This is a genomic window from Dyadobacter jiangsuensis (assembly GCF_003014695.1).
Taxonomy (GTDB): Bacteria; Bacteroidota; Bacteroidia; order Cytophagales; family Spirosomataceae; genus Dyadobacter; species Dyadobacter jiangsuensis.
The window spans coordinates 1-230,686 of sequence record NZ_PYAS01000012.1 but is presented as its reverse complement, the minus strand read 5'-3'; the positions used below and the strand labels follow the sequence as shown (position 1 = coordinate 230,686).

The 230,686-nt window shown below is 49.7% G+C and carries 182 protein-coding genes and 3 tRNA genes (1 of these 185 cut by a window edge); 88 read left to right on the top strand and 97 right to left on the bottom strand.

The annotated features are described in order from the left end of the window. From nadA to CLV60_RS23715, 5 genes are all read right to left on the bottom strand, one after another. A protein-coding gene (gene nadA / locus CLV60_RS23735; protein WP_106597861.1) for a quinolinate synthase NadA crosses the window boundary here: on the bottom strand, nucleotides 1–8 show its 5' end (the start). 988 nt of this gene lie to the left of the window's left edge; 8 of the gene's 996 nt are visible here — the first part of the coding sequence; the start codon lies at nucleotides 6–8; its stop codon lies beyond the left edge, outside the window. 155 nt (nucleotides 9–163) lie between these two features. After that, complete coding sequence (locus CLV60_RS23730) at nucleotides 164–1,585, bottom strand: inorganic phosphate transporter (protein ID WP_106597860.1); 1,422 nt, start codon at nucleotides 1,583–1,585, stop codon at nucleotides 164–166. A gap of 87 nt (nucleotides 1,586–1,672) precedes the next feature. Beyond that, nucleotides 1,673–2,725: a dual-specificity RNA methyltransferase RlmN gene (rlmN, locus tag CLV60_RS23725; protein WP_106597859.1), complete on the bottom strand. Its 1,053-nt coding sequence runs from the start codon at nucleotides 2,723–2,725 to the stop codon at nucleotides 1,673–1,675. 104 nt (nucleotides 2,726–2,829) lie between these two features. Then, complete coding sequence (locus CLV60_RS23720; RefSeq protein WP_106597858.1) at nucleotides 2,830–3,363, bottom strand: CvpA family protein; 534 nt, start codon at nucleotides 3,361–3,363, stop codon at nucleotides 2,830–2,832. Next, nucleotides 3,360–3,809, bottom strand: a complete 450-nt coding sequence (locus CLV60_RS23715; protein WP_106597857.1) for a GatB/YqeY domain-containing protein — start codon at nucleotides 3,807–3,809, stop codon at nucleotides 3,360–3,362. Before CLV60_RS23715 ends, CLV60_RS23720 begins: the two co-directional genes overlap by 4 nt. Nucleotides 3,810–4,172: 363 nt before the next feature. Between CLV60_RS23715 and CLV60_RS23710 the strand changes: the two genes are divergently transcribed. Continuing rightward, complete coding sequence (locus CLV60_RS23710) at nucleotides 4,173–4,892, top strand: pyridoxine 5'-phosphate synthase (RefSeq protein WP_106597856.1); 720 nt, start codon at nucleotides 4,173–4,175, stop codon at nucleotides 4,890–4,892. A gap of 1,072 nt (nucleotides 4,893–5,964) precedes the next feature. Here CLV60_RS23710 and CLV60_RS23705 read toward each other — a convergent pair. Then, on the bottom strand, nucleotides 5,965–7,416 hold the full coding sequence (locus CLV60_RS23705) for a Gfo/Idh/MocA family protein (protein WP_106597855.1): 1,452 nt from the start codon (nucleotides 7,414–7,416) through the stop codon (nucleotides 5,965–5,967). Between the two features lie 64 nt (nucleotides 7,417–7,480). Next, nucleotides 7,481–7,783: an SCP2 sterol-binding domain-containing protein gene (locus CLV60_RS23700; protein ID WP_090155392.1), complete on the bottom strand. Its 303-nt coding sequence runs from the start codon at nucleotides 7,781–7,783 to the stop codon at nucleotides 7,481–7,483. Nucleotides 7,784–7,995: 212 nt separating this feature from the next. Here CLV60_RS23700 and CLV60_RS23695 point away from each other — a divergent pair, with 212 nt between their 5' ends. From CLV60_RS23695 to CLV60_RS23665, 7 genes are all read left to right on the top strand, one after another. Then, the gene (locus tag CLV60_RS23695) at nucleotides 7,996–8,421 is read left to right on the top strand and encodes a hypothetical protein (RefSeq protein WP_106597930.1); all 426 of its coding nucleotides are present in this window, start codon (nucleotides 7,996–7,998) and stop codon (nucleotides 8,419–8,421) included. A gap of 138 nt (nucleotides 8,422–8,559) precedes the next feature. Beyond that, the gene (locus CLV60_RS23690) at nucleotides 8,560–10,674 is read left to right on the top strand and encodes a peptidylprolyl isomerase (protein ID WP_106597854.1); all 2,115 of its coding nucleotides are present in this window, start codon (nucleotides 8,560–8,562) and stop codon (nucleotides 10,672–10,674) included. Between the two features lie 237 nt (nucleotides 10,675–10,911). Then, nucleotides 10,912–12,240 (top strand): xylose isomerase, encoded by a 1,329-nt coding sequence (xylA, locus tag CLV60_RS23685; protein ID WP_106597853.1) that lies wholly within the window; start codon nucleotides 10,912–10,914, stop codon nucleotides 12,238–12,240. A gap of 121 nt (nucleotides 12,241–12,361) precedes the next feature. After that, nucleotides 12,362–14,026, top strand: coding sequence for a tetratricopeptide repeat protein (locus CLV60_RS23680; protein ID WP_106597929.1), 1,665 nt, complete (start codon nucleotides 12,362–12,364; stop codon nucleotides 14,024–14,026). A gap of 260 nt (nucleotides 14,027–14,286) precedes the next feature. Next, nucleotides 14,287–17,043: a TonB-dependent receptor gene (locus tag CLV60_RS23675; RefSeq protein ID WP_106597852.1), complete on the top strand. Its 2,757-nt coding sequence runs from the start codon at nucleotides 14,287–14,289 to the stop codon at nucleotides 17,041–17,043. A 39-nt stretch (nucleotides 17,044–17,082) separates the two neighbouring features. After that, nucleotides 17,083–18,345: a beta-helix domain-containing protein gene (locus CLV60_RS23670; protein WP_229211106.1), complete on the top strand. Its 1,263-nt coding sequence runs from the start codon at nucleotides 17,083–17,085 to the stop codon at nucleotides 18,343–18,345. 64 nt (nucleotides 18,346–18,409) lie between these two features. After that, entirely contained in the window at nucleotides 18,410–19,501 is a 1,092-nt protein-coding gene (locus CLV60_RS23665; RefSeq protein ID WP_106597928.1) for a phytase, read from the top strand. Between the two features lie 97 nt (nucleotides 19,502–19,598). On the opposite strand, the gene CLV60_RS23660 is transcribed toward CLV60_RS23665, so the two are convergent. The 15 genes from CLV60_RS23660 to CLV60_RS23590 form a co-directional block, all read right to left on the bottom strand. Then, complete coding sequence (locus tag CLV60_RS23660; protein ID WP_106597850.1) at nucleotides 19,599–21,098, bottom strand: RagB/SusD family nutrient uptake outer membrane protein; 1,500 nt, start codon at nucleotides 21,096–21,098, stop codon at nucleotides 19,599–19,601. 28 nt (nucleotides 21,099–21,126) lie between these two features. Next, the gene (locus tag CLV60_RS23655; protein WP_106597849.1) at nucleotides 21,127–24,615 is read right to left on the bottom strand and encodes a SusC/RagA family TonB-linked outer membrane protein; all 3,489 of its coding nucleotides are present in this window, start codon (nucleotides 24,613–24,615) and stop codon (nucleotides 21,127–21,129) included. A 20-nt stretch (nucleotides 24,616–24,635) separates the two neighbouring features. Next, nucleotides 24,636–25,652 carry a FecR family protein gene (locus tag CLV60_RS23650; protein WP_106597848.1) on the bottom strand — a complete coding sequence of 339 codons (1,017 nt, stop codon included), beginning with the start codon at nucleotides 25,650–25,652 and terminating at the stop codon, nucleotides 24,636–24,638. A 70-nt stretch (nucleotides 25,653–25,722) separates the two neighbouring features. Next, on the bottom strand, nucleotides 25,723–26,388 hold the full coding sequence (locus tag CLV60_RS23645) for an RNA polymerase sigma-70 factor (RefSeq protein ID WP_106597847.1): 666 nt from the start codon (nucleotides 26,386–26,388) through the stop codon (nucleotides 25,723–25,725). A 175-nt stretch (nucleotides 26,389–26,563) separates the two neighbouring features. After that, nucleotides 26,564–28,276 carry a GMC oxidoreductase gene (locus CLV60_RS23640; RefSeq protein ID WP_106597846.1) on the bottom strand — a complete coding sequence of 571 codons (1,713 nt, stop codon included), beginning with the start codon at nucleotides 28,274–28,276 and terminating at the stop codon, nucleotides 26,564–26,566. 130 nt (nucleotides 28,277–28,406) lie between these two features. Next, nucleotides 28,407–28,928 carry a gluconate 2-dehydrogenase subunit 3 family protein gene (locus CLV60_RS23635; protein WP_229211105.1) on the bottom strand — a complete coding sequence of 174 codons (522 nt, stop codon included), beginning with the start codon at nucleotides 28,926–28,928 and terminating at the stop codon, nucleotides 28,407–28,409. Between the two features lie 264 nt (nucleotides 28,929–29,192). Continuing rightward, nucleotides 29,193–30,434 (bottom strand): MFS transporter, encoded by a 1,242-nt coding sequence (locus CLV60_RS23630; RefSeq protein WP_106597845.1) that lies wholly within the window; start codon nucleotides 30,432–30,434, stop codon nucleotides 29,193–29,195. A gap of 154 nt (nucleotides 30,435–30,588) precedes the next feature. Next, nucleotides 30,589–32,232: an FAD-dependent oxidoreductase gene (locus CLV60_RS23625; protein WP_106597844.1), complete on the bottom strand. Its 1,644-nt coding sequence runs from the start codon at nucleotides 32,230–32,232 to the stop codon at nucleotides 30,589–30,591. Between the two features lie 142 nt (nucleotides 32,233–32,374). Further along, on the bottom strand, nucleotides 32,375–34,405 hold the full coding sequence (locus tag CLV60_RS23620; protein ID WP_106597843.1) for an FAD-dependent oxidoreductase: 2,031 nt from the start codon (nucleotides 34,403–34,405) through the stop codon (nucleotides 32,375–32,377). A 24-nt stretch (nucleotides 34,406–34,429) separates the two neighbouring features. After that, a complete protein-coding gene (locus tag CLV60_RS23615) occupies nucleotides 34,430–35,869 on the bottom strand; it encodes a RagB/SusD family nutrient uptake outer membrane protein (RefSeq protein WP_106597842.1) in 1,440 nt (479 codons plus the stop codon). Nucleotides 35,870–35,906: 37 nt separating this feature from the next. Then, the gene (locus CLV60_RS23610; RefSeq protein ID WP_310589396.1) at nucleotides 35,907–39,242 is read right to left on the bottom strand and encodes a TonB-dependent receptor; all 3,336 of its coding nucleotides are present in this window, start codon (nucleotides 39,240–39,242) and stop codon (nucleotides 35,907–35,909) included. A 191-nt stretch (nucleotides 39,243–39,433) separates the two neighbouring features. Further along, nucleotides 39,434–40,558, bottom strand: coding sequence for a FecR family protein (locus CLV60_RS23605; protein WP_106597840.1), 1,125 nt, complete (start codon nucleotides 40,556–40,558; stop codon nucleotides 39,434–39,436). Between the two features lie 116 nt (nucleotides 40,559–40,674). Beyond that, on the bottom strand, nucleotides 40,675–41,274 hold the full coding sequence (locus tag CLV60_RS23600; RefSeq protein ID WP_106597839.1) for an RNA polymerase sigma factor: 600 nt from the start codon (nucleotides 41,272–41,274) through the stop codon (nucleotides 40,675–40,677). A gap of 103 nt (nucleotides 41,275–41,377) precedes the next feature. Continuing rightward, on the bottom strand, nucleotides 41,378–42,391 hold the full coding sequence (locus CLV60_RS23595) for a T9SS type A sorting domain-containing protein (protein ID WP_106597838.1): 1,014 nt from the start codon (nucleotides 42,389–42,391) through the stop codon (nucleotides 41,378–41,380). A 155-nt stretch (nucleotides 42,392–42,546) separates the two neighbouring features. After that, a complete protein-coding gene (locus tag CLV60_RS23590; protein WP_106597837.1) occupies nucleotides 42,547–44,091 on the bottom strand; it encodes a sulfatase family protein in 1,545 nt (514 codons plus the stop codon). A gap of 231 nt (nucleotides 44,092–44,322) precedes the next feature. On the opposite strand from CLV60_RS23590, the gene CLV60_RS23585 reads away from it, so the two are divergent. Beyond that, on the top strand, nucleotides 44,323–44,517 hold the full coding sequence (locus tag CLV60_RS23585; protein WP_106597836.1) for a hypothetical protein: 195 nt from the start codon (nucleotides 44,323–44,325) through the stop codon (nucleotides 44,515–44,517). A gap of 49 nt (nucleotides 44,518–44,566) precedes the next feature. Here CLV60_RS23585 and CLV60_RS23580 read toward each other — a convergent pair whose 3' ends face one another. From CLV60_RS23580 to CLV60_RS23505, 16 genes are all read right to left on the bottom strand, one after another. Next, nucleotides 44,567–45,733, bottom strand: coding sequence for a cellulase family glycosylhydrolase (locus CLV60_RS23580; protein WP_106597835.1), 1,167 nt, complete (start codon nucleotides 45,731–45,733; stop codon nucleotides 44,567–44,569). Nucleotides 45,734–45,755: 22 nt separating this feature from the next. After that, nucleotides 45,756–46,826 carry a DUF5005 domain-containing protein gene (locus CLV60_RS23575; protein ID WP_106597834.1) on the bottom strand — a complete coding sequence of 357 codons (1,071 nt, stop codon included), beginning with the start codon at nucleotides 46,824–46,826 and terminating at the stop codon, nucleotides 45,756–45,758. 20 nt (nucleotides 46,827–46,846) lie between these two features. Further along, on the bottom strand, nucleotides 46,847–48,922 hold the full coding sequence (locus tag CLV60_RS23570) for a CehA/McbA family metallohydrolase domain-containing protein (protein ID WP_106597833.1): 2,076 nt from the start codon (nucleotides 48,920–48,922) through the stop codon (nucleotides 46,847–46,849). Next, nucleotides 48,915–49,787 (bottom strand): sugar phosphate isomerase/epimerase family protein, encoded by an 873-nt coding sequence (locus CLV60_RS23565; RefSeq protein WP_106597832.1) that lies wholly within the window; start codon nucleotides 49,785–49,787, stop codon nucleotides 48,915–48,917. Before CLV60_RS23565 ends, CLV60_RS23570 begins: the two co-directional genes overlap by 8 nt. A 61-nt stretch (nucleotides 49,788–49,848) precedes the next feature. After that, complete coding sequence (locus tag CLV60_RS23560; protein ID WP_106597831.1) at nucleotides 49,849–50,967, bottom strand: Gfo/Idh/MocA family protein; 1,119 nt, start codon at nucleotides 50,965–50,967, stop codon at nucleotides 49,849–49,851. Nucleotides 50,968–51,362: 395 nt separating this feature from the next. Next, nucleotides 51,363–52,100 carry a ThuA domain-containing protein gene (locus CLV60_RS23555; protein ID WP_170118851.1) on the bottom strand — a complete coding sequence of 246 codons (738 nt, stop codon included), beginning with the start codon at nucleotides 52,098–52,100 and terminating at the stop codon, nucleotides 51,363–51,365. Nucleotides 52,101–52,137: 37 nt separating this feature from the next. Beyond that, a complete protein-coding gene (locus tag CLV60_RS23550) occupies nucleotides 52,138–55,668 on the bottom strand; it encodes a PVC-type heme-binding CxxCH protein (RefSeq protein WP_106597830.1) in 3,531 nt (1,176 codons plus the stop codon). 49 nt (nucleotides 55,669–55,717) lie between these two features. Beyond that, entirely contained in the window at nucleotides 55,718–56,419 is a 702-nt protein-coding gene (locus CLV60_RS23545; protein ID WP_229211104.1) for a DUF3823 domain-containing protein, read from the bottom strand. Between the two features lie 27 nt (nucleotides 56,420–56,446). After that, the gene (locus tag CLV60_RS23540) at nucleotides 56,447–58,354 is read right to left on the bottom strand and encodes a RagB/SusD family nutrient uptake outer membrane protein (protein ID WP_106597829.1); all 1,908 of its coding nucleotides are present in this window, start codon (nucleotides 58,352–58,354) and stop codon (nucleotides 56,447–56,449) included. A gap of 17 nt (nucleotides 58,355–58,371) precedes the next feature. Then, nucleotides 58,372–61,872, bottom strand: coding sequence for a TonB-dependent receptor (locus CLV60_RS23535; RefSeq protein ID WP_229211103.1), 3,501 nt, complete (start codon nucleotides 61,870–61,872; stop codon nucleotides 58,372–58,374). Between the two features lie 216 nt (nucleotides 61,873–62,088). Further along, nucleotides 62,089–63,234: a FecR family protein gene (locus tag CLV60_RS23530; RefSeq protein WP_106597923.1), complete on the bottom strand. Its 1,146-nt coding sequence runs from the start codon at nucleotides 63,232–63,234 to the stop codon at nucleotides 62,089–62,091. 92 nt (nucleotides 63,235–63,326) lie between these two features. Next, nucleotides 63,327–63,941, bottom strand: a complete 615-nt coding sequence (locus CLV60_RS23525) for an RNA polymerase sigma factor (protein WP_106597828.1) — start codon at nucleotides 63,939–63,941, stop codon at nucleotides 63,327–63,329. A 134-nt stretch (nucleotides 63,942–64,075) separates the two neighbouring features. After that, nucleotides 64,076–64,972, bottom strand: coding sequence for an RpnC/YadD family protein (locus CLV60_RS23520; protein WP_106597922.1), 897 nt, complete (start codon nucleotides 64,970–64,972; stop codon nucleotides 64,076–64,078). A gap of 76 nt (nucleotides 64,973–65,048) precedes the next feature. Further along, nucleotides 65,049–66,122, bottom strand: coding sequence for an aminotransferase class V-fold PLP-dependent enzyme (locus CLV60_RS23515; RefSeq protein ID WP_106597827.1), 1,074 nt, complete (start codon nucleotides 66,120–66,122; stop codon nucleotides 65,049–65,051). A gap of 90 nt (nucleotides 66,123–66,212) precedes the next feature. Next, nucleotides 66,213–68,120, bottom strand: a complete 1,908-nt coding sequence (serA, locus tag CLV60_RS23510) for a phosphoglycerate dehydrogenase (protein ID WP_106597826.1) — start codon at nucleotides 68,118–68,120, stop codon at nucleotides 66,213–66,215. A gap of 225 nt (nucleotides 68,121–68,345) precedes the next feature. Then, nucleotides 68,346–69,329, bottom strand: coding sequence for a YheT family hydrolase (locus CLV60_RS23505; RefSeq protein ID WP_106597825.1), 984 nt, complete (start codon nucleotides 69,327–69,329; stop codon nucleotides 68,346–68,348). A 114-nt stretch (nucleotides 69,330–69,443) separates the two neighbouring features. Between CLV60_RS23505 and CLV60_RS23500 the strand changes: the two genes are divergently transcribed. After that, nucleotides 69,444–69,635, top strand: a complete 192-nt coding sequence (locus tag CLV60_RS23500) for a cold-shock protein (RefSeq protein WP_090386381.1) — start codon at nucleotides 69,444–69,446, stop codon at nucleotides 69,633–69,635. Nucleotides 69,636–69,697: 62 nt separating this feature from the next. Here CLV60_RS23500 and CLV60_RS23495 read toward each other — a convergent pair whose 3' ends face one another. The 11 genes from CLV60_RS23495 to CLV60_RS23445 all read right to left on the bottom strand — a co-directional run bounded on the left by CLV60_RS23495 (nucleotide 69,698) and on the right by CLV60_RS23445 (nucleotide 81,643). Next, on the bottom strand, nucleotides 69,698–70,633 hold the full coding sequence (locus tag CLV60_RS23495; protein ID WP_106597824.1) for a polysaccharide deacetylase family protein: 936 nt from the start codon (nucleotides 70,631–70,633) through the stop codon (nucleotides 69,698–69,700). Further along, nucleotides 70,630–71,658 (bottom strand): aldo/keto reductase, encoded by a 1,029-nt coding sequence (locus CLV60_RS23490; RefSeq protein ID WP_106597823.1) that lies wholly within the window; start codon nucleotides 71,656–71,658, stop codon nucleotides 70,630–70,632. Before CLV60_RS23490 ends, CLV60_RS23495 begins: the two co-directional genes overlap by 4 nt. Nucleotides 71,659–71,840: 182 nt before the next feature. Continuing rightward, nucleotides 71,841–72,221, bottom strand: a complete 381-nt coding sequence (locus CLV60_RS23485) for a co-chaperone GroES (protein ID WP_019942063.1) — start codon at nucleotides 72,219–72,221, stop codon at nucleotides 71,841–71,843. Between the two features lie 100 nt (nucleotides 72,222–72,321). Further along, a complete protein-coding gene (locus CLV60_RS23480) occupies nucleotides 72,322–73,791 on the bottom strand; it encodes an MBOAT family O-acyltransferase (RefSeq protein WP_106597822.1) in 1,470 nt (489 codons plus the stop codon). Between the two features lie 4 nt (nucleotides 73,792–73,795). Continuing rightward, complete coding sequence (locus CLV60_RS23475; protein WP_106597821.1) at nucleotides 73,796–74,740, bottom strand: glycosyltransferase family 2 protein; 945 nt, start codon at nucleotides 74,738–74,740, stop codon at nucleotides 73,796–73,798. A 72-nt stretch (nucleotides 74,741–74,812) separates the two neighbouring features. Continuing rightward, nucleotides 74,813–76,510 carry a hypothetical protein gene (locus CLV60_RS23470; RefSeq protein WP_106597820.1) on the bottom strand — a complete coding sequence of 566 codons (1,698 nt, stop codon included), beginning with the start codon at nucleotides 76,508–76,510 and terminating at the stop codon, nucleotides 74,813–74,815. Further along, nucleotides 76,494–77,930: a DUF6056 family protein gene (locus CLV60_RS23465; protein WP_106597819.1), complete on the bottom strand. Its 1,437-nt coding sequence runs from the start codon at nucleotides 77,928–77,930 to the stop codon at nucleotides 76,494–76,496. The genes CLV60_RS23470 and CLV60_RS23465 overlap by 17 nt, the downstream gene beginning before the upstream one ends. Further along, the gene (locus CLV60_RS23460) at nucleotides 77,923–78,873 is read right to left on the bottom strand and encodes a glycosyltransferase family 2 protein (RefSeq protein WP_106597818.1); all 951 of its coding nucleotides are present in this window, start codon (nucleotides 78,871–78,873) and stop codon (nucleotides 77,923–77,925) included. The genes CLV60_RS23465 and CLV60_RS23460 overlap by 8 nt, the downstream gene beginning before the upstream one ends. An 85-nt stretch (nucleotides 78,874–78,958) precedes the next feature. Beyond that, complete coding sequence (locus CLV60_RS23455; RefSeq protein ID WP_106597817.1) at nucleotides 78,959–79,882, bottom strand: DMT family transporter; 924 nt, start codon at nucleotides 79,880–79,882, stop codon at nucleotides 78,959–78,961. Between the two features lies 1 nt (nucleotide 79,883). Continuing rightward, nucleotides 79,884–80,966: an LptF/LptG family permease gene (locus CLV60_RS23450; protein WP_106597816.1), complete on the bottom strand. Its 1,083-nt coding sequence runs from the start codon at nucleotides 80,964–80,966 to the stop codon at nucleotides 79,884–79,886. 14 nt (nucleotides 80,967–80,980) lie between these two features. After that, complete coding sequence (locus tag CLV60_RS23445; RefSeq protein WP_106597815.1) at nucleotides 80,981–81,643, bottom strand: metal-dependent transcriptional regulator; 663 nt, start codon at nucleotides 81,641–81,643, stop codon at nucleotides 80,981–80,983. 154 nt (nucleotides 81,644–81,797) lie between these two features. Here CLV60_RS23445 and CLV60_RS23440 point away from each other — a divergent pair, with 154 nt between their 5' ends. From CLV60_RS23440 to CLV60_RS23430, 3 genes are all read left to right on the top strand, one after another. Beyond that, nucleotides 81,798–83,150, top strand: a complete 1,353-nt coding sequence (locus tag CLV60_RS23440; protein WP_106597814.1) for an Nramp family divalent metal transporter — start codon at nucleotides 81,798–81,800, stop codon at nucleotides 83,148–83,150. A gap of 86 nt (nucleotides 83,151–83,236) precedes the next feature. Continuing rightward, a complete protein-coding gene (locus CLV60_RS23435) occupies nucleotides 83,237–85,183 on the top strand; it encodes a KUP/HAK/KT family potassium transporter (RefSeq protein WP_106597813.1) in 1,947 nt (648 codons plus the stop codon). A 160-nt stretch (nucleotides 85,184–85,343) separates the two neighbouring features. After that, nucleotides 85,344–86,801 carry an ATP-binding protein gene (locus tag CLV60_RS23430; protein ID WP_106597812.1) on the top strand — a complete coding sequence of 486 codons (1,458 nt, stop codon included), beginning with the start codon at nucleotides 85,344–85,346 and terminating at the stop codon, nucleotides 86,799–86,801. On the opposite strand, the gene CLV60_RS23425 is transcribed toward CLV60_RS23430, so the two are convergent. From CLV60_RS23425 to CLV60_RS23390, 8 genes are all read right to left on the bottom strand, one after another. Next, a complete protein-coding gene (locus tag CLV60_RS23425) occupies nucleotides 86,802–87,320 on the bottom strand; it encodes a phosphoribosyltransferase family protein (protein WP_106597811.1) in 519 nt (172 codons plus the stop codon). It lies immediately after the preceding gene. A gap of 60 nt (nucleotides 87,321–87,380) precedes the next feature. Further along, nucleotides 87,381–88,085, bottom strand: a complete 705-nt coding sequence (locus tag CLV60_RS23420) for a glutamine amidotransferase-related protein (RefSeq protein ID WP_106597810.1) — start codon at nucleotides 88,083–88,085, stop codon at nucleotides 87,381–87,383. A gap of 9 nt (nucleotides 88,086–88,094) precedes the next feature. Continuing rightward, on the bottom strand, nucleotides 88,095–88,685 hold the full coding sequence (locus CLV60_RS23415) for a Uma2 family endonuclease (RefSeq protein WP_106597809.1): 591 nt from the start codon (nucleotides 88,683–88,685) through the stop codon (nucleotides 88,095–88,097). A gap of 48 nt (nucleotides 88,686–88,733) precedes the next feature. After that, entirely contained in the window at nucleotides 88,734–90,119 is a 1,386-nt protein-coding gene (locus CLV60_RS23410) for an aldehyde dehydrogenase family protein (RefSeq protein ID WP_106597808.1), read from the bottom strand. A gap of 98 nt (nucleotides 90,120–90,217) precedes the next feature. After that, nucleotides 90,218–90,991 carry a glucose 1-dehydrogenase gene (locus CLV60_RS23405; RefSeq protein ID WP_106597807.1) on the bottom strand — a complete coding sequence of 258 codons (774 nt, stop codon included), beginning with the start codon at nucleotides 90,989–90,991 and terminating at the stop codon, nucleotides 90,218–90,220. A 40-nt stretch (nucleotides 90,992–91,031) separates the two neighbouring features. Then, nucleotides 91,032–92,408: a glutamine synthetase family protein gene (locus CLV60_RS23400; RefSeq protein WP_106597806.1), complete on the bottom strand. Its 1,377-nt coding sequence runs from the start codon at nucleotides 92,406–92,408 to the stop codon at nucleotides 91,032–91,034. A gap of 29 nt (nucleotides 92,409–92,437) precedes the next feature. Then, nucleotides 92,438–93,061, bottom strand: a complete 624-nt coding sequence (locus CLV60_RS23395; protein ID WP_106597805.1) for a DUF4230 domain-containing protein — start codon at nucleotides 93,059–93,061, stop codon at nucleotides 92,438–92,440. A gap of 3 nt (nucleotides 93,062–93,064) precedes the next feature. Further along, nucleotides 93,065–94,078: a bile acid:sodium symporter family protein gene (locus CLV60_RS23390; RefSeq protein WP_106597921.1), complete on the bottom strand. Its 1,014-nt coding sequence runs from the start codon at nucleotides 94,076–94,078 to the stop codon at nucleotides 93,065–93,067. A 283-nt stretch (nucleotides 94,079–94,361) separates the two neighbouring features. Between CLV60_RS23390 and CLV60_RS23385 the strand changes: the two genes are divergently transcribed. Continuing rightward, nucleotides 94,362–95,144, top strand: coding sequence for a glycoside hydrolase family 16 protein (locus CLV60_RS23385; protein WP_229211102.1), 783 nt, complete (start codon nucleotides 94,362–94,364; stop codon nucleotides 95,142–95,144). A 28-nt stretch (nucleotides 95,145–95,172) separates the two neighbouring features. Here CLV60_RS23385 and CLV60_RS23380 read toward each other — a convergent pair whose 3' ends face one another. Together CLV60_RS23380 and can are read right to left on the bottom strand one after the other, a co-directional pair. Next, a complete protein-coding gene (locus tag CLV60_RS23380) occupies nucleotides 95,173–96,330 on the bottom strand; it encodes a PepSY-associated TM helix domain-containing protein (RefSeq protein ID WP_106597803.1) in 1,158 nt (385 codons plus the stop codon). Between the two features lie 215 nt (nucleotides 96,331–96,545). Then, a complete protein-coding gene (gene can / locus CLV60_RS23375; RefSeq protein WP_106597920.1) occupies nucleotides 96,546–97,175 on the bottom strand; it encodes a carbonate dehydratase in 630 nt (209 codons plus the stop codon). Between the two features lie 177 nt (nucleotides 97,176–97,352). Here can and ileS point away from each other — a divergent pair, with 177 nt between their 5' ends. The 6 genes from ileS (at nucleotide 97,353) to CLV60_RS23350 (ending at nucleotide 102,842) form a co-directional block, all read left to right on the top strand. Further along, on the top strand, nucleotides 97,353–100,781 hold the full coding sequence (gene ileS, locus CLV60_RS23370) for an isoleucine--tRNA ligase (protein WP_106597919.1): 3,429 nt from the start codon (nucleotides 97,353–97,355) through the stop codon (nucleotides 100,779–100,781). Beyond that, nucleotides 100,782–101,225, top strand: a complete 444-nt coding sequence (locus CLV60_RS23365; protein ID WP_106597802.1) for a DUF6934 family protein — start codon at nucleotides 100,782–100,784, stop codon at nucleotides 101,223–101,225. A gap of 26 nt (nucleotides 101,226–101,251) precedes the next feature. After that, complete coding sequence (locus CLV60_RS34300; protein WP_170118849.1) at nucleotides 101,252–101,410, top strand: hypothetical protein; 159 nt, start codon at nucleotides 101,252–101,254, stop codon at nucleotides 101,408–101,410. 8 nt (nucleotides 101,411–101,418) lie between these two features. Further along, nucleotides 101,419–102,198: a 3-hydroxyacyl-CoA dehydrogenase gene (locus CLV60_RS23360; RefSeq protein ID WP_106597801.1), complete on the top strand. Its 780-nt coding sequence runs from the start codon at nucleotides 101,419–101,421 to the stop codon at nucleotides 102,196–102,198. Nucleotides 102,199–102,216: 18 nt separating this feature from the next. After that, on the top strand, nucleotides 102,217–102,588 hold the full coding sequence (locus CLV60_RS23355) for a hypothetical protein (RefSeq protein WP_106597800.1): 372 nt from the start codon (nucleotides 102,217–102,219) through the stop codon (nucleotides 102,586–102,588). A gap of 62 nt (nucleotides 102,589–102,650) precedes the next feature. Beyond that, on the top strand, nucleotides 102,651–102,842 hold the full coding sequence (locus CLV60_RS23350) for a hypothetical protein (protein WP_106597799.1): 192 nt from the start codon (nucleotides 102,651–102,653) through the stop codon (nucleotides 102,840–102,842). Nucleotides 102,843–102,856: 14 nt separating this feature from the next. Here CLV60_RS23350 and CLV60_RS23345 read toward each other — a convergent pair whose 3' ends face one another. Continuing rightward, nucleotides 102,857–103,606, bottom strand: a complete 750-nt coding sequence (locus CLV60_RS23345) for a DeoR/GlpR family DNA-binding transcription regulator (protein ID WP_229211101.1) — start codon at nucleotides 103,604–103,606, stop codon at nucleotides 102,857–102,859. A 117-nt stretch (nucleotides 103,607–103,723) separates the two neighbouring features. Here CLV60_RS23345 and CLV60_RS23340 point away from each other — a divergent pair, with 117 nt between their 5' ends. Beyond that, the gene (locus CLV60_RS23340; protein WP_106597797.1) at nucleotides 103,724–104,275 is read left to right on the top strand and encodes a 5' nucleotidase, NT5C type; all 552 of its coding nucleotides are present in this window, start codon (nucleotides 103,724–103,726) and stop codon (nucleotides 104,273–104,275) included. Nucleotides 104,276–104,576: 301 nt separating this feature from the next. Here CLV60_RS23340 and CLV60_RS23330 read toward each other — a convergent pair whose 3' ends face one another. The 3 genes from CLV60_RS23330 to CLV60_RS23320 all read right to left on the bottom strand — a co-directional run bounded on the left by CLV60_RS23330 (nucleotide 104,577) and on the right by CLV60_RS23320 (nucleotide 107,837). After that, nucleotides 104,577–104,795: a hypothetical protein gene (locus tag CLV60_RS23330; RefSeq protein ID WP_106597796.1), complete on the bottom strand. Its 219-nt coding sequence runs from the start codon at nucleotides 104,793–104,795 to the stop codon at nucleotides 104,577–104,579. A 64-nt stretch (nucleotides 104,796–104,859) separates the two neighbouring features. Then, the gene (uvrB, locus tag CLV60_RS23325; protein WP_106597795.1) at nucleotides 104,860–106,878 is read right to left on the bottom strand and encodes an excinuclease ABC subunit UvrB; all 2,019 of its coding nucleotides are present in this window, start codon (nucleotides 106,876–106,878) and stop codon (nucleotides 104,860–104,862) included. A 104-nt stretch (nucleotides 106,879–106,982) separates the two neighbouring features. Further along, nucleotides 106,983–107,837: a cupin-like domain-containing protein gene (locus CLV60_RS23320; protein ID WP_106597794.1), complete on the bottom strand. Its 855-nt coding sequence runs from the start codon at nucleotides 107,835–107,837 to the stop codon at nucleotides 106,983–106,985. A 195-nt stretch (nucleotides 107,838–108,032) separates the two neighbouring features. Here CLV60_RS23320 and CLV60_RS23315 point away from each other — a divergent pair, with 195 nt between their 5' ends. The 7 genes from CLV60_RS23315 to CLV60_RS23285 all read left to right on the top strand — a co-directional run bounded on the left by CLV60_RS23315 (nucleotide 108,033) and on the right by CLV60_RS23285 (nucleotide 114,477). Next, on the top strand, nucleotides 108,033–108,842 hold the full coding sequence (locus tag CLV60_RS23315) for a helix-turn-helix domain-containing protein (protein ID WP_106597793.1): 810 nt from the start codon (nucleotides 108,033–108,035) through the stop codon (nucleotides 108,840–108,842). A 68-nt stretch (nucleotides 108,843–108,910) separates the two neighbouring features. Next, entirely contained in the window at nucleotides 108,911–109,297 is a 387-nt protein-coding gene (locus CLV60_RS23310) for a VOC family protein (protein ID WP_106597792.1), read from the top strand. Nucleotides 109,298–109,350: 53 nt separating this feature from the next. Continuing rightward, nucleotides 109,351–109,689: an avidin-fold protein gene (locus CLV60_RS23305; protein WP_106597791.1), complete on the top strand. Its 339-nt coding sequence runs from the start codon at nucleotides 109,351–109,353 to the stop codon at nucleotides 109,687–109,689. Between the two features lie 25 nt (nucleotides 109,690–109,714). Beyond that, nucleotides 109,715–110,245 carry a YceI family protein gene (locus CLV60_RS23300; RefSeq protein ID WP_106597790.1) on the top strand — a complete coding sequence of 177 codons (531 nt, stop codon included), beginning with the start codon at nucleotides 109,715–109,717 and terminating at the stop codon, nucleotides 110,243–110,245. Between the two features lie 181 nt (nucleotides 110,246–110,426). Then, nucleotides 110,427–112,448, top strand: coding sequence for a TonB-dependent receptor plug domain-containing protein (locus tag CLV60_RS23295; RefSeq protein ID WP_106597918.1), 2,022 nt, complete (start codon nucleotides 110,427–110,429; stop codon nucleotides 112,446–112,448). Nucleotides 112,449–112,484: 36 nt separating this feature from the next. Beyond that, nucleotides 112,485–113,876: an HmuY family protein gene (locus tag CLV60_RS23290; protein WP_106597789.1), complete on the top strand. Its 1,392-nt coding sequence runs from the start codon at nucleotides 112,485–112,487 to the stop codon at nucleotides 113,874–113,876. Between the two features lie 19 nt (nucleotides 113,877–113,895). Then, nucleotides 113,896–114,477, top strand: coding sequence for an HmuY family protein (locus CLV60_RS23285; RefSeq protein WP_106597788.1), 582 nt, complete (start codon nucleotides 113,896–113,898; stop codon nucleotides 114,475–114,477). Nucleotides 114,478–114,528: 51 nt separating this feature from the next. Here the strand turns inward: CLV60_RS23285 and CLV60_RS23280 are convergent, their stop codons facing one another. Together CLV60_RS23280 and CLV60_RS23275 are read right to left on the bottom strand one after the other, a co-directional pair. Further along, a complete protein-coding gene (locus CLV60_RS23280; protein WP_106597787.1) occupies nucleotides 114,529–115,146 on the bottom strand; it encodes a YdeI/OmpD-associated family protein in 618 nt (205 codons plus the stop codon). After that, nucleotides 115,143–116,186, bottom strand: a complete 1,044-nt coding sequence (locus CLV60_RS23275; protein ID WP_106597786.1) for a GNAT family N-acetyltransferase — start codon at nucleotides 116,184–116,186, stop codon at nucleotides 115,143–115,145. Before CLV60_RS23275 ends, CLV60_RS23280 begins: the two co-directional genes overlap by 4 nt. 374 nt (nucleotides 116,187–116,560) lie before the next feature. On the opposite strand from CLV60_RS23275, the gene CLV60_RS23265 reads away from it, so the two are divergent. The 4 genes from CLV60_RS23265 (at nucleotide 116,561) to CLV60_RS23250 (ending at nucleotide 123,016) form a co-directional block, all read left to right on the top strand. After that, entirely contained in the window at nucleotides 116,561–116,980 is a 420-nt protein-coding gene (locus CLV60_RS23265) for a hypothetical protein (RefSeq protein WP_106597784.1), read from the top strand. 190 nt (nucleotides 116,981–117,170) lie between these two features. After that, nucleotides 117,171–118,316, top strand: a complete 1,146-nt coding sequence (locus CLV60_RS23260; protein WP_106597917.1) for an efflux RND transporter periplasmic adaptor subunit — start codon at nucleotides 117,171–117,173, stop codon at nucleotides 118,314–118,316. A 29-nt stretch (nucleotides 118,317–118,345) separates the two neighbouring features. After that, nucleotides 118,346–121,504, top strand: coding sequence for an efflux RND transporter permease subunit (locus CLV60_RS23255; RefSeq protein WP_106597783.1), 3,159 nt, complete (start codon nucleotides 118,346–118,348; stop codon nucleotides 121,502–121,504). A gap of 66 nt (nucleotides 121,505–121,570) precedes the next feature. After that, nucleotides 121,571–123,016 (top strand): efflux transporter outer membrane subunit, encoded by a 1,446-nt coding sequence (locus CLV60_RS23250; RefSeq protein WP_106597782.1) that lies wholly within the window; start codon nucleotides 121,571–121,573, stop codon nucleotides 123,014–123,016. Between the two features lie 44 nt (nucleotides 123,017–123,060). Here the strand turns inward: CLV60_RS23250 and CLV60_RS23245 are convergent, their stop codons facing one another. Genes CLV60_RS23245 through CLV60_RS23235 form a run of 3 tightly spaced genes read right to left on the bottom strand, consistent with a single transcriptional unit; the run spans nucleotide 123,061 to nucleotide 126,435 of the window. Next, nucleotides 123,061–124,449, bottom strand: coding sequence for a hypothetical protein (locus tag CLV60_RS23245; RefSeq protein ID WP_146151587.1), 1,389 nt, complete (start codon nucleotides 124,447–124,449; stop codon nucleotides 123,061–123,063). A 13-nt stretch (nucleotides 124,450–124,462) separates the two neighbouring features. After that, on the bottom strand, nucleotides 124,463–125,482 hold the full coding sequence (locus CLV60_RS23240; protein ID WP_146151586.1) for a DsbA family protein: 1,020 nt from the start codon (nucleotides 125,480–125,482) through the stop codon (nucleotides 124,463–124,465). Further along, nucleotides 125,479–126,435: a hypothetical protein gene (locus tag CLV60_RS23235; RefSeq protein WP_146151585.1), complete on the bottom strand. Its 957-nt coding sequence runs from the start codon at nucleotides 126,433–126,435 to the stop codon at nucleotides 125,479–125,481. The genes CLV60_RS23240 and CLV60_RS23235 overlap by 4 nt, the downstream gene beginning before the upstream one ends. 164 nt (nucleotides 126,436–126,599) lie before the next feature. Here CLV60_RS23235 and CLV60_RS23230 point away from each other — a divergent pair, with 164 nt between their 5' ends. Continuing rightward, nucleotides 126,600–126,848: a helix-turn-helix domain-containing protein gene (locus tag CLV60_RS23230; RefSeq protein WP_106597778.1), complete on the top strand. Its 249-nt coding sequence runs from the start codon at nucleotides 126,600–126,602 to the stop codon at nucleotides 126,846–126,848. Nucleotides 126,849–126,870: 22 nt separating this feature from the next. After that, the gene (locus tag CLV60_RS34295) at nucleotides 126,871–127,257 is read left to right on the top strand and encodes a hypothetical protein (RefSeq protein WP_170118848.1); all 387 of its coding nucleotides are present in this window, start codon (nucleotides 126,871–126,873) and stop codon (nucleotides 127,255–127,257) included. Between the two features lie 58 nt (nucleotides 127,258–127,315). Here CLV60_RS34295 and CLV60_RS23220 read toward each other — a convergent pair whose 3' ends face one another. Together CLV60_RS23220 and bamJ are read right to left on the bottom strand one after the other, a co-directional pair. Beyond that, nucleotides 127,316–129,439: a carboxy terminal-processing peptidase gene (locus CLV60_RS23220; protein ID WP_106597777.1), complete on the bottom strand. Its 2,124-nt coding sequence runs from the start codon at nucleotides 129,437–129,439 to the stop codon at nucleotides 127,316–127,318. Nucleotides 129,440–129,450: 11 nt separating this feature from the next. Next, entirely contained in the window at nucleotides 129,451–130,209 is a 759-nt protein-coding gene (bamJ, locus tag CLV60_RS23215) for a BamJ family beta-barrel-assembly machinery protein (RefSeq protein ID WP_106597776.1), read from the bottom strand. A gap of 289 nt (nucleotides 130,210–130,498) precedes the next feature. On the opposite strand from bamJ, the gene atpA reads away from it, so the two are divergent. The 9 genes from atpA (at nucleotide 130,499) to CLV60_RS23170 (ending at nucleotide 138,036) form a co-directional block, all read left to right on the top strand. Further along, nucleotides 130,499–132,076 (top strand): F0F1 ATP synthase subunit alpha, encoded by a 1,578-nt coding sequence (gene atpA, locus CLV60_RS23210; RefSeq protein ID WP_106597775.1) that lies wholly within the window; start codon nucleotides 130,499–130,501, stop codon nucleotides 132,074–132,076. Nucleotides 132,077–132,166: 90 nt separating this feature from the next. After that, on the top strand, nucleotides 132,167–133,051 hold the full coding sequence (atpG, locus tag CLV60_RS23205) for an ATP synthase F1 subunit gamma (protein WP_106597774.1): 885 nt from the start codon (nucleotides 132,167–132,169) through the stop codon (nucleotides 133,049–133,051). A 98-nt stretch (nucleotides 133,052–133,149) separates the two neighbouring features. Further along, the gene (locus CLV60_RS23200) at nucleotides 133,150–133,386 is read left to right on the top strand and encodes a DUF433 domain-containing protein (protein WP_106597773.1); all 237 of its coding nucleotides are present in this window, start codon (nucleotides 133,150–133,152) and stop codon (nucleotides 133,384–133,386) included. A gap of 1 nt (nucleotide 133,387) precedes the next feature. Continuing rightward, nucleotides 133,388–133,729, top strand: coding sequence for a DUF5615 family PIN-like protein (locus tag CLV60_RS23195; protein ID WP_106597772.1), 342 nt, complete (start codon nucleotides 133,388–133,390; stop codon nucleotides 133,727–133,729). A gap of 12 nt (nucleotides 133,730–133,741) precedes the next feature. Further along, a complete protein-coding gene (locus tag CLV60_RS23190) occupies nucleotides 133,742–134,473 on the top strand; it encodes an outer membrane lipoprotein-sorting protein (RefSeq protein ID WP_106597771.1) in 732 nt (243 codons plus the stop codon). 127 nt (nucleotides 134,474–134,600) lie between these two features. After that, nucleotides 134,601–135,128 carry a YceI family protein gene (locus CLV60_RS23185; RefSeq protein WP_106597770.1) on the top strand — a complete coding sequence of 176 codons (528 nt, stop codon included), beginning with the start codon at nucleotides 134,601–134,603 and terminating at the stop codon, nucleotides 135,126–135,128. Nucleotides 135,129–135,312: 184 nt separating this feature from the next. Next, the gene (locus CLV60_RS23180; protein WP_106597769.1) at nucleotides 135,313–136,308 is read left to right on the top strand and encodes a mevalonate kinase family protein; all 996 of its coding nucleotides are present in this window, start codon (nucleotides 135,313–135,315) and stop codon (nucleotides 136,306–136,308) included. A gap of 154 nt (nucleotides 136,309–136,462) precedes the next feature. Next, on the top strand, nucleotides 136,463–137,326 hold the full coding sequence (galU, locus tag CLV60_RS23175) for a UTP--glucose-1-phosphate uridylyltransferase GalU (protein WP_106597768.1): 864 nt from the start codon (nucleotides 136,463–136,465) through the stop codon (nucleotides 137,324–137,326). Between the two features lie 20 nt (nucleotides 137,327–137,346). Continuing rightward, nucleotides 137,347–138,036 carry an SDR family NAD(P)-dependent oxidoreductase gene (locus tag CLV60_RS23170; RefSeq protein ID WP_106597767.1) on the top strand — a complete coding sequence of 230 codons (690 nt, stop codon included), beginning with the start codon at nucleotides 137,347–137,349 and terminating at the stop codon, nucleotides 138,034–138,036. Nucleotides 138,037–138,129: 93 nt separating this feature from the next. Here the strand turns inward: CLV60_RS23170 and CLV60_RS23165 are convergent, their stop codons facing one another. Further along, nucleotides 138,130–139,422: a hemolysin family protein gene (locus CLV60_RS23165; RefSeq protein ID WP_106597915.1), complete on the bottom strand. Its 1,293-nt coding sequence runs from the start codon at nucleotides 139,420–139,422 to the stop codon at nucleotides 138,130–138,132. A 155-nt stretch (nucleotides 139,423–139,577) separates the two neighbouring features. On the opposite strand from CLV60_RS23165, the gene CLV60_RS23160 reads away from it, so the two are divergent. The 5 genes from CLV60_RS23160 to CLV60_RS23140 all read left to right on the top strand — a co-directional run bounded on the left by CLV60_RS23160 (nucleotide 139,578) and on the right by CLV60_RS23140 (nucleotide 146,508). Next, the gene (locus CLV60_RS23160; protein ID WP_106597766.1) at nucleotides 139,578–140,783 is read left to right on the top strand and encodes a DUF763 domain-containing protein; all 1,206 of its coding nucleotides are present in this window, start codon (nucleotides 139,578–139,580) and stop codon (nucleotides 140,781–140,783) included. A 75-nt stretch (nucleotides 140,784–140,858) separates the two neighbouring features. Continuing rightward, nucleotides 140,859–141,425, top strand: a complete 567-nt coding sequence (locus CLV60_RS23155) for a Uma2 family endonuclease (RefSeq protein WP_106597765.1) — start codon at nucleotides 140,859–140,861, stop codon at nucleotides 141,423–141,425. Between the two features lie 125 nt (nucleotides 141,426–141,550). After that, nucleotides 141,551–144,982 (top strand): PVC-type heme-binding CxxCH protein, encoded by a 3,432-nt coding sequence (locus CLV60_RS23150; RefSeq protein WP_106597914.1) that lies wholly within the window; start codon nucleotides 141,551–141,553, stop codon nucleotides 144,980–144,982. Nucleotides 144,983–145,101: 119 nt separating this feature from the next. Continuing rightward, on the top strand, nucleotides 145,102–146,133 hold the full coding sequence (locus CLV60_RS23145) for a hypothetical protein (RefSeq protein ID WP_106597764.1): 1,032 nt from the start codon (nucleotides 145,102–145,104) through the stop codon (nucleotides 146,131–146,133). Nucleotides 146,134–146,163: 30 nt separating this feature from the next. Next, the gene (locus tag CLV60_RS23140; protein ID WP_106597763.1) at nucleotides 146,164–146,508 is read left to right on the top strand and encodes a DUF6984 family protein; all 345 of its coding nucleotides are present in this window, start codon (nucleotides 146,164–146,166) and stop codon (nucleotides 146,506–146,508) included. A 4-nt stretch (nucleotides 146,509–146,512) separates the two neighbouring features. On the opposite strand, the gene CLV60_RS23135 is transcribed toward CLV60_RS23140, so the two are convergent. Both CLV60_RS23135 and arfB read right to left on the bottom strand, forming a co-directional pair. Further along, nucleotides 146,513–147,754: an MFS transporter gene (locus CLV60_RS23135; protein WP_106597762.1), complete on the bottom strand. Its 1,242-nt coding sequence runs from the start codon at nucleotides 147,752–147,754 to the stop codon at nucleotides 146,513–146,515. A gap of 14 nt (nucleotides 147,755–147,768) precedes the next feature. Next, nucleotides 147,769–148,176 (bottom strand): alternative ribosome rescue aminoacyl-tRNA hydrolase ArfB, encoded by a 408-nt coding sequence (gene arfB, locus CLV60_RS23130; RefSeq protein ID WP_106597761.1) that lies wholly within the window; start codon nucleotides 148,174–148,176, stop codon nucleotides 147,769–147,771. 128 nt (nucleotides 148,177–148,304) lie between these two features. Between arfB and CLV60_RS23125 the strand changes: the two genes are divergently transcribed. Together CLV60_RS23125 and CLV60_RS23120 are read left to right on the top strand one after the other, a co-directional pair. Continuing rightward, on the top strand, nucleotides 148,305–149,597 hold the full coding sequence (locus CLV60_RS23125) for a DUF6600 domain-containing protein (protein ID WP_229211099.1): 1,293 nt from the start codon (nucleotides 148,305–148,307) through the stop codon (nucleotides 149,595–149,597). Nucleotides 149,598–149,740: 143 nt separating this feature from the next. Continuing rightward, nucleotides 149,741–150,760, top strand: coding sequence for a GntR family transcriptional regulator (locus tag CLV60_RS23120; RefSeq protein WP_106597759.1), 1,020 nt, complete (start codon nucleotides 149,741–149,743; stop codon nucleotides 150,758–150,760). Nucleotides 150,761–150,889: 129 nt separating this feature from the next. On the opposite strand, the gene CLV60_RS23115 is transcribed toward CLV60_RS23120, so the two are convergent. The 9 genes from CLV60_RS23115 to CLV60_RS23075 form a co-directional block, all read right to left on the bottom strand. Next, nucleotides 150,890–152,173 (bottom strand): sugar isomerase, encoded by a 1,284-nt coding sequence (locus tag CLV60_RS23115; RefSeq protein WP_106597758.1) that lies wholly within the window; start codon nucleotides 152,171–152,173, stop codon nucleotides 150,890–150,892. Nucleotides 152,174–152,242: 69 nt separating this feature from the next. Next, nucleotides 152,243–154,366 carry a bifunctional aldolase/short-chain dehydrogenase gene (locus CLV60_RS23110; RefSeq protein WP_106597913.1) on the bottom strand — a complete coding sequence of 708 codons (2,124 nt, stop codon included), beginning with the start codon at nucleotides 154,364–154,366 and terminating at the stop codon, nucleotides 152,243–152,245. 252 nt (nucleotides 154,367–154,618) lie between these two features. Next, nucleotides 154,619–156,583: a T9SS type A sorting domain-containing protein gene (locus CLV60_RS23105; RefSeq protein ID WP_106597757.1), complete on the bottom strand. Its 1,965-nt coding sequence runs from the start codon at nucleotides 156,581–156,583 to the stop codon at nucleotides 154,619–154,621. Nucleotides 156,584–156,613: 30 nt separating this feature from the next. Further along, nucleotides 156,614–158,461 (bottom strand): T9SS type A sorting domain-containing protein, encoded by a 1,848-nt coding sequence (locus tag CLV60_RS23100; RefSeq protein ID WP_106597756.1) that lies wholly within the window; start codon nucleotides 158,459–158,461, stop codon nucleotides 156,614–156,616. A 26-nt stretch (nucleotides 158,462–158,487) separates the two neighbouring features. Next, entirely contained in the window at nucleotides 158,488–160,209 is a 1,722-nt protein-coding gene (locus CLV60_RS23095; protein ID WP_106597755.1) for a T9SS type A sorting domain-containing protein, read from the bottom strand. 23 nt (nucleotides 160,210–160,232) lie between these two features. Then, entirely contained in the window at nucleotides 160,233–161,906 is a 1,674-nt protein-coding gene (locus tag CLV60_RS23090; RefSeq protein ID WP_146151584.1) for a leucine-rich repeat domain-containing protein, read from the bottom strand. Nucleotides 161,907–162,087: 181 nt separating this feature from the next. Beyond that, nucleotides 162,088–164,178 (bottom strand): prolyl oligopeptidase family serine peptidase, encoded by a 2,091-nt coding sequence (locus tag CLV60_RS23085; RefSeq protein ID WP_106597912.1) that lies wholly within the window; start codon nucleotides 164,176–164,178, stop codon nucleotides 162,088–162,090. Between the two features lie 32 nt (nucleotides 164,179–164,210). Further along, nucleotides 164,211–166,097, bottom strand: a complete 1,887-nt coding sequence (locus tag CLV60_RS23080; RefSeq protein ID WP_106597753.1) for a CocE/NonD family hydrolase — start codon at nucleotides 166,095–166,097, stop codon at nucleotides 164,211–164,213. Between the two features lie 9 nt (nucleotides 166,098–166,106). Next, nucleotides 166,107–167,027 (bottom strand): PE-PGRS family protein, encoded by a 921-nt coding sequence (locus CLV60_RS23075; protein WP_106597752.1) that lies wholly within the window; start codon nucleotides 167,025–167,027, stop codon nucleotides 166,107–166,109. Nucleotides 167,028–167,119: 92 nt separating this feature from the next. Between CLV60_RS23075 and aspS the strand changes: the two genes are divergently transcribed. From aspS to CLV60_RS23010, 13 genes are all read left to right on the top strand, one after another. Further along, nucleotides 167,120–168,889: an aspartate--tRNA ligase gene (aspS, locus tag CLV60_RS23070; RefSeq protein WP_106597751.1), complete on the top strand. Its 1,770-nt coding sequence runs from the start codon at nucleotides 167,120–167,122 to the stop codon at nucleotides 168,887–168,889. 133 nt (nucleotides 168,890–169,022) lie between these two features. After that, nucleotides 169,023–171,446 (top strand): SLBB domain-containing protein, encoded by a 2,424-nt coding sequence (locus CLV60_RS23065; protein ID WP_106597750.1) that lies wholly within the window; start codon nucleotides 169,023–169,025, stop codon nucleotides 171,444–171,446. 2 nt (nucleotides 171,447–171,448) lie between these two features. After that, complete coding sequence (locus CLV60_RS23060; RefSeq protein ID WP_106597749.1) at nucleotides 171,449–172,531, top strand: GumC domain-containing protein; 1,083 nt, start codon at nucleotides 171,449–171,451, stop codon at nucleotides 172,529–172,531. 124 nt (nucleotides 172,532–172,655) lie between these two features. Beyond that, nucleotides 172,656–174,110 carry a lipopolysaccharide biosynthesis protein gene (locus CLV60_RS23055; protein WP_106597748.1) on the top strand — a complete coding sequence of 485 codons (1,455 nt, stop codon included), beginning with the start codon at nucleotides 172,656–172,658 and terminating at the stop codon, nucleotides 174,108–174,110. Further along, a complete protein-coding gene (locus CLV60_RS23050) occupies nucleotides 174,110–175,261 on the top strand; it encodes a glycosyltransferase family 4 protein (protein ID WP_106597747.1) in 1,152 nt (383 codons plus the stop codon). Before CLV60_RS23055 ends, CLV60_RS23050 begins: the two co-directional genes overlap by 1 nt. A 3-nt stretch (nucleotides 175,262–175,264) precedes the next feature. After that, entirely contained in the window at nucleotides 175,265–175,996 is a 732-nt protein-coding gene (locus tag CLV60_RS23045) for a glycosyltransferase family 2 protein (RefSeq protein ID WP_106597746.1), read from the top strand. A gap of 92 nt (nucleotides 175,997–176,088) precedes the next feature. Then, nucleotides 176,089–177,165, top strand: coding sequence for a glycosyltransferase family 4 protein (locus CLV60_RS23040; RefSeq protein ID WP_106597745.1), 1,077 nt, complete (start codon nucleotides 176,089–176,091; stop codon nucleotides 177,163–177,165). A 30-nt stretch (nucleotides 177,166–177,195) separates the two neighbouring features. Beyond that, nucleotides 177,196–178,311, top strand: coding sequence for a glycosyltransferase family 4 protein (locus tag CLV60_RS23035; RefSeq protein WP_106597744.1), 1,116 nt, complete (start codon nucleotides 177,196–177,198; stop codon nucleotides 178,309–178,311). Nucleotides 178,312–178,361: 50 nt separating this feature from the next. Next, nucleotides 178,362–179,429, top strand: a complete 1,068-nt coding sequence (locus CLV60_RS23030; protein ID WP_106597743.1) for a glycosyltransferase — start codon at nucleotides 178,362–178,364, stop codon at nucleotides 179,427–179,429. Nucleotides 179,430–179,767: 338 nt separating this feature from the next. Beyond that, on the top strand, nucleotides 179,768–180,769 hold the full coding sequence (locus CLV60_RS23025; RefSeq protein WP_106597742.1) for a sugar transferase: 1,002 nt from the start codon (nucleotides 179,768–179,770) through the stop codon (nucleotides 180,767–180,769). A gap of 37 nt (nucleotides 180,770–180,806) precedes the next feature. Next, complete coding sequence (locus CLV60_RS23020; RefSeq protein ID WP_106597741.1) at nucleotides 180,807–182,228, top strand: capsule assembly Wzi family protein; 1,422 nt, start codon at nucleotides 180,807–180,809, stop codon at nucleotides 182,226–182,228. 47 nt (nucleotides 182,229–182,275) lie between these two features. Then, on the top strand, nucleotides 182,276–183,718 hold the full coding sequence (locus CLV60_RS23015) for a capsule assembly Wzi family protein (RefSeq protein WP_170118847.1): 1,443 nt from the start codon (nucleotides 182,276–182,278) through the stop codon (nucleotides 183,716–183,718). 107 nt (nucleotides 183,719–183,825) lie between these two features. Then, nucleotides 183,826–185,310 (top strand): capsule assembly Wzi family protein, encoded by a 1,485-nt coding sequence (locus tag CLV60_RS23010; protein WP_229211097.1) that lies wholly within the window; start codon nucleotides 183,826–183,828, stop codon nucleotides 185,308–185,310. 3 nt (nucleotides 185,311–185,313) lie between these two features. Here the strand turns inward: CLV60_RS23010 and CLV60_RS23005 are convergent, their stop codons facing one another. Further along, on the bottom strand, nucleotides 185,314–185,703 hold the full coding sequence (locus tag CLV60_RS23005) for an HIT family protein (protein ID WP_106597739.1): 390 nt from the start codon (nucleotides 185,701–185,703) through the stop codon (nucleotides 185,314–185,316). 126 nt (nucleotides 185,704–185,829) lie between these two features. Between CLV60_RS23005 and CLV60_RS23000 the strand changes: the two genes are divergently transcribed. Next, entirely contained in the window at nucleotides 185,830–186,534 is a 705-nt protein-coding gene (locus CLV60_RS23000) for a 3-keto-disaccharide hydrolase (RefSeq protein ID WP_106597738.1), read from the top strand. Here the strand turns inward: CLV60_RS23000 and CLV60_RS22995 are convergent. Further along, on the bottom strand, nucleotides 186,529–190,524 hold the full coding sequence (locus CLV60_RS22995) for an AAA domain-containing protein (protein WP_106597737.1): 3,996 nt from the start codon (nucleotides 190,522–190,524) through the stop codon (nucleotides 186,529–186,531). The genes CLV60_RS23000 and CLV60_RS22995 overlap by 6 nt on opposite strands. Nucleotides 190,525–190,549: 25 nt before the next feature. Then, entirely contained in the window at nucleotides 190,550–191,623 is a 1,074-nt protein-coding gene (locus CLV60_RS22990; RefSeq protein ID WP_106597736.1) for a TerC/Alx family metal homeostasis membrane protein, read from the bottom strand. A 393-nt stretch (nucleotides 191,624–192,016) separates the two neighbouring features. Here CLV60_RS22990 and CLV60_RS22980 point away from each other — a divergent pair. The 7 genes from CLV60_RS22980 to CLV60_RS22950 all read left to right on the top strand — a co-directional run bounded on the left by CLV60_RS22980 (nucleotide 192,017) and on the right by CLV60_RS22950 (nucleotide 199,678). Beyond that, nucleotides 192,017–192,089: transfer RNA gene (locus tag CLV60_RS22980), tRNA-Gly, on the top strand. A 64-nt stretch (nucleotides 192,090–192,153) separates the two neighbouring features. Further along, nucleotides 192,154–192,242 (top strand) — tRNA-Leu (locus tag CLV60_RS22975). A 75-nt stretch (nucleotides 192,243–192,317) separates the two neighbouring features. Further along, entirely contained in the window at nucleotides 192,318–193,136 is an 819-nt protein-coding gene (locus CLV60_RS22970) for a helix-turn-helix domain-containing protein (protein WP_106597734.1), read from the top strand. Between the two features lie 41 nt (nucleotides 193,137–193,177). Beyond that, on the top strand, nucleotides 193,178–194,719 hold the full coding sequence (locus tag CLV60_RS22965) for an FAD-dependent monooxygenase (protein ID WP_106597733.1): 1,542 nt from the start codon (nucleotides 193,178–193,180) through the stop codon (nucleotides 194,717–194,719). Between the two features lie 105 nt (nucleotides 194,720–194,824). After that, nucleotides 194,825–195,637 carry a helix-turn-helix domain-containing protein gene (locus tag CLV60_RS22960; RefSeq protein ID WP_106597732.1) on the top strand — a complete coding sequence of 271 codons (813 nt, stop codon included), beginning with the start codon at nucleotides 194,825–194,827 and terminating at the stop codon, nucleotides 195,635–195,637. 93 nt (nucleotides 195,638–195,730) lie between these two features. Beyond that, the gene (locus CLV60_RS22955) at nucleotides 195,731–196,501 is read left to right on the top strand and encodes an isocitrate lyase/PEP mutase family protein (RefSeq protein WP_106597731.1); all 771 of its coding nucleotides are present in this window, start codon (nucleotides 195,731–195,733) and stop codon (nucleotides 196,499–196,501) included. A 234-nt stretch (nucleotides 196,502–196,735) separates the two neighbouring features. Beyond that, nucleotides 196,736–199,678, top strand: a complete 2,943-nt coding sequence (locus CLV60_RS22950; protein ID WP_106597730.1) for a DEAD/DEAH box helicase — start codon at nucleotides 196,736–196,738, stop codon at nucleotides 199,676–199,678. 136 nt (nucleotides 199,679–199,814) lie between these two features. On the opposite strand, the gene CLV60_RS22945 is transcribed toward CLV60_RS22950, so the two are convergent. The 3 genes from CLV60_RS22945 to CLV60_RS22935 all read right to left on the bottom strand — a co-directional run bounded on the left by CLV60_RS22945 (nucleotide 199,815) and on the right by CLV60_RS22935 (nucleotide 204,106). Beyond that, entirely contained in the window at nucleotides 199,815–201,107 is a 1,293-nt protein-coding gene (locus CLV60_RS22945; protein ID WP_106597729.1) for an adenylosuccinate synthase, read from the bottom strand. A gap of 78 nt (nucleotides 201,108–201,185) precedes the next feature. After that, nucleotides 201,186–201,689 (bottom strand): Fur family transcriptional regulator, encoded by a 504-nt coding sequence (locus CLV60_RS22940; protein ID WP_106597728.1) that lies wholly within the window; start codon nucleotides 201,687–201,689, stop codon nucleotides 201,186–201,188. Between the two features lie 128 nt (nucleotides 201,690–201,817). Next, nucleotides 201,818–204,106: a RelA/SpoT family protein gene (locus CLV60_RS22935; RefSeq protein WP_106597727.1), complete on the bottom strand. Its 2,289-nt coding sequence runs from the start codon at nucleotides 204,104–204,106 to the stop codon at nucleotides 201,818–201,820. 169 nt (nucleotides 204,107–204,275) lie between these two features. Here CLV60_RS22935 and CLV60_RS22930 point away from each other — a divergent pair. Together CLV60_RS22930 and tig are read left to right on the top strand one after the other, a co-directional pair. Continuing rightward, nucleotides 204,276–204,357 (top strand) — tRNA-Leu (locus CLV60_RS22930). 166 nt (nucleotides 204,358–204,523) lie between these two features. Next, the gene (tig, locus tag CLV60_RS22925; RefSeq protein ID WP_106597726.1) at nucleotides 204,524–205,870 is read left to right on the top strand and encodes a trigger factor; all 1,347 of its coding nucleotides are present in this window, start codon (nucleotides 204,524–204,526) and stop codon (nucleotides 205,868–205,870) included. 76 nt (nucleotides 205,871–205,946) lie between these two features. Here the strand turns inward: tig and CLV60_RS22920 are convergent, their stop codons facing one another. Continuing rightward, a complete protein-coding gene (locus tag CLV60_RS22920; RefSeq protein ID WP_106597725.1) occupies nucleotides 205,947–206,321 on the bottom strand; it encodes a helix-turn-helix domain-containing protein in 375 nt (124 codons plus the stop codon). A gap of 249 nt (nucleotides 206,322–206,570) precedes the next feature. Between CLV60_RS22920 and CLV60_RS22915 the strand changes: the two genes are divergently transcribed. The 5 genes from CLV60_RS22915 to CLV60_RS22895 all read left to right on the top strand — a co-directional run bounded on the left by CLV60_RS22915 (nucleotide 206,571) and on the right by CLV60_RS22895 (nucleotide 211,736). Beyond that, a complete protein-coding gene (locus tag CLV60_RS22915; protein WP_106597724.1) occupies nucleotides 206,571–207,245 on the top strand; it encodes a ClpP family protease in 675 nt (224 codons plus the stop codon). A 243-nt stretch (nucleotides 207,246–207,488) separates the two neighbouring features. Beyond that, the gene (gene clpX, locus CLV60_RS22910) at nucleotides 207,489–208,733 is read left to right on the top strand and encodes an ATP-dependent Clp protease ATP-binding subunit ClpX (RefSeq protein WP_106597723.1); all 1,245 of its coding nucleotides are present in this window, start codon (nucleotides 207,489–207,491) and stop codon (nucleotides 208,731–208,733) included. Between the two features lie 112 nt (nucleotides 208,734–208,845). Next, nucleotides 208,846–209,538 (top strand): SDR family NAD(P)-dependent oxidoreductase, encoded by a 693-nt coding sequence (locus CLV60_RS22905; protein ID WP_106597722.1) that lies wholly within the window; start codon nucleotides 208,846–208,848, stop codon nucleotides 209,536–209,538. A gap of 104 nt (nucleotides 209,539–209,642) precedes the next feature. After that, a complete protein-coding gene (locus tag CLV60_RS22900; protein WP_106597721.1) occupies nucleotides 209,643–210,602 on the top strand; it encodes a 1-phosphofructokinase family hexose kinase in 960 nt (319 codons plus the stop codon). Between the two features lie 72 nt (nucleotides 210,603–210,674). Beyond that, nucleotides 210,675–211,736 carry a 6-bladed beta-propeller gene (locus tag CLV60_RS22895; RefSeq protein ID WP_106597720.1) on the top strand — a complete coding sequence of 354 codons (1,062 nt, stop codon included), beginning with the start codon at nucleotides 210,675–210,677 and terminating at the stop codon, nucleotides 211,734–211,736. 47 nt (nucleotides 211,737–211,783) lie between these two features. On the opposite strand, the gene CLV60_RS22890 is transcribed toward CLV60_RS22895, so the two are convergent. Beyond that, nucleotides 211,784–212,509: a hypothetical protein gene (locus tag CLV60_RS22890; RefSeq protein WP_106597910.1), complete on the bottom strand. Its 726-nt coding sequence runs from the start codon at nucleotides 212,507–212,509 to the stop codon at nucleotides 211,784–211,786. Nucleotides 212,510–212,691: 182 nt separating this feature from the next. On the opposite strand from CLV60_RS22890, the gene CLV60_RS22885 reads away from it, so the two are divergent. Together CLV60_RS22885 and CLV60_RS22880 are read left to right on the top strand one after the other, a co-directional pair. Next, nucleotides 212,692–215,022 carry a TonB-dependent receptor gene (locus tag CLV60_RS22885; RefSeq protein WP_106597719.1) on the top strand — a complete coding sequence of 777 codons (2,331 nt, stop codon included), beginning with the start codon at nucleotides 212,692–212,694 and terminating at the stop codon, nucleotides 215,020–215,022. 51 nt (nucleotides 215,023–215,073) lie between these two features. Beyond that, nucleotides 215,074–215,628 carry a hypothetical protein gene (locus CLV60_RS22880; RefSeq protein WP_106597718.1) on the top strand — a complete coding sequence of 185 codons (555 nt, stop codon included), beginning with the start codon at nucleotides 215,074–215,076 and terminating at the stop codon, nucleotides 215,626–215,628. 39 nt (nucleotides 215,629–215,667) lie between these two features. Here the strand turns inward: CLV60_RS22880 and CLV60_RS22875 are convergent, their stop codons facing one another. Continuing rightward, complete coding sequence (locus tag CLV60_RS22875) at nucleotides 215,668–216,078, bottom strand: Fur family transcriptional regulator (RefSeq protein ID WP_106597717.1); 411 nt, start codon at nucleotides 216,076–216,078, stop codon at nucleotides 215,668–215,670. Nucleotides 216,079–216,269: 191 nt separating this feature from the next. Here CLV60_RS22875 and CLV60_RS22870 point away from each other — a divergent pair, with 191 nt between their 5' ends. After that, a complete protein-coding gene (locus CLV60_RS22870; protein ID WP_106597716.1) occupies nucleotides 216,270–216,665 on the top strand; it encodes a MerC domain-containing protein in 396 nt (131 codons plus the stop codon). Here CLV60_RS22870 and CLV60_RS22865 read toward each other — a convergent pair whose 3' ends face one another. Continuing rightward, nucleotides 216,666–217,880, bottom strand: coding sequence for a serine hydrolase (locus tag CLV60_RS22865; protein ID WP_229211096.1), 1,215 nt, complete (start codon nucleotides 217,878–217,880; stop codon nucleotides 216,666–216,668). Nucleotides 217,881–218,029: 149 nt separating this feature from the next. On the opposite strand from CLV60_RS22865, the gene CLV60_RS22860 reads away from it, so the two are divergent. Continuing rightward, nucleotides 218,030–219,748 (top strand): IlvD/Edd family dehydratase, encoded by a 1,719-nt coding sequence (locus CLV60_RS22860; RefSeq protein WP_106597714.1) that lies wholly within the window; start codon nucleotides 218,030–218,032, stop codon nucleotides 219,746–219,748. A gap of 71 nt (nucleotides 219,749–219,819) precedes the next feature. After that, the gene (locus CLV60_RS22855; RefSeq protein ID WP_106597713.1) at nucleotides 219,820–220,617 is read left to right on the top strand and encodes an SDR family NAD(P)-dependent oxidoreductase; all 798 of its coding nucleotides are present in this window, start codon (nucleotides 219,820–219,822) and stop codon (nucleotides 220,615–220,617) included. Nucleotides 220,618–220,619: 2 nt separating this feature from the next. Here the strand turns inward: CLV60_RS22855 and CLV60_RS22850 are convergent, their stop codons facing one another. The 4 genes from CLV60_RS22850 to CLV60_RS22835 all read right to left on the bottom strand — a co-directional run bounded on the left by CLV60_RS22850 (nucleotide 220,620) and on the right by CLV60_RS22835 (nucleotide 224,979). After that, nucleotides 220,620–221,327, bottom strand: coding sequence for a hypothetical protein (locus CLV60_RS22850; protein ID WP_106597712.1), 708 nt, complete (start codon nucleotides 221,325–221,327; stop codon nucleotides 220,620–220,622). A gap of 76 nt (nucleotides 221,328–221,403) precedes the next feature. Further along, nucleotides 221,404–221,997: a gliding motility lipoprotein GldD gene (gldD, locus tag CLV60_RS22845; protein WP_106597909.1), complete on the bottom strand. Its 594-nt coding sequence runs from the start codon at nucleotides 221,995–221,997 to the stop codon at nucleotides 221,404–221,406. A 129-nt stretch (nucleotides 221,998–222,126) separates the two neighbouring features. After that, a complete protein-coding gene (gene glmS / locus CLV60_RS22840; protein ID WP_106597711.1) occupies nucleotides 222,127–223,965 on the bottom strand; it encodes a glutamine--fructose-6-phosphate transaminase (isomerizing) in 1,839 nt (612 codons plus the stop codon). A 207-nt stretch (nucleotides 223,966–224,172) separates the two neighbouring features. After that, the gene (locus CLV60_RS22835; protein WP_019941941.1) at nucleotides 224,173–224,979 is read right to left on the bottom strand and encodes a glycogen/starch synthase; all 807 of its coding nucleotides are present in this window, start codon (nucleotides 224,977–224,979) and stop codon (nucleotides 224,173–224,175) included. 206 nt (nucleotides 224,980–225,185) lie between these two features. Between CLV60_RS22835 and panC the strand changes: the two genes are divergently transcribed. Then, entirely contained in the window at nucleotides 225,186–226,028 is an 843-nt protein-coding gene (gene panC / locus CLV60_RS22830; RefSeq protein WP_106597710.1) for a pantoate--beta-alanine ligase, read from the top strand. Nucleotides 226,029–226,085: 57 nt separating this feature from the next. On the opposite strand, the gene CLV60_RS22825 is transcribed toward panC, so the two are convergent. After that, nucleotides 226,086–227,564 (bottom strand): Gfo/Idh/MocA family protein, encoded by a 1,479-nt coding sequence (locus CLV60_RS22825; protein WP_106597709.1) that lies wholly within the window; start codon nucleotides 227,562–227,564, stop codon nucleotides 226,086–226,088. 304 nt (nucleotides 227,565–227,868) lie between these two features. Between CLV60_RS22825 and panD the strand changes: the two genes are divergently transcribed. From panD to CLV60_RS22805, 4 genes are all read left to right on the top strand, one after another. Continuing rightward, a complete protein-coding gene (gene panD, locus CLV60_RS22820; RefSeq protein ID WP_106597708.1) occupies nucleotides 227,869–228,219 on the top strand; it encodes an aspartate 1-decarboxylase in 351 nt (116 codons plus the stop codon). Between the two features lie 39 nt (nucleotides 228,220–228,258). Next, nucleotides 228,259–229,296, top strand: a complete 1,038-nt coding sequence (locus CLV60_RS22815) for a lysylphosphatidylglycerol synthase transmembrane domain-containing protein (RefSeq protein WP_106597707.1) — start codon at nucleotides 228,259–228,261, stop codon at nucleotides 229,294–229,296. Between the two features lie 80 nt (nucleotides 229,297–229,376). Beyond that, entirely contained in the window at nucleotides 229,377–229,865 is a 489-nt protein-coding gene (gene rfaE2 / locus CLV60_RS22810; RefSeq protein ID WP_106597706.1) for a D-glycero-beta-D-manno-heptose 1-phosphate adenylyltransferase, read from the top strand. Between the two features lie 8 nt (nucleotides 229,866–229,873). Next, on the top strand, nucleotides 229,874–230,548 hold the full coding sequence (locus CLV60_RS22805) for a zinc metallopeptidase (protein ID WP_106597705.1): 675 nt from the start codon (nucleotides 229,874–229,876) through the stop codon (nucleotides 230,546–230,548). Nucleotides 230,549–230,686: the final 138 nt, after the last annotated feature.

Here is a 230,686-nt window from a genome sequence, read left to right as displayed (position 1 = left end):
GTAGTCATTATGGTGAATAATTGGCTTTTATTTAATACTAAAATCCATGCCGAATTTACGATATTAAACCAATCAAAAGCAAAGAAAGTGCGGCAGCCGCGCTAAAACAAAAGCCGCCGGGAACGGTCCCGACGGCTTTTTGATGCGTCTATGAATGATAGCCTTACAAGATCCAGCGGAAAAATGCGTACAGCGTTCCGGCCAGCAGCATGGTTACGGGCAATGTCAAAACCCACGCAATCACAATGTTACGGATGGTACCGCCTTGCAGGTTTTTCACCCCTTTGCTGGCTACCATAGAACCCGCAATACCGGATGAAAGTACGTGCGTGGTACTTACCGGAAGCCCCAGGTAAGACGATACTCCGATCGTGCTCGCCGCTACCAATTCAGCCGAGGCACCTTGTGCGTAAGTCAAATGCTGCTTTCCGATTTTTTCACCGATCGTTACCACGATCCGCTTCCAGCCTACCATCGTTCCAAGGCCGAGAGAAAGTGAAATCATCAGAATAACCCAATCCGGGGCATAGTCCGTGTATCTTCTGATACCATGCTCACTACCCGATTGTTTTTTCAGGAATGCGAGGTCGGTTGCATTCAGGTTCGCCTGCCCGTTATCGAGGATCGTCTTGATATTACGGCTTATGAGCAGCAACGAGCGGCGTGCCTCCATACGCTGCTCTTTCGGCAGACGGTGCTCAGGCAGCGGGCTGTTGATCTGCGTCTGCAAATGGGTCAGCTCGGCTTTAATCGTATACAAATGCGCGCGGTCGGAGATCGACAGGCGGGATGAATCGATGCTATTCACGGCGCGCTCGATACCAACGAGGTCGGTTTTCATTCCGATAGGGTCTTTGGAATTATCCAATGCGAAATGCGCAGGTACGATACCGATCAGGATGAGCATCACGAGCCCTACTCCTTTCTGTCCATCGTTGGAACCGTGGAAGAAACTTACCAATGTACAGGTAGTGATCAGAATGGCGCGGATCCAGATCGGCGGCGCTTCGTTTTTCTTAGGTTCGCTGAAAACAATCTCACGGAGCGGCTTGGACAACGATCTTCTCAGAATAAACATAATAATGATCGCGAGCGCGAAACCGAAAATCGGCGAAGTCAGGAGCGACATAAATAGCTCTTGTGCTTTCGACCAGTTCACACCGGTTCCCTGTGTATTTTCCGGCATTAATGTAAATGCAAGACCCACGCCGAGGATCGAACCGATGAGCGTGTGCGAGCTGGAACTCGGCAAGCCGAAATACCAGGTACCCAGGTTCCAGATAATGGCGCTGAAAAGCAGCGAGAACACCATTGCGGCACTATGATAGACATTCTGATCGATCAGCAATTCCACCGGCAGCAGGTTTACAATCCCCATGGCCACGGCAATACCGCCGAAGAATACGCCGCAGAAGTTCATAAAACCCGACCATATTACCGCCACATTCGGTTTCAGGGAGTTGGTATAAATCACCGTCGCCACCGCGTTAGCAGTGTCGTGAAAACCATTAACAAATTCGAATGCGCAGGCCGCTAAAATACTAAACGCGAGGAGGATGAAAATGTCGGTTTCAAGACCAAACATAAAAGAAGTTGATAGGTTGAATTATTGACGCAAAACTACTTATAAACGGCCGACCCAATGTTAAGAAATTGTTAAGTCAGGTTAATCTCAGTTTGTTTCTTTGTTAGCCAGCTGCCCGCATGCCGCATCGATATCCTTTCCTCTGCTCCTTCTCACGTGCACCGAAACCCCTCTGTCTTCCAGGAAAGCGGCAAATTTATCCAAACGGTCGGCCTCGGTATTTTTGAAATCAGCCTCGGCGATCGGGTTATATTCAATGATGTTCACCCTTGCCGGAACACGCTTGCAAAACTCCCACAGCTCTTTCGCATCCTGCAAAGTGTCGTTGAAATTATTGAAAACAATGTACTCGAAAGTAATGCGGTTGCCGGTTTTCTTATAAAAATAGTTCAATGCTTCGGCCAGGTTATCCAGCGAGTTCGACTCGTTGATCGGCATGATCTGGTTCCGTTTTTCGTCGTTGGCAGCATGCAGCGACAAGGCAAGGCGGAACCGCACTTCGTCGTCAGCCAACTTTTTGATCATCTTCGCAATGCCTGCTGTCGAAACGGTAATACGCTTCGGCGACATATTGAGCCCTTCCGGCGAAGTAATGTATTCGATCGATTGGAGCACATTGGCGTAGTTGAGCAACGGCTCGCCCATTCCCATATATACAATGTTGGTCAGCGGCGCATTGAAGGTATTCTCGGCCTGGCGTGCAATCGCTACCACCTGGTCGTAAATTTCCCCGGCTTCGAGGTTACGCTTGCGGTCCATGTAGCCCGTCGCGCAGAACTTGCACGTAAGCGAGCACCCTACCTGGCTGCTCACGCAGGCGGTCATGCGGTCGGCGGCGGGTATGAGCACGCCCTCTACGAGGTTACCGTCAAAAAGCTTGAATGCGGATTTGATCGTACCGTCGTTGCTGTGCTGTTTTTTGGCAACGTCGAGCGAATGGATCACGAAATGCTCGTTCATCAGCTGGCGCGTGGCGAGCGAGAGGTTAGTCATTTCGTCGAATGAATGGGCCGATTTTTTCCAGATCCATTCATATATCTGTTTTGCCCTGAAAGCCTTCTCCCCGTGTTCGATCATCCAGGTTTTGATCTGGTCGACATTGAGTTTACGGATGTCCTGCTTTTGCTGTATCGTGGTCATTTTCTTTTATAATCTGTCAAACACACAGGGCATTCAACTGTAATTTTCTGCAAAGGTACTGAATGTCAATGATGAAAGCTTAACCCGGCTCGAAATTCGAAAGTTCAATCTTCGAGGTAATCGCGTTTCCAGTCGCGGATAATGTCGGTGCCTTTGGGCATCAGCGACAATCCTTTGGTGATCACCGTGGGAGCTACGGGCACCACGAGCGGGTACAAATAGGTATCGTCGGTCCGGTGCGACGGAATTTTCACGCCGATTGCGTCCACCAGCCAGAAGAACACGCTGATCCCGAAAACCCAGGTAAAAACACCCACCATCGCACCGGCAAAACTGTCGAAAGTACCCAAAATGGAATACCGCAGCGACCGGCGGATGGTGTAGCCGAATTGATTTAAGAGGAAGATAGTTGGAAAGAAAATCGCCGAAAAACCCACATAAGGCAGGATTTTCCGGGCGACGCCCTCACTGAAATACGGCGTGAGGACCTCCATCCCCAAGCCCAGGAATTTGAAACCCAAAACCATGGCTACCACCATGCCCAGAATCCCGATAATCTCGATCAGCAGGCCTTTGCGGTAACCATGTAATGCGCCCCATAGCAGGGGAAGAAGGATGAGAACATCCAGTAATTTCATGCGAGTAATGCCTTCACCAGCGTAGAAACGACACGCCCGTCGACCTGGCCGGCGAGTTCCTTGGTGGCTACGCCCATTACTTTACCCATATCCGAAGGGCCCGCTGCGCCTACGCGTGCGATGATATCCTGCAATTTGGCTTTCACTTCGTCCTCGCTCAGCTGTTTAGGCAAAAACTGTTCGATCACCGCCAGCTCCGCTTCCTCTTTTTCCAAAAGGTCGGCACGGCCTTGTGTTTTGTAAATATCAGCAGACTCCCGGCGTTGCTTCGCAGCTTTGGTCAACAGTTTCAGTTCGTCGTCGGCGCTAAGCTCTCCGCTGGTACCGCCTTTGGTTTCTTCCAATAGAATCAACGACTTGATCGCGCGCAATGCACGTAATGTATCCTGGTCTTTGGCACGCATAGCGTCCTTGATACCAGATTCGACTTGAGTTTTTAGTGACATGGTAATTTAATTTTGAATGATCGAATGAGTGAATGACTGAATGAATGAATGTTGGGTCAGTATTAGTCAGGCATTGTCATTCGGTCATTTGTTGTTTTTTACAGTGATTAAGGCTAAAAATTAGCTTTGAAGGTGTTTTTAAACACTCGAATGCTAAATTTGTAACAGACCGGCAAAGTTAGTGATTCACTTGAAAACTCATCTCTAAGAATCAAAAGTCACACTTTACAAAACCCATGACCCACTGACCAGACCTGACTTACTGACAATACCTGACAACACTTGACTATACCTGACAACACTTGACATAATACCTACGCACGCATTCATTCACTCATTCAATCATTCAACATTTAAAGCTCCATGACCCGTCTTAGCGTCAACATCAACAAGATCGCCACCCTTCGCAATTCCCGTGGCGGTGACAATCCTAATGTATTGAAAGTAGCGCTGGACTGCGAGCGGTTCGGGGCGCAGGGCATTACCGTGCACCCACGGCCCGATGAGCGGCATATCCGCTACCAGGATGTTTACGACCTCCGCGAACTGGTAACGACCGAGTTCAATATCGAGGGTAACCCGTCGGAAAAGAAATTCGTGGAGCTGGTACTGGCCAACAAGCCCGACCAGGTAACGCTCGTTCCCGATGCATTAGGCGCCATAACTTCCAACGCAGGCTGGGACACGATCACCCATCGCTCCATTCTCACCGACCTGGTGGGCACATTCAAATCTGCCGGAATCCGGGTTTCGGTTTTCGTGGACCCCGATGAAGAAATGGTAGAAGGAGCCAAAATCTGCGGCGCCGACCGTGTTGAACTTTATACCGAGCCTTTCGCTGCCGGTTATTTTGAAAACCGCCAGAAAGCGGTACTTCCATTTATCAAAGCTGCTGAAAAGGCGCGCGAAGTTGGATTAGGGCTGAATGCCGGTCACGACCTGAGCCTCGACAACCTGCATTTCCTCAAACAAAGCATCCCCTGGCTCGACGAGGTATCGATCGGCCACGCATTGATTTGCGATGCATTATATATAGGATTGGAAAACACGATCCAGATGTATTTGCGGGAGTTGGAGTTGTAAATTCACCCTTGGGCGTGTTCAATGCCCTGATGTTACATCCCTACGGGATTTTAGTATACGGGCTTAATCATCCATTCTACCAATATTACGTGCCTAACGGCACTTGAATGCGGGATGTGCAGTCGCGTTAGCGACGTAACATTGGTAGGAAACGTGCAATCCAACACAATCCACGACGCCATAGGCATACAACAACAAATACGGTACCGCGCTTCGGCCGTTGCTGGATGCGGTCAATGCCCTGATGTTACATCCCTACGGGATTTTAGTATACGGGGTTAATCATCCATTCTACCAATATTATGTGCCTAACGGCACTTCACTGCGGGATGTGCAGTCGCGTTAGCGACGTAACATTGTAGCAAACACGTACAACCGACACCACCCGCAATGCCATAGGCATGCAACGACAAATACGGTACCGCGCTTCGGCCGTGGCTGGATGTCGTCAATGCGCTGATGTTACATCCCTACGGGATTTTAGTATACGCGGTTAATCATCCATTCTACCAATATTACGTGCCTAACGGCACTTCACTGCGGGACACACAGTCGCGTTAGCGACGTAACATTGGTAGGGAATACATATAACCGATGATCCGCAAATGCCGTAGGCATGCAACAACAAATACGGTACCGCGCTTCGGCCGTTGCTGGATGTCGTCAATGCGCTGATGTTACATCCCTACGGGATTTTAGTATACGCGGTTAATCATCCATTCTACCAATATTACGTGCCTAACGGCACTTCACTGCGGGACGCGCAGTCGCGTTAGCGACGTAATATTGTGGCAAACACGTACAACCGACACCACCTGCAATGCCGTAGGCATGCAACAACAAATACGGTACCGCGCTTCGGCCGTTGCTGGATGAGGTCAATGCCCTGATGTTACATCCCTACGGGATTTTAGTGTACGGAGTTAATTATCCATTCTACCAATATTACGTGCCTAACGGCACTTGAATGCGGGATGTGCAGTCGCGTCAGCGACGTAACATTGGTAGGAAATACATATAACCGATGATCCGCAAATGCGGTAGGCATGCAACAATGCAGGGTTTGTCGCTGTTACCACCCCGTCCGATACTCCCTTTTCACAAACCGGTTCGCCACGTCAAAATTGGTGATCTTCATATTAGCTCCGTCCCACATCAGCCGTTGCCGCCCCGGGAATGTGAAACCTTTGCCATCCGCCTTCGCCTCGCGGTGCAGGTACGAGCGCACGGCCAGGTTACCCATGAGCACGATCTCCGTCAAAGGTCCCGATTGATCGAATGAGGAACTCGTATAAGCCCCATATCCTTTTTTACAAGCTTGCACAAACTGTTGCTGATGCCCTTGCCAGCCGCCTGGTACCAATGCACGCGGTTTGGTGGCGATGCGGACGTTCGCGAATTTCTTCTCAGGCCAAAGTCTCGGGTTTTCACCGAACATTTCGGCACTGATAATGCCCTTAGTACCTATAAATAACATTCCGCCGTCGACACTGCCGAAAACGGTTTTATAATCACAACCATCGGGCAGCTGCGGCCGCATCCCGCCGTCATACCAGTTCAGGTTGATTTCCTTGCCGGGTATTTTCGAAGGAAACTTTAAATGGATATTCGCCGAAGGCGGAGCGACGTCGTCGAAGAACGCCTGCTGGAAGAAATCGGCGTACACCGAGCCGACGCTGCATTCCACCGAGGTTGGGTAGCCCAATTTCAATGCACGGAAGGGCACGTCCAGGAAATGGCAGCCCATATCGCCCAGCGCGCCGGTGCCGAAATCCCAGTAACCGCGCCAGCGGAACGGCATATAAGCCTCGTGGTAATCTCGTTTAGGCGCGGTACCTAACCACAGGTCCCAGTCGACACCCGCAGGTACGGGCTGCGACTCACCCTTATCCTTGGGAGATTGCACGCCCTGCGGCCATACGGGGCGGTCGGTCCATACTTCAATGGTATGCACCTCTCCGATCGCTCCCGACTGCACTAGCGCTTCCGTATTGCGCGTGCCGTCGCTGCTGCTGCCCTGGTTGCCCATTTGGGTTACTACCTTATACTTTTTCGCGGCCTCGGTCAGCATCCTGGCCTCCCAGATATCTTTGGTTAATGGCTTTTCTACATATACATGCTTCCCCAGCTCCATCGCGGCAATCGCGACGGGGTAATGCATATGATCGGGCGTGGTGACGATGACGGCGTCGAACGTCTTCGCCTCTTTTTCGAACATTTTGCGGAAGTCCTTATAATAAGGTGCGTTGGGAAATTGCTTGCGGTACTTTTCGGATTGCCGGTCGTCGACGTCGCAGAGTGCGACGATGTTTTCCGTACCATTATTATAGGCCTGCTTGATATTGAAGTCGGCCTTGCCGCCGCAGCCTACTGCGGCAATATTGAGCTTATCGCTCGGAGGAGTAAAACCTCGCCCCAGCACGTGCCGCGGGACGATCATAAAACCACCGGCCGCCAATGCTCCGGCTTTGATAAAATCCCTTCTTTTGGTGATAGTTCCGGATGCCTTTTCCTGGTTTTCCATGCCTGTGTGATCGTTTGTTGAAAACTGATGGTATCCAGAAAAAGGCACCCGGCCTGAAAGCCTACTATCGGCGTCCGAAGGTTTCTGCGATCTTCATCGCTACGCCCATATCGCCGTCTATTTTCAATTTGCCGGTCATGAGCGCCATCATCGCGTTCAGGTCGCCGTCAATGAGTTTCAATGCATTTTTCACCGAAACTTCGAATGTGCAATCAGCCTCGGCGTCGGTATTGGAAACGCTGTTGGGTACGGATTTACCATCGACAAACAGGACTCCTTCATCGGTCACAAATTTGGCTGTGGCATCCAGTCCGCTATCGGTCCCCAGGATATTTGCAATGCGTTCAGTCAGAATTTGAAGGCTCATAAGTACTGTTTGTTAGAAAGTTTGAGTTTTTATTGGATTAAAAAACGACAAATGTAGGCCGACGGGAAGAATATTCAAATGCCTTTGGTGTTTTCACTGAAAACGGCAAATTTTACATCCTTCATCAGAAAACCTGCTGATCTGTTACTAACTGAATGAGTGCACCTGTGAATCGCCCCACGTTCCTTACGATTTTGTGTTTTCTTACCTTCATGAGTGCCGTTTCAGGCCTTTGGACCCAATCCGAAAGGCTCTGGAACCCCGGCATTACCGCCGACAGAACCCGCGAAACGTTTGAGGCCGTCCGTGAAAACCTCGATCGCCAGGGCAACACCGCCGAAGCGAAGACGATGGACAAGATGTTTGAAGCTGTGATTGAGCAGACTACCGCCGAAAACATCAAAACCGGCGCCATCATCATGCTGATTTTCGAATCACTGTCGCTGTATGCCGCGTACCTGATGTGGAACCTGCAAAAGAGGGGCTATTACCTCTACCTGGGCGGCATGGCCGTCGCATTTGCAGCGCCATTGCTGATGATCGGCGGCTGGATGGGCGTCATTACCGCCATGGCCGGTGTATTTTTCAGCATTTTCATGGCGATCCTCTACGCTTTCAATCTGAAACACATGTATTAAGGCCCATAAGCCGTCCTCTTGCTCTCTCCGGCTCGCCGCGCAACGTCCGGATGCTACCAATAATTGTAAATAGGATTGTAAGCTCTTGCATTCCATCAAGAAAACTTTTTATTTTGCGCACTAATTTGAATCGAGAAAATGGCTTTAATTAACAAAATCAGAGAAAAATCCGGGGTAGCCGTGACGGTTATCGCTATCAGTTTAATTCTTTTTATGGTGGGAGGCGATTTGCTGGGCCCTAATTCTCTACTTGGCGACAGCAAACAGGTCGTGGGAGAAATCGCCGGGAAAGAAATTAATATCAAAGATTTTCAAAGCCGGGTGGACGGGTTTCGTCAGAACTACGAGGCACAATCGGGCCGCAGCCTGAACGAAGGCGAGCTGGCTTCTTTGAGAGATCAGGCCTGGAACCAGTTCGTAGTGGATATTGCTTACAAAAAGCAATACGACAAACTGGGACTGGCAGTAACTGACGAAGAACTGTACGACATGGTACAGGGTAACCACATCAGCCCATCGATTCTGCAAGCATTTTCAGATCCTACCACCGGCCGTTTCGATAAAAACGCGGTGATCAACTATCTGAAAAACCTCAAAACACTTCCTTTGGAACAACAAAAATCCTGGGAGAACTTTGAAAAGAGCCTTCGCGAAGAACGTACCCGTGCTAAATACGAGAACCTGCTTCGCCTCTCGACCTACACTCCGAAAGCACAAGCTGAAAAAGAGTACGTAGCGCAAAATACCAAAGCCAATCTGCGCTATTTGTATGTACCTTATTTCTCGGTTGTAGATACTACTATTAAAGTAACCGACGCTCAACTGCAAGATTACCTGAGCGCGCACAAGAAAGAATACAAAGGAACCGATACCCGCTCGATCGAGTACGTAACGTTCCCGGTTCAGCCTGCGAAAGACGACAGCGCTGCGTTGTATACCGAAATTAAAGAACTCGCACGCGGCCTTGCCACTGCACAAAGCGACTCAGCATTTGCCGCGATGAACAGCGATATTCCAACGCCGATCAACCAGTCGTACGCTACCATGAGCGACCAGTTGAAAGAGGCTGTGAAGACGTTCGTTCCGGGTGGTGTTTACGGACCTTACCGCGAAGGCAATACCTATTATATCTACAAATACGGCGGAACCCGCTCCGATACCGTTTCTTCTGCCAAAGCAAGCCACATCCTGATCCGTGCTGAAAACCAGTCGGACTCTGCCAAAGCGGCTGCACGCGTTAAAGCGGAAGGTATTCTCGCTCAGATCAAGGCGGGTGCCAACTTCGAAGCATTGGCTGCTACTTCCAGCGCAGATCCGGGCTCGGCACAACGCGGTGGAGACCTGGGTTATTTCCAGAACAACGGCGCGATGGTGAAACCATTTGAAGAAGCTGTGTTCTCGGCAACCGCTCCCGGTCTGATCCCACGTTTGGTAGAAAGCCAGTTCGGTTTCCACATCATTAAAGTAACTGCTCCGAAATCGAATACCCTGTACCGCATTGCTACCATTGGTAAGACAATCGCCCCAAGCCAGGCTACGCGTGACGAAGCTTACAGAAGAGCCGACGAATTCGCGAATGCTGTCAAAAGCCGCGAGCAGTTCGAAGAGGCTGTTAAGAAAAATAAAGCACTGGTACTCGCGAATGCGAACCGCGTTCCTGAATCTGCAACCAATATCAATGCGATCCAGAATGCACGTGAAATCGTAAGATGGGCATTCAAAGACGATACCAAAACTTCCAACGTATCACCCGTGTTCGAAACAGAAGAACAATATGTTGTAGCTGTTCTGACTGGTAAATCCGATGCAAAAGATGTAAAAGTAGATGATTTCCGTGACGAGCTGACGACCAAAGTGCGTAACCAGATCAAAGCAGAGCAAATTACCGCTAAGCTGAAAGGAGCTACCGGCTCACTCGAAGAAATCGCTAAAAAATACGGCGCAGGCGCATTGGTTGAATCAGCGAATGATATTTCATTGGCAACCGGCTTCCTGACAAGCGCAGGTTTCGATCCTATCGCACTTGGAAAAGCATTTGGTTTGAAAGCCGGAGCGAAATCAGGTGTATTCACAGGCGAAAACGGGGTGTTCATCATGGAGCTTTCAAGCAAAGCTGACGCGCCTAAGATCGCTGACTTTACCCAGTACAAAACACAGCTGACCCAATCACTGGAAAGCCGCATGTCGTACCTGGTGAACGAAGCTATCCGCGAGAACGCGAAAATCGAAGACCACCGCGCGAAGTTCTTCTGATCAAGAACCGCTTAAAAACTTACCCTGAGAGGAGCAGAAATTAAATCTGCTCCTCTTTTTTATTGGTACTGCAAATTTTTCAGAAAAAAGTCATAGTATTGCAGTATGAAATGTCAATTTTACACTTATTAAATAAATAAGGTAGAAAGGAGGATGGAGGAAAGGGAGAATGGTTTCTTCCCGATACCACATCGGCCGGTTTGTTAAAGCATTAGAAAAACGATTAACTACATTACAATGAGCATTCTACTCGGAGAACAGGAGTATTTTAAGGGTATCGGAAAGATCTCTTTCGAGGGCCCGGAAACCGACAACCCACTGGCTTACCGCTGGTACGACGAAAACCGCGTTGTCGCCGGCAAGACAATGAAAGACCACCTGCGCTTCGCGGTGGCTTACTGGCATACATTCTGCGGCGCTGGTCTGGATCCTTTCGGCGGACCTACGCTTTTTTACCCATGGGACAAAAAATCTGATGCCGTAGACCGCGCCAAAGACAAAGCGGATGCAGCATTCGAATTCATTACCAAGCTGGGTCTTCCTTACTACTGCTTCCACGACGTAGACGTGGTGGATTACGCCGACGACGTGCGTACCAACGAAAAACGTCTGCAAGCACTGACTGCCTATTTGGGTGAAAAACAAAAAGCATCAGGTGTAAAACTCCTTTGGGGAACCGCCAACCTTTTCGGACACCACCGCTATATGAACGGTGCTTCCACCAACCCTGATTTCGACGTCGTTGCTCACGCAGGTGCGCAGGTGAAAATGGCTTTGGACGCTACCATCGCCCTGGGAGGTGAAAACTACGTATTCTGGGGAGGTCGCGAAGGCTACATGAGCCTTCTGAACACCGATATGAAACGCGAGCAGGAGCACTTTGCACAAATGCTGAAAATATCGGTAGCCTATGCCCGTGCGAACGGCTTCAAAGGTAAGTTCTTCATCGAGCCGAAACCTTGCGAGCCTACCAAGCACCAATACGACTACGATGCGGCAACTGTGATCGGTTTCCTTCGTCAGCACGATCTGTTGGCCGATTTCAGCCTGAACCTTGAAGTAAACCACGCTACATTGGCGGGCCACACTTTCGAGCACGAATTGCAGGTAGCGGCCGACGCCGGTATCCTGGGGTCGATCGACGCCAACCGTGGTGACTACCAGAACGGCTGGGATACCGACCAGTTCCCGAACGACATCGCCGAATGGACCCGCGCATTGCTCGTGATCCTGAATGCAGGCGGTCTGCAAGGCGGTGGTATCAACTTCGATGCCAAACGTCGCCGGAACTCAACGGATGTGGACGATGTATTCCATGCGCACATCGGCGGTATCGACACCGTAGCACGCGCATTGGTGATCGCCGACAAGATTATCCAAAACGGAGCTTACGACACGATCCGTAAGAACCGCTACGCTAGCTTCGACAGCGGCAAAGGTGCAGAGTTCGAAAAAGGTGGTTTGAAACTGGAAGACCTGTTCGACCTGGCGGCTACTAAGGGTGAGCCTGCAACGATCTCCGGTAAACAGGAATACCTCGAAAACCTGATCAACCGGTTCATCTGAGACTAACGCAATGTTACCTCAATATTAATTTTCAAAAGCCATTGATGTATTTCAATGGCTTTTGGCATTCATGCAGGCACGTCGCCGTAACTTGCGAGAAATTAACCCAGCGCTTTCTGCCATGCATACCGGCCGCGCCAAGAAGCATTCCTCCTCTCCTACGCTGCCCGGCATGACCCTGCTTGCGGCGTGGATCATTTCGATCTCCTGCATATTTATCCAAGCAACATTTGCCCAGGAACCGGAACGCAACATGCCGGCCAGTCCGCAAAACCCTGATTCATTGCTGATAGGCCTGAAAGCGAATTACAATTCGGCCGTCGGAAAGAATAATGACGTGGAAGCCGCGGGCTATTTACAGCAAATCGGGAGGCTGCTTTTCATTTCAGGGCATTACCCGCAATCGCTCGACTATCTGCTGCAAGCAGAGAAGATATTCCGCGCAAAGGATCAGGAAAAGATGCTGGCCGGGAATCTAAACATGCTGGGTGAACTCTACTACCGCACCCGCCGACCGCAACTCGCCCGGAAACAATATGACGAGGCGCTGGAAATCTACCAAAACCTGCGGGAAGAATCAGGTAAAGCGGAGATTTACGGACGCATCGGCCACCTCTATGAAAAGCGCGAAATGTACGACAGCGCATTCTATTTCCAGCGCAAGGCCCTGCAATCCTACCAGCTCGACCGTCATACCGACGGCGCCGCGAAGATTTACGAAAACATCGGCAGCATTTACGAAGACCTAGAAAAGTACGATTCGGCCCATTTCTATTTCAACAGGGCTTACACGCTCAACACGCAGACGCATAATGCACGTGCACAGGTAGAAGTGGTGAATAACCTGGGCGATGTGTTAAGGAAAACCGGTAGGTTCCGGGAAGGATTGGCATACAGTTTCCAGAGCTTGAAACTAGCTCAAACCAGTGGCGAGCGCTACCAGATTTCGAGCGCTTACAATGACATTTCCAAAGCCTACAACCTGCTCGCCCGTAACGATAGCGCATACCACTACCTCACACTGAGTCGCAGCCTGCTCAACGATATCTATTCCGAAGAGAGCAACAAGCAGCTCGCATTGCTGCAAACGCTGTACGAAATCGAGAAGAAGGATAATGAAATTGAACAACTGACCCAGGCGCGGCGCATTGATACGCTTATCTCCATTGCAACGGGCATTGTGGTGGTGTTGGTGATCGTCGTGGCGGCATTGATCATCAGCCGGCAGCGCCTCAAAATCCGGAATGAACAGAAGCTTCGCGCGCAGCACAAGCAGGTGTACGAAGCCCAAAACCAGTTGATGGAAGTCGAGCTGAAAAACAAAAAACTGGAAGAAGAGCACCTGAAACAGCAGCTCGAAACCAAAACGCAGGAGTTAAGCAGCTACACCCTGCACGTGATCCGCAAGAACCAACTGTTGGAAGACCTCCGCGCCAAGCTCGATGAAATGATCAAGGACGATAAACGCGACCAGCGGAAACAGATCAAAGCATTGTCGGAACAGATCGGCGAGGGTTTGCAGGATAACCAGCATTGGGAAGAGTTCAGGGGGATATTCGAGCAGGTACACCAGTCTTTTTTCGACCGCCTCCAACAACAAACCGGCCCGCTCACCGCCAACGACCTCCGACTGATCGCATTGATCAAAATGAACCTTACTTCCACCGATATCGCCACGCTCCTCGGCATTTCCCAGGACAGCCTGCGCGTGATCCGCCACCGCCTGCGCAAGAAGCTGAACCTCGCAGCGGGCGACAATCTTTCGGCCTATATCCAGTCCATTTAGCCACTTCACGATTTCTTAACAGTACGGTAATGCAATCATAATGCCATGAACCAGGGATTTAAATCCCTGGACAATAACACGTTGCATAAAAAATTTAACGCTTGTTGCCTTGATGTAACGCTTCGAAACTGCCTGTTGCCCTTTTGTTAACGGGGCTGATTTGGATCACTGAGTTTGTTCTGCACACCTTCGCATCGTCAAGCGAAACAACCGCTGACGACTGACGGCCGACCGCCGAAAGCCATTAACACATTGATGCGATGATCCGAAAATTTCTACATACTCTCCTGCTACTGTTCACAGTTACCTGCCTGCATGCGGGGACTCTCAAAGGCAAGCTCCTTGAAGCAGCCACGGGCGAACCTGCATTGGGTGTGGTAATCTCTATCGAAGGCACTAACCTGCACGACATTTCAGGGCTCGATGGCTCATTCTCGATCCCCAACCTGCAAAAAGGCTCCTACCGCCTCACGGTCCGCCACATTTCCTATGCACCAGTTCAAAAGGAATTTGCGATCAGCGGGAATGAGGTTATTCAAATGGACCTCTCGCTGGAAGCCGCAGCCGGATTGAAACTTGAAGAAGTAGCCGTCAACGGCAAGCGGGATGGTGCGAGCGACAATACCGCCCGGCTCATGGAGCGCAATGCGAGCCAGGTGATGAATATCGTTTCCGGCAAAACGATCCAGATTTCCCCTGACCTCACCGTCGCCAACGTGATCCAGCGCATTTCAGGGATTTCCATCGAACGCAACAGCAATGGAGACGGCCAGTACGCGATCCTGCGCGGCATGGATAAACGCTACAACTACACCCTCGTGAATGGTGTAAAAATCCCGAGCCCCGATAACAAATACCGTTACGTACCACTGGATATTTTCCCTTCCGATCTCCTCGATCGTCTCGAAGTATACAAGGCTCTCACACCCGCCATGGAAGGCGACGCGATCGGCGGCGCGGTGAATATGGTTATGAAAGATGCACCGGACAAATTGACCTTTTCTGCCAATGTCTCCACGGGCTATAATGAGCTGTTTATGGACCGCAAGTTTATGGGCTATGATTTCAGAAGCATTCAATCCAAATCACCCTATGAGCTAAATGGCAATCAGTACAATGCCGCCCCGACCGATTTTTCGACGGCTGCCGTCAATTATAAACTCAAAACACCTGCACCCAACCTGCTGGGCAGCATTGCGGTCGGCAATCGCTTCCTGCACGACAAGCTGGGCGTCCTGCTCGCCGGTAGTTACCAGAACACCCACCGTGGAAGCAATAGTCTCTTCTTCGATTCGGAAGCCGTGGATACCCTGCGCGGCGAAGCGCTTACCAAAATGAGCGAACGACAGTATTCGGAACAACAGATCCGGTATGGGCTGCACTCGAAAATAGATTACCGCATTAGCGAGAAGCACAAAATCCAGTTTTACAACGCATTCATGAACCTGACCAATGTGCAGGTACGGGATGTGAAAGCTACCCAGCTCACCATCGGCGGCTATGATCCGGTGGCAGGTAATGCAACCCTCAGCTATTCTACCCGCTCGCGACTGACCAAACAGCAGATATTCAACAGCACATTGCAAGGCAAGCACCAGTTGCTCGATGCGCTGGCATTACAATGGTCGGCCGTGTATTCCAAAGCCACCAACGAGGTTCCCGATAACATGACTGTGCCGCTGACGGGCATCCGGCAGAATTTCCAGGAAAAGAAAACGACCGTAGGCGATGCCTCGCGGCGCTGGGAGCACAATTCGGACCGTGACCTGTCTGCCTACCTCAATCTGACTTATAACACAACCATAGGCTCTACCCAGCTGGAATGGACACTGGGCGGCTTGTTCCGCGACAAATCGCGCTCTAATTTTTACAATAACTACCAGCTCCGGCCCGCCGATCCGTTTACCGAATACGGAAAGGATTTCACCGACTACACCCAGATCCGCTGGACAATTCAGAATCCCCGCGGTTCGGTAGGAAGCGCATTGACCTACGATGCGACCGAACAAATCAAAGCCGGTTTTATACAATTTAAAGCAGAAACCAAGAACCTGGAAATCCTCGGCGGTGTCCGCGCAGAGAACACCGATCAAGGCTATACCATGCGCTTTTCAATTGGTGAAGACCGGCCGAGCGGGAACCAGAAATACACCGATTTCCTTCCCAGCCTGCACTTCAAATACAAGCCGGAAGACCACATTAACCTGCGCGCCTCTTACTTCCGCTCGATCAACCGCCCGGGCTTCTTCGAAATCGTACCTTATCGCATCGTCAACGAAGAATACCAGGAACGCGGTAATCCGGATCTGAAACGCGCCGTTGCCGACAATATCGACTTGCGTTATGAGCTCTTCCCACGCGCTTCGGAGCAATTTATGGTGGGCGTTTTTTACAAAATGATCAAAGATCCGATCGAATACACGCTCCAACGCGACGCTATCCGCGGACAGGACATTTACTATTCGCCGGGTAATTTCGGAAATGCAAAGAATTACGGACTCGAAATCGACTATATCAAATATGTGAAGCAGTTCGGGGTCAAGGCCAACTACACCTACACGCATTCGCGCATTACCACACCCAAATCCCGGCGCATACGCAACGAGAGCGGCGATCTCGAAACCATCAATGTGCAGCAAACGCGGCCGCTTTACGGACAGTCGGCACATGTGGCCAACCTTTCGGTACTCTACAAAAATCAGGAAAACGGCATCGACGCGCAGTTGGCAGGCGGCTACACAGGCGACCGCATCAATACCGTTTCCCAGTTCCTCGACAACGACCTCTGGCAAAAAGGTTTTATTCAAATGGATGCTTCTATCGAAAAAACATTCCGCAATGGGCTCGGCGTGTTCCTGAAAGCCAACAACCTGCTCGACACACCGATGGAAGTGTACATGAAAAATACGAGTGCTTCCAATATCAATATCCCGAACCAGGACCTGCCCGGCAAGACGCTCATCCGCCGCGACCGTTACCAGCGCTCCTACCTGCTTGGCGTACGCTATAAGTTTTAATCAGTCATCAAAATTTTAAATCTCATGAACCAATCTAAAATGAAACAGCTATTCATGCTTTCCGCGCTTGCCGCATTCCTGATCACCGGTTGCAGCGACGATAAGTCCGATCCTACGCCCGTTAGCCCAAAACCAACCGAGGAATCGGTATCGGGTGAAGTTTCCGGCACCTGGACCAAAGGCAATACCTACAAAGTAACGGGCCACCTTCAAATCCCAGAAGGTAAATCCCTCACGATCGAGGAGGGTGTGACGGTACTTTTCAGCGACTCGGTGGTGAAGCCGGAAGTGGTGGTGAAAGGAAACCTGTACAGCCTGGGAACTGCCGCTGCCCCCGTAAAATTCACCGTGCCTGATGCCTGGAAGACCTCGGGGAATCTGTTCGGCAACCTCTGGGGCGGACTGATCGCCGCTCCTACATCGGCAGAATTCGTATTGAGCAACACGATTCTCGAATACGGCGGTGCAGTTACGACCGAAGAATCACCCTCTGTTAAAGCCAAATTGTACAAAGCCGCCCCCGGCGAGCACGTGCCTGTCATTTACTATCCCAATATCAATGGCAAGCTGGTAGTGGTCAACAGCATCATCCGCAACTTCAATGAAGACGGCTTCTACATCGAAGGCGGTAAGGTGATCATCGCCAACAATACCTTCAACACGACCGGCGTATCGGGCGGCGATGCGATCAACATCAAATCCGGCGTACAGGCCGATGTGGCATTCAATGTAGTGTACAGCCCCAATACCAATGCGTTGAAGCTTTCTAACAGCGGCGACCGCTCTCCGCAGGCATACATTGTGGGTTACAACAATACCATCATCAATGCAGGTTGGAGAAGACCTACTACCAAAGGAGGTTCGATATGGCTCGAAAAGGGGGTTCGCGCGGACCTTTACAATAACCTGCTGGCCAACGACCGCTTCGGTATCAAGAAAGAGAATGTGGATAAATCGGTGGACGACCGTTCGGTGATCAACAACACATTGTATTATGGTGCTACCGAAGAAGGTGTGAAGCAATTCCAGCCATCTGTCGAGATTTTGAAGGGTGCTAATGACCTCGTGTCCGCCAAAGTGGGTGATAACGATCCAAAATTCGTGAACTATCCATTGACGACCGACAACAAAAATGCTGCGTTCAATACTGCCTGGGATTTCCACTTACAGGCCGGCTCACCAGCATTGGGCAAAGGTAAAACCAACTTTACCCGCCTGTACGCCGCTGGCCTCGTGATCAATGGCGTAACCTACAAATCGCCCGCACCTGCCGACTACATCGGGGCGTTTGGTACCAAGTAATTTCTCCTTCATTCCGCTCCCGGCCCGCACTAAGCCGCCGGGAGCTTTTTTTATTCTAACACCAGTGAAAGCATTCATTCTCCCGGCCATTGGGCTGGCTGCATCGCTTGTGGCCTGCCAGTCCGGCAACAACACCCCCATTCATTCCGCCAAGGCCGATACCGTCAGCGCGGTAATCCAGCCGGTTTTCATCACCGACACCGTCGCCCACGATACCGACGATCCTGCGATATGGATCAACCCTGCCGATCCTTCGAAAAGCCTCATCATCGGCACCGACAAAGACCAGGACGGAGGCCTGTATGTATTCGACCTGCAAGGCAAATTGCAGCGCGATAAAACCGTGACCGGCCTGAAACGTCCGGATAATGTAGACATCGAATACGGCCTCATGCTCGCCGGTAAGCCGGTGGATATCGCTGTCACCACCGAGCGTTTCACACACAAGCTCCGCATTTACAGCGTACCCGACATGAAGCCGGTCGATAACGGCGGTATTGAGGTTTTTGTGGGAGAAACCGGCGAGAATGTGCGCGATTTGATGGGTATAGCACTCTACAAGAACAAAACCGGCCGGATATATGCGATCGTGGGCCGCAAATCGGGGCCTACCGACGGGACTTATCTGTGGCAGTATCTGCTGGAAGACAATGGCAAAGGCCAGGTAAAGGCCTCGCTCGTCCGCAAGTTCGGCCAATACAGCGGCTTGAAGGAGATCGAAGCCATCGCCGTCGACGATCAGTTGGGCTACGTTTACTACTCCGATGAAGGCAAGGGCGTCCGCAAATACTACGCCGATCCCGAAAAAGGGGATCAAGAACTGGCCTTGTTTGCGACCAATGGCTTCACCGAAGACCATGAGGGAATTTCCATTTACCAGCTCACCGATACCACCGGTTATATTCTCGTATCCGACCAGGGGGCCAACAGTTTCCAGATCTTCCCGAGAGAAGGCACATCCGGCAAACCTCATTCCCACCCGCTTTTAAGAAAAGTCGCCGTCAAAGCAAGCCACAGCGACGGCTCCGATCTCGTTTCGGTCCCTCTCAATGCACAATTCAAAAATGGCCTGTTCGTAGCGATGAGCGATGACAAGACATTTCACCTTTATCGCTGGGAAGATATTGCGGGGAAGCATTTGAAATCGATCCGGTAATCTGAATCCGTATGACGCAAAAAAAGCCGCTGGATTTTCCAGCGGCTTTCTAACTACTATCTACTATTAAACTGAGTTTAATGGTTAACCTGTTCTGCTAATATCCTTTGTTCTGGTCCAGATTCGTGTTGTTACGCACTTCGGCCGTCGGGATCGGGAAAAGCAATTCGCGCTCGGTCAAAGTTGGGCCATAGGAGAATTTGTGGCCGACGTAATTCTCGAATTTTTTAGTGGTCACGTTATATGCCTTCCGCAAACGTGCCATATCGAACCAGGTAATGTTCTCGAAGCACAATTCATGCCAGCGTTCTGCCCATACAGCCTCGCGGAAAGTATCCTTGGTAAGCCCCGTGAGCGCAGGCAGCTGCGCCCGTGTACGAATCGCATTCACTGCTTCGTAGGCTTTCGCCGATGGCCCTCCTACCTCATTGGAAGCTTCGGCGTACATTAGCAGCACATCTGCGTAACGGATTACCGACCAGTTCAGATCGCTATTGGCGCTGCTGGTTTGCGCTACGTTATCAAAGTGTTTGTAAATAAAATAGCCTCCCAGATCGACCTCCTTGGTGCGGTCGCTTTCATTGGTAAACTTGGTGAAGAAGAATTGTTTCTCTTTCGCTCGAAGGTCACCGGCCTCATAAGACTTCACAAAATCACCCGTCGAATAAATTCCGCCTGTCTCATCGGAATAGGCAGAGATATTCTTGTTGTAAGGGATAATCGAAACCTGCCAGTTGGAAGGCAATATCTGCGTTTTGAATTGAATCATGAAAATATTCTCCTCCACATTCTTCTTCGCAGGATTATGCAGGTCGTCATAAGAGGCAAAGAGTTTGAATTGTTTGGAGTCGATCACTTCCTCGGCTTTTTTGGCCGCCAAATCATAATATGCAGCACCTTTTTGCAGCGGATAACCGGCCATCGTGAGGTAAACCTTTGCCAGCAGTGATTTCACAGCTCCGGTACTGACCTTACCCGAAACATCGGTCATTGGCAAGCCAGCAGCTTCCGCCGCTTTCAGATCCTCGACAACACGGTTGTAAACTTCCTCAGGTGTAGCCGCGGACGGTTTCAGTTGTTCCGATTGCAAATCGACGGGATCGAGGATAAGCGGAATATTACCGAACATCTGCACCAGATTGAAGTAATAGAATGCCCGCAGGAAGTAGGCTTCGCCCATCAGCCTCTTGGCTTCGGCCGCGTCCATCGAAATGCCCGGAATCTTGGCAATAGACAAGTTCGCATTCGCGATTCCTTTGTAATAGAACTGCCAGTACGATTGTCCGTAGCCATTATCGGAAGTATTCCGGAGGTCTTTCACGAAGTAGCTATTCACAGCCTGGCCGAGATCGGTGGCCGCCAGACCGGTCGCAAACTCAGTCATCATCCATGTCCCGCCACCGAAACCACTGCCCATGGGCACACGTAGATTGGCATAGATCGCATTCACCGAGCTGCGAGCGTGCTCAGGCTTGGTAAAATAGTTTTCGACAGTAAAATTACTTGGATCGGATTCATCCAGGAAGTCCGAACAACCTGTCGCTCCGAAAATGCTCAACATAGCGAGCAAGCCTATTTTTTTTGATATGGTAGTCATTATTACTTTCGGATAAGAGTCAATATTGTTACAAACCGATGTTCAAGCCCAGCATAAATACTCTTGGCTTAGGGTAGTCGTACAAACCGAAGCCCTGGTCAAACGGCGAGCCGGAATTAGAAACTTCAGGATCGTAGCCACGGTATTTGGTAGCCACGAAGAAGTTTTGCACGGAGGCATAAGCTCTCAGCCTGTCCAGCTTGAGCTTGGAAACAACATCGGCAGGGAAGTTGTAGGCGAGCAACAGGTTACGACCCCGGATAAATGAAGCGTCCGTTACTTTGTGGCTGTCGTTGTTGGTTGTATAATAAGCATTAATAGGGCGTATTTGCGCGATAGCCGTATTCTGGTTCGACTCTGTCCAGGCATTCAACACCGTTTTGTAGCTGTTCGCAATACCTTGCCTGTCTTCTGCGGAGTGGATACTTCTGTCGAGGACGTCGTTACCGTACATGTATTGCAAATCTACCGTTAACGACCAGTTTTTGTAATTAAATGTGTTCAGGAACGTTCCGAAACCGTCAGGAATACCTTTGCCGATAATGGTGCGGTCGTTATCATTGATAATTCCATCCTTGTTCAGGTCAGCATACTTTACGTCGCCCGGCAACATATTATACTTTTTGGCTTCCTCCGCTTCGGCAGTCGACCAGGTTCCCAGATGTTGTCTTCCAAAAAACGATCCCACCGGTTCGCCTACGCGGATCACTGTTGCACCCGAGAAGATATCGCTACCTCCCGAAAGTGCCAATACCTTGTTCTTATTGACGGAAATGTTGAATGTCGTGCTCCACGAGAAATTGTCGGTACGAATATTGGTGGAGTTTACTGCAAACTCAACCCCCTTATTCTCCATGCTTCCGACGTTGGTAAAAATGCTGCTATAACCACTGCTGAGCGGAAGCGGCGCGTCCAGGAGCATATCGTTCACCTTTCTGCGGTACAGATCGAGCTCGAAGCTTAACCTGTTGGAAAGCAGGCCCAGTTCAATGCCGAAGTCGATTTGCTGTGTTTTTTCCCATTGCAGGTTCGCATTCGACATCCTCGAGATACCGGTACCGATGTTCCGGCTGCCATTGAATATTACGCTATAATCGATCACACCCGAAACGTTGTTCGCCATGCCCGCCAATGCACGATAAGCTGGAATTTCGGAGTTACCCGTTGCACCATAGCTCGCGCGAATTTTCAGGTTTGAGATAGAAGGAATGCTCTTCATGAACTCCTCTTCCGTCACACGCCATGCTACCGCAGCCGATGGAAAGAACGCATACCGGTTGGCCTCCCCGAATTTCGAAGAACCATCGAGACGGCCGGTGAATGTCACCAAATACTTGTTCAACAAACTGTAATTCAGACGTGCAAAGTATGAATTAAGCCCATAAGCCGTCCCCTCTGATGAAGGTGCTTGAGGGCTTGCACCTGCACCCAGGTTGTAGAACTGGAAATAGGTATCGTCGAAACCCTGAGTAACCGCGGTATTGTCGAAACGGTCTACGTGCTGCCACGACAAACCCAGCATCGCATTGATCGAATGGATCCTTGCAAAATCCTTGTTATAGGTCAGGTAGTTCTCAAACTGCCAGGAATTGAACCGGCTGTTGATCACGCTGGCTTCGCCGTTGGCTGAAATGTATTGTAATCCTTTCGCTGCAAAATAATCGCGGCGCTGGTTGATCACGTTCGTACCGATAGTCGTTCGAAATTCGAGGCCTTTGGCGAGATTAATGCTGGCATACATATTTCCCAGCATGGTTTGTGTGCGAAGGTAAAAAAGACGTTCAGCAGCAACACGCAACGGGTTATCACCACCTTCCATACCTGGGTAGTCGCGGTTACTGGCCCAAGCTCCATTGTCGTATTTCACGGGAATAATAGGAAGTGCTTCAAGTACCTGGCGCATGGCGGTAATACCGCCGCCACCAAGCTGGTCGATCTGCTTCTCGTTCTGATCGGTATAGCCGAGTGTACCTCCCACTTTCAACCAGGGCTTAATTTGTGTATCAAAAACAAAACGTCCTGCGAAACGCTTCTGCCACGACTCCTTCACGATACCATTTTCGTTTCGGTAGTTGAGAAATGCGCCGTAAGTTCCTTTTTCGTTACCCCCGGTGAAACCCAGCTGATGGTTTTGGGTAAAGGCTTTCTGGAACATCACATCCTGCCAGTCGGTGTCGTACAACGGGTTACCGCTCGAATCGAACAGACGTGGGTTCGTACGTTTCAGCTTGGGATCGGTGTATTTTGTACCTGTTGCCCAGCCAACCGGGTCATATTTCGCAGCATTGGCATAAATAGTTTCCTCCACTGCCAGGAACTCCTTTGAATTGAGTACATCGAGCTTTTTAGGAGCAACACCGATGCTAAAATCTGTATCGTAAGTTACCCTTCCTCCACCGGCAACACCTCTTTTGGTCGTCACGAGAATAACCCCGTTAGCACCACGGGCACCATAAATCGCAGTCGACGACGCATCTTTCAACACCTCGATGGAAGCAATATCGTTCGGGTTCAGGTAGTCGATAGGCGTACTACCGTTTTGCAACCCCACGGCATTCAGGATTACCCCGTCAATCACATACAATGGGTCATTGGAAACGCTGACCGAGCTGGCCCCTCGTATGCGTATGTTGGCGCGACCACCCGGGCGACCGGAGTTAGACGACACGTTTACCCCGGTAATGCGGCCCGAAAGTCCCTGGTTCAATGACGAAGCCGGGCGCTCCTGCAAAACTTCCGCTTTAAGGGTACCGACGGCCCCGGTAAGGTCGGATTTTTTAACAGTACCATAACCCACCACCACAACTTCGTCGAGTGCATTCTCGTCGGGGGCCATCTTCACTGTAAATGTCGATTGGTTTCCCACCGTCACCTCCTGCGATTTGTAGCCTACAAAACTGAACACAAGCACCGGCTGCCCTCCATCCGGAATTTCCAGGCTGAAATCACCCGCTGCACCTGTGGAAGTTCCGCGCTGGGTACCTTTCAATACGACGCTCACACCCGGCAGCGTGGCTCCTTTTTCGTCCGAAACCGTCCCTTTAATAGTCCTGTCAACGGCGACCTGGGTTACCTGTGCCGGTGTGGTCAGGTTTTCCTGGGTCATCTGCCCCTCCGGCAGTGCCATCGCCTCGTCCTTGCTTTCCCTCACCGGCATCGCTTCCTTTGCCTTGCCTTCGGTTATAACAAATGTGTTCTTTCTGGTCTTTTTATATTTCAAACCGTTCTGCCGCAGCAGCATATCCAGGTTTTTCTCAATGGGCTGGTTGAAATCCAGGTTACTGGAAGCTACGTTCACAGAGCCTACCAGTCGGTCTTCGAAAATGATTTCTACTCCGTAATGTCTCTGAAGATCGAGCAAAACATTTTTAAGCTTCATTTCCTGACCGAGCGAAGTATGCTGCTTGGCCGGCATCGACGCAAAGGCAATGACCTGTGAATGCACGATCCGGGAGGATTGCGTCATCAACACAATCCCGATCGCCACCCATTGCTTGGCTGATAGCGTTAGATTCATAATCAAGTGGTTTGGAATAATTAATTGTTCGTTAAAAGGATGCTTGCGCCGTTCTGCTCGACCCGTAGATCAAGCACTTCCGAAATCGTTTTCAAAAGTTCTTCCGCGTTTTTGGTCTTGAAATTGCCGGTTATCGAGCGTTGGGCGATATTGGAATCGGAGAGGCTTACTTTCTGTCCAAAATTCTCCTCGATCATCGCGAGTATTTCTTTTACAGGCGTCCCGTTGAACACGTAACGCTGTTCAGTCCAGGGAGCAAATGTTTTGACATCCTGCTTTCTTTCGAGCTGCACCGCACCTTCCTGATCGAGAAAAGCGAGGTCGCCAGGTTCCATCATAACCTCCCTGCGCCGGTTGTTCTGGGAGTAGTCGATGCGCACGCTGCCGGATTTCAATGCTACCTTCGTACCCCTCGGCCGGGCAAATACGGAGAATGTCGTCCCGAGTACTTCCACCTGGAATTTCTCGGATGTTTTCACCACAAAGCGCTTGTGATCAATCGTGTGGCTTACCGAAAACTCGGCTTCGCCTTCCAGCGCCACTTCACGCACATCGCCCCAGAAACCCAGTCTCGGCACTTTCAGCTTGGAGTTCGAATTCAATGCTACGCGGCTTCCGTCTTCGAGGTACACGTCGGTAGTCTGGCCGTAGGCAGTCTGGTACGATTTGTATTGCAGCGGCTCGCGAAACCACCAGCCACAGCTCACCAGCAATGTTACCGAAGCCGCCGCCATCCAGAACCGGTTGCTACGCCTGGCAAACCAGGAAGGAGCCCCATCTTCGTCCTCCCCTTCTTCCTTCCTCCATTCTCCCTCTTCTTCCAGCGTCGAGTTCAGTCGAAGCAGCAGATTTTCAAGCGCGATATCCTGATCCGGAATGAACTGGGGCGACTGGGTTTCATATTCCAGCAGCCATCGGTGGAATGTCTCCGCGTTCTCTTTCCGCACGATCCATTCTTCCACGAGTTGCCTCTCGAGCGGATTGGCGCGCCCGCTCAGGTACTCGAAAAGCGTATATTTTGATATAGTTTTTTCCATTTTTGTTCGGTTTACAACGTTGACGAGGCCCCTCCGGATGGGCCTTCCGAGCCGACTTCTCGGCCGGATTTCAGAGGATACTTAAAATGGTCAGGCAAAGGGAGATCATCCATTCTCCGTGAAGGGCGGAGCGGAGGTGTTTCAATGCCTTGGAGATGTGTACTTCTACGGTTTTAGGCGAGATATGCAGTTCATCGGCTATCTCGTGGTATTTTTTGTTCTCGAAACGACTCAGCAAAAACACCTTCTGGCATTGCATCGGCAGCCGGGCGATCACCTCGTTCACTTTGAGAAACAGGTTATTGTAATGGATTTCAGCGTCAGGCTGCTGATGATACGTGGAAATGGAATGCTCCTCGTTCATTTCGAGGGAATCGGTCTTGCCAAACTCTCTACGCATATACGTATAGCATTCGTTACGCACCGAACGGAACAGGTAGCTGGTGTACGACGTCGTGATGTTCTCGTAAGCCTTCGTACGGTAAAACTGGAAGAATACCTCGCTCACCAGGTCCTCGGCGATCTGCTTCGAATACACAAACCGCACCGCATGGCTGCAAAGCGGGTTGTAATATCTTTTAAACAGCAATTCCAGACCCTTCCCCGGATTTTGCTCGAAAGCCGATTTGAGGAAAGTAGCAGAATCAATCTCACTTACGGGGGCCTTGCCTTCGTGTGCGGGAGACACAAATGGCCCAGGGCGCTTCGTTTCCGGGTTAAGCAAAGGATCGTGCATCGAATATCTGTTCGTATGTAATAATTAAAAGACTTTCTTGCATTTAAAATCCCTTACCCTTGATTAAAAAAAACTAAAACTTTTTTTAATCATATCTTAACCCAGACTGACCGGATAATAAAAAAACCGCTATCCTTGCGAATAGCGGCCTTTATCAAAAACTAGTTATTTCGGGTTACAAATTCTTCGCCTTCATCTGTTTTACGGCATAGTCGGCCGCGCGTGCCGAGAGTGCCATATACGTAAGCGAAGGGTTTTGTGTCGCGGTAGAAGTCATGCAGGCACCGTCGGTCACGAATACGTTTTTGCAATGGTGCAGCTGGTTCCACTTGTTCAGCAGCGAGGTTTTAGGATCCTTACCCATGCGCACACCACCCATTTCGTGAATGTCGTTGCCCGGATTGCGGTGGTTATCGTGCGTTCTCACATTGGTGAAGCCCGCTTTGGTAAACATTTCGCTCACCTGCTCCATGTAATCCTTGATCATCTTCTCGTCATTGTCGTCGTAATCGACCGAGATTCTCATTTTAGGCATTCCAAACGGGTCCTTTTCAACCTTGTCGAGCGCTACGTAATTACTCTCCTTTGGAATGGTTTCGCCCATCATGTGCGAGCCTACACTCCAGTTGCCGTATTTGGTTTCGTGCAACCCTGCTTTCAGCGATTCGCCCAGGCCGTTACGGTCGTTGTAGGTATTGCGGTTTGCTCCGAAACCGGCCGCATATCCGCGCAGGAAGTCGGTTTCCTGCTTGTAAACGTTGCGGAAACGCGGAATATAACCGCTGTTAGGACGACGCCCGTCGGTTGTCGAATCGAGGAACCCTTCGTAGTCGCCAGATACTGTTGCGCGGTAATTGTGGAATGCGACGTATTTGCCCAGCAAGCCGTTGTCATTGCCCAATCCGTTGGGAAAGCGGCTGGATACCGAGTTCAGCAATACCAGGTTGGAGTTCAGCGCGGCTGCATTCAGGAAAATGATATTGGCATAAAACTCGATCATCTGCTTCGTGTTCGCGTCGATCACGCGCACACCCGAAGCTTTTTGCGTCTTGTCGTCGTAAATGATCGAATGCACGACCGAATGCGGGCGAAGTGTCATATTGCCCGTTTTCGCCGCCCAGGGAATAGTAGATGCATTGCTGCTGAAATATCCTCCGAACGGACAGCCGCGCTCGCACATCACACGATGCTGGCATTTCGCACGGCCCTGATCGAGGTGGATTTGCTGCGGCTCTGTAATATGGGCTGCACGGCCAATAATAATGTGGCGGTCTTTATATTGTTTGGAAACCTGCTCTTTGAAATACTTTTCCACGCAGTTCAGATCGTGCGGGGGCAGGAACTCGCCATCGGGCAATGCATCGATGCCGTCCTTGTTACCGGTAATCCCTGCGAATTTCTCCACGTGGCTGTACCACGGTGCCAGATCGTCATAACCGATCGGCCATTCCACAGCAAATTTATCCCGTGCCGGACCTTCGAAATCGTATTTGCTCCAGCGCTGCGTTTGCCGTGCCCAAAGCAGCGACTTCCCGCCTACCTGATACCCTCTCAGCCAGTCGAAAGGCTTCTCCTGAATGTAGGGATGCTCATTATCCTTCGCGAAAAAGTGCATCGACGATTCCTTGAAGTTATAGCAGCGTGCCGCAATCGGGTTGGCGTCTGCGATCTCCTTCGGAAGCCTTTCGCGGTGCTCAAATTCCCACGGCATCATATTCGTGGTAGGGTAATCCTTAATATGCTGCACATCACGCCCGCGTTCGAGCACGAGCGTTTTCAATCCTTTTTCGGTCAGCTCCTTCGCCGACCATCCGCCGCTGATCCCCGAGCCAATCACAATGGCATCATAGGTGCGCGCTTTTTTACTATCAATATTGAAATTTGCCATAGTTCGGTTTAATGGAAATAGGGAGAAAGGAGGAAGGGGAGGAAGGAGGAAAGGGAGGAAGAACAATCAATGACCTAATGACTCAATGACCTGATTTAGTCCCTTTCCTCCATCCTCCCTTTCATCCCTTTCATCCTTTAACAACAGGTACACACCCATGGTAACGGGCGGGGATCATTTCGTAATGGGTAATGTTGGTCATCACGTATTCGGACGTCATGTAGCCCTGGATCGTGAGGCTTTTGACCATGCTGAAAAAGCCTTTCTGTCCCGCGTCGGTGCTTTTTTCGATGTCCGACAGGATTTGCAGGCGCTGCTCTTTGCTGGCATCCACAAACGATTTCCCGAAGCGCTGAATGCTTTGCTCATCGATGTTAGAAACGCCGCTTGCCAGGCTGGCCTGGGCTTTGGAATCGTAACAGTCCTTCACCATTTTCTGTACAAAATCCCCTACTCCAAGTTCTCCCGCTCCCGGCGTATCGGTTTTAGGGATAATGGTTTCGACGATCATCGTAAGGTTTTTGGATTGGTCTGCCGAAAGCAACCCGCTCTTCGCCACTGCACTCTTGTTCCAACCGGATGCCCAGGAAGGCAAACCCGCCATGGCGCCCATGGCCACAGCCATGCTTTTAAGCGCTACGCGTCTTTCCATTTTCGTTTCTATTTTGTTTGAACGTCGTTACTTGTATTGTTACTTTTTGCCAGGAATTGTCACCTGTTGGCATTCATTGTCAGGAAGTTGTCATTCATTGTCAGGGATTGTCATTTGTTGTCACGAGTTGTCATTTATTGAAATTATAGCATTCTTCTCTCTCTCTTTCTGACTGACTATTCCTGACCACACTTGACTATGTCATGACCACACCTGACTATTCATGACTACCCTTGACCACACCTGGCCACACCGACCAAATCGTCATTCTTCGAGAAAGTCGAGATCGCGACCGTGCGTTTCGGGGATGGTGAGAATGCAGAAGATACCTATTGCAAAACAGATCAGCCCCACGAGCGCACCAGCCTGAATAACGGTGAAAGAATCTTTAAAAATAGCAAATAATGTAGTCATTCCCACTACTGTGCCGCGTACCATATTGGGGACGGTGGTGGCCGCCGTAGCGCGCAGGTTGGTGCCGAACTGCTCCGCCCCGATGGTCACGAACATAGCCCAGTAACCAATTCCGAAGCCCAGCAAAGTAGCGATCGTATAGAAAAGCGAAACCGATTTGATACCCGCAAAAAGGTAAACCAGGCTGAATACCAATGTAAAAAGCATGAGGTAAAAAACCGCTTTCTTGCGCGATTCAAGCCAGTGGCTGATGAACCCGCTGCAAAGGTCGCCTACCGACAAGCCAACATAGCACCACATAATGGAAAGCCCCGGCTTGATAGGTTCGGCAATGCCCAGTGCCTTGCCGAATTCATTACTGAATGTAGCCAGGATACCGATCACAAACCAGGTCGGCAGCCCGATGCCAATGCACCGCAGGTATCTTCCAAGCCTGTCTTTATTGGTAAACAATGCAAAAAAGTTACCTTTCTCGATATGCTCTTTTTCTTTCAGATCCTTAAAAATACCCGACTCGAAAACACCGATCCGAAGCAGAAGCAGCGAAATACCCAACCCGCCGCCGATGAAATAGGCATAGCGCCAGTCGAAGAACTCTACCGTGAAATAGGCTACCACGGCGCCCAGCAAACCAATGCCGGCCACCAGCGAAGTCCCGATAGCGCGGAGGTGCTTGGGGAGGATTTCGGAAACGAGCGTGATGCCCGCGCCCAGCTCGCCCGCCAGACCGATGCCAGCAATGAAACGGAGCAGTTTATACACCGTCACGTCCTGCACAAAGCCGCAGGCAATATTGGCAAGGGAATAAGTAATAATCGACCCGAACAATACGGAAAGGCGCCCTTTCTTATCTCCCAGCACACCCCACAATATCCCGCCGATAAGCAGCCCGGTCATTTGCCAGTTCAGAATGCTGGCGCCGGTAACGGAAATATCCGCTTCGGAAAGCCCTAATGCAGCCAGACTGGGCAGGCGCACGATGCCGAAAAGGAGCAAATCATAGATATCTACAAAGTAACCAAGGGCAGCGACAATTACGGGAGCACTGAAAAGGTAGGAAGCGTCTGAGCGCGTTGCTGGGACGGATGACATTTGAGTTTGTATGGGTTTCATCGGAATAACTTGCAATATTATGCAAATAGCCGGACATAAGCCCGGCTATTCGTTGGTAAATTAATAAAATTTAAAGAGAAAGTTTTGTTTTGGAAAATCAACACCCGCTGTAAGTTTCATATCAGGCAAGTGCTTACAGTTCAAGTTTCTGCTTGTCCTTCAAAAGCTGCTCTTTCAATTTGGTATAATCAATGTCCTGCACGGCCACTTTACCGTCGATCGCCTGCACCGCAGCCGTAGCCGCGCTCTGGCCGAGGATCATGAACACCGGCTCCATACGAATCGACCCATAAGCAATATGCGACGCCGACACACACACCGGCACCAGCAGGTTTTCACATTCCGCTTTCTTGGGAACAATGGAGCCATAGGAAATGCTGTAAGGCGTTTTGGGATGCACGCCGATATCACCCTCGTTTTGCACAAAACCATCCTCCTTCACATAGCGCTGCGCATTATGCGCGTCGAGCGAGTATGAGCCCATGCCCACAGATTGCTCCACGGCTTTTTTGCCCAGCGTCTCATTCTCGGTCATCACACTTTTCCCCAGCATACGCCGCGCTTCGCGGACGTAAATCTGGTGCGGCCAGCCGCCATTGTCTTTGAACTCGTCCTTCGGCAAGCCCCATTCACTCACTTTGGCGCGCACGTCGGCCGGCACGGCCGGGTCGTTCGCCAGGAAATACATCAGGCCTTTCTGGTACACCTCGTGTTCTTTGATAATCTGCTTGCGGCGCTCATACGAAGCGTCGGGATAATCGTAGTTCTGGCCGATGAAATCCGTGCTGAACGGCCCGTGGTTATTGGTATCCGTCTTGCGGTTGGGAATTGGGTCGTATTTGTCGAATGTTTCGGTCCAGCCTGCCTTGTACACACGTGCGAGGAGCTCATATTTGCCGGGGTCGTAACCTTCGGGTTTGGCAAATGGAATACGGTTGTCAGGATGCGAGGAAAGGCACATACGGAAGCAATAGGCCTGGATTTTGTGATCTCCTTCGCCATTCTTACGGATTTTCTCTGCCGTAACGTAAGGCAGCAGGCCGCTTTTGGGATCGCCTTCTACCTTATAAGGGCTGATATTCTTCGCGAAATAATGCCTGTGCTGGAACACGCCGGCCTGGATACCATTCCACTCCTCATTGTAAACACTATTCGCCTCACGTCCCACGTGGTACTTTACACCCGCAGCAGCCATGAGATCGCCTTCGTAAGTGGCGTCGATGAACATTTTGCCTTTGAATGTCTTGCCGCTTAGCGTTTTGAAAGAGGCAATCCGGCCTTTGCTTTTCTGCACACCGCCTTTGCCCCGGTCGAGCCATTCGTTGCGGTAGATTTTGATATTGTTTTCCTTCACAAAATCCTCAAAAACCTGCTCCGCCACGTGCGGTTCGAAGATCCACATCGTGCGCTCCGCACCGTCCATGGCTACCGTGCCCTGGCCTTTGTTGCCGTACTCTTCCTTTTTCTGCCAATGCCAGCCTCCGGGCGTATCGTAATGCTGATAAACGCGATGGTAAAACTCCCGCGCAAGGCCGCCGATCACCGATTTGTTACCGGTGTCAGTGAAGCCGAGCCCTCCCGAGGAAAGCCCGCCCAAATGCGTGTCAGGCGAAACAACGAGTACCGTTTTACCCGATTTGATCACCTGCACCGCCGCCGTGACCGCCGCGCAGGTACCACCGTAAACGATCACGTCGGCTTCGTACGACTGCGCGAATGCAGACGGCGACGCAATTTGTGTTATGAGGAATGCGGCTATTAAAAGTATTTTTTTCATTAATGTTCTGAGTTGTGGTTTTGAAATATTGACCGCCGACCGCTGACCGCCGACGGCCGAATGCTTGATTGCTGAGTCGAATGCCAGCTATACAGATATTGTGCAAAAAATCGGCGGTCGGCGGTCGGCCGTCAGCAATCGCTCACCGCTCCGCGACCGGCACAAAAAGCACCGCGTCGGCCGCCACCGCGCCCGAGGCGCCTTCTGACGAAATGTTGACGGAGGACGCATTGCCTTTGGGCAGATTGAATTTGCCTACGTGGTACCATTCGCCGGAGGTCTGACCTTCTACGACGATGTCTTTTTCGAGCACGGAAATGTTTTTGGTTTCGCCTCCTGCTTTGACCGACAGTTTGATTTCCGACGCCGGTTTGGCCACTTTGGGAAAATAGGCGTAGATCTGGTAATTGCCCGGAGCCGCTATTTCAGGCGTAAAAGTCACCGAGCCTCCATTTTTATCGCTTTCGGAAGTGGAAAGGAACGACGGACCGTAACCTCCTTTCTTAATCTGCTGCCAGTTTCCTTTGACGGACACATTCTTGCTATCCTCATTATCTACCAGTATTTCAGGCGTTTTGCCATTCACGAGCGGGTCCGCTTTCAACTTTGCCTGCAATTTGGCAATGTCGATCTGCTGCACGCTCTTCTTCGAATCGATCGCCATCACGGCTGCAATGGCCGACGACTGCGCGAGTACCATAAACACCGGTTCCATGCGGATAGAACCATAGGCGATGTGCGTTGCAGAAAGGCACACCGGCACCAGCAAGTTGGTACATTCCTTCTCCTTCGGCACCAGTGAGCCGTAAGCGATCGGGTAAGGCCCAAAGCCACCGATCTCGACATTCCCTTCGTTTTTGGCCATGCCATTGATCACAATGCGCTGGATATTATGCGAATCCATCGTGTAGGCCGCCATTCCTACGCCGTCTTTCACTACTTCTTTCCCCTCGCAATTCGCCTGGGTCATGACATAGCTGCCAATCATCCGGCGCGCTTCACGAACGTACAGCTGCGGCGACCAGTTACCGGTTTCCACGTATTCATCTTTGGGATACCCCCATTTCAGCATCGCCTCACGCAGTTCCGCAGGTACGCGCGGGTCGTGCCCGAAGAAATAGAGCAGCCCTTTCGTATAAGTTTCATGCGCTTTGATGATTTCCGCACGCTTTTTGTAATCAGCATCGGGGTAATCGTGGTTCATCCCGATCATGTCGGTTGAGAAGCCGTTGCGGTTATTGATATCCGTTTTGCTGTTCGGCATTTTACTCCAAATGAAGTAGTCGTTCAACGCTTTCCGTTCCGGCTGTTTCGCGATCAGACGTGCGAGTAGCTCGAAATGCGTCGGATCATAACCTTCCGGCTTGGTAATGGGCACCATGTTGGTCGGGTCGGAAGTGAGGCAAATGCGGTAGTTGTAGGCTTGCACCTTTTTATCACCCGTGCCGTTTGGTTCCAGTTTGGCAGGGGATACACCCCACAGCAAACCGCTTTCGGGCTTTCCTTCGATTTTATAAGGATCGATTCCGTCCGGCAGCTGATGCCCTTTCATCAGCTGCACACCGTCGATCGTCTCGTTATAATCGCTGTTCGCTTCGCGGCCGACAGCATATTTCACGCCGGCTTTGGCCATCAGGTCGCCTTCGTACGTACAGTCGAGATATACCTTCGCAGCAATGGTCTGGTTGGTTTTCGCGTCCGGTTTAAGGCTGTTTTCCAACACAATGGACTTGATCTCCGCACCTGATTTGCTGGCGCTGATGACCCGGTTTTGGTAAATAACCTTGATCCCCGCCTCATCCAGATATTGCTGCAAATACTTCTTCGCCACACTCGGCTCGAATGTCCATTGCTCAAATTTGCCGTAATGCTTTCCAATACGGCGGTAAAAATCCCGGGAAAGACCGGTAATGGCATATTTGTTGCCAATATCGGTATATCCAAGACCGCCGGAGGTCATCCCGCCCAGGTGCCCGCCGGGCTCAATGAGCACGACGGTCTTACCCATTTTCTTAGCCGTGTAGGCCGCGATTACCCCGGCCGCTGTCGCCCCGTAAACGCAGACATCCGCCTGTAACGAAGCTGCTGCTGCCGGTTCCATATGGAATCGAAATCCCGACAATAGGAATGCAAACAGACAAGCGAACTGTGCTATTGCTATCTTTTTTCTCATTGTTTTTGAAATGATTAAAAATGCTTAATAACCCGGATTCTGGTCCTTGGCTGTAATGGCCTTGTTGTACAAAATCTCGGAATTCGGGATCGGCCACAGCATGTGCTTTTCGGCGACGACAATGTTTTTTACTTCTAAAATGCGCTGCTTGGCTATTCCTAACCGTTTCAGGTCGTTCCAGCGCTTGCCTTCGTACATGGTTTCGTAGCCCCGCTCCTGCACCACCTTGTCGATGTAGGTTTGCAATGTGGCAAAATCGGCGAGCTTGAAATCGACCGCCGAAGCTGCTTCGGCAGGTTTTCCGTAGGCGCGGCGATGCACTTTGTTGAGACTTTCGAGGCCGTCGGCAGTAGGCTTGCCGTTCGCACGGGCATCCGCTTCTGCGTGGAAAAGAAGCAGGTCGGCATAGCGGTACCAGGGGTAGTCGTTACCTGCGCCGCCGGTGGCGAGCGGATCGCGGTATTTACGGTACAAGAGGGACGTGGTGCCGAGGCCTATGTCCACATTATAAAACATGTGGTTTTTGCGCAAATCCTTGAAATCCCAGTTTTTAATCACCGAATTGGAAACCGAATCGGTGTACTGCGCGTACACACCTCCCGGACCGTAATAGTTGTATTGCCCGATTTTGCGATGCGCGTAACTTACGAGGCCAAAGCCTTGCTGACGCGAATATTTAAAATAGAAAATCTCCTCGCTCGTATTCACTACCTCCGGGCCGTAGATCTTCTGAAAATCCTCCGAAACGCTCACGGCTACCAATGAATACTTCTTGGAATCGATCACCTCTTTGGCCTTCGCACGCGAATCTTCCCATTTTTCGAGGTACAGATACACCTCCGACAGCATGGTTTTCGCAGCCCATTTGGTAGGACGTCCTATTTCCGAAGGGTTGTCGGGAAGCCCGGCTTCGGCCGCCAATGCATCGGCAACAATGAGCTTGTAAACGTCCTCGATGCTCGACCGCGGGATGTCGGCTACCGTCATGTTCTCCTCCGTACGCAGGGGCACGCCCGCCCAGTTGCGCACGAGCGCGAAGTAGATCAGCGCCCGCATGTATTTCGCCTCCGCTACAAATGAAGCCTTCTCGGCATCAGTCATGCTCGTTCCCTTCGGCACATTCGCGATAACCAGGTTCGCATTCCGGATGGATTGGTAAAAGTTGTCCCAAATCGTCGCTACGCGGTTAATGTTCGTATTATCAAGGCCCTGATACAAGCTCACTGGCGTTTGCGTACCTCTTGAATTACCGTAGTCCGCAAGCCCTTCCAGCTGCGCAGGGTAGTTGGTAGAAAGCGCCGGGTCCGTACGCATCGGGCCGTAGATCGCATTGACAGCCGCTTTGGCTTCCGCTGCGGTATTATAAAAATTTTCGGAGGCCAGCGACTTGGGTTTCTCTTCCAGAATATCGGAACAACCCATGCAAACCGCCGCGAAAAACAAACTCGTGAATATCTTTTTCATAATGATGATTTCTCTTTAACCGGTGATTAAACTGACCTTAAAACCCAATTCTGAGCCCCACTGTGGTGGTTTTGGCTACGGGATAAACGTAGTGATCCACGCCCTGCACGATAGAATTGCTGCCTCCATAAGAGTTCACTTCGGGGTCATACCACGAGTATTTGGTAAAAGTGATCAGGTTCTGCCCGCTCACATACACCTGGCCGTATTTCATCCATTTGATATGCAGCTTGGCAACCGGCAGATTGTAGCTCAGCTGGATGTTCTTAAACCGTAGGTAAGAACCATCCTCTACAAATCGGTTTGACATTTGCGCCTGTGAAGAGGTTTTGATAACCGGGTATTTCGCATTGGTATTTTGCGGAGTCCAATGGTCGAGATACACTTCCCGCGGCATATTCAGCGCCTGGCCGTAGTCGTAGCCCTGCCCTTGCGCGCTGAGGTTGAAAATGTCATTGCCTTGCGAGCCCTGGATAAAGAATGTCAGTTCGAAGTTTTTGAACGACATATTCGAGTTCAGGCCATAGGTAAACTTAGGATTGGGATTCCCGATAATCTGTTTGTCGCCCGCGTCGCGGCTGCCGCTGTTGTTGTAATCTTCGTAGGCGATGAAACCTTTGTCGTCATAGCCTTTCTCCACATAACCATAGAATGAACCCAGCGGGTAGCCTTCGCGGAGGATATTGACGTTGTCGTTCACCGCAGCACCGATTGTCTGCCCCAGAATGTCGTTGCCACCATACAGCTTCACGACTTTGTTCTTATTGATCGACAAATTGGTCGACACATTCCATTTGAATGCCCCTTCCAACACGGCGGCATTGATACCGAATTCGAAACCCTTGTTTTGAATTTTTCCGATATTCTGAATGGTAAATGTGTAGCCCAGTGAGGACGGCAGAGCCACATTATTCAGGAGATCCCGGGTATTTTTGATGTAATAATCAGCCGTGACATTGACGCGGTTATTCCAAAGCCCGAGGTCGATACCGAAGTCGGTTTGAGCCGTGGTTTCCCATTTCAGCGAGCCTGCGAGGCGTGTACCAGGTGCATAGGAAGTCATGAATGCATCGCCAAACACAACTTGTCCCGAGTTCAGCTGGTTCAATGTGTAGTAGGGCTGAATGGACGTGTTACCCGTTTCCCCATACCCGGCTCTCAGTTTCAGGTCGGAAATGAATGGGATATTTTTGATAAATTCTTCCTCAGACAAACGCCACGCTAATGCACCGGATGGAAAAAAGCCCCATTTCTGCCCTTCGCTATACCGCGACGAGCCGTCCGCACGGAAGCTGGCTGTGGCGAGGATCTTGTTATTGAAGGTGTAATTAACACGCGCCAGGTAGGAAAGCAATGCCCATTTGGAATAGGACGATACCGGCACACCTTGCGTAGCCGCAGCGCCGATATCGTGCGTTTCCTGATTGTCGCTGATGAAACCGCTGCCGCTCGCTTTCAGGTAATTGGAAGTATAATCCTGATAGGTAAATCCAGCCACCGCCGATAAGCTGTTCTTGCCAAAATCTTTGATATAGCTGATCGTATTTTCACTCAGAATGCTCGTAACCCGCTGCGTTTCGATGGTCGCACTGCCTTTCGAGTTCACGAACTTGGTGGTAGTGTACGCATCTGTCCGGTCGTCGGTGCTTTCTATACCGGCCATGGTTTTGATCTGCAATCCTTTGAAAGGTTCGTAGGTAATCGCTCCATTCGTCAGTATTTTGTTCGATTTAATGACGTCCGATTGCTGGTACAGGAAGTTCAAGGGATTGGTAATTACATTCGAACCCCACGCATAGGCCTCGGCCAATTTCGAATAACTGCCATCGGGAAGCGTGGAAGGAATGGTAGGATAGCCGGAAAGCATAGCCGACATGAGCGTTCCTCCGCGGTTTCCTCGTTCCGAATTTTTGCGGTCGGAATTGATGCGGCTCAGCAGGGAGCTTAGGTCGAATTTGAATTTCTTGCCGATGTCGGAGCTCAGGTTCATGCGCAGCGCATTGCGCACGTAATTGCTCCCGATCACAATACCATCCTGGTTGAAATTACTCGCTGCTACCGAGAAACGGGTCTTTTCATTTCCTCCGTTGACGGTCAATGCATGGTTTTGAACGGGCGCTTTCTGAAACACCAGATCCTGCCAGTCGGTACCTTTGCCGAAACCCGCTATCTGGTCCGCTGTGAAATGCGGCGCAAGGCCATCATTTGCAGCTTGCTCATTGTAAAAATTGGCATATTCGGTCGCATTCATCAAATCCAGCTTCTTGCGGATCGTCTGCACGCCATAATATCCATCGTAGTCGACACTCACGCGGCCGGCCTTTCCCTTTTTGGTCGTGATAAGTACCACGCCATTCGCGCCGCGTGAACCGTAAATAGCGGTAGCGGAAGCGTCCTTTAACACTTCAATGGATTCGATATCCGCATTGTTCAGTAAAGTAGGGTTACCCGAGTAAGGGAAGCCATCTACCACATACAATGGCTCGTTGCTTCCCTGAATGGAGTTCGTGCCCCGCACGCGCACGCTGATGGTACTGCCCGGCGCACCCGTGTTTTGCGACACGTACACACCTGCCGCGCGTCCCGCGAGCGACTGCACGAGGTTCGTAGCCGGATAGGCATTCAATTCCGAGGATTTGATGGAAGAAACCGAGCCGGTAAGGTCGCTCTTCTTGATCTGGCCGTAGCCGATCACGACGATTTCCTGCAACGATTTGTCTTCCAGAAGCAAGGCGATCGTCAGCTCTGTCTGGCTGCCGAGCACAATTTCCTGTGATTTATACCCTACAAAACTGAAAACCAGCACAGAGTTGGGTGCGGCCGTTTCGGGGATTTCGAGCTGGAAGTTACCATCGGGATTGGTGGTAGTACCTGTCTGTGTTCCTTTCAACACGATGCTGACGCCAGGGAGCCCGGTATTCGACTCACCGTCGAGTACTTTTCCAGAAACTGCTCTCTTAGGTGCGTTGGCGGGCAAAGGTTGCCCTGCGGGGGCGTCGGGTGTGGCGTGTTCCAGTCGTCGCAGGATGATGATCTTGCCGGAAACTTCATAGTCGAGGCCCAGCGGCGTGAGAATGTGGTCAAGCGCTTCGTACAAAGGCTTGTCCTTTAATGAAACTGTCACTTTCCGGGCCGATTTGATCAGTTTGGAACTGAACACGAAGCGTACATCGACCTGTTTTTCCACCTGGCTGAGTACCTTTTTAACTTCACTGCCGTTCGCTGTCACCGAAACTTTCTGACTGAGAAGGGATTGCGCGCTACCTTCACGTGCATAACCCGCGACGATAAACACCAAGGCAAGCATGAGTTGAGTAGCTGTCATTCGCATGGTCCACAGTAGTACCCTACGGTACTTTAAAGGTTTTTTCATAGATTTGATTGTTTTGGTAGATTAGGAAATTTGGCAAAACGATCCCTGCCTCCCGCTGGGGAGGATAATGGCGACCAACCTGTCAGGGAATTTTCAGAGCCGGTGATGCGGGAACATTGCCGGCTCTTCTTTTTGGGATAAGCTTTCTGTTTTTTCTGTTCTGATTTAAAGGGTTACGTGATTGTTTCTGATTAATTCCTGCATCCTTTGCTGTGGATGATCACCTGTCCGTCGACGATCTCGTAGCTGGATTCAACGGCCTTGCATATGATATTGAGCTTGTCGTGAAGTGTCTGGTTATCGAGGCGTGCAGTAAGGGGGCAATCTTTCAATAATGCCTCGTCGTAGAGAATATCGATGCCATAAGCCCTGGCGATCGTGTTGAAAACATCGCTGGCAGGCGTGTCTTCAAATTCAAACTGGGGTATTTCGGCTTTGGAAACAACCATCTCAGGTTTTTCTACCAGTGTTTTCACCATTTTCACCTCATTGCGGGCGTAGATGATCTTTTGGTTAGGCGTCAGCACGACTCCCTGAATTTGTTTATCAGCCACTTTTTCCTTCAAATGCGGATCCGATTGCGCAAAAACGGCCACTTTTCCGGTTTTCACTTCCACAGTCACCTCGCGGGAATCGCCATAAGCCTTAATACGGAAACTAGTACCCAACACTTTCGTAACCAAGCCATTGGCATACACCAGAAACGGATGCTCGGGATCTTTGGTAATGTCAAAAAATGCTTCACCTTCCAGAAAAACCTCCCGTCGCTCCCCGTCAAATCGCTCGGGATAGCGAATGCGGCCTTTCGGGGCGAGGCTGATTTTACTGCCGTCGCTCAATGCAAGTTCGATAGTTTGGGAAGTTGAATTGGTTTTTTCCGTCAAAGTGCCCTTGTGCTCGATCATGCTATCCTGCTGGCCAAGTTCCGGTTTTTCCTCCCTCTTGATCATCACCGAATACACGGCCCAGCCCGCCAGCATGATCAATGCGACCGAAGCCGCAAATTGCATCCAGGGAATGGAAAACGCCGGTACCAGGCGACGCGGCGCCCGGGCCGAATCCTCATTTGCTTCCGTAATCCGGCCGACGGTCTGCTTCACCACCTGGTTGATCTCCACGTCGTCGATCTCGGGCTCGTGCAGGCGAAGGGAAAGCACAATGGCCTTGGCTTGTTCCACTTTTTCGAGCATTTCGGGGTTGGCGTCAATCCAGTCATCCCAAAGCGCTTCGGTTTCAGAGGTGGGCGACAATGTCCATTGGCGAAAGAAATCGTCCCAGACAAAGTCTTCAACAGAAAAATCGTTGTAGCGGTCCATACCAGTTCATTGTGTCTAAATGTGTATAGACAACACCCGGCACGGGATACCAATAATTTTTAAATTATTTCTTCAAAAAAGAACAAAAACCAACTGAGTAGCTGATGGAGTGTGGATTAGAAGAGAAAATGCAGCAGAAAAAATATCAGAAACTCGGCTTTCCAATGCGTTTTCAAATGCCGGATCGCGATTTGGAGCAGGTTGGAAACCGTCTGTGGCGACACAGCCATTACTTCGGCGATCTGCTCACGGCTGAGTTCCTGGAAGAATTTAAGGTACACCACTTCCTTCTGCCGGCGGGGCAGCGCATTGATGAGCTTTTGTAAATGATGCGTGCGGGAATGGGTCGCTTCGTTGCGGATGTAATCGTCCTCCACCGAAAACTCGATCTCGAAATAATCGTCCTCGTCCTGCAAAGCTTCCCCGCCTACCCATGTGCGCGAGGACACCTGCCTGTGCATCAGGCGCCTGAGCGACGCCATCAGGTAGGGCTTCACGGCTGCATCGGGATTGAGGTTATCCCGCTTTTCCCACAACACCAGAAACAAGTCCTGAATACTGTCCTTTACCAACTCGCGGTCCTTGGAAAATTTGCTTCCATACCTGAAAAGCAGGCGAAAATTGTCGGACATCAGCTTTTCGAATGCCCGCACCTCCCCCGCCAGGAAATCCTGCCAGAGCACGCGATCTTCCGGAAAAGGGGATGTTGAATTCATAACTTGTTGAAAGGGACGACTAAATAAGTCAAACTAAACGGCAAACTCAATATATTTTACAAGATTAGTTTAATTGAATCAGGTTATCGTCCTATCCGAATCTTTACTCGATCATCACTTTAACTGCCTGTTCCTGACCGTCCTGATTTTGAAATTGCAAAATATAAATGCCCGACGCCGGCGGGCTTAGCGGTTTCAGGCTTAGCTTGCCCGCCGTTTCCATCACCGTTTTCGATGGCAGCACCCTTCCATTCAAATCGATCAGACGAAGCGAAGAAGCATTTACCCCTTTTGCAGAGAGTGTGATATGGTCCCTTTTCGCAGGATTCGGGGCGACCATCGCATTTTCGGTATCCGGCTTCGGCCTCCCGTCGTCGATGGATATTTCATCGATCCGGATTTTACCCACGCCGTTGCGGTAGCGCATTTCGAAATTGGAAAGTTTGGTTTTGGAATAGGCTGATGCGCCCGGATAAGCCTTTGCAGCTCTGACGACAGGTTCGCCATCTACCCACAAATCATATGTGCCAGGCAAGGCTGTTTCCTCGGCAGACAATGCATTCACACGATAAGTCAAAGGCTCTTTAGAATTATTCAGAATCCAGGTGAGGGTAACCAGCTTCTTTTCGGAATACGTTCTGCTCACTTGCCGGGTTTCGAGATCTTTGATATTGAAACCGTCTTCGAGAAAATTGACCGAGCATTTGGCGAACATCAGGCCATTGCCGGGAAATGAGTTGTTGACCGGGTTAAAATCTTCGCCCACATAAAAATACATCGCATTCAATGCAGGTGCCTGAATACCTTCGACGCTCAATGCGATGCGAACGACCAGCGTCTCGGTGTTTGGAGTGAATGGGGTAGCACGCATGGCACGTATAATACCCCCCGTTGCCGAATCGAGCCGGCTGCGAGTCAGTTCCATATAGCCCTTGTGAAACTTGTGGTAAGAAAGCGCGGGAGCCGTGAGAATGACGTGGCTGAACTGCCCGGTATCGGGCTGCGGGTTGATCAGCGCAGTGGTCTGACTGAAATCCTGGTGAAAGTATGTCGTTTGAGCGCTGCCGGCTGACGATGCCAGCAGCGCTAATGCGAAAGTAAAGTATCTTTTTAGCATAAACTGAATTGTAGTTTATGCTTTTAGACGTCGGAGGTCTGGAATGGTAACGCTTTGTAGAAGTAATTTTTTTTGCCACCGCAGCGGCGGACCGTGAAGGCACGAAGTTACACGAATGTCTCTTCGTGTAACTTCGTGCCTTCGTGGCATTAAGACTAATGACTACGCCCAGCCTCCCTTACTTTTTCAAGCTCCGCGGCCATCGCCTTCACTTTGGCCGGGTACTTATCCGCTATATTGTTTTTCTCCCCAATATCCTTACTCAAATCATAAAGTTGTGCCTTCGGATTAGCCCCCGTCTCTATATTGGTAAGCTCGGCAACTGCCTTGCCTTCACGCGGTTCGATGTATTTCCAATTGCCTTGCGTGATCGATAATGCACCGCCTTGCTTGATTAACCAGCTACGGCCGGTTTGGCTTTTGCCTAACATGGCGTCTATCACATTAAAACTATCCACAGCCTCCTCGCTTCCGGTTTTTTGCTGAAAGAAACTGGCGAAGGACGCCATCATATCGATCTGGCAGATCAATGCGTCCGAAACTGTCCCGGGCTTGATCGCCTGCGGCCAACGGGCCAGCCAAGGCACCCTGGTACCACCCTCAAATGCACTGTATTTCCCACCACGCAGCGGACCGGCAGCGCTATGGCCTTTCGCCAGTTCTACGGCGCGATCGGCATAGCCGTCGTCGAGTACCGGGCCGTTATCGCTTGAAAAAATAACCAGCGTATTTTCCGAGATTTTGAGCTCGTCGAGCTTCTTCAATATCTCTCCTACCGTCCAATCCATTTGCAGGATCACGTCGCCGCGCAAGCCCATTTTGCTTTTGCCTTTGAACTGCGTGCTGGGCATTCGGGGAACGTGAATGTCGTTTAGCGAGAAATACAGGAAGAATGGACTCTTGCGATTATCCTCGATGAATTGCTCCGCCTTGCTCAGGAACACGTGCGCAACTTCCTCGTCGGTCCAGCGGGCTTGCTTACCACCCGTCATCCAGCCGATGCGGCCGATGCCATTTACGATCGTGTTGTTATGCCCGTGATTCGGCGAAGCCGGGAGTTTCAGCAGTTCGGGATTTTCGAGCCCTGTCGGTTCGTTGCCTATTTTTTTAGAATAATCGACTTCAATAGGGTCATTCGGATCGAGGTCCTGCACATCGTGATTTTCCACGAAAACCGTCGGAACACGGTCGGAAGTGGCAGGAAAGAAGAATGCGTAATCAAAGCCCACCTCATTCGGGCCTTTGGTAATGGGTTTATTCCAATTGATTTGCTTGTTGGTTTCGCCCAGGCCAAGGTGCCACTTGCCGACCGAGCCGGTTTTATAACCCGCATTTTGAAAAATAGCCGGCAGGGTCAGTTGATTCGTCGGGATGATCAGCGACGCGTCACCGGGAAGCACGCCGGTACCTTTTTGCCGCCAGGGATACTTGCCCGTCATGAGCGCGAAGCGCGAGGGCGTACACGTGGCGGAGCTCGCATGCGCGTTCGTAAAGCGGATACCTTCCTTTGCCAGTCGATCGAGATTGGGCGTACTGATTTTCGTGGCGCCATAGGCACTCAGGTCGCCATAACCGACATCGTCGGCGTAAATAAAAATGACATTGGGCTTGGATTGCTTTTTCTGCGCCTTTACCACGAATGGCGAAAGCAAGGCCGCTGCGAACAGCCACGCAGCAGATAGAGAGTACTTTAATTTCATAAGGTTGGGGTTAAGAATTCCGGCCGTGAAGATATTGATTCAGCTCGACTTTGCCGGTTGAAAAGAGAAAGTTTACCCTGGGAGGCATTTTTGAAAATAATGTAACCGGCTGATAAACGGATTTGGAAAGCCGGGACTGGAATGCGTAACGTTGTAATATTACACCACTATGCTATGGACATATCCTATTACAGTTTTAACACACTGTGTAACTAATAAACATTTATCAATATGAATAATCCCGGTATCAGATTAAAAAACAAGAAAAAGAAGGCGTCGAAATCCAGTTCTGTTGGCATTATCGGCGACTATGCGACTATTGAGGAGCTCATTGAGGTGAAGAAAGCTCAATTAATTAAGACGGTGCCGATGCTCGATTTATCGGTGCTTGTTCAGCATCTGGGTAAAAATCAAACGCCCTGCTAGCTGTGCAGCGAGCAGGGGCGTTTGATCCTCTTGGCTTCCTGAATTAATCCTATTTAGCAGCAGTCAGCTTCTTAATCAAATCCACCTCAGCCTGCTTGTAAGGCGTTCCGTCTTTTCTGAAAATATCGTGGAACCACAGGTCCGGCTCTTTGGTGTAGGTCTTTTTCCAGCTATCCCAAGGGTAAATGGTTTGCGATTTGCCGTCTACAAGCCCCCAGTTGATGGCGCCGACGTTGTATTTCTTGGCAACAGGCAAAGATGTTTCGAAGAAGCTGCCGTTTCCACGCGACATGTATTCTGTGCAAATCAAAGGGCGACCGTACGGTTCCAGCCATTCAATGCGCTTCTCAAATTCCTGCGCGTTTTCGTAGTTGTGGAATGTAATAACATCCGACTGTTCAATCTGCGCTTTTTCGATCGGTTTCAGCTTTTCTGGTGATGACCAGTCGCCTGCCCAGACGCCAGATGACAGCGGCTGAGAAGGATTCACCGAACGCGCCCATTCGAATGATTTTACCATAAGCGGCAATACATAGTCCACTTTGTTCGGCAATTCCACTTTACCGTAGGAACTGTTGTTGGTGTTATCCGGCTCGTTCCAGATATCCCACATCAATACCCGGTCGTCGTTCGCAAATGCGGCAACGGTACCTTTCACGTATCTTTCCAGGCGTGGGTATTGCGTGCTATCCTTCAATGCATCAAAACCTGGGTTTTGTACCCAGCCGGAGTTGTGGACACCGGGCTTAGGATCGCGCTGTTTGCCCAGTTTTGGGAACGGATCCCAGCAGGAATCGAACAGTACGAGAACTGGTTTGATATGGTGTTTTTTCGTGATGTTCAGAAATGTGTCGAGGCGTTTGATAAACCCGGCGGAATCTTGCTGATAAAGCAGATCGTGCAGGTATACGCGCATGGTGTTCATACCGATATTCTGCGCCCAGCCGAGTTCTTTATCGATGGTAGCCGTGTCGAACGACTCCGCCTGGAACATTTCGAGCTGGTTGATAGCCGTGCTGGGCAGGAAATCGGCGCCTACCAGCCAACCTTGCTTGCCATACCACTCCTTGGCTTGCTCTTTGGTCCATATTTCGCGGCCAGCGGCGGCTTGTTCCTGGGCCGCAGCTTCTTCTTTTTTCTCGTCGGCTTTCTTGGCGCAGTTCTGCAACATGAGGCAGGCCGCAACAGCCCAGATCGTCGTTTTTAACAATTTCATCAGGTGTTTAGAATTGGTTTCGTTATTTAAAAAGCGGTGCAGGCCGGTTTTCTATGCTTGGCCCTGCATTGGAAATTTCGGGCCAGCCGTTTTTCCAGGTCAATTTGTCCAGCATCAGCACGCGCCGGTTTGCGCCGCTGGAAACCCGCGGTTCTGCCTTGCTGATGGCATGGTACAACAGCCAGTCGGCACCTGCATCGTCGGTAACCCAGCGTGCATTATGCCCCGGCCCGGCATACACATCATTTCCATGGAGCAATAAAGTACCGGTACCGCGTTCTTTCAAGTCCTTACCCTCCTGATCCAGAAACGGCCCGAAAATGGATTTCGAACGGCCCATTCTCACATGGTACTTACTTTTCTCAAACTCGCAGCAGCTTTCCTTCGACCCAAGGAAATAATAGTAATCACCTTTTTTCTGGATCATCACTGCCTCGAAATCACCGGCAGCCACTTTGACTTTCTTCGAGAGATCGGGTACCGATTTGCCATCGGTGGACAATTCCACGCCGTAAGTACCCTGCGTTGGCTTATCGCTGAAACTGCCCCAGAACACATATTTTTTACCGTCGGCTTCGAGATAAAACGGATCGATCGAGTTGGGAACTTCTACGTCCCGGCTATCGAACAGTTTTCCCTGATCCACGAACGGGCCCACCGGGGAGTCCGCTATCGCAAGGCCCACGCCCGGATTCACATCACCCCAGGTCGAATAGGCGTAATACATGTGGTATTTACCATTTACTTTCACCACGTCGGGTGCCCAGATGCCTCCCTTTTCCTTCCAGGCAGGCTTTCTAGTGAATGCTTCCTTGACGTAATCCCAATGCACCAGGTCTTTGGAACGGACAGTGGGAATCAGCCGTGAACCATTGCCGTCTCCCCAATCGTCCTGCGTACCGTAGGCGTAAAAGTAGCCGTCGTCGGCTTTGACCACCGTCGGGTCGGCGAGAATGGGTTCGAAAACCGGGTTTTTATATTCCTTGTCTCCGGGACCGGGCCTATCCGGTCCGGAACCATCCGGTCCGGGACCATCCAGTCCGGGACACGTCAGAATCAGGGGTAATAGCAGTGATAAGAGTGGTCTGATCATCTCAGGTTTGGTTAATATCGTTATTCGAGCCAGATAATCTGGGTAAATGCGCCATTGGCAGCCACATCCCATAGTTCAACCCGCAACCATTTCCGGCCTTTCAGGTTTTGGGTAAATTTAAAACTCTTCTGACCGAATGCTTGTGTGTCGTTCAAATTAATGATGTCGTGAAAAACATCCTTGCCATCGCCGGAAATCACTTCGGCGCGGTTGAGCGGGAAAGTCCATTTGGCGTCGAGGCTAATCTCCACATTCCCTTTTGCATCCGGCTTCGCGGTTTCACCTACCACGGCATTATTCACCTTAAATGCAGGGATTAAAACTTCGCCGGTAGTTACGAAAAACTTCCCTTTCCGCATCGCATCCAACACCGGCTGCCAGCCTTCCTCGAATTTCGGAAGCTGGTCGAGTTGCAGATAATTGACATTCAAATGCCCGTATAACTCGTAATTTGGCTCAATACGGAACAAATCCGCCTCGGCGAGGACATTCTTTTTGTAGCCCCAGTTGGCCATATCGTCCATCAGATCGAGCACGCGTTTACCGAGTTTGGGTTGGGATAAATCAGCCGGCATGGCCTTCCAGGCAGCGCCCAGGAAATGATCGGATTTATAGAATGCCTCGTCCTTATGTTTATCGGGAAACCCGGTAGACCCTTTCGTGCGCGCATGTGCCGTCCACGCAAGGCCGTTTTCCATTTCCAATAGTTTCAGCATTTCTTCTTTGTTGCCAATACGGTAAACTTTGCCGTATTCGGGATGGTCTTCCACAAACGGCTGGTCCTTCTCCCGCGACATGAGCCAGTAAACGGGTTTTGGAAAAATATTCATCCAATGCCCCCCAAAAAAGTTATTGGGTTCCTCACCGGGCAGTAACAGGAAATTGCCGCCCGAAAGCCGTGCACATTCGGCAAACATCATTTTCAGCTCCGGCCAGCGCTTCGCCTCGGGGCCCCGCGGGCTTCCCGGACCATGAAATTCGGCCAAATGCACGATGTTCAAGCCCGTATTCCTGAATGCCTTTACAAATCCGGGCATATCCGGCAGCGGCTTACGCGTGAGCACATCATCCACGTGCTCCTGGTGAAAGTGGCTCGACATCGTGTAGTAACCCGGCAGCGGCTCATACTTATCCGAATGCGTAAATGCTTTCACGTTTTCCAGCACTTTCCCGTCTCTCTCGCGGCTCAGCAAGCAAAAGAAATTGTAACGCTGCTGCGTCCCCGGAGGCGCATTGAACCACGGTACCCAGCGACGGTCACCCAGCAAATCGTGGCGGATACCGATGCCGAAACCCGGCAGCAGGTTCCGGTAATTCTCACCGTACCAGATGTGTTCGAGGTTGTAGCAATTATCCAGCGGATAAAAATACTGGTGCGGCGCCGGGAAAACAGCCAGGTTGCCTTCCTTTCCCTGACCGATGATTGTCCGGTACTTCACGGCCATCATTTCGACGGTATCCATTTTGGCGACCGCCACATTTCGCATGAAATCCTCGGTATCAGCCCAGAAAAGCTTCTGCCACGGTGTTTCACGCGACGTCAGCCCGACATCGTAAATCACAGCCAACGAATCGACGTTGGTCGACATTACAGCCGCGACGTTCATCAACGGACTGCCATTGTACAATGTGAATTGAATAGCACCCGAAAATGGCCCGGCTTGGGCGCCGCTCACGGTAATTTCCGTGCGGGAGCCATTGCTCGCCACTTTTACATCTGTTTTGTCGAGTTTCACCGCGTAGCTCTGGTATTTCAGGTAAGCGGTTTTATCGAAGAAAATATTCCAGCCATTCTGCGAAACGAGGTCGCGCTTGCCTACCGTGAGGATAATGGCAGGGTCCAGGTTGCGGGCGATGGTATACTGCTTTTCCTTTGTACCAATGCCCAGGCTGCCTATCAGCGGGTTTGTTTTGTTTAAATCAATGGAAACCTTTCCGGTCTCCGCATTGCCGGCGGGCCATTCGATATTCAGCATAGCTTCGCTGACGCTCGCCTGAACGCCGCTTTTCTTGTCAAAACCCTTTAAATCCACAGGCACCTGCGCGTGCAGCGCGGCGGAGATGGTCAACAAGAAAACAACCAGGATGTTACGCATTGATAGCTGAGTGTGTTGGAACAAACATTTTATGGTAGAAGGCGAGCCCTTCTTCGGCGAGTTCGTCGGCGCTGTTGGCCAATGGCCGCCAGATGCAAGCCGCGCGCGCGAGTTCTTTGGAGGGTTGTCCGAAGGTTTCGATCACCACCGCACCGTCATAACCGATTTCGGTCAGCGCTTCCTGAATGCCCTGCCATTCCAGATGACCGGTTCCCGGCGTACCGCGATCGCTTTCGTTGCCTTGTACATGACAAAGCAATTCTTTCCCGATTTTCCTGATCGAAGCCGGAATATCTTTTTCCTCGATATTCGAATGGAAAGTATCGAGCACGATTTTCAGGTTCGGATTTCCTACCTCTTCCAAAATCGACAGTGCCTGATCGACCGTGTTGACCATGTCGGTTTCAAAGCGGTTCAGCGGCTCCAAACCGAGTGTTACGCCGCAATCTCCGGCGATTTGACTTACTTCTTTCAGAATATCCACACACCATTCACGCTCCTGCTTTTTCTGCTCTGGGGAAACAATGCGTGTTTTGCCTACTGCCGAATACAATGGCCCGCCGAATAACGGGCTTCCCATTTGCTCCGCAATACGTATGCAATCGATAATGTACTGCTTCCCGATCTTGCGGAATGCCGGATCGGTACTTGAAATATCCCGCTCGGGCCCGAATGCACCGCTGATGGTGATTTTCAAGTCGAGGTCGCGGGCGGTCTCTTTAATGAGCTTCCAGTCGATAATCCGGGTATCTTCCACGGCTATTTCGATGATGTCGTAACCCATGTTTTTGACCTTGGCAAGGAGGTCTATATTGGCCGTCGAAAACGGCGATACCCAGATGAATGTGCTGGCTCCGAATAGCATAAGGGGTCAGGTTTTAGCAAAAAGCCAGGTTTTTGAGGCCTGGCTTTTTTATGAGGATAAATTATTCTTCAAAACTCGGCACATTCACACGAATGCCGCCCTTCATGGCCGACTCGTGTGCGCAAATGCCCGCGCAGGTGTAGTTGGCAGCCAATGCCGCATCCACCGCCGAATCGCGGCCTTCCACAATCGCCGCCACGAATTCCTGCACCAAATGCGGGTGAGAACCGCCGTGACCTGCGCCCTGGAGAAACGATACGTGGTTCGGATCGTCGATCTTCTCACGTTTGGTAAAATGCTTGATAGGCTCGATCAGCAGATCATCGGTGTCAGGCACGTTAATGCGCGACGCGTTTTCACCGCCATCGAATACCACGTGCTCCTCATCCTGTAACTGCTCCCATTCGAACGACATTTTGGTGCCGTACACATCGTAGCTCTCCCGGTACTGGCGAACCACGTCGAACAGCGAGCGGGTTGCTTCGGCTACTACATCGGTGCCACGCAACGTAAAAGTGGCTGTCTCCACGGCAAATGGTGATCCGTAACGGCTTGCGAGGTCTTCGCTCAAACGGCCCGACCCGTGGCAAACTACGGTTTCGGCAATGGTATTATTAATTTTCAAAAGCGGGGAAATGGCGTGCGTGCCGTTGAGCATCGGCGGGTAACCCTTCCAGTATTCGCCCCAGCCCTCCATGCTCATATCCTGGATGTGCGAGCCGCGTACAAACTGAATGCGACCGAGCTGACCGGTTTGCGCGAGGTTCAGGCCGTACAGGAATTCGCGGGTATACAATGCGGTTTCCATCATCATATACACTTTGCCCGAGCGGCGTTTGGCTTCCACAATAGCCTTGCAATCCTCAACGGTCATGGCCATAGGAATGGTGCAAGCGGTATGTTTATTGGCATTCAGTGATGCCAGCGTCATACGTGCGTGATCGGGTACGGGTGTTACCACGTGTATCGCATCCACGTCGTCGCGCTTGGGAACGTCTTCGAAATGTTCGAAAACCAGGTTAGGGTCGAGATTGAACTTGGCTGTCAGCTCGTCGCGGGTTTGTTTGCTGCGGGTACAGATCCCCACCGCTTTGATATTCGGGTGGCTTTGATAAATAGGGATAAACTCTTTCCCGAAACCCATACCCACGATAACTACTGTGATTTGCTTGTCGCTCATTGCTGCTTTGGTTAGTCCCCGGGTTGAAACCCGGGGTTAAGAAATGGATTGATTTGCTTTGTTTTGTCGAGCCTGCGGCTCTTTTGATGCTTTCTCTCAGACTGTCTCTCTCAGCTCTTTCTCTCTCTCTCTCTCTCTCTCTCTCTCTCTCTCTCAAATCTTTCTCTCTGATCCCCGGGATAAAGCCCGGGGCAATAGATTAGGGGATTGTATTTGATCATCGGCGAATTTTGGCAGCTCTATGATCATCTTTTCAAATCCCATTGCCGTCGATTTTAATCGACGGACAGAGTGAGCAAGGGAGTTTGTTTAGAGCAAAGATTGAATGATTGAATGATTGAATGATTGAATGATTGAAAGATTGAATGATTGATAAATAGCATTATCGATCAATGTTATTTACTCCCCGCTGCCCATGATATAGCATTTCTTAAAATAATCTGATAAGGTTCAATAGTGTGCGATTTGGCATCATGCCCCAATGCTATCCCTACTATCCTTCCCTTTGGATACTTTACAATGAAAATGCTTGGGAAAACTTTGTCAGAAGTTTCCGCTTTGGCCGTTGCAAGCACTTCGATGGGCGTTCCGGCCGCATCTGGTTTGAAGTAATACAGCTCATCATCCAATTTGAAACTCGCTGCTAAACCCTTCGTAACCGGGTGTTTTTGGGTAATGGTTACTTCAAACGGCCCGTATTTGTCATGTCCCTTAGAGCCACCGCCAACCAGCTTCTGGTTGTATTCCGGCCAGTCGGCCCAGTTGTACCACAGCGCGGGGTGCGCCAGTACCAGGCCTTTTCCGGCATCCACAAATGCAAAAATGGCTTTGCGGGTAGCTTCGTCCGCAATGGGTTGGTTGTTGGAGAGGTACAACACGTCGATGTCTTTCAGCTTCGCCAGTATCGTCGACGGATCGCTGGTGTATTCCACCGTCGCCAGGCCGCCTTTTTGCAGCGTTTGCACATCTTCCTGCTTGTACCACCGGTCGAAGTCATGCGAAGAGCCGCCGCCTACCAGCAGCACGCGGATCGCCTTTTTCTTTCCGGGGTTCACCTCCGCGAGTACATTATTCGCAACCATGGCTAACAGAAGCAATAACGAGGCAATGATTTTCAAGTTTGAACGGGCCATTTTCTGAATATTATGAGTTAAGCGTTTATAAAATCGGTCATTTGGTCACCCGCAGGATCCCGTTCATACCACGCCAGTGGCCCGGGAATGTGCACACATAAGGATAATCGCCGGGCTCATTAGGCACAGTAAATTCCAAGGTGACTGTTTCTCCTGTATTCACCAGCCTGGTCGAAAACAGCACTTCCGGAATCTTCGGAACATACTGCATTTCAGCGGCTTTCGGATTAGTAAGAAGTTCATCCGCAGCCTTACCTACTTTCTGTAAAGTACCCGGTTTAATGATGAGCAGGTTATGCTGCATCCCGTCGGGGTTTTCGAGGTTGATGACCACTTTCTGACCCGCCTTCGCGGTGATCAGCTTTTTATCATACTGCATAATCTCTTTTTCTACTTTCAGCTCGATCACCGTTGCATTGGAAGCAACCGCTTTCGAAGCAGACTGGGTGGTTGCGCTCGCATTACTTCCTCCTTCATTCGGGCGGTTTAATTCCAGCGATGCTTTTTGGAAATTACCTGCAAAGCCAAACCGGCCTTCATAGCTTCCGATCTTGTCGTCCCCCTCCATATCCTCGCCAGTACGGACCGAGTTGCCTAGCGGCGCATTGAAAAGCATGTGTGCTTTGCCGGTAGCTGCTTCCTTTCCGTCGATCTCGATACGGATATTACCGCCTTGTGTAAGGCTCGCTACCGCATCAAACTTGTCGGGCAATGCATCGGTAGTAGCCGCCTGGCTCAGCATGCCGTGTTGTTTCACAGCCATGATCAGCTTTCCGTCCTGAATGTACAATGCGTACCCACCATCTTTCCCACCCTGGCCTGCAATGAAGCCCTGCAAGGCACGGTCGCGGCCTTTCGTGATCGTGGCGCGGATGGTGATTTCCTTGCCCGACACATCAGGAGGAAATTGCAGCGTATTTCTTCTGCCCAATGGATAAACTTCCCGGCTTAATGCATCGGTTACCTGCTCTGCCAATCCCGATGGCTGCGATTGCTTGCCAGCCGAGGCCAGGAAACCTTTTTCGTGCTGAATAGCCGCCGCGAGAATGGCCCGTGAAAGCCATGGATCTTTCGCATTCTGCTCGTCGAGGGAAGCCTGGTAAATGGCCGTGCCCGCTTTTTCAGAAGCCGGTAGTTCCGCGATGGCTACGAATACACTCAGGCGGGTATTCAGGTTAGCATCTTTCATGCCTTTTTCCAGTATTCCAAAACTCTGTTCCTGCTTCGGTAATACGCTGGCGGCTGCTTTGCGCACACCCGCTGCGGGGTGGGTCAACGCTTTGCTTACCACCTGCAATGCCTCCGCATTCGAGCCGTCGAGCACTCCCAGGCCATGCAATGTCCATAATGCATGCACAGCCGGGCTGTTCAAGCCGATTTCATCCACTTTCGGGTTATTGATGATTTTATACAAATCCGGCAACACCGACAATTTCTTCGATTCCACCAGCAGACGCTGGGCAGTCATACGCCAGAACATATTATCGTTTTCCAATGCGGCAACCAACCCCGGCAGATCGTCTTTCGAGAGTTTCAAAGCCGGCGATTTCTTGCCGTTTTTATAAACAATCCTGTAAACACGGCCATGGTTGAGGTCGCGCATCGGGCTGCTGAACGCATTACCCGGCCCGTGCGGCTGCTCTTCAAACGGAAGAATGAATTTCGAAGGCGATTGCGCCGGCACGAACACATTGTGCTGGATAATGAAGTTGTACCAGTCGGCCACCCATACGGCGCCGTCGGGCCCTACCTCGGCTTGCACGGGACCAAACCATTCGTCGGAGCTGGCCATGAAGTTCCAGCCGTCTTTTTCCTTGAAACCCGCGCCATCCGGTTCGAGAATGGCTTTGTGTATCAAACGGATCGTCGGCTCGGTAACGAATGCCGTGCGGTTCCAATATTCCTTCGGATAATTCCGAGCCGTGTAGAAATGATGCCCGGCAGCAGAAGTGAAACCTCCCACGACATCGACCTGCCGCAAATTGGGTGTTACAGCGTGCGCATCGTAGTGGCCGTCGATCTTCTGAACGGATTGTACGGATGGCTGCTCTTCACCCAAAGTGCGTTGCATAAGTCGCCCCGGCATGGAATAAAATGCGCTGTGCGTGTTGTTGGCAGTCGAAAGGAAGACGTTATTATCCTCCGTTACCCCTAATCCCCACGTGTTATTGCTGCTGTTACCCAGGTATTCAAAATTTTTCCCGTCGGGACTGAAATGGTAGACGCCTTGCGAGAAGTTCATTTTCTTCCCGTTGATCGTTCCGTTGAAGCCCGAATAACCCAGTACTCCCCAGATTTTGTTATCAAAACCATATTGCAGGTTGGACGGTCCGGCGTGGGTATCGTTCTTGCCCCAGCCTGTCATGATCACCTCGCGGACATCGGCCACGTCGTCGCCGTTGGTATCTTTCAGGAACACGAAGTCCGGCGCCATGGACACGATAATGCCCCCATTGGAAAACACCATGCTGGTAGGAATGTTCAGCTTGTCGGCAAAAACGGTGAACTTGTCGGCCTTACCATCGCCGTTGGTATCCTCACAAATTTTAATGCGGTCGTTCGAAGCGCCATCGGTTTCCTTGAACGTGTTGGGATAATCGACTGACTCTACCACCCAAAGCCTGCCGCGTTCATCCCACGACATCGCGATCGGGTTGGTAATGTCGGGCTCGGATGCAAAAAGTTGTATTTCAAAACCTGCCGGGATTTGGGTCAGCTTGTTCGACTCGGCCGGCGAGAGTGACTCCTGCATTTTCGGCACCACGTGGCGTTTGGTATAATGCGAAATGGTGTCGGAGTTGTAAATGTCGACGTCAGGCAGGTTCAATGCGGCGATTTGCGCTTGAACCTTGTCGCCGATCGCCCATAGCACCCCGTTTCGTACCAGGTCGAGGAATCCCTTATTCGTCCAGGTGCTGTCCTCGTGGCCGTAAGCGGTGTAAAACACGCGGCCTTTGCCCTCGTTGCGCATCCATGTGTAAGGCTCGTGCACATCTCCTTCCACACGCTCGCCCAGGACGGTATTGTCGGGATTCAGGTTTTTGTGCACGTAAGTTTCATCCCAGGTCTGAAAGTCGGTAATGCCTTTCATGACCTGGTGTTCCGGTTTTAGAATAGTGTTTTTAAATGTGCCTGTCTTATGCGAAGCAAACTGGCCGCCGATTGTTTTGATATACCAGGAAGAATTCCGGAAACAGCCCGAGGCCGAGTGGATCGGGATGAGCCCTTTTCCGCCTTCGACGAATGCTTTCATGGCGCTTTCCTGCGACGGCGAGAGCGAATCGTGGTTGGCGTAAATGATCAGCCCGTCGTATTTGGCCAGGTTTTCAGGGTTAATATCGTTCGGATTGGTCGTGTACGACATGTTAATGCCGCTTTTGAACAGCTTGACCGATAGCCAGGGCGCGTACTTGCCCGAATCGTGGTGCTTGCTGTTGTGCCCCAGGAACAATACTTCGGCCCTGCGGCCTTTGGAAGCACCAGCTTTTACAGCTGGTGCCCCAGGCTTACTCTTTGCACATGCCAGCGCCATGAGCCCGACAAGCAGAAGTGCAATGTAATTCCTCATTCAAATTGGTTTTAAAGAAACGTTTCGGTTTTAGTATTGGAATCAATCTTTACAAATTGACTTTCTGGACCGGTGAGAAAACCATGTCCTCCACATCTTTGATCTTCACACCTACCCGGGCGAAAACGTAGTTCTGGGCAGGCGAAAGCGTAGGTACCGTAGCTGTGAGATTGACCGCATTCAAATCTTTGATGTCGGCCCCGGGCACATCGGTCACAGCTACGTTGGTAGCGCGCGCCACGAAATCGGTTTTGTTTACATATAATGATACCCTTTCGATGTCTTTACCCTCGGCGCCGGTCAGGATTTTTTCAAGTTTAAGCGAAACGTTGACCTTACTCTCCCCGCCAGAGAACTGCGGCGTACGGATCATGTAGTAAGGCATTACTTCCACATCGAGCGTCTGGTTGCCTGCCAGCTTCACAAACAAAGTATCTTTGGCAGCGGCGTCTTTCACGACGGTTTTGAACGGTCCCCGGTTTTTGGGGAATACCAATTTGTAGTTCCCGTCAAACAACAGCGCCGAATAGGAGCCGTCCTGCGAAATGGGTGCGTCGAGGGCAGCAAGCTTGCCGAAGCCCGGCTGCCAGAGTTGCAGGCGCACCTGCCCCGCCTCTACCCCCAACGGCTCACCCTTGTAAACGATCTTCCCTGAAAGCATCGATTTGGGTTCGGTGTAATTATCTTTTTCGCAAGCCGACAGGAGCGCAACCATCGCGACAAGCGGCATAATATGAAATCTGATCTTCATGATATCGTATCGTTTGAATGTGATGGCCTATTGATTCGGATTTCTGACGAGCTTGGGGTTGTTACTGATAATGGCGTCATCGATGTAGGAATAATAGTTCCCCAGCTGGAAGCGGTCGGCGCCGGTAACGCGGCTGAGTTTAACCTGCTTGTAAATCCACTTGCCGTTGTTAGGCGAGCCCGGATCGTAAATTTTGTACGACCACAATCCCCAGGGCTGTGTATTGCGCTTGGTAGCCTTACCCAGATCTTTCGAAAGTTCCGCCGCCGTGATCGCATTACCATCCAGGATCTGGTGTGCGATGCGCCATCTTTTCATATCGTACAAAAGGTGTCCTTCGAATGCGAACTCTACGCGGCGCTCGTGTACGAGGCGGTCAAAATTAATTTCGGATGCTTTCAAAGGTGTTGTCAACCCGGCGCGTGCCCGAACCTGGTTCATATAACCGGCTGCTTCCGCGGCCTGCCCCAATTCAAATGCGGCTTCGGCGGCATTCAAAAGCACCTCTGCAAACCGGTAGCGGACGAGCCATACTTCGCTGTTCACCCCGCGCTGACCTGAACCTACGACAGGATCGAGGTATTTGCGGAGATAAAAGCCTGTTTGCGCAGTAAATTCAAATCCGTCGATCGGACCATCGAAACCGACCACTTGCTCGGGTACTGTTTTGCCGGGAAGCGTTTTTTGTGCACCGCGATCGTCTCCACTGATGATCGTGCCGTTGGCAAGCTGGTAACCTGCCCAAATATCGACCTTGCGGCCTTTGAATGTTGTACCCGGCAGCATCACCGTCCCACCGAGGCGCGCATCGCGGCCTGCGAAAATATCGGTTTGTTCGTTATAGTAAATCGGCGTACCGTTTGCATTGGAAGTCGGGATCGGCGCGAAGGTATTATCCAGTTTTTCAAATGCCTCCACGAAGTTCAGCGACGGGTTAATGCGGCCGCCTTCCTCTTCCTCGGCACCGTAGCGGGGCTGGTTCCAGCCGGTGAAGTAATGCACCTTTCCGCTTTGCAGTTTGAAATCCTCTACAAAAATCACCTCCGAGTTGTTGGCCTTGTCATAGAAAATGCTGGCGAAGTTTTCGGAGAGATCAGGTTTCTTGGTATACAAAGCATACGCCCCCGCATTCCCTGAAATGATCTGCTTCGCAGCCGCCAACGCTTTGGTATAGTAGCCATTGGCCGCGCTTGCCGGAATACCTACTTCTCCGCCCGGCAACGAAACCTGTGGAGTATTCACACCGTACTTGGCGATTGAACCCGCATAAATGGCCGCCCTAACCTCCATGGCCAGCGCCGCGGCTTTGGTAGCACGCGATTTTTCAGCCACGCTCGCCGGCAATTTGTCCTTGATCTCTTCCGCTTCTTTGATCACGAAATCATAAATTTCGGATTCCTTGGCACGCGGATGTTGCAAATAGGAAGGATCACCGCTGAAATCGTACACCATCGGTTCGAGGATCAATGGCACACCACCCATTCTTTTCACCAGCTCAAAGTAATAGGATGCCCGCAGGAAACGTGCTTCCGCCAGGTAGCGTTCGCGAACGGCCGGGGCGAGCTTCTCAGCCGCCGTGCATTTCTGGATGAACAGGTTCATTTCGCGGATATAGCCGTAGTCCCACGCTCCCCAGGCTCCGAAGCCCCAGCCGTTGTTCTGGAAGTTGTTGTACCGGCCCGCTTCCGACCAGAATGCTTCGTTAAAATCGCTCACGGTCGTCCAGCCAGGGACGTCGTTAATGGTTTTGAAGGTCGAAAGATCCACATAACGGTTGTACAAATCCCCCAGTACCGAAAGCACCTGGCCTTCGTCGTTCCAGATCTGATCTTCGGAAAGCTGCCCGGTAGGCGGACGGTTCAGGAACTCGTCGTCGTTACAGCTCCAACCCAGCGTCAATACTGCAATCGATAGTATTTGAAATATCTTTTTCATGTTGAATTCCAATCGGTTTAAATAGACAGGTTGATACCTACGTTCACGAACTTGTTCTGCGGATACTGCAATCCGTTGTCATCCTGGATTTCGGGGTCCACACCAAACTTCTTCAAGTTGTCGATAGAGAACAGGTTATAACCATTGATATAGAACCGGGCGCGCGACATTTTCAGCTTTTCCAGCACCGATTTCGGCAGTGAGTAGCTGAGCTCGATTGTTCTGGCGCGGATGTATTTCACATTATGCAGCCAGAAAGTCGAATTCCTGTTGTTGCTATGGTCTTTGTCGTTGTAGCGCAGCGCCGGGTATTTGCCGGAAATCCACTGGCTGTTCACATCAAACGGATCGGCGCGATGCCATCTGTCGAGGAAAATGCTGTTCAACGCACCCTCGTTCTGGTATGGCCAGCGTTGCTCGTAGTTCTGGTTCCAGGAATACATGCCGCCGCCTGAGAAATCAGCCACGAAACCTATCCCTTTCCAGCTTACGGAGAAATTCAACCCGAAGTTAACATTCGGCTGGCCGGTAGCATTGTAGCCGATTGGCCGCTGGTCGTATCCGTCGATCACATTATCGCCGTTCAGGTCTTTGTAAATCAAATCACCCGGCAGCAACGTGCGGTTGCCCTGGCCATCGACATTGACGGGGTATTCGGCAATCTCCTGCTGCGACTGAAACTGGCCAATCGCTTCGAGCCCCCAGAAAATGTTGGTATAGCGATCTTCGCCGGAAGCCCGGTAGCGGTCCCAGGAGTTGTTGAAAATAGGCTTGTACGACGACACAAATTTGCTTCTTGAAAACGATACATTTCCACCGATGGAGTAGTTGATGTTACCCGCCTTGCCGTTGTAGGTAAGCGCTCCTTCCCATCCCTGCTGCGAATCGCTGTTTACGTTTTCATCAGGCAACGAATAGCCCAATTCACTCGGAACGAGGATATCGTATTTGCGACCCAGCAAGCCAGTGCGCAAGCGGTAGAAGTAATCTACACTACCCGTGATTTTGGTTCCGAGGAAAGAGAAATCCGCGCCAACATCGGTAATCTTGCTTTTGAACCAGGAAATGTTGTTGATGATCTGGCCTTTGTCACGGCTTGTAACCACCGCATTGCCGCTCAGGATCACATTGCCTTTGTTGTAATCGTAGCCGGGCAAATAGGCATACGGGCTCAACGGCCTTCCCGGATCATTGTTGAAAAGAATGTTATCATCTCCAAGGATACCATATGAACCCCTGAATTTCAGATCATCCAGAATGCTGCGCTCCCCAACGATCTTTTTGAAAAACTCTTCCTCTGAAATTCTCCATCCTACCGACGCCGAAGGGAAGTAACCCACGCGACGGTCCGGCGCGAACTTCCAGGAAGCATCGCGACGAGCGGAAACTTCGAGGTAATACTTGCCGGCATAGTCGTAATTCACTCTACCGATATACCCTATACGTGCAAGCTCAGTATCACTGTCATTATATGTGTCCACCGTTGGGAAGTAGATCAACGGAAGGACATTCGTTTTGGGAACTGCGTGCACCCACTGGTCCTGCGTGCGCTCGTCTTGCCATTCCGAAACGAAAGTGGCGCCTACTGTGTGTTTGCCAAAAGTGTTGTTGTAGGCCAGCTGTCCCTGATACACATTGCGCATTACCTTGCGGGTACCGCGCTCGCGCCATGGGTTGGTGCTGCCACCAGTGACGGTGTAGGTATCGTCGGTAGGATTGTAGGTATAAGCCTTGTAGGTGTACTCGTGGCCGTTCATCACGCGGTCGGCAATGTAGTAGGAGTACATTCCTCGCGCGCTCAGCCCTTTCACACCCGGAATCTGGTATTCAGCCGAGAAGTTGGTTTGCAAAACACGCCAGTACTCGGTCCAGTAACCGCCGAGCTTCTTGTTGTTATAAGCCCAGTTGGTTTCGTTGTGCTTGATATCGTTCAGATACTCGGGGTTATCGTTCGCGTACGGGCGCTCGAACGGGCGGTTACGCAGGATAGCGAAACGTGGGAGCCAATAATCGTCACCACCGGGGATACCAGGCTGGTCGCGTTTCTCGATACGGCCGTTGATCTGCACGCCGAGTTTCAAACGGTCGGTGATTTTTGCATCTACATTGCTTTGAATATTGGTACGGTCAAATGTAAACTCGCGTCCCAGCACCGAGTTCTGGTGCAGTCTGGTGGCCGAAATGTAGTAGTTGATCTTGTCCGAACCGCCTGTCATGTTCAGGTTAATGGAGTTCAGCGGCGAGTTCTTTTTAATGATAAAGTCTTTCCAATTGAAGGTCTTATAGCCCATTTCGGTACCCGCGCGGTATTTTTCCAGTTCAGCCTGCGTGATCGACGTTTTGCCGTATTGATTCATTTCCGCTTCGGCTTTGCCATGCATCCATTGGTACGAATCGTTTACCACATTCGGGAAACGCGACCAGTTTTGCCAGCCGGTGTAAGCATCGAGGCTTACCGTATTTTTCGCCCCCATTTTACCGCGTTTCGTTGTCACAACCACTACCCCATTCGCTGCACGAACCCCGTAAATAGCCGCCGAAGCGTCTTTTAGTACCGAAATACTTTCAATATCGTTAGGAGAAATGTTGTTGAACTGCCCTGCATCCTGCTGGATTCCGTCGATCACGAACAGCGGATTACCCATGTTGCGGATCTGAATGTTCGCGCTCGCACCGGGGCGGCCGTCGGGCATACGGAAGGTCACACCGGGAATCTTACCCGCCAAACCCGAGCTCACCGTCGATCCGCCATGCACGCGTTCGAGATCTTTGCTCGTCACCGTCGCGATCGCGCCGGTCAGCGACTCTTTTCTTTGAGTACCATAACCTACTACAACCACTTCTTCCAAAGCCTTGTTATCCACTTTCAGCGTAATATCCAATGCGCTTTGGCCGGATGATACCGTCACTTCCTGCGACAGGAAGCCAACAAACGAGAATATCAGGATATGCTCACCATTCGGAATGGTGAGTGAGTACCTGCCCTTTTCGTCGCTTGAAGTACCGGTTTGGGTGCCCTTCAATACCACACTCACACCCGGTAACCCGGCGCCGGTTTCGTCTTTCACCACGCCTGCGATCGTCTTATCCACGATAGCCGAACTGATTTCCACCACGGGAATATCCTCCGCAACCGGCTCGGCTGCCGGTGCAGAATGGTCTGGTTTGATCACGATCAGGTCGCCCTTGATCCGGTAATGCAGGTCCAGCGGTTTCAGCAAAGCGTCCAAAACGGCCGATAATGAGCCATTTTTAACCTTAACCGAAGCCCGACGGTCCGATTGGATCAATTTTGAGCTAAATATAAACTTGGCATTGGTCTGCTCTTCCAGCTGCGAAAAGATCGTTTTGATCTCCTCGTTCCGGATATCAACGGTAACCTTCTGGCTCAATGCGGATTGAGCCCTCCCGTCGTTTGCCCACGTGATGCCTGCAAACAGGCCTGCCAGGATACATTGCATTAATGTGATTCGCATGAGCTTGATGAGAAAGTCTTCAGGTCGTCGAACTTTTTTCATATTTTTGAATGAATTTGTTGTTTAAGGAGATTATTCAACGAAATCTTCCCCGGTTCATCCATTGTCCAAATGGATGTGCAGTAATGTCCGTTACTGTTGGGGAACCTAGGATCAGTCATGCTGGAACATGGCTGGTCTTTTTTATTTTTTAGGCAATACGGTAGCGTTACGTCATAGGCGGCGTTCAGGGTAAAATGTGATATGTGGTGTCAAAAACTACTTACATCCTTTTCCCAGGATTGTTATCTGGCTATCGGCCACTTCGTACTGCGCGTCCAGCGCATTGCAGATCACTTCGAGCTTTTCCTTCAAAGGCTGCCCGATCAAAGTCGCGTTCAGCGGGCAACTGCCCATCTTTTCCCGGTCGTAAACGATCCGGACATTGTAGGCGCTTTCCAGTATCCGGAACACCTCCGAAACCGGGGTTTCATCAAATACGAACTGCTGTTTTGAAACGTCCTTATCAGATGCCGTGGCCACGGCAGCCGGTAATGCGATGATCTTGCCGCTCTCTTTCGAAAAGGCGATCCGCTGATCATGATTGAGCGTTACCCCCTCCAATTCCGGCTTGTCGAGAACAGCTTCCTTCTGGCTATTATCCAGATTATTAATCGAAAACACCGAAACTGTACCCGTTCGTACTTCTACCTTGATATCCTTGTTTTCCGAAGAAGCATCGATCGTAAAACTGGTACCGAGTACCTTCGTGGCTAATCCATAGCTATACACGAGGAATGGTTTCTGTTTGTTTTTTACGATTTCAAAAAACGCCTTTCCGGTCAGAGTAACCTCTCTCCGCTTTCTGTTGGCCCCTTCCGAGTAGCTAAGCCTGCCGCCGGGCTGCAATACCACCGAGCTGCCGTCTTGCAGCAAAACCGTCATGGGTTTGTCGGTATCATTGTATTTCTGAATTGTGTTGGGCAGGTCAGCCTCCTCGCGCGTCGCTACTTCCTGTAATGGTCCCTCGGCTTTTTTATAATAGAACCAGTAGCTCACCGAGCCAATGCTCAGGATCAGCGCCGCCGATGCTGCCACCCGTGCCCAGCGCCATCCATGCCCGCGGCTCGTTTTGAAAACGGCCTCCGGCTGTTGTTCCTGGGATTTAGGCGCTTCGTCGTGCATATGGCTCTCGACGATACTCCACATTCTGTCGCTCTGTTTCTGGGTGGGCTGGTGCCTTCCCGTATCCTTCGCCAGCAGAATAACGTACTCCCGGGCGGATTCAACGGTTTTGCGTTTCCTGGGATGTTTTCCCAGGAAAGCCTGCCATTTGCGGTCGCTGAGTTCGTCGGGATGCATTACCCAGGCGATAAACTCTTCATTTCTGATCAGCTCGGTCAGAGAATAAGGATCATGCTTCATGTTTCGCGGGATGCAATTATCGTCGTTCATTAGTACAGAGCGACGAAATGCGGATTTGACCTCTTCAAAATGAAATTTTTTGAAGAAAAATTTTAAAATAATAGTAACGCCCAGAAAATCAGGGAAGAAATCAACAGGATTTCACGGCTTTGGCGAAGGGATGTCAATGCCTTGTAGATAAAATTGCGGACAGACTTTTCATTGACTCCCATGATGTCGGCGATTTCCTCAATGCTGAAATCATCGAAATAGCGTAGCGTGACGGCTTCAAGCTGTCGTTCCGGCAATTGCGCAAGCAACTCCTGTATACGTTGCGCGCGCATGGAAGAAGATTCCACCTCGATCAGGATCGCTTCTGAGTGCGTATGGTTTGCAGGCGTGTCCTCATCGTCCAGCTCGCTGATCTCCTCCATGGAAGGGAATTTGTCGAGCGCCACGTGAATGCGCCGCCGCAATGCGCGGTAGAGGTAAAATTTAACGGAGGTAACGTTTTCAGTAAGGTTGTGCCGCAGCCGCCAGATATCGATGAACACATCCTGAACAGCGTCTTCTACCAGCGAGGAATTGGTTGAAAGCTTGCTGCCGTAGTTGTAAAGTGTGCGGTGGTATTTCCCAAAGATTGCAGTAAAGGCTTGCTCATCGCCCACGCGAATCCGTTGCCATAGATCATGATCTTTGGTTTCCCCCGTTGAGGTAGCAATCTGCATCACCGCTTCTGTCTGTTTTCGTAAGAAAGCATAAAGCTAAAAATTTATCCTTAAAATACCATTGAGGCGATTGGCAATCGTGATTTGAATTTGGGGTATTATGAAAAAAGCTGCCCGGTGGGACAGCTTACCTCTTAATCATATTCTGGCCATGTGCCTTGCACAAAGCCCTCGACACATTTTAGCGGAACGTCCGCAAGCCGCGCGATCTCCTCATGACTAAACTTAGTTTCACGGAGAAGGTTTTTAATGAAAGTTACGTTTCGTTCTTCCTTCGCTTCCTCCTTTACAATGTACAAAACAGCTTCTTTGATTGTCATAGGTTTCGGTTTGGGGTTGATAGTTTCAATTATTTCATTGAACTCTTTGTTAAGTTCCTTGCTTCCCAGATCGATATAAAATTTCAAAAAATCGAGCAGTTTCGCAATCTTCCTCTTCGAAAAATCATGACTTAACAACCTCTTTGCTAGATCAATTTTTAAACGGTAGAAATCCTGAGACGAAAAGCGCTTTCCAATGATCGCCAGCTTAACAGCCAAAACAACCAGCGCAAACGGATTGTCACTCGCCGCGAGCTCTTCCTCCGATTGATCCAGCACCTTATAACTATTAAACCGAAAACAAACGCTCGTACCCAGGCAAGCCTGCTCGAACTGGTTTGGAAGAAAATGTCTGCAATCATCCGTCAGAATAGCAAATGCGGTGATGGGTTTGCGATACTTATCCCAGATGCGGTAGTAATAGGTAAACATCCGGTCGGCGAAGGTTTCGTCGCGGTAGCCTTGCACTTCAATGTGCACGAGCAGCCAGGCTTCGGCACCGGACCGGCAATACACTTTTACCAGCTTATCCACGTATTTCACAGCAAACTCGTCTCCGTCCGGCGGGAATACTTGTTCCAGCTCCTTATCCAGGTATTCGAAGCCCTTTTCGAGATCGAATAGCGTTTCCGCATTGGGAAAGAAGAATTTCAGAAAGTCATCAAAAATGTCTTCCAGTATCGATTTCCATAGTATGTCGTTACGCTTCATTTCAAAAACAAAAGGGTGCACGAACATTTAGACGTTCGTGCACCCTTTTGGTAACGCTATTCTACAAGCTATTTTTTCAGAGCTTTCCGAGCTCGTGGATCAGCTTTTCAGTTTCTTCCAATGAAGTGGCCGGGAAGTTGGCAATGCGCAGCTGCGTGGCTTTCCCCGCACCATAACCGCTGCCGATCACCATGCCTTTTTCTTTGATACGCTTGATAATGTCGGCAGAAGGAGCCTCGGTATCTGTCACGATCACAGTTTGAGACCGGAATGCCTTCTCTTTCACAAAAGGAGAAAAGCCAGCCGTTTTCTCTACAAATTTGTAAAGCAAACTCGCTTTGTGTTCCGTTTCTTTACGAATATTCTGCACACCAATACGGTTAAAATCCTCGGCTATCTTACCCAACAGGTAAATAAGCATTACATTCGGGGTCGCAGGCGTTTCGTTGTTCTGTGCATTTTTCCAGAGCGTCGGAAGGTCGTTATGCGCGCCGATGGAATAGGTATTACGAATGCTTTTCGCTTTTTCAAGGCAGCGCTCGCTCACGATCCATACGCCCAAACCTGCCGGCAAACCGAATGCTTTTTGCACCGAGAAAAACGCCGTGTCGATGATGCCGTAATCCAGTTCCGGATAAGGCGCAGAAGACACCATATCTACCGCGATGAATTTGTCGGGATGCTTTTGCTTCAATTTATGAATCTCGGCAACCGGCATCTGCACGCCTGAGCTGGTTTCGTTGTGGGTCGTAGCGATCAACTCGGCATATTCCGGCACTTCCACATCAACCGCCAGGAACCCCTCGCCCATCGGTTTTTCAAATTTGTGGGCATATTTGTTCAACGCACTCGAATACTCGCAGAACTTCTTGGAAAACGAGCCGTTCACCAGGTGGAAGCTTTCCAATTCTACCGTACTGAACAGAATGCGTTCAAAGGCTTCAGACGCAGAACCTAGAAAAAGGATTGCGTGCGTATCAGGCACGTTCAGCAATATCCGCAGTTGGTCCACGGTAAATTTGTGCAAATCGCGGTATTGCTGGCTGCGGTGCGAAATCGAACCGAGCTGGTTTTCGACGAAAGTTTTTAAATGCTGCTCGAATGTCGGGTATAACGCAGCTGGTCCAGGAGTGAAAAATGTTAATGACATTGGTAGTATTAAAGAATTAGATGAATAGGTGGAGAACCGTCCTGAAATTCAAATGGTCAGCTTTCAACGGCTGACCATTCGAATCACTTTTTAGTATAACATCCGGAAACGGATCGTTCCTTCTACCTCTTTCACTTCCTGGATAAATTCTTCTGTATAATCTTTGGCAATATCCACGATCACATAGCCGATATGCTCATTGGTTTTGAGATACTGGCCGGTGATGTTGATATTGTTTTTAGCAAAAATCTGGTTCAGTTTCGCCAGCACACCCGGTACATTCGCGTGGATGTGCAACAGGCGGTGCGAGTCTTTGAGCTTCGGCAGTTGTACCTCGGGGAAGTTCACGCTGCCATATGAGCTACCGTTGTTCATGAATTCCAGCAATTTGGAAGGCACGAAGTGGCCGATATTTTCCTGCGCCTCCTCGGTGCTACCACCGATATGCGGTGTCAGGATCACGTTCGGCAACCCCAGCAGCTCGCTTTCGAACATTTCATCGTTGGTTTTCGGCTCTTTCGGGAACACATCCACACCTGCGCCAGCCACTTTGCCGCTTTTCACAGCTTCGGCCAAAGCCTTAATGTCGACCACGTGCCCGCGTGAGAGGTTCAGGAATATCACACCGTCTTTCATCAGGTCAAACTCGCGTTTACCGATCATGTTGGTGTTTTCCTTACGACCGTCCACGTGCAAGCTCAGCACATCGGAAATCGAAAGAAGTTCTTCCAGGGTGTTCACCTTTTTAGCATTTCCAATCGACAGTTTTTCCACTGTATCGTAGAAATACACTTCCATACCCAATGCCTCGGCCACAACCGACAGCTGGGTACCGATGCTTCCGTAGCCCACCATACCCAGTTTCTTACCGCGTACTTCAAAGCTGCCGTTCGCAGATTTATCCCAGATACCCTTGTGCAGCTGGTTGCTCTTGCCGACGATATTACGGATCAGCAGGATCATTTCACCCACCGCCAGCTCCACTACCGAACGGGTATTGCTGTAAGGTGCATTGAACACCGCGATACCCTTTTTAGCAGCCTCGTCGAGGTCGATCTGGTTGGTACCGATACAAAACGCACCGATCGCCATCAGGCGGTTCGCGTTTTCAAGAACACGCTTGGTAATGGTCGTTTTAGAACGGATACCGATAATGGATACGTCCTTGATACGCTCGCACAGTTCGTCCTCGTCGAGGGCGCCCTTCACGAATTCCACATTGAAGCCTTCTTCCTCAAATGCCTTACGTGCGACAGGGTGCACGTTTTCAAGAAGCAATACCTTGATACGGCTCTTAGGATAAGACTGGCTTCTGCTGAATTTATTATCAAAAAGAAAATCGTCGAACGATGTAGCGATATGATCCGCTACCGCCGTTACTTTCGGGCGTTCCACGTTTTCAGTAAATGCATAAAAACGATTGGCAAGGCCGGATGCTTTCAATTCATAGTCCGTATAGCCATCACCGATCGCGTACACGTCGCCCGACAGGTTCAGTGCGGAAAGGATTTTGATCTTTCCACCGTCCATCGACAATACGTTCTCCTCGTCGATCCCTATGATATTGCCTTCCTCATCAAACACGAACTCGTTGGCATACACATGATCAGCCAGGATGCCGAGCTCGGTAGCCACGGGAACGATAAACTCCTTAAATCCGCTGGAAACGATAAAAATCTGCTCCGCATTCTCCGTCAGAAACTGCGTATTGCGCTTGAACGAATCCGAAACCTTGGTTCTCAAAAAGGAAACCAGTTCTTCAATATGCGAACGGCTAGCTTTCAGTAAGGCGATTCGCTGGCGCAGACCATCCGCAAACGACATTTCGCCATTCATACCCTTGTTGGTCAGATCAGAAATCTTCTGAACAATCTGATCACGCTCCGGATGGCCTTTGAGGGCGATCGCGGCCAATTCGTCGAGCCCTTCCACTTTCGTGAACGTGCTGTCGAAATCAATGATAATGTACGGTGCTGGATTGAGAGTTAATGTGGACATGAAACGGGGAATAACTGAAAAATGATCGAGTTAACGGAATTTTAATCGCTAAGGGTCCGACCTGTTTGAAACAGGCCACAAAATTACCAAAATCTATTGGTATATGTTGCTAACAAAATAATGTTTGGAACAGTTTTCTTACTCGGTGAAGTCTCCGCGAATGTGGGCGGCTTCGTGGAATTAGTCAGGGGTGGTCATTAAATAGTCAAGTGTGGTCAAGGATAGTCACAGGTTGTCAAGTTTGGTCAGGAACTGAAGGGCGTATTTTTCCGACCAGTAGAACTCGTCTGTGAGGCGTGCCGGGCGGAAACCGCAGTGGCCACCGTCCTTCGTAGCCAGCAAAGTCACATTGGAATGCGACCGCAGTAGTTCAAGAGGCAAGCTTTCGAATGGCACGATCGGGTCATTTTCGGCATTTACAATGATCGTTGGTATCGCGATCTGCCCGACGAAAAATTTCGAGCTGCATTCGGTATAATAATGGTCGGCGCCTTTGAAACCGTGCAGCTTCGCCGTGTAGATGTCGTCAAAATCATACAGCGTCCTCACAAGTTGATGGTCATCCAGACTGATTTTTTCGGGGAAGAAGCGCGCCTTTTCCACCACTTTGGGTTTTAATGTATTCAAAAAGCGGCGCATATAGATCTGGTTACGAGGCTCAATGATCGACAGACTGCATGCTTTGAGGTCCATCGGCACGCTGAACACGATCGCATTTTTAATGCGGTGATCAATAGTGACGCCTTGTTCGCCGAGGTATTTCAACGTAAGGTTTCCACCTAAGCTAAAACCTGCCAGCCGCACATCGGTATAACCTTTCTTGAATGCATACCGCACGACCGCGTCCAGGTCTTCGGTAGCGCCGCTGTGGTAAAACCGGGCCGTCTGATTCATCTCACCGCCGCAGCTCCGGAAGTTCCAGGCCAGGCAATCGAATCCGTGCCGGTTCAGGAGTTTAACCATCCCCGTTATGTACTGCCGTGTGGTGTCGCCTTCGAGTCCGTGAGAGAGGATCACCAGAGGTCTCGGACCCTCGTTTTCGGCATACGACCAGTCCAGATTCAGGAAGTCATCATCGGGAGTTACAATTTTTTCACGAAAATATTTTATACCATTTATCTGCCGGAAGAGCGCAGGGTAAATACTCTGAAAATGTCCGTTTGGAAGCCAGTAAGGGGATATTCTTGATTTATAATGGACTAGCGGCATGATGTGAAACGCATTCAGATATATTGGAATAATTCTAAGGTAAAGAAAGTTTAATGTTGTATATCTGCTTTTTATGTCTAAATTTGGTCTTTACAAATAATAAGATCAATTCTAATGGCAGAAGGTACAGTTAAGTTTTTCAATGAATCAAAAGGATACGGATTCATTCAACCATCATCAGGAGAGAAAGACATTTTCGTTCATGTTTCAGGTCTTCAGGACGATATCCGTGAAAACGACAAAGTGTCTTACGAAGTAGAAAATGGAAGAAAAGGCCTAAACGCAGTTAACGTACGCGTTATCTAAGGTTAGTTCATAATAAAGACATTTCGAAAGCGCGCCTCTCCAAGGCGTGCTTTTTTAATGCCCTATTTTTTGCTTTTCGTCAGTTCCTCATAAGCCTTCTGCGTTTCCGCGTCTACGGGTTCTGAACGCATCAGGGCGCGGCGCTTGTCTGCATCCTTTATCCAGCGATAAACCCACGAGAAACCAAAATTTCCGTGATAATACACTGGCCGGCTGTAAGCAGGATCTGACAATGCATTCGCCAGGCTGATGAACCGGTAATCCTTTTCTCTCAGCTTTTGTATCAAAACCGGAAGATAATCCGTATTGAGCCGATTGTCGTGGCATAGGTAAATCTGCTTTACCGGCTTTCCGAACTCCGCGGGAACCACCTTCTCAAAATGGTCGAAAAGCCTCAGACTGTGTTCCACATAACGACTACCAATCTGCCGTGCTTCCTCCCTATTTCCCTCCTGCAATGCCTTTTCGTAAAGCTGCGAAGAAAGCCAATCCTCACTTTCAACGGTATATGGCGTTGAAACATAATGATGCTCACGCAGGAAAGCCTGCATTTTCACCTGCTCCACACTGTCCTTACCCATTCCATTGAAAGGAAAACGGAAATATTCCAGTTCTTTACCGGCCTTCTCCGCCATTTTCCTCGTCAACTCCTCCCCTTTTAAAACATCTTCGCTAAATGCCGCAAAACCAATCTCCCCGTAGTTCGGATGTGAATAGCTGTGATTGCCCACTGTCATGTAGGGCTTTACAATCCAGCTTTGAAGCAGCTTTTTGTTTTGCTCAAAAGCAGGATTCTGTTTCAAATGTCCTTCATTGATAAAAATCGCCACCGGCAGATTCAGGGAATCCAGCTTCGTTAACAAACGGGATGAATTACCGTCCGCCGCATACAACTGCACATTCGGAACGTCGTCGATGGTGATGGATACGCTGCGTTCCTGCGCATGAGCACATAACGCCCATACACATGCGAGGGTGGCCAAGGCGTACTTTCTCATGGCTTACCGGGAATGCGTTCGCGCGCTTGCCGTTCGATCATCCATTGCGGATACTCGGATTTCAATGCACTGATTGTGTTCAATTGATCCAGCTCTTCGGCGGCCAGTACTACGCTGGTAGCAGCGATATTGTCAACCAGTTGCTCCGGCTTTTTGGCGCCGATGATCACGCTTGTCACAGGCTTTTGATGAAGCAGCCACGCCAATGCAATCTGCGCCACCGAAACCCCGTGCGCTTGCGCAATGGGCTGGATAACATCAATAATGTCGTAAGCTTTCTCTTTGTCTACCGGGGGAAAATCGAAATTATCACGGCGGTTTTCGCCAGTAGATTCGCTGTTACGCGTATATTTTCCGGACAAAAAACCGCCCGCGAGCGGGCTCCAGGGCATTAATCCCAGGTTCTGGTCTTTCATCATCGGGATCAGCTCTCGTTCCAGGTCGCGGCCCGCGATGGTGTAGTAATGCTGGCAAGCAACAAATTTCGTCCAGCCATTTTTCTCTGCAATGCCGTTGGCCTTCATAATCTGCCACGCCGCGTGGTTGCTCACGCCCAGGTAACGCACCTTGCCCGAGCGCACGACATCTTCCAAGCCACGCATGGTTTCTTCCAGTGAAGTTTCCACATCAACCCCATGAATGTAAAACAGATCAATATGATCGGAACCCAGCCGGGCCAGGCTTTCATTCACCGAGTCCATTATGTGCAACCGCGACAGCCCTACCTGATTCGCACCCGGCGCCATCCGGCCCCGCGCTTTGGTGGCGATAAAAACATCGCTGCGTTTCACACCCAGCTTCCTGAACGACTCCCCCAGTATCTCCTCGGATTTACCATAGGAATACACGTTGGCGGTATCAAAAAAGTTGATCCCGGCATCCAGCGCCGTTTTTACCAATGCGGTCGCTTCATCCTGCTGTACTTTTCCAATGACTTCAAAATAACCATCGCCACCAAAAGTCATCGTCCCAAAACAAAGTTCAGAAACGAGTACGCCGGTGCTACCTAGGAAGTTGTATTTCATGCGTTGCTGCTGTTATGTGTGACGATTCTGTCAAGTCAAGTGTGGTCAGGTGTAGTCAGGTGTTGTCATTGATAGTCAAGTATTGCCAGAGGTGGTAATGATATTTGAGAGAGAATTTTTTACAATAAATGACCACCCCTGACCACCAATGACAATACTTGACTACACTTGACCACGTAAGACTATTCAAACAAATCTTCGGAACGTTCGAGCATCAATATCGACGACTGCGGTACAATCACATACTTCTGCCCGTCGTATTCGAGGTCGATGGCGTTGCGTTGAAGATAAATAGCCAGGTCGCCTTCCTTGGATTGCAAAGGCATATATTTCACTTTTTCTTCGGTCTCTTTCCAGGGCTCGTCTTCCGCGGCCACGGGAATCGGGTAACCAGGGCCCACCTTGATCACGTAGCCGGTTTGCACTTGTTCCTTCTCGGTTACCGTCGGAGGCAGGTAGAGGCCACTATTGGTGCGGTCGCTGGGGCTTTTGGGGCGGATCAAAACACGGTCGCCCACTACGATCAGGCTTTTAAGCCTATTATCGGATGTTACTTCGTACATGGTAATAAATACTTAATCGGTAATAAGAACGTCAGGAAGTCCTTCAAAAATTGGGTAACAAATAAATATGCGCAATTGTTTGCGGCGATCTCTTCCCTTTTTAGAACTGGAAGTAAATGAACTGGTTTTCGGATACGACACCCAAAAAGTAGTTCGCCAGCAGGATCAGCGGGAATAGCAGGAAGAATACCGTAGTGTTCCGCGTAGGAATTTTCAGATAGTAATGCTCCTTGATCATCAGGAAAATAATCAGGAACACGCAAAGCCACATTTCCACATGGTTCAAGGGCGTTTGCAAAGGGTCCGACAATGAAAAGCCCGCCATTTTCTCCAAAATCAGGAATGAACGGCCCACAGGCGCCTTATGATTGCGGAAGAACACCCAGGTAATAGTCACCAGCGCGAATGTCAAAACCATATTCAGGACATTCATGAATGCATTTTTCGGCATTTCGATGCCCGCCTTTTTCAGCCACTTGTCACGAAGCGACGCTGCCACCTGGTAAGTTCCGTGCAATGCACCCCAGATTACATAGTTCCAGCTCGCACCGTGCCAGAGGCCGCTCACGAGGAACACAATAAACTGGTTACGGTATTTGACCCATTCTCCCTTCCGGTTACCGCCCAGGGGAATGTATAGGTAATCTTTAAACCATGACGACAGCGAAATGTGCCATCTGCCCCAGAACTCTGAAATAGATTTGGAAATATAGGGCGTTTTGAAGTTGTCCATCAAAGTGAAACCCATCACGCGGGCCGCACCGATGGCAATATCCGAATAGCCGGAAAAGTCACAGTAAATCTGGAATGCGAAAAAAACTGTGGCTACGATCAGCGTTAAGCCGTTGTGCCCCGCCGGATTGTCGTAAGCCGCATCCACCAGCATAACCAGCCTGTCGGCAATCACCATTTTCTTGAAAAAACCGAACGCCATTTGCATCAGCCCTTCCTTCACCTGCTCGAAATCGTATTTAAAAAACGAGTGGTATTGGAAAAGCATGTTCTGCGGCCGCTCGATAGGGCCGGCAACCAGCTGCGGGTAAAACATCACATACAATGCGTAAATCCCAAAATGCCTTTCGGCCTTCTGGTTGCCGCGGTACACCTCGATGGTGTAGCTCATCGCCTGGAATGTATGGAATGACAAACCGATAGGCAGGAGCAGCTTACCGCTCCCGGTCGTCATCCACTCTGCAATAGGGCCGGGCACGATCCGTGTGAATGCGGGAAACATCGGCCGCAAATGCAGGTTGGCCAGGATGGTATTCACCGAATCCTGCACGAAATCGTAATATTTAAAGAATGCGAGAATACCGATGTTGGAGATCAGACTGATAACAAGCAGCAGCTTTTTCTGCTTTTGCTCCTGCGATTTCTCAATCCATATTCCGGCAAAGTAGTCGATAACGATGGTTCCAAACAGGATCAGGATGAACACCGGTTTGAAAACCATATAGAAATAGCAGCTCGTGAGCAGCAAAAGCACCCAACGGCCGGTCCACGACAGACTGAAATACGCCAGCGTGACTACTATAAAGAAAACTGCAAATTGAATCGAATGAAAATCCATCAGGTCAAATGTACTCCCGGTTGACTATTTCCTCTTTGATAATGAACAGGGGCCGGTTTTTGGATTGAAAGAAAATCCGGAGCACATATTCTCCGATAATGCCCAGTGCCAGCAATTGCACCCCGCTGAACAGGATGATGACAAACAGCAAGGCCGCAAAACCTTCGATCACATGGGCGAAAAACAATTTTTTGAGTACCACCGTCGCGAAATACAGCAACGAAATCACAATAGCCGTCATGCCCACCCGGCTCATAAACTTGATCGGAAACTCGCTGAAATTGAATATCCCGTTGTAAGCCAGCCTGAAAAGCTGTTTGAAAGTATATTTGGATTCCCCCGCAATGCGCGCGTCGCGCTCGTACTCGTACCCGACCTGCTTAAAGCCGATCCAGGAGCGCATTCCCCGCAGGTAGCGACTTTCCTCCGGCATTTTATTCAAAACATCGACTACCCTTCGGCTGATCAATGCAAAATCACCACTATCGAGCGGGATATCTACATAGGAAATGGTGCGCAGAATCCGGTAAAACAAATGGTAACCCATTCTTTTCACAAACCCCTCTTTCCGCTTCTTGCGAATGGCGTACACCACATCGTTCCCGTCCTGCAACAATTTGTAAAATTCCGGCAAAAGCTCCGGCGGATCCTGTAAATCACCGTCGATCACAAAGAGCGCTTCCGTGCCGCGTGCTGCTGAAATGCCCGCGGTCAATGCAAGCTGGTGACCATGGTTGCGCGATAGAAAAACACCGTGATATCGCTCGTCCGTCAAAGCCACCTGCCTGATTTTGAGCGCCGTATCATCCTTACTCCCATCGTCGATCAAAACCACTTCAATAGCAAGTGGGCTGGCGTCCATTAACGCGTTGATACGCTGTACCAGTAGTGGAAGCGTCTCAGATTCATTATATAGCGGCGCGACGATTGAAATTTGAGGAGTTTTCAATATGCTGAGTTTTTCAATGACCAATAGAGGCAAAAATACACCTTTCGGTCTATTATCGAAACATTCTGTTATTTAAGGTATTGTCACTTTTCCAAGAACACCACCTTTAAGAGCGGCTCCTTCCACGTTCACAATCCCCAGATCGTAGGTTCCGGGCAACAGGGAAGAATGCGGTATTTCAATGTCAAAACCCTTGTCGTACTGCTTGAAAAAGTTACGGCCGGTGTATTTATGCGGCTCCATTTTAAAGAAATACAGGCGTTGCCCGTTGCGCACAAATGCATACTCGCCATTCGAGCGCGACGGAGAGATTCTGCCTTCCGGATCGTTCACATAAATGCCTTTTTCGCGATGCGTGACGGTTACCTGCCGTTCGACAGGGAAGGCCGTCGTGAGTGCGTTCACCTGCCGGCCGAGCTCGTTACCTTCGGCCGGATATTCATAAACACCGGCTTTCACCAGGTTTTTCATTACATTATCCACATATCGGGCACCTTCCGAATAAGGTACATGGCCCAATCCGAAACCGTTGTGCTCCTGATTGTAGCCATTTACGGTGTAATACTTCCTTCGCTCCGAAATAACCGGCAAATATGTGTAAATGGATACAGCCCAGATCACGAGGCCCGTCAATGCCGCTCCCCGCAATGTAAGCTTGCGCAGCTTTTGATTTTGAGTTGAAACAACAAAAGACAGGTAAGTAACAACCAGGAACAGAGCCGGATAGATTTTATAATTACTGACAATCATTACAAAAAAGCCGAACCGGGGACGCAGCAATCCGATTACCAGCGCCTCCACCAGCAGAAAGCTCAAAATACCGAGCAGAAATGCATTCAGATTACCCCTACTTTCGCTCTCGGCAACAGCCGGGGCGCCTTTAAAAAAGCCGAATGTACGCGCGAGCCACGGGGTAACCTGCCGCCACAGCCAGATTACCACCCAGATCATGACCGAAAAAGCCATCAAAACCGGTAATGCAGAACGAACAACAATGTCCTTTTCAGGAAAGAAGTCGAACAAGCCGCCGAGGAATGTAAAGAAGCCCAGGACTGATAAATGCGGATACTTAGCAAAAAAAGCAAAACTCGACTCGTTACCCTGCGCCGACATACCGTAGAAATACAAACCTACTGCCACAGCGCCCACCAGAACCCAGGCAATCAATTGCTTGTATTGCGACCGGAGCAAGAGCACTGCCGCGCCCGCAGGCCATACGAAAATTCCGCTGCTCATTGCATACGTGGCGCACACGCCTGCAAGCAACGCACCCGTAAAGCGCTTGCCCGACAGTAAAAACATGGATAATACCACAAAAAACACCACTGGCTGATGCTGCCAACCGCATATAGCCCAAAGAAAAATCAAATGGTATTGAAGCTGGAAAAGCAGGAATGGCACGGGCAGGAAATACCAGGCGCTCAGGTTGGAGCGCTTGAACGCGCGCCAGAACACCGCCAAAGTGCCCAACGTAAAAAGCGCCGCAGCAATATGCAGGAATGTAAAATTGAGGTGCCCGGTAACCCAATAGTAAACGAGCGTCGCCAGCTTGCCCACTACCATCCGGTGCTCGTTGTTGGGCTGAAAAAGCAATTTCAGGCGTTCCGGAAACGAATCGCCGGCGATCCACTTATGCAGAAAGTCAGGGAACGGATCAAAATCGTCGTACCAGGGCAGGTTTACCGAGTAGTACAGGATCACTCCCACCCACAATACCACGGGTACTGCCGCAACCAGGAAGAAAAGCGGCCTTTTATTGCTGTTGTCCACCTTCGGTATCTTTCATGTAAATGGCTTCCTTCCCAAAATAACCCGCGGTGCATTTATTCCACCAGTGGGTAGGGTCGGTTTTAATGTCGTCGTCGAGGAAAATCGTCATCGGCTTCGAACGGACAGGCGGCAGGTACAAAATGGCTTCCTGCGAACTCTTGATCAACGCATAGCGCTGGTACATTTCCTTGTCAAATGCAGCGGCTTTGCCTTTCAGCAGATCGGTATACATCATTTTGACGTTGCTGCTGCGAACAAACGAAAGTGCTACCGACACAAGCAATATCGCGCAAACGATGCCATACCGCACGGTGGTCATATTTAGCAATGTGATTTTTCTCTTTTTGAAATAATGAAAAAGCACTCCGATGATATAGAACCAGCCAATCAGGAAAAAGAAATAGACGCAGTTGATCACTCGCGGCGTAGGCTCGATACCTACCCCGTAATAGGAAGGAAACAATTGCGCCGACAGCACTCCGATAAAGAGCAGCACCGCATACCAGACCGGAATCGAAAAGTAGTTGCGCGCCCCTTCCGACAACCGCGAAAGCACGAACAGCCATGCCAGCGTGAAGAATATCAGCGGCGTTCGGAAAACCCAATCGAAACCCAGATAAGCTAGTTTTTTAAAGGAAGAAGCAACCGAGAACGGAATATTGCCGCCCAACGGATTGCCACCGATGCGCGCCGCATTACCCGGCGATGCAAAATAGAAATAGCAGGAAAGCGCCGTTACCACCGCCATCGAAATCATAAATGCATCCACTTTTCGATTGAAAAGTATGCGGTAAGCAAGCCAGGCACCCACGAGCAATACCATAATCAGCAGGTTTGTTTCACTGCTTCCTATTACGGCAAATATCAGAAAGCCGGAAAGCGCTCCCACAAACAGCTTAGCGGGCTGCGTGTCCTGACGGTACCACCGCAGCACGAGTACGATCCAGAGTAATGTGAGTATGTTCGGAACTGTGTAGGTCACAAATGCCGCCATCCAATAGAATGCCTCCGAAATACTCATCATTTTAAGGATGTACAGGAAGAAAACCACGCCTGCAAAGCCCAAATGCGCCAAGCGCGACAATGTGGGTGTGAGGTGCCGGAACAGGCTGTACAATGCGAACACCATTCCAAGCAGTAATATGACCGGAAGTACTTTAAAACCGGCGATCGAGTGGAATAGCAACGGACTCGTGTGGTTCAGGAATATACCGAAATAGCGGCCTGTCCATTCGGTATAATACAGTTTCATGGCCTCGAACCAGCCTATTTTAAACACTGTAAAAATGTAACAGAAATCGTCCGCCGGCGACGGATGGTTGAAGTACGAAAGCGCCAGCAGCGGCACCAGTACGGTCAGCATCAGGAGGATGTTCGCCCAGTTGCCGACAACCCGGTATTTTCTATAAAATCTATTCATTGACAATTTTCTCTATGATATAGCGTGGACGGCCTTTTACTTCTTCATAAATCTTACCGATATATTCCCCGATCAGGCCAAGCGCCATCATATTAAATCCGCTGAAAAATGTGAGTGGCAGCATCGTGGATGTCCAGCCCGCCACCGTGTGACCGATCAGATACGAAAAAAGGATGTACACCACGATCAACATCGCGATAGCGAAATTGATAAACCCGAAATACAGCACCAGCCGCATCGGGAAGGTTGAAAACGAGGTAATGCCGTTCCAGGCGAAAAGCAACATCTTACTGAGCGGGTATTTGGTCTCGCCTGCCTCACGTTCCAGGCGGCTGTAAAATACCTTTTCGTTTTTAAAACCGATCAGCGGTACTATGCCCCGGAGGAACATATTGATCTCGCGGAAGTTTCCAAGCTCTTTGAGCACCCGTTGATCCATCAGACGGAAATCGGCATGGTTGAACACCACCGGAACGCCCATTTTTTGCATTAACACATAAAAGCCTTCAGCAGTAACCCGCTTGAACCAGCTATCGGAACTGCGGTCGCCGCGCACGCCATACACGACCATCGCCCCTTCGCGGTGCTTTTCGATCATAGCCGTAATGGCGTTGATATCGTCCTGCAAGTCGGCGTCGATCGTGATGAAGCAGTCATAATCGTTTACATGCTGCTCCAAACCGGCCATAATCGCGCTCTGGTGACCGAAATTCCGGGAAAGCCCGACACCGATGATATTGGAATCCTTGCTGCAAATGTCTTCGATGATCGACCAGGTTTTATCCCGGCTGCCATCGTTCACAAGACAAATGCGACTGTCCTCTGCAATGAGGCCCTGCTCCTTGATGCCGTTGTAGTAGGTGTTTAATTTAGCATACGTCCGGTACAAGATTGCCTCCTCATTGTAGCATGGTACGACTAAAAGTAAACGAGCTGGATTCATATGTCACCCTGTTGGTTGAATCGACAAAAATAGTAGTAATAAGTTAATATGCGCCCCTTCCCGGCAAGCGGCAGCTCAATATGATCTATTTACCGGCTTCAATTATCTTACGGCTGTTCTTCTTCATCACGGTGGTGGTCAGCAGCGGATACAGGATCACCGCCAGCAAAATCAGCAGCGTACCCATGTAAAAACCCTGCGTCATCCGCTCTTTTTCTCCGAAAATAAAAAAGGCCAGCGCAATGCCGTAAACCGGTTCCAGATTGATAGTCAGGTTAATGAGGTACGCGGAAAATTGCTTCATCAGCTGCGTCGCCATTGTACTTGCGTACACCGTACACACGAGCGCGAGGAACAATATCCATATCCAATCGCCCTGCGCGGGAATGAATGGCGCTCCGCCGTTCCAGTTTTTACTTTCAGAGATCCCAAGAAACAGCAGCGAGAACAATGCCGCAGCCGACATTTCATAAAAAGTGATCACCCAGGCGTCGATCCGCTGCACAAGGCGGCTGTTGGCTACCGTAAAACTCGCCGCAAGCATCGCAGACACGATCGCGAGCCCCAGGCCCAATGCGTGATCAAACTCAAACCTGAAAACCACATACAGCCCCGCAAATGCGAGAATACCGAGGCCTACTTCAAGCGGGCTAATTTTCCGTTTATTTACTAATGGCTCCAAAAGGCTCGTCCAGAGGGACGTCGTAGCCATTCCTGCCAGGCAAACTGAGGCCGTAGAAACCCGGGCCGACGCAAAAAACAGCATCCAATGCGCGGAAAGCAAAAATCCCACGCCCAGTATCCTGGCAAGATCGCGACCGGCAACCGCAAAGCTCTTTTTTGACAACAATATGACAATACCCAGGCCAATAGCCGCAAAAAATGTCCGGTACAAAACCAGCGCCACCGGCGAAATCGAGACCATCAGCCCCACAATGGCCGTAAAGCCCCAGATCATCACCAGGAAATGCAAATGCAGGTACGAGCGAACGGAAGTGGAGGAAAGCATACTACCTCGGTAATGTTTTATAAAGCAGCACCCCGATCAGTGAAAATACAATATTGGGCAGCCACACCGCAAAAAGCGTGTTGATCGTACCCGCTTCGGCCACACCTTTGGATAACAAAAAGAAAAGGATGTAAACAAACGCCAGCATAAAGCCCAGGGCAATCTGCCAGCCCACCCCGCGACGGCTCTTCCGGGCCGAAACGATCACCCCGATCGCCGTCAGGATCAGGATTGCGAACGGTTGGGTGAAACGGATATATTTCTCAATCAAATACACCTCCAAACCATCGGCTCCTCGGCTCTTCAGTAGCTCTATATAGGCGTTTAGTTCGGGCAGTGTAAATGTTTCGTAAAGGTTATAATCGCTTTCGAAGTCTTTGGGGGAGAGGTTAATGGTTGTATCGATCTCCGTTCCCCGGCTCAACCGTTCGCCGAGGCTGTCGAGCGTCCGCACCTGGTAATTTTGCAGCGTCCATTTCTTCTTTTTCGGTTGCCAGACAATTTTCTCCGCATAAAACTTTTGAAGCAGTTTCGTGCCTTTAATCGTCTCCATCGTGAATTTATTCCCGGTCTGCGTGGTAGTGTTGTAGCTTTCCAGGTAGGCATACACGTCGGGCGCGATGGTAATATGCACATTATGCCCGCTGAAATAGAACTCGTTTTTCACATAAGTTTTTTCAAAACCGACGCGGATCTTGTTGGCTTTGGGCAAAACCCACCCTACCTGAATGAACGTCAAAACCCCCAGCACAACCGCCCCGGCCATGTAGGGCATCAGCATCCGTGTGAAACTGATCCCACTGCTCAGCATCGCGATGATCTCCGTGCGTGCGGCAATACGGGAGGTGAAGAACACCGTCGCGATGAACACCATCAGCGGACTGATGTAGTTGATCCAGTAGGGGATCAAATTGAGGTAGTAATCGACGAGGATCTCCCTGAGCGGCGCTTTCTTGTCGAGGAAGTCGTCCACCTTTTCGGTATAGTCGATCATACAGATAATCAGTACGATGACGAACGCCACGAACACATAGGTAATCAGGAAGTTTTTGATCAGGTACCGATCGAGGATTTTGAAGTTCATGGCTGGTTAGGGTCTCATCGGCGCTGTACCAGCAGGTTTTTGGACACTTCGAGACTGATAAACAACGTAGGGCCGCCGTTAATCTGTACGGACGCCGACTTGTCATATTCATTAATTTCCTTCACCTCTATCACCGCACCAAGCGTAATCCCCGACCGATCAAGATGTTGCAGAAAAGAAGGAGCATGGTCGAGCACCCCCATCATTAACACTTTTTCACCAACGTGCACGTCGGTGAGGATCAGATAATCGGGTTCGGTAAGATTTCCTTTCGCATCGGGAATGGGGTCGCCGTGCGGATCGAACTTCGGATGGCCCAGAAATGCATCAAGCTTTTCCACCAATACTTCCGACGGAACGTGTTCCAGCTCCTCGGCAATATCATGCACCTCGTCCCAGCCAAAGCCCAGCTTCTCAACCAGAAAAACCTCCCATAGGCGATGCTTGCGGATCACCTTGATCGCCACTTTCTCGCCACTTTCCGTCAGTGTCACCCCCTGGTATTTTTTATAATGGATCAATCCCTTGTCGGCCAGCTTGCGCAGCATGTCCGTCACCGACGCTGCACGTGTAGATGTGCTCTCTGCGAGCGCGTTCGTGCTCACCTCTACCCCGTCGCGTCCGGAAAGCGCGTGGATGATCTTTAAGTAATTTTCTTCTGTGAAAGAATTCTGCATGCCTTGTAAGCCCCGGTTACCAATCTTAAATATCCGGCAAAAGTACGATTTACTATCTGTAAATTAAAAAATTTAGGCTAACCTAAAAATATATTAAGAATTTCCTTATCTTTGTTTTCAGAGAACTAAATTGTTTATTTCGGAGACTAAGGGAATGATTGACGATTTAAAAATAGATAAGTCTTTGCAAGAGAAAACACCGGGCGATCATGAGCAGCTCCGCTCGTTGTCCGAAGTTCACTCCTCGATTTCGGTACCGGAGGGAGCTGGTTTCTGGAAAAAAATGGCAGCATTTGCCGGTCCGGGCCTGATGGTGGCGGTTGGCTACATCGATCCGGGTAACTGGGCCACCGATATCGAAGGCGGCTCACGGTTTGGCTATGCATTGCTTTCCGTAATCCTGATCTCGAACCTCTTTGCCATGCTTTTGCAGCATTTATCGCTGAAATTAGGCATCGCATCCGGCCGCGACCTTGCGCAAGCCTGCCGTGATTACTACTCCCGCCCAGTATCATTTATTCTCTGGATACTTTCCGAAATCGCCATCGCCGCCACCGACCTCGCCGAAGTGATCGGTTCCGCCATTGCCTTAAACCTGCTTTTTGGGCTCCCATTGCCTGTTGGCGTCGTTTTCACCGCATTCGACGTGCTCATCGTCTTGTATTTCCAGCAAAAAGGATTCCGCATTATCGAAAGCATTGTGGCCGGATTAATGACCATTATTCTGCTGAGCTTTTTGTACGAAATGATCGTTTCGCAGCCATCAGTGGCCGGTATCATGGGTGGATTGCTGCCTAAAAAGGAAATCGTGACCGACCCGGGAATGCTCTATATCGCCATCGGTATCCTCGGCGCCACCGTGATGCCGCACAACCTGTATTTGCATTCCAGCATTATACAGACCCGCAATTTCAAAAAAGACGAAGCAGGCAAACGTTCCGCGATCCGCTTCGCGACCATCGACTCGACCGTTTCGCTGGCCCTGGCATTCTTCATCAACGGCTCCATCCTCATTCTGGCCGCATCGGCATTCCATGCCAACGGCCATTTCGAAATCGCCGACATTACCGACGCTTACCACCTGCTCGATCCCGTGCTGGGCGTAAGTCTCGCCGGCATATTCTTCGCGCTGGCGTTGCTCGCATCCGGCCAGAGCTCCACGCTTACAGGCACCCTCGCAGGCCAGATCGTGATGGAGGGTTTCCTCAATATCCGCCTGAAACCCTGGATACGCCGCCTCCTGACGCGCGGCATCGCCATTATCCCTGCGCTGATCGTCTCCTACCTGTACGGCGAACGCGGTACTGCCGAGCTCCTCGTCCTGAGCCAGGTCATTCTTTCTTTGCAACTGAGTTTTGCTGTGGTACCACTGGTGTTTTTCACTTCCAAAAGCAAAATCATGGGGCCCTTCGCCAATTCGAGGCTGTTAAGCGTCGTAAGCTGGGTCATTGCATTGATTATTATCGGGTTGAATGGCTATCTGCTTTTCAACACTTTTACCGCTTAGTGTCGCATTGACAAATTAAATTTGTATACTGTAATTCCGTCTTTGCTAGCGGTTTCCTAACTTTCGCCGTTTTTCATAAAAGGTGGATGGAATCAAAACACAAAGTTGACAAGGTAACGGCCGCCGGGCTTCTGGTGGCGTTCGGCATTATATACGGTGATATCGGTACGTCGCCGCTCTATGTAATGCAGGCGATTATCATGAATGAGCCCATCACCGAAGAGATCATCTACGGGGCGATTTCCTGTATTTTCTGGACGCTGACGCTCCAAACTACTGTCAAATATGTAATCCTGATCCTCCGGGCCGATAACCGCGGCGAGGGCGGGATTTTCGCGCTTTACGCGCTCGTACGCAAGCATGCGAAGTGGCTCACTGTGCCTGCGGTGATCGGAGGAAGCACGCTGCTGGCCGACGGGGTCATTACGCCGCCCATTTCGGTTTCTTCTGCCGTGGAGGGTTTGCAATTGTTGTATCCGAATATCCAGACAGTCCCTATCGTTATCGCCATCCTGACGATGATTTTCATCATCCAGGCATTCGGTACCAAGGTGGTTGGACGCGCATTCGGGCCATTAATGGTAACGTGGTTCGTCATGCTTGGTGTGCTGGGCCTCAACCAGATCAAAAACCATCCTGAAATCCTGAAAGCCCTCAACCCGATTTATGGATATGATCTTCTGACGAAGCATCCCGGCGGTTTCTGGATGCTCGGCGCGGTGTTCCTTTGTACAACCGGCGCGGAAGCGCTGTATTCGGATCTCGGCCATTGTGGTCGTGAAAATATCCGGATCAGCTGGATATTCGTTAAAATATGCCTGATACTGAACTATTTTGGTCAAGGTGCGTGGTTGATCACCGAAATGGGTAACCTGCTCGATGCCCGCAAGCCATTCTACGAAATCATGCCTGAATGGTGGCTGCTTCCCGGCGTCGTAATCGCGACATTGGCTGCCATTATCGCCAGCCAGGCCGTCATTACGGGCTCATTTACGCTTATTTCCGAGGCAATCCGCCTCAATTTCTGGCCCAAAGTCCGGCTCATTTATCCCAGCGACCAGAAAGGGCAGCTCTACGTGCCGAGCATTAACTGGCTGCTCTGGCTGGGCTGCTGCGGTGTGGTACTGTTTTTCCAGAAATCGTCCAACATGGAAGCGGCGTACGGCCTGGCCATCACGCTCACGATGATTATGACTACGATCCTGTTCTCCTATTATTTGTATGTCAAACGGGTGAACCTCTGGATCGTGATCGTTTTCATGCTCGTATACTTGTTTATCGAAGGCATGTTCCTCGGAGCCAACCTGCTTAAATTCACCCACGGAGGCTGGTTTACGATCATGGTCGGTACATTGGTGGCGGGCTTGATGGCCGTATGGCTCAAAGCATTTTATATTAAACTCAGGCTCACCGAATATACGAAACTCGAAAAGTACCTGCCTGCATTGCACGAGCTGAGCCGTGATATCAGTATTCCAAAATACACCACTCACCTCGTTTTCATGACGAATGCGTCGCGTGCGACGGAAATTGAAACGAAAGTCATTTACTCCATTTTCCAGAAACGGCCGAAACGCGCCGATGTGTACTGGTTCATCCACGTCGACATTATGGACGATCCATACACGATGGAATACAAGGTATTGTCCGACGAGGATGCGCACGACAATGTCATCAAAATCAACTTCCGGCTCGGCTTCCGTGTCGACCAGCGGATCAATATGTTCTTCCGGAAAGTAGTTGAGGATATGGTTTTGAACAAAGAGGTAGACATTACCAGCCGGTATGAATCTTTGAGCAAACAGAACATTACCGGAGATTTCCGCTTTGTGGTATTGGAGAGGTTCCTTTCTTTTGAAAACGACCTGCCATTCCTGGAACAGTTGGTAATGAAGACTTATTTCTTCGTCAAGGATTTTACAACGCCGGAAGACAAGTGGTTCGGGCTCGATAGCAGTTCCGTCAAAATAGAAAAAGTACCGCTTATTATCCGGCCGGTCGAGAACGTCAAGCTAAGGCGCGTTTTCCACTGATAACCTTCACCGAAAACTTAAAGGATCAATGCTTACGGTATTGATCCTTTTTTTACGACCATTATTTTAAGAATAAATTTCGACGCTGTTTTCCTTATACCAACATATTAGTTAATTTAGTGTATATTAATCTATACTATTTTGACAAATGTGTTAACATATGACAAAATCGATCAAACTTAAACCCATATCGGAAGAACTGGTGCTAAACAGGCTCCGTTTTGAAAACACATGGTGGGTATCAGGTAAAATCGATTCGGAATACCACGACATGCAGCCCAGGTTATATTTCGGGCTGTTGCATCAACTGGTGAGTGAAACGAGTGTAAGAAGAGCCGTGGTTCTGATGGGGCCCAGGCGGGTCGGCAAGACAGTGATGATGCACCACAGCATCCAAAAGCTACTGGACGATGGTGTTAATCCCAAAAAGATCGCATTCATCAGCATCGATAACCCTATTTACCTGTACATGGGACTCGAACAGCTGTTCGCCCTCGTTCGTAACGCAGTAGCTGATGACAACCTTGACGGCTGGTATCTGTTTTTTGACGAGATCCAGTACCTAAGAGATTGGGAAGTACATTTAAAAGTGATGGTGGACAGCTATCCTCATACAAAAATCATTGTTTCAGGCTCGGCAGCGGCAGCGCTTCGTCTCAAAAGCAACGAAAGCGGTGCGGGCCGCTTCACCGAATTCATGCTGCCTCCCCTTACTTTTCATGAATATATCCAGTTAAAGAAGTTTGACCACCTGATCCATCCGTCGTCTATTGCCTGGAAAGGGAACGTCAATAAATTTTTCAGCAGCAGCCATTTAACCGAACTCAACAAACATTTTATCGACTATATCAATTTCGGTGGCTATCCCGAGGTCATATTTTCCGAAACGATCCAGGCCAATCCCGGCAGGTACATTAAAAGCGACATCGTTGATAAAGTGCTGCTGCGCGACCTACCCAGCCTCTATGGCATTCAGGATGTGCAGGAGCTCAACGCATTCTTCACCACGCTTGCTTATTACAGTGGTAATGAGGTGTCGCTGGACGTGCTTTCCAAAAGCAGTGGTATCGACAAGAACCTTTTGAAGAAATACCTCGAATACCTGGAAGCCGCATTTTTAATCAGGGTTATTCACCGGGTCGACGACACGGCGAAAAAATTCCAAAGAGCCAATTTCTATAAAGTTTTCCTAACCAACCCCTCGTTGCGCAGCGCCCTCTTCGCCCCACTCGAGGCCACTGACGATCTGTTTGGCAGCATGGTCGAAACGGCCATCTTTTCGCAATGGATACACCGTTATTGGTTCACACCCTGGTATGCCCGCTGGACGGTCGGAAAATTTCAGGGAGAAGTGGATATGATCGGCTTGGATAATAAATCCCTGAAACCCGCCTGGGCAGTAGAAGTAAAATGGAGCAACAGGTACTACGAAAGACCCGAAGAATTAAAGAGTCTTTTACAATTCTGTGAAAAGAACAACTTAAAATCAGCCTTGGTCACGACTATTGATAAGGAAGGAACGATAGAAAAGAATGGCATCACGCTGAATTTCGTCCCCTCCTCAATTTATGCCTACGTAGTTGGTGTGAATACGCTGGAGATACGTGGCAAACTGTAATTACTTCAAATAAACTCCCTCTTCCTCAACCCGGCTCAAAACCACTTCCACATGCTCCATGAGCGTGGTACTTAATGAATACCCCACGTAATCGGCGTGGATCGGGAATTTGTGGTGGCTGCGGTCGACGATCACCGCGACCTGAACCTTTTTCATCGGCACTTTCAGGAACGGCTCCAATGCAAATGCGAGCGTACGGCCCGTGTTCAGCACATCGTCGGCAACGATTACCACCTGATTTTCCACATTTAGTTCGCGGTCGAACAGAATCGGGCTTTGCTGATGGATGTTTTTATCGAAACGGAGCTCGATCAGTTGCGCGTCGAGCGGGGAAATTGCGGTGAGTTCGGCTACCAGTCTTTGGGCAAATGCAAAACCTTCGCCGGCGATTCCGGCGATGATAATGCTCTTTTCCTCAAAATTCTGCTCATATATTTCAAAAGCGATACGGCGTATTTTCTGGCCTGTCTGATGGGCACTCAAAATCTGACGCCTGGATACCGTGCTGTTCTCGGTCATTGCGGGTATTGGTAAGTTAAAATCTTAGCAGCGGTAAAAATAGCAAACCGTCATGCCACTTCATAGCGCAGCGAAATTCTTTAACCAATTCGCAAAAGTCAACTCATGAAGCGGTAATTCCAGGCTTACAATACCCATTTCCACCTTAGCCTGCCCGATACGCTCCGTTCGGATTTCCATCAATGCTTTTTCATAAGGCTTCGGGAACTCGGGATGCGCCTGTATCGCCAACATATTTTCTCCGACGCTGAACATGCCGATCGGGCAATCCTGCGACTCGGCCAGCAACTTGCTATCCGGCGGCAATTCCATCACCTGGTCCTGGCACATCATCAGCAGATTGAACGACTGCCGCGCCGGCTGCATCCACTCCTGCTGGCTCAATACCTGAAAGTTATGCACGCCTACGCACCAGCCCACAGCCGATTTCTCCACTTTCCCACCTAATGCTTCCGCCAGCATCTGATGCCCGAAGCAAATGCCCAGGTACTTTTTGCCGGAATCACGGATTTCCCGCACAAATTCCTTCAACCGATGGATCCACGGCTCATCCTCATAAACCGAAAACTTGGAACCTGTACAAACGTACACGTCACACTCATTCGCGGAAGCCGGAAAATGCCCATTGCAAACATCATAAAATGTAAACTCCCAATCCGGTGCAACCTGTGAAAACAAAGCCGGGAACATCTCCCGGTAATCTCCCGCAATCGGCAACAGCTCTTCGCGTACATGATCGCATTCCAGCAATCCGACTTTTACCATACTATTTTGTTACTTTTTATCAAAAAGCTGGTTCAATTCAATGGTGAAATCAGGCAACGTAATCGATGTCAGAGCCTGACCTATTGTATAGGGCTTCAATCCAATGAATTTTCCTTCTTCAATTAACACATACACGAAAACCACTTCGTCATTCGGCTCTACCAGCCAGTATTCCTTCACACCGGACTCTTCGTACACGTCAAACTTGTCGTCCATCTCCTTTCTCGTATTGCCGGGAGAAAGTATCTCGATAATCCAGTCAGGCGCGCCGAGACAGCCCTTTTCATCAACCTTTCGCGAGTCACAAACTACCGAAATATCCGGCTGAACAACTGTAAGAATTTCCTTCTCAGATTGAACATCAAACCTTGAAAGTCTCACATCAAACGGAGCTACAAAGACCTGACAATCTCTGTATTTAAGTAATTGCCATATTTCAGCAAAAAGCATCCCTGCAATTTTCTGATGCCGGGTAGCAGGTGCAGGCGACATTTTGAAGATCTTTCCCTTGATCAGTTCAAGGCGCTCTTCAAACTCCCATTTCAAATAGTCTGCATAGCTGTACGTGCCGTCCAAATCCAGTGTGTCGATGCTTTTCATGTCTCAAATTCGCTGGTTTTCAAATTAAAGATAACCTAACAAACCAAGTTACCCTATTTTCAAATGAAAAGACTTGGGCCGCGTCAATGCTTCGTAACCGACCACCGACAGCGTGCAACCACGGCCAGAGTTCTTAACCCCCGTCCAGGCCAATGCAGGATCGAGGTAATCGCAGCGGTTCATGAACCAGGTACCGGTTTCTACCTGCTCGCCGATTTGCAATGCCGCGTCCACGTCCGAAGTCCATATGGAAGCGGTGAGACCGTATTGGCTGTCGTTCATCAGGCGAATGGCCTCCTCATCGCTCGCAACAGGCATAATACCTACCACCGGCGCGAAAGTTTCCTCCGTCATGATATCCATCGAATGATCCACATTCACAAGTACCTGCGGCGCGAGGTAAGGTGTGCCCGACTGGTGTGCGGGGAACAATGCAGGGTCGATCAACGCAGTGGCACCCTGTGCTACGGCGTCATCGATCTGCTTTTGGGCAAAGCCGGCCGCGGATGTTCTAACCATCGGCCCCAATGTCGTTTCAGCATCCCGCGGATCGCCCAGGACATAGGTTTTGGTCAGTTCTTCAAAACCCTTGATAAATTCATCATAAACGGCTTGATGCACATAAATGCGCTCGATTCCGCAGCATGACTGCCCCGAATTGAAGAATGAACCGTCCACCAAATTTTCAACCGCATCGGCCAGGTTCGCATCCGCGCGTACGTATGCGGGATCCTTTCCACCCAGTTCGAGCCCCCCGACAATAAACCGCTCATTAATAGCCTTCTGCACGGCATGACCACCTTCCACCGAACCGGTAAATGCTACATAGTCTACCCGCGTGTCACCGATCACCTGTGCTACCTGGTCATGATTTAAATGCAAATATTGAAATACACCCTCGGGCAAACCGGCGTAGGCGAATGCAGCAGCATAACGCTCAGCACAAAGGGGCGTCTGCTGCGCATGCTTCAAAATCACCGCATTACCCGACATAATGGCCGGTATCACGGAATTTACGGACGTCAGATAAGGATAATTCCACGGCGCCACCACGAATACCACGCCCAACGGTTCTCTTTTTACAAATCTTTTGAAACCGGGAATTTCATCGACCTCGACATCCGCCAGCGCCTTTTCAGCGACAGAAATCATATAATTAGCTCGCTCCTGGAAGCCTCTACGAATCTCATTGGCCGTATAGCGCACGGGGCGCCCCATTTGCCAGGTCAGTTCCAGTCCGATTTCTTCGGCATTGTTCAGAAAATACTCTACCGCCTTTCTGCAAATCGCCTCACGCTCCGCCAGCGTTGTTTTTTTCCATTCCTTTTGCGCAGCTACCGCTTTTTCCAAAGCAGCCTCCACAGCCTCAGCATTCGCCAATTCGCGCTCTACATACACAGAGCCGTCGATCGGGCTTATTGTTTTTTGAATCATTTTTTTGAAGGGAGAAAAGGGAGGAAAGGCAGGACGGAGGAAAGGGATTGGAATGGAGCCTCCTCCATCGTCCCATTCCTCCATCCTCCTTCCTCCCATTAAAGAGGTGTTACATATGCAGACGTAATACCGCCATCGACGAGGAAGTCGGTGCCGGTAACGAAAGATGCCTCATCCGAAGCGAGGAACAATGCGGCATAGGCCATTTCCTTCGCTTCGCCGAAACGGCCCATCGGGATGTGTACCAACCGGCGTTGTTTCTTTTCTTCGGTATTCAAGAACTTCATCAGCAGCTCCGTGCGCAGCGGGCCCGGGCATAACGCGTTCACGCGGATGTTCTCACGCGCGTGGATGACCGCGAGCTCACGCGTAAGCGCGAGCACCGCACCTTTACTGGCCGTATAAGCCACCTGCGGCGTAGCAGCGCCCAAAATCGCTACAAATGAAGCGGTATTAATGATAGAGCCGCCCCCTGCGCGCTTCAATGCCGGTATGCCATATTTGCAACCCAGGAAAACGCCTTTTGCATTGATATTCATCGTCAGGTCCCAGATCGCCTCTTCGGTAGTAACGGCATTATCATCGTCGCTGTGCATGATACCCGCGTTGTTGAAAAGGATATTCAGCTTGCCGAATTTCTCTTCGGTGAATGCCACAGCCGCTTCGCAGTCGGCCGCTTTGGAGACATCCGAATGTAAAAAATAAGCTTCTCCGCCGTTTTTCACGATCTCATCGACCGTCTCCTGACCAGCTGCGTCGTTCACATCCGTCACGACGATCTTTGCTCCTTCTTTGGCAAATAAAATAGCGGTTTCACGACCGATTCCGCCGCTTCCTCCTGTAATAAGCGCGACTTTGTTTTCTAAGCGCATGGGGTTTGATTGGTTATGTTTTTTGGATAGTAACGAGTGATTAAATCTGTTCAAAATACCGCTTCCGCTCCCAGTCGGTTACGGAGGTGTCGTACGCCCGTTGCTCGGTTTTGAAGAAATGTGCGTAATGCTCCACCACTTCCTCCCCGAATGTTTCTTTGGCGAACGGGCTGTTTTCAAACAATGTGATGGATTCCGCCAGCGTGTAAGGCACGCGAGGCAAATGCGCGGCGGCGTAAATGTCGCCGATAAAGCATTCCGGCGGCTCAATACGGTTTCTGATCCCGTCGAGGCCCGAAGCGAGTGATGCCGCAAATGCGAGGTAAGGGTTGCAATCAGCGCCAGGAATGCGACATTCGATCCGCAAACTGGCACCGCTGCCTACCACCCGGAAACCGGCTGTGCGGTTGTCGTAACTCCACGCGAGCCGCGTAGGCGCCCAGGAGCCGTCCACAAATCGCTTGTAGGAATTGACGGTCGGGGCGTAGAACGGCATAACGTCGGGCACGTGCTTGATCCAGCCGCCGAGGAACCAGCGAAAAATATCGGAGCCCTTTACCGGCCCGAATTGCTGGTCGCCATCGAAGATATTCTTGCCGTCTTTCCACAGACTCATGTGAATATGGCTGCTGGAACCCGCCTGATCGGTCGCAAACTTCGCCATAAACGTTACGGAAAGGCCCATCGCATCGGCTACCTCCTTCATACACTGCTTGTACACAATGTGGTTGTCGGCCATCGAAAGTACGTCTGCATATTTGACGTTCAATTCATGCTGGCCCAAGCCCCATTCGCCTTTGGAAGTTTCGACAGAAATGCCGGAGTTTTTCAAATGCCTGCGGACCGCCGAAGTATATTTCTCGTTCCGGGTGCCCTGCATAATGTGGTAATCTTCGAGGTAATATCCCGCTGGGCTCAGGTTTTGGTAGTTTTGCTGAAATGCCTGCTTGTAACTGTTTTCGAGCAGGTAATATTCCAATTCGGAAGCCGCAAAGCATTCGACGCCGTCGCCTGCGAGTGAAGCCAGCTGTTTCTTTAATAGCGACCTCGGCGCAATCGATTCCAGCTTGTGCGATTTGTCGTTATGCACATCGCAAATCACCAATGCGGTTTTTTCGAGCCAATCGGCGATACGCAGCGTAGCGAGGTCGGGCACCAGGTGAAAATCTCCGTAACCCAGTTCCCAGTTCGCATAACGGTAACCCGGCACCGGGTCCATGGCCATGTCGGTAGTAAGCAGGTAATTACAGCCGTGCGTACCCGATTTGGCCACCGAATCGAGGAAATAGTCGGCGTCGACGCGCTTGCCCATGAGCCGGCCATAATGGTCCGTGAATGCTACTACAATTGTTTCAATCTCCCCTCCCCCAATCTTGCCCGAAAGTTCATCCAGTGTCAGAAATCCTTTTTTACTCATTAGAAAGGGTTGGTTTAGCGCAGTTTATTTTATCGCAACTTGTCTACTTTGGCATTCATCGGAAATTTCAGCACCACCTTTTTACCGGAAGCCTTTTCCAGCATCGGTGTCAGTATTTTTTTGGCATTCTCCTTTGTCTGGTCTAGAATACCCATGTCGAGGGCCGATTGCTGGATTTGCTTTTCGGCTTGTTTGTAAGCCTCCTGCACCAGTTTCGCCTCGTCGGTAAAAGCATATTCTGTATTGTAAACCTTCGACTTACTATGGTCTATTTTAAAAACACACAGCTCGGGTTCCGGCATATTGATTACGAGCGTTTCTGCATCAGAAGTAATGTCTTCCATCGAAATTTTAGCCAGATCCACACAACCTATCGCCTCGCCCTGTACGATCAGGATCGCTTTCGCATTAGGCAGCCACATTTTCACAATTTCCTGCTCCACCACGTCCTTGAAGTTGTATTTCACGACTTCCAGCTTGCCCATCGAGCTGATTTCCTGTAAAACCACGGTATGCATGGTTTCCACCTTATCCTCTCCGCCAAGCCATTCGGGCAGCCAGCTTCCGGTCTTGAAACCCGACCATAACGCGTTAATCCCAGCCAAAAGCAAAATCAACACTAACAGCCTTACCAGCCACGATATGATACGCATACATTATTTTTTAAGTACAAAACCCTCCGCTGCTTCCGGCTCCCGGGCCATCCGCTGCGCTATAATGCTGGCAGCTATCAGCTGTAATGCGTGATAAAGCATGATCGGCAAAAGCATTAAGCCGGCCTCCGGGCCTGCAAACAGCACTTTCGACATGACAGCACCCTGTACCAGCGATTTTTTGGAACCGCAGAACACCGCGGTAACCTTATCCTCCCGGTTGAAATGCAGCAAACCGCCGATGAACGTCAGCAGGAAATAGATCCCGAAAAACAACGCGAGCATTCCTATCCCTAAAAATACAATTTCTTTTATTCCGAGCGAATCGAAGAGGTGCTCTCCAAACGATTCGCAAAAAGAAGTGTAGACGATCAGCAAAATCGACGACTGATCGAAATAGCGGATGTACTTTTTGTGGCGCTCGGCGAAATGGCCCCAGCGGCTGTTCAGGGCAATTCCGGCGAATACCGGAAGTAGTACTTGCATAGCCAACTTTCCGACTACCGAAAGCAGATCAAAATGTTCCGGCCCCGATTCCAGCACGAAGCCCATCCACAATGGCGTGATGAAAACGCCGATCAAACTCGAAATGCTGGCATTGAATATCGCCGCCGGAATGTTGCCGCGCGCAATGGACACCATGACCACCGAGGATGAAACGGTGGAAGGCAGGACAGTCAGGAAAAAGATCGCGAGCCACATGGTCTGCCCCTCCTCACCCTGAAAAAATGGCCTGAACGCGAGCGCCAGTACCGGAAAAAGTACAAATGTCGATAAATGCACCATCACGTGCAGCCGCCAGTTCACGAGACCGGCCTTCAATTTTTCAGGGCTCAGGCGGAGCCCGTAAAAGAAGAATATGACTGAAACCGCATAGGTAGAGACGGTCGAAAGATGCAGCGGACTATCCTGCATACCCGGTGCGGGCCAGAGCCAGGCGAGCAGGATCATGCTGAGCAATGCGAGCATAAAACCGTCCAGCCCGGCCTTTTTAGCAGTATCAATGAATTTACGCATATTAAAATCAACGCCGGCCGACAGAAACGGCGGCAAACTATTGTTTACAAGAAAATGGAAAACTATCAGAAATAAAACCCGGTGAGCCCATTAATAGTGTCAATTGTTTTCAATTCGGTATTTCGGGTAAATGAGCCGGCGCCGTCACTTTCCCCAATAACATCAGGAACTATCAATGACTACAAATGACAATTCTTGACAAATCACAACTGACTCCCACAACAACACTTGTCCACCAATGACAACTCCTGACAAAATACTTTTAGCGATCATCCTCACAATCATGAGCGTTTTACCCACAACGGCACAGTACAAACTGGTCTGGGCCGACGAATTCGACTACGATGGTGCGCCCGACCCGAATGTGTGGCAACCCGAAAAAGGTTTTACGCGCAACCACGAAGACCAGTGGTACCAAGGCGATAATGCGTATTGCAAAGGCGGTTACCTGATTATCGAAGCCAAAAAAGAACGGGTCAAAAACCCGAATTACAAACCGGGGAGCAGTAACTGGAAAGAAAGCCGCGAATATGCGGAGTACACCTCGGCCAGCATCATTACCCGCGGCAAAAAGAGCTTTCAGTACGGTCGCTTCGAAATGCGCGCCAAAATCGATACGCGCTCGGGCATCTGGCCGGCATTCTGGACGCTGGGCGACAAAGGCGAATGGCCGGACAATGGCGAGATTGATATTATGGAGTTTTACAGGGGAATGCTGCTGGCAAATCTTGCCTGGGGTTCCAATGAGCGCTACAAGCCCATTTGGAATACTAATAAAAAGCAAATCAGTACTTTCAACGACCCGGATTGGTCATCAAAATTCCACGTCTGGCGAATGGATTGGGACGAGAATTCGATCAAGATTTATGTCGACGATATGCTAATGGCCTCACAGGACCAGGCCAAGGCGATCAATGCTAAAAACAAGGACATTACCCCTTTCAAGCAGCCGCACTACATCCTGCTGGGAATGGCATTAGGCGGCGACAATGGCGGCGATTTATCCAAAACAGAATTCCCCGCCCGCTTTGAAGTGGATTATGTAAGGATTTATCAAAAGCAGTAATGCATTCCGGCGTCTCAAATCGCCGGTTTCATGACGGGGTCGCCAAAACGGTGACGCTCTTTCTGATCTTTTTAGCCGCCTTCTTCCTTCTGCCCCACCAGATCACGAAACCTGTTACGGGCAAAGAAGCGCAAATCAGGCTGGCGAAGAAAACGAGTATCTTGCCCGGCAAGCCCAGGATCGCGCCTGTGTGAATGTCGTAATTCATGCGGCGCAAGGTCTGAGCGAAATTTGCCTCGCTGTATTTGCCGGTATAGGGTCCTTCCGCCTTGATCTTTTTGACCGAATACTGGTCAAAATAGTGATAGTCTACATTATAATAAGTGCCTTCCCGGAAGTTTACATACGAGAATATCGATTCGGCTTTCTCGGTGGGGAAGGAAATATTGAGGGTTGAATATTGGGGATATTCTTTCTGTAACTGAAACCAGGCCTTGTCCACAGCCTGCATCGGGCCGGTTACCTGCGCCGTGGAAATAGTATCGGAAGGCGGATTGTAATAGACATCCGATCCCTTACCGCCGGTAGCGGTATAAAGCCCCTGCGAAAACCACTGAAAGCCCCAAACCAAACCCGTTGCCGCCAGAATCACACCGATGGACATTATGTAAAAACCGAGGACATTATGCAGGTCATAATTCTTACGCCGCCAGGCCGCATTCCATTTGATCGAAAACCGCTGCTTGGCGGCAGATTTGTTTTTGGGCCACCACAGTACCATTCCGCTGATCATCATGAAAAAGAAAACCAGTGTCGCCGAAGCCACGACGGTCTGGCCGTACTTTTCGGGTAACCACAGATAGTAATGCCCGTGCAGAATGAAATGGAAGAAATCGTCGTCCTCGTTCCAGATATGCTCTACTTTTCCAGTGTATTGATTAATGTAGGCGACGTAATAATACTCGGGATCAAGATTGTAGAACCCGACTTGCGCATTGCGATCGGGCGTATCATAAAGAACTCCTTTGGCGATTTTGCCCGGTAATGCCTTTTTGGCGATGTCGGCGAGCTCCGACGGAGGCAATACCTTCCCGCCCGTCGGGCCTTTCACAAACATGTAGGGCTGCGTAATGGTTTTGATCTCCTGCTCAAATGCGAGGATACACCCCGTGATGGAAATAATGAACACCATAATGCCCGAGACAAGTCCCAGGTACAGATGTAGTTTTCCAATGAGTTTTTTCATCGATTCGCCGCCAGTTATCTTATTTAGACTCAATTAAGACTGCTAAGATAATGCGCACGGTGTGAACTACCAAAATATGGGAGGAAGGGGAGGAAGGAGGAAGGGGAGGAAGGAAAATGTCATGCTGAGCGAAGTCGAAGCACTTGCATCACGGTACAATTCACCGTTTGGACTGTCTTCGACTGCGCTCAGACTGACATTTTTCTCTTCTATTATCAGAAATCATACCGATAAATCCCCTCGACCTTCGTACTCGGCGGCATATGCGCGAGGGTTTTCAGCTGTCCGTCGTGCAGGCCGAAAACCCAGCCATGCAAATGCAGCTCCTGCGCCTGGTGCCAGGCGCCCTGTACAATGCTCGTTTGTGCGAGGTTATGCACCTGCTGGATCACATTGAGTTCCACCAGGCGGTCGAAGCGCTTCTTTTCGTCTTCGATCGCGTCCAGTTCGGTCGCGAACTTATCGTACACGTCTTTGATATTGTGCAGCCAGCGGTTGATCAGCCCCAGGTCCTTGTGCATCATCGAGGCCTTCACACCTCCGCATTGGTAATGCCCTACCACGAGAATATGTCTCACTTTCAGCACCTCCACGGCATATTGCAATACGCTGAGCATGTTCATATCGGTATGCACAACCAGGTTGGCCACATTCCGGTGAACAAACATTTCGCCCGGTTGCGAACCCGTAAGATCTTCGGCAGGTACACGGCTGTCGGAGCACCCGATCCAAAGGAAATCGGGCTTCTGGTCCTTGGCCAGGTTCTCAAAATAGGTTTCGTCAACTTCGAGCTGCCGGGCTGCCCAGGATTTGTTGGCGGTTAACAGGCGGTTAATAAGTTCCATTTTGTAATTGATGGTTGAAGTACCAAAATAATACAATCTCTCTCAGATTCATTCAAAAGCGTACATCCTTTTAGCGGAAAAAAATCCGTAATTTTGCACTCTTAAAATCCGGAGAGGGTTAGAAATAGTGCTATTTACATGATCGGTCAGGGCAAATACCCGAGGCTAACAACCCATATGAAATACAACGAATATAAAAATCTGAGTTACCCGCAAATCGGGGACGAAGTACTGAAATTCTGGAAGGACAAGAAAATCTTTGAAGCATCGGTAGAAACCCGCGAGGGCGCTCCTACCTTCACATTCTTTGAAGGACCGCCGTCGGCCAATGGTACGCCGGGTATCCACCACGTGATGGCGCGGGCGATCAAGGATATTTTCTGTCGGTATAAGACATTGCAGGGATTTCAGGTGAAGCGTAAAGGCGGCTGGGACACGCACGGCCTGCCTGTTGAGTTGCAGGTTGAAAAGGAACTGGGTATTATCAAGGACGATATCGGGAAGAAGATCTCGGTAGCGGATTATAACGAAAAATGCCGCCAGACGGTGATGAAATTTACGGATCAGTGGAATGACCTGACCGAGAAAATGGGTTACTGGGTCGATCTCGACGATCCTTATATTACGTACAAAAGCGAATACATCGAAAGCCTCTGGAATTTGCTCAAAAAGCTGTATGACAAAGGCTTGCTATACAAAGGTTATACGATCCAGCCCTATTCACCGGCTGCCGGAACAGGCCTTTCGTCTCACGAACTGAACATGCCCGGCACGTACAAAGACGTGAAGGACACGACCATCGTGGCGATGTTCAAGGTGAAAGATGCTGCCAAATGGGGAGCATTAGCCGGTTTTGCCGACCTCGACATCCGCATTCTCGCATGGACCACCACGCCGTGGACACTTCCTGCCAACTCCGCATTGACCGTTGGCGGCAATATTGATTATGTATTGATCAAAACCTTCAATCCTTACACACACGAGCCTGTGGCCGTTGTGCTCGCGAAGGATCTGGTAGGTAAATATTTCTCCGAAAAAGGCCACGACGGCGATTTCGAAGCTTACGCAGCCAGTGATAAGAAAGTATTCCCATGGACTGTTTTGAATGAATTCAAAGGAAAAGACCTGGAAGGAATTGAATACGAGCAGCTTCTGCCATACATCCAGCCGGATGCACCTGCATTCCGCGTGATCGTAGGCGATTTCGTAACGACCGAAGATGGTACCGGGGTAGTTCACACCTCTCCTACTTTTGGTGCGGACGACTTCCGGGTGGCGCAGGCCAACGGCATTCCTGCCATTATGGTGAAGGACGAAACCGGCAAGGAAGTACCCATCGTCGACCGCCAGGGCCGTTTCGTGAAAGAGATCACGGATTACGCAGGCCGTTTTGTAAAACCTGAATACTACTCTCAGGCGGAACAAGACGATCCGGAATTCCGCCCAACGGACGTGCTGATCGCCATCAAACTGAAAGAAGAAGGAAAAGCATTTAAAGTAGAGAAATACGAGCACCCGTACCCACATTGCTGGCGTACCGACAAGCCGGTGCTTTACTACCCGCTCGACAGCTGGTTTATCCGCACTACCGCGGTGAAAGACCGTCTGGTGGAACTGAACAAAGGCATTAACTGGAAACCCGAAAGCACCGGAACCGGCCGCTTCGGTAACTGGCTCGAAAACCTCGTCGACTGGAACCTCTCGCGCTCGCGCTACTGGGGTACCCCGCTGCCAATCTGGCGGAACGATTACGGCGATGAAGTTTGTATTGGTTCGATCGAAGAGCTGAAAGACAAGCTGGAAGAAGCCATTATCTCGGGCCATTTGACCCGCGAGCAGGCATTGCATAACTCTGATTACCTGCAAAAACTCGAACATGGCGACTACGACCTGCACCGCCCGTACGTGGATGATGTGGTGTTGATAGGCAAAACCGGCCATATTATGCACCGCGAGCCGGATCTGATCGATGTTTGGTTCGACTCGGGCGCGATGCCGTATGCACAATGGCATTACCCGTTCGAGAATCAGGAAATATTTAACCAGGCTTATCCTGCCGACTTTATTTCGGAAGGTGTAGACCAAACCCGTGGCTGGTTCTTCACTTTGCACGCCATTGCGGGAATGCTGTTCGATTCGGTGGCATTTAAAAATGTAGTATCGACCGGCTTGGTACTCGACAAGAATGGTAACAAAATGTCGAAACGCCTCGGCAATGCGGTGGACCCATTTGCTACCCTGGCCCAATACGGCCCGGATGCGACGCGCTGGTACATGATCACCAATGCGGAGCCTTGGGATAACCTGAAATTCAACATTGACGGTATCGGCGAAGTACAGCGCAAGTTCTTCGGAACACTCGTGAACACTTATAACTTCTTCGCATTGTATGCGAACCTCGATGGTTACGAGTTCCACGAGGCGAATTCAGTGCCTATCGAAAAACGTACGGAGCTCGATCGCTGGATTCTTTCGAAACTAAATACATTAATTAAGGAAGTTGGCGAGCAATTCGACGATTATAACCCGACCAAAGCGGGCCGCCTCGTGCAGGATTTCGTGACCGACCAGCTTTCAAACTGGTACATCCGCCTCAACCGCCGCCGTTTCTGGAACCCATCGGCAGAACAAGGTGCTGGTTTGACGGACGATAAAGCGGCTGCTTACGAGACTTTGCACCACTGTCTGGTAACCGTGTCGCAACTGATGTCGCCTATCGCGCCATTCTTTGGTGAATGGCTATACAAAAACTTGACAGACAGTGACCGAGAAGCATCGATCCAGCATAATGCACCATTCAAATATGAATCGGTACACCTCACTTTCTGGCCGAAAATCGAAGCGGAAGTAGTGGATACCGACCTGGAAGAAGCTATGGACCTCGCGCAGCGCATCAGCTCGCTCGTACACTCGATCCGGAAAGGGCACAAGCTGAAAGTACGCCAGCCACTGTCCAAAATCCTGATCCCGGTTTTGAGCGAGAAAACAAAGCGTCAGATCGAGCAGGTAGCTTACATTATCCTTTCGGAAGTGAATGTGAAGCATATCGAGTTCGTGCACGACGACAGCGGCATCCTGAAAAAGAAAATCAAGCCTAACTTCAAAACCCTCGGGCCGAAATTCGGACCGAAAATGAAGGAAGTAGCCGCCGCCATTTCAGCCATGGACGAAACGCAAATCCGCGAAATCGAAGCCAACAGCGCCATTACATTGGCAGCGGCAAGCGGCCCGATCGAAATTGCACTGACCGACGTGGAAATCATCGCAGAAGACGTTCCGGGATGGCTTGTAGCGAGCGAAGGTGGCCTCACGGTCGCCCTCGACATCACCGTAACCGAAGACCTGCGCCTGGAAGGTATTGCCCGCGATTTCGTAAACCGCGTGCAGAACCTGCGTAAGGACAGCGGTTTTGAAGTAACCGACAAGATTCGTATCACTTTACAAAATAACGACGGCCTGCTCGCCAGCGCAGTAACCGCCAACAAAGACTACATCTGCCAGGAAGTACAAGCCCTGGACCTCGACCTCGTAGGCGACCTCAATGGTGAGGCTACCGAGATTGAGATGGATGAGTTTTTGCTGAAGGTGAAGATTGAAGTGGTGTAGATGAGGCAATACCAAGCATACCCGGTAACATTCGACGTTGAAAACGCCCGCTTCCGATTTCAAAGTATCGGCAAGCGAGGCGTTTTCGATAAAGTAGTTGAATTCATCCCAATAGCGCCGGGTATCCATAATTTGGCTTTACTCGATTACGACCCTCTTACCCACGAGTTCAGTGATATTTCTGTTACGGACAATGGCGATATGCCCGAGGTAATCGCCACCGTCATTACGATTATCCACGGCTTTATCGATTCAACACCCGATCAAAAAGTGTATTTTGAGGGTAGCAGTGCAGCCAGGACCCGTTTGTATCAAATCGCAATTTCTCAGGTGTTCGATCCAGTTGAATCAGATCTTTCTATCGAAGGTTATAAAGATAGGCAATGGGTTGACTTTGAACCCAATATCCGTTTTGAAGGTTTTTTAGTGAAGAAAAAGTTTTAATTTTATAGAAATAGCCTTTCTGAAAAATGAAAATTTTAGATAGAAAAACAATTAAGCCCGGGAAATTCACCTACGATCCCAGCCTCGATAATCTCCCGACTCCAAAAGTCGCATTGGAGAAGGCGGAACGGGCACGAAAATTCTTCGAGGAACATCCGCTGCCTGAACGGTTGCAGCGGAAATAATCCCTTTTATGCAACTCCAAACCTCCACTGCCCTCATTACCGGCGGCGCTTCCGGCCTTGGAGAAGCGACTGCACGGCTATTTATAAGTCAAGGAGCAAAAGCTGTCATTCTCGATTTAAATGAAACGGCTGGACGAGCACTTGAAAGCGAATTTCCTGGTCAAATCAAATTCCTCAAAACCGACGTCGCCAGCGAGACCGAAGTCCAAAACGCACTGGATATTGCTTTGCAAACATTCGGTAACATCCAAATCGTAGTGAATTGCGCGGGCATCGCTCCTGCGCGCAAGATCGTTGGTAAGGCCGACGGCATTTACGGCCCGCATTCCCTTGAGCTTTTTGAGAAAACTATTCGTATTAATCTGCTTGGCACGTTCAATGTGATGCGGCTGGCTGCGTTTGCTATGGAGCAAAACGAGCCGAATGCAGAGGGTGAGCGGGGCGTGATCATCAATACCGCTTCTGTGGCCGCTTATGACGGGCAAATGGGTCAGGTGGCTTACGCGGCCAGCAAGGGCGGCATTGTGAGCATGACGTTGCCGGTTGCGCGCGATCTCGCAAAATCCGGCATTCGGGTAATGGCCATTGCACCAGGGCTTTTTGAAACGCCATTGCTCATGGGATTGCCGGAAGAAGCCCGCATTTCGTTGGGGCAGCAGATTCCATTTCCTTCCAGACTCGGAAAACCGTCGGAATATGCATTACTAGCAAAATCCATCGTGGAAAACCCGATGCTGAACGGCGAGGTGATTCGCCTGGACGGCGCTATCAGAATGGCCCCCAGATAGTTTTGAAACCGCACGATTATGAAAGGACACTACTTTTTTAAATGGCTCTTCCTGACGGTATTGTCTGTCAGCGTCCTTCATTTTCGAGAAAGCAGTTCCATCGGGCAGTACAGGACCGAGCAGCTGTTCTCCGGCCAGAGCATCCTCCAAAAGCGCGTTCCTGGCTACGGGTATTGCCAAAAACTTTCCAAAGCCCGTTCCGCAGGTTTTGTTTACTTCAAAAACACGCAGTACAACAGGCTCACCGAGCTCTCCAACTCGCTAAATACATCTGTTTCCGGACATCCTGAATTAAGACTTCGCCCGGCGTGCGCTGAATTTCACGTTCAGAATCAGCATTTCCGAAGCCGATCACTTACTTCCGACGACCATTCCATTTTCCGATCGTAATTCTGTCCCGCGCATCATGCGGGACTTGCAACGGTGTGCAATGCGCGCATCCGGGCTGTGCTATGCGCACGAGCCTTTACACTTCATTTAAAGTCAAATGGAAAATGGGAATCAAACGAACGGTTTTCTTCCTGCGGAAATGGCTTCTGCGGATGGCCATTTCGTTTATGCTCGGGTTTTCGAATGCCATTAATCAGGATACGAAGAGCATTGACGATACTTCTTTCAAAATCGAAGAAACAACCAAAAAATAACGGGAAGCCGGGAGTCAGACCAAACTGATTCCCAGCTTTCTATAAATATCAAAATCCTTATTATCAGGCTCTTTATCCGTAACGATCATCGATAATCGCTCTGTCCGGCAAACGTAGTATGCTTCGGCGGTGCCCAGCTTTTCAGTAGTTGCCAATGCGATCACTTCTTTGGAAGACTCGATCATCGTCCGTTTCACTTCGCTTTCTTCAAAATCCGGCCCGGTCACACCAAGGTCGGCATGAATACTGCAAATACCCAGCAGGCAAATATCTGCCCGGAACTTCTTGAAAAACTGTATAGCGTCGTTGCCGATCGTCACGAATGAATCTTTGAGCAAGCGCCCACCTGCGAACAAAACATCCACATGCTCGTGCTCTTCCAGAATGGAGGCAATGGGAAAGCTGTTCGTAATAACGGTCAATTTCAGGTCTTTGGGAAGCATTTGCGCGATCAGCATTGCCGAGGTACCGCCATCGAAGATCACAACCTGACCGTCTTTGAGAAACTGTAACGCCTTCCTTGCAATAATTTGCTTCTGGTCATTATCGTATTTGATACGGTCGCGAAAGTGATGCGGGCCCGGAGAATGCGGCACCGCGCCCCCACGCACCGATTTGAGCAAGCCCTGATCGGCCAGCTCCTTGATATCCCTCCTTACCGTATCCTCAGATACATTCAAAAGTGTGCTCAGATGTCCCAGGTAGACTTTCTGTTCATGTCCCAGCTGATCCAGTATGATCTGGAAACGTTCTTCTTTTAACATTGGTATCCCGATTATACCTGCAAATTTAACAAACATTTTAAATTTAATATTGCAAAATATTGCACAAATAGATTACATTTGTTGCAAATAATTGCAAATACTAATTTTGACGACATCATGAAAAAATCGATTGCGGTGGATATGGACAATGTCATCGTCGACATTGAAGCTAACTGGATCAATCATTACGCAGAGGCGTTTGGCGTAACGGTCACCAAGGAGGCCATGCATGGCATTCCGGAAGACCAGGCGTTCCCCGATCCCGTTGCCGCACGCAGCCTCCTTTACAAACCGGGCTTTTTCCGTTACGCGCCGCTGATACCCGGCGCACAGGAAGCGATTATCAAATTGCAGGAGAATTACGAAGTGTACATCGTCTCGGCAGCGATGGAGTTCCCTAACTCCCTCCCTGAAAAGTACGATTGGCTCGCCGAGCATTTCCCATCCATTACCTGGAGAAATATTATCTTCTGCGGCGATAAAAGCGTCATCAACACCGACTACCTCATTGACGACCATTTCAAAAACCTGGACTTTCACAAAGGCAAGCCTATCCTCTTCACCGCTGGCCACAACAGAGGAGTCGACAGGCACACGCGGGTGAATAGCTGGGAAGAAGTATTGGAGTTGCTGGAACAACTAGAAGAGCCTCAGCAAGTCATTGAATGATCTTAATGATCGCCTGAGTAACGTCGTTAATCGCTTTCGCTCTCCAATCCTGCTTTTCTGATTACGATGTTTCTGTCAGCCGTAAATAGGCGTGTTGGCCTTATGAAACTGTCTACCGGGAGGGAGCCGTTCAGAAAATCTGCTCCAAGCAATGGGATAGCATAAATGTCCTTGGAGCTTTACGAGGTGATCTGGCATAACAGGAGGTTGTCGCCTGGCAAATCGGCCAGCACTAATGCAGGACGCCTTTTGGAACCAGATAAATCGGAGAATGGGAACGGTATAACTACAACTTCACCTTTTATAAATTTTGCCATGCTTCATCTTCTTCGTTCGTCAGCCAGTCTTTTTCAAGAGATTTCTGGCTGACATAGTGTGTTAAAATGCGATCCTGCTCAACGCTTTCGTCCACAGATTCATCGATCGTGAACGCAATTATCTCTACCTGCTTTCCCACAAAAGAAGCAGGTACCTCCAATGAAACATGGGTATTTTCCGGCGTTATCAATGTTTTGATCATGAGATAATCGGCAAGCGTTGAATAAATTTAAACAATTCTCTGCATTTCACAACCTTGCAGCAACTCACCCCTGCTCCTGCACCCGCGCCTTCAACTGCATCAATTCGTCGCGCAAGCGTGCAGCTTCGAGGAAGTCGAGATCCTTGGCCGCAGCTTCCATTTTGCGTTGGGTTTCGGCCATGAGTTTTTGCAGATCCGTTTTGCCCATGTATTGAACCACGGGATCGGCAGCTATGCGCACTTCTTCCGGCTCGACGTATACTTTGCGAACCTTGGAATCGGCTACCGAAGTTTGCTCCATAATGGCCTCTTTCGATTTGCGAACAGTTTTCGGAGTAATGCCATTCTCTATGTTGTAATCCATTTGAATGCTCCGGCGACGGTTTGTCTCGTCGATCGCGAGCTGCATGGAGCCTGTCATGGTATCGGCATACATAATCACCTTCCCACGATCGTTACGGGCCGCACGGCCGATAGTCTGTATCATCGAGCGGGTATCGCGCAGAAAGCCTTCCTTATCGGCATCCATAATGGCAACGAGCGATACTTCGGGTAAGTCGAGGCCCTCACGCAGGAGGTTAACGCCCACCAGCACATCGAAAATACCGAGGCGCAGCTCGCGCAATATCTCTACGCGGTCCAATGCTTTCACTTCCGAGTGAATGTAACGGCATTTAATGCCAACGCGGTCGAGGTATTTGCTGAGCTCTTCGGCCATCCGCTTGGTCAAAGTAGTAACCAGAATACGGTCGCCGAGCTTAATGCGCTCAGTTATCTCTTCCAGCAAATCGTCGATCTGATTCAGGCTTGGTCTTACTTCGATTTCAGGATCCAGCAGACCGGTAGGGCGGATAATCTGCTCCACCACGACGCCTTCCGATTTACGCAGTTCATAATCCGCAGGTGTCGCGCTCACAAAAATGGTTTGCGGCGTCATGTCCTCGAACTCCTGGAAAGTGAGCGGTCGGTTATCCAATGCCGAAGGCAAACGGAAACCATACTCCACCAATGCTTCCTTACGTGAGCGGTCGCCGCCCCACATGGCACGGATCTGCGGCATCGTTACGTGGCTTTCGTCGACCACCATCAGGAAATCCTCCGGAAAATAGTCGAGCAGGCAGAAGGGCCGTTGCCCGGGCATCCTCCTATCAAAATATCTTGAATAGTTCTCGATACCGGAACAATAGCCCAGTTCGCGCATCATTTCCATATCGAACTCGGTACGTTCCTTTACGCGCTCGGCTTCGGCAAGCCTTCCTTCGGCGATAAAATACTTGATCTGCGTTTGCAGATCGTCCTGTATCTCTTTAATGGATTGGTTCAAAACGTCGCGGCCTGTCACGAACAGGTTGGCTGGGAAAATGGCTATGGCCTTTTCGGAAGACAGCTTTTTGCCGGTTTCCGGCTCGATCCGCTGGATTTCCTCGATTTCATCCCCAAAAAAGATAAAACGATATGCGAAATCCGCATAACCCGGAAACACATCGACGGTATCGCCCTTCACCCGGAAAGTACCACGGTTGAATTCCACTTCCGTCCGGCTGTAAAGGATCTCCACCAACCTGAACAGAAACTGATTCCGGCTTACAATATCCCCCAACTTGGCGCTGACAATGCTCTTCTTGTATTCCAAGGGGTTTCCCGCACCATAAATACAGGAGACAGACGCCACCACGATCACATCCCGGCGCCCGCTCATGAGCGAGGAAACCGTATGCAACCGCAGCTTCTCAATCTCCTGATTGATCATCAGGTCCTTCTCGATGTAAGTATTGGTGCTGGAAATGAATGCCTCCGGCTGGTAGTAGTCGTAGTAGCTGATAAAATACTCGACGGCGTTGGTAGGAAAGAACTGCTTGAATTCCCCGTAAAGCTGCGCCGCGAGCGTTTTGTTATGGCTCAATACGAGGGTCGGCTTGTTGATTTGCGACACCACATTGGCCACTGTAAACGTCTTTCCGGAACCCGTCACCCCAAGCAGCGTCTGGGCAGGTTCGCCGTTTTCAAGTCCTTGTACTAGTTGTTTGATTGCCTCCGGCTGGTCGCCCGTCGGCTGGTATTGTGAAGTGAGTTCGAAGTTCATAGCAAGTCGTGAAGCAATATAAAAGGAACGCATTTCAAAGATAGATTAGTTTCTTTGAAATGCGTTCCGATATGCCTTTGGCTCGCCGCCCGCGCCGATTTTGCTTACGCTTGCTTTTGCAAAAGCTCCTGCGCGTTCTCTACTGCCTTTTTCTCTTTCCAGTGCTGCCAGTCGAGACCGAGCAGCTTGGTCATGCTTTTATCCACAAACTGATGGCGAACGAGGTTCATACCGCCGCGGACAGCTGTAAAAATCGAGTTATTCGCACGCAATGCGAGGCTGAAACCACCATCGACATAACGAATATAATGCCACCAGAGCGAAGGAATGAAGATCGTTTCACCGTGGTAAAGGATCGTTTCATAGCCGGTAGCGCCTTTCAATGCCGGGAATTTCTCGTAATTCGGGTTGAGCGGATCCACTTTGCTCATCACCGTGAACGGGTGGTGATACAAACGGCGGCTTTCCTCCGGGGAGAACAAAATCAGCTGCTTACGGGTCTGGAACTGCGTGAGGAACACGTTCGAGCAGTCCATATCATAATGCAGGTTCGTGATAGAACCCTCACCTCCGAAAAATACATATTTATAAGATTTCAAAAAGCCGTCCATGATCGTCGGAAAACGGATATCGTCTGCCAACTCGGGGATCTTCTTGAAAATATCAAAAAGGAAAATACGAAGGTCGGTAGGCCCTTTTTCGATGAGGCTCAGGTAGTCCCCGAACTTCATAGTCTTGGCGATCTGGAAATATTTGTCAGCGTCGTGAATGTGGTTGTCCACCAGAGGTACATCCAGGCTGCCGTGGTTTTCACGGAGCCAGTCAAAAGTCCATTTCTGAACCGCAGGCCAATCTTTTGCCAGGTCGGTAAATACCACCGGGCGGCTTGGTTTTAAGTAATTTTCGATGAATTCTTCGCGCGTAAGTCCGGTGCGCTTCTCTATTGGCACTAATTTCATAGCAAGAAACTGAGTAGGTAATCGACTATTTAATGGAATACCGTTACATTTTCAACTATAACGGGAGGATAACGGCCAGAGTTTAAAACCCTTCAAAATATCCGGTCAAATGTATTAAACAGATTTCAAAAATATAAATTTCGCAAAATATAATAAAAGTATATCCTTAATCCAGATAGACTAAATAGGTTACGCATGAAATATTTCACGATACTTCCCTCAGCTGACCTTGCCCGGTACGTCCGGTTCTTCTGGGTACTGGAACACAATCTGGCCGACAGCGAACCCTATTTTCATAAAACCATGGCCGACGGCTGTGCAGAAATGGTATTCCATTTCAAAGGCCGGTTCGATGAAATCCTGAAAACCGATCAGTCGGAACTTTCCTTTCGCTCCGGCATTCACGGGCAATCGCAGTCGTTCCGCCGGTTCCGGATCGGCGAAGACTTCGGGATTTTCGGGGTATACCTCTACCCTTTTGCCCTTCCGGCGCTTTTCAACATTCCCGCCGCCGAACTCAGTAATCAAATGCCCGACCTCACCACATTCCTGGGCCAGGCCGGAACCGAGCTGGAAGAGCGCGTCATGCTCGCGGCCGACCATGCGGAACGCATTCATATCATTTCCGAATTTTTGAGGGCACGTATCCGTAAGCATGAAGTCCACGAGCCAGCCGTTTTCTCCGTGATCAGCAGTGTGATCCGCTCCAATGGTCTGGCCAAAATCCCGGATCTGGCGGCGCAGAGTTTCCTGTCCACCCGGCAATTCGAACGAAAATTTCTCGCATTCTCCGGTTTTACCCCGAAGCTATTCAGCCGGATCATCCGGTTCCACTCCGCCCTCAATGAATACGGTAACAAGGAGAAATCCCTCACGGAAATCGCTTATGAATGCGGGTACTACGACCAGTCCCATTTCATCCACGATTTCAAGGCTTTTTCAGGCGATCATCCGAAAACCTACTTTTCCGGCAATGCGGAAGGCATGGGTTACCGCGATGTATGATGTCGTTTTTTTCCAATTTCGGGGCTGACAGCCCGCCTACTTTTGTTTAAACCAAAAGCAAAAAAGACATGAGCAATCTAAAAATCCCGAATGGCCACCAGGCTGTAATTCCTTATCTGATGCTGGATGGCGCGGCGCGTTTCAGGGAATTCACTTCCAAAGTATTCGACGGCACGATTTCCACTACCCATTACCAGGAAGACGCACCGGACATGATCAAACATTCCGAGGTTTCGATCAGCGGCAGCGTCATCATGTTCTGCGACGCGCGCCCCGAATGGCCTGCGCAGCCTGCTAACCTGTTTGTGTACGTAGAAAACGCGGATGCGAGCTATGAAAAGGCACTCCAAGCCGGTGGTACCAGCATTATGCCGCCCGCCGACCAGGAATACGGCCGGAGTTGCGGCGTGTCCGATCCTTGCGGCAATACGTGGTGGATTACCTCAGTTCTTTGATCAGAATGCCGTCTTAATACCTATATTTAGCGCATTAAGACGGCTTTTTTCCTATGATCAATTATAACAACAAAGTATTCGTACCATTGTCCAATTCCGAAAACGGCGAGGTGGATCTGGGCATGCAATTTGTATATCAACAAACGGGAAACATCGTCACGTCCACGTACACGGGCGGGCGCATTCGCAGTGGGCACCTGATCGCGCTCGTGGACGAGGAGGGAAACCTGGATATGCGTTACCATCAGGTGAACGATCAGGGCGAGATCACGACGGGCATCTGCAAATCGACGCCCGAGCAACTTCCGAACGGCAAAATCCGTATGCATGAAAAATGGCAATGGACTTCCGGCGACCGTTCGGAAGGCGAGTCGCTGCTGGAAGAATTGTGATATTTCATCCAAACTAAAAACTCAAATGCGATTCCAACTTACATTGTGGATTGTCCTTGCCGTTTTCGCCGGCCAGGTATCCGCTCAAACATCCAAAATCGTTTCCGGCTCCACGAAATTCAGCGTCAAATTCATCCTCGGTACTTGCAACGGCACCTTCGATGCGCCGCGTGGGGAAGCTGTTTTTAATGAGAAAAACCCGGAAAGCGCTTCATTCGACGTCAGGATCGCGGCTAATACTTTCAAAACCAACAACAACTCGCGGGATAAGGATTTGAAGAGCGACAAGTATTTCTGGGTCGAGAAATATCCCGATATCCATTTCAAATCTGCCAAAGTCGAGAAGAAAGGCGACAAGTACCAGGCTATCGGCACATTAACCATGCGCGACGTGTCCAGGACTGTGAGCCTGCCATTCGAAGCCAAAAAGAATGCCGACGGCAGCTATTCGCTCACGAGCTCTTTTGATGTTAATCGTCTCGATTACAAAATCGGCGAAAAAGACTGGAAGCTGAAAGACATCGTGACGGTCAATCTGCAAGCGACTATCAAGTAACAATCCTTCGCATTTAATCCCTGTTTGGAGGTCTTCAATTTTTCATTCACAAAAAATATTTCATTGTAATTGTAATTAGTCTAAATAATATTTTCCTTTGCAATTATAATTAGTCTAAATTAAATCCTCCGTGAGATATTATTTTACCATCTCTTTGATATTGCTGGTAATCAGTAGCCTGATGGCACAGGACAATGAGGGTTCATCTACCCCATCGTCCGACACAACCCATCTCGCGGGCACGCATTCTCTCAGCGAGGTGGTGATCACCGGCCAGTCAGAACCGCAGTCGCTGCGCAACTCGGTATACCAGGTCCGCACGATCGACAGCGAGCGTATTCGTCTGCGCGGCGCGACCAACTTGCAGACAATCCTCAATACCGAGCTCGGAATACGGTTTTCAAATGACCTGACCCTCGGTACCAGCGATATTCAGCTCATGGGCATGTCTGGTCAGGGCGTCAAAATCCTTCTCGACGGCATCCCGATGGTCGACCGCGGCAGCACGCGAGAGAGCCTGGGGCAGATTGATATCAACACCATCGAACGCATCGAGATCGTCGAAGGCCCGATGTCGGTCATGTATGGAACCGATGCCCTGGCAGGAGTGATCAATATCATTACTAAAAAGGGACACAGCGGTAAGTCACTCACTGTCAATGCGAGAATACAGGAAGAAACTGCGGGTGATGAATACAATGCATTGACCAAAAAAGGCACGCACAATCAAGGTGTCGGTGTTACCTGGCAGAATGAACATTTGCAGTTCTCCGGCAATGTGACAAGGAACAACTTTGGCGGCTGGCAGGGCGCCTCCACCGGTCGTGAAAAAGACTGGATGCCCAAAGACCAGATGCTTTATACTGCTGGTACCCGCTTCACAGGCAAGCGGTGGAATGTGTGGTACCGCTTCAATGGCACCGACGAAACGATCAAGGATCTGGGCAACCGCAACCCGAATACGGGTATTGCATCCGATCAGGACTACATCACCAAGCGCTGGTTTCATCAGCTACAATCCGAAATCAAGGCAAGCGAAAGGCTGAATTTTACCGCCGTAGGCTCCTATACCGACTATTCCCGCAGAACCCTGAGCACGAATGTCGATATCAACGACCACCGGACGCTCTCTTTGGAGCCCGGCTCGCAGGATAAATCGATTTTCAAAACCGCATTTTTTCGCGGGACGGCCTTTTACAAAGCCGGCGATCAGCTTTCGGTATTGGCGGGAGTCGATTTTTCGAACAATAATGCCTCCGGTGCGCGCATTAATGGTACTCCCACGATCAATGAATATGCATTGTTCGTAGCGCCCGAGATCCGCTTCGGGCAGTTTTTCAAGCTCACGCCCGGTTTGCGATTCCTGAAAAACTCGGTTTACGACGCTCCTCCGGTGATTCCCTCGCTGAACGGTAAGCTTACATTGAGCAAATCACTCGACTTCCGGTTCGGCTACGCACGCGGCTTCCGCTCGCCTGCATTGCGCGAGCTGTATTTCGATTTTCATGATGCGTCGCATTCCATTAATGGAAATGTGAACCTGAAAGCCGAGTACTCCAATAGCTTCAACTCATTCCTCGTGTGGCAGGCCGTCAGCCGTGAAGGGTTGCGCTTCAGCTCCACGCTCGGCGGTTTCTACAATGTATTTCACGACCTGATCGACACCGGCATCGATCCGGACGACCGGACGCAGACTACTTATCTGAATATCCACTTATTCAAAACCACAGGCCTTTCGCTTGAAAACAAGCTGTTCTGGAAGAATCTGCAAGCGACGATCGGGGCGACTTACATTGGCCGTTACAACGAGTTTTCAGAATCCCCGGAGAATTTCGGCTCCCTGCCTGAGTTCGTCTGGTCAACGGAAGTGAATGCTAACCTGCTTTACACCTTCAAAAAGGCTGGTGCGAGCATTAATCTCTTTTACAAATTCTCGGGCAAGCGCCCCGTTTACGAAACCACCGATCTGGTAAACATCCATCTGGCCGAAACCGAAAGCTTTCATATGGCCGATCTGACGGCCAGTAAGACGCTGGGCAAATATGTCAGTCTGCTGGGCGGGATCAAAAACCTTTTCGACGTCACCAACCTCCGGAATACTTCTACCGACACCGGCGGCGCGCACAGCACAGGCGGCCCGGTACCGATGTCGTTCGGCCGATCGTATTTCCTCGGCCTCAGTTTTCAATGGACAAAGCATTAACAATCAAAATACCCTTTCATTATAACTCCAATAACTATGAAGAAAATAGTCCGGTCGCTATTACTGGTTGCATTCCTGGGAACATTCAACGCGTGCAGCGACGACGAACCACCATTGCCGGATAACCTGGCGGCTTTTGAAGCGACCGAAAAGGGTTTTGAAGGAGAAGAAACCGAGATCAAAATCTCGCTGACGAGAGCAGTTGACGCTGCTACACCGGTTTCTGTGACATTAACACCTACACAGCTTACTTACGACACGGAGTTTACCACCACGCCCGCGGCTGCCAACAACACCATCACCTTATCGGTACCTGCCGGACAGTCGTCGGTATCTTTCAAAGTGAACAAAAAATCGGGCGTGCTGCTGGATGGCGATGAGAGCATTGCATTCAAAATTGCTTCGGTGGGTACTCAGGTACTGGTTGGTACTACTTCCGCATTGAAACTAAGCTTCAAAGCGATCATTTCCGAAGGTACCAGCATTCAGTTGAACGGTATCGCAGCCGGTGAGCCTGGCAGCAGCGCCGCCAATTCGGTATTCCTCGACCTTAGCGCCAACGCACAGACGCCCGTTCTTCGCAATAGCTGGGACCTCGGGTTTTACGGCGGCTCCGATTTCCGTGTGACGATCAACGGTACCAACGGCGCTTCGGCACTGGTTATCAATAAAACGGACATCAATGCTGTTTCCGACAAAGATTTTAAGACTGACTCATTGGCTGTTGGCCAGGGTACAGGCAAACTTTCGCTCGTAGACGATGCTACCGGCGATCTCACGAAAACGGCAATCGCAGCTGTTTCGGCTACCGACGCCGACAACAAAGTTTACATTCTCAACCGTAAAGGCGGATCGATGGACGTTCTGCCGGTGGCTGATCTGTACAAAATTCGCATTCTGCGCAAAGGATCGGGTTACACGTTGCAATATGCCAAAGTGAACGATACCACTTTCAAAACCCTGGATATTACCAAAGATGCGGCGTATAATTTCGAATTTGTTTCCCTTGAAAAAGGTGCGACCGTCGATGCAGAGCCTGCCAAAGACCGCTGGGACCTGAAATGGGGTTACAGCATGTATTTCACCAATTTCGGTACGGGGCTCATTCCTTACGGTTTCTCCGACCTCGTATTCACCAACAGCCTCGGCGGTGTAGAAGCTGCCGAAGTACTCACGACCACGGCCACTTACGATGCATTTGCTGAAAGCAATCTTGCAGGCATCACATTCAGCAAAGCTGCGGATGTGATCGGCTCGAAATGGCGGGTTACGCAGGGGACCATCGGCGTTAAAACGGATCGTTTCTACCTCGTCAAAGACCCGGCGGGCAATATTTACAAGCTGAAATTCATCAGCTTCCATGCCAGCGACGGCGGCGAGCGCGGCAAGCCGAAATTGGAATACAAACTTGTTAAAAAAGGAGCCTAAGGCCCAAAACTCTTGAATTATGCTATTGAAATCCATCATCCTTGCAGCCTGTACGCTGGCGGCAACACCTGATTTGACAAACCTTGCCACCAAAACACAGTTGGTAGCACCAGCCAAACCGGAAATTACGGTGATCAAAGATTTGAATGCGAATACCAAGTCCTATATCTATTTCAGCCTGGCTACCGGCAAGGAAGTACCCGCCGCCGACGCCAAGACGAAAAACTGGGATATCGCATTCAGCAAAACCACCATTGCCACCAACAGCGGCACCAGCGGCCCGGGTGAAGGCGGGGCGATCGTCCTGGCAAAACCTTTTGACCAGGTAAGCGAAGCGCCCAAAGACGGCTACAAAACCGACGGCGATGCAGGTTTCGCCATTCCTGGCGGAAGCGGCAACAGTTGGTACAAATACGACATGAGCGTCCACGCGATCCTGCCGATCCCCGGAAGAACCCTTTTGGTCAAAACTGCCGACGGTAAAGTGGCTAAGGTGGAGATCATCAGTTACTACAAAGGCGCGCCGGAAGATGTGCCTACGGAAGAGTCCAGCTACTACACTTTCAGATACACGATTGCGGGCGAGGACGGGAAATTTTAATCCCCAAACCCTTAAAAGCAAAAATCCCGGATCACTCCGGGATTTTTTTTGTTATCTGACATATTTCCAGTTTCGCACCTTCCCTTCTGCCAGCCATTCCAGCGCTTGTGCAATGCGTTTTTCGCGTGTGGCTTCGGTTTTGGCGTCTTCGAACCATTCCACGTATTCTTTTTTATTGGAATAGCTGAATCCCTCAAAAACCTTCCTGGCTTCCGCATGATCGGCCAGCGCTTCGGTCACATAAGCCGGAACAACGAGCTCTTTCGTCTCTTGCGGCTTGTTATCCTTTTTCAATTTCACGCCACTGTCGATCAGGCGCATAGCTTCGAGGATAAAACCCCGCAGATGCTCTTCCGCAGGAAGGTCTTCAATACCGGCGATTTTCCCGAGGCTTCCCATTCCTACCCGCTCGCCATTTACGGCGAGCAGATTGCCCGGATCGCTCAGGCGTGATTCAAGCCAGAAACCGAATGCACAATGTTGTTTGAAAGAGGCCATGCTGCACAGGATACTTCCCTTGTATTCAAAATGCGGAAAACTCCATTTCATGGTTTCCTTCGCCTCCGGGCACGTCTCGTGTACGAGCGCACGCAGGTATTCGAGTATAGGAATCGCGAAGCTGGCCGATTTGACTATGTAGGCGTCAATACGTGGGTCGGTATGGCTCATTGTTTTTCCAGTATTCCTTTCAGATTGGTTAACCCTTCCTGAAAATCTTTTCCGACAGATTCATCCATATTCAGGAACGGGAGCATGACGTTCATCGGAATGGGCATTTTACCGGTAAAGCCCCAGCGGACGCGCGTGGACGTGGAGTCGATGCCCTCCGTGATCATATAAGCGTCGCTGGTGCTCTCGAACGGTTTCAGGAAGCGCAGTTGCGTATCGATGCGATTTCCTTCGTCGATTTTGGTAATTTCCTGCTCACCTTTCCCGACGTCGTCGTTACCCTCCCACATCGAAACGAAGCCGACGGTACCATCTGTACCGGAGAAGGTCTTGACCATCTTAGGATCTTTGCGTCCCCATGCACTCCAGTCGTTCTGCTTTTTGAGGGATTTAAGGTATTCAAAAACCTCCGCTTTGGGTTTGTTCACGACGATTTCACGCTCGACGGCATAGTCTTTCGGCATGATGAAAGCGGCAATCAGGACCAGCGCAATGAGTCCAAGGATAGTGTAGAGCACTTTTTTCATAAAGGGGGTACTTTTTGGTGAATAATTAAACCTGTACTTGACTTCATCAAGGTCTTCGATCAACTCGGTATTTGTCATTCCGGCTTTTTCCAATACGCGGATAGACGCGGTGTTGTTGACATTCACAAATGCAATCACATCCGGGGCTTTCAGCACATTTTTCGAGAAACGGATCAGCCCTTTCGCAATTTCCGTCGCCACTCCCTTCCCCCAGTACTCTTCCATAACCCTGTACCCGATCTCGATCGCCGACCCGATCTTATCCAGCTTGGCCGCCCCTATCAAGTCCCCCGAATGCCTGTCCTCGATAAGATATCTGCCCAGGTACGTGTCCATGCCATACTCTTCCAGAAAACTTTTGAGCATATCATCCGATTCCTCCCGGGTGAGCGAATAGCCTGTGACATATTTCATCACATTGGCATTATTACTCAGCCTGAAATACTTGTCGCCGTCTCCGGCCGTCATTTTGGTGAGTACAAAATGCTCGGTATAAATTGGTGTAACGACCATTGCAAGCAGTGTTGAGCGTTTCGGAGGAATCGAATCGGCTTGTTAATATACACTTTTACTCAGAAAAGTTACATCATTTTAAAGCCACGGTTTTCATGAGGTTAAGTTCTCTGTTTGAGCGGAAAAACACAAGTTTGAAACCGAATATTCAATCCCCTCTGTGAGTACGTAAAAGGGCATATTTGCATTCATTACCAGCTAAATATTTTTTGTTAACGTTCATTAACAATCCCGAAAATTTGCAATCTACATTTGAAACGTTATATTTGAAGTATTGCCCGTTTAGTATCACAATTCCGTTCCAATAGTTCCAATCATTCTTGAATTCATTATAAAAGTATGAATTTTTCAATGACCTGATCTCCATCAGCATCATGACAAAAAGAACTTTTGTATTGTTTTTCTGGCTCGCTCAATTCGCCGTTTCGTTGCTCCTGGGGCAACAGAGGGCTGTTGCGTGCAAGATTGATATAGGCACAGAGGCCTTCTCCCCCTACGAAATCGAGGAGAAGCCGGGTACCGGGCATATTGTGTTAATCGATGATACGATCTGTAAAAACGAAACGATCGTAAGGGCGGATGAATCAGAATGGAAAGAATCGCTTTCCGATCTTTTACGCCACCGGCATTCCACCTACCGCTTTCTCACACTGGTTTCGCAAACAGCGCCCCAGTACGAAATCACCAGGGTTCCCAAGCTGATCAGGGAATCCGTTCAACTGCTTTTCGTTAGCAATGGAGACATCAAGCTGCCCGACTATTACAGCTTCCTCCATCGCCTTTGCCCTTTTTGAACTCGCCGCAAGCGTTCTTTAATCCAACATTTTCGTAGCTGACGGATCGTCTCGCTATGCCTGTACGCGCATATACGAGCCTCTTCCGACATTCATGCTATTCCTTTTGCTGCACGGCCTTCCCGCGCGGCCAAAGGGCTATTCCTATTCCCTTGCATTACCGCCAACCAATTTATACAAACGCAACATGATGAAAGACTTAAAATGGCCGCTCCTTTTGCTTGTCAGCATTTTCGCTTACGGCTGCGCTTCCAAAAGTGAAACGCTGACGGAGACGAAGGACAGTGTTCCCACCATCCCCGTAACGGAACTCAGGCCTCAAAAAACCGAACTGCATCGCGAGTACGTAGGCAATATCCACGCCCTGCGGAACGTCGAAATATATGCCCGCGTGAAAGGGTACCTCGAAGAAGTGTATGTGGACGAGGGCAAGGAAGTCAGAAAAGGGCAGACCTTGTTCCGCATTAATAATGAAGAATACGAGGCCCAGCTAGCCAAAGCGAAGGCCAACCTGCAAAGCGCAATCGCCGACGCGAAAGGTGCCGAACTGGAAGTAAAGCGCGTAAAACTGCTCGTTGACAAGAATGTGGTTGCCAAAAGCGAGCTCGAAGTAGCGCAGGCAAAACTGGCGGCCGCTAATGCAAAAATCGAAGAAGCAAAGTCGGAGAAATCGAATGCGGCCATTCAGTTGGCGCATACTGTGATCAAAGCCCCGTTCGATGGTGTAATCGACCGCCTGCCAACCAAGATGGGTAGCCTCATCGACGAAGGCACATTGCTCACCACGCTTTCAGACATCAAAACGGTTTATGCCTATTTCAATGTATCCGAAAACGAATACCTCGAATATGTAAAAGCCCGTGACAAAGCTGCTACCAAACAGGCCGTAGTAGAACTGGAACTGGCCGACGGATCGTTTTTCAAACACAAAGGCGTGATCGAAACCATGGAAGGTGCATTCGATGAAGGTACCGGCTCCATTGCTTTCCGCGCTCGCTTTTCGAACCCGGAAAAACTCCTTAAACATGGCTCTACCGGTACAGTCCGTCTGACCAACACCGTGGAGAATGCGATCCTGATCCCGCAGCAGGCCGCATTTGAAATTCAGGACAAAAACTTCGTGTATGTGCTTGGAAAAGACAACAAGGTGAAGACGCGCAGCTTTGTGCCGCAATCCCGGCTATCTACTTTTTATGTTGTTAAATCAGGTCTCGAATCAGGCGAAACAATTGTTTGCGAAGGGCTTCAATCCCTTCGCGACGGTGCGACGATCAATCCTAAAACCGTGTCTTCGGATACCGTATCGACCGAAAAAATTGAGCTTACCGCGCGGTAGCAATCCTTCTATCACCTGAATTGTAGATTATGTTTCAAAAATTCATCGAGAGGCCAGTCCTATCGCTGGTTATCTCCATATTTATTACCCTGCTGGGTATTCTGGCAGTGGTGGAGTTACCCGTCTCCCAGTTTCCCGACATCGTTCCGCCGTCGGTAGTCGTGACGGCCACCTATACTGGAGCCAACGCGGAAACCGGCGTCAACGCTGTGGCCGTTCCCCTTGAAAAGGCCATCAACGGTGTACCCGGCATGACCTATATGACGAGTGTTTCCGGAAACGACGGCGTCACGACGATCAACGTTTCCTTCAACGTGGGTGTAGACCCCGACCTTGCCGCGGTAAACGTTCAAAACCGCGTCCAGACGGTGATCGACGAACTTCCGGAAGAAGTTATCAAGGCCGGTGTGAAGACCGAGAAAGAGGTAAACAGTATGCTCATGTACCTCGATATCATGAGCTCCGATACCACCGTGGGCGAGGATTTCGTGTACAACTTCGCCGATATCAATATCATCAAAGAGCTGAAAAGGATCGACGGTGTGGGCCGTGCGCAGATTATGGGTAGCAAAGATTACTCGATGCGCGTATGGCTGCAACCCGATCGTATGAACAGCTACAATGTCTCCGCCGACGAGGTGATCCAGGCCATCCGCGATCAGAACGTGGTAGCCGCACCGGGTAAGACCGGCGTGAGCTCCGGCCGAGAAAAGAATGTATTGCAATATGTATTGAAATATACGGGCAAGCTCTTCGAGCCGACACAATACGAAAACATCGTGCTGCGCTCGAACCCCGATGGATCCATTCTGAAACTGAAAGACGTCGCCAAGATCGAGTTCGGGACGCTGGAATATGATATGGCTTCCAAATCCAATGGAAGGCCGTCCGCTTCGATCATGATCAAGCAGCGTCCGGGCTCCAATGCCCAGGAGGTTATTCAGAATATCAAGGATAAAGTCGCGGAACTGAAAACGACCACCTTCCCGCCCGGAATGGACTATTTCGTATCCTACGACGTTTCCCGCTTCCTCGACGCCTCCATTCATGAGGTAATCCGCACGCTCATCGAGGCATTCATATTGGTAATCCTGATCGTGTATATATTCTTGCAGGACTTCCGTTCCACGCTAATCCCGGCTCTGGCGGTGCCGGTGGCATTGGTCGGTACGTTCGCATTCATGCAGATGTTTGGGTTCTCCATTAACCTGCTGACACTTTTCGCATTGGTACTGGCAATTGGTATTGTGGTCGATAATGCGATTGTGGTCGTGGAGGCGGTGCACGCCAAGATGGCCGAAAAGCATTTGCCTGCGATGGAAGCGACCATCGAATCGATGAAGGAAATGAGCGGCGCTATCATCGCGATCACCTTGGTAATGTCGGCGGTGTTTGTTCCGGTAGCATTTATGTCGGGCCCCGTCGGGATTTTCTATCGGCAGTTCTCCATCACCCTCGCGATTTCGATTGTTATTTCGGGGATCAACGCCCTTACGCTCACGCCCGCATTATGCGCGCTCATGCTGAAAAACACCCACGGCCAGCCTGTGAAGAAGAACCCGCTCACCAGGTTTTTCGATGGTTTCAATAAAGGTTATGACGGCTTGCAAAGCGGTTACCGGAAGCTACTTTCGTCCATTGTAAGCCGCCGGATGATCACCATCGGATTGCTGATCGGATTCTGCGTCGCTACATTCGGCATCAATACCATTCTCCCGAGCGGATTTATCCCGACGGAAGATCAGGGGGTAATCAACGTAAACGTCACCACTCCGGTGGGTGCTACCGTTGAGCGGACCGAAGTCGTGTTGGATGAAATTCAAAAGGTAGCCAAAAGCCTCGAACCCGTCGAATCCGTTTCTTCCCTATCCGGTTACAGCTTGCTTACCGAATCGGCTGGTTCGTCGTACGGGATGGCTATGATCAACCTGAAACCCTGGGATCAGCGGAAGGCATCGGTTCAGGACGTGATCAAGGAAATGGAGGCCAAAACGAAGCATATTACCGATGCCGAAATCCAGTTTTTCCCACCTCCTACCGTACCCGGCTTTGGTAACTCCAGTGGTTTCGAGCTAAGGGTTCAGGACCGCTCGGGTAATGAGGATTTGCAGAAAACGGCCGAGATCACCAATAAATTTGTGAAGGACCTCGCGGCTACGCCGGAGATCTCGGCGGCATTCAGCAGCTTCGATGCCAGCTTCCCGCAATATATGATCCACGTCGACTCGGACATTGCTGCCAAAAAAGGTGTGTCGATAGACGTTGCTATGGGTACCCTGCAAACCATGATTGGTAGTTATTACGCTTCCAACTTCATCCGTTTCGGACAGATGTACAAGGTGATGGTGCAGGCCGATGCGAGCTTCCGTAAAAACCCGGAGGACATTCTCAAGTTGTATGTCAAAAACAACCGGGGTGAAATGGTGCCGTTCTCGACTTTCATCAAGCTGGAACGGGTGTATGGCCCCGAGTTGCTGACTCGCTATAATATGTATACGTCGGCGATGATCAACGGGGATGCGGCGCCCGGTTACAGTAGCGGTGACGCCATCAAGGCCGTCGAGCGCGTGGCTGCGACCAGCCTGCCGAAGGGCTTTACCTACGACTGGTCGGGTATGACGCGCGAGGAAATCCTTTCCGGAAACCAGGCCGTATTCATTTTCGCGATCTGTCTGATATTCGTATACCTGCTCCTTGCGGCGCAGTACGAAAGCTTCCTGTTGCCGCTGCCGGTTATCCTGTCACTCCCGACTGGTGTTTTTGGTGCATTCCTCGCGTTGAAATTAATGGGACTGGAAAACAACATTTACGCCCAGGTATCGCTCGTCATGCTCATTGGTTTGTTGGGTAAAAACGCGATCCTGATCGTGGAATATGCCATTATACGCCAAAAAGAAGGCCGTACGGTGATAGAAGCCGTACTGGAAGGTGCTACCGAACGTCTCCGCCCGATCCTGATGACCTCCTTCGCATTCGTGGCGGGGCTCATCCCGCTTGTAATGGCGTCCGGTGCGGGCGCGATCGGCAACCGGTCTATCGGCGCGGCCGCGGCGGGAGGTATGCTCATCGGTACCATTTTCGGGGTAATCATCATTCCGGGATTATATGTGGTGTTTGCGAGCATGGCCAAAAAGAAAAAGACGCCTCCTCCGGTAGTGGCTGCGGAAGAGGAAGCATTGCTGCACTAATCCCCCTCGAATCCAGTTCTGGCCGCGGGGCATTCCCCGCGGCCTTTCAAATCAGATTTTATATTGATGAAAAGAAATAAAAAGTATGCTTCCGGCCTACTGTTCGCCGCCATCCTGATCTCCGTGACGGGTTGTAAGCTGACACAGCCCGTAGAGCAGCGCGCACAAATCAAAACCCCGGCCACTTTCGCAGGTCAGGCAGATTCGGCAGGTATCGGGGCATTGCAATGGAAAACCTTTTTCAACGACCGGCACCTCGTCTCGCTGATCGATACTGCATTGCTGAATAACCTCGATCTTAAAATGGCCGTTCAGCGCATTGAAATGGCGCGAAGCAACATCATGGCTGCCCACGGAGCGATGTTACCTGTTGTGACCGGCGATGTGTCCGGCGGTGGCCGCAAATTCGGCGATTACACCATGGATGGCGTGGGTAATTACGACACCAATTTCTCGCAGAACCTCGACAACGACAGGCGCCTTCCGGATCCTTTCCTACCCGATTACTTCCTTGGCCTCCGTAGCTCATGGGAAATCGACATCTGGGGTAAATTGAAAAACCAGAAGAAAGCCGCTTACACCCGTTTCCTTGCAAGCGAAAAAGGCCGCCAGGCGATCATCACCGGCCTCATCTCGGAAATCGCACGTTCCTATTACGAACTGATGGCACTGGATACGGAGCTGGACATTATCCGCAAAAACATTGCCTTGCAGGAGTCGGCCGTTGAAACCATTAAAATCCAGAAAGAAGCAGGGCGCGCCAATGAACTCGGCGTACGACAGCTTACTGCCCAACTACTCAACACCCGCAGCCTGGAATTTGAAGTACAGCAAAAAATCATTGAGATTGAGAACAATGTAAACCTGCTCACCGGTCGCTTCCCGCAACCCATTACAAGAAGCACCACGCTGGATCAGGTAATGCCTCCCTCTGTCAGCGCGGGCATACCTGTGCAAATGCTGCGCAGAAGACCGGACATTCAGCAGGCGCAACTCGACTTGCTCGCCAACTATTCCGAGCAGCAGGCCGCACAGCTGGCATTTCTGCCTTCATTGAACATTACCGCATTCCTTGGTTTCAATGCTTTTAAAAGCAACCTCCTCTTCTCAACCGGTTCGCTCGCATACAGCGCGCTAGGCGGTCTGACGGCCCCGCTAGTCAACCGGAAAGCATTAAAAGCAAACCAGAAGCGCGCCGAAGCGGCAAGTCTCGAAGCACTTTACGCCTACAACAAGTCGGTTTTAAACGGCTTCGGCGAAGTAAGCACCAGCCTCAAAAAACTCGAAAACACGCGCCAGATCGGTGATTTGAAGAAACAGGAAGTGGAAGTGCTGCAACAAGCCGTTGCCACCTCCAAGGACCTGTTCCTCACCGGCTACGCCTCCTACCTCGAAGTAATCACCGCGCAGCGGAGTGTTTTGCAAGAGGAATTGAACCTTACGAATGTACAGAAAGAGCAGTTTCTGGCATTGGTGGAGTTGTATAGGGCATTGGGCGGAGGATGGGAGTAGGTTCTTAATTAAACCAGGAGGATTTTCATCTTCCTGGTTTAGCCTTACTTTATTTCCACTACACGTTCAAATGGCTCACTTTTATACTCTTCACCGGTTTCCGGCCTTGTTACGATTATGCGCATGTGATATTTTCCTGGTGGATAATTCGGGTAGAACGCATCTCCAAGCATCCGTTCAGCGCCTTCCTGATATGTACTCAAATACCTATCCCAAATTATTGTTCGCTTAACGTAGCCCGGCTGGGTAATCGATTCCAGCTCCACATCGAACCAGAGCATTGAAGTTTTAAGATTTGCAAATCCCCAGTATATATATCCTCCTCCTATATCCTTTTGAAAAGCCAATGGTTTATCCCGGTATAAGGAAACGTCTGCATACTCCTGGTTTTTATCGTCTGACCTTTCAAACATCATAATAAATGGATGCTGCGCAGTTTTCGTCACGGCAAACCGATAGTTCTGAAATAGCCAGGTCCCACTATAATAGGAGGCCAACTTTCCATTGGTCAATATCTGCAAAGTGTAATATCCTGGCTTGATGTCAAGACCAGGATCGAATGTCAAGCTCTGCCCGAATGGGTCATACTTTGTAATTTTCGTTTGATGCTTCTTTCCTTCCGTATCAGTAAGTACAATAGCCAGATTGCTACTTTCATACAGGTTATATCCGGTGATCGTGACAGGTGCACCATTAACGGAACGTTGAGGTAGGTAACCGCTCCACGATAATCGAATGGGTCCTTTCGTCAACATCAGAGGCTTTGATGCCGTCGCCATCCGACCGTTTTTTTTGCGGAACGACACTGCATAGGGTCCTGGCACAATGGGAGTAGCAAGAGGTATCACTAATTCCAATTGCCCATCCAGCGCACCCGCCTCCGGACGTTCTTCAAATCCAAAGTCGCAACCACCTATGGTTATCGCTGGTGCAGCCTGGTCTAACTGGTGTTCCAAACGAATTTCGCCGGGTAATCCATCAAGAAAATTCGCTACTTTAATATAGAGTGATTCACCCCGTGCTATTTGATATTGGTTCTCTTTTTGTCCGTCGGGCAGTTCGATCCTTAAAGATGCCTTTTGAATAAATTGAAATGCATATTTGACTGTATCTGGCATTATCCCGGCATCCTTTCGGGTAACCATGAAAAATTCATCTTCTTGCGAGCCGCAAATCAAGTCGATTCGAGTACCGTACATTCTTGGTACCAGCTCCGCTCCCTTTGTTAGCTTCACTTTGGTGTACAATAGTGAGTGATTCATCCCCTCAGGTAACTCGATGATGATCATATTTTTCGCCTGATCGATAAAAACGCTCCTTTTATCGATTCCCACTACTTCCATTTCCACGATACGGGGTTTATCGTCGGGAAGGATATCCTTTTTCTCGCATGCGCAGCAAAGTGCGAGAAGCGATGGTATCAGTCGTTTCATTCGCGTTCCACGTTTACTCCGTCCCGCCTTTTGCCAGTAGTTCATTCAGATGCTTTCCAATTGCCGTACTTTCAATTGGCCCGTAGTAGATTCTGCGGCTGATGAGGATTGTTGGTGTCATTTCAATTCCCATAGAGCGCAAGCGACGCATATTATTTACTATATCACTACTCATACGTTCAGATTTCAGACATCTTAAGCATTCGGCTTTTTTCAGCCTTAGCTTCTTGATAAGGGTATCTACGTTTATCGGGTAAACATCCCCTGCAAAAAGCGCCTCATAAGCATCCCAAAACCGCCCTTGCCCACCCGCACATTCCGAGAACAAGATTGAGTTTGTAACATCCGGAGACAGGTTAATTACCTCAAATCGAATACGATCGCTATATTTTCCATACAATTCTCTAAGTTGCGCATAGGCACGTCTGCAAACCGGACAATCAAAATCTGAAATGACAATGACCGAGATAGTTGAATTGATCTTTCCTCTTACGTGAGTAAGCATGCCATCCGTCTTAATCAAAGGTGGTTTCGGACGTTCCAAAGATAATTTGATCTGGTATTTCGCTCTCAATTCTTCAACCAACCGAACCTTTAGAAACTTTTGATAGCTTTCTTCGAGAATGTCCCTACCCTCATTACTATCCAATTCAAACAGTTTGAATGGGCGTTTTTCGTCTACCACCCCCGCTTGTAGACCGTTGTCAAGGACATATTTAGCTTTGGTTTCGATCTTTCCAATTCTAGCCGTTTCCAATAGCACCAGCGAGTCAATTGATATGTTCCTGCCCCGCGCCTCCATCGACAACACTTTACTGTTGATCAATTCATTAGCAGCAATACTTCGGGCATCAAAAATGGCAAACAAATATTCATAAAGAGAATTGGTGATCAGGTTATCCACCTCATCCAGATAGATTTTCTGCCCGTCCACTTCTCCCGCGATTTTCCTTTCCTTAGGACGTTCGCAAGCCACTAGAACAACTATCAACCAAATAGATGGTCCAACAAAATAGCCGATTTTTGACTTCACCTGGCTCTTCGGATGTTGAAAGTGGTATTACCCGGATCGTTTGTCCTGTCAACCCCAAAACCTTGCACGTGTGAATCACCCGTCACCGCATTAGTTACCCAATCGACAGAATACAGCTGATTCGCATTGCTGCTGTTCTCGTCATCAGTTTTGAAAGTTCCCATGCCGGCCGCACCGCCTACAACGGGTGAAGTAAATGTTCCTAAAACTCCATAACTGAACCCCATATCAGGAAATTGGGTATCCTGGTTCGGTCCGGGTGTATTCTTTCCGGCAATCGCCCAAAATTGAAAGTTAGTTCCGTTCTTATTAATCACATTCGGACTAAAATCTCCTTCTAGCAAAGCATTCTTGTTGTTGTTATCTTCATTGTCAATGTAGACGTTCCAAACACGCGGTTCCATATACACTGTTTTATTATTTCCCAATCTCAACAGAAGATATTCTGTCGGCGAATTGAAGGTCATAAATTTAAACGCCGCCCCGTATACGACGCAAAAGGTGTGCCCGGTATTACCATTGCCGTCTATGGACCAGGATCCCGTCCAGCCCGAGCTCGTCGTGTTCCCGTTATCCTGGTTATCCATGAATATTTTAACCTTTTCCGATCCGGCAGGACAGACATCCATTGCAGGAATCACGCCGACAGGATAGCCTTCAGAAAGACTTCTGGTGACTTTGTATCGGGATTCGAATGACTTTTGATAGCTAAACAGCCTTTCTCGAACAGCTTCCTGTATTTCCTTTGAAGCGGCTGTTTCTTTCTCCACCGGAGAAGTGCGTTCATTCTTCTTGCACCCGGCAGCGTAGGCTGTCTCAATCTTTTCAACGAGTGGCCCCAATGCCGTCCCATCAGCCTTCTCACTCATTTCCTTACACGAAATCAGAGGAAGTAGAGCGACGATAGGTATCGCGCTGGAAATACAACGGTTCAGGAGATGTAGTTTTTTCATAAGCATGTGTATTTCCTCACACTACAAAGAGACAAAACTATTTTTAGCACACAAAAAAGAACCGGTTGTACTTTACACTTACACCGGTTGTACTTTACAACTTGACCATCAATTGTAAATCATATACTTTCGCAGCATTCCTTCCTCCACACACTTCATAAATTATGACAGATTTCTTCAAGATAATCAGGGCTGTACGTATGATGAAAGGCGTAAAACAATCGGAAATCGCCCAGCTCTTACAAGTTCGCCAGCAGTCCGTCAGTAAACTTGAAAATGGCAAAACCCGGATTTCCAAAGAAGTGGCGAGTAATATCGCAAGGTATTTAGGCTTCCGCGACCAGTTTGAAATGAAAACGTTTTATGACAACCATATTAGCAAAAGGCAGGTATGTAAAAACCAGATAGTCTAAACCCGCTCATTCATACACACGTATGGCATTCAAAGGAATATCGGTTGTTAGGGCTTGCATTATCGTGCTTGCTCTCCTTATTTTCTCGCTCCTATTACGGCGGCAAGCTCCGACTCGTCATCCGAAAACACACCACATCATAGCTATCAACAAGTTGCTCCACAAGCTGAGGGGGGAATGCGTTACAGGCCAAATTGACGTTGCACAAAATACCATCGAAGATGTGAGACAGGAATGGGAATATCTGGATGTTGTCTTGCGAACTCAGGCTGCTTGTTCTTCGGATAGTTTGCAAGCACTGGATTCACTTGTAACGCTAATGCTCAACAAAGATGAATCGAAACGCCTGCTGCCGATTGTCCTTGCCAAAATCAATATAGTTAACAACAGACTTGACAAACTCCATTAACGCAAAAAGAGCACGGATCTCACAATCCGTGCTCTTTTCAATATAAACATTTCGAATATTACTTCTTCTTGGTCCCAGCCAGGCTCGGCTCTTTCGAGATCACGATCAGGTCCGCCAGCATTCGGCCGGTTTCGGTAAGATAAATATCCTTTTTCTTCTTCACCTCCTTGGGGGCCTCAGCTACTTTTGAGTCAGCTTCATCTTCATCCTCGTCTACACTGTCCTCACCAAGTTGCTTCATAGCAGCGCGTTTCTTCTCCGCCTCGTCGCGCTCCGCTTTGCGTTTCGATTCCTGCAAAGAGACGATTTTGTTCTCGCGTGCTTCTTTAAAGTCGTTCAGCGTTTTTACAAGCGTTTTCAGTTCTTCGTCGGTTTTGAGGCGGTGCTTGTACTTGTCGCGGAGTTGCTCGACGATCTTAGGATTGATATTGCTCGTTACTTCATAGCGCGACGACGCAATCTGATCCCAAGGCAATGCACTTGGCTGTGAGCCTTCGCCGTATTCATTCACTTTGAATGCAGTAGGCAATTCCAAATCCGGAGTGACACCTTTCAACTGCGTGCTGCTGCCATTGATGCGGTAGAATTTCGCGACGGTCAGTTTCACTTGTCCAAGCTGATCCTGCTCTTTCGGCACCCACTGGTTAAGGTCGATCAACGTTTGAACGGTTCCTTTTCCGTAAGTCTGCTCACCAACGATCAAACCACGTTTGTAATCCTGGATCGCCGCCGCGAAGATTTCGGAAGCCGACGCGCTGAATCGGTTTACCATAACTGCCAGCGGTCCGTCATAGGCAATGTTAGGATCGTTGTCGGATTGTACTTCAATCTCGCCCTGGCTTTCTTTTACCTGAACCACCGGTCCGCGATTGATGAACAAGCCGGTCAAAGAAACCGCTTCCGTCAATGAACCACCGCCGTTGTTACGCAGATCGATCACGATACCGTCCACATTCGAAGCCTGCAAATCGTTGATCAGCTTCTGAACGTCCCGGGTAGTGCTTGAGAACTCTTTCTCGCGGTGCTGAGCACCTTCGAAATCGCGGTAGAACAACGGAATGTCGATTACGCCGATTTTGTAATCTTTATTACCATTATTAATGGATACGATTTCGCTCTTTGCGCGCTGCTCTTCCAGTTTGATCTTCTCGCGAACCAGGCGGTACTCCTTAGGCGGTGTGCCGGGCAATGCATCTGCTGAGATTACCTGCAAACGCACGACAGTCGATTTCGGACCCTTGATCAGTTTCACAGCATCGTCCACAAACCAGCCGACGATATCCACAAATTTGCCTTCGTCACCTTGTGCGACAGCTACGATCTTATCCTCCTTTTTAAGCTGTTTTCCTTTGAATGCCGGACCTCCCGGGATTACTTCAACGATTTTAATATAGTTGTCCTCCTCGCGAAGCAATGCGCCGATACCTTCCAGCGACTGGCTCATTTCCTGTTTAAAACGATCCGCCGAAGTAGGCGCCATGTAGCTCGTGTGCGGGTCGAGCGACTCGGCGTACGCATTCATGAACATCTGGAATACCTGCTCGGTACGGATACGGCCCAACGCGCGGTCGCGGCTCTTGTAGCGGTCGCGCAGGGTGCTTACCACAGCTGTGTCCGCTTTACCCGACAGTTTGAGGTCTAATGCCTCGCTTTTCAGGTATTTCCGCCACGTGTCATTCAGTTCGTCGGTGTTTTTCGCCCAGGCCGCTTTTTCGCGGTCGGTGTTCATCGACTCGTCCTGATTGAAGTCAAAAGGCTTGGCTTCTTTCAGCAACGTTTGGATATACTCGCTTCTTTCCTTGTAGCGCTTTCTGAAAACGTTATACATCTGGAAAGGAACGTCCAGTTCTCTTTTCTGCAAATAGTCATCGAAAGAGTTCTTATACTGCTCGAATTCCGCCAGGTCAGAAGCCAGGTAATAGAGCTTGCCGTGGTCGATCGCGTCGATATACTTATCAAAAATCGCGGCCGAAAGAGAGTCATTCAGCTTCGTTTTTCTGTAATGATAGCTGGATAAGATCCGCGTCGTCAGCTCCTCCGCCTTGTATTGCGCCGGAATTGGTTTGATATCTTCATCCATGGAGGTGGCCGTTGGAGCCATTACCCCTCCTCGTTCCTGAACAGGGCCCCGCTGCCAACCCAGCAACACAACCGGAATAAGAGTGATAAGATACTTTTTCATTTGCACGTTTGCTATTTTACGATTTCCAATAATTCAACCTCAAATACGAGGGCTGAATAAGCCGGTATCTGAGGGCCCGCCGCACGCTCACCGTAAGCCAGCTGATATGGAATGAAAAGCTTCCATTTCGATCCGACAGGCATTAACTGAAGCGCTTCGGTCCATCCTTTGATCACGCCATTGACCGGGAATTCAACCGGCTCGCCTCTGTCGACTGAGCTGTCAAAAACTGTTCCATTGGTCAATGTTCCATGATAGTGTGTTTTCACTTTATCTGTCGCTGCCGGCTTAGGACCGTCGCCATTCTTGATAATCTGATATTGCAGACCGCTTTCAGTGGTCACTACACCTTCCTTCTTCTTGTTTTCTTCCAAAAACTTCTCGCCTTCCTGACGCACTACGGCTCCTTTTTCCTCCATCATCTTCGTGAAGTAGCCCTGGATGAACATATTCGCCTCATCCGACGTAAATGCGGTTTTTTCGCCTTTCAAAGCTGCTTTTACCGTTTGTGTAAGCAGGTCGGCATTCAGGTCCTTAATTCCTTGTGATGCTATCGAATTTGCGAAGCTCACCCCTATTGCCGCAGACAAAGAGTCGGCTGACGTTTTCAATGTTGCAGGGGCTGCTGTTGTTTTTGCAGGTGTTGCCGCTGATTTCTTTACAGTTGCGGCGGGTTTTGTTGTTTTCTTGATAGTCTGTGCGTTGCCTTCCGCGGTTGCCAATACTCCAAATGCCAGGGCTGCTAAAATGGTTTTTTCTAATTTGTACATTATACTGAAAGACGGTCGAAAAGATTAGAATTTAATAGATAAGTGTTATTAACGATCTCAATTACAACAAAAACACAATCAGTACCTAAAAAAGTTTTAAAAATGTTATTAGAAGCTGATAAACGGTAAATTTGCGTTCCGTAGTGCCCTTCTGCCCCGATCCTTGGAAAAATCTAATTTTATATCACAGGTTTTAGTTAAATCATTCTGTTTTTACCAAAATAAAACTCTACCTTTGCGGCAGTTTTCAGAAAACTTACTACTATACTCTAAATAAGTCAATTATACTATGGTATCTGTTAGACCGGATGAAGTTTCGGCCATCCTGCGCGAACAACTTGCAGGCGCTAGATCAGAAGCAGAACTCGAAGAAGTAGGAACAGTCCTTCAAGTTGGTGACGGTGTTGCCCGCATTTATGGTCTTTCCCAGGTACAGGCAGGTGAGCTGCTTGTTTTCGAGAATGGCCTTAAGGCTCTTGCTCTTAACCTCGAAGAGGACAATGTGGGTGCCGTATTGCTGGGAGATTTCAGTGACATCAAAGAAGGTGCTACTGTAAAACGTACCAAAGAAATCGCTTCCGTGAAAGTGGGTGACGGAATCATCGGCCGTGTGGTAAACACACTGGCTGAGCCGATCGACGGAAACGGACCTATTACTGGCGAGACTTTCGAGATGCCTATCGAGCGTAAAGCTCCCGGGGTAATCTACCGTCAGCCGGTAACCGAGCCGCTTCAAACCGGTATCAAAGCGATCGACGCGATGATCCCCATCGGACGCGGACAGCGCGAGCTGATCATCGGTGACCGTCAGACAGGTAAAACTGCGGTGGCGATCGACACAATCATTAACCAGAAGGAGTTCTACGACAAAGGAGAGCCCGTATTCTGTATCTACGTTGCCTGCGGCCAGAAAGCTTCGACCATCAAGTCGATCGAAGCGACCCTCCGCAAATACGGCGCGATGGATTACACCGTAATCGTGGCAGCAGGTGCATCGGATCCTTCTCCTATGCAATTCTATGCTCCGTTTACTGGTGCTGCGATTGGTGAGTACTTCCGTGACACCGGCCGTCCTGCACTCGTAATCTACGATGACCTTTCGAAACAAGCGGTATCTTACCGCGAGGTGTCCCTGCTCCTCCGTCGTCCTCCGGGCCGCGAAGCTTACCCAGGTGACGTATTCTACCTCCACAGCCGCCTTTTGGAACGTGCTGCGAAAGTAATCGCTGACGACAGCATCGCTGCGAACATGAACGACCTTCCGCCTTCATTGAAAGGTAAAGTAAAAGGTGGTGGTTCATTGACAGCCCTTCCGATCATCGAAACACAGGCTGGTGACGTTTCGGCTTACATTCCTACGAACGTAATCTCGATCACCGACGGCCAGATCTTCCTCGAATCCAACCTGTTCAACTCTGGTATCCGTCCTGCGATCAACGTAGGTATCTCGGTATCACGTGTGGGTGGTAACGCGCAGATCAAATCGATGAAGAAAGTTTCGGGTACCCTGAAACTGGATCAGGCTCAGTTCCGCGAGCTCGAAGCATTTGCGAAATTCGGTTCCGACCTCGATGCCGCTACCAAGCTGGCGATCGACCGGGGACGCCGCAACCAGGAAGTTTTGAAACAAGCGCAATACGCACCAGTTCCTGTTGAACTGCAAGTGGCGACCGTTTACGCATCCACCAAAGGTTTGCTGGATACCGTAGACGTAGCACGTGTGAAAGAATTCGAAAAAGACTTCACCACCGTATTGGCTAGCCAGAATAAAGAAGCACTCGCTGCTTTGCGTGCCGGAAAACTGGACAACAGCGTAACAGACGTTATCGAGAAAGTAGCTAAAGAAGTTGCTGTAAAATATCGTTAACACCGGTAAAAATGCCGGAGCGTAACCCGTTCCGGCATTTTCCTAGTACATATATAATAGGATCACCGGATCGCTTAAAACACCCAGAAAATGGCAAGCTTAAAAGAAGTACGTAACCGTATCGTTTCGGTTAATTCCACACAGCAAATCACCAAAGCCATGAAAATGGTGGCGGCAGCCAAGCTGCGTCGTGCACAGGACAGCATTCTGCAAATGCGCCCTTACGCACAGAAGCTTGGAGAAATGCTTCTGACAGTTTCGTCAGCATCGGAAAGCGCTGCCGACAGCCCGTTGAAAGCCGTTCGCGCGGTGGAAAAGGTGCTGATCATCGTCGTAACTTCCGATCGTGGATTGTGCGGAGCATTCAATACCAATGTTATCAAGGCTACAATTCAGCTGATCGAGTCCAAATATGCGGCTCAGGCAGCGAAAGGGAATGTAGAGATTTTTGCCATCGGTAAAAAAGGCGCGGAAACACTCGTACGCCGCGGTTTCACCGTGAACACTGCTTATACCGACCTGTTCGGCCGTTTGAGCTTTGTAAACGTGAAAAGCGCAGCCGAAGAGATCATGAAAGATTTCTCGGAAGGCCGTTACGATGCAGTGGATATCGTGTACAACGAATTTAAAAACGTAGCAACACAAATTATCCACGCCGATCCGTATTTGCCGATCGTAGCTGAAAACAAATCGACCAAGTCGAAAAAGACCGAGGTTAACTATATTTTCGAACCGGCGGAAGAAGAAATCCTTGCGGAGCTGATTCCTAAGTCGCTGAAAATCCAGTTGTACCGCGCCGTTCTCGAATCCAATGCATCGGAGCAGGGAGCGCGTATGACAGCGATGGACAAAGCAACGGAAAACGCCCAGGAACTTTTGAAAGACCTGCGCCTCGTGTACAACCGTACGCGCCAGGCAGCGATCACGAAGGAGATCCTCGAAATCGTAGGTGGTGCCGAAGCATTGAAAAACTAAGGTTACCTCCAACCATATTCCAAACGGCCGGATTGCAACAATCCGGCCGTTTTTTTGTTTATTTACTAATGTGGTCTGTCATTTAAATGAAATATGTTATGGCTGATTTAATTGAAAGAATTACGGTCAACCCCGACTTATGCAACGGGAAACCGACTATCAGGGGCAAAAGGATTACTGTACAGACGATATTGGAACACCTGGCAGCCGGGGACAGCCGTGATACTATTCTATATCATTTCCCATTCCTGGAAAATGCCGACATAGACGCATGCCTGCATTTTGCTGCGCAGATGGCGGGAAGAAACTTTGCCAGCTATCCTACTGCCGCCTGATATGCCTAAATATCTAATAGATGTAAATCTGCCAGCCCACTGCTCACTGTGGAATAGCGCAGAATTCATCCATCAAAGAGATTTGGACAATGAATGGCTTGATTCCGAAATTTGGAATTATGCACGTGAGAATTATCTTACCATTGTAACGCGCGATGCTGACTTTTCCATTCGCATCAGCACCAGCGAACCTCCACCTCGAATCATTCATTTCCGACTCGGCAATATCAAAGCGTCAGAACTTTTTGAAGTTTTGTACAAGAATTGGCATAACATTGCCGCACTCAGTAAGGAACATAAGCTAGTAACTGTTTATCGTGACCGAATAGAAGTTTTGTCTTAACCAACCAACCATATGCAACATTCCAAAAGCCTTTTCAAACTACTCGCATTCCTGATCATCGCTTGTTTTACCAACTCCGTAAGCGCGCAAACCGTTGATGACATTATCGCCAAACACGTGAAAGCGATGGGCGGCGCGAAACTGGGCCAATTGCAGAGCATGAAGATCTCGGCTGAAATGGATATTATGAATATGAAAGTGCCGATTACTACGATCATCGTGCAGAACAAAGGTTTCAGAAGCGAATCGACCGTACAGGGAATGACAGTCGTGCAGGCGGTGAACGGTACTACGGGATGGACGATCAACCCGATGACCGGCAACACCAAACCAACGGCATTACCGGAAGATGCGGTGAAGTCCCTGGCCAATGAAACCGACCTTACCGGCCTTTACAACTACAAGGAGAAAGGCTACAAAGTAACGCTAGACGGCGAAGAAGAGCTCAGCGGAGCGAAGGTTTACAAAGTAACCATGACGTTACCGAACAACGTCCGCAGGATTAACTATATATCCAAAGACACATTCTATATTTTGAAGATTGTCGCTCAGACGCAAGTGAGTGGCCAGGATATTATGTCGGAAAACGTACAGTCCGACTTCCGTGCTGTGGATGGCATTTACTATCCGTTTACATCGGAAGTGACCACCTCGGCAATGCCCGGCACCAAGATGGGACTGAAAATTACCGCGCTGGAAGTAAATCCGAAGATCGATCCAAAAATTTTCGAAATGCCTCAATAGACGCTCTTAAACCACTTTTGAAATCCCGGAATAATTTTTTCGGGATTTTTTTTATGCTTTTGAAACTAAACTTTGCAATTAGATGTATATACATTAAATGTTATTACACATAAAAACTACAAAGACAATGGCTACTACTAAATGGGTAATTGATCCAACACATTCTGAAATCCAGTTCAAAGTGAAACACCTTGTGATTTCCACTGTAACAGGCGCATTCAACAGCTTCGAAGGCGGTGTTGAAACAACTAGTGATGATTTCGACGGTGCTACCGTCCATTTTTCTGCTGACGTGGAAAGCATAGATACCAAACAAGAACAACGTGACCAGCACTTGAAATCAGCTGATTTCTTCGACGCTGAGAACCACCCAAAACTGTCGTTCACAGGTAAACTGGCCAAGAAAGGCGGTGATAACTACAACCTGACAGGCTCATTGACTGTGAAAGGCGTAACCAAAACTGTTGATTTCGCTGCCGAATTCGGCGGTAACATGACCGACTTCTACGGCAACAACAAATCAGGCTTCGAGATCAACGGCAAAATCAACCGTAAGGACTTCGGCCTGGCTTGGAGTGCAGTAACCGAAGCAGGCGGTGTGGTTGTAGGCGACGAAGTAAAACTGATCGCGAACGTTCAGGTCGTGAAACAATAATATTCATAAACCGTTCCTCTTACGAAAAGCGTGGATATTTTTATCCGCGCTTTTTTTGTTTCCAGACCGTTCATTCATAGATTTCAAGCCGCATTGGGTAAAATTCTAAAATACCTGCTTATAAGGGCAAAATGGCTTTTTATCGTCCAGATAGTTATTACTTCCGGCTAAACACGCATTTACATTGATCATTGAAACACGCGCCTATGCCCGTGCGGGGCTTTTAGGCAATCCTTCTGATGGTTTTTTCGGTAAAACGATTTCCATATCTGTAAGAAATTTCGGCGCTTCCATTTCACTTTATGAGTCGCCCGAGCTGCATATTGAGCCGCAACCGCAGGATCTGAACACATTTCGCAGCATTTTCCACCTGCGCGACTCGGTGAATATGCTGGGCTACAATGGCGGTATTCCGCTCATCAAGGCCGGTATCAAGAAATTCGGAGACTATTGTGAGGAGAACAATATCAAGCTGCCTAACAAGAATTTCACGGTCCGTTACCGCTCATCCATTCCGCGCCAGGTAGGCATGTCGGGTTCCAGCGCGATTATCGTAGCCTTGTTCCGGGCGCTGATGCAGTTTTACAAAGTTGAAATACCTATCGAAATATTACCACAACTGGTGATGGTAACCGAGACCGAAGAGCTAGGCATCACAGCGGGCTTGCAGGATCGCGTGATCCAATGCTACGAAGGCTGCGTGTATATGGATTTTGACAAAACGATGATCCAGACGCAGGGCCACGGCCGCTATGAGCGCATTAACCCGGAGTTGCTGCCGAAGTTGTACGTGGCTTATAATACCAACCTCAGCAAGGTATCGGGCAAGGTGCACAACGACGTACGCGCACGCTACGACCGGGGTGAGCAGGACGTGATCGACGTGCTAGGCCAGATTGCCCAAAAAGCCGAAGATGGCCGTACCGCATTGCTGGAAGGCCGCTCCGACGACCTGCATTCGCTGATGAATGAAAATTTCGACCTGCGCTGCAAGATTTACAATGTCCCTGAATCCAATAAAAAGCTGATCAACGCGGCGCGTGCCTGCGGAGCATCCGCTAAATTTGCGGGTTCCGGCGGTACCATTATCGGGATTTACAAAGACGACGATATGCTGAACCAGCTCTTTGTGCAGTTGAAGAAATTCAATGCGCGGGTGATCAGGCCGTTTGTGGTGTAGGTCGGGTGTGGTCAGGTGTTGTCAGGAGTGGTCATTAATTGTTTTTTTATTACTCAACTATATTTAAAATGGCAGGAAGCGGATTGCTGAATGCCTGTTAAAACTTAAACAGAACAATGTCGGCGGTACATGCCGCGGGCACACAACCAAAACTATGATTCGTAAAGCCGTTATACCTGCTGCCGGGCTTGGAACCCGATTCCTGCCGGCAACCAAATCGATGCCGAAGGAAATGCTACCGATTATCGACATCCCTACCATTCAATATGTGGTACAGGAAGCCGTGGATTCGGGTATTGAGGATATTCTGATTATTTCCGGAAAAGGCAAGCGCGCCATCGAGGACCATTTCGACCGGAACGTAGAGCTTGAAAGCCGACTGGAAGAGAAGGAAGATCTGCTGTGGTTCAATGAAATGCGCCGTTTGGCAGATATGGCCAATGTGCATTTCGTGCGTCAGAAAGAAGCGAACGGCTTGGGCGATGCTATTTACTATGCGCGCCACCACGTGGGTAATGAGCCATTTGCAGTACTGTTGGGCGATACCATTATGGATTCGGTGATCCCGGTAACGCAGCAATTGATGGATACCTACGAACAATATGGCGGTTCGGTGATCGCGGTGGAAGAAGTGCCTGCCAATAAGGTAAATCGCTACGGTATTGTCGGCGGAACGTCGTTAAGCGACTCTATTCTGGAACTAAGCACACTGGTGGAAAAACCTGCGATCGACAAAGCGCCTTCCAACCTCGCCATTGCCGGACGGTACGTCCTAACGCCCGAAATCTTCAATACGATCGAGCAGACTCCGAAGGGGAAAAACAACGAAATCCAGCTGACTGACTCGCTTTTGTTACTTCTAAAACGCGAGAATATCTTTGCACACCATATCGAAGGCAAGCGCCACGATATCGGCGACAAGTTGGATTACCTCAAAACCACTGTCGAGTTCGCATTGAAAAGAAAGGAATTTGCCGAACCATTTCGGAAATTCCTGGTTGATATTCTAAACAAATAAGCATTTAAAAAGCCATAACCATGCCCAAACAAGTCATCGTCAGCGGAGCCACCGGAAACCTTGGTAAGGATGTTGTCAAAAAATTAACGGAGCTTGGTTATGGCATGCATATCAATGTCCGCGAAGGCAAAACCAATGCTTACGCCGACAATGCGAGCGTTTCGAACTACCTCGCCGACCTGTCCAACGCTGAACAAGCCGAATTATTCGTGGCCGAAGCCATTACCAATGCCGGTAAAATTGAAGCTGGAATATTACTCGCTGGCGGTTTCGCCATGGCCAAATTGACCGATACCACCGATGCGGACATCGAGCAAATGCTGACGATGAATTTCAAAACGGCGTTCCACATTGTGAAGCCATTAATGAAGCATTTCGAAGTAAACGGAGGAGGGCAATTCATCTTCATAGGCGCGCGCCCGGCGCTCGTAGCCGAGGCGGGTACGGGAAGTTTTGCCTATACGCTTGCTAAAACGCTGATTTTCCAGATGGCCGACCTGATCAATGCGGAAGGGAAATCGAAGAACATCACTGCAACGGTGATCGTACCGAGCATTATCGACACGCCCGACAACCGGGCAGCTATGCCCAATTCGGATTTCAGCAAATGGATACCGGCGACGGATATGGCCGAAGGCATTGCATTTGTTTTAAGTGATACAGGCAAAAAATTGCGCCAGACAGTGTTAAAGCTCTACAACGAGGCTTGATTGACAACTGACCGCCGACCACCGACAGCTGACAGCCGACCGTAGGCTCGTAACCGATCGGCGGTCAGCGGTCGACCGTCGGCGGTCAAATCACTAACTTTCCAACACCGCAATCCTCACCTGCGAAATCGTACTGCGCAGCTTTTTGAGTACGGTAAACTCGTAGTGTTTCGTTTTGAGCTTCTCGCCCACCGCCGGAATGCGTCCGAACTTCCAGATCAGATAACCGGCCAACGTTTCATAGTCAGGGCGTTTAGTAATGTCGTGGGGCAACCGCTCATTCAAATCCACGATGGAAGCCGCGCCCTGCACGGTATAAGTATTATCCGCTTCGTTTTTGACGATCGGCAACTCATTGTCATATTCATCCTGAATCTCGCCTACAAGCTCTTCCAGGATATCTTCCATCGTCACAATGCCGTCAACTCCGCCATATTCGTCCACGATTACGGCCATTTGCTGACGGCTCACCTGAAACTCGCGCAGCAATGCGCCAATAGGTTTGGAACCATGCACCGTCGCAATGGGCCTGATCAGCTCGCGGAGCACGATTTCCTTACCTTGTCGCATTTTGAGCAACAGATCCTTCAAATGCAACACGCCAATGACCTGATCCAGCGTATCTTCATAAACCGGCATTCGGGAATAACCTTCTTCTATCACTTTTTCAAGTTCAGCGTCTGTAAAGTCGTTCACGTCGATGCCCACAACTTGCGGCCGAGGGATCATGATTTGCCTTGCGACCCTTTCCGAAAAATCGAATGCATTCTTGATCAGGTCGTAATCTGCCGCCTCAATCATACCACTTTCCTTCTGCTGCTGAACCAGATAGCGCAACTCATCGCTGCTATGCACCTCGCTCCCGTGCGACGGTGTGATACCAACACCTTTCAATATCACGTTGGCAATGCCGTTCAGCAGCCACACCACCGGGCGGAATATCAGGAAAAAGCCATGCAAAGGATATGACAAAGCCAGGGTCGTCGACTCCGGTCGCTGGATCGCGATCGATTTCGGAGCGAGTTCTCCAAATACAATATGGAGTACAGTGATAATCGCAAACGCAGTCGGTAATGCAATGTGGTGCGCCACTTCCGGGTCGATCGAAAGGCCTACCAGCTCCATTGCACCAATAATCATTTTTGATACGACCGGCTCTCCTATCCAACCCAAGCCAAGGCTCGCAAGCGTGATACCGAACTGGGTAGCAGCCAGATAGCCATCCAGATTAGAGACAATTTGTTTGGAAAGAATGGCCATCCGGTTCCCTTCCTGGGCTTTCTGTTCGAGCTGCGAGGCACGGATCTTGACTATTGCAAACTCGGCAGCAACAAAAAAACCATTAAGCAGAACGAGCACAAGGGTAATGATAACCTGTAAAACCATGGAGGCCGGTGGATCAGTTATAAGATGAAAATGCGTTTTAAAGCTGCATTTTAACAAAAAATCGGGCCATTGGGAAACCGGGACGAGCATTAATGCATTTCCGGTTACCTGTTGCAACCCCGATTTTCGTAAATTGAATCCTTGATGGAATCCCTATGAAAAGTGGTCACGCCGATTTACCCCTGCATTACGGGAAAGTTCCCGTGTGGCTCGCGCAGCGCATGAGCGCGCTCGGCGGCGCCATCGTGGAGGCGATCGTGATGGAGTATGGGCGCGATGCATTGCTGCAAAAAATGAGCGATCCGTTCTGGTTTCAGTCTTTGGGCTGTGTGCTTGGGATGGACTGGCATTCATCGGGCATTACCACCTCGGTAATGGGCGCTTTGAAACAATCTGTAAACAGAAAATCGTCTGAACTAGGCATTTACATTTGCGGCGGCCGGGGCAAATATTCCAGGCAAACGCCCGCAGAACTGTTGGCAATCGCAGATAAAACGGGGCTGGATGGCAACCTGCTCGTGCATCACAGCAAGCTCTCCGCCAAGGTGGATAATACCGCTATTCAAGACGGTTTCCAGTTGTATTTGCATTCGTTTGTCTTATCCAAAGAAGGCAACTGGGCCGTGATACAGCAAGGTATGAATACCGATGACCGCCTTGCCCGCCGCTACCACTGGCATTCTCCCAGCATACAGTCGTTCATTGAAGAGCCCCATACATTCATTTACGGCCAAAATCAGGGCAATATACTCAACCTGACGGCCAAAGCAGCCGCTCCTACCCGGTCCGGCATTCTGGACCTTACCAAAGAGAATCCTGATAAAATCATGCGGGAAGTGTCCCGGCTCGTCATGCCCGACCACCACGACGTCCGTGCGGAAGACGTGAACCTGAAACGGCTGGGTGCAGTACTCGCGTTGGCACATGACAACTCGGTCGACAATATGGAAACACTCCTCATGCTCGAAGGCGTAGGCCCGCGCACGATCCAGTCGCTCACACTCGTGAGCGAGATTATTCATGGCACACCGTCGCGGTTCAGTGATCCGGCCCGCTTCTCCTTTGCCCACGGCGGCAAAGACGGGCATCCGTTTCCCGTACCCATCACGGTATACGACGAATCCATCCTTACCCTGGACCGCGCCATTCAGCTCGCTAAAATGGGTGATAATGACAAATCCGACGCATTAAAAAACCTCTCGAAAGTCTCCGCCCAGCTAGAAAAGGACTTCCAGCCCAATAACCGCTTCAACGACATCGTCCAGCACGAACGCGACACTTCCTGGAAGTACGAGGGCCGGACAGTGCAAGGCAAAGCGAAGAAACCGAAGGGCTGGGATGGGCAGTTGGAGTTGTTTTGATTGTGCGGTTTTGATTTAGTAATTTAGAATAGTCTTTGTAATTGAATATCAAGTACAACAACTGATACCCAAGCTATGATACTCCGTTCCACATCGTCGGTTTTGCCACATTCTCTGGATGAATTTATCCAATGGGAGCCCGTCGATGGATTTAAATATGAATGGAACGACGGCAAAATCATCAGATTCGGGAAAGTGAAGAAAAAGCATCTCTTCATCATCAGAAGGCTTCAACAATTATTCTTCGGTACCGCTGCATTCTCCAAAGGTGGCGCGCTGATCATGGAGCAGGACATTATGCTGAGCGGCATCCAAATGCGCAGACCGGACCTTGCCCTTTTCTCCGGCGAGCAAATCGACGCGTCCGCTATATCAGACGAAGAACCCATTCCTGAATTTCTCATTGAAGTAATCTCGCCCACGGACGACGCCGAAAAAGTAGAAGAAAAGCTGGCTGAGTATTTCAATTCCTCTGTTCAAGTCGTTTGGCACATTTACCCGGACAATGAGGTGGTGTATGTCTACTCTTCGAGAAAGAATGTCAAAATCTGCACAGAACACGACATTTGCTCGGCATATCCGGTAATGGAAGATTTCGAAATTTCGGTGCGAAATCTGTTATCTGCTCAAATCTCCAAATAATAATCTTTCCAAGTTGCATCTGCACTCTTTACAGAAAGTAAAAGCAGATTTTAGCGCTATTTTTAATTCCTTTGTACCCGGGTTCATGGCTGAACCTGAATAATCTGCATCAAGCAACGTCCTCAATGATCTCCAAAAAACATCTCAGAACACCTCTAACCCTGATGGCGGCTACCACGGTGGCGGTAGTGTCGTGTATGAAAATGGCCCCGATGTCGTCGGGACCAGTCGTGAAAACGAACAGCACCAAAGTGGTCGTGAAAGAAGACGCCGCGACTGGTAAGGCGAGAGCCAAAGAAATCCGTGAAAAGACGGTTGTTAAACTGGCCGATGGGTTGAAACTCGACCTTTGGGCATCTGATTCACTCGCTCCCGACCCTGTTGCCATTGCCATGGACGACGCCGGACGAGTATACCTGAACCGGACTAACCGCCAGAAAAACTCCGAATTCGATATCCGCGGGCACCGCAACTGGATCACCGAATCCATTGCATTACAGACAGTGGAAGATCGGCGCAAATTCCTGCACAAGACATTCGCTCCCGAAAAAAGCAAGGAAAACAACTGGCTGAAAGACCTCAACGGCGACGGCTCACACGACTGGAAGGACCTCGCAGTAGAAAAAGACGAAGTATGGCGCATTGAAGACACCGATAACGACGGCATTGCCGACGTTTCTATGCGTATCCTCGACGATTTCTTCGACGAAGTTTCCGACGTAGCAGGCGGCCTGCTCGTACGCGCGAAAGACATTTTTGTAACCATCGCACCGGACGTGTGGCGTTTGCGGGATACCAATGGAGACGGCGTATTGGATGAAAAAACATCTATCAGCCACGGTTACGGCGTGCATATCGGTTTCAGCGGACACGGGATGTCGAACCCGATCGAAGGACCGGATGGAAAGATTTACTGGAACATCGGGGACATTGGTGCCAATGTTACCACTGCCGACGGGGTGAAGCATGAGCATCCCAACTCGGGTATCATCGCCCGCTCGAACCCGGATGGAAGCGATTTCGAGATCTTCGCACACGGGCTGCGCAATACGCACGAGTTTGTGTTTGACGAATATGGCAACCTCATCAGTTCCGACAACGACGGCGATCACCCTGGCGAAAGCGAGCGTCTGGTTCACGTGGTGGAAGGCTCCGACGCCGGCTGGCGTTCCAACTGGCAATATGGTAAGTATACGGATCCTAAAAACAACAGCTATAAAGTTTGGATGGACGAGAAGTTATTCAAACCGCGTTGGGACGGTCAGGCCGCGTACATCATTCCTCCTATTCAAAACTACCACAATGGTCCTACCGGTATGCAATACAACCCGGGAACCGCATTGGGTAAGGAATGGAAAAACAAGTTCTTCCTGGTTGAATTCGTGGGTAACCCCGCACGTTCGCCGATCTGGTCGTTTGGTCTGAAACCAAAAGGCGCCTCGTTCGTGCTGGATGGCGAGAAAAATATCCTTACAGGCATCCTGCCAACTGGTATCCGTTTCGGTCCGGACGGTGCATTGTACGTGGCCGACTGGATCAACGGTTGGGATACCAAAAACTATGGCCGCGTGTGGAAACTCGACGTTACCGACGAGAAAAACGACCTGAAAGCGGTCCGTACCGAAACCAAACGCCTGATGCAGCTGGATTATTCCAAACAATCCGACGATGCATTGTTGCCGTTGCTTTCGTACGAAGACATGCGCATTCGTCAGAAAGCGCAATTTGAACTCGCTTCAAGAGGCGCAAAAGGTGCCGCGGTACTGAGCAAAGCCATTGAACAAAAAGGCAGCCAGTTCGGCCGCATTCATGGTATCTGGGGCATGGGGCAACTGGCTCGCCAGGATAAGGCATATGCCAACGTCTTGATGACTTTATTGAAGGATTCCGATGAAGAGATCACCGTGCAGGCTGCGAAAGTACTGGGCGATGCCAAAATCGCAGAAGCCGGCCCCATGCTGATCCCGATGCTGGCGAGCAAAAACCCGCGCGTGCAGTTCTTCGCAGCACAGGCACTTGGCCGGATGAGGGACAAGAATGCCGTACAGCCTTTGATCGACATGGTGAAAGCGAATAACGATCAGGACGTGTACATCCGCCACGCGGGCGTGCTGGCACTCTCGCGCATCGGCGAAGTGGCACCAATCGCCGCATTAGCCAACAGCCCTGAAAAATCGCTGCGCATTGCAGGCGTACTCGTGCTGCGTCGCATGAAAAACGAGCAGATCAGCGCATTCCTGAAAGATAAGGACGAATACATTGTAACAGAAGCCGCCCGCGGGATCAACGACGACCTTTCTATTCCGGCGGCATTGCCTGCATTGGCGGCTGTACTGAACGAAAAAGGTTTCACTTCGGAACCATTGCTGCGCCGTGCGATCAATGCGGCGCTGCGTGTAGGCGGCGAGGCGCAATTGAACGACCTGATCGCATTTGCAAAACGTAAGGACGTCGACAAAGCGATGCGTGCCGAAGCATTGGCCACACTCGGAACCTGGGCAAGCCCATCCGTAACCGACCGCGTCGACGGACGCTATCGTGGCCCGATGGAACGTGATCCGGCTGTTGTGAAAGCGAAAATCAAGCCGGTGGTAGCAGACCTTTTACAGGAAAACGAACCTGCCATCCTGATCGCTACGGCACAAATGCTGACGAACCTCAATGTGAGCGATAACAATGCTGCATTAGCGAAAATCCTCAACGACAGCAACGACCCGAAAGTACGTGCGGCAATGCTCGTGGCACTGAACGACCTGAAATATACGGATATGGAGACCGTCATGAAAAAAGGCATGAGCGACTCCGATGCCGACGTACGTACGGCCGCTTTGGGTATGGTAGGAAGCGTGAATATGTCGAAAGAGGCATTGACGGATATTTCCAACACCATTTTCGAAAAAGGCAGCGTTCGCGAACAACAGCAGATCCTGAAAGTACTGGGCAGCCTGCCGGTTGCCAAAACCGAAACCATTTTCACTGGTTTGATCGGCAAAATGGCGGAAAACAAATTGCCGCAAAACCTGCAACTGGATTTGGGAGAAGCTATCGACTCGACCAAATCGAGCGCGTTGATCGCCAAAATCGCACCGTTGCGCAAGCAGGGCAATACCGCTGCCGATTATCAGGATGCATTGTTCGGCGGGAACGCTCAGGCGGGCCGCCGCTATTTCATGACCAGTTCCGCTGCTGAATGCGTACGTTGCCACTCGATCGGCGGACAGGGCGGAGAGGTTGGTCCAAATCTTTCGAACATCGGAAACGTCCTCACGCGCGAGCAAATTTTGCAGGCGCTCATAGAACCTAGTGCACGTCTGTCGCCTGGCTTTGGAATGGTGATGCTGACATTAAAGGACGGCACTTCCGCTGCCGGTATCCTGGCCCAGGAAAACGAGCACGAGCTGATCCTGAAAACTTCGGAAGCCGAGCCATTGAAAATCGCAACTTCCCGGATTGCGAAACGTGAAAACGTTCCATCCAGCATGCCTCCGATGGGTAACATCATGTCGAAAAGAGAGATCCGCGACGTCGTGGAGTTCCTTTCAAATTTGAAGAAGTAACCTCAAAATACCTTACAAACACAAACCCCGGGATTTTAGGATTCCGGGGTTTATTTTTACACGCATATTATCCATCTTGCAGAGGCACAGTTTTAATCTCATCAACACAAAATATTTGAATGGAACTCGACAAAAAGGAAGCGGAAGTCGTTAACCGGGCGATTCAGGCCTGGGAAGATGATGCGCGTATTTCAAAAGAACTAGCGACGGAGCTTCGCAGCAGTTACAGTGTCAGAAATGCAAATGTGGATGCGATCGCTATTTACGCATTGATTTCCGCGGTGTCGTGCGGGTTGCTGGCATTCGGGGCATTGGTACTGGATGAAAAATGGATCGAGCTGCTGCGCAAACGCTGGGGCTTTTCGGAGAACATCGTCGGGATACTTTTTACTTTCGTCGCAGGCCTTTTTGTGTACCTCGCCAAACGGCGCATGAACAGTTCGAGGGGCGCGAAGGCGAGCAATGAGGTTTATAATATCGCCATCATCCTGACGGTCGCGATTGCGATCACCTACTGGACGCGCGGATTACTCGACGGGCCGGGCAATTATGCGTTACCATTGCTATTCGCGGCCATTGCTTACGGAGGCGTCGCCATTTTTCTGCGATCGACTTTGCTTTGGGTTACGGCCATTATCGCACTTGCGGGCTGGTGGGGTGCGCAGACGCATTACTGGTCGGGAGGTAGCTTCCGTTTCTTAGGCATGAATTACCCGCTACGCATGACGGTTTTCGGACTTGTGATCTGGGCTTTCTCCTTTGTGGTCGGACAAATCCGTTCGCTCGCATTTTTGAAAGACGTTACTTACACCGTCGGATTGTTCCTGTTCCTGGTCGCCGGCTGGACACTTTCGATTTTTGGCAATTATGCCGATTATGAAGGCTGGAAGGCGCTCAAACAAAGTCATTTCTGGTTCTGGGCGCTGAGCTTTACACTCGTACTCGCCGGAATGCTCTATTATGCATTTCAATACAAGCAGGAAACACTGCGCGATTTGTGCTTGGTTTTCTTCCTGCTCAATATTTATACCCGCTATTTCGAATATTTCTGGGATCGCACCAATGCGGGGATTTTCTTTGCGTTGCTCGCGTTATCCTTCTGGTTTGTGGCCAAAAAAGCCGAGCAATGGCGAGGTAAAACTGCCGCATGACCCATTTATTTTCAGTACAATAACAATATCATGAGCAATATCAGACCGATCCGTGGCGAAGAACTGGACCTTATTCATTTCCTGCTTGAAAAACTAAACCTGGACCCGATCGATTTCCCGGTTTCGGAAATGGTGGATGAATATGAAGGTGGAAAAATGGGAAGTATCAGTCTCGGCGGCGATGTAAATGGCTATGCAGGTGACCTTATCCAGGCCGAGTACGTCGATATCGACGACACACCAGTGGTGATCACTTTAACGCAGGATACAAATGGCCAACTGCTCGACCTCGATTTCTGGAAAGTGGATTTCACCAAACTACTGGAGTACCCTACTCCCGACAAGCTGATATTCGGTAAAACGCCCGAAGAATGAGCTGCTAATCCTCTTCGTAATCCAGCTCCTTACCGTACGTTTCCTCCATACGCCAGAGCGAAAGCAACGCCAGCGAAAAGCATATAGCGCCCACAATCGCGCCCGAATGCAGTACGCCGGAATCCTTTTTCAGGAATTGGAATAACGGCAGTGTAAGTAGCACGGTTGCCCGCACGTTGTTCGCCACCGATGTGGTAACAGTCGCACGGAGGTTGGTACCGAATTGCTCGGCTGTGGTGGTAAGGAACATGGCAATGTAGCCGATCGAGAAGCCCAGCCACACATAGCAAATATATAATGTGGTTGCATTATTGATCCCACCAGACAACAACCAGGCTACGCCAGCCAGCGTCATCAGCATCATCAGCAAAATGGCTTTCCTGCGCGAATGCAGCCATTGGCTCAGGATCCCGCTGAAAAAGTCGCCCGTGACCACGCCTATGTATGTATACAACACGCATGTGCCCGCCTGGACCTCTTCCGCAATGCCCAGCGCCTTCGCGAACTCGTTCCCGAATGTCGAGTAAATACCAATGACCATGTAGGTAGGCAGGCCGATTCCCATACAGCGCATATAACGCACAAACCGCGACCAGCTCGTGAAGATTGTCCACCACGGTACGGGCTTGGATCCCCTTTTTTCAAGACTTTTATTGAAAACAATGGATTCCAGCACGTTTACACGCAGGATCAGCAATATCAGCCCCATCCCACCGCCGATGAAGTAGGCCATGCGCCAGTCGGTGAGTTTCACTGCAAAGAATGCGGCGATAGCACCTGCGAGGCCCACACTAGCTACTACCGACGCTCCATAACCGCGCAGTTCTTTGGGCAGAATTTCGGCGATCAACGTAATGCCGGCCCCTAATTCTCCGGCCAGACCAAAACCGGCGATAAACCGGAGAATGGAATAAATTTCAACGTTTTGGGTAAAGCCACAGGCGATATTGGCGAGGGAATAGGTCAATATTGAGCCGAACAAGACAGAACGCCGACCGAGCTTGTCGCCCAATATCCCCCACAGAAACCCGCCGATGAGCAGCCCGGCCTGCTGCCAGTTGTAAATGTTCGCGCCGATCTGCGAGATTTCCTCCTCCGAAAGCCCCAGGTCTTTCAGGCTGGGAACGCGCACGATGTTGAAAAGCAGCAAATCATAAACATCCACGAAATAGCCCAGCGAGGCTACGATAACGGGCAATGTGAAAACGGCGCTGAGTTTGGGCTGAACAGGAGTGACGGCGGTCATAGGGGTGTTTTCGTTTATTCTTCAAAAGGCTTGCGGCGCATTGATTTAACGGCGGCGTTGCGCTGCTTGGCTTTCAATCTTTCCAGCTTAGAAGCTATTGTGGGCTTGGTTGCTTTGCGGTCTTTCTCTACCGTAAGCGCCTGACGGATAAGCCTGTCGAATTTCTCGACTACCTTTTCCTTGTTGGCCAGCTGCGAGCGCTCCGTTTGGTGGTATAATACGAGCACTTTACCGTTCGTTAATCGGTTGGATAATTTTTCGGTCAGCTTTTGCTTGTCCTCGCCGGTCAGGAATTGCGAATTCGGAATATCAAAACGCAGTTCTACCTTTGTTTCGACCTTATTCACATTTTGCCCTCCCTTACCACCGCTCCGGGCTGTCTGAAAGACGAGTTCGGGATGCAGGATTTCAGGATCAATCATTTGAAATGGAAGTTTTGTTAACACGTGTTAATGTCCGGCGGGACCATTAAACCAGAATCTAAAAGTAACGTCCAAGAATCGATTTTTAAACAACAGGAAAACAATTAACACATAAAGCAATGGGCACCATGCGTACACTAAGAATAATCGGCCTGTTCATTTTCATGTTTGTCGGCGTTTCAGTGTCCAACAAAACCGAGGCACAGCCCGGTTTCAGGATCACATTCGAAACTTTTTACGACGAGCTTGCCCCTTACGGCCGCTGGATGCGTAATCCGCAGTATGGTTCCGTCTGGATCCCCGACGTTCCCCGTGGGTTCCAGCCCTACTCCACCGCGGGTTACTGGGAGCAAACCGAATACGGAAATACCTGGGTTTCGGAATACGACTGGGGTTGGGCACCGTTCCACTATGGCCGCTGGTCGTATGACGACTATTATGGCTGGTTTTGGGTACCCGATTACGAATGGGGACCTGCGTGGGTAAACTGGCGCTCTGGTGGCGGCTACTACGGCTGGGCACCACTGGGACCTGGGGTAAATATCAATGTTTCCATTAATATCCCGTCGTTCTGGTGGGTATTCATACCGCAGCGTTACGTCCTGAGCCCAAGCTGGCATTCGTACTGCGCTCCGCAACGACGCATTTCGCATTACTACAATAATACGGTTGTCATCAACAACTATTACCGCAATAACAACCGCACGTATGTATACGGACCGCGCCGTGACGAGATTGAACGGATCACCCGCAGAAGCGTGCCTATCCGTACGATCGACGCCAGCCCGAGAGGCCGCGGACGGGTGATCATCGCCGACCGTGGAAACGGCCGCTACGACTACGGAACCCGCGACCATGACCGAGGAGGCCGCGTTATCGACGCCAACCCTCGCACTGACCGTAGCAACCGTAACGACGATAATCGCATTGAACCGGGTGATAATTCAAGACGTGGCTCGCGCAACCCGTATGAAGAGCGCAACGGCCGCTACGAACGCAACCGTGACGCGATAGAAAACCGTAACGATCGCTACGAAACACCGAATCCGGGGCGCAATGACCGTTATGAAGCGCCAAACCGCTCCGGTCGTGACCGTGACTATGGCAACCCAGGCAATAGCCCTGAACGTAACCGCGACAATGGCAACCCGGGCAATAGCCCTGAGCGTAACCGCGATTTCGGCAACCGTGCGGAGCGCGTGGAGCGCCCGAACATCGAACGTCCCGAAAGACAAGAACGCAATAACAGGTCATACGAACCGGCGCCACGTGTAGAACGCCAGGAAAGAAGTGCACCGGAGCCACGCAGCAACGACCGTGGTAACCGTGGTGGCGACAACGGAGGAGGCAACCGCGGCGGCGGCGACAATGGCAACCACGGTGGTGGTTCCAGCGAACGCAGCGGCAGAGGACCAAGATAATTTCAACCCTTAACATAAAAACAACCCGGCGGGATAGTAGTATTTTCCGTCGGGTTGTTTTTGTTTATGAAGACTTTCGATTTACGCTTCGAAAACAGATAAAAATGTTATTTTTAGCCTGATCCCCCAACCCACGGCATTGAATGGAAATACAATTTGACATTGAGTTCAAGGAGAGTGCACCCAAGTACATGCAGATTATCAAATCGCTGTTGCAGGCGATTAGTAAAGGAAAGCTGAAACGAGGCGACAAGATCCCTTCCATTAACCAGTTGAGTGAGGAATACCTGCTTTCCCGCGATACCGTCGAAAAGGCTTACAAGCACCTCATCAAGGACGGCGTGCTGATTTCAGTTCGCGGAAAAGGCTATTTCATCAACCGCGTTGACATCGAAACATCACTTCGTATCCTGTTGGTATTCAACAAAATAAGTAATTACAAGAAGCAGGTTTACAATGCATTTGTGGAGAATATCGGCCGTAACGTGAACGTCGACCTGCATATTCATCACTCCAACACCAATATTTTCAAAAACCTGATCAAGAACAGCCTGGGCGAATACGATTATTACGTGATCATGCCCCATTTCTACGAAGAGATGGATGAGGCGATCGAAACGCTGAAAATGATCCCGCCGGAGAAACTGATTTTGCTCGACAAGGACATTGAGTTCCCGACCAAAAAGCATTCAGCCGTTTACCAGAACTTCGAGAAGGATATTGTGCACGCGCTGAACGAGGCGGTGGATTTGCTGAAAGTTTATAAAAAGCTGGTCCTCATTTTCCCGACGATGATCCGCTATCCGAAGGAGATCCTCAAAGGCTTCCGCATTTTTTGCATTCAGCACGAGTTTGAGCATGAGATCATGTATGATTTTCATGAAAACAGCACGGCGGTGAAGGATACTGCTTATGTAGTAATCGAGGAAAACGACCTGGTCAATCTGATCAAGCAATGCAAACAGCAGCAGCTAGTCGTGGGTAAAGATGTGGGTATTATCTCCTATAATGAGACACCTTTAAAAGAGATCCTGCTCGACGGCATTACCACCATTTCCACCGACCATGAGCAAATGGGTAAAACCGCGGCAGAGATTATCAAGGAAGGAAAAAGGGCGCTGGTCAAAAACCCGTTTACTTTGATCCGGCGAAAATCACTTTGATGAAGATGTCAGTCTGAATGTCCCAATTGTCACACTGAGCGAAGTCGAAGTGCATGTACTAGGGATTCCCGTACGGACTGTCTTCGACTTCGCTCAGACTGACATTTTACTTTACTGTAACATTTTTTATTATAAACCTGTCGCTACGGTCAGTTTGCCGCGTTCGTTCAGCAATTCGTTGCGGACGCCGAGGTGACGGTACAAACCGATCGGATCCAGTGAGCCGCCGCTCAGGCGCATAGCCTCGCGTACGAGCGGGCGCACATCCGTGCGGAAAGCATTCTGCAATATCTGCTGGGCCAGTACCACGTCGTTTGCGTTGCGGGCCTGTTCCAGTTTCTTTCTGTCTACGAGCAATGCCTGTGCCTGGGCAATCAGGATCGCCTCTACCGATTGCAGCAAGTCTTCCAACGGATCTTTCACATTATGGCTGGCGTCGATCATCCAGGCGTATGTATCACTGGCCCGATTAGCGCGTTTCATGCCTTCTACCAGCTCTACGAAGATCAGGAACAACTGGTACGGGCGAATAGCGCCCACGGTGAGGTCGTCATCACCGTATTTGGAATCGTTGAAATGGAAACCTGCGAGGCGGCCTTCCATCATCAATGTTGCTACAATCTGCTCGATGTTTGCATTCGGTAAATGGTGTCCCAGGTCCACGAGTACATCCGCTTTCGGGCCGAGTTTCTGGCAGAAAAGCAGCGAGCTGCCCCAATCCTGGATCACGGTCGAATAGAAATTAGGCTCGTAGGCTTTGTATTCCACATAAACCTTCCAGTCGTCGGGCAATGCGGCGTAGATTTCCTGCAAAGATTCGAGCGTATTCTGGAATGCTTTTACAAAGTTCGACTGGCCGGGGAAGCAGGAGCCGTCCGACAACCAGATCGACAATGCTTTCGAACCCAGGTTCACACCGTGTTTAATCACCTCGATATTGTGCTCTACCGCCTGCTTACGCACCTTCGCGTCCACGTGCGAGAGCGAACCGAACTTATAGGAAAGCTCCTGGTCCTTCTGATCCTGGAATGTGTTGGAATTGACGGCATCGAATTTTAAATCCAGCGAAGTCGCCAGATCGATGATCGGCTGTGCTGCGCCGGGAATATCCCAGGGAATATGCAATGAAATGGAGCCGCTCGAACGGTTCAATGCGTGCAGCAGGCCTACATCTTCTATTTTTTCTTCCAATGAACGCGGCTCGCCCACGCCTGAGAAACGTCCAAAGCGCGTGCCGCCGGTGCCTAATGCCCAGCTCGGGATCGCCACCTGAAATGCTTCCAGCGACTTTACAATGTCCTTTGCATGGATCCCCTGCTCGCCCAGCTGCTCTTGCAGGAAGATAAACTGGTTGTTATGCCGCGAAAACAGGCTGTCGTTATGCTGGTCGATGTGATATTGTTCAATTTTCATCTGGATAGAATTAAAAAGACTTGGCAAGTCGTAACAACCCACCAAGTCTGATTTAACATATTTTGATCATTATCTCAGGAATGCCGCAGGAACACCGCCGTCGACGTTGATCACGTTTCCGGTGCTTTTGTTGAGCAAGCCGCTCACGAAAATGTATACGCCGTTTGCAATGTCGTCCGTATGGATTTCCGCATTCAATACGGTTCTTTTCGCATAGTAAGCCGGCAGTTCTTCTACTTTGATGCCGTATGCTTTGGCACGACCGGCAGCCCAGCCGCTTTCCCAGATTTTACTTCCCGCGATTACCGCATCAGGGTTCACCACGTTCACGCGGATTTTATCCGGACCGAGCTCCGCAGCCAGAAGGCGTGACATATGTTGCTGAGCAGCCTTGGCCGTTCCGTAAGCCACGTTGTTCGGGCCGGAAACGATACCATTCTTGCTCGCGATGTTGATGATATCACCGCCCAGGCCTTGTTGGCGCATGATCGCTACCGACTCCTGCGATACCAGGAACTGGCCTTTTACCAATACATCCTGCAAAATATCCCAGTCTTTGATAGTCGTATCCGCCAATGGTTTCGAGATCGACAAACCTGCGCAGTTTACCACGATATCCAAACCACCGTATTTTAATTTAGTAGCATGCAATGCGGCCTTAATCGCCTCATCGTCGAGCACGTTCGCTACGGTTGTGTCGGAGAAATCCTTGCCGAATTTCGCATCGAATTCCGCTTTGGTTTCCGCCAATGCTTTTTCATCGATATCCGAAATCACTACGCAAGCGCCTTCCTGCAACAGTTTCTGTGCGATAGCCTTACCGATACCGCCCGAGCCGCCGGTTACGAACGCCACTTTGCGGGATACCGATTTTTCTTTCGGCATACGCTGCAATTTTGCTTCTTCCAGCAACCAGTACTCGATATCGAATGCTTCCTGCTCAGGCAGTGAAACGTAAGAAGAGATCGCCTCAGCACCTTTCATTACATTAATTGCATTGATATAAAACTCCGCTGCAACGCGCGCAGTTTGCTTGTCTTTCGCGAATGAGAACATACCCACACCTGGCAACAGGATGATCACCGGGTTCGGGTCACGCACTGCGGGGCTGTTGGAGTGCTTGCAACGCTCGTAGTAAGCGATGTAATCCGCACGATATGCTTCAAACTGCGGACGGATGTGATCCAGGATTTCGGCGTCGGCCGCTTCGAGTTTCTCGAATGGCAGATCCAGTACCAACGGGCGGATTTTCGTGCGCAGGAAGTGGTCGGGGCAGCTGGTACCGAGCGGCGCCAGTTTGTCCAGGTCATTACTTGCGATGAATTCCAATACCCGCTCGTCGTCGGTAAAGTGACCGATCATCGCCTGTTGCTCGGAAGCCAGTCCGCGCAAATAAGGCGCCAGCTTGCCTGCGATGGAAGCGCGGCGTTCTTTCGGCTCACTTTCCAGGCGTGCGCCACCGAAAACAGGGCGCTTTTTGCCATAGTTTTCAGCCAGATATTCCGAAGCTCTTTCGATTGTATCGAGCGTATTAATATAAGACTCGTAAGCTGTATCGCCCCAGGTGAACAATCCGTGACCGCCCAAAACGATACCGCGAATGCCCGGGTTGTCGTTTAATGCCTGTTCCAGTTGCAGACCGAGATCGAAACCGGGACGCTGCCAAGGTACCCACGCCAGCTCGCCGTTGAACAATTCTTTCGTAATAGCCTCGCCTTCTTTCGATGCAGCGATCGCGATCAATGCATCAGGGTGCAGGTGATCGATGTGCTTGAAAGGAAGCAAACCGTGCAGCGGCGTATCGATAGACGGCGCTTTCGATTTCAGGTCATAAATGCAGTGGTTGAAGAGCTCTACCATTTCATCTTCGAATTCCAGCCCGCGGTAGATATTTTTCAGACTGTGCAGGCGGTCAACATAAAGACCGGCCAGTCCGCTTCTTGTTAAAGTACCAATATCGCCACCTGATCCCTTGATCCACATTACCTCGACAGGGTTGCCTGTCAGCGGATCTTTTTCAATGGTTTTACAGCTCGTGTTTCCACCAGCATAGTTGGTCAGGCGTAGATCGGCACCCAACAGATTTGAACGGTACAGAAGGAGTGCAACCTGATCATCACCCAGGGAAGCGGCTTTCTCTTCATCCCATAAATAGCTTACGTACCTGTACTGGCTTACTTTAGAACTGCTCATATTTGTTTCCTGATTATTTATCATTTTTGAGGTAAAAGTTCTTCTTTCCTGAAAGTATTTTAACAGATTAATACTACTCTGAACGTATGTGCAAGATTAGGAAACTTAGCAATGCACACCGTCCTGTTGTATCCTGCATGTTGAAATAAATTGAGAATTAATGTGAGATTTGGAAGTTTCAATATAAAACAAATGGTCTGAACCATGTTTGTAACAGTTCAGACCACGAAAAGAAAAAATAACCTTACTACCCTATCGCTTTATTAGCAATTTCTTTGCGACATCGCCGATTTTGATGGTGTAAATGCCTTCTTTCAAATTTTTCACATCCAGCTTACCACCCGACAATTTCGCACCCTTCATCACTGGTGCACCAGTTGAAGTAAATACCGACACCAACTCGTTTTCCGCCGCGCCTTCAACTGTCAGCTCGGTCTGCGCCGGATTCGGATACATTTTGATTACACCCTTAGCGGCCTTCACCGCAATCACTTTCGAATATTCAAACTTCCCGTCATAATCCAGTTGTTTCAACCGGTAATAGCCTATTGTGAGTGGATTCAGGTCGGTAAAGTGATAAAACTGATTTTCCTTGCTATCACCGCTTCCATCGACGAAGCCGATTTTTTCAAAGGTCCGCGCGTCCGCGCTGCGTTCAATTTCGAAGCCTTTATTGTTGGTTTCGGATGTGGTTTTCCAGGTGAGTTCATTTCCGTTGCTCATTCGGCGGGCGTCAAATTTCACCAGCGTTACAGGTAAACGAACAACCTTATAGTTCACACTTTGCAATGTCAGCAAAGGCAGTAGGCTATTGGTAACCACAACATGGTAAGTCGCTTCGTCCGCGGCCGAAAAGGTCGGGTCGCCTACTTTGGTTACCTGCAACGCATTATTCTTATACCAGCGATAGGTATTGTTGGCAGGCGTTCCGCCTACATTGACCGACAATGTGGCCGGATAACCCATCGTAGCGGCGGTCGGCGTTCCGTTGACGACCATAGGAACGGCGGCCTGCCATGAGTATCCGTTCAATTTCGTGACACTTTGCTCCAATCCTGCAAAAGTGAATTTGTTCCAGATCAGACTAACTCTGAAAGAAGCAGGCAAGGCCGACAAATCCGGAAGCGGTCCCGATAACTGATTATCGAACAAGTTGAGTTCGACCAGGTCTGGAATAGTAGTAAGTTCAACGGGCACAATACCAGAAAATTGATTTTGACCTAATCCCAGTTTTTGAAGATTCACCAGATTGCCCAGGAAGGAAGGTATGCCGCCCGACAATTTGTTTTGATCAAGATATAATTCCCGCAACTCCGTCAGATTGGTGAAACTGGCCGGTATAGAGCCACTTATGTTGTTACCTATCAATTGCAGATAGCGAAGATTCACCAGATTCCCTATTTCCGAAGGAATGGCATCAATGTTCCGATCGATACTACGATTCCCAGCGATCACCAGACGCGTCAGCTTGGTAAGTGAGCCAATTTCTGTTGGAATGTTGCTACCGATCAAAGAACCCAGCTCCAACGTCTCGAGGTTCGACAGATTTCCTATCTGGCCGGTAATGGATGTCGTATACACAAGCCCTGCCATGTACAGGTGCTTTATCTTGGTCCATTGGTAAATCACATCCGGAAACTTTATGTTCAGGCCAGACCACGGTCCATACTGACCTATGACACAGGTTTCCAGATTAACAAGATTTGCGAATTCGGCTGGATAATCCCCCGAAGTGTCCATTCTCAACTCTTTCAACTTGATAAGACTACCTATGACGGAGACATTTGTCCACCCGAGTGCATTCCCACCAATATTGAGGTATTCAAGATTCGTCAGATTTCCCAATGCTGTCGGCAGTTCTCCGACCAAAGGATAAGACTCTTCGCCCGAACCTTGTAGATTGAGGTAGGTTAATGCTGACAGATTACCGATTTCGGGCGCAATAGGTCCGTGTACCTGAAACATGGATAAATCCAACCTTGTAACACGCCCGCCCTCGCAGGTAACACCGGTCCAGCCGCAAGGGCTGTCACCCGGCGAGCCCGGGACATTCCAGCCGGTGATATCGTTAAAATTAGGCACGTCGTACACATCATCATAACCCGTCGACGTAGCGGTGTAAATAGCCACCAGCGCCAAACGGTCGCTTTCAAGTGATTGCGCGAAAATTTGGGTAGAAAATAGTACCGCGATGCAGGAGAGTAGTATTGTTTTCATAACTAACAATTAATCCAGTTTTCCAATAAATCATCTGTTGATCAACACTTTACCACCTTCACTTCCGACCTTTATCGTGTATAATCCAGGTTTCAGAGATCGGATCGAAACCGGTTTGCCGGTGGTAACTTTCGTGGCCATGACAACTCGCCCGGCACTATTTAAAAAATGCAGATCTTGCTCTCCGTCAATGCCGGAGACCATCAGGTTATCCTGCGCGGGATTGGGGTAAATTTTAAAGACAACTTGATCTCCTTTAACCCGGATGATTTTCGAATACTCGAATTTCCCGTCGTAATCCAATTGCTTCAACCGGTAATAACTGATTGCAAGTGGCGACAGATCCGTAAAATGGTACGATTGGTTCTCTTTTGTATCTCCGCTCCCATCTACAAAACCGATCTTCTCAAACGTCCGCGCATCCGCGCTGCGTTCTATTTCGAAGCCTTTGTTGTTGGTTTCCTCTGCCGTTTTCCAGGTGAGTTTGGTTTGGTTGTTTTCGGATTTGCCCTCAAAAGAAACGAGTATTACCGGGAGTTTAATAGTCGTGTAGGTCCTTGTCATTAATTTCAAACCCGTTACAATGCTGTTCGTAACTTCCACCCGGTAAATACCTTCACCATCAAGTGGAAGCAAAGCATTGCCAACCTGCGTCAGGATCAGTACATTATTCTTGAACAGTTGATAGGTATTGTTAGCAACCGTGCCTCCGGCGGTTGTTACCCTCATATGTGACGCTATACAACCGACACATAAAGGTCCTTCCAAATACGCGTCGATCTGCGCTTGCGGCGAATATTGATCAAGCCGGGTGATATTGGTCTCCATACCGGCAAAAGTGAATGCATTATTGGAAAGGTTAACCAGTCCTGATACAGGTATATTGGAAAGGTCCGGTATCGGCCCGTTGAATGCATTATATGTCAGATTCAACACAGTCAGATTGGGCAAACTACTGATACCCGACGGAATAACACCATCAAAATTTGCGCTGTTTATGACTATCTTATTCAGCTTGGTAAGGTTGCCAATTCCCTCGGGCAGCCGTCCAGCGAAGTAGCTATCATGCAGTTCCAGTTCTTCGAGATTTAACAGGTTGCTCAAAAATGTAAAATCACCCAGGCCGTCATAGCGACTGATATACAATCGTTTTAGTTTCGACAAATTACCGAGCTGCTGCGGAAGTGCGTTCATAAAGCCATTGGCATTGAGCTCCAAAACTTCCAGATTCGAAAAACTGCCAATAGCAGCCGGGAATTCACCTTTTACCCAACCCTGGAAATACAATTCCTTCAATTTGGGCAGAACCGAGAGGAACGACGGAAAGGAAAAATCAGAGAATCCACCCATAGGATCACCCGACCCCAGGTATAAAGTTTCCAGGTCGACAAGATTGGTAAAATTGGCAGGAACTTCGCCAGTCGGAGTCAGAGACAACCCTTTCAACTTGGTAAGATTTCCAATCACTCCGAGGCTGGTCTTTTCAAACGCCTGGTCAGCGATATACAGGTATTCCAGGTTCGTCAGATTTCCTAATTCAACCGGCAGGTTCCCGGTCAGATTCCCCATCCACGTCCCCGTTTTCGAAAGATCCAGGGTAGTTAAAGCCGTAAGATTACCTACGTCAGACACAAGCTCTCCTTCTAACAGCAACTCTTTTAAAACTAATTTTGTCACGCGCCCTCCTTCGCAGGTAACCCCGTACCAGCCGCAGGGGCTGTCACCAGTATTACCGGGTACCGCCCAATTAGACAGCTCCGGATAATTTGCGCCCGCAAAACCATTATAAAGGGCTACCAGGGCCAAACGGTCGTTCTCCAACGTCTGGCCAAAAGATTTGAATGAAATGAATAAAAGAGCCAATAAAAGTTTACGCATGGCTATCTGAGTTTTAGTTGATTAAATTACCGGTGAATCAGTAAACTGCTACTCACTTCACCTACCCTTACCACATACCGGCCATTTACAAAATTCCTGATATTAATCTGCTGCATGTTTGTCACCTGGCCTTCGATCACAACACGTCCATTTCCGTCGACGATCGAAAACGGTTGCTTCTGACTAATGCCGGAAACCGTGAGGTAATCCTGCGCTGGGTTAGGATAAACCTTTACGATTGCCGCGTCGCTTTTCACCGTAATTACCTTTGAGTATTCGAACTTGCCGTCGTAGTCAAATTGTTTTAGGCGGTAGTAGCTTATCGCAAATGGGGCAAGGTCGGTAAAATGATAGTGCTGGTTGTCCTTCGTATTCCCGCTGCCATCTACAAACCCAATCTTTTCGAAAGTCCGTGCGTCGGCGCTGCGCTCTATTTCGAAGCCTTTGTTATTCGTCTCGGAGGTGGTTTTCCAAACTAGTTTGGTTTGATTGTTTTCGGACCTGCCGTCAAAAGAAACGAGCGTCACCGGCAGCTTGACTACGACATAGTTTTTTGTAACCAGCGTCAAATTCGGAACGAGGCTATTGGTTGTTTCCACGCGGTAAATTCCTTCTCCGTCAAGATCCACTCCATCAATACCGCTCACTGTTGTGTGCAGCACATCACCTTTGTAAAGTTTGTGTGTCAGGTTTGCCATCGTACCTCCTGTGTAGGGCATAATCCAAGTTGGGAGGCAACCAACACACATCGGACCGATCAGCGCTGCATTAATCAGTGCCTGTGGTGAGTACTGATCAAGGCGACTGATGTTGGATTCCATCCCCCTGTAATTGAAATTATTGTTATTGATTCTTACATCAGCGGCAACAGGAACACCCAAAAGATTCGGAATCGGGTCACTCAGGCTATTGTACGACAAATCCAGTGTCGTGAGGTTAGTCAGATTGTTGAACGACGCCGGTATTCCGCCGGTAAGGCCATTGTATGAAATATTCAGGCAACGCAAGTTTGTCAGATTACCTATTTCCGCGGGAAGCCCTCCCACACTAGAATAGGAACCAAGCGGATAAGGGCGGGTTCCGGTTAGCTCCAATGTGTCGAGCGTCGTGAGGTTTCCTATCTGGCTTGGTATCGGAGTGGAAAACACAACGCCGCCCATACGAAGCATTTTAATTTTTGGCCATTGACAAACAACGTCAGGGAAAGCTATCGTGTTAATCCCCTCCAGCGGACCAAATCTTCCCATAACACAACGCTCAAGATTAACCAGATTCGCAAAACTTGCGGGGATATCGCCCGAAGGCGTGATGTGTAATTCTTTCAGGGTTGTAAGGCTGCCAATTTCGGACATGCTACTTGAACTGAAACCATTTCCCAGAAAATTCAAATATTCCAGCTTGGAGAGATTACCAATTTCTGATGGAAGATTCCCTCCAAATCCCGGTCCCAGATAATCCGTAGAGAGGTCAAGGTGCGTCAGTTCCGTTAGATTCCCGATTTCCGACGGCAGCATTGCAGGCTCGGAGGTGTTACTGATACTAAGACGTGTAACCCTGCCGCCCGCGCAAGTCACGCCATCCCACCCGCAGGGGCTATCTCCGACATTGCCCGGCACTACCCAATTGACCAGCCAGCTAGGACCATTAGCCTGGTTATAGATTGCAACAAGTGCCTGGCGATCACTTTCCAGTGTCTGCCCAAACGATCTAAGCGAAAGGAATAGCAGTAGTATCGTAAGTTTACGCATAATATCCTGTTCATTTACATTAATCACCTGTGAATCAACAAACTGCTACTCTTCTCGCCCACTCTCACTACATACCGGCCAGCGCCCAGTTTCCTGATATTAATCTGCTGCTTATCCGTTACCTGACCTTCAATCACCACACGCCCGTTCCCGTCGACGATCGAAAAGGGTTGTTTTTGACTAATTCCTGAAATGGTAAGATAATCCTGGGCAGGGTTGGGATAAACCTTCAAGATCGCCGCGTCACTTTTCACGGTGATAACCTTCGAGTATTCAGATTGGCCGTCGTGGTCCAACTGTTTCAAGCGATAATAGCTGATCGCAAATGGGTTGAGATCGGTAAAGTGATAAAACTGTTCTTCTTTCGTGTCTCCGCTCCCATCTACAAAACCAATCTTTTCAAATGTGCGGGCATCTGCGCTGCGCTCGATTTCGAAGCCTTTGTTGTTGGTTTCAGCGGCTGTTTTCCAGGTGAGTTTGGTTTCGTTGTTCTCAGACTTCCCATCAAAGGAGATGAGCGTTACCGGCATTCCGATGAGAACGAGATCTTCGCTGACCATGGTAAGCCCTGGCACCAGGCTATTTGTTACTTCCGCCCGGTAAATTCCGTCTGGGGTATCGTAATACTGGATGCCTACAGTCGTAGCAACCAGCACCCCGCTCTTGTACCATTTATAGGTATTGTTGGCCGCTGTTCCACCGGCGAAATCCGCGATCAACGTTCCGCCCAAAGCTCTTGCTGTCCTCAAATTATTAGCGGTTCGCAGCGGAATAATGGCTGTCAACTTAAACTTTTTCTGATTACCGTAGGAATCCAGCCTGCTGATATTCGTCTCCATACCCGAAAAAGTGAAAGCATTATTATTGATTCTCACATCAGCCGCGACAGGAATCCCCAGGATGTTTGGAACCGGGCCATTCAGGTTGTTATCCGACAAATCCAGTTTCGTCAGTTTGGCCAGGTTGTTGAACGACGCAGGGATAGTACCCGTCAGCTGGTTTTCACTTAAATCCAGTACTTCAAGATCCGTCAAACCGCCCAGACTCGACGGGATAGTTCCTGTAACGCCTCCGTGTCGCATGATCAGGGTTTTGAGCTTAGTAAGATTGCTTATGTAAGCCGGAAAAGCGCCTATCCCACCCTCCGGTTGCATCGGGGAGTCCTCCACCGAAAGGTACAAATACTCCAGATTGATCAGATTCGCAAACGAAGGGACGGCAGCCCAGCTCCAATAAGGTGTCAGTGAGAGATGTTTGAGTTTGGTCAAATTGTTTATGACCGAAACATTGACCCCTGTCAGGTCGTTACCACTTAAATCCAGGTATTCAAGGTTTGTGAGATTTCCGAGTTCAACGGGAAGATCACCGTAAAAATAAGGGAATTCGCTACCCGGACCAGAAAGATCCAGATGCTTTAATGCGGTAAGGTTTCCGAGAGCCGCCGGAATAACCGCGACAATATCATTACTCTCCATAATCAGTTGGGTAACCCTGCCACCTTCACAGGTAATACCAAACCAGCCGCACGGATTATCGCCTGGGTTTCCCGGAACGGTCCAACCGGTTTTGTCATACCAGCTGTCCCCGCCGGTGGCCTGATAAAATGCCACCAGCGCCAGCCGGTCAGCTTCTAGTGTCTGAGCAAATGATTGAATAGAAAGGAACAGGCAGGCAAGCCCAAGTAGACATCTTTTCATAGCGTCGTGAAAAAGGGTTAAGAAAATCCTGAGAACGTTGAGCGGGTGCCTGGGCGACAGAATAATGCTGCCGGTAATGTAAGTATATTGTATATACAAATGTAACCGAATGCGCAACAAAATTGCACACCGGTTACAAAAAATTATTGAAGCTTAATATGAAAGTTTTCTTGAAGCCTGCTTACTTCCAGCTAAGGCCCATATTACGGAAGAGGAATGCGTAAATATCCGCTTGGGTTTCCAGCGCTTTTTTGGTATTGCTCGCGCCGTGGCCGGAGTTTGTGTCGATCCGGATCAATAATGGGTTGGATGAAGTACTCCCTGCTTTTGCCTGCAATTCAGCGGCGTACTTGAATGAATGCGCCGGCACGACGCGGTCGTCGTGATCGGCCGTGGTAATCATCGTAGCAGGGTAATGGCCACCTGTTTTAATGTTATGGAGTGGTGAATATCCACGTAAAACCTTGAATTCCTCCGCATTGTCGCTGCTGCCATAGTCGGCGATCCAGTTCCAGCCGATGGTAAATTTATGGAAACGGAGCATATCCATGACACCCACGGCCGGGAACGCTACTTTGAAGAGCTCGGGACGCTGGTTCATGACCGCACCCACGAGCAGCCCGCCGTTGGAACCTCCCTGGATAGCCAGCCGCTCCGGCGAGGTGTATTGCTCCCGGATCAGGAATTCCGCTGCGGCAATGAAGTCGTCGAACACATTCTGCTTTTTCAGCTTCATACCCTGCTCGTGCCATTTCTCTCCATATTCGCTTCCGCCACGCAGGTTCGCTTGTACAAACACGCCGCCCTGGTCGAAAAACGGGATACGGGTAGGGCTAAACGCAGGCGGCAGGCTTACATTGAAGCCGCCGTAACCATACAGGATCGTGGGATTGGTCCCATCCAGTTTCAGTCCTTTTTTATAGGTAATGAATGCCGGAATACGCGTACCGTCCTTGCTTGGGTAAAATACCTGCTTCGTTTCGTAGTCCGACGGCTTGAACGTCACTTCGGGCTCACGAAAAACGCTGCTCTTTCCACTTGCAATATCATAGCGGAAAATCGTCGAAGGGTAGTTGAAGGAAGTATAGGTGTAAAACACAAAAGTATCCTCCTGATCGCCTCCAAAGCCCGCCGCCGAGCCCAGTCCCGGCATTTGGATCTCACTTTCGAGCACACCCGCCGGCGTGTACACGTAGGCACGGGAGGTCACATCTTTCAAATAGGAGGCAAACAACTTCCCTCCTGCCAACTGAGCAGATTCGAGCGGCTCCTGACGTTCAGGCAACACGGTTTCCCACGTCCGGCCAGCCGTTTTGAAGCGCATTACCTTGCCATTCGGTGCATCGTCGTTCGTTTCGATCAGGAAATCGGCACCTATATTTTCGATAACTCGGAAGCTGGCATCGGTGATCTCCTCGCGGATGGGTACAAAACGGCTCTCGCCCTTTTTCAACACCCAAACCCCATTACCATCTTTCCCTTTTCCGCGGTCGCTTACAGTCAGGACAGCGTATTGTTCGTCCTCCGTAGTGCCGACGGTGTGGAAGCGTTGCGGATTCGCAGGGTCTTCGAACACCAGTTTATCCTGTTCCTGTTTAGTACCAATGCGGTGGAAAAACACCTGGTGATTCTCGTTTTTGGCGGCCAACGCACTGCCATCCGGCTTGGGGTAGCGGCTATAATAAAAGCCCTCGCCCTGCCACGATGCGCCCGATACTTTCACCCATTCGACCCTGTCGGCCAGCATCGAAAGGTCTTTCATATTCATGACCTGATATTCCTGCCAGTCGGAGCCACCTTTCGAAAAACCCAAAACGGCATAAGCACCGTCTTTCGACAGGCTGAAAACGGTGAGCCGCGTCGTTCCATCGGGAGAAAGTTTGTTCGGATCAACTACCACTTCCGGCGCTCCGTTAATTCCCTTCTGGCGGTACAATACGGCCTGGTTTTGCAGGCCATCATTTTTATAGAAATAGAAATACTCTCCTTTCTTTCTCGGAGCTGAATACTTGGGATAATTATATGCTTTTTCGAGGTCCTGGAATATTTTCTCCTTAAACGGGATCGCATTCAGGTAGCCAAATGTCACCTCGTTCTGGGCCTTCACCCATGCCGCCGTTTCCTCGGAGCGATCGTCTTCGAGCCAGCGATAGGGGTCGGCGACCTTCACGCCGTGGTACTCGTCAAAATGTTCCTGCTTTCTGGTTTCAGGATATTTTAATTGCTGCGCATGGCCGATTCCCGACAATGCCGATGCTGTCATCAAAGTCATCAGAAAAATTTTTGAATTCATAAATACGGCCGTCATTTAATGATCTCCACCTCCAATGAGCTTGGAGCGTCGGCCTGATGATAAATAGTGTGTTTGGCTGTAATAAAATCCGAATCCTGCGCTTTGTAAATGTTCTGTACGTATTTCTGCGGGTTGCGATCGAAAAGCGGGAATGCGGTGCTTTGGACCTGCACCATCATGCGGTGGCCCTTTTTGAAGGTATGCAGCACATCCTGCAAGCGGAATTTCAGGTCCGTAACTTTGCCGACAACAACCGGTTCCGGTTTTTCGAAACTGTTGCGGAAGCGCGCACGCATTACTTCACTCCGCACCATTTGCTGGTAACCCGCCAGCACCACTTTCGGATCCGGCATATAAGCGTGGTTCTTTTCGTCGTCCGGGTACACGTCGATCAGCTTCACGAAGAAATCGGCGTCAGTGCCGGTTGTACTGAATTTAAGCAATGCATTGATCTCCCCGCCCAGGGTAACATCTTCGGTCAGGATATCTGTTTCAAAAACCAGGACGTCGGGACGCGTAGCGGCAAAACGCTGGTCTTCCGACATATATTCAAACGGCGTAAAGCCCGACATTTGCTTGTAATTGGCGGTATAGGGCACTGGCTTCAAAGGGTCGCTCACATAAGCGGTCGCGGATTGGCCTTCCTTCGGTGCATTGAAATCCAGCTTACCTTTTGAATGGAAATACAGCTTGCGTTTCTCGGCATTCGTTACCGGCCATTTATCGAATGTCTTCCATTCTTTTTTACCGGTGTCAAACAAATAAGCTTCCGGCAAACCGGTCTTTCCATCTCCGGCTTCCTTCAAAAAGTGTTTGAAAAATTTCGCCTCGATATTGTTTTGGTAAAAAGTAGCGATGCTATCTCCGAAATAAATGTCGTTGTGCAAAGTATGCCCGGTTTCGCGGCTCCAACGGCCGTGACCAAATGGCCCTACCACCAATGTATTGTACATGGAAGGGTTATTCTTTTCAAGGGTTTTGTAGGTATTCAAAGGGCCATACAAATCCTCGGCGTCGAACCAGCCGCCCACGGTCATGAAGGCATGTTTCACTCCTTTCAAATGCGGCAAAATATCCCTTTTTTTCCAGAATTCGTCCTTATTCGGGTGGTTGACCGTCTCCTGCCAGTAAAAGTTTTGTGAATAGTATTTATCAAAATTCTTCAAAGAACCCATTTCCAGGTTGAAAGTGTACCCATCCGGCTTGGGTGTGAACATTTCGCCTGCAAACCAGGAGTCGGTGGTAGGCTTCGGCGGCTTGATACCGAAAACCGGAAATGTAAGGTAGTATCCCTGGGTAAATGCGCCATTGTGATGAAAATCATCGAAAAAGAAATCGGCGATCGGCGCCTGGGGGGAAGAGGCTTTCAATGCCGGGTGACCTGCCAATGCGCTCGCCGTGGTGTAAAACCCGGGATACGAAATGCCCCATTGCCCTACGCGGCCATTGTTATTCGCCACGTTTTGAAGCAGCCATTCAATGGTATCGTAGGTATCCGACGCTTCATCGACGTCGTTTTTGCCTTTTTTCTGGTCGATATGCGGCGTCATGTTCGTCCACGTGCCCTCGCTCATGTAACGCCCACGCACGTCCTGGTACACGAATATGAACTTGTCGCGCATGAGTGCCGGGCTCGGGCCGAGACGCGGCGGGTATTTATCGGCGCCATACGGAGCCACGCTGTAACAGGTACGCTGCATTAAAAAGGGATACTTCTTATCGGCAGAGGCATCTTTGGGAGAATAAACAATGGTGTGCAACTTCACACCGTCCCTCACCGGGATATCGTATTCCGCTTTGGAATAATTTTCGCGGATATACTGCTCGTCGGAAGCAATCTGCCCATAAGCATGCTGTGCCAGCACGATAAGCGCTGCGCGGAGTAGATTTTTGATCATAGTTTGTGATTATTTTCTCTTATAGTAATTCAACGACACACTGGCAGCAGTTCCCTTTTCGCTCAGCGTATAAAAACCCTTGCTTTCGTTGTCAAAACAGATCGCCTCTCCCTGCGGTTCAAGCATTACGGTCAAAGTTTTACTGGCAGATTTAACGAGCGTCTGCCCGACGGATTCTCCATTGCCTCTTTTCCAGTAATACACCCCGAGGTAGGTGCGTACCACCATTTCACTTCCGTCTTTGGAAATGCTTCCGGCGGTAGCAATCGCCACTCCCGGAACCGTGCCTACCTTTTCAGCAACAATGGTTTCACTGGTCGACTGCGGGAATGGTAACCTGTAAATATTGGTCTGCGCTTCCTTTGACAATACAAAAATGTCCTTCGTCACCGGATCGACGATCAGCGCTTCCGCATCTCTGGGCCCGTCGGGGTAACTGAAAGTGATCTTTTGCAATGCACTTTGGCTGAAAGAGCCATCCGCACCTTTGATTTCCGGAATGCGGTAAATGGTGTTGGTGGGAGTTACCGGCTGGTTGTTATTGCCGATATCGGCTATGTAGGCGTATGAAACGCCATTATCCGGGCCCGGGCCTACCGCCACTTCCTCCCAGTCGTGGTTGTTGCTACCGGGTACATTATATTCTTTAATGCTTTTACCGTCCTTGCTGATGAGGTACAAAGAGTTCGGCTGACCTGAATCCTGGATTGTCCACAAGTAGCCGGGCATTGTGGCACTCGCTGCCAGACCGGATGCTTCATCAATAATGCCGACCGGAATCGGGAACTGCTCGGGCGCCGTTTCAAACTGGTCCGACAAGCCGTTTCCACCAGGGGAAGGCTCGGGGTCGCTGCATGAACAGGTTACGCAAAATACCAGTGAAGATAGGATCAGCCCCACTCGTCCGCTCACGCCGTCATATATTTTCATAAAAAACACTTCATGTTAGATTTGCTAAAAATACGTACTTTTGCCGCATTTATTATCAGCGACTTTCATTATATCAGTATTAAAATAGTTATATGTTACGTACACATACCTGCGGGGAATTAAGCTTAGAACATGTAAATCAAGATGTTGTATTATGTGGTTGGGTTCAGCGCGTCCGCGATAAGGGAGGCATGATCTGGCTCGATCTGCGTGACCGTTACGGCATCACCCAGCTGCTGTTCGAAGAGGGTAAAACCCCCGCAAATGTGTTGGAAACTGCCCGCTCACTGGGTCGCGAATTCGTGATTTCGGCCAAAGGTGCGGTAATCGAGCGTCTGTCGAAAAACGACAAGATCGCCACCGGCGATATCGAGATCCGCGTGTCGGAACTCTCCATTCTGAATCCCGCGAAGCTGCCTCCATTCCTGATCGAGGACGAAACCGACGGCGGTGATGATATCAGGATGAAATACCGCTACCTCGACCTTCGCAGAAATACGGTTCGTCAAAACCTGCAATTGCGCCATCAGGTAGCGCGTTACACCCGTGCTTACCTGGATAACCTGAACTTCATTGAAGTAGAGACCCCGGTACTGATCAAATCCACACCGGAAGGCGCCCGCGATTTTGTGGTGCCAAGCCGCATGAATCCGGGTGAGTTTTATGCATTACCACAATCCCCTCAGACGTTCAAGCAGCTGTTGATGGTAGCCGGTTTCGACCGTTACTATCAGATTGTGAAGTGTTTCCGCGACGAAGATCTTCGTGCCGACCGTCAGCCGGAGTTTACGCAAATCGACTGCGAAATGTCGTTTGTGACGCAGGAAGACGTGCTGAATACATTCGAAGGCATGATCCGCGAACTTTTCGCGAAAGTGAAAAATATCGACTTGCCCGAAGTTCCGCGTATGACTTATGCAGATGCCATGCGTCTGTACGGCTCGGATAAACCGGATATCCGCTTCGATATGCAATTCGTAGAACTGAAAGGCGAAGACCGTGACCTTACTTCCGGCAAGGGTTTCGGAGTATTCGACGACGCAGGCCTTGTGGTGGGTATCAATGCCACCGGCTGCGCGGCTTACACAAGAAAGCAAGTCGACGAACTGACCGACTGGATTAAACGCCCGCAAATTGGAGCGAAAGGCCTGGTGTATGTTCGTTACAATCCCGATGGATCAATCAAATCGTCCGTTGACAAATTTTATACCGAAGAGGAGCTTAAAAAATGGGTGGAAGCGTTCGATGCAAAGCCAGGAGATCTTTTGCTGATCCTGTCGGGCCAGGGCGACAAAACGCGTAAGCAGCTGAATGAGTTACGCCTCGAAATAGGTTCACGCCTGGGGTTGCGTAACCCTGATGAATACCGCGCATTGTGGGTGATCGACTTCCCGCTTCTGGAGTTCGGTGAAGAAGAAAACCGTTGGTTTGCCATGCACCACCCGTTCACCAGCCCGAAACCGGAGGATATCGAACTGCTGGATAAAAATCTGGGCCTGGTACGTGCTAATGCATACGATATGGTGATCAACGGCGTTGAAGTGGGCGGAGGTTCAGTACGGATCTTCGAAAAAGAGCTTCAACGGAAAATGTTCGAGATCCTCGGGTTCTCGGCCGAAGAAGCGCAGGAACAATTTGGCTTCCTGATGAATGCATTTGAATTCGGTGCCCCTCCTCATGCCGGTATTGCATTTGGTTTCGACAGACTTTGTTCTATTTTCGGCGGCGCGGATTCTATCCGGGATTTCATCGCATTCCCGAAGAACAACTCCGGGCGCGACGTGATGATCGATTCTCCTTCGACAATCTCGGACGGGCAGCTTAAAGAGCTGGCAATCCGCGTGGAAGGCCTGAATTCGTGATCAAAATGAGATAGATCTGACAGATAATTTAAATAAAGTAAGATTTTGTAGATTTGCCCCCGGGCATAATTTAAATTTAACCACAGGACCATCCGGAAACGGATTGGTCCTGATTGTAATTAAACTACACTGCATGCATTATCAATCCTTTGTAAGATCCTATTTCAGGAATACCCTATTGTTGCTGCTCCTTCTGACCAACATCGGGGTTTTTGCTCAAAACAATACATCTCCCCAGCTTCCGACAGACCCGACACAGTCTAAAGTCGATCCTTCTCAGGTGACCAACCAACAGGCCGTCGACTTTTATAACCAGGCTAAGTCGGCTGGAATGTCGGATATGGATATCGAAAGAGCTGCATTGCAAAGGGGTTATACTTTGGATCAGATATCTGCCATGCGCAAGCGGCTGCAACAACGGCCCAATGACAGGCAAACCAACGACCCTAACAGGGATCAGCTCGACGAAACGCGGGATCAGGACGATGCCGATCAGCTTGAAGACGAGACAAACAACGAGCGGGACTCCACCAATGCAAGAAATGCAAGGAACAGACGCCTGAGTCGCACTTTTGGCTCCGCTTTCTTTGCCCGTACCACTTCCACATTCGAGCCCAACCTCCGCATTGCTACGCCACGAAACTATATTCTTGGCCCGGAAGATGAAATCGTTGTGGATATCTACGGAAATGCAGTGGATAACTTCCGCATGAAGATCAGCCCGGAAGGAACGGTGAAAATGCTCAACCTGGCTCCTGTGTATATCAATGGACTGACCATCGAACAAGCCAGTGAACGCATTGTCAACCGCTTGCGCCAGGCTTATTCGACACTCAACCGCCCCGGCTCAGGAACCTATTCCTCTATTACACTCGGTAATGTACGCAGCATACATGTGATGATCACAGGCGAAGCGGCACGTCCGGGTACTTACACCGTTTCATCGCTCGCGACTGCATTTAATGCGCTTTCCATATCCGGCGGTCCAAGTCTGAACGGCTCCTACCGTAATATTGAGGTCATCAGGAACAACAAGGTGATCCGCAAAATCGACTTATACAAGTTCCTGGTGGATGCCGATCTACGCGATAACATTGCTCTGCAAGATCAGGATATCATCCTCATCAGGCCGTTTGAAACAAGAATAGAACTGAATGGCGAGCTAAAACGTCCCGGTATTTTCGAAGCTAAACAGGGCGAAACCCTTGGAAACATCATTCGTTATGCAGGAGGTTTTACACCGGAAGCTTACACGAAGACATTCACTTACCAACGCAACACCGGCACCAATTACATGATTGGTAGCGTCGATTCGGTTCAGATTGAAGCTTTCACTCCCAAAAACGGGGATATTTTTAATGTAAAACGGATACTCGATGTCGTAGCTAACCAGGTCGAGATACGTGGTGCTGTAACATTACCGGGCCCGTATGCATTGGAAGAACGTTGTAATTCTGTTCTGAAACTGATTCAGATGGCGCAAGGACTTAGCCCGCGTGCTTTCCTCAACCGCGCCATTCTCGAAAGATCGAGTGGCGAAACTCAGACAGGCATTGTAGCGATTGACCTTCGCAAGCTTGTGAATGGTGAAATTGCGGATATTCCGTTGCTCGCTGGCGATATCCTGACGATCAAATCAGTGGAAGACCTGAAAGAATTCACATTCCTGACTATTTCAGGATCGGTGATCAACCCGGGCAACTATTATTATTACAAAGACATTACCATCGCCGACCTTATCTTCCAGGCCGGCGGCTATACCGAAGGTGGTATCCCCTATCGCATTGAGGTATCGCGTCGTGTGAAAAACGATACGCTCGACCTGCCTTCTTCGCAAAACGTCCGTATCTTCTCGATAGACGTGGCCGATAACCTGGTACTCAACCCCGACGACCAGAAATTTAAGTTGCAACCGCAGGACATCATCGTGGTACGCAAGTCGCCGCGTTACGAGGCCCAGAAATCGGTAACCATTATTGGGGAAGTGCGCTATCCGGGTAACTACACTATTATCAATAATTTCGAACGGATTTCCGACTTGTTCAACAAGGTAGGCGGGCTGCGGTCCGAGGCGTACCTCCCGGGTGCTCGTTTCTACCGGGGGCAGGAGCTGATTGCCGTCGATATTGAAGCGATTGTCAACAAGCCTTCGCTTCCATCTAACCTGTTACTGATGCACGGCGATACGCTGGTGATACCAAGACGACTCGAAACAGTACGGATTCAGGGCGGGGTACATAATCCGTCGGTCATGAATTTCGATGCCAAGTTCAGCTACGACGACTATATCTCGCAAGCCGGCGGCTATACTGAGCAAGGTTGGAAGAAACGCGTGTACGTGTCATACCCCAACGGTCGGACGCACAGAACGAAGAATTTCCTGTTCTTCAGGTCTTATCCCAAAGTCGAACCGGGTGCCGTTGTGACGGTGCCTGTGAAAGTAGCCGAGCCGGATCGTCAGAAAACACCTGGCGAGCGTATTGCATTGTTCTCTTTCATCGCTTCGATGGTTAGTACACTCACATTGGCGGTAATTACCGTGAGCAGAAATAATTAACCATGATATCCCATCCAGAAAAAAAGCCGGTAAAAGCCGATAGCCAGGCGAGTTCGTTCAATGCTTCGGAGATACGCTTTGCCGATATCATCCTGTTTGTAGGAAAGTATATCAAATTGCTGATACTGGCGGTAATCGTATCCGTGGTAGCCGGCGTGGCGTACAGTTTTACGCTTAGAAAGAAGTACGAGGCCAGAGTAAGCTTGTTGCCGGAGTACGGCACTTCCAAAAGAGGATCGTTCTCGCTGTTAAGTGCCGGCCTTAATGGTGATGGTGCGGAAAAGTTGCAGCCGGACCTGTACCCCACGATTATGCAAAGCTCGCCGTTTGGCGAATACCTGCTCAAACAGCCGGTCGTGGACCAAGACAACAAGCCTTATAAAACGCTCATGGATTTCCTGAAAGCACAGGCCAAACCGGGATTGTTTTCCGGCTTATTCTCCTCTGCACCCAAAGCCGCTCCGAAGGAGGTTAAGCTTAAAAGGGACGGAATACTTTCCTATTCGCTTTCGGAGCAGGGAAACATCGCCGGTGCCATTTCCCTGCTTTCGGCAGAAGTGGATGCAAAGAGCGGTGTGATCCAGATCAGTGCAGAAACCGTTGATCCGTTTGTTTCCGCAATCCTTGTAGAAGCGGCACAAAAATACCTGGTCGACTATGTCGAAGACTATCGTTCCTCCAAAGCAAGCCAGCGGGAAGGTTTGCTCGCTGATCGCGTGAAGGAAGCGAAAGCCCGTCTCCGTACGGCCGAATACGCCCTTCAGAGCTACCGCGACCAGAACAGAAATATCTTTTCAAACACAGCCAAAATCGAAGAACAACGGTTACAGGCTGAATATGTATTATCGGAATCACTTTACAGCGACCTGGTGAGGCGGTATGAGCAAGCCAAAGTCAGTGTGAAAGAAGAGCGGCCTGTATTCAAAGTACTCGAACCAGTAAAAGTGCCTTTGGTGAAAAGCAGCCCAAAACGGTTGCGCATAGGCTTAATCTGGGGCTTTCTTGGCGGTTTTTTCGCCCTTTTATATATCCTCCTCATTAAAGAAAAGGTAATTCAGAAGATCGTTTCGGGCGCGAACGAGTAGAACAAAGCGCGCCCACACTCAACTTTATTACACATGCTACATATTTTGATTTTCCGGTTTACCTTGCAGGTATCAGTACCGCTCATTGCCTACCACCTGAACCTCCTTCAAATATAACTGGTCAATGAAAGTTCAGCAGGAAATCAAGAGAGGGGCGATCATTGTATTTATTACGAAATACAGCGGCATATTACTTGGGCTGATCGTAAATTCGGTGCTTGCCCGACTGCTGTCACCGGCCGAATTCGGAATTGTCGGAGTTGTAACGGTCTTTATCTCCTTTTTCAATATCCTCAGCGACATCGGCTTGGGTTCCGCTATTGTCCAGAAGCAAGATTTTACCGGTAAGGACTTTTCGGACATATTCAAGGTCAGCGTGCTGATCAGCTTCGGATTAGCGATTGCATTTGCCTTGCTCTCCTACCCCGTCGCATCGTTTTACAACGATCAGGTTTACATTCGAGTCAGCCAGCTGCTTGCGATTCAGGTATTGTTCAGTGCGTTGGCTATCGTACCCAAAAACATGCTCATCAGGGCACAGGCATTCAAAACCATTGGTTTTGTCGAGCTCGGCAGCTCCTTTCTGACTGGGTCCCTAGCTATCGCGCTTGCCTACCAGGATTTTAGTTTCTACTCCATTATATGGCGCTCGATCATATATAGCGTCCTTGTTTTTTTACTCTACTTCATCAGTTCCGGATTGAAGATCCAATCCGGCATTTCATTCTCCGGCATTCGGGGCGTCGCCAGATATTCATCGTACCAGTTCGCATTCAACTGCATCAACTACTTTTCGAGAAACCTGGACAATATACTCGTGGGCAGGTATATTGGTAACACCGGCCTGGGACTTTATAACCAGGCTTACCAGCTGATGATGTACCCGGTGTCCAACCTGACGCACGTGATTACGCCGGTGATCCACCCGATATTGGCCAAATACCAGCACAACAAAACCATTATTTTTGAGGAGTATATTAAAATTGTGAAAGTGCTGGCCATTCTTGGCCTTCCGATATCGGTATTTACCTATTTCTCCGCTTCGGAACTCATTTATATGTTTCTGGGCGAAAAATGGATGGAGGTGGTTCCTATTCTGAGGATACTGAGTGTATCTATCTGGATTCAGATGATTATGTCGAGTAGCGGTGCTATTTTTCAGGCAGCAGGGCGCACAGATATGCTGTTTACCTCGGGGTTGCTGTGCGGCGCGACGATGATCCTGGCTATTCTTTGCGGTGTTTTGTATTTCAAATCATTGGAAAAGACAGCCCTGTTGTTGGTCATCGCCTTCTACCTCAACTTTGCCATCAGTTTTTATGTGCTGATCAGCACCGTACTACGCCAAAACGTTTTTAAATTATACGCATTGCTTGCGCGGCAAATTCCTTCCGTTGCTGTCCTGATCCTTGCCTATCTGGCTGAAAAGAGCCTTGCAACAGACTGGGCTCCCGCGCCTTCGATGCTGATTATTTCACTGGGTATCAAACTTTGCATTATGGGTTTGGTAACCGCTACTTTCAACTTTCCTCTCATTGAACCTTATTTTAAAAAGCTTAGTCACTTGAAAAGTAAGTAATGAGGACGAAAAAGAAACCGAAAATATTATCATTCAGTCATTATGGCACACTTTATGGTGCGAACAGGTCCCTATTAACTTTGCTAACCGAGACTCGTGACCAGATCGACTGGTGGGTGATCTGTCCGAGGGATGGCGATTTTACAGAAGAACTGGCCAGGAATGGTATCGAATTCAAGATTATCGCATTTGCCAACGATATTCACAAAGTTCCGCGGTTCCCGCAGTGGTTTCATAGTGTCAAAAGGTTTGCATTCAATGTTCTTGTCGCGCTATACGTTGCATTGCTGGTTGTCAGAAAACGGATCGATCTCATCCACAGCAATTCCTCGGTGATTTTCTTTGGTGCGCTCGTTGCGTTCATTTCCGGTCGGAAGCACCTGTGGCATATCCGGGAGTTTGTGTACGACGACTATCATTTAAAATACAATTTTGGCAAATCGTCCTTCCGGTTCTGGGCCAACAAGGCTGCGCGTATTATTTGTATCTCTAAAAGCATTGCCCAAAAAAGGGTGATCGATTCGGACGTCGCCACCCCGCATACGGTTATATACAACGGGCTGGTCGACGAACTTCCGCAAATACCTCCGCATATACCTGGCATAACGTCCCAGGCAGGAATAGTAGGCATTATTGATCCCGCGAAGGATCAAATGACGGCCATAAAAGCGATCAATGCGCTCGTAAAAAAAGGGGTTGCCATAAAATTGGAAATTGTAGGCGAAATTGGCGATCCGGCTTATTATGAAGAAATTGCAGCCTATATTCAGGAGCAGGGCATCAGCGGACATATTCAGTTCACCGGGTTTACCAAAGACGTTCAGAGCATTTATCGCCGCTTCGACGTGTTGCTCATGTGTTCACCCCATGAGGCACTCGGGCGCGTGACGATCGAAGGCATGATGTACGGTGTTCCGGTGGTGGCATTCGACTCGGCTGGCACCAGTGAGATCGTCCAACATGGGCAGACCGGCCTGCTTTACCATTCCGACGAGCATAGTCTGGCCGCTGAGGTGGAGAGATTGCTCAATGATCCTTCCTTATATGCGGGCATAGCCAAGCGCGCGAGGGAGCATGTTTTTCAAAATTTCACGATTACAAAATATCGCGACAACTTCATCAGGGAGGTTGAAAGTTGCCGTCAAAACTAAGTTATGCAGTATCCCAAAATTTCGATCATCACAGTAGTAAGAAACGGTGAAAAGGACCTTGAAAACGCCATCAAAAGCGTCGTTAGCCAAAGCTACGGTCATATTGAATACATTATTCTGGATGGACTTTCGACGGACGGGACATTAGATATTATCCGGAAATACGAACATGAGATTTCGCTCTGGAAAAGTGAGGCTGACCGTGGGATATTCGATGCCATGAACAAAGGGCTCGATCTTGCCACGGGCGACTGGGTCTTTTTCCTCGGATGTGACGATGTGCTGGCTTCGCCGACGATCATCGAAGAGGTTGTGGCGGAGATTACCGAAACCGACGGTATCTACTACGGAAACACCTATCTCAAAAAGAGTAATCAGATTTACACAGGCAAAGTCAGCAAATGGAATATCGCTTTGCGAAACATTTCGCATCAGGCCATTTTCTACCCGCGGTCAGTTTATAAGCAAAAGAAGTATAACTTAGATTATAAATTAACAGCCGACCACGTTTACAACGTGGAGCTGTACAGCCGATTCGCTGCTCACTTCTTTTACATGCCCAAGCTGATTTCGATATACAACGACTTGGGTATGAGCTCTGTAAATATTGATCATCAACATAAAAAAGACATTGTCGGTATAGTCTACGACAATCTGGGTAGCGCAGTCGGTTCCTACTATTGGTTCCGTGTAAAGCTTTCTAATTTTAAAAACAGCCTGAAAGGTGGGAAATGATTTTTACCGGCCTCTTCTATTCTTGACGGTACCTAATGTCGTAGCCTAAATCCTGTACATGGTGCTCCGAGTGATCACCGGATCAAAATCGTATGCCTAATATCGTTTTCTTCATTTATAATATCTCGGCGGTCGGCGGAACGGAACGCGTGGCTTCGGTCATCATCAACGAATTCGCGAAAAGAGATTTTAATGTTCACGTGCTCGGGCTGTATGGCGATCCGGAAAAGATCTTTTTCCCTTTCGAGCCGAACGTCAGGGTCACCAGCCTGCATATCGAAAATTTGAAAGGCATCCGGAAAATCCTGTACTCGCAGCACAAGATCCGGCAATTCGTCAACAATAACCATATCGATACATTTGTAACGGTCGAATCGATCATGGCCACCTATTCCGTTCCCTCACTCGCCTTTACCGGCATCCGGCATGTGGTGTGGGAGCATTTCAATTTCAAGGTAAGCCTGGGTATCGCGGCCCGGTCGCTCGCCCGGCAGCTTGCTCTTTGCTTTGCCGACAGCATTGTAACCCTCACAGCCCGCGACATACAATTCTGGAAACAAGGAGCTTGGTACCGCCGTGCAAAGCTGGCGCACATTCCTAATCCTATGTTTCTGGAAGAGCAAAAAATCAACGAAAATCCTTCCAAAACAGTCATTTCCGTCGGGAGGATAACCTTTCAGAAAGGGTTTGATTTGCTGGTGGATGCTTGGGCCCAACTGCCTGCCAGTCTTCGGAATGAGTGGAAACTGCTCATTATCGGCGATGGGGAAGAAAAACCTGGTCTTGAACAGAAAATAACAGAACTTGGGGTTGGGGATTCTGTTGAACTTGTAGGTGCTACAAAAGCAGTTTTTGCGTATTTTGAAGCAGCGTCCATCTACTGTCTGAGTTCACGGTTTGAGGGCTTGCCGATGGTGCTCCTGGAAGCTTTGGCGTTCCATTTACCCATTGTGGCTTTCGATTGTGACACGGGCCCCGAAGAACTCATCGAGCAAGGGGAAAATGGAATCCTGGTGGAAGCAGGTAATGTAGGTAAACTATCACAATCACTGGCCACACTGATGAACGACGACGCGCTTCGAGGCCGTATGCGCAATTACAAGTCACAAAGACTTCACACACTCGAACTCGGCGGAATTATAGCGCAGTGGAGCCAGGTATTGAAATAGAAATCGACCATATGTAAGAACACACTAGCTTTGAAAAAACAGAAACTACTTTACATACTGCATGACGTGCAGATCGGCGGCGTTGAAGTAGCCATGCTGTCGGCATTACCCGAGCTGAACAGGCAATTTGATCTGAAAGTGATGGTTTTGGGGAGTATTGATGCCAATATAACCAGCCATCTCACCGCTGAGGAAAAAGCCTGCATGGTTCCGTTCGACTATAAGCTGAGCATGTATCCGTTGGTGATTCCCAAAATGATCCGCTTCATTCTGGGTTTCTCGCCCGATGTCATGATCTGTTCGCTGTGGCGGGCATCATTGCTTGGAATCCTGGCAAAAAAACTCAGGCCTCAAATACGTTTCGTCTCATTTATACATAATACGGCTTTTTTTCACCGTTTCGATCGGCTGTTCAGCCAGGCAGCGATCCGCCATGCCGATTCGATCTTCACCGATTCTCAAGCAACCGCCACATTTGTGCGCGAGCAATTCAAGCCTTCGGTACCCATCGAAGTCATTTCTTTTTTTACCAGCCCTTCACCGGATTTTAAACCAGCCCCACCCTTCGATAACCAGGATGTACGGTTTATGTTTCTCGGGCGAATCAATTCCGTAAAAAACTTACCTTTGGCTATCGACACCATCCGATACCTGACCGATCGAGGATACAACGCTTCGCTGGATATTTACGGCAGGAATGATGGAATGCTTGAAACCGTGACGGAGTATATCCGTACCCATCAGCTCGAAAACAGGGTCCGGTTTCAGGGCGAAGTAAACGGTAGCAAGAAGCTGGAACTATTCAGAAACTATAATTTCCTGATTCAGCTGAGTACCAACGAGGGAATGGCCATGAGCGTGGCGGAGGCGATGCAAAACGGGCTGGTCTGCTTCGTGACCGCGGTAGGTGAAATTCCCAACTATGCGGGGGACATGAAGACGGCGATTTTTGCTGATATTAGCACAACCGAAACATTCGGCCATTCATTGAAAAAACTGGAATCCGTGATCGCCGATCCGCATCTCTACGACCGGATCTCGACAAGCAGTTACGAAGGGTTTAAAACGGTAGGCACCTATTCAGAATCACTCATACGCAGTATCGGAGGCGTCATGAGAACGAGTAATACCGTAAGCAGCCATTAATGTGTCGCATTTAACAGGAGAGCGGTTCCTTTGGAGTTGTTATTGAGATTATGAAAATATTACATGTCATCACGCTTGCTGAACTCGGAGGTGCTCAATCCGTGGTGATCAATCTGGCAAGGGAGTCTGTCAATGATGGTCATGAGGTAATGGTTGCTTCCTCGGAGGACGGAGAATTGTGGAAAGTACTTCCCTCGGAAGTAGGCCAATGGAAAATCAATCCGTTGCAGCGCTCCATCAGCCTTTCCAAAGAGCATAAAGTGGTGAACGAATTGCGCCGTCTGTACCAGATTTTCAAGCCCGACGTCATTCACCTGCATTCCTCCAAAATCGGGATTCTCGGTCGCCTTGCATTTCCACGAAAAAAGATCGTTTACACCGTCCATGGGTTCGATTCCATTCGGGTTGCGTTCCGGAAATTTCTCCATTTGGAACGCCTGTTGCAGATCAGAGCCAAGCACATTGTCGGAGTAAGCAAGTACGATTATAACAACCTGCTGAGTGAGGGGATCAAAAAAAACGTCTCCTACATTTATAATGGTATTACCGATTACTCAACCGACATTCCTGAAAATCATAGCGAAAGTTACCGTCGCCTGGCCGAAATGATCCGGTCGAAATCCGGCTTTAAAGTGATGTGCATTGCGAGGATTTCGCCGCAAAAGAAGTTCGAGCTTTTTTGTGAAGTAGCCGAAATGCTCGCAGGCCACGATATTCATTTTTTCTGGATAGGCAACAAAGATGAAATGGCGGACCTTCCCGCGAATGCTTATTGCCTCGGTGAAGCAGAAGATGCGCACCGTCTGCTGAAATACGCCGACCTGTTTATGCTTCCTTCCAATTACGAAGGAATGCCTATGTCTATTCTCGAAGCATTGTGCTACTCGGTTCCTGTAATTGCTTCGGATGTAGGCGGCATCGGGGAAGTACTTAACGGACTGAATGGCAGGGCAGTAGCGAATACAGCAAGTGAATTTGCGGAGCAGATTTTACATTACGCGAACCATCCGGCCGAACTTACCATCGCGAAAGCCGAAGCCAGAAAGTCGTATGAACAGTATTTTACGGTCGGGGCAATGTACCGGATGTACCTTTCCCTCTACAAATCGATCGCGTGAACTTCACCGCCCGGGCACATACGGGCAGGTAATGATTATAGGAAATGTGATAAATCAATCAAATCGGTTGAAAGTGCCGAAAGAAGAAAAAAAAGGAAAAATTCTTTACAGTAAAATAATATTTTGTGCCGAAACCTTCCCTATATTTGCTGGTACTAGTTTCATCCCTTCTCCGCCAAATATTAATTTTTAGCACAAAAGCCCTTCTCTGCCAAAAATTATATTTGATTTGACCATATTTATAATTTCGTATTTCAAAAGTTTATTCCTAAACTTGTAGCTTTAACACACGTATATTCTACAATCACACTATTTTTTAGTTCATAAAATACACACATATGGGCAACACTTACGTATCTGACCGCAAGTACATTCACCGGCTTCTAAGCAAAACTGCCGTTTCAGAAGAAGTCCTGATTGTCACCAGCTACGACTACTTTCTTCAAAAAAAAGATCTGGCGCTACTTCTCAAAAGATACAAGGAGATTATCCTGATACCACACTCAGATAACGACGATTATCTTCTCAACCACACCGTAAGGCCGCTGCTCGACAGATTTGAAAAAATACACCTGGTTACCAATCCGCAGTACGACCGACGTAACCGAGTAATCTACGAACTGGTTGTCCGAAAAAACAAATCGATCCGAATCACCACCGTTTACGATTTCTGCGAAAGAGACCTCAAAAAAGTATATATCCCGGACGACGTCACCGAAATCAATCCAAATCTACTGACAGTCCCCACGTTCGGCAGAAGGGTACGTTACCCCAAAAAGATCATCGACATCACGATTTCAATCATCCTGTTCCTTCTTACATTCCCCATCTGGATTCTGAGCTATTTCCGGATCAAACTGGAATCCCCGGGCCCGGTATTCTATTTTCAGGAACGCGTTGGAATGAACAACAGGCCATTTAACTGTATCAAATTCAGGTCGATGAGGCTGGATGCAGAACGAAACGGAGCATCTTTCTCGAAAAAGAACGATTCCAGGATTTTCTCGTACGGCTCGTTCATGCGTCTGACGCGTATCGACGAATTGCCTCAGATTATCAATATTTTCAGACGTGACCTGTCCTTGATCGGTCCTCGTCCGGAACGCCCTGTGTTTACCGAGACATTTGACGAAATCATCCCTTATTACAACCTTCGCCACAATATCAAGCCCGGGATTACCGGCTACGCGCAGGTAATGTATTCGTACGGAGCAGGTGTGTACGACGCGCGCCACAAGCTCATGTATGACCTTTACTATATCAAGAACTGGAACTTGTTCCTGGAATTGAAAATCATACTCCTGACAGCCGTCGTTATTTTCGGCAAAAAGGGCAGGTAACCCCTCTGACACCTCGTAAATTCTTAATAGTCCTGGAATGAGGAAATTCTTTTATGTGCTGCTGTTATCGGCAGCACTTTGCGCTGAAAGTTACTCACAGGATTCTACCTTTTTCTATGCCGCAGGAATCAATGCTGCGGGCTCAACTGCCGGTGTGCCGCTTTGGCTATATGCCAATCAGAATGCCTCTATACCCGAAAAAGGCTCATTTGCGCAAGGAGCTGCCAGCTTTCACCGGGTATACAACCGGAATAACCCCCGCTTCTTCCAATGGTCGGGAGGAGCTGAACTGGTAGGTTTCGCCGGCAGGAAGTCCGACGCATTCTTCACGGATTTGTTCATAGCCGGTAAGGCCGGGCCCGTGGAATTGAGCATTGGCCAAAGAAAGGAATTTATGGGCCTGGGCGATAGCCTGCTTACCATGGGGCCTATTGCAATGTCGCCCAACTACCGCCCCTATCCCAAAATCCAGCTTTCAACGCCCAACTTCGTAAGCCTGATTCCAGGTAACGACATTTTCTCTTTCAAATTCTCTTATGGTGACGGGCTTCTCGGGTCTGCCGGGGTGCATTATGGCAACGTCACCAGCGTCCCTGACGTTTATCTTCACCAAAAATCGCTTTACCTTAAACTCGGTAAGCGCACGCATCGGCTCAATCTGTTTGGAGGCTTCAATCACCAGGCGATGTGGGGAGGTGAAGACAAGATTTTTACCGGTGGCCTCAAAAAGGCCGAAGCCTACGAATATGTCATATTCGGCAAGCCGTGGGCTCATAGCCGCGTAGGAAACCACTTCGGAACGATCGACGTCGCGGCGGAATGGAAGGGAAAGCAATGGAATATTTTTCTGTATCGCCAAACGATCTACGAGGACGGCTCACTCAGCAACCTGTCCACTGTTTCCGACGGTTTGAGTGGGTTACGGTTCAAAAGAAGGCAAAAAAGTGAAAATGCACCCACATTCCGGTTCAACACCTTGTTATTTGAATTTCTTTATACCAAAAACCAAGGAGGTGCGATATTCGATTACCTCAATGGCGTTTTCGGAAAAGACAATTATTTCAATCATTACGTTTATAACCAGGGATGGTCATACCGCGGAAAAAGTCTTGGTACGCCGATGATCGCTCCGCAGACCACCACGCGGGATAATCTGTTTACAAACGACAACCTTTTCACCGCGAACAACCTGATCGTTGCCTATCATTTAGGTGCAGAGGCTTCGTGGAAGAAGTTTAATTTTTTGCTGAAAGGCAGTTTTTCTCAAAATTCGGGCACTTACGATGATCCAATCAGACCGGTTGCGAATCAGACTTCGTTGCTATTAAGAGTTGAAGCGCCGCTTTTGAGCTCCAAAAGAGATATTTTCGGGTTAAGTTTAGCCTCTGATTTTGGCCAGTTGTACACACAAAACATGGCAATAATGATCAGTTGGCGGAAATCCGGCTTTATCTGGTAACTTTAAGATTTTACATACACGGCTGAACTATTTCCCTGTTTTACTAAATGTCGTCCCTATTTTCCCTGATACGAGTTTACTTACCCCTTTATCTGTTACTCATCGTTTTCAAATTACAAGCCCAGGACTCGACAGTATACTATAAGGCGTCGGTAATGGCGGCCGGGGCAACGGCCCAAACTCCTTTTTGGCAACATGCTAACCGATATGGCAGTATTCCGCTAGACGGTAACTTCGGCATTGTCGATGCGGGCATATATAAGGTTTATAACCCGCATAACCCGCGGCTGATTCAATGGAGTGCAGGCGTTCAGGGGATTGCGAGTTACGGCAAATCGGCCAATGGTTTTCTGTCCGACCTGTATGCAGCGGTAAAGATCGGCAAGGTTGAAATTCTCGCCGGGCAAAAAAGAATGACCGCCGGGCTCGTCGACACCACCCTTTCATCCGGCTCACTCGCCATGGCCGGCAATGCCAGGCCTTATCCCCGGGTGCAGGTTGCCATTCAGGACTACCTGCCGCTCTACTTCACCAACGACTTCGTCGCGCTTAAATTCAGCTATTCGGATGGATATCTTGGTGCAAGCAGCATTAATTACGGAAGCGTTCCCCGCATTTCAGAAACCTACCTGCACCAAAAACAGCTTTACTTCCGGCTCGGCAAAAGATCCCAGCGCTACCGAATCTACCTCGGCGCCAATCATCAGGCCATTTGGGGCGGCGAAAAAGACATCATGCCGCTGTACCAGCTCGATATGCTGAAAGCTTACTGGTATACGATTTCGGGGAAAACCCTGGATTATAAAAAAGTCGGCAACCATTTCGGGACGTTCGACATCGGGGGCGAATGGCATGGAAAGGATTGGAATTTCTTCCTGTACCGCCAGAATATCTATGAGACCGGCTCTCTTTTCAAGGTTACCAATTTTGAGGATGGGCTGAACGGGCTGAGTGTTAAACGCACCAAACCGCTTCCGAAAGGCTCTTCTTACTTTGCATTTCACTCTTTTCTGCTCGAAGTGATCGGAACGCGCAACCAGATCAACCGTTATCCGATATCTGAACTTACGTTGTTCGAAAGAGCAAACTATTTCAATAGCTACGTATATCAGCGCGGCTGGTCGTATTATGGCTCGGGAATCGGCTCACCGTTAGCCCCGGCATCCGCTACAACCGACGGTAGTTTACCCCGGAATAATTCGGAATTCACGAATAATAATCGTTTCTGGGCGTTTCATACAGGAGTAACCGCCACCTGGCTGCATTTGAAACTGTCGTTCCGGGGTACCTACTCACGCAATTCGGGCTCATTTCTCACTCCGTTTGATGGGGTAAAACAGCAGGTATCATTGTGGTTCGGTGCTGAAAAAAACTTAAATATCTTCAAAGGATGCAGTGTTTATTCGGCATTATCATCGGATATTGGCAAACTGTATCCTAACTCCTACGGATTAGCCATAGGCCTGCGGAAAAGCGGTTTTCTGGATTAATCCGTTTTGCAATCAAGCGACGTATATGTTCAATATGATAATAGAAAAGTTATACTTATTTTTGTTGGCTATTATACACATTATGGACAATGCGTGAGGGCACACCTATGAGATTTCTTTTATTCATATTACTACTAGTGCCCATCCTTGGCTTTTCCCAATCTGAGATCAAGGAACCTGTTATCTACACCGACTCCACCACGAATTACGCGGAATTAGTGGGTATGGGAAGTACCAACGGCTATACGCCGTTCTGGATCCAGTCCAACCAATACGGAATCGTCCCGAAAACAGGACCCAACGGTAGCGTGCGTGCCGGACTGGAACATTACTGGACTATATCCGAAAATAAAACCCGCAACGAATGGCGCGTTGGTGCGGGCGTAGAAGCAGTTGGCAATTTTGTACAAACCAACAAGTTCATACTTCCCCAGGCGCATGTGACATTGCGATACAAAAACTGGGAGCTTTATGTGGGACGTAAGAAGCAGGCGCTGGGCCTGGCAGACTCCACGATAGGTTCCGGCTCCTACGCATGGTCGGGTAATGCATTACCGATTCCTAAAATCTACCTCGGAACCACCCGCTTTGTGCCGGTACCATTTACAAAGGGCTGGCTTTCGTTCCAGGCATTTTACTCCGACGGCTTATTTGAAAACAGCAGGCCGATTACCGAGAATTTGAAATTCCATCAGAAAGCATTCTACATGCGAATCGGGAAGGCTAATTCAATGCTGAAACTTTACGGGGGCTTCAACCATCAGGTTCAATGGGGTGGAAGACTTAAGAAAAACCTTGGCCTAACGGGTGATAGGCTGCAAATGCCCACCGGATTTAAAAATTATGTCAATGCAGTAATAGGATCAATCGGCGGCACTGGCGACGACATTACCTATTTCGATAGCACAAGCCGGATCGGAAACCACTTGGGCTCCATCGATCTCGCAATGGAGGTCGAAACCTATGAAACGAGTATTTTCCTGTACAGGCAGTTCATCTATGAGGATGGCTCATTGTTTTACCTGACTGGACTTAAAGACGGCCTGTACGGTGCCCGTATTAAACGCAAAAACTCCTATGGGGCCAATTTTGAGATCAATGCCGCCGTCCTGGAATTTCTCTACACCAAAGACCAGGGAGGGGCCGACTTCGTATTGACAGACGGCAAGAAACGAGGACACGACAACTATTTCAATAATCAGCAGGTTCGTGACGGCTGGGGATATTACGACAGGACCATTGGAACGCCGTTCATTCCGCCGACCTCTCAGACCAAGTGGAAATGGCCCAATTATGCCGATAATTTCACGAGCAACAACCGCGTCATGATGCTCCACCTCGGTTTAGAGGGTACATTATTCCGGAAAGTCCAGTGGATGGGCAAATTCTCCTTCTCCGAGAATAGCGGCGCCTACCTGGAACCATTCCTCGGTTCACCCAGGCAATTCTCCGGAATGCTCATGATGCAATCCAAGCTCGACGTCCTCGGCGGTTTAACCGTCAAAGGCGCCTACGCGGCGGATATCGGCGATTTGTACCGCAAAACCTACGGGTTTATGCTGGGTGTGCGAAAAGACTTCTCGTTTTATTGAGTCTTATAAATTATTTCTGATTTTTTCAGCCAGCGTCGCGAGTTCTTCTTGCGACGTTTTTATTTTCTTACTGAAATCGGCGTCGGCCATGCTGTTGAGCGGAAGCAGGTGCACGTGTGCGTGAGGAACTTCCAGGCCTATGACGCTCACGCCGATGCGCAGACAGGGAACCGTCTTTTCCAATGCGGGAACAATGCTTTTGGCAAATTGAAACAACCCTGTATACAATTCGTCGTCCAGGTCGAAAAGGTAGTCGACCTCTTTCTTCGGAATGACGAGCGTATGGCCTTTTGCAATGGGAAATGCATCGAGAAACGCGAGAAAATCCTCTGTTTCGGCGATTTTATGGCAAGGGATCTCCCCTGCTACGATTCTTGAAAATATAGAAGCCATGTAGATAGTTGTCGGATTATTTTGAGCAACTCCCAAAAATAGGAGCCGCCAACTTTCGATCCAAATATGCCTTTGAAAACTCAAAAAGTACTTAATATTGTGGACTAAAACTTTAACAAGCGAAACATGAATTGTACAAAATGGAAGGCTTTCGGAAAAGCATCCGTTCTCGCCCTGGCGGCGTTGGCGTTTTCAAATGATGCAGAAGCCCAAAAAGGAAAATGGGTAACCCTTTTCGACGGCAAGAGCCTGAAAGGCTGGCATAGCTGGCAACAGGACAAAGTTCTGCCACAATGGAAAATAGAAGACGGAGCAGTGGTTTTGGCCGAAAAAGGTGGAAAAGACCTCGTTACCGATAAAGAATATGGTGATTTTGAGCTCGAACTGGAATGGAAAATCGCCGAAGGCGGTAACAGCGGGATTATCTATCATGTGGTAGAAGACAAAAAATACTGCTGTCCTTACTCTACCGGCCCGGAAATCCAGGTGCTCGACGACGTGAAGCACCCCGATGCCAAAGCTGGTAAAGACGGGAACCACAAGGCCGGCTCATTGTATGATATGCTTCCTCCTTCCGATTTCTCAGCCGTTAAACCTGCCGGAGAATGGAACAAAGCCAAAGTAATCATCAAAAACGGCAAAGGTGAAAGCTGGCTGAATGGCAAAAAAGTAGTGGAATTCCCGACTCAGGGCGCTGAATGGGACAAGCTCGTTGCCAACAGCAAGTTCAAAACCTGGCAGGGATTTGGTGCTTTCTCCAAAGGTAAGATTGCATTGCAAGACCACGGCGACAAAGTTTCTTACCGCAATATCCGCATCAAGGAACTATAATACGCCGTTGTTAAGGTTTCCCGACCAATATTCGCGGCTGTAAACACGCCTGAACGGCCAGTTTTTCAACCGCAACAGAAGGGGCAAATAAGCGTGAGGCTCTTTGGATGATTTACTATAATGGTAAAGATCGTCGTCCGTAAGAACCAAGCCCTTGTAGGCTCCTTCTTCTTTTACGGTAATGTCGCCAAATGGAAGTTCTTTCTCAAATGCCGGGTTTTGTCGCACCAGCCGTTCTTTCAGCAGCCAGTCGGAGCGGAACTGCCCGGTGGCAAGCGGCGCTGGCTCAAACCTGCCTTCCGACACTTGCAATGCATAATCCATGTACGCCCTGAGCAACTTCGGGCCCTCGTTGGCAGTTTGCTCCGTTTGCAGCTGCGAAGGCCAAAGACTTGTGACAAAGTAAATCTTCTCCCGCGCACGCGTCACGGCCACATTCAATCGGTTCTCCCCTCCCTGCATATTCAATGTCCCGAATTGCATGGAAACACGCCCTTTCTCGTCCGGCGCATAACCCATCGAGAAGATGATAATATCGCGCTCGTCGCCCTGCACGTTCTCTATATTCTTCACAAAAAGACCTTCCGGTAATGCGGTTTCCTTTTCCAATGCGTCCTGAATAGCCGCTTGCTGGTAAAAATTAAAGGTCACCACGCCAATGCTCCTCCCACTTCCCGCCAACTCACGGATTAACCGCAATACTTCCTCTATCTCAACCACATTGGTATTATTCTTCCAGACGCCTTCCGTTTTGATGTACTGAATACCCGGCTCACGGTCGTTGATCTTATGGAAATCAGGAAGCAGTTTAAGGCTCTTTTTATAAAAATTCCGGTTTGAAAAATCAATGAGATCCACGGACAGACTACGGTAATGGCCTGTCAGTTGATAATGATCCAGCGACTGCCCCGCAAGATCGAGCAAAGATTCGATCTCAATAGCGGCTGAATATTCCTCATCCTCCGACCGGTCTTCGAAACGCACCCGGTAAAGATCGCTCGGCGAAAGCTGCTTGCTGTCGCCGGTAACTACCCACTGTTTTCCTCTGAAAGCCGCGGGTAAGCTATACTCCGCATAGCATTGCGACGCCTCATCGAAAATAACGAGGTCGAATAAACCGCTTTCCATCGGAAAAATAGCGGAAACCGCCTCAGGTGAAGCCATCCAGCAAGGGATGAGGGCAAATACCTCGTCGGCATAGTTTTCGAGCAATTTACGGATCGGCCAGATCTTGCGTTTTTTGGTAACCTGGTGCCCAAGTTCGCGGTACGTCACACGGTTACCCAAGCGATTCTTTTCCACATCCTCATAGGTGGCCTCGCGCAGTTTAATATTCGTGATATCCGAGCTCAGCTTTTGCTTCAAGGTGATACTGCCCTGCACCTGATCTTCCCACTGCTTCATTTTAAGCGACGTCACCGATCGCAACGCGGGGTATTTGCTCTCGACATGCTCGATCCAGGCCAGTTTAATGCTATTCTCAAAGAGATTCAGCACCTCATTCGAGTTCGTAACGCCAAGCTCCGTACCCTTCGCTAAAATCACTTGTGTAGCGCCCCGCTGCAACTCGGTCATTTCCTCCCACAGGCGGTCCATATCAGCCAGCGAATCAAAGTCGTTGCGAAGGGTTTCCAGCAAAAGGCCGCTATAACCGGTAGGATCGTCGATTAGCGTGGCTGTTTGTTCCGGCAACAGGTACGGCAGCATTGCCTTTTCCATCCGGTCCCATATTTCCAGCCAGTGTCTAAGGCTTTGAATGGTTTCCAAAAAACGGTCGAGCTGGCTATTCGCGCCGGCTATTTCATGAAAAACCTTCTTCCACGCACCCGCATCCATACGCGCAACGGCGTCGGCGGCGCGCTCGGCAGATTTAAAGAATGCCAGGTACTCTCCGGCGCGATCTGCCGAAAAATCATCAATAAATGCCGATTCAAAACCCAGACTTGCATATTGGAGCCAAGATTCCAGCTGCCTGCGGTTCCTGAGCCGCTCTTCCAACCGCACCAGATGTTCGAGCGAAACCGTGAGGCCGTTGGCCGTCGCTACCCGCTCTATTTCTTTCTTTTCCTTGCTGAAAACATCCCAGAAAAAGCCCGAAACTGCTGACTGTTTCGTTTCGAGTGATTTTTTTAGCATTACCTCAAAGGCATTCAGCTGGGCCGCGGGCAAGGACATTTCGATACCTCCCTCTGCGATGAAACCCTCCATCACATCCACCGCCTGACGCACCAATGCGAGCCGCTCGTGCGGGTTTACGGGCGTACCGACGTACTTTCCTACCAATTTCCACGACGCAGAATCCGTAACCAACCCGGCGATATCGGTCAGCCGCTCTGCGATCTCCTTCCGGTTGCGGATAAATACTTTTTCAAATGCAACGCTAGCTATTTGCTCAAATGCGCGGGTTTGCTTTTCAAAAACGCCCGGCCATTCCGACAGCATATTTTCCATTGTCCTTAATTCCGCCATTCCAAATGCGGCAAAGCTTCGCCGGTTTCGCCACGGATGTGCGGGATGAATGAGCAATGCATAGTCAGAGTAGGTTTTCAAATACCGCTTGAAGCCGTCCCAGGTATCGATTCTGAACTGCCGGTAATAGGGCCTCATATCGGCATGCGGCGCATTGGGGTCACTCGTGAGGTACAGTTCTTTGATACTCACACCGCATTCTTTTTCATCGAACAATGCGGATCGAAAACCGTTCAGCTCATCTACCGTCTTATCGATTGCGCGGCTTTCCTGGGTAAATTGCCTTTCCAGAAATACGGAATCGAGACTGTAATTCTGCTGACGATAGCCCTCTACTTTCTCTATTTGAGAAGCAATCTGGCTATATAATGCCGAACGGTCATTCTTAAAATCATGGATAAGGCCGGTAAAATCCTTCATACCGGTGGTGGCCAGACGTTGGTAGACCACATCCAGCGCCGCCCGCTTTTGGCATACCAATAAAACGCGCTTGCCTTTTGACGTAAAGTCGGCGATCAGGTTACAGATCAGCTGCGATTTACCGCTCCCCGGCGGGCCCTGTACCACTACCGAACGACCGGATTTGACGGCCAGTATAATTTCTTCCTGCGATTCATCGACCGGAAAAGGGGTCAGCACATCCTCTTCCCGGGCCTGCCGGCCGTCCCGCGCTGGAAGTTCCGGCTCGAAGTCACCCTCTTCTCCGGTTTCCTCAGCCAAACCAATCAGCGGAAGCTTGAAACCTTCCGTTTCTTCAAGATCCAGGAGCCTGTTATAATCCGGAACCAGGTAAGAGCTTGCCTGCGGAAAAATACCCAGTACAGCCTCAGGATAAAGTTTCAGCTCTCCGTTGCGTTCATTGGCAACAAGGTCCGAGCTCTTTTCGCCGCTGAACGCGACAAGTTTATCCTCAAAAAGTTGTTGATTAAAATTGATTTTAAATGGCGTTGATTTCAGCCATTCATAGAGCTGCGTCCTGAATTCGAGAAAATCTTTGGGGAAATCCTCAAACGATTTTTCGAGCACCTCGTCCGGAATTTTCGCCTCATTGAAATGCCCGTAGGCCAAAGCGAAACTCTGATTGAGAGCCACAGCGCTATCGTCGCGCTCGAAGAGGCACCATTGCTCACGGTCCATCCGCAACGTCACCGGAAAAAACAGCAATGGGGCGTGAATAGGCGTTCCGTCGGAAAGCTTTCCTTTCACAAACGGATAGCCCACGTATAAGTCACGGGAGCCTCTTTCTTCCTCGATAAAGCGCTCGGTACGGGCTATTTTGCGCAACCGTTTACTGGCTTCATTTACCTTTTCGAAACGCGGATCCGCTACATCGCACAACGCGACCCGGTTGTTCCCCTGTATCACCTGTTTGAGCACATCGATAGACGGCTTCGACAGCAGGAAATCCGTATCGTGGAAATCCAGGAACTGTTCGGCAGACAAGCTTGTGAGTAACAGCGACTTGTTGCGGGTACTAAGGTTGGTAAGTCGTTTTAGATAGGCTTTAAGAATCCGGCTCATAGTTACTCAAAACGCTGCCCGATGCCTAACTATTGGATAGTACCTCGTCCTCGACCTCCTTTTTTTCAGGAACGATCACCGATGCCAGAATGCTCACAGCCAGAATACCGATGATCACATACAGCGAATACACTGTTTTGAAACCGATCGATTCGAGGTAATGGTGCGCGAGCATCTTGCTGCCGATAAAGACCAGCAATACGCCCAAGCCATATTTAAGGAAGCGGAAAAGCCCCATAATATTGCTCAGGAAGAAGAACATCGATCGCAACCCCATGATCGCGAAGATGTTCGAGAAAAATACTACATAAGGGTCTTTGGTAACCGAAAATACCGCCGGCACCGAATCCACGGCGAAAATCAGGTCGGTAAATTCGACGATCAGCACTACCACAAAGAGCGGCGTAACGAGCCATTTGCCCTTTTTCAATACAAAGAAATGTTCGTGCACGTAACGCGGGAACACGGGCAGGTATTTGGAAGCAAATTTCACGACGGGGTGTTTCGCAGGATCGATCTTCTCCTCTTCTCCCCCTTCGAAAAATATCTTACCGCCCTGGTAAACCAGCAGCAGACCGAAAATGTAGATAATCCATTCGAAACGCTGCATCAGCGCCGACCCTACGAAAATGAATACAAAACGCATGATAATCGCACCCAAAACGCCCCAGAAAAGCACTTTCTTGAAGTATTTGGGCCGTACGCCAAACGAAGAGAAGATCAGGATAATCACAAAGATATTGTCGACCGAAAGCGCATATTCCAGCAAATAGCCGGTGATGAATTCCAGCGACATGTTTTTCCGGTAGAGTTCGAGGCTTTCCTCAAAATCGCCCGGTATGAGTTTCAGGTGGGGCGCATATTTATTTTTAATTGCTTCGAGCTCCCCGTAATTGTCCATGCCGTGCACGAGGTCGCCATGTGTATTAATCACGAGGTAAAAAGCCAACGCGAGCGCTATCCAGGCGACAGTCCAGGCGGCAGCTTCACCAAACTTGACCACATGGTCTTTTTTGTTGAAAACCCCCAGGTCCAGAAGCAGCATAACGCTGATCACCAGAATAAAACCTCCAAAAAACAACACTTCGTTGGAAAACATGAACAAGCAAATTTAGTTTTGAATGAGCAGGAGCGATCGCTAACAAAACCGGGCCAATCCGGCGGGGCTACCCGACAATCCACATCCTATATGGGTTAAAGGAGGCAAAGGTAAGCAAAATATGAAGTGGATAGGTGAAAACTGACGGGCGGTAAATGAAGCATGCATTACGTCTGTTTCGGAAGGATGAACACTTTTAAGAGTGAAACCGCCTCCATTCACCCGCTGCGCTGTTTTTGGGTCAAAAAAATTTTCGACACTGATCAATTGATTTACAATTTGTTAATGTTTTTTCGCAATTTTTTTACGAAATATTTTCACCAAAAACTTGCGTCAAATACCTAACGTCCCTACATTTGCACCACAATAATCGGAAACGGTTATGAAAAATACGCGAAAGTAGCTCAGCTGGTAGAGCGCGACCTTGCCAAGGTCGAGGTCGCGGGTTCGAACCCCGTCTTTCGCTCAGAGAGAGCAAAGCACCGGAGACGGTGCTTTTTTTCTCTTCACTGGTACCGGTACCTGGCTTTGCCGGGGTGGTGGAACTGGTAGACACGCAGGACTTAAAATCCTGTGGGCCGAAACGCCCGTACGGGTTCGATTCCCGTCCCCGGTACCAAATTTCCCAAGGAGTTACGAGCAATCGCAGCTCCTTTTTTATTGCGCTCCCTCCCTGCATGCACTATCTTGCAGCATGCACCAGGAATTTGAACCGCCCGAGGTACTTCGGGATACCATCAAATGCTTTTGGTATGATGACCGCCACTTTGGAGATCAGGAATCCATTTTCCAGGTCGAGCCGGATGGTTATGCGGAAATCATTTTCTATTTCGGAAGTCTTTGTCATATTTCTCAAAATCGCGGATTACAGCCCCTACCTTCCCCTTTTTTGATGGGCTTGCTTAATCAGCCCGCTCTTTTTCAAACAAAAGGCCGGTTGGAGATCATCGGCGTAAGGTGCTTCCCCTGGACGGTATTCGATTTGCTTGAACTCCCGCCATCCGGAAAAAACGGCGTGCATGTCTTTGTGCATCCCATAGCACAGCTTCAAGCTACGCTCGATCCGCTGATGGCCGCGGGGCGAATCAATGAGGTAATGGCTGAATTGGAAAATTACTTTCTCAATACGCGATCGCAGGTTGCAGTAGATAGTATGCTGGCCAGGGCAGGTGCTGCGATGCGGGAGATGAATGGCACCATTCAGGTAAGCCAGGTGGCAATGGCCGCGCACGCGACGGTACGCACGCTGGAAAGGAAATTCAAACGTTCTTCCGGTTTTACGGTGAAAGACGTCTCCGGTCTGATACGATTCGAGCAGGTGCGGAACCAGCTTTGGCACCACCCGGAGTCCAATCTCGCCGGTTTGGCGCACGAGCTGGGGTACGCCGACCAGGCGCATTTGAGCAGGGAATTCAAACGTTACAGTGGTACTACCCCAGCCGCGTTCGCCCGCAATGCGAAAAAACGGAAACAGGCGGTAAGCAATGATTTTGTCGCGTTTGTACAAGCCTGAGGCGCCGGTATTACGGAATTTTGTAGCTCAATCATTCCAATATGAAAGCTACAACCAATCCATCCATACACGACGTAATTATTTCCGGCGCAGGGCCTGTCGGCCTGTTCCTCGCCTGTGAACTCGCTTTGGCCAAATGCTCGGTTCTGATCCTGGAAAAGACCGAAAGCCCGCATTCGCCGTTGAAGCACCTTCCGTTCGGGATACGCGGATTCTCCGCCCCCACCATCGAGGCGCTTTACCGCCGCGGACTGCTTGCAGAGCTGGAAATCCACAAACGGCTCAAAAATCCGCACACCGGCACCACCTCCGGACAAGGGCCGCAACGCCAGGCGGGGCATTTTGCAGGCATTCCGTTTCTCGAAGGGAACATCGACACCTCTCAATGGGAATACCGCCTTCCGGGTTCACCCGAAACCAGTTTGATATCCGAAATGGCAGAGCTTGAAGCGATCCTGACGCGACGCGCAGAGGCTCTGGGTGTCGAAATCAGGCGAGGCCTTTCCGTTACCGACGTTCTTCAAACGGATGAAAGTGTGACCGTCTGGTCGGAGAATCAATCTTTTCACGCCAAATGGCTGGTCGGCTGCGACGGAAGCCGCAGCATGGTCCGCAAAATGGGCGGCTTTGAGTTTGCCGGCACCGAACCGGAATTCACGGGCTACACCACGCTTGTTGACATTGCAGATCCGGAAAAGCTTCGCCCCGGGCGTAATGTGACCTCCGCAGGCATGTACATGCAATCACAACCGGGCTATGTGCTCATGCAGGACTTCGATGGAGGCGCATTTCACAGTTCCGAAACGCCGATCACCCGCGAACATATCCAGGATGTCTTACGCCGCATTTCGGGCACCGATGTTACGATTAATGCTTTGCACACGGCCACCACCTGGACGGACCGCGCCCGCCAGGCCACCCGGTACCGCAATGGCCGGATATTGCTGGCCGGCGATGCCGCACACATTCATTCTCCCCTGGGCGGTCAGGGACTCAACCTGGGCCTGGGCGATGCCATGAATCTCGGCTGGAAACTCGCAGCGGCTATCCAAAAACATACTTCCGATGACCTCCTGGACAGTTATCACTCCGAACGCCACCCGATCGGCGTACAGGTTCTGGACTGGTCGCGCGCGCAGGTAGCCATTATGCAGCCCGCCCCGCATGCGCGCGCATTACACGCGATTTTCCGCGACCTGATCAGCACCCGTGACGGTGCTACCTACATGGCAGGTAAGGTTTGGGGCATTCATATGCATTACGACCTCGGCGGAAACCACCCGCTCATCGGCCGGAGCGTGCCCAATTTCGAATTTGAAGATGGTACCAAAATCGGTGAACTGATGCACGACGGCCGTATGATATTGCTGGATTTTCATGCCAGTGCATCACTTCAAAGGCTGCCGAATGAATATGGCGAACGAGTCCGATACATTTCCGGTCAAGTTAAAGACCAGCTTGGTTTAAGCGCCGTGCTGATACGCCCGGACGGGATCATTGCGTGGGTTTCAGAAAGTACGGGGAATAATGGCAAGCATTTGGATCAAATACTGAGCAGATATTGGAATGTTGTGACGCATTGATTTGTTCCGTTTTATACAATGCCCGGTCCTTTGCCGAATTTACATTTGCTCAACCATTGATCCGCAAAAGCGGGCTTTGGGCCAAGCAATCTAAATGCTCAAAACATGGAATTTCAGCATTTCCAACCCGCCAAAATCCTGGCTCCGTACATCCGGCACTATTACATCTTCGAATCCGAAAGCCATGCAGCTTATGAAGATACGGTGTTTCCGAGTGGCGATATGGAGGTCATATTTAACCTGGGCAGCGGTATCTGGGAATCTTTTCATGAAAACAACTTCCATCAAAACCCCGCTATCGAGCTCTGGGGACAAATTACCCGACCACTGCCGATCCGGTCGTCGGGCGCGCACCTGATGCTCGGCGTCCGCTTCTTCACGCATGCGACCTCGTTTTTGCTGGACGATGAGATCGGAATTTTCAACGATCAGGTTTCTGACCTGACTGATGTGATGGGCAAGGATATCCGTGATTTGCACCAACGATTGCAAGAAGCGGATTCGGCCCGCACACGCATTGCCCTGCTCGACGACTTTTTTACCGGCAAGCTCATACGGGCATCACGCCGGCAGGACCGGCTGGATAAAGTAGCCCGCATTCTGACGAGCATTACCAAAGATTCCACCGAAAATAACATCGGCCGCATTGCCGGCACATTCGGAATCACGACCCGCTATTTGCACAAACTGGTTTACCAGCACACCGGCCTTTCGCCCAAGTCTTTCGACAAGATCCATCGTTTCAAAACCAGCCTCAAACTGATCGGAGAGAACAAACTGCCGCTCACATCCATCGCTTACGACGCGGGATATTTCGATCAATCGCATTTTATCAGGGATTTCAAGTCGTTTACCGGACTTACACCCTCCGCTTACCTGAGCAACCTTTCGGCCGTAAACCAAATGCTTATCAATTAAACCAGGTCGTTCCGGTTTGTACAATTTCCGGCCCGGCGGCTGAAATACCTTTGTGCTATCAATTCATTTTCAAACAAAGGCAAATTTCAGATTATGAACACTTTCGAAACATTCTCCCAACTTCATCAACAAACAGAACCATTCCTGCTGGGCAACATCTGGGACGTCAACAGCGCGCATATTTTCGAAGCCGCCGGTTATAAGGCCGTCGGCACTTCGAGCCATGCCCTGGCCACCGCTTTCGGCTACGACGACGGAGAAAACCTGCCCTTTGACATGATCCTCCGCGTAGCCCGCCGTGTCACCGAAACCGTCAAAATCCCTTTGACAGTCGATATCGAAGGCGGGTACGGCGATACCGCTGCGGGAATAGCCGGGCGTATTAAAATGCTATATGATGCGGGCGTAGCTGGGATAAACCTGGAAGATACACTACCCAAGCCCACCCGCCACCTCCGGCCAGCCGACGAATTCAGGCGACTCCTGACTGAAATCGTCGACCAGCTTGAACGGGAGAACATCAAAGTTTTTCTCAACATTCGCACCGATGCATTTCTGCTGGGCTCACCGAACGCGCTTGACGAAACGATCAACCGCATAAATCTCTATGAAAACACAGGCATACACGGAATTTTTGTTCCATGCATCACACTGGCCGAGGACATCCAGGCGGTTACCCACGAAACGATCCTGCCCGTGAATGTGATGTGTATGCCCGCATTGCCCGATTTTAATGCATTGAAATCGCTGAATGTCAAAAGGATCAGCATGGGACCTTTCCTTTTCAACAAGGTAACGGCCCAGACAGGCATTCTGGCAAAAAATGTGGTGGAAGCCCAAAGCTTCGCACCGCTCTTTGCCTAGCATGACATCCATTCACATTTTCAATTAAACCAAACACCAACTGTGCCGGAGTGTAGAAAATATTTTAGCTCCGGCACAAATTTATTCTATGATATTTTTTAGGGAATGGCTAAATGGGTCTTTCTTTTCGGGTTGTTTTAAGTTATATTTGAAGTTTCCCAAATCGAAAGATCCCTGCTGATTTAAGGAAGGGCTTCTTCGGCATCAACACGAATCTTAGCCAACGATATCCTAATGAAAGTTTCTCCCTCAGAGCCGTTTAAAATTGTTTATTCAATTCTTAACCATGAGTATCTGGGGTATATCTTCGAAGCCTTTGTCGTCCAGCTTACCAGCCAGGGCGACTTTTCGTTTCAGGTCCAGAACATTTCCTCAAAAAACATCAAGGAGTTTCGTTCAGGGCTCGATACCAGGGATTTTGAACTCGTCAAGCTGATCGACGACATTCAGCAGGACTCCGTCCTAAAAAAGTACAATCCGAAAAAACTGAACGCGGTAGATTTCTTTCTGAAAGTATATGATCCTCAGAAAGGCGATAAAGCCATTCAGGAAACGATTGCCGGTTACCTCGAAAGCTGTAAATCGCGGATCCTCGAAAGGCTGGCCGGGAAGGACATTTTCATCATGGGTAATGATGGTAACCCGCTGTGGAAACCCGTCACCTGGGAGGAGGAAAAGGCGACGATCCGCTTCCATTTCATCCGGAACGAGGATAATACCCATTATTTCCCGACGATCCGGTTCAAAATGCAGAAGCTGGAATTCCAGTACAAAAATGCTTTCCTGATCTGCGAAGATCCCGCATGGCTCGTGCTTGACGGGCATCTTTACCATTTTGAGGGGAATGTGGACGGCAAGAAGATCAAACCATTTCTCGCGAAGAAATTCATTGCCATTCCGGGGCAGGTCGAGGAGCAATATTACGGTCGCTTCGTAGCGCCGCTCATTGCTTCCTATGACGTGGTAGCGCACGGGTTCGAAATCAGGAATGTGTCGTCCGTGCCCAAAACCATTCTTACGATTTCGGAGTATTCGTCCAATCCGAAGAAATCCGCTGTGCTTTTCCCGGATAACGAGGATGTGGAGGTGTTGGAGGAAGAAGACAATGACGTCGCATTCGAATTGTCGTTCCAGTACGCGGGCTTTTCGTTCCATTACGACAGCTTCGCGCATGCGTCGAGCGTGCACATGGAGAAGAAAGGCAATGAGTACTTTTTCAATAAGGTTAAAAGAAATATCGAAGTCGAAGGCGCGCACGTGCGGACTTTGAAAGATATGGGCTTGAATATCCGTAACGGAAAAGTCCAGATGCCCAAATCGGAAGCATTCGGCTGGTTGCAAAGCAATGCGATTGCGCTGGCCGAGCATGGCATAGCAGTCCGGCAGAATACGGCCGATTCCAAACGCTATTTCCTGGGATATTCGTCGCTGGATATTTCCATACAGGAGGGCCGCGATTGGTTTGATATTCACGCCAAAGTACTTTTCGGCGAGTTTGAAATACCATTCATTCAGCTGCGGAACTACATCCTCCACCGAAAAAAGGAGTTTCTGTTGCCCAACGGCGAAATAGCGGTGATTCCCGAATGGTGGTTTACCAAATACTCCGAATTCTTCTCCTTTACCGAAAGCAGCCACGAAAACGACCAGTTGCGCCTCCGGATGCACCATCTGGCGTTGGTACAGGAACTGAAAGAGGATAATCTGGCGACGGCGGTGATCAGCCGGAAGCTCGAAAACCTGCGCAATTTCCAACATATCGAACCGGCAGAATCTCCGGTGCATTTCCAGGGACTATTACGTCCTTACCAGAAAACAGGCTACGACTGGCTCCGCTTTTTGAAGCAATACCGCTTCGGAGGCTGCCTGGCAGATGATATGGGTTTGGGAAAAACCGTGCAGACGCTCGCATTGCTGCAATCCGAAAAGGAAGGCGGTGCGGATCGCCCGTCGATATTGATCATGCCGACGTCGCTGCTCTATAACTGGCAGTTGGAAGCCAGCAAGTTCACGCCCGACCTCCGCGTGCTCCTGTACACGGGCACAAACCGCGAGAAAGACACCGCGCAGTTCGATAATTACGACCTTATTCTGACCTCCTACGGCATTGTCAGGCTGGATATCGAGCTCATGGAGGACTACCGCTTCAATTACGTGATCCTCGACGAATCGCAGGCCATCAAAAACCCGGGCTCGATCATTACCAAGGCCGTGAGGCGCCTCAACTCGGCGCATAGGCTGGTACTGACCGGTACGCCCATTGAAAACAACACACTGGATTTATGGTCGCAAATGTCATTTGTGAATCCCGGATTGCTGGGCAGCCAGACGTTCTTTCGTGACGAATTCCAGATCCCGATCGAAAAGAAAGGTGATGAGGAAAAGACAAAACGGCTCTACAACCTCATCAAGCCGTTTATATTAAGGAGATTAAAATCGCAGGTGGCCACGGATTTGCCCGAAAAGGTCGAAAGCATTCAATACTGCGACATGTCGGATGAGCAGGAAAAGGCATACGAAGAAGCGAAAGCCTACTACCGCAACCTGATCCTCCAAAGCATCGATTCGGAGGGCATGTCGAAATCACAGTTGGTAGTATTACAAGGCCTCACGAAACTCCGGCAGCTCGCTAACCACCCCGTGATGGTCGACCCGGAATATGCCTATGATTCAGGCAAGTTTGAAGACGTGCTGTACAAGTTGCAGACCGTCATGAGCGAAGACCATAAGATATTGATTTTCAGCCAATACATTAAACACCTTGATCTTTTCCGGCATTACCTGGATGAAAAAGAGATCAGCTACGCCTACCTCGACGGCGCCACGCGCGACCGCCAGGAACAGGTGGAATCTTTCCAGAACGACGAGAACATCAAGATTTTCCTCATTTCCCTGAAAGCCGGTGGCTTAGGCCTTAACCTCACCGCGGCGGACTACGTTTTCATCCTCGACCCGTGGTGGAACCCCGCCATCGAGGCACAGGCAGTGGACCGCGCGCACCGCATCGGCCAGGACCGGACGGTTTTTACTTATAAGTTTATTACCAAAAATTCTGTGGAAGAGAAGATTCTCGCATTGCAGCGCTCGAAGAAGCAGCTGGCCGATGATCTCATTTCGAGTGAAGAAGGTTTTATTAAATCGCTGACGCGGGAGGATGTTTTGAATTTGTTGTCTTAAAACTTTCCCATTATTTCGCTGGGCACAAATGAATGTCACCCTGAGCGAAGTCGAAGGGTATTTGCGTGATGCATTTACCCTTCGACTCCGCTCAGGGTGACAATATCGTTGTACACTCCTGATTATTCTTCAATCACTAGGCTACCGCCGCCGCTTCACGGCTGATCAGCGCTTCACGGTCAGGACCGGTTGAAATAAATGTAATAGGCAGGTTCAATTCGGCTTCGAGGAACTTCACGTAAGCACTCAGCTCTGCCGGGATCGCATCAAAATCACGAACACCATCCAGGGAAGTTTTCCAGCCTTTGAAATCTTTGTAAACCGGCTCAACGGCTTCGTCGCAAAGGTCGTAAGGCACCTGATCAGTCAAAGTACCATCGGCCAGGCGATAATGCGTACAAACTTTGATATTATCGAAAATAGTCAGTACGTCCACTTTCATCATGATCAGCTGGGTTACCCCGTTGATCATGATCGCATATTTCAATGCAGGCAGATCGAGCCAGCCTGTGCGGCGCGGACGGCCGGTGGTAGCACCGAACTCGCGGCCTTCTTTACGGATCTCCTCGCCTACTTCGTCGTTCAATTCGGTAGGGAACGGACCGCTTCCTACACGTGTGCAGTAAGCTTTGAAAATACCAAACACCTCACCGATCTGACGCGGGGCAATGCCTAATCCGGTTGATGCACCGGCCGTCATGGTTGTAGAGCTGGTAACAAACGGGTATGAACCGAAATCGATGTCGAGCAATGAGCCTTGCGCACCTTCTGCAAGTACTGTTTTACCGGCAGTCAATGCGTCGTTAACCACATATTCGCTATTCACCAACGTGAATTGCTTCATAAAATCGATGGCTTCGAAGAATTTTTCTTCGGCTGCCGGCAATGTCTCAGAATAATCGAATGAATAGAAGTCGAGGATTACTTTGTGCGCATCAACGAGTTTCTTGTATTTGGCTGCAAAATTCGGAGAAAGAACGTCTCCTACGCGCAAGCCCAGGCGCGCAACCTTGTCCTGGTAAGCAGGGCCGATACCGCGCAAAGTTGAGCCGATCTTGGAATCACCTTTCGAACGCTCGTAAGCAGCGTCCAGCAGGGCGTGGGTAGGAACGATGATGGAAGCCTTTTTCGATACAAACAAGTTGCTGATCAGGTCCAGGTTATATTTCGCAAGGCCTTCAATCTCTCTTTTGAACACAACCGGGTCGAGCACAACGCCGTTTCCGATGATATTCTGGATATCGCTGCGGAAAATCCCCGACGGGATCTGGTGCAGAACGTGTTTGATACCGTCAAACTCCAATGTGTGTCCGGCATTAGGGCCACCCTGAAAACGGGCTACAACCTGATAGCGTGGCGCCAGGACATCCACAATTTTTCCTTTTCCCTCGTCTCCCCATTGAAGACCAAGTAGTACGTCAACTTTCATTCAAATATTGGATTACTGAAACTTAATATGGTGTAAGTGGCCCGGCAATGGATGCATTACCGGGCCTGATCGTGATAATTATCTGTCTTCGTAAACTGCGGTGGTCTCCCGTGGTGCCTCAGTGCGGTTCTGGCAGTTCTCCTTGTTGCAGTTTCCGTAGAAAATAAGCGAGTGGTGCATGACGCTGAAATTCAGCATCTCTCCTACCATGTTCTGGATCGACTGAATACGCGGATCGCAGAACTCCATTACTTTATGACAATCCGTACAGATCAGGTGATCGTGCTGCTTGTTACCGTACGATTTTTCGAATTGCGCAAGGTTTTTGCCAAACTGATGCTTGGTAACCAGGTCGCAATCCACCAGAACGTCGAGCGTGTTGTAAACCGTTGCACGGCTCACGCGGTAACGCTTGTTTTTCATGCTGATATACAGCTCATCTACATCGAAATGATCCTCCCTGGTGTAAATCTCTTCGAGAATCGCAAAGCGCTCGGGCGTTTTGCGAAGTCCCTTGTTTTCCAGGTAAGCCGTTAATATTTTCTTAGCGGCCTCGAAATTTGGTTTGCTGGCTTGTGGCATATCTCTGATAATCTTGCGCGAAAATACGCTTTTTTACTTAAATCACTCTCACATTCGCAAGCATAGTGCTGCTAACCTCATTAATTACCAATTCAATAACACTGTGGACCGGCAATGGTTCAAAATGGCTACTTGCCGTTGAGGTTGGTATCGAAACGCTGCACATTGTACACACCTTCAACCTCTTCCAGTTTGGCAATCAGGATATCCAGGTGCCTCGTATCCTGCACGTAAAGTTTGATATCCCCATTGAAAACACCATCCTTGGTGTCGATCGTCAGCCCGCGCATATTGATGTGAAGCTCGTTCGAAATGATCCGCGTGACGTCGTTCACCAAACCCACCCGATCGGTACCCGACAGATAGAGCCCTGCGAGGAATGCCTCTTCCTTACCTGACCATTTGGCCTTGATAATGCGGTTGCCGTGCTTCGACATCAGTTCTGCCGCATTCGGGCAGGTGGTGCGGTGTATTTTGATACCTTCATTGATCGTCACAAACCCGAAAACGTCGTCGCCCGCGATCGGGTTACAGCATTGTGCGAGCTTGTAATCGATCTTGTCCATATCGTCGCCAATGAGCAGCGTGTCACTGTCTGCACGGTCGCCGTGGATTTGTTTCAGGTACTTGGTTAATGCCTTTCCGTCGGTGCCGGTCGCTGGCGGCGTGTTGTTGGCGGCACTATTCTCGGACGCCTTCTTCTCTTTCGCATCCCGGTCGCGCTTGAAGCGTTTCAGGTCGTCGATCGGAATGTAGCCCTTGCCGATGCGATAGAAGAAATCGGTCGTGGTTTTGCATTCAAAAAACGCCCGGAGCTGGTTCATTACCTCTGCGGTAGCGTCCATTCCCAGTATTTTCAGTTTTTTCTCAACCAACTGGCGCCCATCGGTTTCGTACCGGCGGTTCTCTTCTTTGAGAAAATCCTTGATCCGAGCCCTTGCCTTGGAAGTGACTACAATGCGCAACCAGTCCTCATTTGGCTTTTGCTTGCTGGAAGTGATGATCTCGATCTGGTCGCCATTGTTCAGCACATAACTGATCGGCACGAGGATCCCCCCTACTTTGGCGGCCATACAATGCGCGCCTACTTCGGAGTGAATATCGAATGCAAAGTCCAGTGCTGTTGAACCGGCCTGTAATACCTTCAACTCGCCTTTGGGGGTAAATACAAATACCTCTTCGTTGAAAAGGTTACTGCGGAATTCGTCCAGAAATTCAATAGCGGCCGTTTTATCCCCGAAGCCGTTCTCCAAAGTCTCACGCACCTGCGTGATCCAGGTTTCGATATTACCCTTTACCTTGGTATCATTTCCTTTGTACTTCCAGTGCGCGGCGTACCCTTTCTCCGCGATCTCGTCCATGCGCGACGTGCGTATCTGAACCTCTACCCATTGCCCGCTCTTGCTCATTACCGTCGAGTGCAGCGACTGGTACCCGTTCGCGCGCGGCGTGCTCAGGAAGTCCTTCAACCTGTCGGGGTTGGGTTTATAATGATCCGTAACGATGGAATAGGCCTGCCAGCAGATTGCTTTTTCGCGATCACTTTCCGGCGGCGATTCGAGCACGATCCGGATCGCAAACAGGTCATATATTTCCTCGAAAGGCTTGTTCTGCTTCCGCATTTTGTTCCAGATCGAATAGATCGACTTTGGACGGCCTTTGAGAATAAAATTCAAACCCGCCGATTCCAGGTCCTGCGCGATAGGCTCCATAAACTTCGAAATGAAGCGGTCACGAATATTTTTCGTCTCGCGCAGCTTTCTGGCAATGGCCCGGTATTCCTGGGGTTCGGTGTATTTGAGATAAAGCTCTTCGAGCTCCGATTTGATGCTGTACAACCCAAGCCGGTGCGCAAGCGGCGCATAAATGAATATCGTCTCGGAAGCGATTTTGAGCTGCTTGTCACGCGGCATGCTGTCGAGCGTACGCATGTTATGCAGGCGATCGGCGAGCTTTACGAGGATTACGCGTACATCGTCCGAGAGCGTGAGCAGCATTTTGCGGAAGTTCTCGGCCTGCTGCGAAGAACCGTATTCAAAACGGCCCGATATTTTTGTCAGCCCGTCGATAATCTTGGCCACCTTTTTACCAAACAGCCGCTCGATGTCGTCGATACCCATATCGGTATCCTCCACCACGTCGTGCAGCAATGCCGCCACGATGCCGGTGGTACCGAGCCCGATTTCTTCGACCACGATTTGGGCCACCGCCAGGGGGTGGTAAATGTATGGTTCTCCCGACCGGCGCCGCATGTCCTTATGCGCATCGACGGAAGTATAAAAGGCTTTTTTGATTAATTTAGCATCATTATCCTTCAAAAAAGGCTTCGCTGTTCTTAAAAGCCTGCGGTATTTTTTGAGGATGTCCTTACGCTCCTGTTCCAGGTCAATGTTGAGGGATTCAACCAGTTGCTCCACTGCTATTTTCTAATTGGTATGCTTCACCAAAATAACAAATTTTAGCGACATTTTTCAATACGCTTTTACCCAAAGATAAAATTTTGAAAATAATTTGCATGTTTTGGAAAAATAGAAATACCTTTGCACTCCCAATTCGACGATCGTGTTGAAAAAAGGGACTAAGTGAGCGGGCGTGGCGGAACTGGTAGACGTGCTAGACTTAGGATCTAGTGCCGCAAGGCGTGGGGGTTCGATTCCCTCCGCCCGTACGAAATACAAGGGAATGACGGGGCGTCAGATTCCTCTTTATCTGGGAAAATGAGTTGCTCCGTAGTATTGAAACCCGTCAAATGCCCTCAGGACTTCGTTTTGAGGGCATTTTTGTTTTTTTCTGTTCAAATGTAACAAAGGTATTTACCAATAGCTTAGCGACACATGGAAGTTTTGTTAGAAAAGAGTTCGCCGACCTTAGCCTCTCTGAAAGTAACGTTGACCAAGGAAGATTATCAGCCAAAAGTTGATAAAACGATCAAGGATTATTCGAAACGCGTGAACCTGAAAGGATTTCGTCCCGGCAAAGTACCATCCCATGTGATCCAACGCATGTATGGTAAGAGCATTCTGGTTGACGAGGTGAACAACATCCTCAGCAATGCAGTTAGCAACTACATCCGCGAGAATAAATTACAGGTAGTAGGTGATCCTGTACCTGATCGCGATAAAGCGGCAGAAGTGAACTGGGATACCCCTAGCTCATTCGAATTCAGCTATGACCTCGGTATTGCTTCCGATTTCGAAGCAAACCTGACTGAACTGCCTGCTGTAAAGCGTTACACGATCAATGTAGACGATAACGAGCTGACGAAAACAATCGACAGTCTCCGCGAGCGTTTCGCCGACAGCATTCACCCGGAAGTAAGCGAAGCAGGAGATATGATCTTCGGTGAGCTGACACAAGGTGAATTCACCACCCGCACGGCTATCCCTACCAAACAGGTTAAAGAGGAGGCTGCTGCGAAGTTCATCGGCGTGAAAAAAGGTGATGTAATCACTTTTGATATCAAAGATACCTTTACCGACGAGTCGGCAATCGCTCACGTAACCGGTAAGAAAAAAGAAGATATCGCTGATCTTTCAGGCGAATATACGCTGACAGTTGAAGACGTAACCCGTTCCGCACCAGCGGCATTGACGCAGGAGTTCTTCGACAAAGTATTGGGACCAGGACAAGTTGAAAGCGAAGAGCAGTTCAACGAGAAGGTTCTTGAAATCATCAAAAGCAATTACGAGCGCGAAACAGAAGCATTGCTCCGTCGCGATATCGAGACTTCATTGCTGGATGCTATCTCCATCGAGTTGCCTGAGGAATTCCTCAAAAACTGGTTGGAGCGCACCAACGAAGGCAAGTTCACCCGCGAGCAAATCGACGAGCAGTTCGGTGATTTCGCGAAATCTTTGAAACTGAGCCTGATCAAAAATAAGATCGCCGACAAGTCGGAAGTAAAAGTAGAATACCCTGAAATCCTTGCGTTCACTCGTGAAATGGTAAAAGGACAATTCGGTATCTACGGTGACGACGAATCGATGCGTGAAACGATCGACCGCGTGGCACAAGGTTACCTTGCCGACAAAGAACGGGATAACTATACGAGCGTGTTCAACCAGGTGTTTGACAACAAAGTTCTTGAGGTAATCCGCGGCCAGGTAAGCACCGACGAGCAGACCGTAGAAGTATCAGAATTCGAAAAACTGGCGAAAGGCGAAGTAGAAGCGGAAGCCTAGTTTTCAGAGATATAAAAAGCATTTTTTTCACCGTCCCGGGTAACCGGGCGGTGTTTTTTTGTTTAAGCCAAATGCATTAAAAACCAATGCGCTGGCGCTCCTCTCCTATCTGCCGGATAATGCCGTCGCCGAACAGCTGCCGGAATTTCAGCTTCCATTGATCCAGCTCATTTTGAAGACGGCGGTTTTCCGCTAATATCCGGGTATTTTCCTGGCGGAGCCATTCCGTTTCCGACATCGACACATCAATGCCCAGCAACTCCGGCAGCGGCACGTCGAGCAGCTTGGCTACATTTTCAAGCCGTGAAACAGAAAGCTCCGTGCGGCCGCGTTCGATATCTCCATAAGCTGTTGTCGACAGCCCAAGCATGTCTGCCATATTTTCCTGCGAAAGGCCTTTTTGCAGCCGTATCTGCCGTATTTTCTCTGATAAATTGGATGTCACGTTCATAATGTCCGGTTATTAAGCGTGGTATAACGTTTTTATGCTGCAATCTAGTCATTGAACAGGGCTGATGACTGTCGCATTTTTCGATAATTTATCGCCGAAATTGACAAGGATTATTCGTTGAAATAGTCAAATTTGTGCCATGCAACCGGGAAACCTGCGGCGATATAAACAGAAACTAAGCTATATTGCTTTTTGTTCTCCAACTCAGTTGCCCTTTAACTATTGATAAATTAAAAATTAATTTTTTCGATGAATTACGGAAATGAATTTAGAAAATATGCCGTTCACCACCTGGGAATGAATGGTCTGACCGTGGACGGTTACATGAACCACTCTGTTGAAAACATGACCCGTTCGGTAATCGAGGAACGCCCGATGAACTTCCGCGAGGTCGACGTATTCTCCCGTCTGATGGCCGACCGCATTATTTTTATGGGCACCGGCGTGGACGACAATATCGCCAACATTATTGTAGCGCAGCTACTCTTCCTCGAATCGGCAGATCCTAAAAAGGACATCCTGATGTATATCAACAGCCCCGGCGGCTCGGTTTACGCCGGTCTGGGTATTTACGACACCATGCAATATGTGCGTCCCGACGTAGCGACCGTGTGTACCAGCCTCGCGGCTTCTATGGGCGCGGTGTTGCTCGCAGGCGGCGCGGCAGGCAAGCGCTCGGCGCTCCCGCACGCTCGTGTGATGATCCACCAGCCATCCGGCGGCGCGCAGGGAACTTCGGTCGATATCGAAATCACCACCCGCGAGATCGTGAAACTCCGTCACGAGCTGTACGAAATCCTGGCGCACCACACCGGTCAGACGCCCGAGCAAATCGGCCTGGATTCTGACCGTGACAAGTGGTTGAAAGCGACAGAAGCGAAAGAATACGGCTTGATCGACGAGGTTCTGACCCGCGAAAAATAAGTTGAATGACCTTTCAAACATCGCTCCGGCAGCCTGGCTGTCGGGGCGTTTTTAGTATATGGCCTAACCTTGATTTGGTAACCCGGTCAAAAAACCGGAAATTTGCATTAAGATAACCTCTAATTGTCAATTGAAAGGAAGATTGAACATTACAGTCGGTCTTCTTGTTACTTTGACTCACACGTTTGTTTACCATGGCTTTTCGGAGCCTGAAACATTCACAAAACTGCTAAAATCGAATCGATGGCACAAGTAAGTTGTTCGTTCTGCGGACGTAAAAAAAGCGAAGTTGATTTGCTTCTATCCGGGATTGACGCTCACATTTGTAACCACTGCATTGCCCAGGGGCATCAGGTAGTTACCGAAGAGCTGGGACCGAAGGAGGATAAGAAAGAGAAGAAATCGAAGCTTCCGAAATTAAAGCCCATTCCCCCCGCTGATATCAAGCATTTCCTCGAACAATATGTAATTGGCCAGGACGAAGCGAAACGCTCGCTGGCGGTGGCGGTATACAACCACTACAAACGTCTGAACCAGGCAAGTACCGAGGACGACGTTGTGATCGAGAAATCCAACATTATTATGGTAGGCGAAACCGGTACCGGTAAAACCTATCTCGCGAAATCCATTGCACGCATTCTGCAAGTACCTTTCTGCGTAGCCGATGCTACGGTGGTTACCGAGGCCGGTTATGTGGGTGAAGACGTTGAAACGATCCTGACCCGCCTGCTCCAAGCTGCGGATTACAATGTGGAAGCGGCAGAACGTGGTATCGTATACATTGACGAGATCGATAAGATCGCCCGCAAGTCCGACAACCCTTCCATTACCCGCGACGTAAGCGGTGAAGGTGTTCAGCAGGCGCTGCTGAAACTGCTCGAAGGCTCGATCGTGAACGTGCCGCCACAAGGAGGCCGCAAGCACCCCGATCAGAAGATGATTTCTTTGAATACCGAAAACATCCTCTTCATCTGCGGCGGTGCATTCGACGGCATCGAGCGCCACATCGGAAAGCGTATCAACACGCGCCCGATCGGCTTCAATGGCGACAACCGCATTATCGAGATATTTGATAAAGGAAACCTGATGCGTTACGTAACGGCTATGGACCTTAAATCATTCGGATTAATCCCTGAATTGATCGGTCGTCTGCCGGTACTCACGCACTTGAATCCGCTGGACCGCGAAACATTACGCCGCATCCTTACCGAGCCGAAAAATGCATTGGTAAAGCAATACAGCAAACTTTTCGCGATGGAAGGCATTACCCTGCATTTCGAAGACGCGGTGCTTGATTACATTGTCGACCAGGCGATGATCTACAAGCTCGGAGCCCGTGGTTTGCGCGCGATTTGCGAATCCATTATGACCGACGCGATGTTCGATCTGCCCTCGCAAAAGGATGTGAAAGAATTCACGCTGTCGCTCGACTACGCAAAAGACAAATTCGAGAAATCTTCGATGGCATTGCTTCGCTCAGTGGCCTAGCAATCATTACATTAGCATATTTACAAGCGCCCTGCCTCTTCCAAAGACGCAGGGCGCTTCTTTTTTCACCCCAATAATCCTACTTTTACACAAAAACACTATATTATTTTCAATGGAAACCTGGCTCATAAATAAATCGATTGTCGTTATCGGAGGAACCACCGGCGCGGGACTTTCCGCGGCACAAGCCTTTGTCCGAAACGGCGCGAATGTGGTGGTAGTGGGGCGCAACCCGGAGAGCTGCCTGATGGCAGAGCTCAACCTGGGAAGCAATGCAAGAGCCAAACAAGGTGACGCTACGCAGCCTCAGACGGCGCTGGACGCTATCCAGCTCTGTATACGCGAATTCGGAAGTTTTGACGCATTGTATCACGCCCCGGAAGAACATGAAGAACCCGCAATGGACGGCCCATTGCATAACCTGGACCTTGAAAGCTGGCGCAAAACGCTGGATCAGAACCTGACCTCGCTCATGCTCTCGAACCAGGCTGCTGTAAGGACTTTCATGGGGATGAACAAAGGGGGTTCGATTCTTAACCTGAGCCCGGAAGTCGCTGGCGTGGAAAGCAACCTCGCAAGCCACGCGGGGGCAACTTCCAAAGCCGCCATGATAGGTTTCTCCAAATCCATTGCGGCGGCCTACGCCGGGCACGATATTCGTATCAATGTAATTTCAACCGATACTTCCATGCCTGCCGACCTCGACGGCGCGGCGGTGTATCTGCTGTCGGATCACGCCCGCTTTACTAACGGGCAGGTGCTCGTGGTCGACGGCGGACGCAGCGTGCTGGAAGAGCAATACTGACGGCCTCCCAAACGGCTGCGCTGTGAAGAAATTGCTATGAACGCAGAGAGAATCGCTTTTTTTCTTTTATTCGCGTAAAATAGTTCACCAGACACCGTACTCCTATGGCTACCGGACCGATTGTAACCCTTACAATAAATCCCGCGCTCGACAAAAGCTCCAATGTGCCGCGCATCGTCCCCGACAACAAACTGCGTTGCGACGCACCCAATTTCGAGGCAGGAGGTGGGGGTATCAACGTCGCGAAGGCCATTCACAGGCTGGGAGGTAATCCGATCGCCATATTCACCGTAGGCGGCCCTACCGGCCAGCGCCTGCATAAACTCGTAAAAAGCGAGGGCGTGGAGACTATGGTGATCGAAACGAAACAATGGACACGTGAAAACTTTCACGTTCTCGAAACCAGTACAGGTTTCCAGTACCGCTTCGGAATGCCCGGCACGGAAATGATGCCGACCGAAGTACGCTCGATCCTCGAAACGATGGAAGAGCTCGACCCGAAACCGTCCTACATTATCGCCAGCGGTAGCCTTCCGCCAGGGGTTCCCTCGGATTTTTACGGACAAATCGCCAAAATAGCACACAACCAGGGCGCCCGGTTTATTGCCGACACTTCCGGCGATGCGCTGCGCTATGCCACCGAGGCAGGTGTATATCTTTTAAAACCCAATATTACCGAGCTTAGCGAGCTGGTGGGCGTCGATAAATTGGAAATGGATGAAGTCGATGACGCGGCTCGCGCGCTGATCATACGCGGGCAATGCGAGATCGTGATCGTATCCATGGGCGCAATGGGCGCAATGCTCGTCACCGAAGACCAGGTGGAGCACATCCCCGCTCCTCCCGTGCAGCCGAAGAGTACCGTTGGGGCTGGCGACAGCATGCTGGCCGGAATTGTATGGACATTGTCGCAAGGCAAATCCTACCGAGAGGCCGTGCGAATGGGCGTCGCCTGCGGTACTGCTGCCACGATGAACTCTGGCAGCGAGCTATTTAGAATGCAAGATGTGAACCGCCTGCTCGACTGGCTCAACCGATACGGAAAACGCTACTCGGCCAGTTGATCAAAACTATGTATGAACAAATAGTAAGAATTCGGATATTTGGTCTTTTTTCAAAAATTAAAAAGATTCGTCATGTCCGAAACACATTCCCGCCGTCAGTTTGCAAAGATTACCGCAGCCACTGCCGCCGCCATTACTTTTAAACCGTTCTACATCCTGCACGCCAAACCGAAGGTGGATGGCGAGGTGATCGGCCATGGTAGCCACCGTTATAAGGTACACCAGGGCTGGGGTAACCTCGACGCGTCCCAGTTTCCTGTCAACAACTGCCACGAAATGGTGCAGGACAGCAAAGGCAGGCTGATTATGGTGGGTGATGAAGTTAAAAACAATATCCTTATCTATGACCGCTCGGGCAAGCTGCTTGAAAGCTGGGGACACGAGTTTCCCGGCGGACACGGGCTTACCTTGTGGAATGCAAACGGAGAAGAGTTCCTGTTTATCAGCGACCCGAACATCGGCAAGGTCTTCAAAACAGATTTGAAAGGGAAAATCCTGCTTACCATCGAACATCCATCGAAAGTAGGTGCCTACAAAGAAGCAGATCCATTCAAACCCACTGAAACGGCGATTGGCCCCGACGGTACCATTTACATTGCCGACGGTTACGGCTCGCAATGGATTTTGAGATACACGCCCAAGGGCGAGTTTATCGACAAGTTCGGTGGCTCGGGCGACGGTGATTCGCAGTTCTCCACCGCCCACGGCATCGCGATCGACTACCGTGATAAAGCGAATCCAACGCTCATCGTCACTTCGCGCGCGCACAATGCGTTCAAGAAATTCACTTTGGATGGGAAATACCTCAGCACCATATTCCTGCCCGGCGCATTCGTTTGCCGCCCGGTTTTCAAAGACGATACGCTTTATGCGGGAGTATGCTGGTCGCGCCTGCGCTACCTGAACCAGACGCCGAATTCGGGCTTCGTAACGATCATTGACAAAGCCAATAAAGTAATTTCAAACCCGGGCGGTACCAAACCGGAATACCGCAACGGCGAGTTGCAACTGATGGTACAGGAAAAACCAATATTCATGCATTGCCACGATGTGTGTGTCGACAACGACCACAACATTTACGTATGTCAGTGGAATGCGAAGAAGACTTATCCGGTGAAACTGGAAAGAGTTTAGGCAAACAGAAGATTTTACGCAAACAAATACCTGATCCGTTGGCTGTGCTAGCGGATCAGTTTTATTGTGACCCCGTTGACGATCATCGTCGACACCGTCAGAATGCCATAGGCAGCACCAATAGGCATTTGCGGCACCAGCCAGGCCACGCCTATCAGAAAAGCTACAAACCCATACCCGGCGAGCAGCAAACCATACAATATCCTGATCGCCGCATCGGAGCCCTGCTGCGAATGCGTAAAGACCGCCAGCGTGGAAGTCATAATCGGGAATGGCGTCAATATTCCGCTCCAAGTCGGGCCTAGCGCATCCGCGGCTTGCGTGAGTATCACCACAAAGAGCGTCGCCACGAGCATCCGCAATGGAATATCCCAGGAAGGCTGCTTCTTGAACTCCGCTTTGGTTTTAGGTTTTGGAAAAAAATACAACACCAGCGTCAGCACCGTCAGGTTCAACCCCACTCCCGCCGCAAGTGAAATATCACGCCCCAACGCAAGCAATGCGACCACAAAAAATGCCCCGTAGCTAAGCAGTACCGTCGGTAACCAACGCATTCGGGCGGAAAGTGTCGCATATACCAATGCAAAGAGCATCGTACCCACCGACCCCAGCAATGCCGAAGGGATAGTCGAAGCTGCGAATGCAGCACCGTGCTCCAAGGCAATGAAGAAAGAGATCGGCCCAGCCACCCAGGGGAACCCGCCGATCCAGCCGCCCAGCCCCTCGCCCCATTTACGAACGGCCATTGTTACCCCGGCAATAAGCGGGGGCATCAGCATGATTTTGGTTAAAAGAATATCCGACAACGATTTAAAGCGGCAAAATGGAGCACAAATTTACGTTTAAGACCCTTATCCACTGAAAATTTGACAAAATACTTGCCGATTTTAATTGCAACAAAGTTGCAATGATCTTATTTTTGCAACGTTGTAACAAAAAGAACGTAACCCGCTGCATGCCCGCTCTCCGATTTTCACTCCTCATCCTTTGGCTATCACTGTTTTCGCCGACAGCCGTGGCTCAGAAACCGGCGTGTGAATGCTTTGTGAAGGGTGTCGTGAAAGACCGGCATACCGGGCAGCCCATTGTAGGTGCTACTGTATTGATCGTGGGGCAGAGTACCGGTGTATTCACCGATCAGAATGGCCGTTACGAACTCCGCAACCTTTGTCCGGGAAATTATACACTCGAATGCCGCATTATCGGATACAGCCCATTCCAGCAAAAAATAGATCTGACGGCAGGGCATGAAGAAAACTTCAACCTGCTCGAACAGGAAGTGCATTTAAAAGATGTGGAAATTACCGCGCACCGTACGGATGCGCCTTCTTCCCAACCGCTAACCACTCTTTCAGGGGCTGATTTAGATAAAACACGCGGCCAGACGCTCGGCGAGAGCCTCAAAGGCGTCACTGGCGTTACTACACTGCAAACCGGTTCGTCCATTGCCAAACCCGTCATTCACGGCCTGCATAGCAACCGTGTGTTAATTATGAATAATGGGATCCGCCAGGAAGGCCAGCAATGGGGTTCCGAGCATGCACCGGAAATCGATCCATTCATCGCCACGAGAATATCGGTCGTGAAAGGTGCCGCGGGTGTGCGCTATGGTTCCGATGCAATTGGAGGGGTGATATTGGTGGAACCGGAAGAGTTACCGATCGACAAGCCCATTACCGGCGAACTGAATGCGGTAGGTTTTTCCAACGGCCGGCAAGGCGTTTTGTCGGGTACCGTTCAGGGTGGCCTGAATTTCGTAAAAGGCTTCGGCTGGCGCGCACAGGGTACCATTAAGCGGGGCGGCAATATCCGTACACCCAACTATTACCTCGATAATACGGGCATCAGCGAAAACAACTTCTCGCTCGCAGCAGGTTATCGTCATAAAGGACTAGGCATCGATGTGTTTTACAGTCGGTTCGATACGCAAATAGGCATTTTCTCCGGCTCGCATATTGGCAGCGTCACCGATTTGCTCAATGTGATCAAAAACGGCGAGCCGTTCGTCAAATCCGGTTTCAGCTACGCCATTAACCGCCCGAATCAGAACGCGACCCACGAGTTACTGAAAGCCGAAACGCATTACCATTTCAACGACGGCAACCGGCTGCAATGGACCATTGCACGGCAGTATAACAACCGCAACGAGTTTGACCTGCACCGGCCGCGGAACGACAGTATAGCGGCCCTCAACCACCCCGAACTGACATTTAAACTCACTTCATTGACAAACGACGTGGTCTGGGACCACAAACCCATTGCCGGGAAAATCAGCGGGCAGGTTGGTGTGAGCACATTATACCAATACAACCTCATGAGCGGCCGCCCGCTGATCCCCAATTTCAACCAATTCAATATTGGACTATTCTGGATCGAGCGGTATGTGACCAGCAAATGGGAGCTCGAAGCAGGCCTGCGCTACGATTACCGGACGCTGAAAACCTACCGGATCGTGAATCGTGAAAAAATTGCCGATCATTTCGATTTCAGCAATTTCTCGGGCACTGCCGGTGCTACCCGTAACTTTTCCGAACGCTTCTCCGCGCGCGTGAACGTGGGTACAGCCTGGCGCGCACCCAACGTGAGCGAACTGTTCAGTGACGGCGTGCACCACGGCGCAGCGGCCTACGAGAAAGGCGATGCCACTTTGCAGCCCGAAAAGGCGCTCAACTCCATTGCCAGCGTCAAATATGCCACACCGAAATGGAGCGTGGAAGTAGGCGGCTATTACAATTACATTTTTGATTTTATATATCTAAAACCACAACCGGAACCGATTCTGACTATCCGGGGCGCATTCCCTTATTTCAAATACACGCAAACCGATGCTTCTTTCAAGGGCATCGACGTTTCGGGAAGCTGGGAATTTGTGAAGCGCACCACGATTTCAAGCAAGCTCACCTATCTGCGAGTGTACGACGAGCGCAACGACGGATACCTGGTGATGATCCCGCCCAACCGATTGGATAATGCGCTGAAATACCAGCTCGCCGATCGTGGCAAATGGAAGGACGGGTTTATCTCAATCGGTAATCTGCTGGTAGCGGAACAAAAGCGAGTACCTGCAAACAGCGACTTCCTGCCGCCGCCGAAAGCCTATTCGCTGTGGAGCCTGCAAGCCGGTGCGTCGTTGAAAGTGTCTGAAAAACAGCAGTTGGAAATCGGTATCAATGTGCAGAACCTGTTCAATACGGTTTACCGCGATTACCTGAACCACTTCCGCTATTATGCCGACGACATGGGCCGCAATGCGTCGCTCCGCCTCAAATGGAAGTTCGGCGCTTAGCGAAGCCGACCCAAAAAATTAATTTTAATACAATACATAAACCTATTACGTATGAAAATGAACCGTAAGCTGAACTGGATGCTGCTCGCCGCGATGACAATGGCCTTTGTACAGTGTAAAGACTCGGGCGACGACGTCGAGCCGGATGATGAGAATGAGCTGATCACTTCCGTGACCTTGAAATTCACCGAGCAAGGTACATCCAGCGTCAGTACTTTTTCTTACAAGGACGCTGATGGTGACGGAGGCAATGCCCCCACCAAATTCGATACGATTTCGCTGAAACCGAATACAACTTACACATTGGCGATCGAACTGCTTGATGAAAGCAAGTCGCCGGTGGATGATATTACGAAGGAGGTGGAAGAAGAATCGGACGAGCACCTTTTTGTGTACACGCCCAGCCCAGCGGCATTGCTAACCTACACTTACGGCGATAAGGATAAAAACAATTACCCGATCGGCCTCACAGGCTCCGCGAAAACCGGTGCCGCCGGCAATGGCACTTTGAAAGTGCAGCTACGCCATCAGCCCGGTGCCAAAAACGGCACGCCTACTCCGGGTAGCGATGATGTGAATCTGGATTTTCAGTTGAAAGTGAAGTAAAGCAAAAAGGGATCAGCCGCTGGACTGATCCCTTTTTGTTTAGTTGCATTTGGGACAAACGCCCTGTATCAGCAGGTTGAAGTGCTCGGGATGATAACCCTCCGGCAGTTGCACGGCCGGAATGTGCAGGTTTTCCAGACAGTTGGTTTCACCACACGCGCTGCATTTGAAATGTATATGATCGTGCTGGTGCTTTTCCTCCGAACAGCTATGCGAGCACAATGCGTAGCGCAAGCCTTCGTCGTCGAGCACCTTATGTATAATGCCTTTTTCAAGAAACGTTTTGAGTGTCCGGTATATCGTTACGCGATCGTAATTCTCTCCCAACTCCCCTTCCAGGTCTCCGTGCGATAATGCGTTTTTCCGATTGATAAATGTTGAAAGCACGTCCTCACGGCACGTGGTCGTGCGCAGGTGATGTACTTTCAGCGTTTCTCTTAACTGGTCCATTGTTCCCAACAGTTTAATAATTCCTCCCTTCTAAAACCTTTCCCGTCAAAGTTAAGTTCTAACCGGCTCAAATTCCAAGGATTCCGATTACACTTTCATGGATTGGACAACCACAGCCTAAAAATATTCTGCAACCCCGTTGCAAGTTCGAACGGAGGGTGTTATTTTTGCAACATTATTGTATGTAGGAAATGAAAGCAGTACACTCACATGGCAGGGCCGACTATATAGGGATTTTAGGATCCGTGTTGTGCATTATCCATTGCATACTGGTTCCTGCATTGGCGCTTGGGTCGTCGGTAGCGACGCATAACCACGCGCATATCGGCCTTATTTCGCTGGATTACCTATTTATCCTCATCAACGGCATTGCGGTTTACTACGCCACCCGCGATCACCGCTCTACCGGCCTCCGCATTCTTCTTTGGGCGGCATTGGTAATTTTCGCGATCTCACTTATTTTCGAAGGACGCCATCAGGTATTCTCCTGGCTGGGTTATGTAGGTTCCGGATTGCTGATCATCGGCCACCTCATCAACCTCTACATCTGCCAGATCGCGCCGCGGTTGAAGTTTCGCACCCGCTGATCACTTATCATATTCCACTTCAAAACGACTTAAATCGGGGCGATTAGGGCGCTTGCGGCTGAGTTCGTATTCGAAAATTGTTTTCCCGAGATTGGCCATGAACGGGAAGCCAACGGTATCGTAATCGTATTGATCATCATTGAAGATGCCGTCCTCATTGCAGTAGATCGCGGCGGTTACCATAAACTCGATTCCCTTTTCGAAATCGGCGATATAGGCATTATCAAGCAAAAAACCGTACGCATCTCCGCATTTGTTGAAAAGCCGGATATGGCGCGGCAAGCGGGTTTTCGTAGCCCCAAACAGCAGGAACTTCACGAACCCATCGTAGTAATCATCCGTGTAGCTCGCGGGATAGCTCGTTTCCACGGGAAACTGCGACATATACTGATACATGAAACGGTAATCGTCCTCCGTCAGATTGAAACGCTGCGATGCCGGCACCTGATCGGGGAAGAAAAGTGTTTTCAAGAGCCTGTGCTGTTCTTCGAGCGGGAAGAAGTTCTTTTTGGTGAAATCAAATGGCTCGTTCACCAATGCGCCGTCTTTCATATAGCCTTTGCCCAGCATAATCGGCGCCGGGGCATTGTACTCTTTCTCATCATACTTCGCAGGCTGCTCAAAAAGGATCTTGCCGTCCTTCTCAAAACGGATCGGATTGGTATAGCGATTGTTTTCCGGCCCGATCGGCGAATCGAGGCGGTGGAGAATGCGGGCGTCCTTAAAACCCTTCCTGTGCAGGCTGTCGTTGAATTCCTGCTGCCCGATAAATTCGTAGAGCCTGTTAAAAGCGTCGTTGTCGCTGGCGAGTAATATCTTTTTGGCGTAATGTGCCACCGACGGCAACCCATCTTCCGAACTCGTATCGGCTTTCACGGCAGTTTGCTCGGGTCTTGCCGCATCCGTAAACATCGGCGTATATTTATCAATCCCCAGCTTGTTCAGCTTTTCAAATGCGAGTGCTACTGCCGGTAGTTTCACCGTGCTCGCCGGATAAAAATATTCGCCGGTATTCACGCGATAGCCATGCGTAGTAAAGTGCGGAACGTTGTTTTTATTCCGGTCGATCTTTGTGTAGAGAACCTGTACCCTGTATTTCTCAGGATTTTGCAGGATCGCCGAAAAGCGCTCCGGATGCTTTTTTAATAATTTTTCGATGAAATTATCCGAATGGTACTGTGCATGAACGGGCAGGGCTGCCAACTGTAAAGACAAGAAAAGCAACAGTTTATAATTTCTAAAAAAAAGCATGGAGAATACCGGGCACGTGTTAGCCGAATATACGATTTTTATTTTAAAGGGTCCCCGGAATTAGTTTTTACTCCCCGGCTCCTTTTCTGATTAGACATAAAATAGGGCGAATAATGGAAGAAAACAAGTTGCGCAGCAGGGGCTGGTTTGGCAAATCGGGTAAGGACGGGTTCATTTACCGCGCCTGGATGAAAAACCAGGGTTACCCCTCTGATGAGTTTGAAGGACGGCCGGTAATCGGCATTTGTAATACATTTTCGGAGCTGACACCCTGCAACGGGCATTTCCGCGAGCTGGCCGAATCGGTGAAGCGCGGCGTGTGGGAAGCAGGCGGCTTTCCGCTCGAATTTCCCGTCATGTCGCTGGGTGAAACGCTCATCAAGCCTACTGCAATGCTTTACCGCAACCTCGCCAGTATGGACGTGGAAGAGTCTATCCGCGCCAACCCGATCGACGGCGTGGTACTGCTTTGCGGTTGCGATAAAACGACGCCTTCGCTTGTGATGGGCGCCGCAAGCGTGGATATTCCTACCATCGTAGTTTCAGGCGGACCCATGCTCACCGGTCGCTATCGTGGGAAAACGATCGGGACCAGTGATGTGTGGCGTTTCAGCGAGCTGCACCGCAAGGGTGAGCTTACTCAGGAAGAACTGTATACCGCCGAAGCCTGCATGTGCCGCTCCGACGGCCACTGCGCGGTAATGGGTACAGCCTCCACGATGGCTTGTATGGTGGAATCACTCGGACTGACATTGCCTGAGAATGCGGCCATTCCGGCAGCAGACTCACGGCGGAAGGTGCTGGCGCATTTATCGGGCCGACGTATTGTGGATATGGTGAAAGAAGACCTGCGCCTATCGCAAATCCTCACACGTGAGGCATTCGAGAATGCGATCATGATCAATGCGGCGATCGGCGGCTCTACCAACTTTGTGATCCACCTGCTCGCTATTGCAGGCCGCATCGGGGTAGATTTGCATTTGGATGACTTCAATGATCTCTGTAAAAAAGTACCGCTGCTGCTCAACTTGCAGCCATCGGGCGGATACTTTATGGAAGATTTCTATTACGCGGGAGGTTTGCCGGTGGTGATTAAAGAATTGAGCAGCATTTTGCACCAGTCGGTAATTACCGCTAACGGCAAAACAATGGCCGAAAACTCTGCAAGTGCAGAATGCTTCAACCCCGAAGTGATCGGTACGATGGAGGAGCCTATTAAAGACCTCACCGGCCTGGCCGTTGTACGCGGCAATCTTTGCGAAAATGGAGCGGTGATTAAACCATCGGCTTCGCTGAAGCCGGAACTGATGCAGCACCGCGGCAAAGCGATCGTTTTCGAAGACATCGACGACTACAAGGCCCGCCTCGACGATCCGAATCTCGACGTCGATGAAAATAGTATATTGGTATTGAAAAATGTAGGACCGAAAGGCTACCCGGGCATGCCGGAGGTGGGCAATATGTCGTTACCTAAAAAGTTGCTCACGCAGGGCGTGATCGACATGGTACGCATTTCCGACGGCCGGATGAGCGGTACCGGTTTTGGAACAGTTGTTTTGCACGTGTCACCGGAAGCAGCCGTAGGCGGTAACCTCGCATTGGTTCAGGACGGTGACTATATCGAGCTGGATGTGGAAAACAGAAAGCTGCATCTGGAAGTGTCGGACGAAGAGCTGGCGCGCCGGAGAACGCTTTGGAAACCGCTTGATCTGGGCTATAACCGCGGTTATGTAAACCTGCACATCGCCCACGTCACGCAGGCGCACGAAGGCGCCGACCTCGACTTCCTCAAAGGCGGTTCGGGTGATAAAGTAACGAGAGATTCGCATTAATAGGCTGGCAATGCGGCCCGTCGGCACCCAGGTGGAATACCGCATTGCCACCTTTCAAATTCAGCATTACAATGAGCAGTCAACTTTTTGATAATCACGTCGCCATCGTCACCGGAGCCGGGCAGGGAATTGGTTTTGAGATAGCGAAACAACTGGCCTGCCAGGGCGCCGGGGTTATCCTGAACGATACCAACAAAGCACTCGCCGCCGAGGCAGCCAAGAAAATACGGAATAAGGAGGGCGAATGCGTGGCTTTCGCAGGTGACGCTTCCCAGCCGGAAGTGATCGATGCCATGGTGGACGAGGCAGTGAAATGCTTCGGCAAACTCACATTGACCGTCTGCAACGCAGGCATAACCCTGTTCGGAGATTTCTTTGAATACCCTGTCGAAAATCTGCGGAAAGTGCTTGAAGTAAACCTTATGGGTTCTTTCCTGCTCACGCAGGCGGCCGCGAAGCAAATGCGGAAGCAGAAATCGGGCGGGCGGATATTACTGATGTCCTCGGTAGTAGGCCATCAGGCACACCAGTTTTTGGGCGCTTATGCTATGACCAAGGCTGGACTGGAAATGCTGGCCAAAAACCTTGTGCTCGAACTTTCTCCGCACGGCATTACCATCAACACGGTCGCGCCCGGCGCTACTCTGACCGAACGGACATTGGCAGAAGACCCAACTTATCCCAAAACATGGTCGGCGATCACGCCTATGGGCAGGCCCGCTATCTGTGAAGACATTGCCAATGCTGCATTGTTCCTACTCTCACCACATTCCGGGCATATTACAGGGCAAAGCCTGATCGTCGACGGAGGGTGGACGTCCGTGAGCCCCCTGCCCGATCTGAGCAATATGAATGTTAAGAAAAACTGAGATTACTCGCCTGAAAAAAGCTGCGCTTCCAGGTCATCGATGCTTCCGTCCTTTGAAAAGAACAGCTCGCGTGGCTTGGCAGCGGTGCTTGGGTTGGCGGTCATGAAGCTCCGGTACTGATCGTCGGTGATGATTTTCAATATCAATGCACGTTTCAGTACCATTGGAAACGGCACCTTGAAGAAATTGGCAATATCTGACGCCAGAAAATCCGGAATTTTGGAAATATCATTCCTGAAAAAACTCTCCACTTCATCGAATGGCAGCAAGGCTTCAAAAATAAGCTGCTCCGAGCGCGCCGCGAGCGAGGTCGTACTGGCATAAATCGTATGCAGCCCGAGCGAGACGGTGAGCAAATGGATGTGGTAGTTGCGCTCGTTGATATCCGACGCGGCATTTACAAAAACCCATCCTTTCTGATGATAGATCGCTGAAAATCCTTTAAAAAGCGGATCTACATGATGCAGTTGCGCGATTTTGATACCGTCCGGATATGGCAGCTTGTGCCCGATCTGATGCACAATATCCTGTGCGTAGGAAATATCGGCCACCTCACCGGCTGGTTCGATCATCCAGTCGCCATTCACCAGGCCTTCGAAAAGATGGTCCGCGATCCGCTGGCTTTCTACCTGTCCCAAATGCAGGACAATGCGGTTACCGCGGACGGAGTAATCAAGAAGGAGTTGGTTTTTGGGCTGTTTCCGGGCCATATCGAGGTCGTTGTTGAGGTGTTAACTTTCAAAGATACGTCCTTACGATTTCAGCCGCAACAGCAGGCAGGTAATATTATCGCCACTCCAATGTATTGAGCAATTGCAACATATCGGCCTGTAAATAATCGATCACCGGCGCCAGCGAATCGTTTTTTGTAGCTGTGGGAAAGTAAATAGCGCCCCGCAGGAAATGACCCGTGCTATCAGTGGTGTAAAACTGGTACGGACTCGGCACATCGCCTTCAATTTTGAACAGCATTGCCGTACGGCCTGTCTTGCCCAAAACCCGTTGCTCCTGGATAGACGAAGCGCGGATCTGGTGCTTGCTCGCGAGCTTGTAGCTGTCGTCAATAAAGGCTTTCAGTAATGCAGGATTGTTATTGAGGGCCTTGTAGGTAATCTGGATATTAGCTTTGAATTGGGGATAATTAATAAAAATCCAATCCTTTCCAGCCGTTTTAAAGGTATCAGGCGACACCACCGCGTATTTGGAATATTCGAATGTGTAGGGATGTTTCTCGGTCAATGCGCGGTAGCTGTGTTTAGGCAGGTCGATCCGGTTATAGCCTTTGGGTTTCGGGATGTAGGTTTGTTCTCCTTCTTTTTTACAACCTGAGATAAAGAGCAGTGAAGCAGGCAGGAAAATCGTGAAAATGAATTTGTACATATAATAGGTCCCATTGGCAAACATGCGCAAAACTAACGAAAACGTTGGAACATTATTTTTACCCCATACCCCTGGAAACAAAAAAGCGAAACCATCAAAGACAGTCTCGCTCTCCGGCACCCTCCTCCGTTACTCAACGGTAACAGATTTGGCAAGATTTCTTGGTTGATCTACATTCCGGCCCCGCATTACTGCAATGTAGTACGATAGCAGTTGCAGCGGGATCACGGAAACAAGCGGCGTCAGAATTTCATGGGTATTAGGCACTTCGATCACAAAATCGACCATGCCGGGGATTAATGTATCCCCTTCTGTCACGATCGCGATCACGCGGCCTTTGCGGGCTTTCACTTCCTGGATGTTCGACACGATCTTCTCGTACGAACTGTCTTTCGTCGCCAGGAACACCACCGGCATATCCTCGTCGATCAATGCGATCGGCCCGTGTTTCATCTCCGCAGCGGGATAGCCTTCGGCGTGGATGTAAGAAATTTCTTTGAGTTTCAAGGCACCTTCCAGCGCCACGGGGAAGTTGAAACCGCGCCCGAGGTAAATGAAGTTGCGCGCATAAGTGAATATGAATGCGATCTCTTTGATTTTGGCTGCATTCTCGAACACCTTATCTACTTTGGACGGGATCGTTTCCAGCTCGATCAGCAACTGGCGGTAAGTTTCTTCGGAAATCGTGCCCTTACGCTTCGCTACCGCAATGGCCATCAGTGTGAGCACAGTCACCTGGGCGGTAAACGCCTTGGTACTGGCCACACCGATCTCCGGGCCCGCGTGTGTATAGGCGCCTGCATGCGTGGCGCGGGCGATCGATGAGCCCACGACGTTGCAAACTCCGAATATGGTAGCACCTTTGGACTTAGCCAGTTCGATCGCCGCCAGGGTATCCGCCGTTTCACCGGATTGCGAAATGGCTATTACGATGTCGTTTTCCTTAATTACCGGGTTGCGATAGCGGAATTCCGAAGCATATTCCACCTCCACATTGATCCGCGCCAGCTCTTCGAACATATACTCGGCTACCAGCCCGGCGTGCCAGGATGTTCCGCAACCTACAATCACCACGCGGTCGGATTGGGCCAGTTTATCGAGATAGTCGTTCAGGCCGCCGAGTTGCAGATGCGCATCGTCCGCACGCAGGCGTCCGCGCATGGAATCGGCAATGGAGCGGGGCTGTTCGAAAATTTCCTTGATCATGAAATGGTCGTAGCCCCCTTTTTCGATGGTTTCGAGCTCCATTTCGAGCTTTTGAATATAGGGGATGGTTTCCGTGCTATCCAGATTCTGAATGCTGAGTTTACCTTCGTTGATCACCGCAACTTCGTAATCATCAAGGTAAACCACGTCTTTGGTATATTCCACGATCGGCGTGGCGTCGGAAGCAAGGAAATACTCATCCTCCCCTACGCCTATCACCAGCGGGCTGCCCTTACGCGCCGCGATGAGCTGGCCGGGGTGATCGAGCGAGATTACAGCGATCGCGTACGCACCTACCACCTCTTTCAGTGCCAGGCGCACAGCCGTTTCCAATGTAGCACCGGTTTCCTGCTGAACATCCTCGATAAAATGAACCAGGACTTCGGTATCGGTATCGCTCAAAAACTTATGGCCTTTGCCGATCAGGTTCTGCTTGATGGCCGCGTAGTTTTCGATAATGCCGTTGTGGATGATCGCCAACCGGCGGTTGTTTGAATAATGCGGGTGGGCATTTACGTCGTTGGGTTCGCCGTGCGTAGCCCAGCGCGTGTGACCAATGCCGATCGTCGCCGGAAGTTGCTTCCCGTTCAGCTCCGATTCGAGGTCTGACACCTTTCCCCTCTTCTTGTAAATATTCAATTCGCCATTTTCCAGCAGCGCGATTCCCGAGCTGTCATAGCCACGATATTCCAGACGTTTCAGTCCTTTTAAAATCAAAGGATATGCCTCCCTGTTTCCAACATAAGCCACAATTCCGCACATATTCTTAAAATATTTTAATTTTTGTGTATGTCCTAGACGGGGCAAATAAATGGCAAACAGCGGTCGTTAGCAAGCTAATTTTTAATTAAATACTAAAAAATATCCAATTTATGGACAGTGCTCGAACACACGAAACATTCCTGAAAAACACAAAAAAGCCGGCGACTCCGAGAATCGCCGGCTTTTCTGCCCTGTGAAATCTATCTGTTAGCTTACCAGATCGTTGTAGAGATTGTAATACGACTCAGAGAAATTCTCATCCTGCTCGTCGAGCTGCACACGTTTCGGTGCATTGTTGAAAATTTCGTTGAGACTCGCGCTGCAATGCTCTTCGGCTTTCAGCACCGCATCGGCATAAGCACATCCGATTTTGACAAAACCTTCGAAATCGGCAGAATGCAAATGCGCCAGCGCCTCGTCACTCACGTCCATAGCTTTGGCTTTGCTCTGCAAATCCGCATCAAACTTGTAGTCAAATGCATTGTTGTGTACGGTAAACACACTTTTCGTATCCTTAAACATCGGATCGTTACGGTAAGTGGTTTTAAGGTACAGTGGAATCAGAGCCGTCATCCAGTCATTACAGTGCACCACATCCGGGGCCCATCCCAGTTTTTTAACTGTTTCCAAAACACCCTTGCAAAAGAAGATCGCACGTTCGTCGTTGTCATCGAAGAAGTTGTTTTCCTTATCGAAGAAAACGGATTTGCGATGGAAGTAATCGTCGTTATCTATAAAATAGACCTGCAACTTCGCATTGGGAATCGAAGCTACTTTAATGATTAGCGGCTTTTCTTCATCTCCTACGGTAATATTGATTCCTGACAGTCGAACTACTTCATGAAGCCTGTTTTTGCGTTCGTTGATCAACCCGAAACGCGGAACGAGTATCCTGATTTCTGCCCCTTTTTCCTGCATTGCCTGAGGAAGTTTTCTAACGTAATCGGCAACATCGGTTGTTTGGAGGAAGGGATTGATTTCACTGGCTACATACAAAATTCGTAGTTTCTCCATAGATCTTTTAGCAGTTTGTGAAAAAAAGTTTTGCAAAATTATACAAAAAAAATGGCAATTTCAAAAGATATTCCAAACTAATTGTCATATTGCGCCCAGTTTGGGATTTCCCTGTCCTGATGTTTCCATAATCTGCTTTACGGTTTCTACTATCTTGAAAAAGCAATCGTAGCCCGCAGGTTACTCCCTCAGTTTTCGAATTTTACATGGAAGTATTCACTTCGGTCAAAAGCCTCCGCCAATACCTGGATCAGCAAGTTTTACAGCAAAAAACCATCGGCCTCGTGCCCACCATGGGAGCCCTTCATAAAGGCCACATTTCGCTGATCGAAGCCGCCAAAAAGGATACGGATATCGTCGTTTGCAGCGTATTTGTGAACCCCACGCAGTTCAACAACCCCGAGGACCTGGCCAAATACCCGAGAACGTTCGAAGCCGACAGTATCATGCTCGAAAATGCGGGCTGCTCTGCGGTATTCGCGCCGTCGGTGGAAGAAATGTATCCCGAACAGCCCGTGCTCAAAATGAACTTTGGTGCATTGGAAACTGTCATGGAAGGCGCTTCTCGCCCTGGGCATTTCAATGGCGTCGGCATTGTGGTTTCGAAGCTGTTCAATATTGTAAAGCCTCACCGCGCCTATTTCGGGCAAAAGGACCTGCAACAGGTGTCGGTAGTGCGCCAGTTGGTCAATGACCTCGCATTCGGATTGGAACTGATCATATGCCCTACCGTTCGCGAAACGGACGGGCTGGCAATGTCCTCGCGTAACACGCGCCTGAACGCGGCCGAGCGCGCGATCGCGCCGCATATATATCGCATCCTCGCGGGTGCGGGCGAAGACCTGCGTGCGGGCAAGCAGGTAAGCGACGTAATCGGCTGGGCAAAAAGTGAATTTGAGAAGATCAGAGAACTTACGCTCGACTATTTTGAAGTCATTAATCTTAAAACCCTGCTCCCTATTGAAAAAATAGGCCTTGCGGGCTCCAATGCGATTTGTGTAGCGGCTTTCCTCGGCCCGGTTAGACTGATCGACAATATCATATTCTGATTTACTCGCCAACGTTAAAACAAAAAGAAGGCCCCTTTCGGAGCCTTCTTTTTGTTTTTATGCCAATTTCCAGTCGCCGCGGTACTTGCGTTGTACGAACTGGTTCGCTTCGTCGAAGTTGGTAATTTTCATATTCTTGCCATCCCACAAGAGTTTCTTGCGGCCCGGGTAGTCGAAACCTTTGCCGTCGGCCTTCGCGGTGCGGAGGTTGTAGCTGCGGATACCGAGGTTACCCATGATCACAGTCTCTGTCAAAGGACCTGCATAGTCGAATGAAGAAGTAAGCGCCTTGTGCTCCTTGCTGTTGAAACCAGCTTTACAAGCATCGCTCCACGACACGTGGTGGCCGAATTCCGGCATTGGCGTGTATTTGTTACCGAAATCACCTTGCTTGTATTCGAGCTTGGTACCGTCTTTGAGGTACACTTTCGGTGCGATACCGTAAGTTCCGCAGGTCATTACCCCTTTTTCACCAATCAAAAGCACGCCATTGCTGCTGTCCGGCTCTCCCAGTGGATCGTTGGCAGGGATCAGATCCGGGTGGAACGGGCGAAGACCACCGTCATGCCATGTCAAAGTCACTTCCGATTTATTGATTTTGTTCGCAGGGAACTTCAATTGAACACGTGATGACGGCGGGCAGCCTTCCGGAATATATTCAGCCGTCCAGTCTTTGATGAACACCTGGCCTACCGAGCATTCAACTTCCGTAGGATAGCCGAGGCCGAGCGTACGGAACGCCGGGTCGATCAGGTGGCAACCCATGTCGCCCAATGCGCCGGTACCGAAGTTCCACCAGCCTCTCCATTTGAACGGGTGCCATGCCGGGTTGTAATCCACCCAGTCGGCACAGCCAACCCACAGTTCCCAGTCGATGTCCGCAGGCACTTCATGCTTGCCGGTCGGCACAGGAATACCCTGCGGCCACACGGGACGGTTGGTCCAGACGTGCGCCTCGTGGACGTTACCGATGAGGCCTTTGTTAAACCATTCCTTCATTTGAGTCTGCGCGGGGTTGGAAGCACCCTGGTTACCCATTTGGGTTACCACTTTGTATTTGCGCGCAGCTTCGGTGAGCATACGTGCCTCGTAAATATCGTGGGTAAGGGGTTTCTGCACATACACGTGTTTACCGCGCTGCATAGCCGCCATGGCGATGATCGCGTGCATGTGGTCGGCCGTCGAAACGGTTACGGCATCGATGCTCTTATCCATTTCGTCGAACATCTTGCGGAAGTCTTTGTACTTCTTCGCGTCAGGGTGCAGCTCGAAATTCTTTTTCACTTGCGGCTGGCCCCAATCCACGTCGCAAAGTGCCACCAGGTTCTCGGCGCCTTTGTTCCACGCATTGTTGGTATCTGAAAAACCTTTACCACCCACACCGACACCGGCGATATTCAGCTTGTCGCTGGGGGCTTTATATCCTTTCCCCAGCACGTGGCGGGGTACTATAAAGAAACTTCCAATGGCCGCCGCGGAGGTCTTCTGGATAAAGTCCCGGCGATTAACGTCTTTCGGTTTGTTTTCTGTACTCATCGGTTTTGGTAATGAAAAAATAAAGTAGATTAATATAGATGAAAGGAATAAGTTCTTATTAAAGATCGAATACTATAAAATCCCGCTTAAATATAATAATGTATTTACGAAACATCATGTAGAAGCCCATTTCAATTATTAGTTGAAATACGTTGTTTGTCTGCATTTCAGGCTATTTAGGCAGATAATTTCCTCACGTGTACGCGCGGGAACCGTCCCACCTGCGACGATGTTTTGATGGCTGGGTATTATTCCTGTAACTTTGCGGGGTAATGCATTTCAATTAGACCAATACCACCGGGTAATGCAAATCACAGTAATGAAATCGAAGATTCACCGGGTTAAGGTGACTCAGGCGGAATTGAACTACGTTGGCAGCATCACGATCGACGAGGATCTGATCGACGCAGCGGGACTCATAGAAAATGAACAGGTTCACATTGTGAACAATAACAATGGCGAGCGTTTTGTCACATATGTTATCAAAGGCGAGAGGGGTTCGGGCATGATTTGCCTCAACGGCGCGGCAGCACGCAGGGTGCAGATCGGCGACATCATCATCATCATCGCGTACGGCAGCATGAGCCAGGAAGAGGCCAAGACGTTCAAGCCGATGGTGGTTTTTCCAGATCACAACAATCATTTGGTAGGCTAACCTCCGGCATTCCCTACACGATACAGCAATTAGCATAGCATGAAAAATATACTGCGTTACACGATATCGCTTGTCCTGGCAGGCGGTCTGCTCTGGTTTGTGTTCAAAGACATCAACCTGAATGAAATGCTCGACCGTTTTGCCCAGTCCGACTGGCGGTGGATCGCCGTATCATGCTTTTGCCTCCTGCTCGCGCACATGGTGCGTGCATGGCGCTGGGGAATGCTCATCGAGCCGCTGGACCACAAACCGGGCATCGTAAACAGTACGATGTCGGTACTGACAGGTTATTTTGCCAACTACATCGTGCCCCGCATGGGCGAAGTAACGCGTTGCGGGACACTTTACCGCCTGGAACGCATTCCCGTAAGCCTCAGCTTCGGTACCGTGGTGGCTGAGCGGATTTTCGATGTTATTATATTGGTGCTGATGATTGGCTTGAACTTCATCCTCGAATTCGATCGTCTCAGCACTTTCTTCACTGATTTTTTCCAAAGCAAAATTGGCGGAAGCCAGGGCGGCGGATCTGGCACCGGCATGTTGCTGAGCATTCTCATCGTCGGGCTGCTCGCCGTCGCTGTCGTCAGCATTGTAATCTTCAAAAATGCTTCGCTGCGTAACAAATTGCAGCAGAATGCGATCATCGCCAAGATCATCGGCTTTGCACAGGGCATGCTCGAAGGACTTCTGAGCGTGCGCAAGCTGCGCAGTCCCGGCCTTTTCATTTTCAGCACCATCCTAATCTGGGTGCTGTATTACCTGGTTTCCTACGTACTTTTCTTCTGTATTCCCGAAACTTCCCATCTCGGCCCGCTGGCCGGCCTCACATTGCTCGTAGTAGGCGCGATCGGTATGACGGCTCCTACTCAAGGCGGTATCGGTGCTTACCACCTGCTTGTGGGTAACGTGATGGTACTTTACGGACTTTCGCAGAATGACGGCATTACCCTCGCCACATTCATCCATGGCGCACAAATGCTGTTCATGCTGATCATCGGCGCATTGGCATTTTTGTATGTGCTGATCGCGAACAAAAACAAAGTCGAGGAGCCCGAGCAGGTATCTGCGGCAAACTAATTGTAACTTTAATAGTCCTGAAAAATGGAAATGGAGTATGTTACGTTATTCCATTTCTTAAATCCATATTGTCTTTTACAATGAATTTGACAGAAAGCAAAATCCTGAGACTAGAAGAAGCAATCCCGACGGTAGAAGCATGGCAACGCGCCGGGCAAAAAGTTGTTTTCACCAACGGATGTTTCGATATTGTGCATTTAGGGCACATCGACTACCTAGAAAAAGCACGCGCATTAGGCGACAGAATGGTACTCGGCCTGAACACCGATGCGTCGGTAAGCCGCCTGAAAGGACCATTGAGGCCGGTCGTCAATGAGTACGCAAGAGCTCGTTTGATGGCAGCACTATCGTTCATCGATGCTGTCATTTTGTTCGACGAACCGACGCCTAGTCAGTTGATCGAGGCCGTAAAACCTGACATTTTGGTCAAAGGCGACGATTATACGATCGAGAACATTGCTGGCGCGGATTTTGTTTTGGGTAGAGGAGGTGAGGTAAAAACGATCGCTTTGGTACAAGGCTATTCGACTACCGCGCTAATCGAAAAGATAAAACAAGGATATAAATAGCAATAACTATGGGAATTTTGATTGCTTTGATCGTAATGGGCGTCAGCTTTTACGTACAATGGCGCTTGAAGAGCAAGTTTGAAGAATATTCACAGGTAGGATTGAGCAACGGCATGAGCGGTAAGGAAATCGCTGAAACAATGCTCCGGGAAAGCGGCATTTACGACGTAAGAGTGGTGTCCGTGGAAGGCCGTCTGACCGACCACTACAATCCACAGGATAAGACAGTCAACCTGAGTCCCGATGTATATTACGGACGTAGCGTAGCTGCTGCGGCTGTGGCTTCCCACGAATGCGGGCACGCGGTGCAACACGCTACCGCTTACAGCTGGCTGCAATTCCGCTCGCAAATGGTACCGTTCCTGAGCGTAGCGTCGCAGTATATGCAATGGATCATTTTCATTGGCGTGCTTTTGATTAACACCACTGTGATTCCTCTGACGATCGGCGTGGCATTGTTTGCTGTGACTACATTGTTCAGCTTTATTACATTGCCCGTTGAATACGACGCCAGTAACCGTGCATTGGCCTGGATCCAGAAAAACCGCATTGTGAACGAACGCGAGTACATTATGTCTGCCGATGCATTGAAATGGGCAGCACGTACTTACCTCGTAGCGGCAATTGGTTCATTGGCAACTTTACTCTACTATGTGAGCTTGCTAATGGGACGTCGCGACTAAGGCGTAAAATATTGTAAAATGATATTGTCAGCCTGAGCGAAGTGGGGCTGACTAAAAAGGCCCGAGTCAATTTGGCTGTAAATAGGCTTTTTGGATTTTTGAGACTGATAGAAGCCTGGTTAAATTAACAAGGGGTCA

Excerpts from the sequence above, each read along its gene's own strand:
- CLV60_RS23300 (WP_106597790.1), top strand. The coding sequence starts at position 109,715 with ATGCGATTCCAACTTACATTGTGGATTGTCCTTGCCGTTTTCGCCGGC.
- CLV60_RS23550 (WP_106597830.1), bottom strand. The coding sequence starts at position 55,668 with ATGAGGAATTACATTGCACTTCTGCTTGTCGGGCTCATGGCGCTGGCA.
- CLV60_RS23700 (WP_090155392.1), bottom strand. The coding sequence starts at position 7,783 with ATGAGCCTTCAAATTCTGACTGAACGCATTGCAAATATCCTGGGGACC.
- CLV60_RS23440 (WP_106597814.1), top strand. The coding sequence starts at position 81,798 with ATGATTGACGATTTAAAAATAGATAAGTCTTTGCAAGAGAAAACACCG.
- CLV60_RS23565 (WP_106597832.1), bottom strand. The coding sequence starts at position 49,787 with ATGCTATTCGGAGCCAGCACATTCATCTGGGTATCGCCGTTTTCGACG.
- CLV60_RS23290 (WP_106597789.1), top strand. The coding sequence starts at position 112,485 with ATGAAGAAAATAGTCCGGTCGCTATTACTGGTTGCATTCCTGGGAACA.
- uvrB (WP_106597795.1), bottom strand. The coding sequence starts at position 106,878 with ATGAACTTCGAACTCACTTCACAATACCAGCCGACGGGCGACCAGCCG.
- CLV60_RS22915 (WP_106597724.1), top strand. The coding sequence starts at position 206,571 with ATGAATTACGGAAATGAATTTAGAAAATATGCCGTTCACCACCTGGGA.
- CLV60_RS23075 (WP_106597752.1), bottom strand. The coding sequence starts at position 167,027 with ATGAAAATATATGACGGCGTGAGCGGACGAGTGGGGCTGATCCTATCT.
- CLV60_RS23320 (WP_106597794.1), bottom strand. The coding sequence starts at position 107,837 with ATGAAATTAGTGCCAATAGAGAAGCGCACCGGACTTACGCGCGAAGAA.
- serA (WP_106597826.1), bottom strand. The coding sequence starts at position 68,120 with ATGTCCACATTAACTCTCAATCCAGCACCGTACATTATCATTGATTTC.
- CLV60_RS23045 (WP_106597746.1), top strand. The coding sequence starts at position 175,265 with ATGCAGTATCCCAAAATTTCGATCATCACAGTAGTAAGAAACGGTGAA.
- CLV60_RS23465 (WP_106597819.1), bottom strand. The coding sequence starts at position 77,930 with ATGAATAGATTTTATAGAAAATACCGGGTTGTCGGCAACTGGGCGAAC.
- CLV60_RS23595 (WP_106597838.1), bottom strand. The coding sequence starts at position 42,391 with ATGCTAAAAAGATACTTTACTTTCGCATTAGCGCTGCTGGCATCGTCA.
- CLV60_RS23100 (WP_106597756.1), bottom strand. The coding sequence starts at position 158,461 with ATGCGTAAACTTTTATTGGCTCTTTTATTCATTTCATTCAAATCTTTT.
- CLV60_RS23140 (WP_106597763.1), top strand. The coding sequence starts at position 146,164 with ATGAGCAATATCAGACCGATCCGTGGCGAAGAACTGGACCTTATTCAT.
- CLV60_RS23050 (WP_106597747.1), top strand. The coding sequence starts at position 174,110 with ATGAGGACGAAAAAGAAACCGAAAATATTATCATTCAGTCATTATGGC.
- CLV60_RS23000 (WP_106597738.1), top strand. The coding sequence starts at position 185,830 with ATGAATTGTACAAAATGGAAGGCTTTCGGAAAAGCATCCGTTCTCGCC.
- CLV60_RS23425 (WP_106597811.1), bottom strand. The coding sequence starts at position 87,320 with ATGACCGAGAACAGCACGGTATCCAGGCGTCAGATTTTGAGTGCCCAT.
- CLV60_RS22885 (WP_106597719.1), top strand. The coding sequence starts at position 212,692 with ATGCCCGCTCTCCGATTTTCACTCCTCATCCTTTGGCTATCACTGTTT.
- atpG (WP_106597774.1), top strand. The coding sequence starts at position 132,167 with ATGGCAAGCTTAAAAGAAGTACGTAACCGTATCGTTTCGGTTAATTCC.
- CLV60_RS22835 (WP_019941941.1), bottom strand. The coding sequence starts at position 224,979 with ATGGAGAAACTACGAATTTTGTATGTAGCCAGTGAAATCAATCCCTTC.
- CLV60_RS23620 (WP_106597843.1), bottom strand. The coding sequence starts at position 34,405 with ATGAGAAAAAAGATAGCAATAGCACAGTTCGCTTGTCTGTTTGCATTC.
- CLV60_RS23230 (WP_106597778.1), top strand. The coding sequence starts at position 126,600 with ATGACAGATTTCTTCAAGATAATCAGGGCTGTACGTATGATGAAAGGC.
- CLV60_RS23315 (WP_106597793.1), top strand. The coding sequence starts at position 108,033 with ATGAAATATTTCACGATACTTCCCTCAGCTGACCTTGCCCGGTACGTC.
- CLV60_RS23080 (WP_106597753.1), bottom strand. The coding sequence starts at position 166,097 with ATGATCAAAAATCTACTCCGCGCAGCGCTTATCGTGCTGGCACAGCAT.
- tig (WP_106597726.1), top strand. The coding sequence starts at position 204,524 with ATGGAAGTTTTGTTAGAAAAGAGTTCGCCGACCTTAGCCTCTCTGAAA.
- CLV60_RS23660 (WP_106597850.1), bottom strand. The coding sequence starts at position 21,098 with ATGACTACCATATCAAAAAAAATAGGCTTGCTCGCTATGTTGAGCATT.
- CLV60_RS23150 (WP_106597914.1), top strand. The coding sequence starts at position 141,551 with ATGATCTCCAAAAAACATCTCAGAACACCTCTAACCCTGATGGCGGCT.
- CLV60_RS23010 (WP_229211097.1), top strand. The coding sequence starts at position 183,826 with ATGAGATTTCTTTTATTCATATTACTACTAGTGCCCATCCTTGGCTTT.
- CLV60_RS23530 (WP_106597923.1), bottom strand. The coding sequence starts at position 63,234 with ATGAAGCATGATCCTTATTCTCTGACCGAGCTGATCAGAAATGAAGAG.
- CLV60_RS22960 (WP_106597732.1), top strand. The coding sequence starts at position 194,825 with ATGGAATTTCAGCATTTCCAACCCGCCAAAATCCTGGCTCCGTACATC.
- CLV60_RS23195 (WP_106597772.1), top strand. The coding sequence starts at position 133,388 with ATGCCTAAATATCTAATAGATGTAAATCTGCCAGCCCACTGCTCACTG.
- CLV60_RS23525 (WP_106597828.1), bottom strand. The coding sequence starts at position 63,941 with ATGCAGATTGCTACCTCAACGGGGGAAACCAAAGATCATGATCTATGG.
- ileS (WP_106597919.1), top strand. The coding sequence starts at position 97,353 with ATGAAATACAACGAATATAAAAATCTGAGTTACCCGCAAATCGGGGAC.
- CLV60_RS23355 (WP_106597800.1), top strand. The coding sequence starts at position 102,217 with ATGAAAGGACACTACTTTTTTAAATGGCTCTTCCTGACGGTATTGTCT.
- CLV60_RS23605 (WP_106597840.1), bottom strand. The coding sequence starts at position 40,558 with ATGGACCGCTACAACGATTTTTCTGTTGAAGACTTTGTCTGGGACGAT.
- CLV60_RS23655 (WP_106597849.1), bottom strand. The coding sequence starts at position 24,615 with ATGAATCTAACGCTATCAGCCAAGCAATGGGTGGCGATCGGGATTGTG.
- CLV60_RS23490 (WP_106597823.1), bottom strand. The coding sequence starts at position 71,658 with ATGAAATACAACTTCCTAGGTAGCACCGGCGTACTCGTTTCTGAACTT.
- CLV60_RS23420 (WP_106597810.1), bottom strand. The coding sequence starts at position 88,085 with ATGGTAAAAGTCGGATTGCTGGAATGCGATCATGTACGCGAAGAGCTG.
- CLV60_RS23615 (WP_106597842.1), bottom strand. The coding sequence starts at position 35,869 with ATGAAAAAGATATTCACGAGTTTGTTTTTCGCGGCGGTTTGCATGGGT.
- CLV60_RS22950 (WP_106597730.1), top strand. The coding sequence starts at position 196,736 with ATGAAAGTTTCTCCCTCAGAGCCGTTTAAAATTGTTTATTCAATTCTT.
- CLV60_RS23625 (WP_106597844.1), bottom strand. The coding sequence starts at position 32,232 with ATGAAAAAAATACTTTTAATAGCCGCATTCCTCATAACACAAATTGCG.
- CLV60_RS23500 (WP_090386381.1), top strand. The coding sequence starts at position 69,444 with ATGGCAGAAGGTACAGTTAAGTTTTTCAATGAATCAAAAGGATACGGA.
- CLV60_RS23090 (WP_146151584.1), bottom strand. The coding sequence starts at position 161,906 with ATGAAAAGATGTCTACTTGGGCTTGCCTGCCTGTTCCTTTCTATTCAA.
- arfB (WP_106597761.1), bottom strand. The coding sequence starts at position 148,176 with ATGATTGATCCTGAAATCCTGCATCCCGAACTCGTCTTTCAGACAGCC.
- CLV60_RS22895 (WP_106597720.1), top strand. The coding sequence starts at position 210,675 with ATGTCCGAAACACATTCCCGCCGTCAGTTTGCAAAGATTACCGCAGCC.
- CLV60_RS22890 (WP_106597910.1), bottom strand. The coding sequence starts at position 212,509 with ATGCCCCCGCTTATTGCCGGGGTAACAATGGCCGTTCGTAAATGGGGC.
- CLV60_RS23220 (WP_106597777.1), bottom strand. The coding sequence starts at position 129,439 with ATGAAAAAGTATCTTATCACTCTTATTCCGGTTGTGTTGCTGGGTTGG.
- CLV60_RS23085 (WP_106597912.1), bottom strand. The coding sequence starts at position 164,178 with ATGACTTTGATGACAGCATCGGCATTGTCGGGAATCGGCCATGCGCAG.
- CLV60_RS22955 (WP_106597731.1), top strand. The coding sequence starts at position 195,731 with ATGAACACTTTCGAAACATTCTCCCAACTTCATCAACAAACAGAACCA.
- CLV60_RS23155 (WP_106597765.1), top strand. The coding sequence starts at position 140,859 with ATGATACTCCGTTCCACATCGTCGGTTTTGCCACATTCTCTGGATGAA.
- CLV60_RS34300 (WP_170118849.1), top strand. The coding sequence starts at position 101,252 with ATGAAAATTTTAGATAGAAAAACAATTAAGCCCGGGAAATTCACCTAC.
- CLV60_RS23680 (WP_106597929.1), top strand. The coding sequence starts at position 12,362 with ATGCATACCGGCCGCGCCAAGAAGCATTCCTCCTCTCCTACGCTGCCC.
- CLV60_RS23520 (WP_106597922.1), bottom strand. The coding sequence starts at position 64,972 with ATGAAGCGTAACGACATACTATGGAAATCGATACTGGAAGACATTTTT.
- CLV60_RS23480 (WP_106597822.1), bottom strand. The coding sequence starts at position 73,791 with ATGGATTTTCATTCGATTCAATTTGCAGTTTTCTTTATAGTAGTCACG.
- CLV60_RS23720 (WP_106597858.1), bottom strand. The coding sequence starts at position 3,363 with ATGAAATTACTGGATGTTCTCATCCTTCTTCCCCTGCTATGGGGCGCA.
- CLV60_RS22970 (WP_106597734.1), top strand. The coding sequence starts at position 192,318 with ATGCACCAGGAATTTGAACCGCCCGAGGTACTTCGGGATACCATCAAA.
- CLV60_RS23135 (WP_106597762.1), bottom strand. The coding sequence starts at position 147,754 with ATGACCGCCGTCACTCCTGTTCAGCCCAAACTCAGCGCCGTTTTCACA.
- CLV60_RS23495 (WP_106597824.1), bottom strand. The coding sequence starts at position 70,633 with ATGAGAAAGTACGCCTTGGCCACCCTCGCATGTGTATGGGCGTTATGT.
- CLV60_RS23485 (WP_019942063.1), bottom strand. The coding sequence starts at position 72,221 with ATGTACGAAGTAACATCCGATAATAGGCTTAAAAGCCTGATCGTAGTG.
- CLV60_RS23600 (WP_106597839.1), bottom strand. The coding sequence starts at position 41,274 with ATGAATTCAACATCCCCTTTTCCGGAAGATCGCGTGCTCTGGCAGGAT.
- CLV60_RS23170 (WP_106597767.1), top strand. The coding sequence starts at position 137,347 with ATGCCCAAACAAGTCATCGTCAGCGGAGCCACCGGAAACCTTGGTAAG.
- CLV60_RS22990 (WP_106597736.1), bottom strand. The coding sequence starts at position 191,623 with ATGTTTTCCAACGAAGTGTTGTTTTTTGGAGGTTTTATTCTGGTGATC.
- CLV60_RS23235 (WP_146151585.1), bottom strand. The coding sequence starts at position 126,435 with ATGAAAAAACTACATCTCCTGAACCGTTGTATTTCCAGCGCGATACCT.
- CLV60_RS23295 (WP_106597918.1), top strand. The coding sequence starts at position 110,427 with ATGGCACAGGACAATGAGGGTTCATCTACCCCATCGTCCGACACAACC.
- CLV60_RS23430 (WP_106597812.1), top strand. The coding sequence starts at position 85,344 with ATGACAAAATCGATCAAACTTAAACCCATATCGGAAGAACTGGTGCTA.
- CLV60_RS23415 (WP_106597809.1), bottom strand. The coding sequence starts at position 88,685 with ATGAAAAGCATCGACACACTGGATTTGGACGGCACGTACAGCTATGCA.
- atpA (WP_106597775.1), top strand. The coding sequence starts at position 130,499 with ATGGTATCTGTTAGACCGGATGAAGTTTCGGCCATCCTGCGCGAACAA.
- aspS (WP_106597751.1), top strand. The coding sequence starts at position 167,120 with ATGTTACGTACACATACCTGCGGGGAATTAAGCTTAGAACATGTAAAT.
- CLV60_RS23185 (WP_106597770.1), top strand. The coding sequence starts at position 134,601 with ATGGCTACTACTAAATGGGTAATTGATCCAACACATTCTGAAATCCAG.
- CLV60_RS22860 (WP_106597714.1), top strand. The coding sequence starts at position 218,030 with ATGGAAGAAAACAAGTTGCGCAGCAGGGGCTGGTTTGGCAAATCGGGT.
- CLV60_RS23260 (WP_106597917.1), top strand. The coding sequence starts at position 117,171 with ATGAAAGACTTAAAATGGCCGCTCCTTTTGCTTGTCAGCATTTTCGCT.
- CLV60_RS23060 (WP_106597749.1), top strand. The coding sequence starts at position 171,449 with ATGATATCCCATCCAGAAAAAAAGCCGGTAAAAGCCGATAGCCAGGCG.
- CLV60_RS23145 (WP_106597764.1), top strand. The coding sequence starts at position 145,102 with ATGGAACTCGACAAAAAGGAAGCGGAAGTCGTTAACCGGGCGATTCAG.
- CLV60_RS23675 (WP_106597852.1), top strand. The coding sequence starts at position 14,287 with ATGATCCGAAAATTTCTACATACTCTCCTGCTACTGTTCACAGTTACC.
- CLV60_RS22805 (WP_106597705.1), top strand. The coding sequence starts at position 229,874 with ATGGGAATTTTGATTGCTTTGATCGTAATGGGCGTCAGCTTTTACGTA.
- CLV60_RS23280 (WP_106597787.1), bottom strand. The coding sequence starts at position 115,146 with ATGAGCCATACCGACCCACGTATTGACGCCTACATAGTCAAATCGGCC.
- CLV60_RS22965 (WP_106597733.1), top strand. The coding sequence starts at position 193,178 with ATGAAAGCTACAACCAATCCATCCATACACGACGTAATTATTTCCGGC.
- rfaE2 (WP_106597706.1), top strand. The coding sequence starts at position 229,377 with ATGAATTTGACAGAAAGCAAAATCCTGAGACTAGAAGAAGCAATCCCG.
- CLV60_RS23395 (WP_106597805.1), bottom strand. The coding sequence starts at position 93,061 with ATGCGTATCATATCGTGGCTGGTAAGGCTGTTAGTGTTGATTTTGCTT.
- CLV60_RS23110 (WP_106597913.1), bottom strand. The coding sequence starts at position 154,366 with ATGAGCAGTTCTAAAGTAAGCCAGTACAGGTACGTAAGCTATTTATGG.
- CLV60_RS23695 (WP_106597930.1), top strand. The coding sequence starts at position 7,996 with ATGAGTGCCGTTTCAGGCCTTTGGACCCAATCCGAAAGGCTCTGGAAC.
- clpX (WP_106597723.1), top strand. The coding sequence starts at position 207,489 with ATGGCACAAGTAAGTTGTTCGTTCTGCGGACGTAAAAAAAGCGAAGTT.
- CLV60_RS23540 (WP_106597829.1), bottom strand. The coding sequence starts at position 58,354 with ATGAAAAAGATATTTCAAATACTATCGATTGCAGTATTGACGCTGGGT.
- CLV60_RS23455 (WP_106597817.1), bottom strand. The coding sequence starts at position 79,882 with ATGCTTTCCTCCACTTCCGTTCGCTCGTACCTGCATTTGCATTTCCTG.
- xylA (WP_106597853.1), top strand. The coding sequence starts at position 10,912 with ATGAGCATTCTACTCGGAGAACAGGAGTATTTTAAGGGTATCGGAAAG.
- rlmN (WP_106597859.1), bottom strand. The coding sequence starts at position 2,725 with ATGACCACGATACAGCAAAAGCAGGACATCCGTAAACTCAATGTCGAC.
- CLV60_RS23505 (WP_106597825.1), bottom strand. The coding sequence starts at position 69,329 with ATGCCGCTAGTCCATTATAAATCAAGAATATCCCCTTACTGGCTTCCA.
- CLV60_RS22920 (WP_106597725.1), bottom strand. The coding sequence starts at position 206,321 with ATGAACGTGACATCCAATTTATCAGAGAAAATACGGCAGATACGGCTG.
- CLV60_RS23305 (WP_106597791.1), top strand. The coding sequence starts at position 109,351 with ATGATCAATTATAACAACAAAGTATTCGTACCATTGTCCAATTCCGAA.
- CLV60_RS23105 (WP_106597757.1), bottom strand. The coding sequence starts at position 156,583 with ATGAAAACAATACTACTCTCCTGCATCGCGGTACTATTTTCTACCCAA.
- CLV60_RS22875 (WP_106597717.1), bottom strand. The coding sequence starts at position 216,078 with ATGGACCAGTTAAGAGAAACGCTGAAAGTACATCACCTGCGCACGACC.
- CLV60_RS23030 (WP_106597743.1), top strand. The coding sequence starts at position 178,362 with ATGAAAATATTACATGTCATCACGCTTGCTGAACTCGGAGGTGCTCAA.
- CLV60_RS23340 (WP_106597797.1), top strand. The coding sequence starts at position 103,724 with ATGAAAAAATCGATTGCGGTGGATATGGACAATGTCATCGTCGACATT.
- CLV60_RS23450 (WP_106597816.1), bottom strand. The coding sequence starts at position 80,966 with ATGAACTTCAAAATCCTCGATCGGTACCTGATCAAAAACTTCCTGATT.
- CLV60_RS22815 (WP_106597707.1), top strand. The coding sequence starts at position 228,259 with ATGAAAAATATACTGCGTTACACGATATCGCTTGTCCTGGCAGGCGGT.
- CLV60_RS23005 (WP_106597739.1), bottom strand. The coding sequence starts at position 185,703 with ATGGCTTCTATATTTTCAAGAATCGTAGCAGGGGAGATCCCTTGCCAT.
- CLV60_RS23065 (WP_106597750.1), top strand. The coding sequence starts at position 169,023 with ATGCATTATCAATCCTTTGTAAGATCCTATTTCAGGAATACCCTATTG.
- bamJ (WP_106597776.1), bottom strand. The coding sequence starts at position 130,209 with ATGTACAAATTAGAAAAAACCATTTTAGCAGCCCTGGCATTTGGAGTA.
- CLV60_RS22995 (WP_106597737.1), bottom strand. The coding sequence starts at position 190,524 with ATGAGCCGGATTCTTAAAGCCTATCTAAAACGACTTACCAACCTTAGT.
- CLV60_RS23360 (WP_106597801.1), top strand. The coding sequence starts at position 101,419 with ATGCAACTCCAAACCTCCACTGCCCTCATTACCGGCGGCGCTTCCGGC.
- CLV60_RS22825 (WP_106597709.1), bottom strand. The coding sequence starts at position 227,564 with ATGAGTACAGAAAACAAACCGAAAGACGTTAATCGCCGGGACTTTATC.
- CLV60_RS23380 (WP_106597803.1), bottom strand. The coding sequence starts at position 96,330 with ATGAAAAAACTCATTGGAAAACTACATCTGTACCTGGGACTTGTCTCG.
- CLV60_RS23120 (WP_106597759.1), top strand. The coding sequence starts at position 149,741 with ATGGAAATACAATTTGACATTGAGTTCAAGGAGAGTGCACCCAAGTAC.
- CLV60_RS23515 (WP_106597827.1), bottom strand. The coding sequence starts at position 66,122 with ATGTCATTAACATTTTTCACTCCTGGACCAGCTGCGTTATACCCGACA.
- CLV60_RS22855 (WP_106597713.1), top strand. The coding sequence starts at position 219,820 with ATGAGCAGTCAACTTTTTGATAATCACGTCGCCATCGTCACCGGAGCC.
- CLV60_RS23405 (WP_106597807.1), bottom strand. The coding sequence starts at position 90,991 with ATGCGCTTAGAAAACAAAGTCGCGCTTATTACAGGAGGAAGCGGCGGA.
- CLV60_RS34295 (WP_170118848.1), top strand. The coding sequence starts at position 126,871 with ATGGCATTCAAAGGAATATCGGTTGTTAGGGCTTGCATTATCGTGCTT.
- CLV60_RS23190 (WP_106597771.1), top strand. The coding sequence starts at position 133,742 with ATGCAACATTCCAAAAGCCTTTTCAAACTACTCGCATTCCTGATCATC.
- CLV60_RS23690 (WP_106597854.1), top strand. The coding sequence starts at position 8,560 with ATGGCTTTAATTAACAAAATCAGAGAAAAATCCGGGGTAGCCGTGACG.
- CLV60_RS23460 (WP_106597818.1), bottom strand. The coding sequence starts at position 78,873 with ATGAATCCAGCTCGTTTACTTTTAGTCGTACCATGCTACAATGAGGAG.
- CLV60_RS23445 (WP_106597815.1), bottom strand. The coding sequence starts at position 81,643 with ATGCAGAATTCTTTCACAGAAGAAAATTACTTAAAGATCATCCACGCG.
- CLV60_RS23390 (WP_106597921.1), bottom strand. The coding sequence starts at position 94,078 with ATGCGTAAATTCATTGATACTGCTAAAAAGGCCGGGCTGGACGGTTTT.
- CLV60_RS23650 (WP_106597848.1), bottom strand. The coding sequence starts at position 25,652 with ATGGAAAAAACTATATCAAAATATACGCTTTTCGAGTACCTGAGCGGG.
- CLV60_RS23365 (WP_106597802.1), top strand. The coding sequence starts at position 100,782 with ATGAGGCAATACCAAGCATACCCGGTAACATTCGACGTTGAAAACGCC.
- CLV60_RS23570 (WP_106597833.1), bottom strand. The coding sequence starts at position 48,922 with ATGCGTAACATCCTGGTTGTTTTCTTGTTGACCATCTCCGCCGCGCTG.
- CLV60_RS23410 (WP_106597808.1), bottom strand. The coding sequence starts at position 90,119 with ATGATTCAAAAAACAATAAGCCCGATCGACGGCTCTGTGTATGTAGAG.
- CLV60_RS23310 (WP_106597792.1), top strand. The coding sequence starts at position 108,911 with ATGAGCAATCTAAAAATCCCGAATGGCCACCAGGCTGTAATTCCTTAT.
- CLV60_RS23645 (WP_106597847.1), bottom strand. The coding sequence starts at position 26,388 with ATGCACGATCCTTTGCTTAACCCGGAAACGAAGCGCCCTGGGCCATTT.
- CLV60_RS23285 (WP_106597788.1), top strand. The coding sequence starts at position 113,896 with ATGCTATTGAAATCCATCATCCTTGCAGCCTGTACGCTGGCGGCAACA.
- CLV60_RS23555 (WP_170118851.1), bottom strand. The coding sequence starts at position 52,100 with ATGGCCCGTTCAAACTTGAAAATCATTGCCTCGTTATTGCTTCTGTTA.
- CLV60_RS23590 (WP_106597837.1), bottom strand. The coding sequence starts at position 44,091 with ATGAAATTAAAGTACTCTCTATCTGCTGCGTGGCTGTTCGCAGCGGCC.
- CLV60_RS23670 (WP_229211106.1), top strand. The coding sequence starts at position 17,083 with ATGAAACAGCTATTCATGCTTTCCGCGCTTGCCGCATTCCTGATCACC.
- CLV60_RS22900 (WP_106597721.1), top strand. The coding sequence starts at position 209,643 with ATGGCTACCGGACCGATTGTAACCCTTACAATAAATCCCGCGCTCGAC.
- CLV60_RS23095 (WP_106597755.1), bottom strand. The coding sequence starts at position 160,209 with ATGCGTAAACTTACGATACTACTGCTATTCCTTTCGCTTAGATCGTTT.
- CLV60_RS23160 (WP_106597766.1), top strand. The coding sequence starts at position 139,578 with ATGAAAAGTGGTCACGCCGATTTACCCCTGCATTACGGGAAAGTTCCC.
- CLV60_RS23545 (WP_229211104.1), bottom strand. The coding sequence starts at position 56,419 with ATGAAGATCAGATTTCATATTATGCCGCTTGTCGCGATGGTTGCGCTC.
- CLV60_RS23585 (WP_106597836.1), top strand. The coding sequence starts at position 44,323 with ATGAATAATCCCGGTATCAGATTAAAAAACAAGAAAAAGAAGGCGTCG.
- CLV60_RS23025 (WP_106597742.1), top strand. The coding sequence starts at position 179,768 with ATGGGCAACACTTACGTATCTGACCGCAAGTACATTCACCGGCTTCTA.
- CLV60_RS23610 (WP_310589396.1), bottom strand. The coding sequence starts at position 39,242 with ATGAAAAAACCTTTAAAGTACCGTAGGGTACTACTGTGGACCATGCGA.
- CLV60_RS23255 (WP_106597783.1), top strand. The coding sequence starts at position 118,346 with ATGTTTCAAAAATTCATCGAGAGGCCAGTCCTATCGCTGGTTATCTCC.
- CLV60_RS23580 (WP_106597835.1), bottom strand. The coding sequence starts at position 45,733 with ATGAAATTGTTAAAAACGACGATCTGGGCTGTTGCGGCCTGCCTCATG.
- CLV60_RS22940 (WP_106597728.1), bottom strand. The coding sequence starts at position 201,689 with ATGCCACAAGCCAGCAAACCAAATTTCGAGGCCGCTAAGAAAATATTA.
- CLV60_RS23055 (WP_106597748.1), top strand. The coding sequence starts at position 172,656 with ATGAAAGTTCAGCAGGAAATCAAGAGAGGGGCGATCATTGTATTTATT.
- CLV60_RS23705 (WP_106597855.1), bottom strand. The coding sequence starts at position 7,416 with ATGGAAAACCAGGAAAAGGCATCCGGAACTATCACCAAAAGAAGGGAT.
- CLV60_RS23710 (WP_106597856.1), top strand. The coding sequence starts at position 4,173 with ATGACCCGTCTTAGCGTCAACATCAACAAGATCGCCACCCTTCGCAAT.
- CLV60_RS23345 (WP_229211101.1), bottom strand. The coding sequence starts at position 103,606 with ATGTTAAAAGAAGAACGTTTCCAGATCATACTGGATCAGCTGGGACAT.
- CLV60_RS22905 (WP_106597722.1), top strand. The coding sequence starts at position 208,846 with ATGGAAACCTGGCTCATAAATAAATCGATTGTCGTTATCGGAGGAACC.
- CLV60_RS23730 (WP_106597860.1), bottom strand. The coding sequence starts at position 1,585 with ATGTTTGGTCTTGAAACCGACATTTTCATCCTCCTCGCGTTTAGTATT.
- panD (WP_106597708.1), top strand. The coding sequence starts at position 227,869 with ATGCAAATCACAGTAATGAAATCGAAGATTCACCGGGTTAAGGTGACT.
- CLV60_RS23250 (WP_106597782.1), top strand. The coding sequence starts at position 121,571 with ATGAAAAGAAATAAAAAGTATGCTTCCGGCCTACTGTTCGCCGCCATC.
- CLV60_RS23640 (WP_106597846.1), bottom strand. The coding sequence starts at position 28,276 with ATGGCAAATTTCAATATTGATAGTAAAAAAGCGCGCACCTATGATGCC.
- CLV60_RS23330 (WP_106597796.1), bottom strand. The coding sequence starts at position 104,795 with ATGATCAAAACATTGATAACGCCGGAAAATACCCATGTTTCATTGGAG.
- CLV60_RS23575 (WP_106597834.1), bottom strand. The coding sequence starts at position 46,826 with ATGATCAGACCACTCTTATCACTGCTATTACCCCTGATTCTGACGTGT.
- panC (WP_106597710.1), top strand. The coding sequence starts at position 225,186 with ATGGAAGTATTCACTTCGGTCAAAAGCCTCCGCCAATACCTGGATCAG.
- CLV60_RS23385 (WP_229211102.1), top strand. The coding sequence starts at position 94,362 with ATGAGCGTTTTACCCACAACGGCACAGTACAAACTGGTCTGGGCCGAC.
- CLV60_RS23125 (WP_229211099.1), top strand. The coding sequence starts at position 148,305 with ATGCGTACACTAAGAATAATCGGCCTGTTCATTTTCATGTTTGTCGGC.
- CLV60_RS23400 (WP_106597806.1), bottom strand. The coding sequence starts at position 92,408 with ATGAGTAAAAAAGGATTTCTGACACTGGATGAACTTTCGGGCAAGATT.
- CLV60_RS23245 (WP_146151587.1), bottom strand. The coding sequence starts at position 124,449 with ATGAAACGACTGATACCATCGCTTCTCGCACTTTGCTGCGCATGCGAG.
- CLV60_RS22850 (WP_106597712.1), bottom strand. The coding sequence starts at position 221,327 with ATGGCCCGGAAACAGCCCAAAAACCAACTCCTTCTTGATTACTCCGTC.
- CLV60_RS22945 (WP_106597729.1), bottom strand. The coding sequence starts at position 201,107 with ATGAAAGTTGACGTACTACTTGGTCTTCAATGGGGAGACGAGGGAAAA.
- CLV60_RS22880 (WP_106597718.1), top strand. The coding sequence starts at position 215,074 with ATGAAAATGAACCGTAAGCTGAACTGGATGCTGCTCGCCGCGATGACA.
- CLV60_RS23275 (WP_106597786.1), bottom strand. The coding sequence starts at position 116,186 with ATGGTCGTTACACCAATTTATACCGAGCATTTTGTACTCACCAAAATG.
- CLV60_RS23435 (WP_106597813.1), top strand. The coding sequence starts at position 83,237 with ATGGAATCAAAACACAAAGTTGACAAGGTAACGGCCGCCGGGCTTCTG.
- galU (WP_106597768.1), top strand. The coding sequence starts at position 136,463 with ATGATTCGTAAAGCCGTTATACCTGCTGCCGGGCTTGGAACCCGATTC.
- CLV60_RS23630 (WP_106597845.1), bottom strand. The coding sequence starts at position 30,434 with ATGTCATCCGTCCCAGCAACGCGCTCAGACGCTTCCTACCTTTTCAGT.
- CLV60_RS23015 (WP_170118847.1), top strand. The coding sequence starts at position 182,276 with ATGTCGTCCCTATTTTCCCTGATACGAGTTTACTTACCCCTTTATCTG.
- CLV60_RS23020 (WP_106597741.1), top strand. The coding sequence starts at position 180,807 with ATGAGGAAATTCTTTTATGTGCTGCTGTTATCGGCAGCACTTTGCGCT.
- CLV60_RS23165 (WP_106597915.1), bottom strand. The coding sequence starts at position 139,422 with ATGGTTTTACAGGTTATCATTACCCTTGTGCTCGTTCTGCTTAATGGT.
- CLV60_RS23535 (WP_229211103.1), bottom strand. The coding sequence starts at position 61,872 with ATGAAAAAAGTTCGACGACCTGAAGACTTTCTCATCAAGCTCATGCGA.
- CLV60_RS23350 (WP_106597799.1), top strand. The coding sequence starts at position 102,651 with ATGCGCACGAGCCTTTACACTTCATTTAAAGTCAAATGGAAAATGGGA.
- can (WP_106597920.1), bottom strand. The coding sequence starts at position 97,175 with ATGGAACTTATTAACCGCCTGTTAACCGCCAACAAATCCTGGGCAGCC.
- gldD (WP_106597909.1), bottom strand. The coding sequence starts at position 221,997 with ATGTACAAATTCATTTTCACGATTTTCCTGCCTGCTTCACTGCTCTTT.
- CLV60_RS23115 (WP_106597758.1), bottom strand. The coding sequence starts at position 152,173 with ATGAAAATTGAACAATATCACATCGACCAGCATAACGACAGCCTGTTT.
- CLV60_RS23635 (WP_229211105.1), bottom strand. The coding sequence starts at position 28,928 with ATGGAAAGACGCGTAGCGCTTAAAAGCATGGCTGTGGCCATGGGCGCC.
- CLV60_RS23040 (WP_106597745.1), top strand. The coding sequence starts at position 176,089 with ATGCCTAATATCGTTTTCTTCATTTATAATATCTCGGCGGTCGGCGGA.
- CLV60_RS22870 (WP_106597716.1), top strand. The coding sequence starts at position 216,270 with ATGAAAGCAGTACACTCACATGGCAGGGCCGACTATATAGGGATTTTA.
- CLV60_RS23560 (WP_106597831.1), bottom strand. The coding sequence starts at position 50,967 with ATGAGCGACAAGCAAATCACAGTAGTTATCGTGGGTATGGGTTTCGGG.
- CLV60_RS23200 (WP_106597773.1), top strand. The coding sequence starts at position 133,150 with ATGGCTGATTTAATTGAAAGAATTACGGTCAACCCCGACTTATGCAAC.
- CLV60_RS23715 (WP_106597857.1), bottom strand. The coding sequence starts at position 3,809 with ATGTCACTAAAAACTCAAGTCGAATCTGGTATCAAGGACGCTATGCGT.
- CLV60_RS23265 (WP_106597784.1), top strand. The coding sequence starts at position 116,561 with ATGACAAAAAGAACTTTTGTATTGTTTTTCTGGCTCGCTCAATTCGCC.
- glmS (WP_106597711.1), bottom strand. The coding sequence starts at position 223,965 with ATGTGCGGAATTGTGGCTTATGTTGGAAACAGGGAGGCATATCCTTTG.